The sequence below is a fragment of the Actinoallomurus sp. NPDC050550 genome, from assembly GCF_040655075.1.
GTDB lineage: Bacteria > Actinomycetota > Actinomycetes > Streptosporangiales > Streptosporangiaceae > Actinoallomurus.
In genome coordinates, this window is record NZ_JBFAJC010000015.1 from 1 (window position 1) to 217,624 (window position 217,624).

At 71.0% G+C, this 217,624-nt stretch carries 198 protein-coding genes, 1 tRNA gene and 6 pseudogenes; 115 read left to right on the forward strand and 90 right to left on the reverse strand.

The annotated features are described in order from the left end of the window. Together AB0I04_RS21560 and AB0I04_RS21565 are read left to right on the forward strand one after the other, a co-directional pair. Positions 1–313 (forward strand): hypothetical protein (locus AB0I04_RS21560; protein ID WP_360886980.1); only part of this gene is annotated, 313 nt, incomplete at its 5' end. Positions 314–564: 251 nt separating this feature from the next. Then, entirely contained in the window at positions 565–1,284 is a 720-nt protein-coding gene (locus AB0I04_RS21565; protein WP_360886982.1) for a rhomboid-like protein, read from the forward strand. A gap of 222 nt (positions 1,285–1,506) precedes the next feature. Here the strand turns inward: AB0I04_RS21565 and AB0I04_RS21570 are convergent, their stop codons facing one another. Next, on the reverse strand, positions 1,507–2,772 hold the full coding sequence (locus AB0I04_RS21570; protein WP_360886984.1) for an MFS transporter: 1,266 nt from the start codon (positions 2,770–2,772) through the stop codon (positions 1,507–1,509). 63 nt (positions 2,773–2,835) lie between these two features. Between AB0I04_RS21570 and AB0I04_RS21575 the strand changes: the two genes are divergently transcribed. From AB0I04_RS21575 to AB0I04_RS21595, 5 genes and pseudogenes are all read left to right on the forward strand, one after another. Next, the gene (locus AB0I04_RS21575; protein WP_360886986.1) at positions 2,836–3,885 is read left to right on the forward strand and encodes a helix-turn-helix domain-containing protein; all 1,050 of its coding nucleotides are present in this window, start codon (positions 2,836–2,838) and stop codon (positions 3,883–3,885) included. Positions 3,886–4,010: 125 nt separating this feature from the next. After that, positions 4,011–4,955: an SDR family NAD(P)-dependent oxidoreductase gene (locus AB0I04_RS21580; RefSeq protein WP_360886988.1), complete on the forward strand. Its 945-nt coding sequence runs from the start codon at positions 4,011–4,013 to the stop codon at positions 4,953–4,955. Continuing rightward, a complete protein-coding gene (locus AB0I04_RS21585; protein ID WP_360886990.1) occupies positions 4,952–5,557 on the forward strand; it encodes a TetR/AcrR family transcriptional regulator in 606 nt (201 codons plus the stop codon). Before AB0I04_RS21580 ends, AB0I04_RS21585 begins: the two co-directional genes overlap by 4 nt. A gap of 42 nt (positions 5,558–5,599) precedes the next feature. Then, a pseudogene (locus tag AB0I04_RS21590) lies at positions 5,600–5,788 on the forward strand (ISKra4 family transposase); the annotation flags it as partial. 75 nt (positions 5,789–5,863) lie between these two features. Continuing rightward, positions 5,864–6,748, forward strand: coding sequence for an aminoglycoside phosphotransferase family protein (locus tag AB0I04_RS21595; protein ID WP_360886992.1), 885 nt, complete (start codon positions 5,864–5,866; stop codon positions 6,746–6,748). A 6-nt stretch (positions 6,749–6,754) separates the two neighbouring features. On the opposite strand, the gene AB0I04_RS21600 is transcribed toward AB0I04_RS21595, so the two are convergent. From AB0I04_RS21600 to AB0I04_RS21630, 7 genes are all read right to left on the reverse strand, one after another. Beyond that, positions 6,755–8,056, reverse strand: coding sequence for an MFS transporter (locus AB0I04_RS21600; RefSeq protein ID WP_360886994.1), 1,302 nt, complete (start codon positions 8,054–8,056; stop codon positions 6,755–6,757). After that, positions 8,053–8,712, reverse strand: coding sequence for a helix-turn-helix domain-containing protein (locus AB0I04_RS21605; RefSeq protein ID WP_360886996.1), 660 nt, complete (start codon positions 8,710–8,712; stop codon positions 8,053–8,055). The genes AB0I04_RS21600 and AB0I04_RS21605 overlap by 4 nt, the downstream gene beginning before the upstream one ends. Before the next feature lie 368 nt (positions 8,713–9,080). Next, on the reverse strand, positions 9,081–10,256 hold the full coding sequence (locus tag AB0I04_RS21610) for a 4-hydroxybenzoate 3-monooxygenase (protein WP_360886998.1): 1,176 nt from the start codon (positions 10,254–10,256) through the stop codon (positions 9,081–9,083). Positions 10,257–10,396: 140 nt separating this feature from the next. Then, on the reverse strand, positions 10,397–11,113 hold the full coding sequence (locus tag AB0I04_RS21615) for a helix-turn-helix transcriptional regulator (RefSeq protein ID WP_360886999.1): 717 nt from the start codon (positions 11,111–11,113) through the stop codon (positions 10,397–10,399). 202 nt (positions 11,114–11,315) lie between these two features. Next, entirely contained in the window at positions 11,316–12,503 is a 1,188-nt protein-coding gene (locus AB0I04_RS21620; protein WP_360887000.1) for a hypothetical protein, read from the reverse strand. A gap of 91 nt (positions 12,504–12,594) precedes the next feature. Next, a complete protein-coding gene (locus AB0I04_RS21625; protein ID WP_360887001.1) occupies positions 12,595–13,092 on the reverse strand; it encodes a cysteine dioxygenase family protein in 498 nt (165 codons plus the stop codon). Positions 13,093–13,097: 5 nt separating this feature from the next. Continuing rightward, entirely contained in the window at positions 13,098–13,985 is an 888-nt protein-coding gene (locus tag AB0I04_RS21630) for an amidohydrolase (RefSeq protein ID WP_360887003.1), read from the reverse strand. A gap of 196 nt (positions 13,986–14,181) precedes the next feature. On the opposite strand from AB0I04_RS21630, the gene egtA reads away from it, so the two are divergent. The 5 genes from egtA to AB0I04_RS21655 are packed head-to-tail and all read left to right on the forward strand — an operon-like array spanning position 14,182 to position 19,616. Then, positions 14,182–15,585: an ergothioneine biosynthesis glutamate--cysteine ligase EgtA gene (egtA, locus tag AB0I04_RS21635; RefSeq protein ID WP_360887005.1), complete on the forward strand. Its 1,404-nt coding sequence runs from the start codon at positions 14,182–14,184 to the stop codon at positions 15,583–15,585. Next, positions 15,576–16,865 carry an ergothioneine biosynthesis protein EgtB gene (gene egtB / locus AB0I04_RS21640; protein WP_360887007.1) on the forward strand — a complete coding sequence of 430 codons (1,290 nt, stop codon included), beginning with the start codon at positions 15,576–15,578 and terminating at the stop codon, positions 16,863–16,865. The genes egtA and egtB overlap by 10 nt, the downstream gene beginning before the upstream one ends. After that, complete coding sequence (egtC, locus tag AB0I04_RS21645) at positions 16,865–17,599, forward strand: ergothioneine biosynthesis protein EgtC (RefSeq protein ID WP_360887009.1); 735 nt, start codon at positions 16,865–16,867, stop codon at positions 17,597–17,599. The genes egtB and egtC overlap by 1 nt, the downstream gene beginning before the upstream one ends. Before the next feature lie 40 nt (positions 17,600–17,639). Then, entirely contained in the window at positions 17,640–18,596 is a 957-nt protein-coding gene (gene egtD, locus AB0I04_RS21650; protein ID WP_360887434.1) for an L-histidine N(alpha)-methyltransferase, read from the forward strand. Between the two features lie 9 nt (positions 18,597–18,605). Next, on the forward strand, positions 18,606–19,616 hold the full coding sequence (locus AB0I04_RS21655) for a LacI family DNA-binding transcriptional regulator (protein ID WP_360887011.1): 1,011 nt from the start codon (positions 18,606–18,608) through the stop codon (positions 19,614–19,616). On the opposite strand, the gene AB0I04_RS21660 is transcribed toward AB0I04_RS21655, so the two are convergent. Further along, positions 19,610–21,049 (reverse strand): aromatic amino acid ammonia-lyase, encoded by a 1,440-nt coding sequence (locus AB0I04_RS21660; RefSeq protein ID WP_360887013.1) that lies wholly within the window; start codon positions 21,047–21,049, stop codon positions 19,610–19,612. The two genes, AB0I04_RS21655 and AB0I04_RS21660, sit on opposite strands and share 7 nt — an antisense overlap. Positions 21,050–21,531: 482 nt before the next feature. Between AB0I04_RS21660 and AB0I04_RS21665 the strand changes: the two genes are divergently transcribed. From AB0I04_RS21665 to AB0I04_RS21685, 5 genes are all read left to right on the forward strand, one after another. Beyond that, a complete protein-coding gene (locus AB0I04_RS21665; RefSeq protein WP_360887015.1) occupies positions 21,532–22,329 on the forward strand; it encodes an ATP-binding cassette domain-containing protein in 798 nt (265 codons plus the stop codon). After that, entirely contained in the window at positions 22,326–23,015 is a 690-nt protein-coding gene (locus AB0I04_RS21670) for an ABC transporter permease (protein WP_360887017.1), read from the forward strand. The genes AB0I04_RS21665 and AB0I04_RS21670 overlap by 4 nt, the downstream gene beginning before the upstream one ends. Then, complete coding sequence (locus AB0I04_RS21675) at positions 23,012–23,689, forward strand: ABC transporter permease (RefSeq protein ID WP_360887019.1); 678 nt, start codon at positions 23,012–23,014, stop codon at positions 23,687–23,689. Before AB0I04_RS21670 ends, AB0I04_RS21675 begins: the two co-directional genes overlap by 4 nt. 28 nt (positions 23,690–23,717) lie before the next feature. Then, a complete protein-coding gene (locus AB0I04_RS21680; RefSeq protein WP_360887021.1) occupies positions 23,718–24,656 on the forward strand; it encodes an ABC transporter substrate-binding protein in 939 nt (312 codons plus the stop codon). A 74-nt stretch (positions 24,657–24,730) separates the two neighbouring features. After that, entirely contained in the window at positions 24,731–25,558 is an 828-nt protein-coding gene (locus tag AB0I04_RS21685; RefSeq protein WP_360887023.1) for an AraC family transcriptional regulator, read from the forward strand. A gap of 42 nt (positions 25,559–25,600) precedes the next feature. On the opposite strand, the gene AB0I04_RS21690 is transcribed toward AB0I04_RS21685, so the two are convergent. Further along, a complete protein-coding gene (locus AB0I04_RS21690; RefSeq protein WP_360887437.1) occupies positions 25,601–27,058 on the reverse strand; it encodes a serine/threonine protein kinase in 1,458 nt (485 codons plus the stop codon). Positions 27,059–27,184: 126 nt separating this feature from the next. Then, a complete protein-coding gene (locus AB0I04_RS21695; RefSeq protein ID WP_360887025.1) occupies positions 27,185–27,814 on the reverse strand; it encodes a helix-turn-helix domain-containing protein in 630 nt (209 codons plus the stop codon). A gap of 155 nt (positions 27,815–27,969) precedes the next feature. Between AB0I04_RS21695 and AB0I04_RS21700 the strand changes: the two genes are divergently transcribed. Together AB0I04_RS21700 and AB0I04_RS21705 are read left to right on the forward strand one after the other, a co-directional pair. After that, positions 27,970–28,563, forward strand: a complete 594-nt coding sequence (locus tag AB0I04_RS21700; RefSeq protein ID WP_360887027.1) for a hypothetical protein — start codon at positions 27,970–27,972, stop codon at positions 28,561–28,563. Between the two features lie 264 nt (positions 28,564–28,827). Beyond that, complete coding sequence (locus tag AB0I04_RS21705; RefSeq protein ID WP_360887029.1) at positions 28,828–29,847, forward strand: DMT family transporter; 1,020 nt, start codon at positions 28,828–28,830, stop codon at positions 29,845–29,847. A 30-nt stretch (positions 29,848–29,877) separates the two neighbouring features. Here the strand turns inward: AB0I04_RS21705 and AB0I04_RS21710 are convergent, their stop codons facing one another. Both AB0I04_RS21710 and AB0I04_RS21715 read right to left on the reverse strand, forming a co-directional pair. Continuing rightward, the gene (locus tag AB0I04_RS21710) at positions 29,878–30,783 is read right to left on the reverse strand and encodes a serine hydrolase (protein WP_360887031.1); all 906 of its coding nucleotides are present in this window, start codon (positions 30,781–30,783) and stop codon (positions 29,878–29,880) included. Further along, complete coding sequence (locus AB0I04_RS21715; RefSeq protein ID WP_360887033.1) at positions 30,780–31,706, reverse strand: LysR family transcriptional regulator; 927 nt, start codon at positions 31,704–31,706, stop codon at positions 30,780–30,782. Before AB0I04_RS21715 ends, AB0I04_RS21710 begins: the two co-directional genes overlap by 4 nt. A gap of 82 nt (positions 31,707–31,788) precedes the next feature. Here AB0I04_RS21715 and bla point away from each other — a divergent pair, with 82 nt between their 5' ends. Continuing rightward, entirely contained in the window at positions 31,789–32,727 is a 939-nt protein-coding gene (bla, locus tag AB0I04_RS21720; RefSeq protein ID WP_360887035.1) for a class A beta-lactamase, read from the forward strand. A gap of 166 nt (positions 32,728–32,893) precedes the next feature. Here bla and AB0I04_RS21725 read toward each other — a convergent pair whose 3' ends face one another. Both AB0I04_RS21725 and AB0I04_RS21730 read right to left on the reverse strand, forming a co-directional pair. Further along, positions 32,894–33,052, reverse strand: coding sequence for a hypothetical protein (locus AB0I04_RS21725; RefSeq protein WP_360887037.1), 159 nt, complete (start codon positions 33,050–33,052; stop codon positions 32,894–32,896). After that, a complete protein-coding gene (locus AB0I04_RS21730) occupies positions 33,049–33,591 on the reverse strand; it encodes a hypothetical protein (protein WP_360887454.1) in 543 nt (180 codons plus the stop codon). The genes AB0I04_RS21725 and AB0I04_RS21730 overlap by 4 nt, the downstream gene beginning before the upstream one ends. Positions 33,592–33,855: 264 nt before the next feature. Between AB0I04_RS21730 and AB0I04_RS21735 the strand changes: the two are divergent. After that, positions 33,856–34,167, forward strand: a pseudogene (locus AB0I04_RS21735) (WHG domain-containing protein); the annotation flags it as partial. Positions 34,168–34,379: 212 nt separating this feature from the next. Then, on the forward strand, positions 34,380–36,245 hold the full coding sequence (locus AB0I04_RS21740) for a glycine betaine ABC transporter substrate-binding protein (protein ID WP_360887039.1): 1,866 nt from the start codon (positions 34,380–34,382) through the stop codon (positions 36,243–36,245). A 128-nt stretch (positions 36,246–36,373) separates the two neighbouring features. On the opposite strand, the gene AB0I04_RS21745 is transcribed toward AB0I04_RS21740, so the two are convergent. From AB0I04_RS21745 to AB0I04_RS21755, 3 genes are all read right to left on the reverse strand, one after another. Continuing rightward, on the reverse strand, positions 36,374–36,505 hold the full coding sequence (locus AB0I04_RS21745; RefSeq protein ID WP_360887041.1) for a hypothetical protein: 132 nt from the start codon (positions 36,503–36,505) through the stop codon (positions 36,374–36,376). Positions 36,506–36,550: 45 nt separating this feature from the next. Then, positions 36,551–38,083 (reverse strand): RtcB family protein, encoded by a 1,533-nt coding sequence (locus AB0I04_RS21750; RefSeq protein WP_360887043.1) that lies wholly within the window; start codon positions 38,081–38,083, stop codon positions 36,551–36,553. Between the two features lie 262 nt (positions 38,084–38,345). Next, complete coding sequence (locus tag AB0I04_RS21755; RefSeq protein ID WP_360887045.1) at positions 38,346–39,113, reverse strand: IclR family transcriptional regulator; 768 nt, start codon at positions 39,111–39,113, stop codon at positions 38,346–38,348. Positions 39,114–39,191: 78 nt separating this feature from the next. Between AB0I04_RS21755 and hutH the strand changes: the two genes are divergently transcribed. The 4 genes from hutH (at position 39,192) to AB0I04_RS21775 (ending at position 45,073) form a co-directional block, all read left to right on the forward strand. After that, on the forward strand, positions 39,192–40,745 hold the full coding sequence (gene hutH / locus AB0I04_RS21760; RefSeq protein WP_360887047.1) for a histidine ammonia-lyase: 1,554 nt from the start codon (positions 39,192–39,194) through the stop codon (positions 40,743–40,745). Positions 40,746–40,763: 18 nt separating this feature from the next. Next, entirely contained in the window at positions 40,764–42,416 is a 1,653-nt protein-coding gene (gene hutU, locus AB0I04_RS21765) for a urocanate hydratase (protein WP_360887048.1), read from the forward strand. 93 nt (positions 42,417–42,509) lie between these two features. Beyond that, positions 42,510–43,703: an allantoate amidohydrolase gene (locus AB0I04_RS21770; RefSeq protein WP_360887050.1), complete on the forward strand. Its 1,194-nt coding sequence runs from the start codon at positions 42,510–42,512 to the stop codon at positions 43,701–43,703. Positions 43,704–43,747: 44 nt separating this feature from the next. After that, entirely contained in the window at positions 43,748–45,073 is a 1,326-nt protein-coding gene (locus AB0I04_RS21775) for a formimidoylglutamate deiminase (protein WP_360887052.1), read from the forward strand. Between the two features lie 202 nt (positions 45,074–45,275). On the opposite strand, the gene AB0I04_RS21780 is transcribed toward AB0I04_RS21775, so the two are convergent. Both AB0I04_RS21780 and AB0I04_RS21785 read right to left on the reverse strand, forming a co-directional pair. Beyond that, on the reverse strand, positions 45,276–45,716 hold the full coding sequence (locus AB0I04_RS21780) for a nuclear transport factor 2 family protein (protein ID WP_360887054.1): 441 nt from the start codon (positions 45,714–45,716) through the stop codon (positions 45,276–45,278). 108 nt (positions 45,717–45,824) lie between these two features. After that, positions 45,825–46,724 carry a LysR family transcriptional regulator gene (locus AB0I04_RS21785; RefSeq protein ID WP_360887055.1) on the reverse strand — a complete coding sequence of 300 codons (900 nt, stop codon included), beginning with the start codon at positions 46,722–46,724 and terminating at the stop codon, positions 45,825–45,827. Positions 46,725–46,837: 113 nt separating this feature from the next. On the opposite strand from AB0I04_RS21785, the gene AB0I04_RS21790 reads away from it, so the two are divergent. Both AB0I04_RS21790 and AB0I04_RS21795 read left to right on the forward strand, forming a co-directional pair. Further along, complete coding sequence (locus tag AB0I04_RS21790) at positions 46,838–47,218, forward strand: hypothetical protein (RefSeq protein ID WP_360887057.1); 381 nt, start codon at positions 46,838–46,840, stop codon at positions 47,216–47,218. After that, the gene (locus tag AB0I04_RS21795) at positions 47,211–48,824 is read left to right on the forward strand and encodes a multicopper oxidase family protein (RefSeq protein ID WP_360887059.1); all 1,614 of its coding nucleotides are present in this window, start codon (positions 47,211–47,213) and stop codon (positions 48,822–48,824) included. The genes AB0I04_RS21790 and AB0I04_RS21795 overlap by 8 nt, the downstream gene beginning before the upstream one ends. Positions 48,825–48,899: 75 nt before the next feature. Here the strand turns inward: AB0I04_RS21795 and AB0I04_RS21800 are convergent, their stop codons facing one another. Further along, positions 48,900–49,766 (reverse strand): NAD(P)H-binding protein, encoded by an 867-nt coding sequence (locus AB0I04_RS21800; protein ID WP_360887061.1) that lies wholly within the window; start codon positions 49,764–49,766, stop codon positions 48,900–48,902. Between the two features lie 95 nt (positions 49,767–49,861). Between AB0I04_RS21800 and AB0I04_RS21805 the strand changes: the two genes are divergently transcribed. Both AB0I04_RS21805 and AB0I04_RS21810 read left to right on the forward strand, forming a co-directional pair. Beyond that, on the forward strand, positions 49,862–50,449 hold the full coding sequence (locus AB0I04_RS21805) for a TetR/AcrR family transcriptional regulator (RefSeq protein WP_360887063.1): 588 nt from the start codon (positions 49,862–49,864) through the stop codon (positions 50,447–50,449). Between the two features lie 510 nt (positions 50,450–50,959). After that, complete coding sequence (locus AB0I04_RS21810; RefSeq protein WP_360887065.1) at positions 50,960–54,067, forward strand: BTAD domain-containing putative transcriptional regulator; 3,108 nt, start codon at positions 50,960–50,962, stop codon at positions 54,065–54,067. Here the strand turns inward: AB0I04_RS21810 and AB0I04_RS21815 are convergent. From AB0I04_RS21815 to AB0I04_RS21825, 3 genes are all read right to left on the reverse strand, one after another. Further along, positions 54,046–55,485: an FAD-dependent oxidoreductase gene (locus tag AB0I04_RS21815; protein ID WP_360887067.1), complete on the reverse strand. Its 1,440-nt coding sequence runs from the start codon at positions 55,483–55,485 to the stop codon at positions 54,046–54,048. The two genes, AB0I04_RS21810 and AB0I04_RS21815, sit on opposite strands and share 22 nt — an antisense overlap. Positions 55,486–55,664: 179 nt before the next feature. Then, positions 55,665–56,009 carry a hypothetical protein gene (locus tag AB0I04_RS21820; protein WP_360887069.1) on the reverse strand — a complete coding sequence of 115 codons (345 nt, stop codon included), beginning with the start codon at positions 56,007–56,009 and terminating at the stop codon, positions 55,665–55,667. Between the two features lie 229 nt (positions 56,010–56,238). After that, positions 56,239–56,403 carry a hypothetical protein gene (locus AB0I04_RS21825; protein ID WP_360887071.1) on the reverse strand — a complete coding sequence of 55 codons (165 nt, stop codon included), beginning with the start codon at positions 56,401–56,403 and terminating at the stop codon, positions 56,239–56,241. A gap of 102 nt (positions 56,404–56,505) precedes the next feature. On the opposite strand from AB0I04_RS21825, the gene AB0I04_RS21830 reads away from it, so the two are divergent. The 3 genes from AB0I04_RS21830 (at position 56,506) to AB0I04_RS21840 (ending at position 60,984) form a co-directional block, all read left to right on the forward strand. Beyond that, the gene (locus AB0I04_RS21830; RefSeq protein WP_360887073.1) at positions 56,506–57,093 is read left to right on the forward strand and encodes a TetR/AcrR family transcriptional regulator; all 588 of its coding nucleotides are present in this window, start codon (positions 56,506–56,508) and stop codon (positions 57,091–57,093) included. 217 nt (positions 57,094–57,310) lie between these two features. Then, entirely contained in the window at positions 57,311–58,453 is a 1,143-nt protein-coding gene (hutI, locus tag AB0I04_RS21835; protein WP_360887075.1) for an imidazolonepropionase, read from the forward strand. A 521-nt stretch (positions 58,454–58,974) separates the two neighbouring features. Then, positions 58,975–60,984 carry a zinc ribbon domain-containing protein gene (locus AB0I04_RS21840; RefSeq protein ID WP_360887077.1) on the forward strand — a complete coding sequence of 670 codons (2,010 nt, stop codon included), beginning with the start codon at positions 58,975–58,977 and terminating at the stop codon, positions 60,982–60,984. Positions 60,985–61,060: 76 nt separating this feature from the next. Here the strand turns inward: AB0I04_RS21840 and AB0I04_RS21845 are convergent, their stop codons facing one another. From AB0I04_RS21845 to AB0I04_RS21860, 4 genes and pseudogenes are all read right to left on the reverse strand, one after another. Then, on the reverse strand, positions 61,061–61,753 hold the full coding sequence (locus AB0I04_RS21845) for a hypothetical protein (RefSeq protein WP_360887457.1): 693 nt from the start codon (positions 61,751–61,753) through the stop codon (positions 61,061–61,063). A gap of 103 nt (positions 61,754–61,856) precedes the next feature. Continuing rightward, positions 61,857–63,209: pseudogene (gene lanKC, locus AB0I04_RS21850) on the reverse strand (class III lanthionine synthetase LanKC); the annotation flags it as partial. A gap of 953 nt (positions 63,210–64,162) precedes the next feature. Beyond that, positions 64,163–65,050: a helix-turn-helix transcriptional regulator gene (locus tag AB0I04_RS21855; RefSeq protein WP_360887079.1), complete on the reverse strand. Its 888-nt coding sequence runs from the start codon at positions 65,048–65,050 to the stop codon at positions 64,163–64,165. A 268-nt stretch (positions 65,051–65,318) separates the two neighbouring features. Beyond that, positions 65,319–65,513: a hypothetical protein gene (locus tag AB0I04_RS21860; RefSeq protein WP_360887080.1), complete on the reverse strand. Its 195-nt coding sequence runs from the start codon at positions 65,511–65,513 to the stop codon at positions 65,319–65,321. A 1,394-nt stretch (positions 65,514–66,907) separates the two neighbouring features. Between AB0I04_RS21860 and AB0I04_RS21865 the strand changes: the two genes are divergently transcribed. Beyond that, positions 66,908–67,111: a hypothetical protein gene (locus AB0I04_RS21865; RefSeq protein WP_360887082.1), complete on the forward strand. Its 204-nt coding sequence runs from the start codon at positions 66,908–66,910 to the stop codon at positions 67,109–67,111. Here AB0I04_RS21865 and AB0I04_RS21870 read toward each other — a convergent pair. From AB0I04_RS21870 to AB0I04_RS21880, 3 genes are all read right to left on the reverse strand, one after another. Beyond that, a complete protein-coding gene (locus tag AB0I04_RS21870) occupies positions 67,092–67,583 on the reverse strand; it encodes a flavin reductase family protein (RefSeq protein WP_360887084.1) in 492 nt (163 codons plus the stop codon). The two genes, AB0I04_RS21865 and AB0I04_RS21870, sit on opposite strands and share 20 nt — an antisense overlap. A 25-nt stretch (positions 67,584–67,608) precedes the next feature. After that, on the reverse strand, positions 67,609–69,324 hold the full coding sequence (sppA, locus tag AB0I04_RS21875; protein WP_360887085.1) for a signal peptide peptidase SppA: 1,716 nt from the start codon (positions 69,322–69,324) through the stop codon (positions 67,609–67,611). A 300-nt stretch (positions 69,325–69,624) separates the two neighbouring features. After that, entirely contained in the window at positions 69,625–71,610 is a 1,986-nt protein-coding gene (locus AB0I04_RS21880; protein WP_360887087.1) for a glycosyl hydrolase family 18 protein, read from the reverse strand. A gap of 192 nt (positions 71,611–71,802) precedes the next feature. Here AB0I04_RS21880 and AB0I04_RS21885 point away from each other — a divergent pair, with 192 nt between their 5' ends. After that, on the forward strand, positions 71,803–72,618 hold the full coding sequence (locus tag AB0I04_RS21885) for an NUDIX domain-containing protein (protein ID WP_360887089.1): 816 nt from the start codon (positions 71,803–71,805) through the stop codon (positions 72,616–72,618). 15 nt (positions 72,619–72,633) lie between these two features. On the opposite strand, the gene AB0I04_RS21890 is transcribed toward AB0I04_RS21885, so the two are convergent. Then, positions 72,634–73,356, reverse strand: coding sequence for an SDR family oxidoreductase (locus AB0I04_RS21890; RefSeq protein ID WP_360887091.1), 723 nt, complete (start codon positions 73,354–73,356; stop codon positions 72,634–72,636). Positions 73,357–73,435: 79 nt separating this feature from the next. On the opposite strand from AB0I04_RS21890, the gene AB0I04_RS21895 reads away from it, so the two are divergent. From AB0I04_RS21895 to AB0I04_RS21905, 3 genes are all read left to right on the forward strand, one after another. Then, positions 73,436–73,855, forward strand: coding sequence for a hypothetical protein (locus AB0I04_RS21895; RefSeq protein ID WP_360887093.1), 420 nt, complete (start codon positions 73,436–73,438; stop codon positions 73,853–73,855). A 79-nt stretch (positions 73,856–73,934) separates the two neighbouring features. After that, positions 73,935–74,582: a TetR/AcrR family transcriptional regulator gene (locus AB0I04_RS21900; protein ID WP_360887095.1), complete on the forward strand. Its 648-nt coding sequence runs from the start codon at positions 73,935–73,937 to the stop codon at positions 74,580–74,582. Between the two features lie 5 nt (positions 74,583–74,587). Further along, positions 74,588–75,082, forward strand: a complete 495-nt coding sequence (locus AB0I04_RS21905) for a hypothetical protein (protein WP_360887097.1) — start codon at positions 74,588–74,590, stop codon at positions 75,080–75,082. 179 nt (positions 75,083–75,261) lie between these two features. On the opposite strand, the gene AB0I04_RS21910 is transcribed toward AB0I04_RS21905, so the two are convergent. The 3 genes from AB0I04_RS21910 to glgB all read right to left on the reverse strand — a co-directional run bounded on the left by AB0I04_RS21910 (position 75,262) and on the right by glgB (position 80,257). Further along, positions 75,262–77,190 (reverse strand): Xaa-Pro dipeptidyl-peptidase, encoded by a 1,929-nt coding sequence (locus tag AB0I04_RS21910; RefSeq protein WP_360887099.1) that lies wholly within the window; start codon positions 77,188–77,190, stop codon positions 75,262–75,264. Between the two features lie 106 nt (positions 77,191–77,296). Next, positions 77,297–77,962, reverse strand: a complete 666-nt coding sequence (locus tag AB0I04_RS21915; RefSeq protein ID WP_360887101.1) for a TMEM175 family protein — start codon at positions 77,960–77,962, stop codon at positions 77,297–77,299. Between the two features lie 96 nt (positions 77,963–78,058). After that, entirely contained in the window at positions 78,059–80,257 is a 2,199-nt protein-coding gene (glgB, locus tag AB0I04_RS21920; RefSeq protein ID WP_360887103.1) for a 1,4-alpha-glucan branching protein GlgB, read from the reverse strand. 236 nt (positions 80,258–80,493) lie between these two features. On the opposite strand from glgB, the gene AB0I04_RS21925 reads away from it, so the two are divergent. Then, positions 80,494–81,372, forward strand: coding sequence for a hypothetical protein (locus tag AB0I04_RS21925; protein WP_360887105.1), 879 nt, complete (start codon positions 80,494–80,496; stop codon positions 81,370–81,372). 44 nt (positions 81,373–81,416) lie between these two features. Here AB0I04_RS21925 and AB0I04_RS21930 read toward each other — a convergent pair whose 3' ends face one another. After that, on the reverse strand, positions 81,417–82,208 hold the full coding sequence (locus AB0I04_RS21930) for an AfsR/SARP family transcriptional regulator (protein WP_360887107.1): 792 nt from the start codon (positions 82,206–82,208) through the stop codon (positions 81,417–81,419). A gap of 102 nt (positions 82,209–82,310) precedes the next feature. Further along, entirely contained in the window at positions 82,311–83,069 is a 759-nt protein-coding gene (locus tag AB0I04_RS21935; RefSeq protein WP_360887109.1) for a GntR family transcriptional regulator, read from the reverse strand. Positions 83,070–83,182: 113 nt separating this feature from the next. On the opposite strand from AB0I04_RS21935, the gene AB0I04_RS21940 reads away from it, so the two are divergent. Continuing rightward, entirely contained in the window at positions 83,183–83,401 is a 219-nt protein-coding gene (locus AB0I04_RS21940) for a hypothetical protein (RefSeq protein ID WP_360887111.1), read from the forward strand. Between the two features lie 110 nt (positions 83,402–83,511). Here AB0I04_RS21940 and AB0I04_RS21945 read toward each other — a convergent pair whose 3' ends face one another. From AB0I04_RS21945 to AB0I04_RS21955, 3 genes are read right to left on the reverse strand one after another with little or no spacing between them, the layout of a single operon-like run. Beyond that, complete coding sequence (locus AB0I04_RS21945; RefSeq protein WP_360887112.1) at positions 83,512–84,897, reverse strand: phosphotransferase; 1,386 nt, start codon at positions 84,895–84,897, stop codon at positions 83,512–83,514. A gap of 35 nt (positions 84,898–84,932) precedes the next feature. Then, the gene (gene treS, locus AB0I04_RS21950) at positions 84,933–86,645 is read right to left on the reverse strand and encodes a maltose alpha-D-glucosyltransferase (protein ID WP_360887440.1); all 1,713 of its coding nucleotides are present in this window, start codon (positions 86,643–86,645) and stop codon (positions 84,933–84,935) included. Between the two features lie 23 nt (positions 86,646–86,668). After that, on the reverse strand, positions 86,669–88,675 hold the full coding sequence (locus AB0I04_RS21955; protein ID WP_360887114.1) for an alpha-1,4-glucan--maltose-1-phosphate maltosyltransferase: 2,007 nt from the start codon (positions 88,673–88,675) through the stop codon (positions 86,669–86,671). Between the two features lie 470 nt (positions 88,676–89,145). Between AB0I04_RS21955 and glgP the strand changes: the two genes are divergently transcribed. Both glgP and AB0I04_RS21965 read left to right on the forward strand, forming a co-directional pair. Beyond that, positions 89,146–91,743: an alpha-glucan family phosphorylase gene (gene glgP, locus AB0I04_RS21960; protein WP_360887116.1), complete on the forward strand. Its 2,598-nt coding sequence runs from the start codon at positions 89,146–89,148 to the stop codon at positions 91,741–91,743. 146 nt (positions 91,744–91,889) lie between these two features. Then, positions 91,890–92,471, forward strand: a complete 582-nt coding sequence (locus tag AB0I04_RS21965) for an HdeD family acid-resistance protein (RefSeq protein ID WP_360887118.1) — start codon at positions 91,890–91,892, stop codon at positions 92,469–92,471. A 7-nt stretch (positions 92,472–92,478) separates the two neighbouring features. Here the strand turns inward: AB0I04_RS21965 and AB0I04_RS21970 are convergent, their stop codons facing one another. Together AB0I04_RS21970 and AB0I04_RS21975 are read right to left on the reverse strand one after the other, a co-directional pair. Further along, positions 92,479–93,852, reverse strand: a complete 1,374-nt coding sequence (locus tag AB0I04_RS21970; RefSeq protein WP_360887120.1) for an FAD-binding oxidoreductase — start codon at positions 93,850–93,852, stop codon at positions 92,479–92,481. Between the two features lie 89 nt (positions 93,853–93,941). Further along, positions 93,942–94,895, reverse strand: coding sequence for a MarR family transcriptional regulator (locus tag AB0I04_RS21975; protein WP_360887122.1), 954 nt, complete (start codon positions 94,893–94,895; stop codon positions 93,942–93,944). A 193-nt stretch (positions 94,896–95,088) separates the two neighbouring features. Between AB0I04_RS21975 and AB0I04_RS21980 the strand changes: the two genes are divergently transcribed. Both AB0I04_RS21980 and AB0I04_RS21985 read left to right on the forward strand, forming a co-directional pair. Next, positions 95,089–96,150 carry a serine hydrolase domain-containing protein gene (locus tag AB0I04_RS21980; protein WP_360887124.1) on the forward strand — a complete coding sequence of 354 codons (1,062 nt, stop codon included), beginning with the start codon at positions 95,089–95,091 and terminating at the stop codon, positions 96,148–96,150. Positions 96,151–96,524: 374 nt separating this feature from the next. Continuing rightward, positions 96,525–96,953 (forward strand): hypothetical protein, encoded by a 429-nt coding sequence (locus AB0I04_RS21985; protein ID WP_360887126.1) that lies wholly within the window; start codon positions 96,525–96,527, stop codon positions 96,951–96,953. 117 nt (positions 96,954–97,070) lie between these two features. On the opposite strand, the gene AB0I04_RS21990 is transcribed toward AB0I04_RS21985, so the two are convergent. Next, a complete protein-coding gene (locus tag AB0I04_RS21990; protein WP_360887128.1) occupies positions 97,071–97,874 on the reverse strand; it encodes an SWIM zinc finger family protein in 804 nt (267 codons plus the stop codon). Further along, entirely contained in the window at positions 97,874–100,870 is a 2,997-nt protein-coding gene (locus tag AB0I04_RS21995) for a DEAD/DEAH box helicase (protein WP_360887130.1), read from the reverse strand. Before AB0I04_RS21995 ends, AB0I04_RS21990 begins: the two co-directional genes overlap by 1 nt. 193 nt (positions 100,871–101,063) lie before the next feature. Here AB0I04_RS21995 and AB0I04_RS22000 point away from each other — a divergent pair, with 193 nt between their 5' ends. The 7 genes from AB0I04_RS22000 (at position 101,064) to AB0I04_RS22030 (ending at position 106,313) form a co-directional block, all read left to right on the forward strand. Next, on the forward strand, positions 101,064–101,693 hold the full coding sequence (locus AB0I04_RS22000; RefSeq protein ID WP_360887132.1) for an HNH endonuclease family protein: 630 nt from the start codon (positions 101,064–101,066) through the stop codon (positions 101,691–101,693). Positions 101,694–101,779: 86 nt separating this feature from the next. Further along, positions 101,780–102,559 (forward strand): enoyl-CoA hydratase-related protein, encoded by a 780-nt coding sequence (locus AB0I04_RS22005; protein WP_360887133.1) that lies wholly within the window; start codon positions 101,780–101,782, stop codon positions 102,557–102,559. Between the two features lie 42 nt (positions 102,560–102,601). Then, the gene (locus AB0I04_RS22010) at positions 102,602–103,459 is read left to right on the forward strand and encodes a heavy metal-binding domain-containing protein (protein ID WP_360887135.1); all 858 of its coding nucleotides are present in this window, start codon (positions 102,602–102,604) and stop codon (positions 103,457–103,459) included. 5 nt (positions 103,460–103,464) lie between these two features. Continuing rightward, positions 103,465–104,280, forward strand: coding sequence for a heavy metal-binding domain-containing protein (locus tag AB0I04_RS22015; RefSeq protein WP_360887137.1), 816 nt, complete (start codon positions 103,465–103,467; stop codon positions 104,278–104,280). Between the two features lie 13 nt (positions 104,281–104,293). Continuing rightward, entirely contained in the window at positions 104,294–104,683 is a 390-nt protein-coding gene (locus tag AB0I04_RS22020) for a hypothetical protein (protein WP_360887139.1), read from the forward strand. 110 nt (positions 104,684–104,793) lie between these two features. Next, positions 104,794–105,636, forward strand: a complete 843-nt coding sequence (locus AB0I04_RS22025; RefSeq protein ID WP_345439165.1) for a M55 family metallopeptidase — start codon at positions 104,794–104,796, stop codon at positions 105,634–105,636. A gap of 149 nt (positions 105,637–105,785) precedes the next feature. Continuing rightward, entirely contained in the window at positions 105,786–106,313 is a 528-nt protein-coding gene (locus tag AB0I04_RS22030) for a YbaK/EbsC family protein (protein ID WP_360887141.1), read from the forward strand. 10 nt (positions 106,314–106,323) lie between these two features. Here AB0I04_RS22030 and AB0I04_RS22035 read toward each other — a convergent pair whose 3' ends face one another. Then, complete coding sequence (locus AB0I04_RS22035; protein WP_360887142.1) at positions 106,324–107,793, reverse strand: hypothetical protein; 1,470 nt, start codon at positions 107,791–107,793, stop codon at positions 106,324–106,326. Positions 107,794–107,961: 168 nt separating this feature from the next. Here AB0I04_RS22035 and AB0I04_RS22040 point away from each other — a divergent pair, with 168 nt between their 5' ends. From AB0I04_RS22040 to AB0I04_RS22070, 7 genes are all read left to right on the forward strand, one after another. Next, positions 107,962–108,792, forward strand: coding sequence for a serine/threonine-protein kinase (locus AB0I04_RS22040; protein ID WP_360887143.1), 831 nt, complete (start codon positions 107,962–107,964; stop codon positions 108,790–108,792). Between the two features lie 55 nt (positions 108,793–108,847). Then, entirely contained in the window at positions 108,848–110,488 is a 1,641-nt protein-coding gene (locus AB0I04_RS22045) for a serine/threonine-protein kinase (RefSeq protein ID WP_360887144.1), read from the forward strand. 30 nt (positions 110,489–110,518) lie between these two features. Beyond that, the gene (locus AB0I04_RS22050) at positions 110,519–112,123 is read left to right on the forward strand and encodes a serine/threonine-protein kinase (protein WP_360887146.1); all 1,605 of its coding nucleotides are present in this window, start codon (positions 110,519–110,521) and stop codon (positions 112,121–112,123) included. Positions 112,124–112,351: 228 nt separating this feature from the next. Beyond that, positions 112,352–113,014, forward strand: coding sequence for a hypothetical protein (locus tag AB0I04_RS22055; RefSeq protein WP_360887149.1), 663 nt, complete (start codon positions 112,352–112,354; stop codon positions 113,012–113,014). Positions 113,015–113,075: 61 nt separating this feature from the next. After that, positions 113,076–114,764: a protein kinase gene (locus tag AB0I04_RS22060; protein WP_360887152.1), complete on the forward strand. Its 1,689-nt coding sequence runs from the start codon at positions 113,076–113,078 to the stop codon at positions 114,762–114,764. A gap of 200 nt (positions 114,765–114,964) precedes the next feature. Continuing rightward, on the forward strand, positions 114,965–115,744 hold the full coding sequence (locus AB0I04_RS22065) for an electron transfer flavoprotein subunit beta/FixA family protein (protein ID WP_360887155.1): 780 nt from the start codon (positions 114,965–114,967) through the stop codon (positions 115,742–115,744). Between the two features lie 11 nt (positions 115,745–115,755). Next, on the forward strand, positions 115,756–116,706 hold the full coding sequence (locus AB0I04_RS22070; RefSeq protein WP_360887158.1) for an electron transfer flavoprotein subunit alpha/FixB family protein: 951 nt from the start codon (positions 115,756–115,758) through the stop codon (positions 116,704–116,706). Positions 116,707–116,759: 53 nt separating this feature from the next. Here AB0I04_RS22070 and AB0I04_RS22075 read toward each other — a convergent pair whose 3' ends face one another. From AB0I04_RS22075 to AB0I04_RS22095, 5 genes are read right to left on the reverse strand one after another with little or no spacing between them, the layout of a single operon-like run. Next, positions 116,760–117,617, reverse strand: coding sequence for a biotin-dependent carboxyltransferase family protein (locus tag AB0I04_RS22075; RefSeq protein WP_360887161.1), 858 nt, complete (start codon positions 117,615–117,617; stop codon positions 116,760–116,762). Next, positions 117,614–118,228, reverse strand: a complete 615-nt coding sequence (locus AB0I04_RS22080) for an allophanate hydrolase subunit 1 (RefSeq protein WP_360887443.1) — start codon at positions 118,226–118,228, stop codon at positions 117,614–117,616. The genes AB0I04_RS22075 and AB0I04_RS22080 overlap by 4 nt, the downstream gene beginning before the upstream one ends. Before the next feature lie 11 nt (positions 118,229–118,239). Further along, entirely contained in the window at positions 118,240–119,001 is a 762-nt protein-coding gene (locus AB0I04_RS22085) for a 5-oxoprolinase subunit PxpA (protein WP_360887164.1), read from the reverse strand. A gap of 2 nt (positions 119,002–119,003) precedes the next feature. Further along, positions 119,004–119,849, reverse strand: a complete 846-nt coding sequence (locus tag AB0I04_RS22090; protein ID WP_360887167.1) for a putative hydro-lyase — start codon at positions 119,847–119,849, stop codon at positions 119,004–119,006. Then, the gene (locus tag AB0I04_RS22095) at positions 119,846–121,129 is read right to left on the reverse strand and encodes an MFS transporter (RefSeq protein ID WP_360887170.1); all 1,284 of its coding nucleotides are present in this window, start codon (positions 121,127–121,129) and stop codon (positions 119,846–119,848) included. Before AB0I04_RS22095 ends, AB0I04_RS22090 begins: the two co-directional genes overlap by 4 nt. Positions 121,130–121,310: 181 nt before the next feature. Between AB0I04_RS22095 and AB0I04_RS22100 the strand changes: the two genes are divergently transcribed. Beyond that, complete coding sequence (locus AB0I04_RS22100; protein ID WP_360887173.1) at positions 121,311–122,015, forward strand: GntR family transcriptional regulator; 705 nt, start codon at positions 121,311–121,313, stop codon at positions 122,013–122,015. Positions 122,016–122,271: 256 nt separating this feature from the next. On the opposite strand, the gene AB0I04_RS22105 is transcribed toward AB0I04_RS22100, so the two are convergent. Both AB0I04_RS22105 and AB0I04_RS22110 read right to left on the reverse strand, forming a co-directional pair. Then, positions 122,272–123,195: a hypothetical protein gene (locus AB0I04_RS22105; protein ID WP_360887176.1), complete on the reverse strand. Its 924-nt coding sequence runs from the start codon at positions 123,193–123,195 to the stop codon at positions 122,272–122,274. After that, positions 123,192–123,749, reverse strand: coding sequence for a sigma-70 family RNA polymerase sigma factor (locus tag AB0I04_RS22110; RefSeq protein ID WP_360887179.1), 558 nt, complete (start codon positions 123,747–123,749; stop codon positions 123,192–123,194). Before AB0I04_RS22110 ends, AB0I04_RS22105 begins: the two co-directional genes overlap by 4 nt. A gap of 253 nt (positions 123,750–124,002) precedes the next feature. On the opposite strand from AB0I04_RS22110, the gene AB0I04_RS22115 reads away from it, so the two are divergent. Further along, positions 124,003–125,649, forward strand: a complete 1,647-nt coding sequence (locus tag AB0I04_RS22115; RefSeq protein ID WP_360887182.1) for a hypothetical protein — start codon at positions 124,003–124,005, stop codon at positions 125,647–125,649. A 158-nt stretch (positions 125,650–125,807) separates the two neighbouring features. Continuing rightward, positions 125,808–127,691, forward strand: coding sequence for a peptidoglycan recognition family protein (locus AB0I04_RS22120; RefSeq protein ID WP_360887185.1), 1,884 nt, complete (start codon positions 125,808–125,810; stop codon positions 127,689–127,691). 82 nt (positions 127,692–127,773) lie between these two features. Here AB0I04_RS22120 and AB0I04_RS22125 read toward each other — a convergent pair whose 3' ends face one another. The 6 genes from AB0I04_RS22125 to AB0I04_RS22150 all read right to left on the reverse strand — a co-directional run bounded on the left by AB0I04_RS22125 (position 127,774) and on the right by AB0I04_RS22150 (position 133,773). Continuing rightward, positions 127,774–129,318, reverse strand: coding sequence for a family 10 glycosylhydrolase (locus AB0I04_RS22125; RefSeq protein WP_360887188.1), 1,545 nt, complete (start codon positions 129,316–129,318; stop codon positions 127,774–127,776). 391 nt (positions 129,319–129,709) lie between these two features. Beyond that, the gene (locus tag AB0I04_RS22130; protein ID WP_360887191.1) at positions 129,710–130,783 is read right to left on the reverse strand and encodes a zinc ribbon domain-containing protein; all 1,074 of its coding nucleotides are present in this window, start codon (positions 130,781–130,783) and stop codon (positions 129,710–129,712) included. Positions 130,784–130,816: 33 nt separating this feature from the next. Beyond that, complete coding sequence (locus AB0I04_RS22135; protein WP_360887193.1) at positions 130,817–131,071, reverse strand: hypothetical protein; 255 nt, start codon at positions 131,069–131,071, stop codon at positions 130,817–130,819. A gap of 276 nt (positions 131,072–131,347) precedes the next feature. Further along, positions 131,348–132,544, reverse strand: a complete 1,197-nt coding sequence (locus AB0I04_RS22140; RefSeq protein ID WP_360887197.1) for an MFS transporter — start codon at positions 132,542–132,544, stop codon at positions 131,348–131,350. Between the two features lie 87 nt (positions 132,545–132,631). Next, positions 132,632–133,153, reverse strand: coding sequence for a TetR/AcrR family transcriptional regulator (locus AB0I04_RS22145; protein WP_360887200.1), 522 nt, complete (start codon positions 133,151–133,153; stop codon positions 132,632–132,634). Positions 133,154–133,185: 32 nt separating this feature from the next. Next, positions 133,186–133,773, reverse strand: a complete 588-nt coding sequence (locus AB0I04_RS22150; RefSeq protein WP_360887202.1) for a TetR/AcrR family transcriptional regulator — start codon at positions 133,771–133,773, stop codon at positions 133,186–133,188. Between the two features lie 70 nt (positions 133,774–133,843). On the opposite strand from AB0I04_RS22150, the gene AB0I04_RS22155 reads away from it, so the two are divergent. Continuing rightward, on the forward strand, positions 133,844–134,536 hold the full coding sequence (locus AB0I04_RS22155; protein WP_360887204.1) for an SDR family oxidoreductase: 693 nt from the start codon (positions 133,844–133,846) through the stop codon (positions 134,534–134,536). Positions 134,537–134,603: 67 nt separating this feature from the next. Further along, entirely contained in the window at positions 134,604–135,758 is a 1,155-nt protein-coding gene (locus AB0I04_RS22160; protein WP_360887207.1) for a cysteine desulfurase family protein, read from the forward strand. A gap of 101 nt (positions 135,759–135,859) precedes the next feature. Here AB0I04_RS22160 and AB0I04_RS22165 read toward each other — a convergent pair whose 3' ends face one another. Beyond that, complete coding sequence (locus tag AB0I04_RS22165) at positions 135,860–136,861, reverse strand: DUF695 domain-containing protein (protein ID WP_360887210.1); 1,002 nt, start codon at positions 136,859–136,861, stop codon at positions 135,860–135,862. Positions 136,862–137,096: 235 nt separating this feature from the next. Then, positions 137,097–137,711, reverse strand: coding sequence for a hypothetical protein (locus AB0I04_RS22170; RefSeq protein ID WP_360887213.1), 615 nt, complete (start codon positions 137,709–137,711; stop codon positions 137,097–137,099). Between the two features lie 139 nt (positions 137,712–137,850). Between AB0I04_RS22170 and mnmA the strand changes: the two genes are divergently transcribed. Then, positions 137,851–138,948 carry a tRNA 2-thiouridine(34) synthase MnmA gene (gene mnmA, locus AB0I04_RS22175; protein WP_360887216.1) on the forward strand — a complete coding sequence of 366 codons (1,098 nt, stop codon included), beginning with the start codon at positions 137,851–137,853 and terminating at the stop codon, positions 138,946–138,948. An 11-nt stretch (positions 138,949–138,959) separates the two neighbouring features. Here mnmA and AB0I04_RS22180 read toward each other — a convergent pair whose 3' ends face one another. Both AB0I04_RS22180 and AB0I04_RS22185 read right to left on the reverse strand, forming a co-directional pair. Further along, entirely contained in the window at positions 138,960–139,265 is a 306-nt protein-coding gene (locus tag AB0I04_RS22180; protein ID WP_360887219.1) for a transcriptional regulator, read from the reverse strand. After that, a complete protein-coding gene (locus AB0I04_RS22185) occupies positions 139,265–139,705 on the reverse strand; it encodes a hypothetical protein (protein ID WP_360887222.1) in 441 nt (146 codons plus the stop codon). Before AB0I04_RS22185 ends, AB0I04_RS22180 begins: the two co-directional genes overlap by 1 nt. Before the next feature lie 116 nt (positions 139,706–139,821). Here AB0I04_RS22185 and AB0I04_RS22190 point away from each other — a divergent pair, with 116 nt between their 5' ends. Continuing rightward, entirely contained in the window at positions 139,822–140,637 is an 816-nt protein-coding gene (locus tag AB0I04_RS22190) for an LLM class F420-dependent oxidoreductase (protein WP_360887225.1), read from the forward strand. 19 nt (positions 140,638–140,656) lie between these two features. Here AB0I04_RS22190 and AB0I04_RS22195 read toward each other — a convergent pair whose 3' ends face one another. Further along, positions 140,657–141,823, reverse strand: a complete 1,167-nt coding sequence (locus AB0I04_RS22195) for a serine hydrolase domain-containing protein (protein ID WP_360887228.1) — start codon at positions 141,821–141,823, stop codon at positions 140,657–140,659. A 54-nt stretch (positions 141,824–141,877) separates the two neighbouring features. Between AB0I04_RS22195 and AB0I04_RS22200 the strand changes: the two genes are divergently transcribed. Continuing rightward, positions 141,878–142,123: a hypothetical protein gene (locus AB0I04_RS22200; protein WP_360887232.1), complete on the forward strand. Its 246-nt coding sequence runs from the start codon at positions 141,878–141,880 to the stop codon at positions 142,121–142,123. A 34-nt stretch (positions 142,124–142,157) separates the two neighbouring features. Here AB0I04_RS22200 and AB0I04_RS22205 read toward each other — a convergent pair whose 3' ends face one another. Then, positions 142,158–143,105 (reverse strand): zinc-binding alcohol dehydrogenase family protein, encoded by a 948-nt coding sequence (locus tag AB0I04_RS22205; RefSeq protein WP_360887235.1) that lies wholly within the window; start codon positions 143,103–143,105, stop codon positions 142,158–142,160. 109 nt (positions 143,106–143,214) lie between these two features. On the opposite strand from AB0I04_RS22205, the gene AB0I04_RS22210 reads away from it, so the two are divergent. Then, positions 143,215–143,679, forward strand: coding sequence for a MarR family transcriptional regulator (locus AB0I04_RS22210; protein WP_360887238.1), 465 nt, complete (start codon positions 143,215–143,217; stop codon positions 143,677–143,679). A gap of 22 nt (positions 143,680–143,701) precedes the next feature. On the opposite strand, the gene AB0I04_RS22215 is transcribed toward AB0I04_RS22210, so the two are convergent. Beyond that, positions 143,702–144,862 carry a pyridoxal phosphate-dependent aminotransferase gene (locus AB0I04_RS22215; protein ID WP_360887241.1) on the reverse strand — a complete coding sequence of 387 codons (1,161 nt, stop codon included), beginning with the start codon at positions 144,860–144,862 and terminating at the stop codon, positions 143,702–143,704. A gap of 51 nt (positions 144,863–144,913) precedes the next feature. On the opposite strand from AB0I04_RS22215, the gene AB0I04_RS22220 reads away from it, so the two are divergent. Further along, positions 144,914–145,459 carry a helix-turn-helix domain-containing protein gene (locus AB0I04_RS22220; protein WP_360887244.1) on the forward strand — a complete coding sequence of 182 codons (546 nt, stop codon included), beginning with the start codon at positions 144,914–144,916 and terminating at the stop codon, positions 145,457–145,459. A gap of 112 nt (positions 145,460–145,571) precedes the next feature. Next, on the forward strand, positions 145,572–146,168 hold the full coding sequence (locus AB0I04_RS22225) for a hypothetical protein (RefSeq protein WP_360887247.1): 597 nt from the start codon (positions 145,572–145,574) through the stop codon (positions 146,166–146,168). Here the strand turns inward: AB0I04_RS22225 and AB0I04_RS22230 are convergent. Further along, positions 146,147–146,533 (reverse strand): RidA family protein, encoded by a 387-nt coding sequence (locus AB0I04_RS22230; RefSeq protein ID WP_360887250.1) that lies wholly within the window; start codon positions 146,531–146,533, stop codon positions 146,147–146,149. The two genes, AB0I04_RS22225 and AB0I04_RS22230, sit on opposite strands and share 22 nt — an antisense overlap. Positions 146,534–146,606: 73 nt before the next feature. On the opposite strand from AB0I04_RS22230, the gene AB0I04_RS22235 reads away from it, so the two are divergent. Continuing rightward, positions 146,607–147,515, forward strand: a complete 909-nt coding sequence (locus AB0I04_RS22235; RefSeq protein WP_360887253.1) for a LysR family transcriptional regulator — start codon at positions 146,607–146,609, stop codon at positions 147,513–147,515. A gap of 7 nt (positions 147,516–147,522) precedes the next feature. Here the strand turns inward: AB0I04_RS22235 and AB0I04_RS22240 are convergent, their stop codons facing one another. After that, positions 147,523–148,185 (reverse strand): hypothetical protein, encoded by a 663-nt coding sequence (locus AB0I04_RS22240; RefSeq protein WP_360887256.1) that lies wholly within the window; start codon positions 148,183–148,185, stop codon positions 147,523–147,525. Here AB0I04_RS22240 and AB0I04_RS22245 point away from each other — a divergent pair. Together AB0I04_RS22245 and AB0I04_RS22250 are read left to right on the forward strand one after the other, a co-directional pair. Continuing rightward, the gene (locus tag AB0I04_RS22245; protein ID WP_360887260.1) at positions 148,163–149,701 is read left to right on the forward strand and encodes an FAD-dependent oxidoreductase; all 1,539 of its coding nucleotides are present in this window, start codon (positions 148,163–148,165) and stop codon (positions 149,699–149,701) included. The genes AB0I04_RS22240 and AB0I04_RS22245 overlap by 23 nt on opposite strands. Then, the gene (locus AB0I04_RS22250) at positions 149,698–150,081 is read left to right on the forward strand and encodes a hypothetical protein (protein WP_360887263.1); all 384 of its coding nucleotides are present in this window, start codon (positions 149,698–149,700) and stop codon (positions 150,079–150,081) included. The genes AB0I04_RS22245 and AB0I04_RS22250 overlap by 4 nt, the downstream gene beginning before the upstream one ends. Here AB0I04_RS22250 and AB0I04_RS22255 read toward each other — a convergent pair. Genes AB0I04_RS22255 through AB0I04_RS22265 form a run of 3 tightly spaced genes read right to left on the reverse strand, consistent with a single transcriptional unit; the run spans position 150,076 to position 151,756 of the window. Next, a complete protein-coding gene (locus AB0I04_RS22255) occupies positions 150,076–150,540 on the reverse strand; it encodes a nuclear transport factor 2 family protein (protein ID WP_360887266.1) in 465 nt (154 codons plus the stop codon). The two genes, AB0I04_RS22250 and AB0I04_RS22255, sit on opposite strands and share 6 nt — an antisense overlap. Then, positions 150,540–150,971: a nuclear transport factor 2 family protein gene (locus AB0I04_RS22260; RefSeq protein WP_360887269.1), complete on the reverse strand. Its 432-nt coding sequence runs from the start codon at positions 150,969–150,971 to the stop codon at positions 150,540–150,542. Before AB0I04_RS22260 ends, AB0I04_RS22255 begins: the two co-directional genes overlap by 1 nt. A gap of 44 nt (positions 150,972–151,015) precedes the next feature. After that, a complete protein-coding gene (locus AB0I04_RS22265) occupies positions 151,016–151,756 on the reverse strand; it encodes an HD domain-containing protein (protein WP_360887271.1) in 741 nt (246 codons plus the stop codon). Between the two features lie 98 nt (positions 151,757–151,854). Here AB0I04_RS22265 and AB0I04_RS22270 point away from each other — a divergent pair, with 98 nt between their 5' ends. Continuing rightward, positions 151,855–152,463 (forward strand): TetR/AcrR family transcriptional regulator, encoded by a 609-nt coding sequence (locus AB0I04_RS22270; RefSeq protein WP_360887273.1) that lies wholly within the window; start codon positions 151,855–151,857, stop codon positions 152,461–152,463. Between the two features lie 11 nt (positions 152,464–152,474). Here AB0I04_RS22270 and AB0I04_RS22275 read toward each other — a convergent pair whose 3' ends face one another. Further along, on the reverse strand, positions 152,475–152,894 hold the full coding sequence (locus tag AB0I04_RS22275) for an ATP-binding protein (protein WP_360887276.1): 420 nt from the start codon (positions 152,892–152,894) through the stop codon (positions 152,475–152,477). 116 nt (positions 152,895–153,010) lie between these two features. On the opposite strand from AB0I04_RS22275, the gene AB0I04_RS22280 reads away from it, so the two are divergent. The 3 genes from AB0I04_RS22280 to AB0I04_RS22290 are packed head-to-tail and all read left to right on the forward strand — an operon-like array spanning position 153,011 to position 154,133. Further along, positions 153,011–153,838, forward strand: a complete 828-nt coding sequence (locus AB0I04_RS22280; RefSeq protein WP_360887279.1) for a helix-turn-helix transcriptional regulator — start codon at positions 153,011–153,013, stop codon at positions 153,836–153,838. Continuing rightward, positions 153,835–153,972: a DUF397 domain-containing protein gene (locus AB0I04_RS22285; protein ID WP_360887282.1), complete on the forward strand. Its 138-nt coding sequence runs from the start codon at positions 153,835–153,837 to the stop codon at positions 153,970–153,972. The genes AB0I04_RS22280 and AB0I04_RS22285 overlap by 4 nt, the downstream gene beginning before the upstream one ends. Beyond that, a complete protein-coding gene (locus AB0I04_RS22290) occupies positions 153,969–154,133 on the forward strand; it encodes a DUF397 domain-containing protein (protein ID WP_360887285.1) in 165 nt (54 codons plus the stop codon). Before AB0I04_RS22285 ends, AB0I04_RS22290 begins: the two co-directional genes overlap by 4 nt. Here AB0I04_RS22290 and AB0I04_RS22295 read toward each other — a convergent pair. Beyond that, positions 154,076–154,645, reverse strand: a complete 570-nt coding sequence (locus AB0I04_RS22295) for a TetR family transcriptional regulator (RefSeq protein WP_360887288.1) — start codon at positions 154,643–154,645, stop codon at positions 154,076–154,078. The genes AB0I04_RS22290 and AB0I04_RS22295 overlap by 58 nt on opposite strands. Positions 154,646–154,735: 90 nt before the next feature. On the opposite strand from AB0I04_RS22295, the gene AB0I04_RS22300 reads away from it, so the two are divergent. After that, positions 154,736–155,137 carry a nuclear transport factor 2 family protein gene (locus AB0I04_RS22300; protein ID WP_360887291.1) on the forward strand — a complete coding sequence of 134 codons (402 nt, stop codon included), beginning with the start codon at positions 154,736–154,738 and terminating at the stop codon, positions 155,135–155,137. A gap of 4 nt (positions 155,138–155,141) precedes the next feature. Here the strand turns inward: AB0I04_RS22300 and AB0I04_RS22305 are convergent, their stop codons facing one another. Together AB0I04_RS22305 and AB0I04_RS22310 are read right to left on the reverse strand one after the other, a co-directional pair. Further along, positions 155,142–155,612: an acyl-CoA thioesterase gene (locus AB0I04_RS22305; RefSeq protein WP_360887294.1), complete on the reverse strand. Its 471-nt coding sequence runs from the start codon at positions 155,610–155,612 to the stop codon at positions 155,142–155,144. Continuing rightward, the gene (locus AB0I04_RS22310) at positions 155,590–155,934 is read right to left on the reverse strand and encodes a hypothetical protein (protein ID WP_360887297.1); all 345 of its coding nucleotides are present in this window, start codon (positions 155,932–155,934) and stop codon (positions 155,590–155,592) included. Before AB0I04_RS22310 ends, AB0I04_RS22305 begins: the two co-directional genes overlap by 23 nt. Before the next feature lie 76 nt (positions 155,935–156,010). On the opposite strand from AB0I04_RS22310, the pseudogene AB0I04_RS22315 reads away from it, so the two are divergent. The 3 genes and pseudogenes from AB0I04_RS22315 to AB0I04_RS22325 all read left to right on the forward strand — a co-directional run. Beyond that, a pseudogene (locus AB0I04_RS22315) lies at positions 156,011–156,211 on the forward strand (hypothetical protein); the annotation flags it as partial. Between the two features lie 59 nt (positions 156,212–156,270). Beyond that, complete coding sequence (locus AB0I04_RS22320; RefSeq protein ID WP_360887300.1) at positions 156,271–157,275, forward strand: methionine synthase; 1,005 nt, start codon at positions 156,271–156,273, stop codon at positions 157,273–157,275. A 73-nt stretch (positions 157,276–157,348) separates the two neighbouring features. Next, on the forward strand, positions 157,349–158,098 hold the full coding sequence (locus AB0I04_RS22325; protein WP_360887303.1) for a hypothetical protein: 750 nt from the start codon (positions 157,349–157,351) through the stop codon (positions 158,096–158,098). Positions 158,099–158,106: 8 nt separating this feature from the next. Here the strand turns inward: AB0I04_RS22325 and AB0I04_RS22330 are convergent, their stop codons facing one another. Next, positions 158,107–158,508, reverse strand: coding sequence for a PPOX class F420-dependent oxidoreductase (locus tag AB0I04_RS22330; protein WP_360887446.1), 402 nt, complete (start codon positions 158,506–158,508; stop codon positions 158,107–158,109). Between the two features lie 56 nt (positions 158,509–158,564). Beyond that, positions 158,565–159,083, reverse strand: coding sequence for a GNAT family N-acetyltransferase (locus AB0I04_RS22335; RefSeq protein ID WP_360887306.1), 519 nt, complete (start codon positions 159,081–159,083; stop codon positions 158,565–158,567). 187 nt (positions 159,084–159,270) lie between these two features. Here AB0I04_RS22335 and AB0I04_RS22340 point away from each other — a divergent pair, with 187 nt between their 5' ends. The 6 genes from AB0I04_RS22340 to gatB all read left to right on the forward strand — a co-directional run bounded on the left by AB0I04_RS22340 (position 159,271) and on the right by gatB (position 172,453). Continuing rightward, positions 159,271–162,597 (forward strand): NACHT domain-containing protein, encoded by a 3,327-nt coding sequence (locus tag AB0I04_RS22340; protein ID WP_360887309.1) that lies wholly within the window; start codon positions 159,271–159,273, stop codon positions 162,595–162,597. 1,755 nt (positions 162,598–164,352) lie between these two features. After that, complete coding sequence (gene ligA, locus AB0I04_RS22345; RefSeq protein ID WP_360887312.1) at positions 164,353–166,581, forward strand: NAD-dependent DNA ligase LigA; 2,229 nt, start codon at positions 164,353–164,355, stop codon at positions 166,579–166,581. Between the two features lie 226 nt (positions 166,582–166,807). Then, a complete protein-coding gene (locus tag AB0I04_RS22350) occupies positions 166,808–168,904 on the forward strand; it encodes an EAL domain-containing protein (protein ID WP_360887315.1) in 2,097 nt (698 codons plus the stop codon). Between the two features lie 176 nt (positions 168,905–169,080). After that, on the forward strand, positions 169,081–169,434 hold the full coding sequence (gene gatC / locus AB0I04_RS22355) for an Asp-tRNA(Asn)/Glu-tRNA(Gln) amidotransferase subunit GatC (protein WP_360887317.1): 354 nt from the start codon (positions 169,081–169,083) through the stop codon (positions 169,432–169,434). A gap of 2 nt (positions 169,435–169,436) precedes the next feature. After that, positions 169,437–170,927 carry an Asp-tRNA(Asn)/Glu-tRNA(Gln) amidotransferase subunit GatA gene (gene gatA, locus AB0I04_RS22360; protein WP_360887320.1) on the forward strand — a complete coding sequence of 497 codons (1,491 nt, stop codon included), beginning with the start codon at positions 169,437–169,439 and terminating at the stop codon, positions 170,925–170,927. 26 nt (positions 170,928–170,953) lie between these two features. After that, positions 170,954–172,453 (forward strand): Asp-tRNA(Asn)/Glu-tRNA(Gln) amidotransferase subunit GatB, encoded by a 1,500-nt coding sequence (gene gatB, locus AB0I04_RS22365; RefSeq protein ID WP_360887323.1) that lies wholly within the window; start codon positions 170,954–170,956, stop codon positions 172,451–172,453. 147 nt (positions 172,454–172,600) lie between these two features. Here the strand turns inward: gatB and AB0I04_RS22370 are convergent, their stop codons facing one another. From AB0I04_RS22370 to AB0I04_RS22380, 3 genes and pseudogenes are all read right to left on the reverse strand, one after another. Further along, positions 172,601–172,864 carry a hypothetical protein gene (locus AB0I04_RS22370; protein ID WP_360887326.1) on the reverse strand — a complete coding sequence of 88 codons (264 nt, stop codon included), beginning with the start codon at positions 172,862–172,864 and terminating at the stop codon, positions 172,601–172,603. Further along, positions 172,861–173,202: a fibronectin type III-like domain-contianing protein gene (locus AB0I04_RS22375; protein ID WP_360887329.1), complete on the reverse strand. Its 342-nt coding sequence runs from the start codon at positions 173,200–173,202 to the stop codon at positions 172,861–172,863. Before AB0I04_RS22375 ends, AB0I04_RS22370 begins: the two co-directional genes overlap by 4 nt. Positions 173,203–173,218: 16 nt before the next feature. Next, positions 173,219–173,494 (reverse strand): annotated as a pseudogene (locus tag AB0I04_RS22380) (glycoside hydrolase family 3 C-terminal domain-containing protein); the annotation flags it as partial. Positions 173,495–173,623: 129 nt separating this feature from the next. Here AB0I04_RS22380 and AB0I04_RS22385 point away from each other — a divergent pair. From AB0I04_RS22385 to AB0I04_RS22395, 3 genes are all read left to right on the forward strand, one after another. Beyond that, positions 173,624–174,532, forward strand: coding sequence for a 2-hydroxyacid dehydrogenase (locus tag AB0I04_RS22385; protein WP_360887332.1), 909 nt, complete (start codon positions 173,624–173,626; stop codon positions 174,530–174,532). Positions 174,533–174,975: 443 nt separating this feature from the next. After that, complete coding sequence (locus AB0I04_RS22390) at positions 174,976–177,690, forward strand: EAL domain-containing protein (protein WP_360887335.1); 2,715 nt, start codon at positions 174,976–174,978, stop codon at positions 177,688–177,690. 315 nt (positions 177,691–178,005) lie between these two features. Next, entirely contained in the window at positions 178,006–179,913 is a 1,908-nt protein-coding gene (locus AB0I04_RS22395) for a peptidoglycan recognition family protein (protein ID WP_360887338.1), read from the forward strand. Positions 179,914–180,015: 102 nt separating this feature from the next. On the opposite strand, the gene AB0I04_RS22400 is transcribed toward AB0I04_RS22395, so the two are convergent. After that, positions 180,016–180,921: a LysR substrate-binding domain-containing protein gene (locus AB0I04_RS22400; protein ID WP_360887341.1), complete on the reverse strand. Its 906-nt coding sequence runs from the start codon at positions 180,919–180,921 to the stop codon at positions 180,016–180,018. A gap of 108 nt (positions 180,922–181,029) precedes the next feature. Here AB0I04_RS22400 and AB0I04_RS22405 point away from each other — a divergent pair, with 108 nt between their 5' ends. From AB0I04_RS22405 to AB0I04_RS22450, 10 genes and pseudogenes are all read left to right on the forward strand, one after another. Continuing rightward, on the forward strand, positions 181,030–181,872 hold the full coding sequence (locus tag AB0I04_RS22405; RefSeq protein ID WP_360887344.1) for an LLM class F420-dependent oxidoreductase: 843 nt from the start codon (positions 181,030–181,032) through the stop codon (positions 181,870–181,872). 14 nt (positions 181,873–181,886) lie between these two features. Next, positions 181,887–182,822 carry a zinc-binding dehydrogenase gene (locus AB0I04_RS22410; RefSeq protein WP_360887347.1) on the forward strand — a complete coding sequence of 312 codons (936 nt, stop codon included), beginning with the start codon at positions 181,887–181,889 and terminating at the stop codon, positions 182,820–182,822. A 74-nt stretch (positions 182,823–182,896) separates the two neighbouring features. Continuing rightward, entirely contained in the window at positions 182,897–183,346 is a 450-nt protein-coding gene (locus AB0I04_RS22415; protein WP_360887350.1) for a MarR family transcriptional regulator, read from the forward strand. Beyond that, positions 183,343–184,773, forward strand: coding sequence for an MFS transporter (locus AB0I04_RS22420; protein WP_360887353.1), 1,431 nt, complete (start codon positions 183,343–183,345; stop codon positions 184,771–184,773). Before AB0I04_RS22415 ends, AB0I04_RS22420 begins: the two co-directional genes overlap by 4 nt. A 22-nt stretch (positions 184,774–184,795) precedes the next feature. Then, complete coding sequence (locus tag AB0I04_RS22425) at positions 184,796–185,347, forward strand: isochorismatase family cysteine hydrolase (protein ID WP_360887356.1); 552 nt, start codon at positions 184,796–184,798, stop codon at positions 185,345–185,347. 305 nt (positions 185,348–185,652) lie between these two features. Then, positions 185,653–187,428: pseudogene (locus AB0I04_RS22430) on the forward strand (acetolactate synthase large subunit); the annotation flags it as partial. 1 nt (position 187,429) lies between these two features. After that, entirely contained in the window at positions 187,430–187,954 is a 525-nt protein-coding gene (gene ilvN / locus AB0I04_RS22435; RefSeq protein WP_360887359.1) for an acetolactate synthase small subunit, read from the forward strand. A 30-nt stretch (positions 187,955–187,984) separates the two neighbouring features. Then, positions 187,985–188,968, forward strand: coding sequence for a ketol-acid reductoisomerase (gene ilvC, locus AB0I04_RS22440; protein ID WP_360887449.1), 984 nt, complete (start codon positions 187,985–187,987; stop codon positions 188,966–188,968). Positions 188,969–189,251: 283 nt separating this feature from the next. After that, positions 189,252–189,956 (forward strand): hypothetical protein, encoded by a 705-nt coding sequence (locus AB0I04_RS22445; protein ID WP_360887362.1) that lies wholly within the window; start codon positions 189,252–189,254, stop codon positions 189,954–189,956. 2 nt (positions 189,957–189,958) lie between these two features. Next, on the forward strand, positions 189,959–190,591 hold the full coding sequence (locus AB0I04_RS22450) for a thymidylate synthase (protein ID WP_360887365.1): 633 nt from the start codon (positions 189,959–189,961) through the stop codon (positions 190,589–190,591). A 70-nt stretch (positions 190,592–190,661) separates the two neighbouring features. Here the strand turns inward: AB0I04_RS22450 and AB0I04_RS22455 are convergent, their stop codons facing one another. After that, entirely contained in the window at positions 190,662–191,846 is a 1,185-nt protein-coding gene (locus AB0I04_RS22455) for a lipase family protein (RefSeq protein ID WP_360887368.1), read from the reverse strand. Positions 191,847–192,033: 187 nt separating this feature from the next. Here AB0I04_RS22455 and AB0I04_RS22460 point away from each other — a divergent pair, with 187 nt between their 5' ends. From AB0I04_RS22460 to AB0I04_RS22475, 4 genes are all read left to right on the forward strand, one after another. Then, on the forward strand, positions 192,034–192,948 hold the full coding sequence (locus AB0I04_RS22460; protein ID WP_360887371.1) for an ABC transporter ATP-binding protein: 915 nt from the start codon (positions 192,034–192,036) through the stop codon (positions 192,946–192,948). After that, entirely contained in the window at positions 192,929–193,879 is a 951-nt protein-coding gene (locus tag AB0I04_RS22465) for an ABC transporter permease subunit (RefSeq protein ID WP_360887373.1), read from the forward strand. Before AB0I04_RS22460 ends, AB0I04_RS22465 begins: the two co-directional genes overlap by 20 nt. Before the next feature lie 47 nt (positions 193,880–193,926). After that, positions 193,927–195,057: a histidine kinase gene (locus AB0I04_RS22470; RefSeq protein ID WP_360887376.1), complete on the forward strand. Its 1,131-nt coding sequence runs from the start codon at positions 193,927–193,929 to the stop codon at positions 195,055–195,057. 128 nt (positions 195,058–195,185) lie between these two features. Next, the gene (locus tag AB0I04_RS22475) at positions 195,186–195,869 is read left to right on the forward strand and encodes a response regulator transcription factor (protein WP_360887379.1); all 684 of its coding nucleotides are present in this window, start codon (positions 195,186–195,188) and stop codon (positions 195,867–195,869) included. A gap of 8 nt (positions 195,870–195,877) precedes the next feature. On the opposite strand, the gene AB0I04_RS22480 is transcribed toward AB0I04_RS22475, so the two are convergent. Beyond that, on the reverse strand, positions 195,878–196,552 hold the full coding sequence (locus tag AB0I04_RS22480) for an SseB family protein (RefSeq protein ID WP_360887382.1): 675 nt from the start codon (positions 196,550–196,552) through the stop codon (positions 195,878–195,880). A gap of 177 nt (positions 196,553–196,729) precedes the next feature. Here AB0I04_RS22480 and serA point away from each other — a divergent pair, with 177 nt between their 5' ends. After that, a complete protein-coding gene (gene serA, locus AB0I04_RS22485; protein ID WP_360887385.1) occupies positions 196,730–198,334 on the forward strand; it encodes a phosphoglycerate dehydrogenase in 1,605 nt (534 codons plus the stop codon). A gap of 590 nt (positions 198,335–198,924) precedes the next feature. On the opposite strand, the gene AB0I04_RS22490 is transcribed toward serA, so the two are convergent. Together AB0I04_RS22490 and AB0I04_RS22495 are read right to left on the reverse strand one after the other, a co-directional pair. Further along, positions 198,925–199,821, reverse strand: a complete 897-nt coding sequence (locus AB0I04_RS22490; protein ID WP_360887387.1) for an ROK family protein — start codon at positions 199,819–199,821, stop codon at positions 198,925–198,927. Next, positions 199,818–201,215 (reverse strand): APC family permease, encoded by a 1,398-nt coding sequence (locus AB0I04_RS22495; protein ID WP_360887390.1) that lies wholly within the window; start codon positions 201,213–201,215, stop codon positions 199,818–199,820. The genes AB0I04_RS22490 and AB0I04_RS22495 overlap by 4 nt, the downstream gene beginning before the upstream one ends. Before the next feature lie 137 nt (positions 201,216–201,352). Here AB0I04_RS22495 and AB0I04_RS22500 point away from each other — a divergent pair, with 137 nt between their 5' ends. The 3 genes from AB0I04_RS22500 to AB0I04_RS22510 all read left to right on the forward strand — a co-directional run bounded on the left by AB0I04_RS22500 (position 201,353) and on the right by AB0I04_RS22510 (position 205,208). Beyond that, positions 201,353–202,651, forward strand: coding sequence for an ROK family transcriptional regulator (locus AB0I04_RS22500; protein ID WP_360887393.1), 1,299 nt, complete (start codon positions 201,353–201,355; stop codon positions 202,649–202,651). Positions 202,652–202,918: 267 nt separating this feature from the next. After that, entirely contained in the window at positions 202,919–203,965 is a 1,047-nt protein-coding gene (locus AB0I04_RS22505; RefSeq protein ID WP_360887396.1) for a 3-isopropylmalate dehydrogenase, read from the forward strand. A 145-nt stretch (positions 203,966–204,110) separates the two neighbouring features. After that, positions 204,111–205,208: a branched-chain amino acid aminotransferase gene (locus tag AB0I04_RS22510; protein ID WP_360887399.1), complete on the forward strand. Its 1,098-nt coding sequence runs from the start codon at positions 204,111–204,113 to the stop codon at positions 205,206–205,208. 53 nt (positions 205,209–205,261) lie between these two features. Here the strand turns inward: AB0I04_RS22510 and AB0I04_RS22515 are convergent, their stop codons facing one another. The 3 genes from AB0I04_RS22515 to AB0I04_RS22525 all read right to left on the reverse strand — a co-directional run bounded on the left by AB0I04_RS22515 (position 205,262) and on the right by AB0I04_RS22525 (position 206,513). Then, on the reverse strand, positions 205,262–205,618 hold the full coding sequence (locus AB0I04_RS22515; RefSeq protein ID WP_360887402.1) for a hypothetical protein: 357 nt from the start codon (positions 205,616–205,618) through the stop codon (positions 205,262–205,264). Between the two features lie 265 nt (positions 205,619–205,883). Further along, entirely contained in the window at positions 205,884–206,093 is a 210-nt protein-coding gene (locus AB0I04_RS22520; protein WP_360887405.1) for a cold shock domain-containing protein, read from the reverse strand. A gap of 246 nt (positions 206,094–206,339) precedes the next feature. Then, entirely contained in the window at positions 206,340–206,513 is a 174-nt protein-coding gene (locus AB0I04_RS22525) for a hypothetical protein (RefSeq protein ID WP_360887408.1), read from the reverse strand. 360 nt (positions 206,514–206,873) lie between these two features. Here AB0I04_RS22525 and cimA point away from each other — a divergent pair, with 360 nt between their 5' ends. Then, complete coding sequence (gene cimA / locus AB0I04_RS22530) at positions 206,874–208,445, forward strand: citramalate synthase (protein ID WP_360887410.1); 1,572 nt, start codon at positions 206,874–206,876, stop codon at positions 208,443–208,445. A 241-nt stretch (positions 208,446–208,686) separates the two neighbouring features. On the opposite strand, the gene AB0I04_RS22535 is transcribed toward cimA, so the two are convergent. Continuing rightward, positions 208,687–209,037: an antibiotic biosynthesis monooxygenase gene (locus AB0I04_RS22535; protein ID WP_360887413.1), complete on the reverse strand. Its 351-nt coding sequence runs from the start codon at positions 209,035–209,037 to the stop codon at positions 208,687–208,689. 534 nt (positions 209,038–209,571) lie between these two features. On the opposite strand from AB0I04_RS22535, the gene AB0I04_RS22540 reads away from it, so the two are divergent. The 5 genes from AB0I04_RS22540 (at position 209,572) to gltX (ending at position 213,661) form a co-directional block, all read left to right on the forward strand. Beyond that, a complete protein-coding gene (locus tag AB0I04_RS22540) occupies positions 209,572–209,775 on the forward strand; it encodes a hypothetical protein (protein WP_360887416.1) in 204 nt (67 codons plus the stop codon). Positions 209,776–209,783: 8 nt separating this feature from the next. Then, on the forward strand, positions 209,784–209,984 hold the full coding sequence (locus AB0I04_RS22545) for a hypothetical protein (protein ID WP_360887418.1): 201 nt from the start codon (positions 209,784–209,786) through the stop codon (positions 209,982–209,984). Positions 209,985–210,598: 614 nt separating this feature from the next. Next, entirely contained in the window at positions 210,599–211,339 is a 741-nt protein-coding gene (locus tag AB0I04_RS22550; RefSeq protein ID WP_360887420.1) for a cellulose binding domain-containing protein, read from the forward strand. Positions 211,340–211,470: 131 nt separating this feature from the next. Then, on the forward strand, positions 211,471–212,235 hold the full coding sequence (locus tag AB0I04_RS22555) for a fumarylacetoacetate hydrolase family protein (RefSeq protein WP_360887423.1): 765 nt from the start codon (positions 211,471–211,473) through the stop codon (positions 212,233–212,235). Between the two features lie 31 nt (positions 212,236–212,266). After that, positions 212,267–213,661: a glutamate--tRNA ligase gene (gene gltX, locus AB0I04_RS22560; RefSeq protein ID WP_360887451.1), complete on the forward strand. Its 1,395-nt coding sequence runs from the start codon at positions 212,267–212,269 to the stop codon at positions 213,659–213,661. A 127-nt stretch (positions 213,662–213,788) separates the two neighbouring features. Here the strand turns inward: gltX and AB0I04_RS22565 are convergent, their stop codons facing one another. Beyond that, positions 213,789–214,931, reverse strand: a complete 1,143-nt coding sequence (locus tag AB0I04_RS22565; RefSeq protein WP_360887426.1) for an MFS transporter — start codon at positions 214,929–214,931, stop codon at positions 213,789–213,791. 161 nt (positions 214,932–215,092) lie between these two features. Here AB0I04_RS22565 and AB0I04_RS22570 point away from each other — a divergent pair. After that, positions 215,093–215,164: transfer RNA gene (locus tag AB0I04_RS22570), tRNA-Gln, on the forward strand. A 364-nt stretch (positions 215,165–215,528) separates the two neighbouring features. Here the strand turns inward: AB0I04_RS22570 and AB0I04_RS22575 are convergent. After that, entirely contained in the window at positions 215,529–216,197 is a 669-nt protein-coding gene (locus AB0I04_RS22575; RefSeq protein ID WP_360887429.1) for a hypothetical protein, read from the reverse strand. A 774-nt stretch (positions 216,198–216,971) separates the two neighbouring features. On the opposite strand from AB0I04_RS22575, the gene AB0I04_RS22580 reads away from it, so the two are divergent. Then, entirely contained in the window at positions 216,972–217,448 is a 477-nt protein-coding gene (locus AB0I04_RS22580; protein ID WP_360887432.1) for an isochorismatase family protein, read from the forward strand. The last annotated feature ends 176 nt before the right edge of the window (positions 217,449–217,624 follow it).

Sequence of the window (217,624 nt, forward strand, 5' to 3'; positions counted from 1 at the left end):
CCTCGAGGTGCACACCGGCGACGGGCTCATCGACGTGGCCGTGGCCCGCGGCGCCGACACCGCGCTGATCCGCGGCGCGGTACGCGGCAGGGGCTGGTCCGTCGCCTGGGGCGAACTGCCGCCTGGCGGCGAGGTGCTCGTGGAGTTCCACGCCGGAAGGTCCGCGCTGAAGGCCACCGCCGTGACCATCGCCGGGGCGTTCTGGGTGGCGGAGGTGCCCGGGAGGTTCCGCACCGTCGAGGTCACGACCGCGGTCGGCCGGATCTCCCACCGCATCCGGCGGTTCCGGCAGGCCCCGCTGCCCCGCACGTAGGGCACCGGGAGGCTCGCGGTCGCGTTGGCCGGCGGGACCGGCACTCTCGAGTGTCCCGCAGATTGAGCACCGTGCGGACTCGTCGGCTGGCGAGACCGTAAAACCCGGCTATCCCGCAGGTAAGGTGCCGGGAGGCCCGCGGGCCCGTGGGCAGGTGAGATCGGCAGGCTCGGCTGTCCGCGCGGTAAGACGCGCCTGACGATCATCTGGTTGTCATCAATCTCTCAGAAACAACCCCTAGTCTGTGCCGCGTGCACTCGATCCTCAGGCGTTACCCCCTGCCCACGCTCTTCATCGCGGTGTTCTGCGCCGTCTCGGGCGTCTACGCGTACGGTCTGGGGCCGGGACAGCAGCGCCTGGTGGTCGCCAACACGGCCACCAACCTGGCGAACCTGAGGAACGACCCCCTCGGCACGATGATCGCCTCGGCCTTCGTGGCCGAGGCCGCGCCGTGGATGTGGGTGGCCTTCGCCATCGTCGGCCTGTTCCCGGTGGCGCACCGGTTCGGCAACGTACGGACGCTCGTCCTCGTCGGCGCCGCCCAGGTGGTCGGCACGCTCATCAGCGAGGGACTGCTCGCCTGGCGGATCTCGACGGGCGCCATGCCCACGTCGGCGCGGTACCTCGACGACGTCGGCCCCTCCTACGTGATCGCCTCCGCCCTCGTCGCGACGATCCTGTACGGCGCCGAACCCCTCATGCGCACCGCCCGGCACGGCCACTGGCTGTTCGATCGCGTCCCGAGCCGCTGGTGGCGCATCGGCGCCGCCGTCGGCCTGGCGTTCCTGGCACCGCATCTGTTCAACCGCCTGGACCGGCTGGACGTCGCGGCCGTCGGCCACGTCGTCGCCATGCTCGTCGGCGCCGGCGTCGGACTGTTCTTCGTCCACCGCGAGCGCGCCCACGCCGGCTCGGGCGGAGCAGGACCGCGTACGGACGTCGCCCCCGCCCCCGCCTTCAGCGAGGCCTGACCCCCGGGCTACCTCCCCAGCGGGCGATCAGTGGACGCACTGCTGCGGCGCAGGGAGGTGTTCACGAAGAACTCCTCCAAGTGGTCGGATGTGAGGGCGAAGCTGCTGGCCGACCAGGCGTGGGAGCAGGTACGAGGCTGTTTCGGTCCCCGCGGAGAACATTTCGGCGAAGCTGTCATGGTCGTTCGCCTGGTCCCGATATGCAGACTGCATCGTCGCGGCCTAGCCCGGGCTTGATGTGGACGCTCGCACGTCGTGCGCTCGTGCTTCTTGCCTGACGCCAAAGAGAGCGTCCCTCGACATCGATCCCGTCCGGGTGAGCGAGACGATCAGTCCAGCGGCTGTTATGGAGAGTGTTGCGGCGGCGTAGATGATTGCTGCGGGCACCAAACCGATGGCGTCACTGAGGAAGCCGGCCACGATGGTAGGGATGCCATACGCGAGATAAGCGACGACGTAGACGGCGGAGAACAGCTTCGCGCGCTCCTGCGCTCGCGTCAGCGGAACAAGGAGCCCGAGCGTACTGGAAAAGACGGCGCCGAAGCCGAGGCCGGTGATGATCGCGCCGCAGATGATGAGCGATGCGAGGCCCGCCGCGAACGAGCACGCCTCCAGCGACACACCCGCGAGGACCGCTGCATATCCGGCGAGCATGAACCGCCGGGGCGGCATCAGCGGGCCGAGTACGAGCGCGGAGACGGCCGCAGCCAGGGGCTGGGCTGCGACCACCAGGCCGAGGGCGGCTCCGCTGGTGATGTGCAGGGCTTGATGGACGATCGACGCCCCGAGGCCGAGGACCAGCCCGGCCGACATCCAGATCCCGATCATCCCTGGGGCAGTGCGAGCGAACGCGGTCCGGGCCGCGGATGGAACGCCGATGCGTGACACGAGGGCATCGCCGATCCCTTGACGCTTGCCGACCGTCTCAGGCGAGGCCGCTGTGACGACGATGGCGATGACGATGATCGCGAGTGCGGCTCCGAACACGACCGCGGCGGGTGCTGCCGCGAACTGGATGGCGACGCCGGTCAGGACGACACCGATGCCGAGACCGGCGACGGATGCGATGCTCACGACCAGTGCCGCGACCTTCTTCTGCGCCGCTGGTGCGACCTCGGCGATGTAGGCGCTGAACGCGCTCGTGGCCGCTCCCGTCGCGAAGCCCTGCAGCGCCCTCGCGACGATGATGACGCCGATATCCGGGGCGAACAGGAACACCGCCATCGCGACCGCCTGGAGTGTGAGGGCCGCGATGAGTACCGGACGGCGACCGATTCGATCCGACAGGGAACCGATGACGAGGAGCGCGAGGAGGAGCGCGAAGGCGTAGATCGCGAACGCGACCGTCAGCTCGCTGTCGGGAAAATGCCAGTGCTGCTGGTAGACGACCAGCAGGGCGCTCGGTGCTCCCGCGGCGGCCATCACTGCCATGAACGCGATAGCCGATGTGACGAAGGCGACGACCGGCGGAACCGTTGGACGCGGCATGGAACCCCTATCCACTCGACGTAGGACCGAACCCGACTGGACGGCCCACTCAGTGTCGAGCGGTTGGAACGACACCCTCCAGTGGCAAGAATGCCAATATGTGCGAGGATTGCGCCACAGGGGATTGATCACCGCGAGCTGAGGAGATGGACGACGATGAGTTCGCACCGGGTGGTGGTGCTTGTGCTGGATGGGGCGCTCCCGCTCGACGTCGGCATCCCGACCCAGGTGTTCCATCCGCGTGACGGATTCCCGTACGAGCTGACAGTGTGCGGCGTCGCTGCGGGAACGGTGCCGTCCAGTGAGGGTTTCGGGTACGCGGTGCCCCAGGGTCTCGACGCGCTGATCGGGGCGGACACCATCATCGTCCCCGGCTACGCGCCGGTCGGCCGACCGATCCCGGCCGCAGTGCACGAAGCGCTTCGGAGGGCGCATGCAAGAGGAGCCCGCATCGCATCGATCTGCTACGGCGCGTTCGCCCTGGCCGACGCCGGTCTGCTGGAAGGGCGGCGCGCGACAACGCATTGGGACGCGGCGGAGATGTTGGCGCTGCGCCATCCGGACATCCTGGTGGAGCCCAATGTTCTGTTCGTCGATGAGGGTTCGGTCCTCACCTCAGCCGGTGTCGCGGCGGGCATCGACCTGTGCCTTCACATCGTCCGGCGCGACCTCGGCGTGAGCGTGGCGAACGACATCGCCCGCCGTCTGGTGACGGCGCCCTATCGGAGCGGCGGCCAGGCTCAGTACCTTCCCCGAAGCAGCCCGGCACCGCATGGCGATACGCTCGCGGCGACCCGAGAATGGGCGCTGACGCGCCTCCACGAACCGCTCGCAGTCACCGATCTCGCGACGCACGCGCGGATGTCGCTGCGCACCTTCATGCGCCGCTTCGCCGAGGAGACCGGCGACACGCCGCTGCAGTGGGTCCTGCGCGCTCGGGTCGACGCTGCCCGAGCGCTCCTGGAAACCACGAAGCTCCCGGTCGACCAGATCGCCGAGCGCGTCGGGCTGGGAACCGGATCCAACCTCCGCCTGCATTTTCGGAGAATCCTCGACGTGTCGCCGACCGAGTATCGGGCCGCGTTCTCCGACCGGACGATTCTGACTCCTTGAGCGGGAACTCCTAGATCCACGGCTACCGCACTTCCTTCTGGCAGTCGGGGCAGGGGCGCAGCTCGCGCGGGATGGCATGTTACGGTACTGAGTACCATTTGGAACTCGATACCGAGGGGTCTGTCATGGATAGCCGGACTATCGTGTTGACCGGAGTGACCCGCGGTTTCGGCCGCGAGTCCGTCGAGTTGCTGATCCGGGAACGGCCGCAGGACCACTACGTCGTGCTGGCTCGCCGGGGCGGCGAACGCCTCGCTGCGGAACTCGCCGAGGCCACCGGCGCTTCCGGGGTCACAGGCGTGGACTGTGACCTCGCTTCGCTCGCCGAGATCAGGCGGGCGGTGGAGGAGATTCTGCGTGGGCTCGACACCGGGTACCTCCCGCCGCTCGGTGGCTATCTCGGCAACGCCGGCCTGACGGTCACGACGACCGAGAAACGCACCACGGACGGGTACGAGATGACCTTCGGGGTCAATGTGCTGTCCCACTACCTGCTCGTCAGGGAGCTGCTGCCCCGGTTTACCGGTCCGGGCTGGATCGTGCTTACCTCGAGCGACTGCCACTTCGGGCAGTTCCGCTACACGCTCGGCGCCACGCCGCCGCCGCGCTGGGAGACGCCGGAACGACTGGCCACGCCTCGTGCCGGTGGAGCGCGGGAGGCCGGGCGGGCGTACGCGACCAGCAAACTCGGCGTCATCTACCTGACCCACGCGCTGGCCCGCCGCCTGCCCGAGAGCGTCGGCGTCTACTCCTACAACCCAGCGCTCGTCGCGGGCACCGATTTCTTCCGCCACGCCCCGGGGCCCGTGCGGGGCGTGCTCAACGGATTCTTCCAGCTTCAGCGATTCCTCGGCCGGGGCATGACGCCGCAGCAGGCGGGCGCCCGGCTCGCTGAGACGATCCTGACCGGGCTGACCGCCCGGACCGGGTCCTACCTCGATCGGGGCCGCAACGTCCCGTCGTCGCCAGAGTCGCACGACGAAGCCCGCGAGGAGGAGCTGTGGCGCGAGGCCGCCCGCCTCGTCGACGCCGACCGCCGGGCGGGCCGGGCGGATATCTTGGCCGAATGAGCACGAACAAGGTTCCGGTGGAGTCATTGCGGGACCGCAAACGCCGCCAGACCCGGGAACGGATCATCGAGACGGCCTTCGCGCTCTTCATGGAGCGGGGGTTCGATGTCGTCACCGTGGACGAGATCGCTCAGCGGGCCGAGATCGGCCGCACCACCTTCTTCCGCTACTTCGGCGACAAGCAGGAAGTCGTCTTCTCTACCGAGGACGACTTCCTGCGCGCGCTCACGGCGGCCATGCGCGATGCGCCCGCCGAGCCGCTCCAGGATCTCGCGCAGGCACTGGCCACATCTCGGCGGCTGCTGCTCGCGATCTGCGCCGAGGCCGCCCGCAACCCCGGCCACTACGCGGTTTACCACCGTCTGGTCAAGCAGCACCCCGAGCTCGAAGATCGGCACACCCGCAAGACCCGGCACTACGCCGACCTCCTCGAGAAACACCTGATCGACCATGGCACCCCGCCGGCCACCGCCGTCCTCGCCGCCCAGTTGACCCTCGCCTGCTACCAGGCGGCGTGGCGCCTCGGCAGCCACGACGCGATGGCGGTGCTCCGCGAGGCGAATGACGCCTTCGACCTCCTGCTGGGCGCCACCGTCGCATGACCGGCGGACCGGCCTTCGCTCAGCCGGGACATGCGCCGCACCTGCCGCCACCTGATCGCCGACCGCCTCGACATCACCGGTGCGCGCTGGGGCCTGCCCGGAGTCGAAGCCGTCCTCCGACTACGCGCCCTCGTCTCCAACGGCGACCTCGACGTCTACTGGCGCTTCCACGCCACCTGCGAGCACCAACGCCTCTACCCCGACCAGCAGAACTACCACCTCACCGCTTGATCGCGACCTTCACTCGAAACGAACCGCACCCAAAACCGATTGACCGGTGGGGCGTCGCGGCGATCTCATCGGCGGATGGTCAAGATGCATGCCGACGAGGTGGAGACCGACCCGGAGCTCATCCGGCGGCTGATCCGCGGGCAGTTCCCGCAGTGGGCGGACCTGCCGGTCGAGCGGCTCGCCTCCGGGGGGACCGTCAATGCCGTCTACCGGATCGGCGCCGACCTGACCGCCCGGCTCCCGCTCACCCCGGGAGGCGTGGAGTCACTGGAGTGGGAGCAGCGGTGGCTCCCGAGGCTCGCGCCCGTACTGCCGGTCACCATTCCGACCGTCGTCGGACGGGGGGAACCCGCCGAGGGATATCCGTTGCCCTGGTCCGTGCACCGGTGGATCGAAGGGGAGAACCCGGTCGAGGGCAGGGTCGCCGAACCCGAACTCCTGGCAAGTGATCTGGCGGCCTTCATCACGGCCATGCGGAAGGTCGAGCTCGGCGACGCGCCCGTCGCCTACCGCGGGGTCCCGCTGGCGACCGTCGATGCGGGGACGCGTGCGGCGATCGAGGAACTGAGCCGCACCGACGAGCCCTTCGACGCCAAGGCGGCGATCGCGGTCTGGGAGGAGTCGCTCGCCGCACCGCGCTGGACCGGCGCGCCGTGCTGGGTGCACTCCGACCTCATGCCGGGGAACCTGCTCGTCGCCGATGGACGGCTGGCCGCGGTCCTGGATTTCTCCACCGCCGGCCTCGGCGACCCGGCCTGCGATCTGATCGTCGCGTGGAACCTCCTGCCCCGATCGGCGAGGAAGGTGTTCCGGGACGCCGTCGACGCCGACGACGCGACCTGGGCGCGCGGCCGCGGCTGGGCCCTGTCGATGGCCGTCGGCCAGCTGCCGTACTACCGGCACACCAACCCGATCATGTCCGCCAACGCCCGCCACGTCATCCGCGAGGTCCTCGCCTGACCGAGCTCACTGAATGCTCGACTCCAGGGCACTGCCGGTCCGTCCGCGCCGGCGGTCCATCTCGCGCCACTCGGGCCGTAGTCCGGCCAGGTTGGTCGTGAGGAAGTACACGGCACCGCCGGCCAGCAGCACGGGCGCCAGCCCCCACGACGCCACCGCCGCCCCGCCGATCAGCCCGCCCAGCGGGATGCCGCCCCAGGCCAGCGAGTCGCCCAGTGCCCTGACCCGGCCAAGCAGGCGGCGCGGCACCCGCTCGAAGGAGATCGCCCCGATGATCGGGTTGAGGAAGCCGGCCGCGAAACCGGAGACGGCGAACACCGGGACGATCCACCACATCGGTGCGTTCGAGGCGAGGATGAGGAACGGCGGCGCGCCGGCGATCGCGAACGCGACGAAGAAGACCGGGCGGCGCCGCATGCGGTGGGCGATCGCCGCGGCGCACAGGCTCCCGGCGAGCGCCGTCACCGCGTGCGCGCTGTTGTTCAGGCCGATCGCGGCCGCTCCGTTACCGGAGTCCTTGGCCCACACGGGCAGGAACACCGTGATGAACGCCGCGTCCAGCAGGTTGGTGATCCCGACCATGATGACGATGGAGAGCAGGAGCGGCTCGCCGCGGAGGAAGGCGAGGCCCTCGCCGAAACTCCGCCAGTACCCCGGCTCCGCCTGAGCCGACCCCGCCTTCACCGTCGCGCCGCCCATGCCGCGTGGCAGCACGAGAGCGGTGATCACTGATCCGAGCGCGAAGCAGCAGGCGTTGAGGACGAGGCCGGTCAGCGGGCCCAGCAGTGCGACCAGCGCGCCTCCGGCCGCCGGACCGATGGTGGCGGCCAGCCGCTCGGTCGCTCCGGACAGGCCCGTGGCCCGCTCCGTCGCAACGTGGCTGCGCTCGGCCGCGTCCGGGATCATGACCTCCTTCGCCAGATCGCCTGGGCCGCGTGCCGCGCCGATCAGCGCTACCAGGGCCAGCAGCACCGGAAAGGTCAGCAGGCCCGAAGAGTGGAGCAGAGGAATGGCGCCGGCGGCGCTCGCGCTCACCAGGTCGGTGGTCCACGAGACGACCCTCGGGCCGGCCCGGTCCACCAGCGGTCCGGTTAACGTCTTGACCAGCACATAGGGCGTCATCTCACAGAACGCCACCAGCCCGGTCCGCGTGGCGCTGCCGGTCGTGACGAGCACGAACCACGGCAGCGCGATGGCCGAGACCCGGGTGCCGGTCAACGACACGGCGATCGCCGTGAGCAGCCCGCCCAACGGCCGCAGGGTCCGCTTCCCGGATACGCCGGCGACGTCCGGGACCTCCCCCGTCACGATTTCTCCATCGCCGGCTTCTCGGCGTCCGAGGTGCCGTGGGCTGTGGCGGTCGCGTCGAGCTCGGGCAGGGTATTAATGATCAGCGAGACCTGTTCGGCACCCGCCGGCGCTCCGGTCACCGTCTCGGGCGTCTCCCGTCGATACCGCTCGATGACCGCCTGCAGCTCCCTGCGCAGGGCGATGGCCTCGTCAGGGGTCAGCCGCAGCAGCCAGTCGCTCATACCGAAGGCATCCCGCCATGGCCGGGGCATCGTCTGTACGTCGTTGAGGGCCCGCTGAACCCGCAGCGTATTGGCGGCGGCGACGGATTGCAGGAAGGCGAACGCGGCTTCGGGTTCGCGCTCTGCCAGCTCCGGGTCATTGAACGACGTCGACTCGTGTACGGAGCGCCACCAGCGCTCTCTCGCGTTCCCGCGCTCGCGATCCTCCTCGACGAAACCCGCGGCACCGAGCTGGCGGAGGTGGTAGCTCGCCGTGCCGGAGTTGACACCCAACCGCTCGGCGAGCCGGGTGGCCGTCGAAGGCCCGTGCTTCCGTAGCAAGAGGAGCAACTCCACTCGCACGGGGTGCGCGATGGCGCGCAGTCCTCTCGCGTCCAGGACGGCGATGTTCTCTTCGCCCGGAGGGCGTCGCTGATCCCCGAAGTCCGTCATGATCTTCACCGTAAACCGCGAAGAAACCTTTGCAAAGAGTTCTTCGCGAAGAGTTCTTTGCGGTTCTGTCTACTCGGCAGGGCCGTGGCCGATCGTGTCCGAGGCCGCGCCGTGGATATGGGTAGGCCCTGGACCCGGAACGGAGCGGGGGTAGGCCACCATGACCTCGAAAGCCTCACCGGGGCGGATTACGGGACTGTCTTCCGTCCAGGGCGACCGCCCTCGTTCTGCCCTGTCCCGCCACACGGCAACTTTCCCGTCTGGGGAGCACCCCGCAGAACAAGGGACCTCGCCCGGCGGGGACATTCAGGCGTTTTGCCGGGTCTCGCTCCGGCCGCAGCCCGCCCCGCCCCGGGCAACCCACGGCACTAGTTCAGCCCGGCGATGAACTCGCTGAACAGACGGTTCGCCGAGTCGGACTCGAACAGGCGCTCCAGGTCCGCCCGGGCGAGCCGGTGCCGGAACTCACCTTCGTACGAGGCGTCCCCGGCGTTGTGCACCAATTCGGTCCACCACGCGGCGAACGCCTGGTAGTTCCACACATGACGAAGACACGTCGATGAGTAATCGTCGAGCAGGGTCGAATCGTGATTCTTGGTCTGGTAATGGATTACGGCGTTCGCGAACACCTCGGCGTCGTGCAGGGCCAGGTTCATTCCTTTCGCACTCATCGGAGGAACGATGTGGGCGGCGTCCCCGAGCAGGTATAGCCGGCCGTAGCTCATCGGGCTGTACACCACACTCCGAAGCGGCACCAGTTGCGTGCTGGTGATCCGGCCTCTGGTGGCCATGGGTTCACCGAAGCGGGTCTCGAGCTCGTCCCAGATGTGCTCGTCCGTCCACTGGGACATGGAGCTATCGAGCGGGCACTGCAAATAGAAGCGACTCGCGTGCGGACCACGAGCGAACTGTCCCGCGAATCCACGAGGGTGCAGCGCCATCATGGATTGATGATTGGCGGGAACCTCCGCCAAGACGGTCAGCCACGCGTACCCGTACTCGTGAGAATAACGCGTGAGACTCTCGCTGGGGATGGCCGCCCTGCTGACGCCACGGTCACCGTCGCAGCCGGCAACGAACTCGCAGCCGATCGCCCTCGTCGAGCCGGCGCCGTCTCGATAGCATACGCGTGGGCGGTCGTCGCCGGCGATGTTCTCCGACGAGACGTCGGCATCGAAGCGAAGGTCTCCGCCGTCGCTGATGAAGACGTCGATAAGATTTCGGACGAGGACCTGCTGGGGGCAGAAACGTCCGTCGCTGTGATCGTCCGATCCGAGCTCGAGTGGCCGCGTTTCGCCGTCGATCCGGAAGTTCATCACCGGCGTGACCGGGACACCTCCGATCACCCGGTCTTCGAGTCCCCACTCACGGAACATGCGTGCCGCCCGAGCGTCGATCACCCCGGCTCGCTGTCGCTGCTCGACGTACTCACGGCTGCGCTTCTCCAAAATGACACAATCGATCCCGCTGCATAGCAGGAAATTGCCGAGCGTTAGTCCGGCGACTCCCGCTCCCACGATTACCACGGTGGTGTTCTCGTCCACTTCGGACATCGAATCTGTCGGCATGCCCCCAATTTTCACGCGACACCAGAGTGGCGTACCACCAGCATTCAGACAAGCCATACCGGAAACCCGCCAGGACGCGTTGCTCCGACCGTTAGGCACTGAGCGGACGCCGCCGGTCAACGGTCTCCGCGACGAAGCTCCAGCTGATACCGCCCTGGCGTTTGGCCGACGATCGCCGTGAACGCCTCTATGAAGCTGGTCGGGTTGGCCCAACCCAACCGGGTGGCCGTATCGGTGACCGCATGCCCCTCGACCAACATGATGAGCGCGTGCTGGACACGCAGGAGGCTTCGCCACTGATGGAAGCTCATGCCCAGCTCGGTCTGGAACAGACGGCTCAAGGTCCGTTCGCTCGCCCCGACCGCCCGCCCGAACTCCGCCAACGTCAAGGGTGTCGCGGGATCGGCATGCAGAAGGTCGGTGACCGCACGAAGACGATCATCGGTCGGCTCCGGAAGATGCAGGGTCTCCCCGGGAACGTTGACGAGCTCGTCGACGACCACCCGTCGAAGCCGGTCCCGCGCGTCCGGTCGAAGCTCGCGACCGCCGGTGAGGACCAGCAGCGCTTCCCGCAGCAGCGGTGATACGGCGAGGACCGTCGGCTGGTCCGGCAACGAGGCGCACAGCGCCAGGGGGATCTCCACCACCCGGACCTCCGTCCGCCCGTACGCGCGGTGGTAGTGCTCGAAACCCGGCGGCGTCCACGCGGCACGGTTGGCCGGGGCGAGCCACGTGCCTCGCTCTGTCGTGGTGGTAAGGACGCCCGCTGAGGGATACAGCAACTGCCCGTCGGTGTGACGGTGCGGCGGAACGCCGTCTCCGTGCGCGAGCATCCCCCGCTTCACGTCGGCCGACCTGGCTGGTACTCGGCGTCCGGGCTGCCGCCGGGGGACCGCTCGTCCGCACCGGCTTCGGGTTCGCGTTCTGCCAGCTCCGGATCGTTGAACGTCGTGGACAGGTGTACTGAGCGCCACCAGCGCTCTCTCGCGTTCCCGCGCTCGTGCCGTACGGGGTGCGTGATGGCGCGCAGTCCGCTCAGCGCTTCGGGTCGGTCTTCTTCGGGGCCGGGGTGGTGCTCGGCGCGGTCACGCCCGGGAGCGGAAGGGCGGGCATCGAGGTCGTCGGGCTCGGTGTCGCCGGGGTGGACGTCGGCGGCTTCGGGGTCGGCGTCGCGGGGCGGGATGGGCTCGCGGGCGGGCGGCTCGCCGTCACCGACCCGGAGGGACGGGCGGGCGTGGCCGTGCCGGACGGCGAAGCGGACCCGGCCGTGGACGGGGCCGGTGTCGTACCGACGGGCGAGGATCCGCCGTTCAGCGGGGCGCTGCCCCCTGCCGAGGCCGTGGGACTGCTCGTGGACGTGGCCCGGTGCACGATCCGGGTGTGGTCGTCGACGGTGGAGGCTCCCCGGTCGGTGCCGGCCGGCCAGAGCACGATCGCCCCGATGACCGTCGCGGCGCACGCGGCGAGGGTGAGCGCCTCGGTGAGCACCGCGTGCCGGGCACGGGGCTTGCGGTGGTGCCGGGCCGGCGGCCCGGCGGGCCCGATCTTCGGCTGGGGACCGGTGTCCGCCTCGGCCGGGCCGAACAGGGTGTCCAGCGGGACGGGCAGGCCGTCGGCGTCGAACAGCAGCGCGCCGCCGGTCGCCCGCTCGGTGGCGGCGCAGGCGGCCAGCACCCGCTCGCGCAGCGACGCCGGCGGGTCGTCCGGCCGGATCACCAGCGCGTGGAGGCGGCCCTTCGCCAGCGCCGTCAGCAGCTCGTCGTCCGCCGCGGTGCCGGCCTCCAGGACGGCGATGACCGCCTGCTCGAGCCGGCGTCGGGCCATCCGGACCAGCTGCTCGGCGGTGTCGCGCGCCAGGCCGAGGATCCGCGCGAGATCCTCGGTCTCCAGGACGGCGGTCAGCGCGAGCGCCTCCCGGTGCTCAGGGCGCAGCCGGGCCAGCGCGCGCTCCAGCGGCGCCGCTTCCGGGGCCGCCTTGGGCGGCGCGTCGCGGCGTGCCCACTCCGCGCGCGCCAGTGCGTACAGCCATACGGGGAGCGACTCGTCGTCGGACGGCGGACCGGCCGGGTGACGGGCGGCGGCGACGAAGGCGTCCCGTACGGCGTCGACGGCCTCGTCGCCGACCATGCGGCGGCAGCAGGCGTACAGCAGCGCGCCGTGCTCGTCGTAGAGCAGGCCGAAGGCCTCCGGGTCACCGGCGCGCAACGCCTCCGTCAGGGACACCCGCTAACTCCGTTCTGGCAGCAGTTGGCTCGTTCCAGGTCAAGAGCAAGCTACCAGCGCGGCAAAAACCGACGCCAGGGGGACTTCCCCCCTACGCAACCTCGTCGAGGGGGCGGAGTTCGTCCGCGTAGCTGACCGAGACGCGGCGCATGACGCCGCCGTCGTCGATGGAGTACTGCCCGAGGCGCCAGAGCGGGGGCGAGTAGGCGTGGATGGACACGCTGCGGTCCGCCGACCCGACCAGGCGGTGGATGTGCTCGGGGCCGAAGGAGAAGGACGCGCCCTCCGCCACCTCCACCTCGACGTGCGCGCCGGCGATCCGGGGGTTGCACTCCTTGAGGGCGCCGTCGACGACCGCGACCGCGCCGGAGGAGATGTCGTGATCGTGCCAGCCCGTGTCGTTCTCCGGTGTCCAGCACAGCAGCCACACGTCGACGTACTCGTCCCGGTGCAGCGACACGTAATGGCGCTTGCCGTCGGGGAAGTCCACGAGTGCGCGCCAGGTCTCAGGGTTGGCGGCCAGGTCGTCGACGAGGCGGCGCAGCTCATGCCGGTCGAGGCTTCGTGTGGGCAGGGACTCGAAGGCCACGGGGGTCAGTCCTCTCCATTGAGTAGCCGATGCGGATTCGCGGTACGGATGGCGTGCTCGGCGGCGTCGCCGAGGCCGAAGTGGGCGGGGGACCGCGCGTACGGGAGGTCGGAGCCGCACACGATCGTGTCGATGCCGATCGCGCGGACCGTGGCGTCCACGGCGCGCGGCCCGTACGACGACGTCTCCACGAAGGCGTCCGGGTCGACCTGGCCGCGTCCGCCGCCGCGCGCGGCCAGGCGTTCGCCGTGCAGGGGAGCGAGCCCGGCGAGAAGCGCGAAGCACACGCGCAGGCCGGGATGGCGCGGCCGGCCGAACGCGCGGAAGGCGAACCAGGCGGCGTGCATCTGCTGGACGTACGGCACCAGCGCGGGCCACCACCCCGGCCCGTCCGTCACCGGCGCCGGCCCGGGGTGGATGAAGAGCGGCCGGCCGCGCTCCTCCAGCAGCGTCAGGAGCGGCCCGCACCGGTCGTAACCCGCCGCGTCGAGCAGTGCCGTCGCGGGCAGCTGCAGGCCGGTGAACCCCTGGTCGAGGAGCCGGGCGAGGGCGGTGGCGTCGATCTCGGCCAGGCCCGCGGAGGCCCACGCGCGGAACGGCTCGGGCAGCAGCAGCGCGTCCGCGTGGTGGGCGTCGAGCAGCGGGGCGCCCGCCTCGGGAGGCAGGAACTCGATGCCGAGCGGGGCGGACAGGGACGTCAGTGCGAGATCGACGCCGTCCTCCGCGAGGGTGGCGGTGCGGCGCGCGACGTCGTGATCGGCGGGGTCGACCTCGTACGGGGCCTCGCCGGGGAGGTGGAGCGTCCAGTGGTCGAGCCGGGGAGGGGCGGTACGCCTCCGGAGCGCGTCGACGAACGCCGGCCCCCAAAGGTGCTGGTGGACGTCGATCCGCACGCGGTCCTCCTGAGAGTCAAAGCTACTGAACCGTTTCACTGAACCGTATCAGTGTACCGGTTCAGTGGACCGTTTCACCCGCTCAGCGGTCACCATCCCGACACCTGGGGCTTTACGTAAGGAAAAACACATTTCGGATTATTGATGCGGTTCAGTAGGGAAAGCTCTCCGTTCGTCGCCGGAACGGAGGTGCGCGATGAGCCGCCTGACCATCGATGAGATCTACGAACACGTCAAGGGAGTGTGCTTCAAGACCGGGCCACCCGGGCTCGTCGGCGTGGAGACCGAGTGGTTCGTGATCGACCGGAACGCCCCGGCGCGGTGCGTTCCGCTGTCGCGTGTCCGGGCGGCGATGGAGGCGGCCGGGGCTCCGCCGGCCGGAAGCCGCATCACGTACGAACCCGGCGGGCAGCTCGAGCTCAGCTCGCCCCCGCGGCGCGGCGCCGCCGCCGCGTACGCCGCGATCGCGCGGGACATCGCCCACGTCGGCGCCCACCTGGCCGAGGAGGGCCTGGCCCTGGAGGGGCGTGGCACCGACGCCCGGCCCACGGAGTTCCAGGCGACCGGGGGCCGCTACCGGTGCATGCGGGAGTACTTCGGGGAGTTCGGCCTGCGCATGATGTGCGGCACCGCCTCGCTCCAGGTCTGCCTCGACATCGGCGCCGACGACAAGGACGCCGCCCGGCGATGGCGGCTCGCGCACGCGCTCGGACCCGTGCTGGTCGCGGCGTTCGCCAACTCGCCCGGCCCGTCCGGGCGGTCGAGCCGGCAGATCGTGTGGGAGACGCTCGACCAGGGGCGCACCGCGCCCGTCGGCGGCGACGACCCCGTCGAGGCGTGGACCCGCTACGCCCTCGACGCGCAGCTCATGCTGATCCGCGACGGCTGGGTGGCGGCGCCGGGGATGACCTTCCGCGAGTGGGCGGCCACGGGCAAGCCCGACGTCGGTGACCTGGCCTATCACCTGTCGACGCTGTTCCCGCCGGTCCGGCCGCAGGGCTGGCTCGAGCTGCGGATGATCGACGCGCTGCCGGAGCCGTACTGGCCGGTGCCCCTCGCCGTCGCGACCGCGCTGCTGGACGACCCGCTAGCGGCCGACGTCGCCGAGGAGGCCACCGAGCCCGCCCGGGACCGCTGGCGGCAGGCCGCGCGGGACGCCCTCACCGACCCGGTCCTGGCCCGCGCCGCGCGGCGCTGCTTCGAGGCCGCCCTGGACGCCCTGCCCCGGCTCGGCGCCGACACGCTCGTTCCGCCGGTCGAGGCGTACGCCCGCCGCTTCGTCGAACGCGGCCGCTGCCCGGCCGACGAGGAGGCCGAGCGACGGGCCGGCGCCGAGCGACGGGTCGACGTCGAGCGGCGGGCCGACGCTGAGGGACCCGCCGACCGGATCGGCGGCGAGCGAGCCGCTGACCGGATCGGTGGTGAGCGACCCGCCGACCGGCCGGATGACGAGCGAGCCGCTGACCGGGTCAACGGCGAGCGGACCGTTGACCGGGCCGTCGGGCGTCCGCCCGCGAGGCCCGACGCGTACCCGGCCGTGCCGGGCGTCCCCGCCGGACCGCCCGCCACGACCGCCGAGGAGGAACCCACGTGGACCTGAAGGAACGGATCGCGACCGAGCTGATCGCCGCGCGCGAGCGCAGCGTCGGGCTCACGCTCGACGCGCTCGACGAGCCGGACCTGGTGACGCAGGTCTCGCCGCTGATGTCCCCGCTGGTCTGGGACCTGGCGCACATCGGCAACTACGAGGAACTGTGGCTGCTGCGCGCGGCGGCGGGCCAGGAGGCGATGCGCCCGGAGATCGACGACCTGTACGACGCGTTCGAGCACCCGCGCGCCGAACGGCCGAAGCTGCCGCTGCTCACGCCGGCCGAGAGCCGCGCCTACATCGACACGGTGCGGAACAAGGTCCTCGACTCGCTGGAGAAGGCGCCGCTGAGCGGCGGCCGGCTCACCGAGGGCGGCTTCGTCTACGGCATGGTCATCCAGCACGAGCACCAGCACGACGAGACGATGCTCGCCACGCACCAGCTCCGCAAGGACGGCCCCGCCCTGCTGGACCCGTCCCCGGCGGAGCCTCCGGCGGGCGACGTCGCCCTGGCCGGGAGGGAGGTGCTGGTCGAGGCGGGCCCGTTCGTCATGGGGACGTCCGACGACCCGTGGGCGTACGACAACGAGCGCGGCGCGCACACGGTCGACCTGCCCGCCTTCTTCATCGACGTCACGCCCGTGTCCAACGCCGCGTACCTCGCGTTCATGGAGAACGGCGGGTACGACGACCCGCGCTGGTGGCACCCCGACGGCTGGGACTGGCGCATGCGGTCCGAGAAGCGCGCGCCGGCGTTCTGGCGGCGGGAGGGCGGCCAGTGGGTGCGCCGCAGGTTCGGCCGGACCGAGCCGGTGCCGCCGGAAGAGCCGGTGCAGCACGTGTGCTGGTACGAGGCCGACGCGTACGCCCGCTGGGCGGGTAAGCGGCTGCCCACCGAGGCCGAGTGGGAGAAGGCGGCGAGCTGGGACCCGGCCGCCGACCGCAAGCGCCGCCTCCCCTGGGGGGACGAGGGTGAGCACGCGAACCTCGGGCAGCGGATGATGCGGCCGGCCCCGGTCGGCTCGTACCCCGAGGGCGCGTCGGCGTACGGCGTGCGGCAGCTGCTCGGGGACGTGTGGGAGTGGACGTCGAGCGACTTCCGCGGCTACCCCGGGTTCCGCGTCTTCCCGTACAAGGAGTACTCCGAGGTGTTCTTCGGCACCGACTACAAGGTGCTGCGCGGCGGCTCCTGGGCCACGCACCCGATGGCCTGCCGGACGACGTTCCGCAACTGGGACTATCCGATCCGCCGGCAGATCTTCGCCGGGTTCCGCTGCGCGAGGGACGTCTGATGTGCCGTCACCTCGCCTATCTCGGCCCACCGCGTACCCTGCACGAGCTGCTGTACGCCCCGGAGTTCTCCCTGGAGCGGCAGTCGTACGCGCCGCGCATGAACGGCACCTGCATCCTGAACGCCGACGGGTTCGGCGCCGGCTGGTACGACCCGGCCCGTGACCGGCCCGTGCGGTACCGCCGGTCCCAGCCGATGTGGACGGACGTGTCGTTCGCCGACGTCGCCGAGGTCGTCCGGAGCGGCTGCGCGGTCGCCGCGGTCCGCTCGGCGACGGTCGGCTTCCCGGTGGACGAGTCGTGCGCCCAGCCGTTCACCGACTCCGAGCGGCTGTTCAGCCACAACGGGCGGATCGAGGGGTTCGCCGGGGTCGAGGCGAAGCTGCGGGAGCTCGCCGGCGACCTGGCGCCGATCCCGGACGCCCGCGCCCCGGTGGACTCGGCCCTGATCTTCGCGCTGGCCGCCGGGCGGTGGCGCGCCGGCGGAACCCTCGCGGAGGGGCTCGCGCACGCCGTGGAGGTCACCGCCGCGCTGGCCCCGGGCCGCTACAACCTCCTCGCCGCCGACGGGCGCACGCTGGCCGCCACCGCCTGGGGCGACACGCTGTTCGTCCGGCGAGGCGAGGGGGCGGTGATCGCCTCCGAGCCGTACGACGACGCGCCCGGATGGGAGGAGGTGCCCGACCGCTCCCTGGTGACGGTCGATCACCTGGGGGTGCACGTGAGCCCGCTGTGAACCACACGGACGACGACGGACACGAGAACAATCGGGAGGCATCGTGGATCGCTTTCTCACCCCCGACGACCTGGGGAAGGCGCTGCGCCGGGACGTCGCCGACGGCCTGGGCGCCAGACCGAAGACCCTGCCCGCCAAGTGGTTCTACGACGAGCGCGGCAGCGAGCTGTTCGAGGAGATCACCCGGCTGGAGGAGTACTACCCGACCCGCCGCGAACGCGCGATCCTCGCCGCGCGGGCGCCCGAGATCGCCGAGGCGACCGGGGCGCGCACGCTCATGGAGCTGGGGGCCGGGTCGGGGGAGAAGACCCGGATGCTGCTCGACGCCCTGTCCGGCACCCTGCAGACGTACGTGCCCGTCGACGTCAGTGGCGACTTCCTCGCCCGCGCGGCCGGACAGATCGCCGCGGACCACCCCGGGCTGGCGGTGCATCCGGTCGTGGCCGACTACGAGCGGCACCTCGCCCTGCTGCCCGACGGGGAGCGTCGCCTGATCGTGTTCCTCGGCGGGACGATCGGCAACATGACCCCGGCCGAGCGGGTGTCGTTCCTCAGCGCGCTGCGCGCGACGATGGGCGACGAGGACGCGCTGCTGGTCGGCGCGGACCTGGTCAAGGACGAGAAGCGGCTGGTCCGCGCGTACGACGACGCCCGGGGGATCACCGCCGAGTTCAACCGGAACGTCCTCAACGTGATCAACCGGGAGCTCGGCGCGGACTTCGTCCCGCAGCGCTTCGCGCACGTCGCCCTGTGGAACCCGGGTGACGAGTGGATCGAGATGCGGCTGCGCTCACTGGAACGGCAGGTCGTCCAGGTGCCGGCGATCGACCTGGAGGTGGAGTTCGCGGAGGGAGAGGAGGTGCGTACGGAGATATCCGCGAAATTCCGCCGGGAACGCCTGGATGCCGAGGCCGGAGCGGCAGGAATGGCGATCGACCGATTCTGGACGGACGCGGACGGCGATTTCGCCCTCACTCTTGTCAGACCCGCTCTATAGGGTTGGAGCGTGGCGCAGCAGCAGCGCAAGCGAGCGACCATCCGCGAGGTGGCGAAGGCGACGGGGCTTTCGCCGGCCGCGGTCTCCTACGCGTTGCGCGGGATTCAGACGTCGGAGGAGACGCAGCAGCGGGTCCGGGAGGCCGCCCGTGAGCTGGGCTACGAGGCGCATCCCATCGCCCGGGCCCTGGCCAGCGGGCGCACCGGCATGGTGGGCCTGCTCTGCGGCTCCCTCGAGGACCTGTGGCAGCAGGCCCTGGCCGTCGGCATCGGCCGCGCGCTGTTCGCCCGCGACCGCTACGCCATCATCCTCGACGCGGCGGGCGACCCCGAGCGGGAGGTGACGCTCGCCCGGCAGCTGCGCGACCAGCGCGTCGACGGCCTGATCGTGCAGCCGGTCGACCCGGCCGCCGAGGTCTGGGCCGAGCTGGGGGAGAGCCTGCCGGTCGTGTCCGTCGGCGACTCGCTGCGCGGCGGGCACGCGTACGGCGAGGTGGTGTTCGACAACCGCGCCGGCGTCACGCTCGCCCTGGAGCACCTGCATCAGCTCGGGCACCGGCGCGTCGCCGTGCTCACGCCCACGCGCGCCAGCACCCCCGACCGCCCCGCCGACGTGCACGTCCACGCCGAGGCCGAGCGCATCGGGATCCAGGTCGACGTCGTCACCTCGCCGCAGGACCTGCCGGGCGCGACGGAGACGGCCCTGACGATGCTCGCCGGGCCGGACCGGCCGAGCGCGCTGTTCTGCTTCTCCGACTCGATCGCCTACGGCGTCTACGCCGCGACCCGTGCGCTCGGCCTCGCGGTGCCCGGCGACGTGTCGGTCGCCGGGTTCGACAACCATCCGATGTCGGCGTTGCTCACCCCGCCCCTCACCAGCGTCGACTGGGACATCGACGACATCGTCCACTCGGCCGTCCGGGTGATCGTCGGCGGCATCGACGGCAAGCCGCGCCGTCGCCGCATCGTCTGCGAGCCGAGCCTCCTCCCACGCGAATCGACCGGGAAATGCCCTCAGTAGGAGCCGTACGGCGCGATCCGGGCCAGCAGGTCGGCGGCGGTGGCGATGTCGGTGTCGAGCGGCCGGTCCTCGACCGCCGGGTCGAGCGCGTCGGCCGCCTGGGCGTACACCTCGCCGATCCGGCCCGGCGGGACGCGGTCCTGCATGCGCAGCGCGCGCACGGCGGCGACGAGCTCGCAGGCGAGCGCGGTGCGGAACGCCGTGATGACGTCCGTGGTGGCCCGCGCCGACTGGGTGGAGAAGCCCGCGTGCTCCTCGACGCCCCGCGACAGCACGGCGCTGCCGAGCGCCGCCGGGGCGGCGAGCCGCCGGATGTCGGCGATGGCCGAGTGCGCGACGTACTCCAGGATCATGATTCCCGAGCCGGGCTCGCCGGGCGCGGCCTGGAAGGCATCCAGCCCGGTGAAGGCGGGCTCCACCAGCGTTCCGAGGCGGGCCGCCGACAGCGCCGCCGTCTGGAAGATCGCGGCCCGTACGGCGTCGAGCGCCAGGCCCACGTACGCCGTGTGGAAGTTGCCGTTGTGCCAGACCGTGCGGTTCGCCACGTCGACGAGGGGGTTCTCGGCCGCGGCGTTGATCTCCCGCGTGATGATGCCCTCGGCGTGCTCGGTGACGTCCACGGCGGGGCCGTGCACCTGGGGGAACGCCCGGTAGCCGTACGGATCCTGGATGCGGGCCGGGGCGACCTCGTGGACCAGCCCGCGCATCGCCTCGGCGACCCGGCGCTGGCCGGGGTGCGGGCACGCCTCGTGCACGGGCACGGCGAAGGCCTCGAGGGAGCCGCGCACGGCCAGCAGCGACAGCCCGGCCACCGGTATCGCCGCCCGCAGCAGCTCGGTGACGTCCCGGCAGGCGAGCGCGGACTCGCCGAGCGTCGCGGCGTTCGAGCTGATGAAGGCCAGGGCGTCGGACGGGCGCAGCGGGAAGCGCGGCCCGGCCGCCCCGCCCTGCCAGGGGCGTTCGCCGATGAGGCACAGGGCGGTCGCGGCGAGCGCGGTCAGGTCGCCGGTCCCGATCGCGCCGTACACCGGGATCGGCGGGATCGCCCAGCGGTTGATCGCGTCCGCCAGTGCGCCGAGCACGCCCGGATCGACGCCGGAGCCGCCCGCGGCGATCTGGTTGAGGCGCACGACGAGCATGGCCCGGACGGTCTCGGCGGGCAGCAGCGGCCCGGCCCCGCCGGCGTGGCTGCGCAGCAGGCGCAGGCCGTGCGCGTCGTCATCCTCGATCGCGACGTTCCGATTGGCGCCCACGCCGGTGGTGCGGCCGTAGACCGGCTGCCGGTTCGCCACGTCGCGGGCGACATCCCAGGCCTGCCGGGCCCGCTCGACAGCTTGTGGCGAAACCGTGACCAACGCGCTGCTTCTGGCGACAAGCCCCACGATGTCGCAGGTCAGACCGCTTCCGTTGAGGTCCACGGCCGTCTGGTTCATCGTTGAAACCTTACGACAAGGGAATAAGCCACTATTTTGACCTTTAATCTCGGATAGATGAGAGGCTGCGCCACCCGTGATCGAAACGGACCGTGTCCTTCGGCGGCACCTCGACGCCACCGGGCGCGGGACAGGGTCTCTGTCCCGGCCGCGTTGGCACGCGCCCGGAGCGCGGTGTTCCGGATGATAGGCGGTGGTTTTTCGGTCACCGCGGCGAAGACGGGTCCCCGGTGCCCGGGCCCATCGTCCGCCGGGCCTCCAGTGAGCGGATTCGGCCTCCCCAACATGCCGGTTACGCTGCTAAAACGCACTTGTCGCGCCTTTCAGCGAGCCTCTGTCAAGAGTCTCGCATCTCAGACAAAAGCGAGATCGGCCGGGTGTTGTGACAGCCGTCGGTCGAGTCCAATAAGGAACCCATACGGCCAGGTCACGCGTCGACGTCGGGGCGGGTCGCGCACGTTGCAGGCAAGGGAGAGCCAGCCTTGATCAAATTCGACGGCGTCTCGAAACGGTACGCCGACGGCACGGTGGCCGTCGACGACCTCACGCTCGAAATACCCACCGGCCAGATCACGGTCTTCGTGGGCCCGTCCGGCTGCGGCAAGACCACGACGCTGCGGATGATCAACCGTCTGATCGAGCCGACCGGCGGCACCATCACGATCGACGGCGAGGACGTCCGCACCCAGGACCCGGCCCGCCTGCGCCGCGGCATCGGCTACGTCATCCAGCACGCCGGCCTGTTCCCGCACCGGACGATCGTCGACAACATCGCGACCGTGCCCTACCTGCTCGGCTGGGACAAGAAGAAGGCCCGGGCGACGGCCATGGAGCTGATGGAGCGCGTCGGCCTCGACACGAAGATGGCCAAGCGCTACCCCTTCCAGCTGTCCGGCGGCCAGCAGCAGCGCGTCGGCGTCGCCCGAGCGCTCGCCGCCGACCCCCCGGTCATGCTGATGGACGAGCCGTTCAGCGCCGTCGACCCGATCGTGCGCAACAGCCTGCAGGACGAGTTCATCCGGCTGCAGTCCGAGCTGCGCAAGACCATCGCGTTCGTCACCCACGACATCGACGAGGCGGTCAAGCTCGGGCACACCGTCGCGGTGTTCAAGGTCGGCGGCGTCCTCGCCCAGCACTCCACGCCCGACGAGCTGCTGGGCCACCCGGCCGACGCCTTCGTCAAGGAGTTCCTCGGCGGGGAGAAGGGGCTCAAGCGGCTGCGTTTCAACCGCGAGCTCGACCTGCGCGACGAGCCGGGCGTCGGGGCGGCGGAGCGATGATCCTCAGCGCCGCGGCGGACGGCGAGCCTTTCATCCGCTGGGACTGGATCGGCAACCACGCCGGCCAGCTCACCGACCTGACCGTGCACCATCTCAAGCTCGCTCTGCTGCCGATCCTGTTCGGGCTCGTGATCGCGATCCCGCTCGGCGTCATGTGCGTGCGGTGGCGCTGGCTCTACCCGCCGACGCTGGGCATCGCCAACATCCTGTACGGCGCGCCGTCGCTCGCGTTCTTCATGCTGCTCATCCCGTACTTCGGGATCGGTTCCGGTGGCAAGGCCGACTTCACGATCATCGTGCCGATGACGTTGTTCTCCCTGTCGGTCCTCGTGCCGAACGTCGTCGACGGGCTCCGTTCGGTCCCCGACCCGGTCCGCCAGGCGGCCACCGCCATGGGCTTCGGCACGCTGCGGCGGCTCGTCCAGGTCGAGCTGCCGATCGCGGTCCCGGTCGTCATCGCGGGCGCGCGGGTCGCCACCGTCGCCTCGATCAGCCTCGTCAGCGTCGGCGTGCTCATCGGCAACGGCGGCCTCGGGCAGCTGTTCATCGACGGGTACTCCCGTGACTTCACCACGCCTCTCGTCGTCTCCTGCGTGCTGATCATCGGCCTCGCCCTGGTCAGCGACGGCGTGCTCGTCGCCGCGCAGCGCCTGCTCACGCCCTGGGCCCGGAGGAGGACCCGATGAACCTCGCCGACCAGATCAGGGCCGCCTGGACCTGGCTCACCGCCTCCGCGAACTGGAGCGGTGGCGACGGGATCCCGCACCGGCTGCTCGAACACCTCGGGTACAGCGCACTGGCCCTGCTCATCGCCGCCCTCATCGCGCTCCCGCTCGGCGCGCTCGTCGGCCACACCGGACGCGGCGGGTTCGTCGTCGTCACCGTCGCCAACTTCGCGCGGGCCGTCCCCACCCTCGGGCTGGTCCTGCTCGTCGTGACGGTGACCTCGATCGGCCTGACCCCGGTGATCGTCCCGTTGATCGCGCTGGCGACACCGCCGATCCTCGTCAACACGTACGAGGGCGTCCGCGGCGTTGACCCCGACATCAAGGACGCCGCCCGGGGGATGGGCATGACCGGCACGGGGATCCTGCTCAAGGCCGAGGTGCCGGTGGCGCTGCCGCTCATCCTCCTCGGCCTGCGCACCGCCGCCATCCAGGTCGTCGCGACCGCCACCATCGCCGCGTACGCCGGCATCGGAGGCCTCGGCCGCTACATCGTCGACGGCCTCTCCCGGAAGGACTACCCGTCGGTCGTCGGCGGTTCCGTGCTCGTGGTCCTCCTGGCCGTCGCCGTCCAGGTCGCCTTCGCCGGCATCCGGCGGGCTGTCGTGTCCCGCGGCCTGCGCAACCAAGCCTGAGCTCATGATTCACAGGGAAGGAACCATCATGATCCGCATTGTCCGTGGGGCCGCCGTCGGCGTGGCCGTCGCACTGGCCCTCACCGCCTGCGGAGGCAGCGGTGACAAGAGCGGCGGCAACCCGCTCGATCAGAAGAGCGCCGGTGGCGGCGGCTCGGGAGGCGTCGTCGTCGGATCGGCCAACTTCCCCGAGAGCCAGCTGCTCGGCGAGGTCTACGCCCAGGCCCTCGAGGCCAAGGGCGTCAAGGTCACCAAGAAGTTCAACATCGGCAGCCGCGAGATCTACTACGACCAGGTCAAGTCCGGCGCCATCACCGTGATGCCGGAGTACAACGGCGCGCTGCTGACCACATCGGTCGACAAGACCAGCAAGGCCGTGACGACCGACGAGGTGAACGCCGGGCTGAAGGCGAAGCTGCCCGCTTCGCTGGAGATCCTCGACGCCTCCAAGGCCGAGGACAAGGACTCGGTGACGGTCAACTCCCAGACCGCCGCCAAGTACCACCTCAAGTCGATCGCCGACCTCAAGCCGGTCGCCGGGCAGCTCACGATCGCCGGCCCGTCGGAGTTCAAGACCCGCGAGCAGGGACTGGTCGGGCTGGAGAGCAAGTACGGGCTGAAGTTCAAGAAGTTCCAGCCGTTCGACGCCAACGCGCAGACGACGCTGGTCAAGCTGCTGAAGAACGACAGCATCCAGGCCGCCGACCTGTTCACCACCGACCCGACGATCGCGGCCAACAAGTTCGTCGTGCTGGAGGACCCCCAGAACGTCTTCAGCGCGCAGAACGTCGTGCCGCTGGTCTACAAGGCCAACCTGAACGACACCGGCCGCACCGCCCTCAACGCGGTGTCGGCCAAGCTCACCACCGCCGACCTGCTCGCCATGATGACCAAGGTCGTCGGCGACAAGCAGGACCCGAGCGCCGTCGCCAAGGACTGGCTCAAGCAGGCCGGCCTCGGCGGCTGACCCGTCGCCGATCACGTACCGTGGCCCCTCGGCGATCGCCGAGGGGCCACGGTAGGTCCGGAAGGGAGTGTGCGGTGAGCGCACGAGAACTGGCGCAGTGGACCAGGGCGCGGCTCGGCCCGTGCGGGCCGCCGCTCGACCTGCTCACCGCCCGCTTCGACAGGCACGTCTACGCCCCGCACGCGCACGACGAATTCACCGTCGGCGTCTGCGTCGGCGGCGCGGAGTCCATCGACTACCGCGGCGGCCGCATCCGCACGGGCGCGGGCTCCGTCATCGTCCTCGAGCCAGGAGAGATGCACACCGGCGGTCCCGCCACGCCCATCACCGGCTACGCCTACCTCGCGCTGTACGCCGACCCCGCCCTGCTCACCGACGGCACCCGCGGCGGCCTCCCGCACTTTCGCGAACCGCTCCTCGACGACCCCGAACTCGCCGAAGCCCTGCGCGCCGCGCACGTCGACATCGTTCGCTGCCCCGACCCTTTCGAGGTGGAGTGCCGCCTCCCCTGGCTGCTGACCGCCCTCGCCCGCCGGCACTCCACCGCCCGCCCGGCGAGCGACACGGTCCCGGGCGCCGCCCGGATCGCCCGCACCGTCCGCGACCGCCTCGCCGACGACCTCACCGCCCCGCCCTCGCTCGCCGGCCTCGCCGCCGAGCTGGGCCTGTCCCGCTACCAGCTCCTACGCGCCTTCCGCACGGCGACGGGGGTGCCCCCGTACGCGTGGCTCGCGCAGTACCGGGTGACCAGGGCCCGCGCGCTCCTGGAGTCCGGACTGCGACCCGCCGAGGTGGCCGCACTCGTCGGCTTCGCCGATCAGGCGCACCTCACCCGGTGGTTCCGGCGGGTACTGGGGGTCACCCCGGCGGCGTACCGCACCAGCGTGGCTAAAGCGGCATAGCGCAGCAGCGTGTGGCGGGCCTGTCAACAGGAGCCATGCGCATCACCGATGCCAGCGCTGGCCGGTGTAGTTCCCGCAGGGGTTGGTCACCAGGGCGACGTAGTTGGCGGGAGGCCCGTCCGTGTCCAGGCACAGACCGCTGGTGAGGTTGGTGAACTGGCCGGTGCCGGGGTTGTAGCGCCACTGCTGGCCGCTGTAGTTCCCGCACGGGTTCAGTACGGCGTTGACTCCTCTGGCGGGGGCTCCGGCCGTGTCGAGGCACAGGCCGCTGGGCGGGTTGACGAGGTGATAGGTGCTCTGGTCGTAGCTCCAGCGCTGGCCGCTGTAGTTCCCACAGTCACGGACTTGCACGTGGACACCGGAGCCCTGCGGGCCGTCGGTGTCGATGCACAGTCCGCTGGCGGTGTTGGTGATCGGGCCCCGGTCCGGAGTGGGTGATTGCGTGCTGGGCTGCGGGTCGGGTGCGGACGAGGTGGCCGGCTCGGGGCTCGTGGGTGATGCCGAGGGTGTGGCGCTGATGGCGGGCGAGGTCGCCGTCGTGGCCAGGCCGCTGTTTCCCACTCCGGTATTTCCGTTGGATGCGGCCAGGGCCAGCGCGACGGCGCTGCCCGCGACGAGCACGACCGCGCCCAGACCCGCGTACGGGGCGAGTCGCCGGGCACCGTGAGAGTCGAACCGTGTTGTCAGCCGGCGGGTGCGAAATTGCCCTTCCTGAGGTGGAGGAGACGGCGAGCCGGTGAGCTCGGAGAGCACCTGGGGAACGGACGGTCGGGCGGCGGGATCCTTGGCGAGGGCACGGGCGACGAGTCGGCGAAGGTGCGCCTCAAGGCCGTCCAGATCAGGCTCGGCGTGCTGGACCCGGTCGTTGGTCTCGGCGCCGCCGGCACCGGCGAAGGGAGGACGGCCCGTGCCCGCGTAGGCGACGACAGCGCCCCAGCAGAACACGTCGGCGGCCGGGAGCGGCCGGCCACCGGCCAACAGCTCAGGTGCGATGTAGCCGGGGGTGCCGATGACCGTCCCTGAACGCGTCAACTGCCCGGTGGCGTCCAGAGCGCGGGCGATTCCGAAATCGATGACCCGCGGACCGAACGGTGACAGCAGCACGTTGGAGGGTTTGAGGTCCCGATGGATCAACCTGGCCTCGTGGATGGCGGTCAGGGCCGTCGCGATACCGACCGCGAGCGCGTCGAGATCGGCTCCGCGCAGCGGGCCGTGGGCGGACACCGCCTCCTGCACGGTCGGGCCGTCGATGAAGTCGGTGGCCACCCACAGCGGGTCCTGGTCAAGACCGGCGTCCAGGACCGGCGCCGTGCAGAACCGCCGCACCCGCCGCGCCGCCTCCACCTCCTGCCGGAACCGCTCGCGGAACTCAGGCTCGCGCGCCAGTTCGGCGTTGATGACCTTCACCGCGACACGCCGTCCGTCGCTGTCTTCGGCAAGCCACACTGTCCCCATTCCGCCGCGGCCCAGCCGGCGAACAACGCGGTACCGCCCGATCATCTCGACCACGCCAGAAGCATGACAGACAAACACTCGTGTCTGACAGCTCAGCCGTTCCCTTTGGAGACGACAACGATCGTTTGTGGTCGCTGTGTGCTGCTTCGTGGCCCGATGCTGTGCGAGTGCTCAGTGAAGGACGGTGAGCAGGCCCTCGACGCCGCGTTGGAATGCGGCGCCGACGCTCTCGACGCCGTCGAGGTGGGCGCCGGTCATGGCTCCGTCGCGCATCATGACGAAGTGTCTTGCGGCGTGCTCTGGTTTGCCGCGCCGCGGTGAGGCCCCGAAGACCTGCGCGAACAGCTCCGTGAGCGTGGTCACGTACCAGGCTCGGTGATCGAGGACCACCTGGCGCACCGGGTCGCTGGGGTCGGGGTACTCGTTTGCGGCATTGAGGAAGGCGCACCCGCGGAATTCTGGTTTGGCCAGGTCGTCGGCGACGGCGGTGCCGATCGTGCGCAGCGCGTCGGCCGGTGACGGCGCGGCTTCGATGGCGGCCTGCGTGTCGGCGCGGATGTGGGCGTCGACGCCGCGCAGGTAGGCGAGCACGAGGTCTTCCTTCGAGGGGAAGTGTCGGTAGAACGTCGCTCGCGTGGCCGGGGCCTCGGCGAGGATCCGCTCGACCCCGACCGCACGGATCCCCTCGCGGTAGAACAGCGCGCTGGCCGTGGACAGCAGCCGTTCCCGGGCCTCGGACCGCCCCTGCCTCCCCGAGCTGCTCTTCTGGCCGTCGGGCGCGGAGCGGATCGGTGTCGCCATGAACCGACCGTAGCAGAAAGAACGATCGGTCTTGCAATCACCGGCAACGTCTGCCAAGCTCTTGCGCTGCAAGAGAGAACGGTCTTTCTACCTGGAGGCGCCATGCCGAGCCGAGGCGCGACCAGCACGATCCACCCGAATGAAGGGAATCCGTCATGACCACCGCCACCGCCCCGGCTGCGACGGGTGTCGCACCGACACTTCGGCGCCTCTACTTCGTGCGTTTCGGGTTCGCCCTCGTCTGGGCGATCCTGCTGTTCCCGACCGCGTCCAGCATCAACCCGCTGACCGCGGTGCTGCTCGTGCTGTACCCGGTGTTCGACGTGGCCGCCGCCGTCGTCGATGCCCGCTCCGCGCGGGTCGACGTGGCCGGCGGATCCGCGAACGCGTCCGCCCCAGGTCTCTACGTCAACATCGCGATCAGCACCCTCGCCGCCGTCGGACTCGCCGTCGCCCTGACCTCCGGAATCCCGGCCGTCCTGCGAGTCTGGGGGCCGTGGGCCGTCGTGGCCGGCATAGTGCAGCTCGTGGTGGCCATCCGGCGGCGCCGACTGGGGGGACAGTGGGCGATGATCGCCAGCGGGGCCATCTCCGTGCTGGCCGGCGTGTCGTTCTTCCTCATGGCGTCGAGCGCGGGAGCTTCTTTGGCCAATGTGGGCGGCTACGCCCTGCTCGGCGGCGTCTTCTTCCTCGTCTCCGCGCTGCGCCTCGGACGGAAAGTCCGCCAGAGCACCAGTGGGAGAAACTGACATGACCGACCACACCACGGGGTGCGCGGCCGGCCCCGCAACCGCTGGGCCCGCCGCACACGTCCGCGCGTTCGCCGTCATCCTCAGCCGCTGACAACAGCCACTCACAGTCACCGCTTCACGGACTTTGCGCCAGATCCGCTACACGCGGACGAAACCACACCGGCGTGGCAAGGGTTGCGTAGGCGCAGCAGCGTGGGCAAGGGCGGCACGGCCGCAACAGCGTTCAAGACGGCGCCCGCCGGCCCGGCCGATACTCGCCGCATGACTGCACGCGGTTGGCTCCTCTTCTCCCTGATGGGAGTGGTCTGGGGCGTCCCCTATCTGATGATCAAGGTGGCGGTGGACGCGGTGTCCCCGTTCACGGTGGTGTTCACGCGCTGCGCGCTCGGTGCCGTACTGCTGCTGCCTTTCGCGCTGCGGCAGGGCGGCCTCGGCCGCGCCGTACGGGCGCACTGGCGTCCCCTGCTGGCCTTCGCGTGCATCGAGATCATCGTCCCCTGGTTCACCCTCAGCGACGCCGAGCGGCACCTGTCCAGCTCCACGGCGGGCCTGCTGATCGCGGGCGTGCCGATCGTCGGAGTCGCCGTGGCCCGCTTCTTCGGCGACACGGACCGGCTCGGGCCCCGGCGGGCGGCCGGCCTGACGGTGGGCCTCGTGGGGGTCGCGGTTCTCACCGCACCACATCTGACCGGCGGCGACGCCCGCTCTCTCGGCGAGGTGCTGCTGACCGTGCTGGGGTACGCCACGGCCCCGCTGATCGCCGTCCGGCACCTGAAGAACGTCACCTCGCTCCAGCTCACGGCCGCCTGCCTGACCCTGGCCGCCCTGGTCTACGCACCTGCGGCCGCCGTCACCGCTCCGTCCGCCATGCCGTCCGCCGAGGTCCTGGCCGCCCTCGCCGGTCTCGGCGTCGTGTGCACCGCGGTCGCCTTCGTGGCCTTTCTGGAGCTGATCAAGGAGGCGGGTCCGGCCCGTGCCACCGTGATCACGTACGTCAACCCGGCGATCGCGGTGGGGGCCGGGGCGGTCTTCCTGCACGAACCGCTGACGCCCGGCATCGTCACCGCCTTCGCCCTGATCCTGGCCGGCTCGGTCCTGGCGACGGCAGGTCCCGCCGCCGCCGGTGAGCCGGGCGACGGGACCAGTGCCGTCCGCCGGACCGATGCGCCGCACACGCCCGATGCGCCGCGTCCAGGTGATGCCTCGCGTACAGATGATGCGTCGCCTGACGCGCCGCCCCCGCCCGAGGCCTTGGTCGGCATGGCGGACGGGCCCGGCTGACGGCCGCGTTGCGCCTCCCGGGGCGCGTCGTCACATCGCGCGCAGGCGGTCACGGAGGGCTCGTGCGACCTGGCCCATCAGTGCCTCGGCCCCTGGCTGGTGCATCGCCGGCACCCGTGACTCGGTGAGCGCGGCCACCCCGAAGACGCGGCCGTCGGCGTGCTCGACCACGCCCACCTCATGGCGGAGGTTGAGGAGCGTCCCGGTCTTGGACGACCAGCGGGAGGCGTCGGAGCTCAAGTCGGGCGCCAGCCGATGCCGCAGCATGTTGTCGCCCATGAGGCCCCGGACCCGCTCGGCGACGTCCGCGCCGATCTTCGAGGGGGTCCACAGCGCCTGCAGCAGGTCCAGGAAGGCCCGGGCGGAGCCGGAGTTCGCGAGCGTCACGTCGAGCTGCGGGATCCGGTGGCCTCGCCCGGTGGTCCCCGCCTCGATGGCGAGGGCATGGGCGAGGTGGACGTCCTCCCGGGGCAGGAGCTCGGCCAGGGTCTCGGCGAGGTCGCGCATGGTGTGCCGGACCGTGATGCCCCGTACGCCGAGCTCGTGCAGGATCGCCGCGACCTCGGCGGGCGGGGTGAGGGTGAACAGCGCGTCCGTCGCGGCGTTGTCGCTCACCGTCATGCTGAGGTGCAGCAGGTCGTCGACGGCGATCTCGGCCGGATGACGGAACCTGCTCAGCCCGGCCGGTCCGGGAGATGTGACGCCGCCCGGCCCCACCAGGAGCCGTGTGGCGCCGTCGAGCTCTCCCCGCCGGATGCGCTCGAGGGTGGCGAGGGCCAGCGGGATCTTCACGAGCGAGGCGACCGGGAACTCCAGGTCCGGCTCGATGCCGATCTCGTCGCCCGAGTGCAGGTCCCGGACCAGGAACGAGCCGCCGAGTCCCGCGTCGTCCAGCGTCCCCCGCAGCTCACGGATCAGGCCCTCGACGCTCGTCACCGCTCACCTCCAGCCGTCGTCTCACCCGCCGGGCCTGCGTCCCGGCCGGGCCGGTGAGCGCCCAGGCACCGGGCGATCTCCTCCCGGAGCCGGGTCCGTACGCGCTCCGCGTCGTCGCCGATCGCCGCGGCGACCTCGAAGCCGCGCGCGACCTGGAGATCGCCCACCGAGCGCCAGTGCAGGCCGAGGTCCTCCGCCTGCTTGGGCGAGCATAGGAGGAGATCGCCCGCGCCCACGACCTCCGCCGTGGCGGCCACGAGCGAGGGCGCGACGGCGACCTGGGCGGGCTGCAGACCGACCGCGTCGCGCATCCGGAACACGCGGTCCCGGATGTGGGGGACGTCGTCCTCGGGCTGGATCCAGATCCGGCGTCGCCGCGCCGACAGCGGTGCCCGGCCCGCGCGGAGACTCTCGAGGTGGACCGTCCGGGTGGGCGGGTCGGCCGTGCCGGCCAGCCCGAGCCGTACGGTCCAGGTCCCGTCGTCCGGCGGAACCGCCGTCAGGGCGGCGCGGACGTCCCGGGACCGGACGAGCTCGGCCCGTTCGGCCGGGGGCGCCGGATGGAAGTCCAGGTAGACGCCCTTGCGGCGGGCCTCCGTGTCCAGCACCGCCAGGTCGAGGACGCCGCAGACGTCGGGGACGGCGAGGCGAAGCGGGCTCAGCTTGGCGCGCTCGGCCTCGTGCTCCATGGCCTCGGCCAGGCGGACGAGGCGTTTGGCCGACGGGAGCATGTCGCGGCCGAACCGCGTGAGCGTCACCCGGCGGGACGACCGGTCCAGCAGGCGCTCGCCGAGGTGCTTCTCCAGGGCGGCGATCCGACGGCTCGCCACCGACTGCGGGATGCGCGTCGCCGCCGCGCCCTCCGTGAAGCTGCCGTGCTCGCTCACGTTGACGAACGCTCGCCAGGCTCCGAGGACGTCCACGACCAGAGTCTATGCCGGAACAGCATCGATCAGCCGACTTTCGTCTTTGACGGCATACGAGCGCCGCCGTGAGACTCCGGCCATGACCAACGCACGACAGGAAGACCGGTCCATCCGCCGCCGCGCCGGGGTGGCGGCGCTCGCCATCCTCGCGCTGGCGCCCCTGACGGCGTGCGGCACGGCCGGCCACGCGACCACGGCGTCCGCGAAGGTGAGCGCCACGGCGACACCCGCCGCCGAGCGGACCGACCAGGTCTTCCAGTCTCTGGAGAAGCAGCACGACGCGCGCCTCGGCGTCTGGGCGCTCGACACCGGGACGGGACGGGTCGTGAGCTGGCGCGCCGGCGAACGGTTCGCCTATGCCTCCACGCACAAGGTCCTGAGCTCCGGCTCCGTCCTGCGCCAGGACTCGATGAAGCGGCTCAACACGGTCGTCAAGTACACCTCGCAGGACCTCGTCAACTATTCCCCGATCACCGAGAAGAACGTCGACAAGGGGATGACGGTCCGCGCGCTGTGCGACGCCGCGCTCCGCTACAGCGACAACACGGCGGCCAACCTCCTCTTCCGGGAGCTGGGAGGGCCGAGCGCCCTCCAGGCCGCGCTGCGGCGGATCGGGGACGTCACCACCCACGTCGACCGCAACGAACCGACCCTCAACACCGCCATCCCGGGCGACGTGCGTGACACGACCACGCCACAGCAGATGGGCCTCGACCTGCGGAAGTACGCCCTCAGCCCGCTGCTGCCGGGGCCCAAGCGCGCCATGCTCATCGACTGGATGCGGCGGAACACCACCGGCGACGCGCTGATCCGCGCAGGTGTCCCGTCCGGATGGACCATCGGCGACAAGACCGGATCCGGCGACTACGGAACGCGGAACGACATCGCGGTCGCCTGGCCGCCGCACCGGGCCCCGATCGTCATCACGATCTTCACCACCCGGTCGACCAAGGACGCCAAGACCGACGACGCGCTCGTCGCGGCCGCCGCCAAGGTCGTGGCCGGCCGGCTGAGCTGACCTCGCGTACGGCCGCTCGCGGGCGGTCGATGAACCCCGTCTCGTACGGTCGCCCTCCGATCAGGACGGCCGTCCGCGGCGGACCGGCGCCGTACGGACGTCCCGAAAACGCCCCGAAGACGTCCCGAAGACGTCATGGGACGTCCGTACGGCATCACGACATCGGTCAGAAGAAGCCGACGACCCGGCGGACGCGGCCGTCGGTGAACTCGGAGTAGGTCGAGTCCTCCGTCAGGGTCGCCTTGATGAGGGCGTCCCGGCAGGCGTCGTCCCGCTCGTTCCAGATCTCCAGGTACTGCTTGATGAGGTCGACGGTCTCGCTCATGAGCCGATTCCTTCCAGTGTTTCGACGGTGGTGGTGTCCTGCGGCGCGGGCGCCGAGGGACGTTTGAGGATGAGGGCGATCAGCCCTCCAGCGGCCGTCACGGCGGCCGCCGTCCAACCGGCGGCGTGCAGGCCGCCGAGGACGCGGGCCGGGGTCGGGCGCGCGCCGGGTCCCGCGTTGGCCACGGCGACGAAGACGGCCAGCCCCATCGCGCCGCCGATCTCCTTGGCGGTGGTGGCCAGCCCGGACGCGACGCCCTGCTCGGCCGGGGCCACGCCGGACCCGGCGGCGACGAACACCGCGACGAAGGCGACGCCGCCGAAGAAGTCCCACAGCACGCTGCCGGGCAGCAGAGCCCAGAAGGTGCCGTTCGCCGAGATGCCGCCGACGAGAGCGGTGATCCCCGCGCCGGCGCCGAGCATGCCGAGGCAGAGCGTGGCGCGGAAACCCCACCGGCCGAGCATCATCGGCGCGGCCTTCAGCGTGTTCTTGGGAGGCTCCCGTTGTTCACCTGCCGAGGCTGCGGCGTCGTTGCGCACGCGGACCACAATGCTTCCCGCGTCCTGGCCCGAAGAGGCCAGAACGCGTGGGATGCGGGGCGGACGTCACACGTCCCGGCCACCAGCCCACCCAGGCTGACGGCCAAGACGCAGCAGACCACCTCACAGCCAGTGAGGCTCTAGCCGCAAGCTCGGACCCTCAAGACCGAGAAGTTGACCGCCGCGCCCATGCCCAGGCCCGCTCCTAGATCGCGTACGGACCGGTTGCGTCAGGCGTGATCAGCGGACGGAGCGGCGCGTGAGGCCGATCACCGGGCCTGCGGCGGCCTGACCGGCCTGGTCGCCGCCGCCTGGCCGCGGGCGAAGGCCCTGCACGACGGCGACTACGACTGGTCCGACTTCGACCCTGGTCTGGTCGCGCAGGTCCGGCGGGACTTCCCCGGCTTGCCCCCGGCCGCCGTGGCCCTGGCGCTGCGCGTCTGGGGCCGCATGCACGGGCTGGTGGCCCTGGAGATCTACGGGCACATCGGCCCGCTGGCCAACGACCCGGCGGCCCTGTACCGCGCGGAGATGTGCGACCTCGTACGCTCGCTGGGCCTGGAGCCGCCCGCCTGACGGCAATTTCGGATTTGCCGCACAAAAAGGCGCGCCCTTTGAGGGGTATTTGCCGAGCCTCACGCCCGTCGATCTTTGGCATGAGCCTGCTCGTCGAGAGGCCGGCGGGAATTCGCGCATTTTCCCGGCCGTGACGGGGAGCTCTGATCCGTTTCAGTGCGTGACAATGGTCCCGAATCCGGCTTGCGCGTATTCCGGGGAAGGGAAGTGTGATGCGCGACATCGACCCGCTGCGCCCCGAGGATCCCGAGCGGATCGGCGACCACCGGCTCACCGGGCGGCTGGGCGAGGGCGGTCAGGGCGTCGTCTATCTCGCGGAGGACGGTGACGGTGGCCGGACCGCCGTCAAGGTCCTGCATGCCCGGCTGCTGCGCGGCACCGGGGCGCAGGCCGGATTACGCGACCAGATGGCCCTGATGCGGCGGGTGGCGGATTTCTGCACCGCGAAGGTCCTCGATTTCGGCATGTACGGCGACCGCCCCTATATCGTCAGCGAGTACATCGACGGCCCGTCGTTGCAGACACTTGTCGAGACCGACGGCCCGCTGCGCGGCGGCGCGCTCGAGAGGCTGATGGTCGGCACGGCATCGGCGCTGGCGGCCACCCACCAGGCCGGCGTCCTGCACCGGGACTTCACGCCGAACAACGTCCTCATCGGCGCCGACGGGCCGCGAGTGATCGATTTCGGCATCGCGCGGGCGCTGGACACCGACGCGACGACCACCAGCGGGCTCGTCGGCACCCCCGCGTACACCGCGCCCGAGCGGCTGCACGGGGAGCGACCGGGCGCGGCGGCCGACGTCTTCGGCTGGGCGGCGACGATGACGTTCGCCGCCACCGGGCGGCCGCCGTTCGGCACCGAATCCGTCGCCACGGTCCTCAACCGGATCCTGAACGACGAGCCCGGCCTCGACGACGTTCCCCGGCCGTTCCGTGACGTGATCGGCCGGTGCCTGGCCAAGGACCCGGAGCGGCGGCCGGACGCCCGCGATGTCCTGCTGCGGCTGCTCGGCTATGCGGAGGGCGAGGCGGCCACGGCGGACGCCCCGGAGAAGCCCCTGCGCGCGGATCGGCTGACCGTCGACCGGCCGGATCGGTTCACGCGGGGGTTGACGACGCCCGTGCCACGGCCACGGCGGTGGTGGCACGGGCGGGGCCGGGCGCTGATCGCGGCCGGTGTCGCCGTCGCCGCCATCGGCGGCTCGGCCATGGCGTTCGCCCTGAGCCCTGGCGGCCGGCCCCACCGGCCCGTGACGCCTCCGTCCGTCCCGTCCACGGTCACGGTGGGCTCGGCCAACTTCCCCGAGAGCCACCTGCTCGGCGAGATCTACGCGCAGGCGCTCGAGGCGAAGGGCATCAAGGTCATCCGGAGATTCGACCTCGGCGACCGGGAGACCTACTTCAAGCAGGTCGCGTCGGGACAGATCCAGGTGATGCCCGAGTACAACGGCGCGCTCGCCGAGTCGCTCGACTACACCGGCGAGGCGGTCGGTACGGACGAGGTCAACGCGGTGCTGAGACGCGTGCTGCCGGCCCAGCTCGAGATGCTCGCCTCCGCGCCGGCGGAGGACAAGGACTCGGTCACGGTGTCCAAGGAGACCGCCGACCGGTACCACCTGCGCACCATCGCCGATCTCGCGCCCGTCGCGGGCCGGCTCGTGATGGGCGGGCCGCCGGAGTTCCAGACGCGGCACCAGGGCCTGGTCGGGCTGCGCGGAACGTACGGACTGGGGTTCCGCAGCTACCAGCCGTTCGAGACCGGGGACCGCGACACCATGATCCAGCAGCTCAAGAACGGTGTGATCCAGGCGGCGAACCTCTTCACGACCGAGCCCGCGATCGCCGAGAACCACTTCGTCGTCCTGGCCGATCCGAAGCACCTCTTCAGCGCGCAGAACGTCACACCGCTGATCTACCGGTCCGCGCTGAACACCATCGGGCGGGCGGCACTGGCCGCCGTCTCGGCCAAACTGACCACCGAAGACCTGCTGACCATGAACACCAAGATCTCGATCAACGAGGTCGATCCCGCGGCCGTGGCCAAGGACTGGCTGCAACGGACCGGCCTCCTCGAGTGAGGCCGGGCCTGGAGCCGGGTGCCGTGACGGGGTGCCACCGGCACCGGAACCGCCCACGCCGACTCTCCGGCGGACGCCGTCACCGGCAGCACCGGGACCACACGCCCCAGCGCGGCCGACGGCGCCGACTACTGGACGCCCGAACGCATGGCCGCCGCCACTCCCGCCGCCGAGCCCACCGACACCTCCACCACTCCGTCCAGCACGCCGTCGTCGGGAATCTCGCAGAGCGGTTCCGGCAGCCTGCCCGCAGGCGCCACGGCCGCCCCGGGACCGCCACATCACGGTCAGTCCCAGTAGGCCGATCAGCCTTTGACGGTGAGCAGCGGGCGGAGCTCGACGACCGGGTCGGCGACGCCCGCCCGGCCCAGACTGGAGACGACCGGGCCGATGTCCTTGTAGACCCAGGGCGCCTCCTGCTTGAGGTCGCGGCGCCACGCGGCCATCACGTCCGACCGGCGGGTCACGGCCGGGTCGTGGTGGTCGAGCGGCGTGACGACCCGGAAGTCCCGCAGGAAGGCGTCCAGGTCGGCGTCGCTTCCGCGGGAGGCGGCGCCGCGGGGGACGCGGCGGCCCGCGCCGTGGCAGGCGCTGGCCAGCGTACGGGGGTTCCCGTGCCCGCGCAGGACGAAGCTGGCCGCGCCCATCGAGCCCGGGACGATGACCGGCTCGCCCCACATCGCGTACGGCCCGCCGGCCGCCTCGGCGTACCCGCCGGCCGGCGTCGCGCCCTTCCGGTGGACGACGTGGCCGTCGTCGCCCTGCCAGAGCAGGTTGTGCGGAGCGTCGTACACCGCCTCGCCCGAGAGCTCCCCGCACTCGGCGGCCAGCCCGGTGCGCAGCATGAGCGCGAGGAAGAACCGGTTGCCGACCGCGAAGTTCGCCGCGTTGCCGAACGCGTCGAGGTACCGCCGCCGCGCCCCCTCGGATCGCTCGTCCAGCAGCAGGGGCAGGATTCCGTTGTCCGGCAGCGGCACGCCGCGCGGCCACATCGCCTTCGCCTGCTCCAGACCGGTGGCGTTGGCCTGGTGCCCCAGGGACAGCGAGCCGCTGTGCACCATCAGCACCACCTGGCCGGGCGTGAAGCCCCAGGCGTACGCGGCCTGCCGGTCGCGCACGGCGGCGACGTACTGCAGCTCCGCGAAGTGGTTCCCGCCGCCGACACTGCCGATGATGCTGTCGTAACTGGTGCCGCCCGCGCTGTCGATCCAGTCGCGGAACGCCTCCGCGGTCGTCGTCGGGTACCGCGCGGCGTGGATCCGTCCGGGATCCGCGTCACCGGGTCGCAGAGCGGACCACACCCCGTCGGCCGCCGGACGTCCCGCGTCCAGCAGCCCGGGCAGGCCGTCGCGCAACAGCGCCTCGCGTTGCACGCCGGACAGCGCGATCCGCCGGCCGCCCTCGAAGAACAGGTGCCGGAGCCGCCGCTCCAGCGCGTCGAGGCGCGGGCGCACCTCGTCGACGGTCAGCGACGTCGTCTCCAGCCGCATGCCGCAGTTGATGTCGTTGCCGACCGCCTGGGGGATCAGCGCGCCGCGGGTCCGCAGCACGGTGCCGATCGGGATGCCCGCGCCCTTGTGCAGGTCGGGCGTGAGCGCGACGCGGTCGATGGCGGCGCCCGGGTGCCCGGTCGCCGCCGCGAGCCCCTCGAGCGTGCCGGCGGTCTCCAGCACGGTGAGGATCTCGTCGATCGCGCTGGACTCGATCGGCACGTCCGGTCCGGCGCAGATGTCGACGGGAATGTCCCATCGGTTGGGCAGGGTGAGCCAGTCATCGTCGACGCGGACGAGCCGGGGGTCGGGAGAGGAGGCGAGGGTCCGCCGCTTGGAGGTGGTCATGAGAACTTCCTGATGGCTGCTGGTATGAGGGTGTGCGTGGATGGCGCCGCCATCCGTCGATCGATGGCGCACGGGATGCCGCCAGAACGGGTCCGGCGACGTGCTCCCCGGGTTCAGCAGCCGCAGGGAGGATCAAGCCTAACGATCGCGATCAACGCGGTCGACCGGATATCCGCCGGACAGACGGCGGGTCGGCTCGGCCGACCCCTCGCGGACGCGGGCGGCGACGCTTCCGTTTCGCGGCATGCCCGAATGTCGCGGATCACTCGGGGGCGTGGCCGGACAGGCGACGGGTGAGCTCGGCGGACGCCTCTCGTACGCGGGCCGCGATGTCCGGCCACTCGTCCTCGTCCCGGGTCTCGCGGCGGAACGTCACGGTGATCGCGGCGGCGGGCCGGCCGACATGGTCGAAGCTGCACGCCGCGATGCTGGCGAACCCCTCGGTCACGTGGCCGTCCTCGACCGCCCAGCCGCGCCGGGCGTCCTCGGCGAGCAGCCGCCGCAGCTCGCGCAGGGACTTCGGCCCGGTGCCGGTGCGGTCGACGAAGGCCCCGGGGAACAGCGCGCGGACCTGCGCGGCCGGCAGGTGGGCCAGCATCGACCGGCCGCTGGCGGTGAGGTACGCCGGCAGCCGTACACCGACGTCCGTCACCAGGGTCGCGTGGTGGCGCGGCTGCTCCTTCAGCAGGTACAGCGTCTCGGCGCCGTGCAGGACGCCGAGCTGGCCGATCTCGCCGAGCCGGTCGACGAGGCGGACGAGCAGGGGGCGGGCCAGCCGTTCGAGAGGCCCCTGCCGCAGGTACGCCGAGCCGATCTCGAACGCCGTCACGCCCAGGCCCCACAGCCGGTCCTCGGGCAGGTAGGTGACGAAGCCGTCCTCGGCCATGGCGGTGAGCAGGTGGTACGTGCTGGACCGAGGCAGCGAGAGCTCCCGGGCGATCGCGGACGCGGCGAGGGGCCGGGCGGACGACGCGAGCAGCCGGAGCACGGCGAGCGCGCGCCGCGCCGCGGGGACCTGTTCGACGGCCATCCCACAGAGTCTCGCATCTCAGACATCAGCACCGCCCCCCGGGCCCCGGCCACCGGGCGGGTCGAGTGCAATAGAGGCATGGATACGACCAATCGTGCGTCTGTCGACGTCGGGGTGGGGCCGCTCGCCTTCGACCAGGTCGTGGCCGTCGCCCGGCACGGCGTGCGGGTCGCGCTGACCGATGAGGCCCTCAAGGCGATCGCCGTCGCCCGGGCGCACGTCGACGAACTCGCCGCGCGGCCGACGCCCGCGTACGGCATCTCGACCGGCTTCGGCGCGCTGGCCACCCGGCACATCCACGAGGACCTGCGGGCCAAGCTGCAGCTGAACATCGTCCGCTCGCACGCCGCCGGTTCCGGACCGGAGGTGGAGGCCGAGGTCGTCCGGGCGATGATGCTGCTGCGGCTGAGCACGCTCGCCACCGGGCGTACGGGCGTGCGGCCGGTGACCGCCGAGACCCTCGCCGCGCTGCTCAACGCGGGGATCACGCCGATCGTGCACGAGTACGGCAGCCTCGGGTGCTCCGGCGACCTGGCGCCGCTCTCGCACGTGGCCCTCGCGCTGATCGGCGAGGGCGAGGTGCGCGACGCCGACGGGCGGCTGCGCCCCGCTGCCGAGGCGCTCGCCGAGGCGGGCATCGAACCGCTGAGCCTCGTCGCCAAGGAGGGCCTGGCCCTGCTCAACGGCACCGACGGCATGCTCGGCATGCTCGTGCTGGCCATCGAGGACCTGCGCCGGCTGCTCACGGCCGCCGACGTCGCCGCCGCGATGAGCGTCGAGGCGCAGCTCGGCACCGACCGGGTCTTCGCCGCCGACCTTCAGGAGCTGCGGCCGCACCCCGGTCAGGGCGTCAGCGCCGCCAACCTGCGGGCCCTGCTCGCCGACTCGGCGATCATGGAGTCGCACCGGGGCCCCGACTGCACGCGCGTGCAGGACGCGTACTCGCTGCGCTGCTCGCCGCAGGTGCACGGCGCCGCCCGCGACACCCTCGAGCACGCCGCCCTCGTCGCCGGGCGCGAGCTGGCCTCCGCGATCGACAACCCGGTCGTGCTGCCGGACGGCCGGGTCGAGTCCAACGGCAACTTCCACGGCGCGCCCGTCGCGTACGTCCTGGACTTCCTCGCGATCCCGGTCGCGGACGTCGCGTCGATCTCCGAGCGCCGCAGCGACCGGATGCTCGACGTCGCCCGGTCGCACGGGCTGCCGGCGTTCCTCGCGGACGACCCGGGCGTGGACTCCGGCCACATGATCGCGCAGTACACCCAGGCGGGCATCGTCTCAGAGCTGAAGCGGCTCGCGGTCCCCGCCAGCGTCGACTCGATCCCCAGCTCCGCCATGCAGGAGGACCACGTCTCGATGGGCTGGAGCGGCGCGCGCAAGCTGCGACGGGCCGTCGACGGCCTGACCCGCGTCGTCGCGATCGAGATCCTGACCGCCGCCCGCGCCCTCGACCTGCGCGCGCCGCTGCGCCCCGGGCCGGCCACCGGCGCGGTGGTCACCGCCCTGCGCTCCCGGGTGCCCGCGCCCGGACCGGACCGCTACCTGGCTCCGGAGATCACCGTCGCGGTCGACCTCGTCCGCGACGGTTCCCTCGTCGCCGCCGCCGAATCCGTCACCGGCCCGCTGGCCTGAGTTAAGGAGACAGAGAGAATGGGTCCTCGCCCCGTCCGCGCGCCGCGCGGCACGACGCTGAGCGCCAAGGGCTGGCAGCAGGAGGCCGCCCTGCGCATGCTCATGAACAACCTCGACCCGGAGGTGGCCGAGCACCCCGACGAGTTGATCGTGTACGGCGGGTCCGGCCGGGCGGCGCGCTCGTGGGACGCGTTCGACGCGATGGTCCGCTCGCTGCGCTCGCTCGAGGCGGACGAGACGCTGCTCGTCCAGTCCGGCAAGCCGGTCGGCGTCATGCGCACCCATGAGTGGGCGCCGCGCGTGCTCATCGCCAACTCCAACCTCGTCCCGCAGTGGGCGACGTGGGAGGAGTTCCGCCGCCTGGAGGCGCTCGGCCTCACGATGTACGGCCAGATGACCGCCGGGTCGTGGATCTACATCGGCACGCAGGGCATCCTGCAGGGCACGTACGAGACGTTCGCGGCCGTGGCGGCCAAGCGGTTCGGCGGCTCCCTCGCCGGCACCATCACGCTCACGGCCGGGCTCGGCGGCATGGGCGGCGCGCAGCCGCTCGCCGTCACCATGAACGATGGCGTCGCGATCTGCATCGAGTGCGACCCGTCCCGCATCGACCGCCGCGTCGAGCACCGCTACTGCGACGTGCGCGTCGACGACCTCGACGAGGCCCTGCGCCTCGCCGTGGAGGCCCGCGACGCCCGCCGCCCGCTGTCCATCGGCCTGCTCGGCAACGCCGCCGACATCGTGCCGAAGCTGCTGGAGATGGGCGCGCCGATCGACGTCGTCACGGACCAGACCTCGGCGCACGACCCGCTGTCGTACCTGCCGCGGGGCGTCGCGTTCGAGGACATGGCGGACGAGCGCGCCAAGGACCCGGAGGGCTTCACCACCCGGGCCCGCGAGTCGATGGCCGCGCACGTCGAGGCGATGGTCGGGTTCCAGGACGCCGGCGCGGAGGTCTTCGACTACGGCAACTCGATCCGCGGCGAGGCGCAGCTCGCCGGGTACACCCGCGCGTTCGACTTCCCGGGCTTCGTCCCCGCCTACATCCGGCCGCTGTTCTGCGAGGGCAAGGGCCCGTTCCGGTGGGCGGCGCTGTCCGGCGACCCGAAGGACATCGCCCGTACGGACAAGGCGATCCTCGACCTGTTCCCCGAGAACGAACAGCTCGCCCGCTGGATCAAGATGGCGGGGGAGAGGGTCCACTTCCAGGGCCTGCCCGCGCGGATCTGCTGGCTCGGCTACGGCGAGCGCGACCGGGCCGGCCTGGAGTTCAACAAGCTCGTCGAGACCGGCGAGATCAGCGCCCCGATCGTCATCGGCCGCGACCACCTCGACTCCGGCAGCGTCGCCTCGCCGTACCGCGAGACCGAGGGCATGGCCGACGGCTCCGACGCGATCGCCGACTGGCCGCTGCTGAACGCCCTGGTCAACGCCTCGTCCGGTGCGTCCTGGGTGTCGATCCACCACGGCGGCGGCGTCGGCATCGGCCGGTCCATCCACGCCGGGCAGGTGTCGGTGGCCGACGGCACGCCGCTCGCCGCGCAGAAGCTCGAGCGGGTGCTGACCAACGACCCGGGAATGGGCGTCATCCGGCACGTCGACGCCGGCTACGACCGCGCCGCCGAGGTCGCGGCCGAGCGGGGTGTCCGCGTCCCGATGAACGAGCAGTAGGACCAGGCCGCAGGCGGTAGGCGCAGGCGCTCCTCCGCTCCGCTCGCCTCATGGATAGTGGGGTGAGCGGAGCGGTGTCCGTGAGGAGAGGGAATGGGCTTCGAGAAAATGTGGCGGGAGCTGCTCCCGATCGGGCGCGTCTCCGGCGGCGGCTACCGGCGGTTCTCCTGGACGGCCGCCGACCGGGAGTGCCGCGCCTGGTTCGCCGAGGAGGCGGACCGGCGGGGGCTGACCCTCGAGGAGGATCGCAACGGCAACCTCTTCGCCTGGTGGGACGTCCCCGGAGATCGCCGGGACGCCGTGCTGACCGGCAGCCACCTGGACTCCGTGCCGGACGGCGGCGCGTTCGACGGGCCGCTCGGCGTCGTGTCGGCCCTGGCCGCCGTCGACCTGCTGCGCGAGCGCGGCGTGACACCGGCACGGCCGCTGGGGATCGCCGTCTTCGCCGAGGAGGAGGGCGCCCGGTTCGGCGTCGCCTGCCTCGGGTCCCGTCTGCTGACGGGCGCCATCGACCCGGTACGGGCCCGCGCCCTGCGCGACGGCGACGGCGTGACCTGGGCCGACGCCATGGCCGCCGCCGGGCACGACCCTGCGGCGATCGGCCCGGACGCCGACCTCCTCGCGGGCATCGGCTGCTTCGTCGAGCTCCACGTCGAACAGGGCCGGGCCCTCGAGACGCCCGTCGGGGTGGCGAGCGCGATCTGGCCGCACGGCCGCTGGCGGTTCGACTTCACCGGTCAGGGCAACCACGCCGGCACCACGCTGCTGCGGGACCGCCGGGACCCCATGCTGCCGTTCGCGCACACCGTGCTGGCCGCCCGTGACGCCGCCGCCCGGCACGAGGCGGTCGCGACCATGGGCAAGGTCCGCGTGACCCCGAACGGCGTCAACGCCATCCCCTCGGCCGTCCAGGCCTGGCTCGACACCCGTGCGCCGGACGACGCCGCCGTACGCGCGACCGTCGGCGACATCCGCGCCGCCGCCGAGAAGGCCGCCCGCGAGCACGGCGTCGAGGTGGCCCTCGCGGAGGAGTCCTACACGCAGGTCGTGGACTTCCACGCGGAGCTGCGCGACCGGCTCGCCAAGGCCCTCGGCGGAGTGCCCGTCCTGCCGACCGGCGCCGGGCACGACGCGGGCATCCTGTCGGCGCATGTCCCCACCGCGATGCTGTTCGTCCGTAACCCGACGGGTGTCTCGCACGCGCCTGAGGAGCACGCCGACCCCGCCGACTGCGTCACCGGGGTCGATGCGCTCGCCGCCGTCCTGGAGGACCTGGTCACCCCATGAAACCGCACGCCGAGACCGGCGACCGCCCCAGAGGACCTGGTCGGATGAGACTGCATGCCGAACACGCCTGGCTCGGCGACCGCGTCGCGGCCGACGTTCTCCTGGAGGTCGCGGGGGAGCGGCTGGTCCGGGTCACCCCGGGCGTGCCCGCCCCGCCGGACGCCGAACGCCTGCCCGGACTGACCCTGCCCGGCATGGCCAACGTGCACTCCCACGCCTTCCACCGCGCGCTGCGCGGGCGGGTCCAGGCAGGCAGGGGCGACTTCTGGACCTGGCGCACCCACATGTACGAGGTCGCGGCCCGGCTCGACCCGGACTCCTACCTGGCGCTGGCGCGGGCGGTGTACGCCGAGATGGCGCTCGCCGGGATCAGCTGCGTCGGTGAGTTCCACTACGTCCACCACGCCCCGGGCGGCACGCCGTACGCCGACCCGAACGCCTTCGGCGCGGCGCTGCTGCAGGCCGCCCGCGAGGCCGGCATCCGGATCACGCTGCTCGACGCCTGCTACCTGACCGGCGGGATCGGCAAGGATCTGGAAGGGCCGCAGCTGCGGTTCGGTGACGGCACCGCCGACGCGTGGGCCGAACGCGTCGAGGACCTGCGCGCCGGTGATCACGCGCGGATCGGCGCCGCCATCCACTCCGTACGCGCCGTGCCCGGCGACCAGATCCGGACCGTCGCCCAGTGGGCCCGCGGGCGCCGCGCCCCGCTCCACGTCCACCTGTCCGAGCAGCCCGCCGAGAACGAGGCGTGCCTGGAGACGTACGGCGTGACGCCCACGCAGCTGCTCGCCGACCGGCGGGCACTCGGCGGCCGGACCGTCGCCGTCCACGCCACCCACCTCACCGCCGACGACATCGGCCTGCTCGGCGCGAGCCAGAGCGGCGTGTGCATGTGCCCGACCACCGAACGCGACCTCGCCGATGGCATCGGGCCGGCCCGTGAGCTGGTCGCGGCAGGGTCGCCGCTGTCGCTCGGCTCCGACCAGCACGCGATGATCGACCTGTTCGAGGAGGCCCGCGCGGTCGAACTCGACGAACGGCTCCGCACCCGCAGGCGCGGCAACTGGACGGCCGGCGAGCTGCTGGCCGCCGCGACCTGCAACGGCCACTCGGCCCTGGGCTGGTCCGAGGCGGGCCGCATCGAGCCCGGCTCGTACGCCGACCTGGTGACCGTGGACCTGAACTCGGTCCGGTTGGCCGGCGCCGCCCCCGGCCACCTCGCCGAGTCGGTCGTCTTCGCCGCCTCCCCGGCCGACGTCCGCCACGTCGTGATCTCCGGGAAACAGATCGTTCGCGACGGCCGCCACCTCCTCATCGACGACGTCGCCGGCGCCCTGAGCGACGCGATCACCGCCCTGACCGACTGACCTCGCTCGACCGGATCGGCGGCGAGCCCAAGCCTGAGCGCGGCCTCGAAGACCGGCTCGATCCTGCGCGGCCGGTGACGCCCCGGTCAGCGCGGACCGGGGCGTCACCGGCGGCCTCAGCGCCGCGCCGCCGGCCTGCGAAACCATGCCGGCGGCGGGGTGGGCGGGACCGCCGGGCGACGTCCCGGACTTCCGCGACTCGTCAGGGCTCGAGGTCGGTCACTCCTTTGCCGCTTGCGATATCGAACGGCACAGAAGCCTGGTCGTGCACGATCAGCCAATCGCCGTCGATCTTCCGGAAGCAGAAAGTGGCCCGGACCCACATACCGCTCGTCGCCGTCCCGTTCTGCAGCGTGCCGCTGAGCCGGCCGAAGCAGTGCCCGAATGCCATGTCATCGCCCACGGTGAGCGCCAGATCGCGAACCTCATAAGTCACGTCCTGGAAGAACGTGAACGCGCTCGTCCAGTTCTTCAATTTCGCCGCTACTCCTACATGCTGCAGCGGCGGCTCGACGTCGAAGGAAACGACGTCCGTCGCGTAAATCCGCTTCAGGCCCTCGAGATCCTTGGCCCGGATTCCTTCGACTATCTTGCCGATCTGCTGCCTGATCTCGGCTTCGTCTACCTCGTGTTGCGTGGGCATCGCTACCCCATCCCTTCCATTCGGCGTGGAATCTTGGCTTCTTCGCCAGTACGACGACACAGCGCCTTGGAATGTGAGGCCCCGTGCCCGCTGGTACGCCATGTGCCGTCATCCGCCGTTCTCTTGTGCTTCGGCGGTGAGCCAGTTCCAGCCGGTGATCGTGGTGCGCATCAGGCGGGCGGCGGTCGACAGGTGGCTGTCGGCGCCCCAGAACAGCGTGAGCGTGCGACGGCAGTCGGGGCTGTCGACGGCGGTCCAGGCGAGCGGGGCACGGATGGCCGCACGCCGGGCGAAGGCGGGAACGAGACTGACGCCGAGTCCCGCGCTGATCAGGCCCGCGATGGCGCTGAGCTCGTCGACTTCGCAGACGATCTTCGGCGTGAGGTCTCGTGCGGTGAAGAGCCGATCGAACAGGCGCCGTTGCCAGTGCCCCTCGCGGGCGATGATGAACGGCTGGTCGGCGAGCTCGTCGATGCTCACCGCCGTACGGCCCGCCAGCGGGTGGTCGAGTCGCGTGCCCACCCCCACCGCCTCATCGAGCAGCCGCACCTGCTCCAGGCCCTCGGCGTGGATCGGCTGGGAGGCGACACACAGATCGACGTCCTGGGCTCGCAGGCGGCGGGCCATGTCCTCGGCCGGCGACCACTGGAGTTCGACCTCGACGGAGGGGTGAGCGCGCTTGTAAGCCGCCAGCGGCCCGGTGAGGGTGAGGAAGGTCTCCGACGCCAGCCTCACGGTGCGCACACCCTCGCTTGCGGCCTCGGCGACGGCTCGCCTGCCCGCCTCGAGCTCGCCCAGGGAGCGTTCGACGTAACCGCGGAAGAGCCTTCCGGTCTCGTTCAGCCGGAGGCGGCCGCCCCGGTCGAAGAGCGGCGTGCCGAGCTCGCCCTCCAGCCGGGCGATGGTGCGGCTCAGTGACGGCTGGGCGATGCGGAGCTCGTCGGCCGCGCGGCTGAGGTGCTCCAGCCGCGCCACCACGAGGAACTGCCTGAGCGAGTTCAGATCCATGGGCCCTCATGCCTTTATGTGCATAACAAGATAGCAATATTGATCTTAGACAAGATAACTCAGAAGGCATAGCGTCCGGAGGCGAATCAAGAACGGAGTGGGGAGGACGCCTCATGGTCACCGGATGGGTGATGCGGGCCCTCGTCAGCGCGCACGTGGTCGCGATCTTCGGCCAGCCCGTGTTCGCCGGCGTATATCTGAGCGGTGACTTCGACGGCCTGCGCTGGCACGCGGTCGGCGCGAACGTCGTCACCTCCATCGGCTATCTGCAACTGATCGCGGCGATCGTGGTCTGGGTCCGGTCGCGTCAGGCCTGGCCGTTCCTCGCCACGCTGGCCCTGGTGGCGGCCGAGACGGTGCAGTACTTCGCCGGGATGGACGGGGCGCTGTGGCTGCACCTTCCGCTGGGCGTGCTGACCATCGCCGGGCTCGTCGTGCTGTTCATCGCCGTCTGGCGGCGGCCGGTCTCGCTTGAGGAGGCCGACGTTGCGTGAGCCGATGGTGAACAGGCGCCAGGTGCTGGGCATCGGCGGGGCGCTCGGGCTGATGGCGGCCACCGGACTGTCGACCGCGGCCGCGCTGTCCCGCCGGCCGTCGGCCACCGGCGCCGAGTTGCGCAGCGCGGTGCCGCTGCCGCCCGCGTTCCAGGTGCCGTTGCCGCTTCCGTCCGTGCTGAAGCCGGTCGGCACCTCGGGCGGCGTCGATCGGTACGAGATCACTCAGCGCGAGGCGGCCCTGGAGATCCTGCCCGGCGTCAGGACGCCGATGTGGACGTACAACGGCACCTTCCCGGGTCCGACGATCGAGGCGCGCCGCGGCCGGCCGATCACCGTGACGCACCGCAACGAACTGCCCGTGCCGACCGTCGTGCACCTGCACGGTGGACGGAACACGCCGCGCTCGGACGGATACCCGACCGACCTCGTCCTGCCCGATGGCTGGCCGGACCCCACCCACACGATGCACGGGATGAGCGACATGCCCGGGATGCGCGGCATGCACGGGATGGACGATCCGCGGGCGGTGGTGAGCCGGCTGACGCGGGACTACGCGTTCCCGATGGACCAGCGGCCGACACTGCTCTGGTACCACGACCACCGGATGGACTTCACCGCCCCCGCGATCTGGCGGGGACTCGCCGGGCTGCAGATCGTGCGCGACGACGCCGAGGACTCGCTCGGCCTGCCCGCCGGGCGACGCGAGCTGCCGCTCATGATCGCGGACCGTGCGTTCGCCGCCGACGGCAGCCTCGACTACCCCGCCCTCGACCCCACCCTGCGGGAGCGGCCGGGCGTCCGCGAGGCCTACCTCGCCGGAGTGCTCGGCGACGTGATCCTCGTCAACGGCGCCCCGTGGCCCGTGCACGAGGTCGACGCGGCCCGGTACCGGCTGCGCATCCTGAACGCCTCCAACGCCCGGCACTACGAGCTCGAAGCGGTCACCGACGACGGGCGCCGGCTCGATCTCGTCCAGGTCGGCGCCGACCAGGGACTGCTCGCGGCGCCGGTCACCCACCGGTCCCTGCCGATCGCGCCGGCCGAACGCTACGACGTGGTCATCGACTTCTCCGGCGTCCCTGTCGGCAGCCGTGTCAGGATCGTCAACCGGCTCGGCTCCGGCCGTACCCGCGACGTGATGGCCTTCCGGGTCGCGCGCAAGGCCGCCGACGACAGCCGCATCCCGCGCGCCCTCTCGAACGAGCTGCCGGCCTGGCGCCGGTCGGACGCCGCGCGGGTACGCGACTTCTCCTTCCGCGCCGGGCGGATGCACGGCGGTCACGGATGGCTGATCGGCGGGAAGCCGTTCGACCCCGCCCGCTCCGATGTCACCACCCGTCTCGGCGACGTCGAAGTGTGGCGGCTGGTCGCCGACGCCCACCACCCCGTCCACCTGCACCTGGTCGGCTTCCGGGTGCTCTCACGCGGCGGGAGGCGGCCGCTGCCGCACGACGTGGGCCTCAAGGACACCGTCTCGCTGCGGCCTGGCGAATCGGCGGAGATCATCACCCGCTTCGACGGCTACCGTGGCCGCTACCTCTTCCATTGCCACAACGCCGAACACGAGGACATGGGGATGATGGCCAACCTCGAGATCATCTGACCCGCTTGGCCTCCCGAGCCGGCGTACACCGTTGCCGACGAGGAGACTTCCGGCTCGTGACGTCCCGGAGGCGCGTCAGGGGAGCGGCGTCTGCCGGACCGCGTCGAGGGAGGAGATCGCCGGCCTGCGCAGCAGGTCCGCCAGGTCGGGACTGGGCGTGCCGGCCCATCCGGAGCGGAAGGCGCCGTAGTAGGCGATCAGCATGTCGATCACCGCCGGCGGCCATCCGGCCGCCGTCCACTGGGCGCGGCACTCCTCGTCCGAGGTCGGGCGGTAGCGGATCTCCCGGCCGGCCAGCGTGCCCGCGAGGGACGCCAGGTCATGCCAGCTGATCGCGTCCGGGCCGGTCAGCTCATAGGTCCGGCCGTCGTGGCCCGCCTCGATGAGGACGTTGGCGGTCGCCTCGCCGAGGTCCGTGTCGGCCGCCGGCGTGGCGCGGGCATCGCCGGCCGGGGCGGTGAGGGTGCCGGTGTCCATCGACGACCGGACGTCGCGTGCGAGAGACGCGGACATGCCGTACGTCGTGCGCAGGATGGTCCACCCGGTGCCGGACGTCGCGACGAGTTTCTCCGCTGCGGCGAAGTCACGGACGAAGTCGAGCGGACAGCGGTCCAGGTCCTGCCAGCTCGTGAACACGATGCGGTCGGCGCCCGCCGTCACCGCGGCGTCGATGGTGGCCGCGTGCTGCCGGGCCCGGGTCTCGGACGCGGTGCCGTAGTTGGTGGCGTTGATCAGGACCGTGGTGGCTCCGGCGAAGGCGTCTCGGAGCGTGTCGGGCCGGTCGAAGTCGCCGTGGCGTACGCGGACGCCCTGGTCGGAGAGCCGGGTCGCCAGAGCGGGGTCGCGAACGCTGACGGCCAGCTCACCGGCCGGCATCCGGGTCAGAAGATGGTCGATGACGAGGCGGCCGAGGGGCCCGTTCGCTCCGGTTACAACGATCACGAGATCTCCCATGGGGATCGACTAAAGTGGGGCGTGCGCCCCGCTTAGGAATATACGGGGCGCTCGCCCCGTTTACAACGCATCCTGAGGGAGCCATGCCGGACGACACGTCAGCCGACGCACGAAAGCGCAGGTCGCCGCGTGCGGACGCGCTCCGGAACAGACAGCGGGTCCTGTCCGCCGCCCGCGAGGCCTTCGCCGTCGAGGGGCCGTCGGTCAGCCTCGACGACATCGCCCGCCGTGCGGGAGTGGGCGCCGGTACGGTGCACCGTCATTTTCCGACCAAGGACGAACTGCTCAAGGCGGTCATCGTCGACCGGCTGGAGGAGCTGACGACGGCCGCACGAGGGTTCGCCGACGCCGCCGATCCGGGGCGGGCGTTCTTCGCCTTCCTGCGGCAACTGGCCGCCGAATCGCGGCACAACCTCGCCGTCTCGACGGCGCTGACCGACCCGTCGGACATCGGTGACGTCCTCGAGGTCGGCCAAGGCCTGCAGGAGGCCGTGACGGTCCTCCTCTCCCGCGCGCAGGCGGCCGGGGCCGTACGGCCGGACATCGACGCGGACGGGCTCCACGCGATCATCGCGGGGGTGCTCACCATGGAGCAGCGTCTTCCGTCCGGTTCTGAGGGGCTGGGCCTGACGGTGGTCGTCGACGGCCTGCGGGCGGCGAATGGCCGCTGATCGCGCGCGGGGGCGGCGAGTCGACGAAGCTCGGTGGCTGCCCGTATTTCCCCTGCCGGCCGGAGTCCGGCACGGGTCCGGGCTCGTCTGACGCTCGACAAGCGGGGCGTGCGCCCCGTATCTTCCTAAGCGGGGCATGCGCCCCGGCCGGGACGCAGATCCAGGAGTTCACCGGCATCGACCAGGTCACCATCCACGAGACCGCCGACCCCGAGGTCGTCGTCACCGAATATCGGCTGCACGGCCGTGTGCTCACCACTGACGCCCGGTTCGCCACCGGCATCGTGATGATCGCCAGAGTCCGGGACGGCCTGATCACCCGGATCCGTACCTACGCCCACGAGAAGGCCGAACCGGCCGCCGCCTGACCGTACGGCGCGCTCTTTCAGCCGCACCGCACGCGTTCGCGGCAACCTTTCGGGCGTGGCGGGCGACTCGCCGTCCGACGTGACCTACCGCTGACGGACGCCGAGGACGCGGCGGACACCGGGGACCTATGCTCGTCCCGCCATGCGTATCCGGATACTGGGGCCGCTGCAGGTGCGGGGCGGGGACGGTCGGCCGGTCGAGGTCGGCGGTGCGCGGCTGCGCCTGCTGCTGATCCGGCTCGCGCTCGATCCCGGCCGTCTGGTCACGGCCGAGCGGCTCATCGACGACCTGTGGGACGGCGAGCCGCCCGCCGATCCGGCCGGCGCCCTGCAGAGTCTCGTCGCCCGGCTGCGCCGCGCGCTCGGCGAGGACCGGGGGCTGATCGCCTCCCACCCTGCCGGTTACCGCCTGGACCTGCCGCCGGACGCGGTCGACGCCGAGGCGTTCGAGCGGGCGGCGGCCGAGGCGCACGCAGCGCTGTCGGCGGGCGAGCCGGCCCGCGCGGTCGCGGTCCTGGACGAGGCGCTCGCCCTGTGGCGGGGAACGCCCCTGGCGGACGCGGCCGGTGCGCCCTTCGCCGTCGCGCCGGCGGTGCGGCTGGAAGAGCTGCGGCTGTCCATGGTCGAGGACCGGATCGACGCCGCGCTCGCCGCGGGGGCGCCGGTGCCGGTCGCGGAGGTCGAGGAATCGGCCGCCGCCCATCCCACCCGGGAACGCCTGCAGGCCCGGCTCATGCGGGTCCTGTGCGCGGCCGGTCGCCGGGCCGACGCCCTGGAGGCGTACGAGCGGGCGCGGCACGCGCTCGCGGACGGGCTGGGCGTCGATCCCGGACCGGAGTTGCGGGCCGCCCATCTGGCGGCATTGCGGGAGCAGGCCGCGGCCCGGCCCGGCGCGCTGCCCGCTCGGTCGACGCGGTTCATCGGCCGCGATCGCGAACTCGCCGAGGTCCGCGCCGCGCTGGAGGACGCCAGGCTCGTCACTCTCACGGGGTTCGGCGGCACCGGCAAGACGCGGCTGGCGGTCGAGGTCGCGGACGGGTGGCCGGAGCCGGTCCGGCTGGTCGAGCTCGGAGCGGTCACCGCGCCCGGTGGAGTGGCGCCGGCCGTGCTGGCCGCGGTGGACGACGGCGAGACCGGCGCCTTCGCGCCCGCGGATCCCCTGGGCCGGCTGGTGGCGGCGCTCGCGGGTCGCCGCCTCCTGCTCCTCCTCGACAACTGTGAGCACATCGTCGACCCCGCGGCGGAGCTGGCCGAACGCCTGCTGGCCACCGCACCGGAGGTCCGGATCCTCGCCACCAGCCGGGAGCCCCTGGCGATCGCGGGGGAGTCGCTGTTCCCGGTGGCACCGCTCGGCCTGCCGGAACCCGGCGCCGACCCCCGCGAAGCCCCGGCGGTGAGTCTCTTCGCGGATCGGGCGGCGGCGGTCCGGCCCGGCTTCGCCGTGACGGACGACGTCGTCCGGGTCTGCCGCGAACTGGACGGCATCCCGCTCGCCATCGAGCTCGCCGCCGCCCGGCTGCGGTCGCTGACCGCCGACCAGCTCGCCGAGCGGATCGGCGATCGCTTCCGCCTCCTCGACCACGGCCGGCGGTCGGCGGTGTCCCGGCACCGAACGCTCCGGGCGGTCGTCGACTGGAGCTGGGACCTGCTCGACGAGGCCGAACAGGCGCTGCTGCGCCGGATGTCGGTGTTCGTGGGCGGCGCGGACGCCGAGGCCGTACGCCGGGTGTGCGCGCCCGGCGGCGACGTGGTCGAGGCACTGGCCGGGCTGGTGGACAAGTCCCTGGTCATCGGGGTCGCCGACGGCTCGGGAGCGCGGTACCGGCTGCTGGAGACGGTCCGGGAGTACGCCGCCGGCCGGCTGGAGGACGCAGGGGAGACGGCGGCGGTGACGCGCGCGCACGGCGCGTACTTCCTGGAACTGGCGGAGACGGCGGAGCCGCTGCTGCGCGGCCGCGACCAGCTCACCTGGCTGGCACGGCTCGACGCCGATCAGGGCAACCTGGACGCCGCGCTCGGCCGGGCGGTGGCGTCCGGGCGGGCGGAGATCTCGCTGCGGATGGCCGTCGCACGGGTCTGGCCGTGGATCGTGCGGGGCGGGTGGCGTCAGGTCGGCGAGTGGGCGTCCAGGGTCCTCGACGCGGTTGGACCCGAACCACCGCCGGGCTGCGAGACGGCCCACGCCATCTGCGTGCTGATCGCCTCGTCGGACGGCACGCCGTTCGGCGTCCGGCGGGTCACCCCCGAGCTGGACCAGGCCCTGCGGGTCATCGGGCGAAGCGACCATCCGGCGGCGTTCGCGGCCTGGGCGCTCGCGGGCGTCGGAGAGGCGCGGAACCCGGGCGCCCTGGTCGAGCGCTTCGGCGGGCACGCCGACCCGTGGCTGCGGGCGATGACCCGGCTCGTCGAGGGGATCGTGGCGTTCGAGTGGACCGCGGGCGGCGCGGCACGGGCCGAGGCGCACGTGCGGACGGCGCTGGACCTGTTCGACGAGGTGGGCGACCGGTGGGGACAGGCGTTCTGCCTGTACGAGCTGGCCCTGATCCTGGCGAACCGCGGATCCTGGACGGACGCCGCGTCGGCGCTGGAACGGGCGCGGGCGCGCGCCGCCGAGATCGGCGCGGTCGAGGAGATCCCCGCGCCCATGATGCTGCTCGTCCAGCTGGGGCAGGCGCGGGCCCGGGCCGGCGATCACACCGGTGCCCAGGCCGATCTGGAGCGGGCACTCGCGGCCGCCGACCGCGGCGGGGACGCGCTCGGGCGGGCGCGGGTCCGCGGCGCGCTGGGCGAACTCGCGCTGCTCGGCGGCGACCTCGACGCGGCCGTCCGGTGGCTACGGGACGCCCTCGCGATCGCCCCGGAGCGGGCCCCCACCCAGTTCGTCGCCCTGCTGCGCGGCGTCCTGGCCCGCGCCGAGACGGCCCGGGGCGACTCCGGCGCCGCCCGCACCCTGCACGCCGAGGCGCTCGGTCTGATGGCGGGGACCGGGGACGACGTGGCGCGCGCGACCGCCGTGGAGCACGCCGCCGCGTGGTGCCTCGACCAGGGGGACGCCGAGCGCGCCGCCACCGCCCTGAGCGCGGCCCGTACGCTCCGGGGCATCGACGAGACGGACGACCCCTGGGTCCGGGAGCTCGTGGGCCGGTGCGAGGCCGCGCTGGGAGAGGAGCGCCTCCGCGCCGCGTGGGAGCGCGGCCGTGTCCTCTCCCGGCCCGAGGACCTGCTGCTTCAGACGATGGACCGCAGGTAGGCGTCCGGGTCCGCGTCGTAGGACCCGATGTACCCGTCGGGCCGGATCACCACGATCCCGCCGGCCCCGTACGCCGCGCGGACGTGCCCTTCGGTGTCGACGAGGTCGCCTTCCTCGCCCACCGTGTAGGCGCGGACCGCCGGCCCGTACGCCGCGTCGATCCGGGCGACGGTCTCCGCGTGGTCGGCGCCGAAGCCCAGCACCGTGACGTGCGGGCCCCGGAACACGTCGAACAGCCGGACCGGTCGTCCGTCGGCGCTGCGGCACGGCGCGTCCGGGGCGCGTTCGCCGGCCTTTCCGCCGCCGACGGACAGGGGGCTGTCGGGGTACCCGATGCCGAGCTGCCGCGTCTCCTCACCGCGCCGGAACGCGTCCGCCTGGCCCTGCGCCGCCTTGCGGTACAGCTTCGTGCTGATGCCGAGCACCCCGGCGGCGACCGGCAGACGCTCCTCCTCGTACGTGTCCAGCAATGTGCCGCCGCCCCGGGCGAGCTTCCATCCGAGGTTGTAGGCGTCCTGGACACCGGTGTTGAGTCCCTGCCCGCCCGCCGGCGAGTGCACGTGGGCGGCGTCGCCGGCGAGGAACGCCCGGCCGGCGCGGAAGCGCTCCGCCATCCGGATGTTGACCCGGTAGACAGACGTCCAGCCGATGTCCGTGAGCCGTACGTCGGCGACCGCGCTGACGATCTTCTGGAACGTCTCCAGGGACAGGTCCGGTGTCTCCTCCTCGCCGATCGGAGCGGTCAGCTGGAAGACGTCGGTGCCGGGCAGCGGGCACAGCCCGACGGTCAGCTTCTGGGTGGCCGTGTCCCCCCAGGTGTGCCAGTGGTCCCGGTCCAGGTCGCCGGTGCGGACGTCGGCGATCAGCATCCGCTCCGCCTCGTGCGTCTCCCCGTCGAACCGGACACCCAGCCGTTTGCGGACGAGGCTGCGCCCGCCGTCCGCGCCGACGAGGTACGCGGCGCGTACCCGGCGGCCGCGGTCGACCTCGACGGTGACACCCTCGTCGTCCTGCTCGAAGCCGGTGACCTCGGCGCGTTCCACTCGTCCGCCGAGTTCGGCGAGCCGGTCCCGGAGGATCTCCTCGGTGCGCCACTGCGGCACCATCCACACGTTGGGATAGGGCACGTCCGGGGTCGGTTCGGCCGGTTCGTGCATGCGGCCCTGCCAGACCACTGACCCGTTCCGATAGGCGTTGATCGGCGGGTAGGGCGCGCCGGACGCCAGCACGGCGTCGACCACGCCGAGGTCGTCGAACACCTCGAGCGTGCGGGGCTGCAGCCCCTTTCCGCGCGATCCGCTCCGCGGCTCCCGCTCGACGATCCGGAAGTCGACGCCACGACGGGCGAGGTCACAGGCAAGGGTCAGGCCGGTCGGGCCGGCTCCGGCGATGAGGACGTGGGTCTCTGTCTCGTTCATGCCGCCGACGATGGACCCGGCCGCTGTCATCCCACCGGCATCCCGCTGTCAGCCCGCCGACGGCGGGTCGTTCGGGCGGCCCTGACGGCCGTCGCCGGAGAGCGCGGAGGGCCCGGCGGTCCATGGCCGAACGGCCGGAGGGGCGCGGTGCACGGTCGCGCCGCGCCCCTCCGGAACGGTCAGTAGCGGCCGCCGTCCTTGATGGAGACGATCGAAGCGGTCTGGAACCTCTTGTGGCCCTTGCCGTTTGCCTTGACCTTCGCCAGGTAGTTCTTGGTGGTCCAGCCCAGGCTGTACTTGATCTTCAGCTCGTGGCGCGTCTTGCAACGGTTGTGCCAGTACACCGTCACTGACGTGTTGCCGTCGCCCCAGGACCACGCGAAGCAGCCGGCGACCCCTTTGTGGGTCTTCGCGGAGGCCGGAACGGCACCGACACCGACGCCGAGACTCGCCGTCGCGACGGTGGCGGCGGCGATGACGGCCACGCGAGTGCGCAGGCCGCCCTTACGAGAAGGTGAGGACACGAAACTCTCCTGTTCTGCGATTCGTCACATTGCTGAAGGGTCTCCGTGCCGTGGCGGTCCGGCGCCGTGGCTGAAGTACAAGATCGAGATCTCGGTTCGGGAGCCTACAGGTGAAGATCGCGTATCGAGACGTTTTCTCAACTTCTGTGCGATCAGCGGGAGACACCGCCTGTGACGCCCGTGTCGCCGGTGCCCGCGCGCCGGACGTCGCGGTCGTCGCCGTGAACCGTCAGTAGCGGCCGCCGTCCTTGATGGAGACGATCGAAGCGGTCTGGAACCTCTTGTGGCCCTTGCCGTTTGCCTTGACCTTCGCCAGGTAGTTCTTGGTGGTCCAGCCCAGGCTGTACTTGATCTTCAGCTCGTGGCGCGTCTTGCAACGGTTGTGCCAGTACACCGTCACCGAGGTGTTGCCGCGTTGCCCGGAGTGACGCGTGCCGGTGCGGCCGCATCCCGTACGGAGGCGTATAGGGGCTGGTCGCTGCGGTAGTCTGCGGCCGTGGCGAAGGATCAGGGCAAAGGCGCCGGCCGGCGGCTGACGGCGCGGGACTGGGTGGATGAGGCGCTGATCGCCCTGGGTGAGGGCGGTCTGGCCTCCGTGGCCGTCGAACCCCTCGCGAAGCGGCTCAAGACCACCAAGGGCAGCTTCTACTGGCACTTCGCCAACAGGGAGGCGTTGATCGACGCCGTGTTGCAGCGCTGGGAGGAGCTCAACACCGAAGGCGTCATCACGGCGGTGAACGACGAACCGGATCCGGAACGGCGGCTGCGGAACCTGTTCAAGGCGGTCCCCGCGGCGACCGACGGGGATCCGATCGAGGTCGTCCTGGTGGGCAGTGTCCGGCACCCCCAGGTCGCCGCCGCACTGCGGCGGGTCACCGAGCGCCGTATCGACTACGTGACCCAGATCCTCGCCGAGCTCGGTTTCCCGGCCGACGAGGCGCGCCGCCGCGCCGTGCTGATCTACACCAGCCACCTGGGCCAGACCCACCTGATGCACGCCGCGCCGGACGTGCTCCCGGCCGGCAGAGACGACCGCAAGCGCTATCTGGAGACGGTGCTCGAGGTCCTGCTGCACCGCGACTGATCCCTGCCCGGTGCCGGCACGGGGCGCGTCTCGGATGTCAGACGGCTCCGCTCGGCCGGCCGCGTCGGAGGTGTCGCCCGGATGCCATGCTGGCCGCATGAGCGAGCGGAGCGCGCGCCGATGAAGGCGTGACCCGTCCTCACGCGGCCACCCGGCCGTGACGAGGGCGGGCGAGGCCCGCTGGCCACTGCGATCAGCCGTCGACGGGGAGGCCTCTGTGAGCATTCTGATCACGAACATCGGGGAGCTGGCCGGGGCCGACGAAGAGCGGTGGCTGATCCCGGACGCCGCGCTGGTCGTTGACGGCGATCGGATCGCGTGGGCCGGGCCCGCCGCCGAGGCGCCGGCCGCCGACGAGGAGTACGACGCGGGCGGCCGGGCGGTGCTTCCCGGATTCGTCGACTCGCACGCGCACCTGGTGTTCGCGGGAGAACGCGCGGAGGAGTTCGCCGCGCGGATGAGCGGCCGGCCGTACGCCGCCGGGGGCATCCGCACGACCGTCGCGAAGACCCGCGCCGCCTCCGACCAGGAACTCGGCGCCAACGTACGGCGGCTGGTCGCGGAGATGGCCCGGCAGGGCACCACCACGGTGGAGTGCAAGTCCGGTTACGGGCTGACCGTCGCCGACGAGGAGCGCGCGGTACGGATCGCCGCCGGGCTGGTCGACGAGGTCACCTACCTGGGCGCACACGTCGTCCCGGCCGGAGCCGACCCGGACGAGTACGTCCGGCTGGTCGCGGGGGAGATGCTGCGGGCCTGTGCGCCGTACGCGCGGTGGATCGACGTGTTCTGCGAACGCGGGGCGTTCGACGCCGACCAGACCCGGGAGATCCTGGCCGCGGGCCGGGCCGCCGGGCTGATCCCGCGCCTGCACGCCAACCAGCTCGGCCACGGTCCGGGCGTCCAGATCGCGGTGGAGTACGGCGCCGCGTCCGCCGACCACTGCACGTTCCTGTCCGACGCGGACGTGGCCGCGCTCGCGGACTCGGAGACGGTGGCGACCCTGCTGCCCGGCGTGGAGTTCTCCACCCGGCAGCCCTATCCGGACGCCCGCCGTCTCATCGACGCGGGGGTGAGCGTGGCGCTCGCGACCGACTGCAATCCGGGCTCCTGCTACACCTCCAGCATGGCGTTCTGCATCGCCGTGGCGGTCCGGGAGATGCGGATGACGCCGGAGGAGGCGGTACGGGCGGCCACCGAGGGCGGCGCGCGGGCGCTGCGCCGGACCGACGTGGGGCATCTGCGGCCGGGCGCGCGGGCCGACGTTCTGCTGCTCGACGCCCCGTCGCACATCCACCTGGCATACCGGCCCGGTGTTCCGCAGGTGGCAAAGGTGTGGCGGTCTGGACTGCCGGTATGACGAAACAGAAACGACTTGTGCCGATTATGGTCGCGGCCTGCACCCGCCAGGTCGCGTGCTCGTGCGTGGCGAGTTCGGGGAGGGGAGTCTCCGCCCCCGTGCGCAGCAAAGAGGTGACGGCGAGCAGGCTCGCCCAGACGCTGCCGTCGCGGACCGTCCGAATCACGAGCCTGCTCGCCGTCATCGGTCTCCCTGCCTTCATGGCCCGAGCCATGGTTCCTGGAACCATAAGTGGATCATCAGCGGCAGATCGTGACACTGCGCGAGCTGTGGCACAGCAGGCTCAGGCTCACAGGTTTCCTTAGGGATCCGTGATGTTTCGTAGCGGTCGCTAGAAGGCGTCGAGTTGCTGTGGCTGCTCACGGTCGCGAAAGCGGGGTGCGCCCGATGACGCTTCGCCGGTGGGCGGTCGACGCCCTGACGGGCTGGCCTCGCTCGGATTTTCGAATCACTGAGCGGATTACGGGTACGGGCCGCTACTGTGCGTACATGCTTGGTCGCTCGTCATCCAGTCGTGTCGCATGAGCCGTAAGCTTGCGCTGGCTGAGGGTCAGGTGGCCCGGACGGCGACCGCCCGGGTGCTGCTGCGTGGCGGGGTGGACGAGCGGACCGGTGAGGCGCTGACGGCGCGGGTGGTGGCTGAGCGGGTGGGCTGGTGCGCGGACCTGGTCGCTGGGATGGTCGCCGGTCTGCTTGCAGGGCACTGGAATGCCGAGGATATGGCGGGGCTGGCGGCCGGGGTGGATGATGCGGGCCGTGTCTTGCCGTCGAATGCGTGGATGGCGTTGCGCCGCCTGGGCTGGGCCGTGACCGTGCCTGAGGGGGTGCGGGTCAATGACCGGATCGTGCGGATGGCTCAAGAGCAGACCGGGCGGATCCTGCGTGGTGTGCAGCACCGCGCTCAGATGGTCGGCGGGATCCTGGCGGCCTGGCCCGTCGACCCGGCCAAGCGTACGCCGACCGAGTGGGACGCCGTCCGTGAGGCGATCCCCGACGGCCGCGCCCTGTCCAGCAGTGTGATCAAAGCACGCACACGGCAGATCACCGCGTTCGCCGCCAGGCATGGGCGGCTTCCGGTTGATGTGTTCGACCTGGAGCAGGCGCCGCGCGTGGCGCGGATGCTGGTGCTGGCCGCGGTGGACCGCCAGCAGGCCACCCTGGAACGCGGCGACGACGCCCCAGCGAGGGTCCTGCTGCGGCTGCAGTTGCCCACCCGTCTGGATCCGCGCTCGTACGCCGACTGGTCTTGGGTGGCGTGCCCGCTCACGCTGCCGTCCACCGTCCCGCCTGATGCGGTGCTGCACCTGCCCACGCTGCGCCCGCAGGGCTGGAAAGTGCACGCGGATCTGTCGTTCTCCCATCCCGTCCCCAAGTCCGAACGGAAGGGTCACACGACGGCGCTGGGGGTGGACTGGGGCTTGACCACCCTGCTCAGCGCGGGGCCGTGTCGTTTGCGTCCCGATGGCACCATTACCGCGTTGGGGGCCGGGGCGATGTTCCGGGCTGGTGGGGTGATGGCCCGCCAGCATCGGCTGCGCCGCCACGGCGAACACCTGCACGCTAAAACCGATACCTACGAACGTCTCATCGGCGACCTGGAGGGGCACCACCTGGCCGCGAAGTACGCCGTCCTGAAGGACGAACGTCGGCATGTGGCCGATCGCCGGGCGGGGCTGAATGACGCGTTGGCCTGGTCGGCGGCGCGGTGGGCGGTGGATCAGGCGATCGCTGCGGGTGCGAGTGTGATTTATGTGGAGGATCTGCGGTCGATGGAGGCCAAGGGCATGGGCCGCACCCTCAACACCCGCCTGTCCCAAGCGGTGCGGGGGCAGATTGTCGGCAACATGCGGCACCTGGCCGCCGAGACCGGTATCGCCGTGGTCACCGTCCCGCCGAAGAACACCTCCAGGCACTGCCCGCAGTGTCTGGTCCCGTTGCGGCACTGCAAGGCCCCCGACTGGCCTGCCACACCCGGGTGGAAGTGGGCGATCTGCCCCGACCCGCAGTGTGGCTGGCAGGGCGATCGCGACCAGGGCGCATGGCGGCGTATCGCCGCCCGCGGCCTCACCCACCAGCACACCACCACCGTTGACCGCGGCACCGGCCAGATGACCATCGGCCGCATCGTCGACAACCTCGAAGCGGTCGCGGTCATCACCGCGACCGCCGCTCCCTCAGCCAGTGGGGGTGACCGGTCCAAGACCGGGCCGACCCCGCGCCGAACCTCACGCCCCGTGCCCAGGCGACGCGGGGCACCCTCCACCCCCGGCCCTCAAAGGCCGGCGGGTCAGCGTCCGGAGGGACACGCTCACACGGACCCCAGACTGCCTCGCGCGGCCTGCCGGTACCAGGGCGTGCGCACACCTGTGCATACGATCAGCTCAACCACCCCCACCACCCGCCGGGACCGGACACGGCACCGGCCGCGAGGGGCGGCACTGGGCGCAGGCTTCCACCTGCACGCCCACGCCACCCCACCACGATGGGCAGATCCCCCAGTCACAACACTCGATGTGACCACGGATCCCTAAGCTGATCAGAGACGCTGCTGTTGGCCTCGCCGGGGTGGACTCCATGCCCTGCATGTCGAGGAGCGTCATCGTCAGTTCACCTCCCTGTCGTGTTCGTGTCTCCGACACCCGCGAGGGTCCTCGCGGGTTGCTCTGGTGCCGCCAGGAACGGCAGGTGGACCGGCCGGTCGTGCATCGCCGCGCCGAGCGCGAGCAGGACGCCGGCGGTCCCGGTGCCCAGGTCCATCGAGAGCCGGAGCAGGTTCTCGCCGGGGAAGGCCAGGCCGCCCTCGTACGAGACGGCGTGCCAGGCCAGGTCGCGGACGTGCGCGGCCGCCTGCGGATCGCCCTGCCGGGCGAGGTGCAGCAGCATCCCGGCGCGTCCGCTGAACAGCCCGGACTGGGCGTAGTAGACCGACCGCGCGGCGCGCCGGATCCCTTCGCGGGCCTCGGCGAACCGGTCGTCCGTACGGTGCGCGAGGTAGTCGTCGATGACCTTCGCCGCGGCGTCCAGGTGACCGAGGTGGGCCAGCGTGAACGCCGCCCCGTACAGGCCGAGCCCGGTGCCGGACGGCGGGTTCGTGGCGTGCTCGATCAGCCAGTCCTCGTGGTCGACCGCGCAGCCGGTGACATCGAGGGCGTACAGGATGCCCGCCGCGCCGTACGCCAGGCCGAGCGCGCCGCTGCCGAACTGCTGGATGTCGCCGGGGAAGAGCCGGTCGTCGCGGTCCGGCGTGGCGCTGGCCATGATCGCCGTGCTCAGCGCCGAACGCGCCTGCTCCCAGCCCACCGGATCGGCCGTGATCCGGGGACGGGGGACCGACGAGCCGTGTGCCCGTCGTCGCGTCGCGGGAGATCTCCGCGACGGCCGGCTCGAGGAACCCGTCGGGTACCGGGAACCGTTCGGCGATCACCTCGGCCAGGTGCGCGGCCTTCGTCCGGTCGAGCTGGAACAACGTCGTCAGCGGGGCGAACAGCGCGAGTCTCAGGCAGGCGAGACAGTACCGGTCGACGGCCGTGCCCCGGCGGTCGGGCGGGGCCAGGAAGCCGGGGTTGGCGAGGATCTGGCGTCCTTCGTCGGCCGCCGCCGCGGCCGTCTCGAAGTCGATCAGCGCGATCGTGTCGTCCGGCCGCACCACGATGTTGAACATGTGCAGGTCGTTGAAGACGATCCCGCGGGCGTGGACGGCCTCGACGACGCGTTCGGTGCCCTCGTAGACCTTCAGGGCCCACGCGGTGTACTCGGCGAGCCGGGCGGGGTCGGGCTCGGGGTCGAGCAGCGGATGCCGCTCGGCGAAGAAGGTGTTGAGCGTGCGGCCCTCGACGAACTCCTGCACCAGGAAGTGGTGGCCGCCCAGGGTGAAATAGTCGCGGACCGCGGGCACCCCGTCGATCCCGGCCAGCCGCTCCAGCATGTCGCGCTCGCGCTCGAGCCGCGTGACGGCGTCGGCGTCGTCGGCCGCCAGACCGGCGTGCGGCCGGCCCTCCTTGAGGACCACGCGCTCGCCGGTCCGGGTGTCCTCGGCGGCGTAGACCCCGCCGCCGTTGGAGAAGTGCAGCGCCTCGGTGACCTTGTACGGCAGCCCGGCCATCGTGACCCCGTTGCGTGCGTCGAGGTAGGGCCGCAGGCAGCCGGGGACGGTCACCCACTCCGGAACCTTGAACACCGGGTCGCGGCGGTCCGGCACGAGCCGGCCGTCGCCGTCCTCGATGGCCGAGACGAGCCGGCCGCTCTCGTCCATGCAGTGGCGTTCGGCGAAGCCGCCGTAGCGGACGTAGAGGGGCCCGTCGCCGATCCGCAGATCGGTGAGGATGTACGGCCCGGGCTCGCCGGTCAGGAGTGCGCCGAGCTCTCGTAGAATCCCCTGGAGTTCGGCCTCGTCGCGCGGATAGATGGTGACGAGTTTCCCGCTTCCACCGCGCGGCGCGTATTTCGCGTTGCGCATCAGCAGGACGTCGACACTGCGCAGGTGCTTGAAGGAAATGCCGCGCGGAACGCAATAGTCGCGCACCCGGGTCAGCACGCCCTCGGCGTTGTCGTGACACGCCGACACGTGGATCTTCCAGCCCTGCCGGGGGATCTGCTGGGCCGGCGGGACGTAGACGAGCCACTCGCTGCGGCGAATCCGCTGCCAACCCTCGGGAAGGGACTCATCGGCGATGGAGAAAGCCGGGCGCTCCTGTCCGTCCAGGACGTCATAGAAGAGCCTGTCTTTCTGGCAATACAGCTCGTACTGCTTTTCCACCGATGCGTCCTCTGCTCGGAAGTGGACCGGTCGGGAGAGGCCCCGGGTGTTACGAGAACCGAGAATGTCAGGACGCCGATGGATCGCCTAGGGACAAGTATCACGAATGACCCGTGATGATGTCCTATGGCATCTTGTGACTGTGAAAGCTGACAAGTCGCCTCACGCGGCATCTGTGCAGATAGACGCTATTCCGAGAATGGCTACTCGACAGTAGAGACCGGCAACGGATGGCGCCTCGGGCGCCGGCCGGTCAGCCGGCCGCTTCTCGTCCGCCGGTCGACCCCGTCGCGTCAGGCGGCGTCTCGTCGTCAGGCCGGCTCAGTGTGCGGTGCAGGTGATATGGCCGGGCCGATTCGGTGTGCACAGGGCGGTGGGCGCGCACGGCGATGGGGCCGTGTCGGCCGACACGGTGCGCGGACCGCTGTTCGCCGTCGAGGGCGGTAGGGTGAGGCGCATGTCGGGGGTCTCGGCCGTGGCCACCGCGCGGTCGGCGGGTGCCGGGAGGACGGTGCCTTCCGGGCGGGCGACCGGCAGGTGTCCGCCTTGAGGAAAACTGCGCGCGATCTTGGTGCAAGCGGCACTCCGCCATGGTTAGATCGGTGTCACCCTTGGGCATTCACTACGCAGTGCCCGAGGTCGATAACGCTCGGTGTTGATATTGTCGGTCGCGTGGGGGTCCCTGCGGCCGGCCATTCGATGAGGAGAAGGCAGATGGCTGCCGATCCAAGCTCGCTCGCCCTGGCCACCCCGTGGCGGAAGAGCACGCGCAGTTCGTCAGGCGGTTGTGTGGAGGCTGCTCTGGCCGAGGTCGTTCGACGGCGACCGGAGACGGCCGTGGACGACGCGCATCGGGTCGATCTGCCAGTGCCGTCCGGCGCCTGAGGCGACCGGCCTTACGCGTGTTTCCTGCCGCGTCGCCTGCCCGATCGTCCTCAGGTGTACGGCCGTGGTCACGCGTCCAGCGGTGTCTCGTCCCTCATCTGCGCTGCGACCGCCTCGATGAAGGCCATTGACTCCTCTTCCGGGAGTGCCAGTTGACGAAGGTGGTCGAACGCCTCGAGGTAGGCGGCGATCTGCTCGCTGTCGGCCACGGTGAGGTCACCGCCGCGTGCATTCTCGAGGTACAGGACGCCTGCGGGTCCGCTGTCGAATCCGAGAAGCGTGAAGTCGCCGAGCAGGCCGAAATGTGACCCTTTATCGAATGGGATCAATTCGATCGTCACATCCGGCATGCGCGCGATCTCGAGAATGCGGGCGAGTTGACGCGGCATGATCTTGGGATCGCGTTGCCCGCCGACCCGTCGCCGGATCACCGCCTCGTCCAGGACGTAGTGCTGCTGCGGCCGGTCCTCGCGGTTGAACACCTTGTCCTGCCGCAGGAGACGGACCTCGATGACCGCTTCTACCGCGACGGCGGACGGCAGGTACTCGATCGTCAACGCGCGTGCGTATTCCTCGGTCTGAAGAAGTCCGGGCACAAGAAGCGGCGAGAACCAGCGAATGCTCGACGCCCCGAGCTCGTAGCCGAGGTACGTGGCATAAGCGCTGTCCAGGTCGGCCTTGTAAGGATCCCACCAGCCGCGGGTCCGCGCGCCGCGCGCGAGCTTGGACAGATCCCGGATACGGGATTCGTCGGTGACCCCGCAGTATCTCAGTAGCGCCTGAAGGTCGGTCGTCGATATGCCGACGTTTCCGCCTTCGATCCTGATGAGTTTGGACGGCGACCAGTCAAGCGCGCGGGCGACCTCCTCCTGCGTCTTGCCGGCGTCGCGGCGTATCCGCTGAAGCTCGGCCGTGAGGCGCGAGCGCTGAACGACAGGGCCGGGATCCGATGCCATATCTCCCCCCTCACCGGTGAAGATCGAGAATCAGTGGGGCGTCCGTCATCTCGCCTTCTGCCGCCTTCCAACGGGCTTAGACTAAATCAGCGAGATGGCAGGATGCCATACCCTTTTGCAGCAAGGTGGCAAGCGTCCACCCGGACAGTCACTCGGGTAACGCTCGTGGCGCGTTCCAATACTGCTTGCCGGTCGATTGACGTGCATGTCGACCAGGGGTAATGATGTTCGCCTCGGTCGTTTCGCGGTCCAGGGTGACGAGTGACGGTCAGAAGAATTTCAGTCGTTCGAAATCCGTGGATTCGGCTTCCCGAATATAGACCGCGCCGCCGTCGTGCATGATCTTTTCCAGGAACGCGTAGACCTGGAGCGCCCGGTTGATCACGTCCGTCTTCGTGTCCTGAGTCAGCTGGACGACATCGTCCAGCGCCGTGGCGGAGCGAGCGGTGAGGTTCACGGTCACCCGCTCCAGAGGGCTCTGCGAACGGCCGGCCGCGGGCGCTCGGCCCGGTCCCGACTCCGCCTCTCGCGGTGCGGATCTCGGTGTCTTCGGCATGGCGTCCATCCACCTCTCATCCGCCCCGCCCCGCGCGGCCGACAGGTGACCGGTGGCGGGATAGCGTGCCGTACGGTCACATTGTGCGGGTCGCCTGCTCGCCCTGCCAATAAAAGCAGGGTCGCAGGAAGGTGACATGCCGATAGCCGTATGGCGCCACGCGTATGCCATGTGACCGGCGTATGGCGCATGGCCGGACGGTGCCGTGAAAGGCCAGGTGGTCGCCGTTTCCGGCGCGGAGTCGTTCCGCTGTCGCGTCCCGTCGCCCGGTCCGCTCGCCGCCACCTCGCCGGAGGACAGTGCGCACGTCGGCGTCACGCATCGCGGCGGTGGGCAGGGCGACTCCGGGCACAGAGCGAGCGGGCACCGTGAAAGGGGGCATGGCGGGAGTCCGCACCGCGGAAGGCCGCACAACGGGAGCGGGCGCGACGAAAGTGCGCACCGTGAGAGTGCGCACACGGCGAGCGTGCACCGAGAAAGCGCGCACGACGGAAGCCCGCAGCGAGCGAGTGCGCGTCACGATAGCGCGCACAGCGCGGGGAAGCGTGACGCGGGGGCGCATAAGGGAATGTCCGCGATAGGGGCCTGGCGATGCACGTCCTGGCCGATAAACAGCAGGCAATTGGCTTTATCGCCAAATAGATAATTGTGTCAATTTGGTTAGGTGGACTGCCGAATAATCGAGCGTTTCGCCGGTAATCTCTATATCGAGGCAAGCAGCATAACTGCTCCACCTCATAGGAGACGAGCGGTGCAAACGAAATGGAATGACGAGACCACCATCGGCCGGGAAGCGACGGAGAACCCGACCGGCCGCGCGGACGTGGCCATCGAGCGGCAGACGCACGAGATGACCGCCACGATGGGGGACCTGCGGCTGCGGACCGCTTCGGACGAACCCGTTCACTCACCGAGCGGAATGGCCACGGCAGGCCTGAAGACGGCGATCGCCGGACTGATCGCCAGCGCACCCTTCATCACCGGCGGTTACCTGCTCCACGCGCCGGCCTGGCTCGCCCTCGTACTGGCCATGCTGGCCTTCCTGCCGCTCGTCACCTGCATCGGCGTCGTGGTCATCGCGCAGGAGTTCCGGCGCGGCACCGCCCCGTGCACCGTACGGCCGTCTCGGACTCCCGGTCGGCCCGCCTCACCTCGCCGGTCGGCTCGGACCCTCGGCCGGCCCGGCTCGCCTCGCCGGCCGTCTCAGGCTTCCGGCCGGCCCGCCTCACCTCGCCGGACGTCGTCGCCGACGCCCGGCCGCCCGTCCGCGCAACCACCCTCTCCCCGGATGGAGACCCTTCATGTACATCGTTCTCGCGGTGATCGTCGCCCTCTTCATCGGCGCGCGTTCCGAGCGCGCCCGTCAGGCCCACCGGAACTGGGGCATGTACAAGGCCCGCCTCGCCGAGATGCGCGGCCTGCGGATGCGGGAGACCGCCCGGGCGATCTTCGGGATCGTCGCCCTGCTGGCGGTGATCGTTCTCGTCAGCGGTATCGGCGGTTGACGCGGATCAGCGGCGGCCGCTCGGCGTCGATGTAGTCGACGGCGAGGACCTCGGCGATGAACAGCACATGGTCACCCGCGGTGACATGCTGCCGGGCCTCGCACTCCAGCGCGGCCGCTCCACTCTCGATCACCAGCGCCCCGGACCGCGACCCCCGATGGTGGGGCTCCCCGGCGATCAGCAACCGGGCGCTCGGCCGGCCCGCCGCGGCGAACCGGCCGGCGAGCGCCCGCTGGTCCGCGGCCAGCACGGTCACGGCCCAGCGTTCGCACCGCTGCAGCACCTCACTGAGGTACGACGTGCCGTCGACTCCGACCAGCACCATCGGCGGATCGAGCGAGACGGAGGAGAACGCGGTCAGCGTCGTGCCGATGTCGTCGCGTCCGTCGCGCACGGTGACGACCACCACGCCGGTCGCGAACGTCGCGAGCGCGTCGACGAGATCGGCGGCCGGAACCCCGCCCCCGGTCACGGCGCGGCCGGGCGGCCGGCGTGCGTCAACGGATCTCCCAGGTGCCCGGGAGCAGGAGCGGGCCGCCGGACGGCAGGCCGAGGCGCGCCGCGATCCCGGTGATCGGCCCCCAGGCGTCCACCCGGGCGCTCGCCGCCGTACGGTCGTCGCTGGACTCGGCCGGGCGCAGGCGATCGAGCGGCGTGACGCGGGGGTAGGTCCGCACCGGCGCGTCGACGGGCAGCCCGGCCTTCTTCCGCGCCAGGTCGACCGCGTACGCGAGGCCGCCGAGCTCGTCGACCAGCCCCCGCTCGTGGGCGTCCGCCCCGGTCCACACCCGGCCCCGGGCCAGCTCGTGCACGCGGTCGCGGGACATTCCCCGGCCGTCGGCGACCTTGCCGGTGAAGTCGTCGTACACCCGGTCGAGGAAGGTGTTGACCCGTGCCCACTCCTCCTCGGTGAAGTCACGCGTCGGCGCGTACATCCGGGCGTGCGCCCCGTGTTCGACGGTGCCCAGCCCGATGCCGAGCCGCTCGAGCAGGTCACCGACGACGGGCTTGCCGAAGACGACCCCGATCGACCCGGTGAGCGTGCCCGGCTGCGCGACGATCGTGCTGGCGGGGGCGGCGACGAAGTACCCGCCGGACGCCGCGACGTTGCCCATCGACACGATCACCGGCTTGCCGGCCTTGCGGGCGAGGACGACCTCGCGCCAGATCGTGTCCGAGGCGACGTACGAGCCGCCGGGGCTGTCGATCCGGAACACGATCGCCTTGACCTTGTCGTCCCGGACCGCCGCACGGAACGCCGCCGCGATGGTGTCCGAACCGATCGACGCGCTCTGCCCGGGCAGGAGGCTGCGGCCGCTGCGGCCCAACCGGATCGGCCCGTGCCCCTGGATCAGCGCGACGACGTCCTGCTGCGGACGCGGGATCCGCTTGGCGACGCTTTGGGCGCGGTTGTAGCGCGCGACGTAGCGCAGCCGGACCTCCCCGTCGGCGCCGGATCCCCGCGCCGCCTTCCGGACCTCGGCGTACACCTCGTCGCGGTAGGCCAGCCGGTCCACCAGGCCGGCCTCGAGGGCCTCCGAACCCAGGAGCGGCGCCTGGTCGATCAGGTCGCGGACGCGCTCCTCGGGTAGCCCGCGCCCGGCGGCCACGCCCGCGATCACCTGCTCGCCGACGGAGGAAACGATGCGGTCGGACATCTCCCGGTGCTCGGGCGTGTACGAACGCTCCATGAAGGTGTTCGCGGCCGTCTTGTACTCGTGCCGCTTGGCGAACCGCGGAGTGATCCCGGCCTTCTCGAGGGCCTCGTTGAAGAAGGGCTCTTCCAGCGCGACGCCGGTCAGCGCCAGGTCGCCGGACGGCTGCAGGTAGATCCGCTCGAACGCGGTCGCGAGATAGTACGGGACGGTGCCGCGGCCGGTCTCCCCGAACGACTCCGCCCAGGCCACGGTCAGCTTCCCCGCCTGGCGGAACGCCTGGACGGCCGCCCGGAGCTCCTGGGCGACGGCGAGGCCGAGCCGGTTGCCGCCGATCCGTACGATGAGCGCCCGCACCCGCGGGTCCGAACGGCCCTTCCGCAGCCCGTCGAGGACGTCGCGCAGATGGGCCCGGCGCATCGACACGACCGCGCTCACCGGGTCGGCGGGCGGGCCTTCGACGATCCCGTCGGTGAGATCGAGTTCGAGGATCAACGGCGCGGTGCGGCGTTCGCGCGCGTCCTTCAACAGGTCGACCACTGCTCCGGCATCCACCATGAGGCAACCCTATGCCGCCCGCCCACCGCCGCGTCGCACCGAGGCGACGATCCGGCGGGCGGGCGGCCGAGGCCCGGTGGCCCGGGACGGGGTCCGGCCGGGACGGGCGGGAGCTTGTCAGGGTGTGGGGGTCGGCGGGGTGGGTGGACCCGCCGGGCCGTGGTGGCGGTCCGACGAGGTAGGCCCGTTGGACCACGGGGGACGGCGGGGTGGGTCGGTTCGTGGGGATCGGCGGGGTGGGTCGGTTCGTGGGGGTCGGCGGGGTGGGCCGGTGCCTCGGGGGCACCGGCCCACGATGGGTCAGCCGAGTCCCGAGGACAGCGCGGTCATCAGGGTGCCGGTGTCCCCGGACATCTCCCAGATCATCGCGCCGAGCAGGTTCTTGCTCTTGATGTAGTCGGTCTTCTTCCCGATGGACCAGGGGTCGTCGAACGTCCACCACTGGCCGTTCGCGCCGGTGTAGCAGTACGTCGCGACGGCCTGCTCGTTGTGGTACACCGTGCAGCCCGGGACGTTCGCGGCGATGTTCTTGTAACCCCGGGTGCCGGCCTCCTCCGGGAAGTCGCCGGGTGCCGCGCCGTTCGCGGACTGCCACTCGCCGTTCTTGCCGCCGTCGGCCACCTGCTGCCAGCCCCGGCCGTAGAACGGGATCCCGATCGTCAGTTTGCGGGTGCTCACCCCCGCGTCGGTGTAGACCTTCACCGCCGAGTCGACGCTGAAGTGGGTGGAGTACGGGTCGTTGTTGTCGACGTACAGGTTCGCCTGGTCGCCGGTGCGGTTCGGCTCCCAGGAGTTGTCGCTGCCCGCGCCGTGGAAGTCGTACCCCTGCACGTTGGCGAAGTCCAGGGAGTTGAAGATCTTGGACAGGTCCCAGCCGTTGTTGACCTTGACCGGGTCGGCCGGGGTGAAGGCGGTCAGCAGGTGGCCACCACCCAGGGCGTCCAGCTGGCTGCGGAACTCCGCGAGCAGCGCGGTGAGGTTCGCCTTGTCGCTCGGGTCGTAGTGGTTACCCGGGTGCCCGTTCGGGTCGCCCGGCCACTCCCAGTCGACGTCGATGCCGTCGAACACGCCCGCGCCGGTCCCGGCGCCGCCGGTCCCGTCGGACGACACCGGCAGGTTGCCCTTGATGAACATGTCGATGCAGGAGCTGACGAGCTTCTTGCGCCCGGCGTCCGTCTTGGCGGCGTCGGAGAAGAACTTCGAGTACGTCCAGCCGCCGATCGACACGAGCACCTTCAGGTTCGGGTACTTCGCCTTGAGCTTCTTAATCTGGTTGAAGTTGCCCTTCAGCTTCTGGTCCCACGTGTCGCCGACGCCGTCGACGCTGTTGGCCGCCGACACCGAGTCACCGTAGTCGGCGTACGCGTCACCAGCGCCGGTGCCCTGGTCGGGGTCCTCCGGGTTGGTCGACGTGCTCTTCGTGGTCTCCAGGCAGGTCAGGTTGGTCGGGTCGAGGTTCTCAAACGCGTAGTTGAGCACGGTGAGCTTCCCGGCCGCGCCCGTCGTGTCGAGGTTCTTGATCCAGTAGTTGCGGCCGTAGATGCCCCACTGGGGGTAGTAGCCGACCTTCTGGTACGAGCCGCCGCCACCGCCGCCGGACTGCGTCGTGCCGGTGACCGGCGCGCTCTTGGCAGACTCGTTCCCCGCCGCGTCCCGTGCCGTGACGGTGTAGGTGTGGCTGCTGCTCGCGGCCAGCCCGCCGATCGTCGCGCTGGTCGTGGTCGACGTGGCGACCACCGTGGATCCCTCGTACACGCGGTAGTCCGTGACGCCGACGTCGTCGGTGGACGCGGTCCAGGCCAGGCTGAGGGAGCTTGACGTCGTGCCGCTGACGCGGAGGCCGGTGGGCGTCGTCGGCGGTGACGTGTCGCCCCCACCGCCACCGCCGCCGGTGCAGGACTGCCCGTTGAGCTTGCAGTTCAGCGGGGTCGCCGACTCGGGCGCGCCGACCCAGCCGAAGCTCGCCGAGGCGCCGGGCGCGAGGGTGCCGTTGTAGTCGCGGTTGGTGAAGGTGTAGTGCGTGCCGCTCTGGGTCATCAGCGCGTCCCAGTACGACCCGACGGATCCGCCGGCGGGCACGTCGAACTCGACCTTCCAGCCGTTCAGGGTCGTGGATCCGCCGTTGGTGATCGTGTACTTGCCCTGGTAGCCGGTGCCCCAGCCGGAGTCCTTGGTGAAGGTGGCGGTGGGAGCGGTGGCCGCGCGGGCGTTCGGGGTGAAGTGGGGCAGGGCGAGGAGGGCCGTCGCCGCGAACGCGACGACGAGCCGGAGGATGGTCCGTCTCAAGTTCGGCTCCTCTGAGACTGGCGGGGGAGGAGCACGGCGCCGTACTGGCCGAAAAGAAAACCTTCTTTCCAGTTGGTGGGAAGCTAACTCCGCTGGCGAGCCGCGTCAATGCCCGAAAAACCGGTGGTCAGCCCGGCTGTGCGGGTGGTTTCCGGCGGAGGCCGCCCCGACCTGCCCGTTACGCTCACTGGTATGGGCGACGGGGACGGCTGGGTGAATTGCGACGCGGGTCATCGCCACTGGGGACGGCACGGTGCCGCCGGTCTGCTCCTCTATCACCAGGGTCCCGAGCCGCACGTCCTCCTCCAGAAACGCGCCCTCCTGTCGATCGGCGGCGGCACCTGGGGGATTCTCGGGGGCGCCCGCCACAGCCACGAGGACGCGATCACAGGGGCGCTGCGCGAGGCGGGGGAGGAGAGCACACTCGACCCGTCCGTCGTCCGGGTCCACGGCCTCGTCGGCGAACACCACGGCGGCTGGTCGTACGAAACGGTGATCGCCTCGGTCGCCGAGCGGCCCCGCGTCCGCCGCGCGTCCTTCGAGACCGCCGCCGTCGCCTGGGTCCACGCCGACGAGGTGCCCCGCAAGAAGCTGTTCCCCGCGTTCGCCGACGGCTGGTCCCGGCTCCGCGAGGCACTCGTCCGCCCGGTGCTCGTCGTGGACGCCGCCGCCCTCGACGGGACGGACGGCGACGGCGCCGCCGCCGTCGAGTGGCTCCGCGACCGGCTCGCCGCGCTCGGCCCCGTTCCGGACCTCCCGGGCACCGTCGCCGACCTGTCCTATCCGGAGATCGTCCTGGCCATAGGCGACGCGGACGTTCCCGGAGTGGACGGCGTACGGGTCGTGGCGGTGCCGGCCGGGGCCGAGGCGTTCACCGAGCTGGCCGCACCGGGCGCTCCGGACGAGCATCGCGTCGTCGTCACGGGCGATCCGGAGCGGAGGCGCCGCACGCTGGCGGCGGGCGCGGCGCTCGCCGACCCGAGCTGGCTCCGCGGCCTCCTCTCCTGAGCGCCGTACGTCGTCCTACCAGGGCAGCGGGCCGTTCTCGTCGAAGTAGCCACCCGTGGGCCCGTCTTCGCCGGTCAGAGCCAGGTCGACGGCGACCTTGGCGCCCTGCGCCGGCGTACGGGCGCCCCGGTATTCGTTGAGGTCGGTGGCGCAGTGACCGGGCTCGCACGCGTTGATCTTGATCGCGGTCTCTCGCAGCTCCTTGGCGTACTGCGCGGTGACCGCGTTCAGCGCCGACTTGGACGACCCGTAGGCCAGCAAGGACGGCAACGTCGAGTCGGGAGCCGCGTGCATGCTGATCGACGCCAGGCGGCTGGAGACGTTGACGATCCGGCCCGCCGGCGAACGCCTCAGCAGCGGCAGCATCGCGTTCGTCACGGCCACCACCCCGAACACGTTGGTCTCATAGACCGCCCGCATCGCGGCCACGTCCGTCTCGCTCGGCGGACCGCCCACCGGACGGTCGGTGATCCCGGCGTTGTTCACCAGGATGTCGAGCCGTCCGAATCGATCGCCGATCCATCGCGCCGCCTCGGCGATCGACGATTCGTCCGTGACGTCGAGCCGGACATGGTGGAACTCGCCGCCTTCGGCGCTCAGGGCGGCGACCGCCTGTTCGCCTCGGTTCCGATCGCGCGAGGACACCAGCACCGCACAGCCGTACTGGGCCAACCCGCGAGCGATCTCCAGTCCGATGCCCTTGTTCGCCCCGGTGACCAGGGCCGATTTCGTTGCCATACGAAGATCCAACGATTTAGAGCGCGCTCGAAGTCAACCCTGTCGCTTCAATCAGGACGGGACGGGGCATGGTGGCCTCATGACGGATCGCGATGAAGATCCAGCTCCGGCGAAGCCCATTCTCATCGTCGACGGGGCGAACGTCGTGGGTTCCCGGGCCGACGGCTGGTGGCGGGACCGGGCCGGTGCCAACGAACGGCTGCGCGACCGGCTCGCCGCCCTCGGTGGGGTGGAGGGGCTGCCGGAAGCGGGCCCGGGCATCGCTCATCCGGAGATCATCCTGGTCACCGAAGGCGCCGCTCGGGGCGTGCCGAGTGTTCCCGGGGTACGAGTGGTGGCGGCGCCGGGCAGCGGCGACGACACCATCGCCCTGCTCGCCGTGCCCGAGGCGGACGAGAGCCGGACCGTCGTGACCGCCGATCGCGAGTTGCGCCGCCGCGCCGAGTCGGCCGGCGCTTCCGTCGTCGGGCCCCGCTGGCTCCTGGACCGCCTCGGCTGAGACCGCCTCTTCTTAATCGGTGTACGGACAAGATCGCGAATGTTATTGTCACGCTTGACAATAACGGGGGCGAGTACGGATGGCGGGAGAGCGGCGCAGGCGTCGTACGCCCGCCGAGGCGCGCGAGGAGATCTTGACGGCCGCGGCGGCGCTCATCGCCGAGCGCGGGCCGGACGGGGTCGGGCTGCGGCAGGTGGCCGAGGCGGTCGGGGTCACGCACGGCCTGGTGACGCACTACTTCGGCACCTACGGTGCACTGGTCCGGGAGGTCCTCCGGCGGGAGAACGCGCTGCTGCGCGAGCGAGTCCGCGACCGCATCCGCGCAGAGGCGGGCCTGCCGACCGCCAAGGGGATGATGGGCGTGCTGTTCGACACGCTCGCGGACGAGCGGTACGTACGCCTGTGGGCGTGGGCGGAGCTGCACGCCGACCTCGGAATGGCGGATCTGGGCCTGCGCGAGCTGGTCGACGCGATGGACCAGGGCATTCGCGCGGTACTGCCCTGGGAAGAGGTCCCCGGCCGGGATCGGATCGAGGCGGTCGTGCTGCTGGGCCTGTCCTCCGCGTACGGCTACGCACTCGGGCACCGCTCCTGGCTCTCCGGGCTCGGCCACGACCCGGCCGACCCGGACCGTGACGCCGCCTTCCGCTCCGACCTGACGACCGTGCTGGCCGGCTACATGACCGAGGCGTCCGGGCTGGTGCCCCGCGACAAGGAGGAACGGTAACAGTCATGACGGTCAACGTGGCCCTGCCGGTGGGCATCGCCGTACTCGTCATCGCCCTGCAGTTCATGACGCGACCGGTGCGGTGGCAGAACTGGATCTGGGTGGTCCTCTGCGTCGCCCGCGGCTTCGTCCCGCCGGGTCCCGCCCGCGCGACCGCCGCCGGCATCAGCCTGCTAGTCGTCTCACTGATCGCCTCTGCGATCTTCGGCGTGCTTCGTGGCCGGACGATGCCGATGTGGCGGGGCGAGGACGGAGCGGTCTACCGCCGGGGCGGCGGCGTCACGCTCCTGCTGTGGCTGGCCACGATCGCCACCCGGCTCGCGATCGGCGCGCTGGGGCAGTCGGTGTTCGCCGAGCCGTTCGCCTTCGACGCCCTGTGGCTGGGCCTGGGCGTCACCCTCGCCGCCCAGCAACTAGCCATGACCCACCGCGCGAATCGCCTCGCACGCCCCGCCCCCCGGGCCGACCGTGCTGGTCTTGGCCATGCTCGCCGCTGGTGAAGTGGCGGTCCCAGATCGGGAGCGCATCCGTATCGCCGAATGCACAGATTGGGGACAACTCGTGGAGTGGGGGATTCGGGCCGCTACGGCCGACTCCATCGAGGACGTCCTCGGCTGAGGATCGCCAGTACGTGAGCGGGCCCCGGGACGACGGTCCCGGGGCCCGCTTCATTCGTTGATCAGTGGAAGTCGTGGGGCTGCTTGGGCAGGACCACGTGGGTGGGGCCGCGCCACTTCTGTTCGGCGGAGAAGGCGGACTCGGACGGTGTGCCGCCGACGATCACCGGGAGGGTGACCTTGCTGCCGGCCAGGTCGACCGTTACCGCGGCGCCGGTGGCGTCGTCGTCCTGGGTGTCGGCGTCGGTGCCGATGAGGACGAGGGCGAGCCGGTGCCCGGCCTTGAAGCGGTAGTCCTGCGGCAGGGTGTCCCAGCGGACCGAGTAGGTCGTGCCGGGCGTCAGCGGTGAAGCATGGCTGAGGGAGAGCCGGTTCTGCGCGTCGAGGTAGCCGCGGGTCACCACGTTGACGTCGGACGTCACCGTGTCCGTGACCACCTTCTTGTAGCAGGCGTCGTCGGCGGCCGTGCTCTCACCGTGGCAGTCCTCGGTGGTCAGCGTCTTCACTCCCGAGCCGGCGCCGAGGTAGTTGACCCGCGTGTCGGTGCCGTAGTCGACGAGCAGCGCGCCCAGGTTGGCCGTCGGCTTGTTCAGCCTGACCTTCAGGCTGACCTGCGGCGTGCCGGACAGCCGGACGTCCTGCTTCAGCGGTGGGGTGGTGTAGGCCAGCCGGTACGGCTTCGCCGTGGTGGGGTCGGACACGTCGTCGCCTTCGGCCTGCTTCGTGTCGCTGTACGTGCCGGTGCCGGCGCCGGCCTTGAGACCGAGCGTGCCGTCGGCCTGCGGGCGCAGGCTCAGAGCCCGGGTGTGCGGCGCGGGCCAGTCGGACTGAGTGGCCCACTGGTCGGGGGCCACCTCCACGTCGGCGCGGGGCTGCTGCATGACGCCGTTGGGGAGCTTCCACAGCCAGTGGTCGAACCACTGGTGGAGGGTGTCGACCCAGGCGTCGCGGCGGAAGTCGAACGGGTCGACGTGGCCGTACTGCGACAGCCACACCTTCCGCGGCACTCCGCGCTTGGCCAGCGCCGCCCACCAGGTGGAGAACTGGCTCGGCTTGACGTTGAGGTCGTTCAGCCCGTGGATCGCGAAGACGCTGGCGTGCACCTTGCTCGCGTCGGCGATCGGCCCGACCCGGTAGTTCCGCTCATTCCAGAACGGGTTGTAGTTCCCGGTGGCGTCGTCCTGACCCTGGGCGAGCTTCTGGCGGACGGCGGCGCACTTGGCGGGCGGGTCGGTGTCGACGAACTCCGCGAGCCCGTCCTCCTCGCCCTTGAACCAGATGGTCCCGTTCACGCGGCTGTAGTCGTACCAGGAGCTGATCGCCGAGATCGGCACGATCGTGTCCAGGCCCTTGACGCCGGTGGCGGCGACGGCGTTGGCGAGCGTCCCGTCGTACGACTTGCCGATCATGCCGGCGTGGCCGGTGGACCAGGTGGCCTTCACCTCCTTGCCCTGGGCGTCGAAGGCCTTGGCCCGGCCGCCCAGCCAGTCGATGACGGCCTTGCCGCCGAGGACGTCGGAGGCGCCGCCGGAGGTGGGGCAGCCATCGGACTTCGTCGTGCCGTCCATGTCGACGTTCAGGACGGCGTAGCCGCGCGGTACGAAGTAGTTGTCGTAGTACAGCGGGAACTTCACCGGGTTGCCGTTGGCGTCGTACGCCTTGCGCTCGGACTCGTTGCCCCGGCCCGCGTTGTCGTAGTACGGGCTCTCGTCGATGATGGCGGGCACCTGGAGCCCGGCGTTCGTCTCCTTCGGCCGGATGATGTCGACCCGGATCAGGTCCTTCTTGCCGTCACCGTCGGCGTCGACGCTCGACTGGACCCGGACGAACTCCCGGATGGCGTTCTGGTACGAGAAGACGGGCTGGGTGACCCCGCCCGACACCTTGATCGTCGGCTTCTTCGCCGCATGGGCGGCGGGCATCCCGGCCGCCGTGAGGGCGGCCGCGACTGCGATGGGGGCGAGGACTCCTCGCCGTGCTGAGATCCGCACGCGCTACCTCCTGAGGTTGCGCGCGAAAATCTCTCGCAGTGCGCGGCGTCGTCACAAGGTCATTGCCACATGTGGCCCTATTCATCACGGCGGCTTGGCGCCGCGGTCAGAACCGGTTGAGCGGCCGGATGTTCGGCGCGATCGCCGAGTTGAGCTGAAGCAGGACGACCAGCGCGATGCTCACATAGGTGTTGACCACGCACAGCGCGAACGCGGCGGCGTACAGCACCTGCGGGATCACGATCCGGCGTTCGAACGCCCGCTGGAACCCGGGCGTCCGTTCGGTGTCGAGCAGCCCGGCCCTCCGCGCGTATTTGACGCCGGCCAGCAGCAACAGGCCCAGTGCCAGGAGGTTCACCCAGTACACGGCGACGGCGATCCGGAAGGTCATGAACTGCGCCAGCAGGGCGGTGGTGAAGGGCAGCAGGGAGACGCCGAGCAGGAAGGTGAGGTGCAGCCAGGTGAAGTTCCGGTCGCTGCCCTGAAGGTGGTTGAACAGCGTCTGGGAGCCGACGTAGAACATCCCGAGCGTCAGGAAGCTCATCAGGTAGGTGAGCAGGTTGGGCGCGACCTCCCCGAGGAGATGCCACAGCTCGCTCTCCGAGGACAGCGCGCCGCCGCTCCAGAGCGGCCGCTGCCGGTGGATCAGCTTCTCCGCGGGCACGTGCAGGTCCAGTACGAGCAGCGTGAGCACGATCGCGAACACACCGTCGTTCAGCGCCGACAGGCGTTCCAGGCTCCCGCCCGCGACGCGCTGGTACAGCGAGGTCACCGCTCACCGGCCGACAGCGGTGAGGCCCCCCGAAAGGGACGAATGATCATCGAACACCGTCCCATCATGGCGGTGTCGCCGTCCCCCTCACAACGGTCACTCCGGGACGAGCCAGACGGCGCCGAGCGGGGGCACCCGCAGGCGGGTCGAGGCCGGCAGGCCGTGGCTCGGCTCCTCGACCGCCTCCACCTCACCGAGGTTGCCGACGCCGCTGCCGCCGTACTCGTACGCGTCGGTGTTGACCAGCTCCCGCCAGCGGCCCGGGCGGGGCAGGCCGAGCCGGTAGTCCTCGTGCGGGATGCCGGAGAAGTTGACGACGCACGCGAGCGGCGAGCCGTCGGGGGCGTACCGGACGAAGGAGATGACGTTGCCCGCGACGTCGTCCGCCGCGATCCAGCGGAACCCCTCCGGGTCGGCGTCCATCGTCCACAGCTGCGGCGACCCGGTGTAGGCGCGGTTCAGGTCGCGGACCAGCGCCTGGACTCCCCGGTGGTAGTTGTTCTCGGCCTCGTCGAGCAGCCACCAGTCGAGGGATCGGGACTCGGCCCATTCGGCGCCCTGCCCGAACTCCTGGCCCATGAACAGCAGCTGCTTGCCCGGGTGCGCCCACATGAAGGCCAGCAGCGCACGGAGGTTCGCGAACCGCTGCCACTCGTCACCGGGCATCTTGCCGAGCAGGGAGCCCTTGCCGTGGACCACCTCGTCGTGCGAGAGCGGCAGCACGTAGTTCTCCGAGTAGGCGTACACCATCGAGAACGTGATCTCGTGGTGGTGGTAGCCGCGGTAGAGCGGGTCGCGCTCGAGGTACGCGAGCGTGTCGTGCATCCAGCCCATGTTCCACTTGAACCCGAAGCCGAGCCCGCCGAGGTGGGTGGGGCGTGAGACGCCGGGCCAGGCGGTGGACTCCTCGGCGATCGTCATGATGCCGGGGGAGCGCTTGTAGACGGTGGCGTTCATCTCCTTGAGGAAGTCGATGGCCTCGAGGTTCTCCCGTCCGCCGTAGATGTTCGGCGTCCACTCGCCCTCGGCGCGGGAGTAGTCGAGGTAGAGCATCGAGGCGACGGCGTCCACGCGCAGCCCGTCGACGTGGAACTCCTCCAGCCAGTAGTTCGCGTTGGCGACGAGGAAGTTGCGGACCTCCGTACGGCCGAAGTCGAAGATGAGCGTGCCCCAGTCCTTCTGCTCGCCCCGGCGTGGGTCGGCGTGCTCGTACAGCGGCGTGCCGTCGAAGCGGGCCAGGGCCCACTCGTCCTTGGGGAAGTGTCCCGGGACCCAGTCGATGATGACGCCGACGCCGGCCTGGTGCAGCCGGTCGACGAGGTGGCGGAAGTCGTCGGGGCTCCCGAAGCGGGACGTGGGCGCGTAGTACGAGGTGACCTGGTAGCCCCACGACCCGCCGAACGGGTGCTCGGCCACCGGCAGGAACTCCACGTGCGTGAAGCCCATGTGGGTGACGTAGTCGACCAGCTGGTCGGCGAGCTCGCGGTAGCCCAGCTCGGTGCGCCAGGAGCCGAGGTGCACCTCGTACGTGCTCACCGGCGCGTGCAGCGCGTCGTACGACTTGCGGCGCGTCATCCACTCGTCGTCCTCCCACTCGTAGGAGGACGTGAAGACGGTGGACGCGGTGGCGGGCGGCCGCTCGGCGTACCGCGCCATCGGGTCGGCCTTGCGCCGCCAGACCCGGTCGGCGCCGAGGATCTCGAACTTGTAGTTCGTGCCGTCGCCGACCTCCGGGATGAACAGCTCCCAGATCCCCGTCGAGCCGAGTGAGCGCATCGGGTAGGCCCGCCCGTCCCAGTGGTTGAAATCGCCGATGACCCGGACCCCGCGGGCGCTCGGGGCCCACACCGCGAACGACGTGCCGGAGACCGCGCCGAAGACCGAGGTGTACGCGCGGGTGTGCGCGCCCAGGACCTTCCACAGCTCCTCGTGCCGGCCCTCGCCGATCAGGTGCAGGTCGAGCTCGCCCAGGGTCGGCAGGTGGCGGTACGGGTCGTCCTGCAGGATCTCGGGCCCGTCGTACGTGACCGCGAGCCGGTAGTCGGGCACGGCCTGGGGCTCCCCGCCGGCCAGCGCGGCGTCGGCGGGCAGCGTGACCGCGAAGACGCCCTCGTGTACGTGACGCATCGGGCGGCGGGCACCGCCCGGGAGGATCACCTCCACCGTGGAGGCCAGCGGGCGCAACGCGCGAACGGTGATGCCGTCGGGCCCGGGATGGGCGCCGAGCACGCTGTGGGGGTCGTGGTGATCTCCGCCGATCAACCGGTCGATCTCATCGTGCGTGACCCGCGCCATGACGCTCCTCGGATGTTCTCGTATGCCACCCCTAAGCCTGCCCGACCGCCGGTGACTAATCCTCCAGCGGGGTTCGATCTCCACGTGCTTCCGGAGGCGGGGCGGGCTGGCCCTGTATGCGGACTGTACGGCCAATGTATGAGCCCCGGCCATGATCGCCGCGCGAGTGCGGAGACAGCCGGCGTCCCGGACGCGGCTGCCGATGGCCGGAGGTAGTGGCGTTGACACGACGAATCATGCGAAGCCTGACGGCGGCCGTGGCCGTCGGAGCGGTGCTGGCGGGGACCCAGGGGATCGCGAGCGCGGCGACGCCGCCGCGGAACAACAGCAAGAACGAGGCCGTGTACTTCATCCACGGCAGCGATCTCATGCACGGCGACGTCAACGGCGGCGGCGACGACTGCAAGGGGACCTGGAACACCGCGATGTCCGCGCTGCGCAAGCGGGGCTGGACGGGGGACTTCGTCACGTGGGGCTACTACAAGGGGGACACCCACTGCACCCGTAAGCAGAACGGGAACCTCAACACGCGGATCCAGGAACTGGGCCGCCTGCTCGCGTGGGACATCTACGACAACTACACCAAGAAGGGCAAGTCGGTGGACGTCGTCGCCCACTCCATGGGTGGCCTCATCATCCGCGCGGCCATCACCGGGGTGAACAGGTACGGCGCCACGTCGAGCAAGTGGCCGAAACGCCTCTTCGTCGAGGACGTCGCCACGCTCAGCACGCCGTTCACCGGGACCAGCTGGGCCACGACGTGCACGGTCGCGTACGGCTGGAAGCAGTGCAGCGACATGCGTCCCGGCAGCGGCTTCCTCAAGTGGTCCGGGCAGAACCCGCAGTCCGCCCAGGGCACCGACTGGACACTGATCGGCGCCAGCGACGACGACATGATCACGAGCGGCGCGGCCACCGGGATGACCGCCAAGCACAAGGTCATCTACGCCGCGCACCAGGGCTTGGAGCACAGCAAGCTTCCGCACGCGGGCACCGGCACCGGCTGGACGATGAGGTACTCCCACGACAACGGGAAGACCTGGAAGAACACCACGAAGGGGGGCGGCCCGATCCGCCTCGTCGGCGACGCCCTGTACTACTCGTCGGCCACCTGACCGGAGGCCGATCAGGTGCCGACACCTCCGTTCGAGGCGGGCGATCAGCCCGCCTCGAGGAGGTCCTCGGCGTGGTGCGCCGGCGGATCCTCCCGGCCGTCGAAGTCGCCGCGGAGCATCCGGTCGTAGAGCCGGCGCAGCTCGATCCCCGGCTCGACGCCCAGCTCGTCGATCAGCCGCAGGCGCAGCACGTGGTAGACGGTGAAGGCGTCGGCCTGGCGGCCCGACCGGTACAGCGCCAGCATCAGCTGCGCGTGGAGGCGCTCGTGCAACGGCTGCTCGACCGTCAGGCGCCGCAACTCGCCGATCATCTCCGCGTGCCGGCCGAGGAGGAGCCAGGCGTCGCCGAGCTGGACCGCGGCCCTGAGGCGCTGCTCGGTGAGCCGGAGTGCCTCCGCGGTCAGCGAGGCCCACGCCGAAACGTCCTCGCAGACCTCGCCCCGCCACAGGGTCAGGGCTCGGCCGAGCACGTCCGCCGCGTGTTCCGCGTCGCCGGACCGCAGTGCCGTGTCGCCCTCGCGGGCGAGGGTGGTGAACTCCAGCGCGTCCACCTCGGACGGCTCGACGGACAGCAGATAGCCGCCCGCCCTGGTCTCCAGCCGGGACGCGGCCGGTCCGAGGAAGGTCCGCAGCTCACGGACGTACGTGCGGATGTTGGCGACTCCGGACGCCGGCGGCCCGGAGGGCCACAGCGCGGCGGCCAGCGAGTCCAGCCGTACGAGACTGCCCGGCCGCAGGAGCAGAGCCGTCAGGAGCGTACGGTGCTTCGGCGCCCGGAGGTAGGTCGTCCGGCCGTCGACTCGCAGCTCCACCGGTCCCAGCATGTTGAAACGCATGAAGCCTCCCCGCTTCCGAAATGACTGTCGCGGTTCGGCTCCAATATCACTAGAGGCCGCGGTCCCGACATGCCTTTCCCGCTTGGGTCTCCGGTCCCAAGATCACAGATCGATCGCGTAGTCGAGGACGACGCGGTCCGCCGGGAGGACGATGTCTCGGCAGACCTCGAGGACCCGGTCGCCGGAGAACATCCGCCGCGTGATGGTGAGGACCGGGACACCGGTGCCCATGCGCAGCGTGTCGGCCTCCTCCCGGGTCGGCATCCGGGACCGCACCGCCTCCTCGACGCGCGTGGCCGGGTGACCGAGGAACGCCAGCTGCGCCGGCGTGCCCCCGGGCCACGGCTCCCGGTCCGGGTCGGCCACGGGCGTGCCCTCGACCAGGCTCCACGGCAGGTAGTTCGTGGAGATCTGCTGCGGCTCGCCGCGCGCCCAGAAGACGAAGTACCGGCGCAGCAACAGGGTGCCCGGCTCCACCGCGAACAGCGCGGACAGCTCCTCGTCGGCGCGGTGCCGCGAGTAGGACCGGTCCAGGCGGTAGTCGCGCCACGTGATCTGGTGGTCGACCGTGAAGGACGTGGCGGGCACCGCGGCCGGGGCCGTCTCGGCGCGGTAGCGCTCCATGGCCAGCCGCCGGACGGGCGGCCGGCCACGCACCACGGTGCCGCCTCCCCGGCGCGTCTCGATCAGCCCCTCGGTCCGCAGGAGGGCGAAGGCCTGGCGGATCACGATCTCCGAGACGCCGTGGACGTCGCACAGCCGGCTGATCGTGGGCAGCCGCCGTCCGGGCGGGTAGGTGCCGTCGCGAATGAGTTCGCGGAGTTCGCCGGCGATCCGGACGTAAGCGGGGAGGATAGCCACCTTGCCTCCTCATAGCCATACAGGAACGTTCCGCTTACGGGTGTCTTGACACCTCGACGTATACGACCCACTTTCGTATACAGAAGGCCGTGTTTCCAGCGCGAAGGGGCAAGATGGCGGATTTCGCCGTTGTCAAGGCCACATTAGAGGCCGATTTTCCCGGCTGGGTCGTCTGGCGCAGCGACGCGGGCCACTGGTACGCGACCCGGGCGGGTAATCTCACCGACCAGCAGATACAAGCCGGTTACGCCATGACCGTGGCCGCCGAGGCGCCGGAGACCCTCCGGCTCCTTCTCGCCGAACAGGTACATCCCGGCGAGGGTGCGGGATGACAGGTCGCCCTTAGGGTTTCCGCCCGACCGGAACCCTACGGGCCGACCTGCGGATCAGAAATGAGGGTGCGGAGCCGAAAACACCTTACGGGTGCCTTTTCTCCGCCATTTCAGTACGACAGATAATCCGCCTCGGAGCGGGTGCTGAGGGCGGCGATGGAGCCGAGGGGGATCTGCAGCCAGGATGGCCGGTTGCGCGCCTCGTACATGACCTCGTAGACGGCCTTGTCGAATTCGAAGGCGCGCAGGACCACCTCGTTCGCGGCCGGGTCGGTGCCGCCCGCCTCGGCGTACCCGCGGCAGAAGGCGGCCCGGTTGCGGTCGGCCCACTCCTGGGCGCGGAACTCCAGCTGGTCGGGGTCGCCGCCCAGGGACGTGCCGTTGACCAGCAGGTGCCGGGCCGCGTAGTCGAACGAGCGCAGCATCCCGGCGACGTCGCGCAGCGGGTGGGCGGGGGCCCGGCGCTCCTCCAGGGGCTTGGCGGGCTCGCCTTCGAAGTCGAGCAGCATCCAGCCGGAGTCGGTCCGCATCACCTGACCCAGGTGGTAGTCGCCGTGGACGCGCTGGACGGTCAGGGGCCGCTCCAGCTCGGCGAGGGCGTCGAAGGCGTCGGCGAGCCGGCCGGCGTACGGGGCGAGCTGGGGCACGACGGAGCACGTCTCGACGAGCCGGGCGCGCATCCGGTCGGCCACCGCGCTCACGTCGGCGGGCCGCATCTCGCTGGTGCCGAACGCGGTGGCCAGGTCGCGGTGGACCTCGGCGGTCGCGGCGCCGAGCCGCTCGGACTCACTGGCGAAGTCGCCGCCGACCTCGTCGGCGCGCAGGTCGGCCTCGGCGTACAGGTCGCGGACGCTGGTGCCGGCGAGCTGCCAGCCGTCGGTCCCGCTGCGCAGGAACTCCGACAGCATCGCGAGCGTCGACAGGGTGCCGTCGAGGTCGCTGGAGAACCAGCCGTACAGCTCGGGGACGTGTTTGCTGCCGGCCCGGGCGAGGCCGAGGCTGAGTTCGAGGTCCGGGTTGATGCCGGGGGTGAGCCGGCGGAACAGCTTGCAGATGTAGGCGTCGCCGTAGATCAGTGAGGTGTTGCTCTGCTCGGCGGGGCTGGCGAGGCTGTCCAGCTCGGTGTCGATGCCGCTGATCGAGCGGAAGTCGAGCGGGCCGACGTCGACGTTGCCGGCCATGTTCTCCAGCCAGACCCGGGTCAGCTCGGGGTCGTGCACGGCGTCGTAGAGATGGGTCTCGTTGTCGAGCTGCCCGATCGCCGCGTACTCGAGTCGGCCGGGCAGCTCGCTGCGTACTCCCAGGGGCACCTGGTACCGGTCGGTGCCCCCGGCCTGGCGTACGGCGATGATGACGTGATGTAGCGACGGATCGCCCTCGACCAGTTCCGTGTCGGAAAGGACGGAGATCGCGTCGATCTCCCGGTCCTTGCCCGCGAACCAGCGCTGGCGCGGGAGCCAGTCCACCAACAGGTCGTCGAGTCGTTCCAGCCGCACTGACTATGTCACCTCGCCTGTGCCTCCTGCGTCCTTCATGGCTGTTCGCCATCACCCCCGGGCTTGGGGGACAGGAGGAACCAGTAGAAACCATGCCCAGGAAGCGTCAGAAGATACGGGAGCTCCCCAATTGGCGGGAATTGCACCCCTCCCATGCACTCCACGGGGTTGACCCCCTCGAACCGCCGCAGGTCGAGCTCGACCGGCTGCGGGAAGCGCGAGAGGTTGTTGACGCAGAGTACGCGGTCCTCACCGAACTCCCGCACGAACGCCAGCACGCTCGGGTTGGAGGCGGTGAGCTCGGTGTAGTCGCCGACGCCGAACACCAGGTGCCGCTTGCGGATCTCGATCATCTTGCGCGTCCAGTGCAGCAGCGACCCGGTGTTGTTCTGCTGCGACTCGACGTTGATGGCCTGGTGGCCGTAGATCGGATCCATGATGGCGGGGAGGTAGAGCCGGGCCGGGTCGGCCTTGGAGAAGCCGGCGTTGCGGTCCGGGGTCCACTGCATGGGCGTACGCACGCCGTCGCGGTCGCCCAGCCAGATGTTGTCGCCCATGCCGATCTCGTCACCGTAGTAGATCACGGGCGAGCCGGGTAGCGACAGCAACAGCGCGGTGAACAACTCCAGCTGGTTGCGGTCGTTGTCCAGGAGTGGCGCCAGACGCCGGCGGATGCCGATGTTGGCCTTCATCCGCGGGTCCTTGGCGTACTCGGAGTACATGTAGTCGCGCTCTTCGTCCGTCACCATCTCGAGCGTCAGCTCGTCGTGGTTGCGGAGGAAGATGCCCCACTGGGCGTTCTCCGGGATCTTCGGCGTCTGCGCCATGATCTCGGAGATCGGGTAGCGCTGCTCCCGGCGGACCGCCATGTAGATGCGCGGCATGACCGGGAAGTGGAACGCCATGTGGCACTCGTCGCCGCCCGTCGCCGGGTCGCCGAAGTACTCCACGACGTCGGCGGGCCACTGGTTCGCCTCGGCCAGCAGCACCCGGTCGGGGTAGAGCCGGTCGACCTCCTTGCGGACCCGCTTGAGGTAGTCGTGGGTCTCCTTGAGGTTCTCGCAGTTGGTGCCCTCCCGCTCGTACAGGTAGGGCACGGCGTCGAGGCGGAACCCGTCGATGCCGAGGTCCAGCCAGAACCGCAGGACCTCCAGCATCGCGTCCTGAACCGCGGGGTTGTCGAAGTTCAGGTCGGGCTGGTGGTTGAAGAAGCGGTGCCAGTAGTACTGGCCGCGCACCGGGTCGTACGTCCAGTTCGACGTCTCGGTGTCGACGAAGATGATCCGGGCGTCCTTGTACTGGTCGTCCGCGTCGGACCAGACGTAGAAGTCGCCGAACGGCCCGTCCGGGTCCTCCTGGGACGCCTTGAACCACGGGTGCTGGTCGCTGGTGTGGTTCATGACCAGGTCGGCGATGACGCGGATGCCGCGCTTGTGGGCCTCGTCGACGAGCTCCACGAAGTCGCCGAGGTCGCCGAACTCGGGGAGGATCTTCATGAAGTCGCTGATATCGTACCCGCCGTCGCGCAGCGGCGACTGGTAGATCGGCAGCAGCCAGATGCAGTCGATGCCGAGCCACTGCAGATAGTCGAGCTTCTCCGTCAGTCCCCGGATATCGCCGGTGCCGTCGCCATTCGAGTCGTAGAAGCCCCGGATGAGCACCTCGTAGAACACCGCGTGCTTGTACCAGCGAGGCTCGTTCGGTGCCTCACGCGTGAACGTGTCGGGAACCGGCTCGACGGGGCCGATTCCGGTTAGGGGATCGAACTGGGTCAACTCTCGCCTCTCGAGACCGTGAAGATGTGGGCAGGCCTGTTTTGGGGGTCCAGGCGCACGTAGTTCGCCTGCCGCCAGTCGTACGACTCGCCCGACAGCTCGTCGTGGACGACGAACTCGTCCGACCAGTCGAGACCGAGCGCGGGCAGGTCGAGGTGGACCGTCGCCTCGCGAACCTGATGTGGATTGAGGTTCACGACGACCAGCACGACGTCTCCGGGGCGGTCGGGGTCGTCCGACACGCGTTTGGAATAACAGATCAGCTCGGGCTGGTCGACATGATGGAAATGTAGGTTACGCAGCCTACGCAACGCCGGGTGCGTTCTTCGCAAAGAGTTGAGGTTCCGGATATATGGAGCCAGGCTGCGGCCCTCGCGCTCGGCGGCCTCCCAGTCCCGCGGGCGGTACTGGTACTTCTCCGAGTCGCGGTACTCCTCACTGCCCGGCCGCACCGGAGTGCCCTCGTACAGCTCGTAGCCCGAGTAGACACCCCAGGTGGGGGACAGCGTCGAGGCGAGCACGGCGCGGATCGCGAACGCCGGCGGCCCGCCGTGCTGGAGGTACTCGTTGAGGATGTCAGGCGTGTTGACGAAGAAGTTGGGCCGCATGTAGGCGGCCGCCGCGCCCGACAGCTCGCGGAGGTACTCCTCCAGCTCGTCCTTGCTGTTGCGCCACGTGAAATACGTGTACGACTGGTGGAAGCCGATCTTGCCGAGGGTGTGCATCATCGCCGGGCGGGTGAACGCCTCGGCCAGGAACAGCACGTCGGGGTCGGTCTCGGCGATGCTCTTCAGCAGCCGCTCCCAGAACGCCACCGGCTTCGTGTGCGGATTGTCCACCCGGAAGATCCGCACGCCGTGCGCCATCCAGTGCCGGACGACCCGCTCGACCTCCGCGTAGATGCCCTCGGGGTCGTTGTCGAAGTTGATCGGATAGATGTCCTGGTACTTCTTCGGCGGGTTCTCCGCGTAGGCGATCGAGCCGTCGGCGCGCGTGGTGAACCACTCCGGGTGTTTGCTCACCCAGGGATGGTCCGGCGAGCACTGAAGGGCCAGGTCGAGGGCGACCTCCATGCCGAGCTCACGGGCTCGGGCGACGAAGGCGTCGAACTCATCGATCGTTCCAAGATCGGGGTGGATCGCGTCGTGGCCGCCCTCCTCCGAGCCGATCGCCCACGGCGAGCCGGGGTCGTGCGGCTCGGCGTGCAGGGTGTTGTTCGGCCCCTTGCGGAACTGCCGGCCGATCGGGTGGATCGGCGGGAGGTAGACGACGTCGAAGCCCATCTCGGCGACGGCCGGGAGCCGCTTCATCGCCGTTCGGAACGTTCCGGACTGCGGTGCCCGGCGGCCCATCGGGTCGTACGTCGCGCCCTCCGAGCGGGGGAAGAACTCGTACCACGAGCCGAACAGCGCCCGCTCGCGCTGCACGAGCAGCGGGTGCCACTCCGAGGTGGTCACGTGGTCCCGCAGCGGGTGCTCGTCGAGGACCTCGTGCACCTCCGGGGCGTCCGCCGCCTCGAACCGCAGCATCGGCGGGATCGTCTTCTCCCGCAGCGTACGGGCGAGCGCGGTCAGCACCGCCTGCTTCTTCGAGACGCCGGCGCTCTTCTTCGGCAGCCCCGCGGCGGCGCGCTCGAACAGCCGGGCCCCCTCCTCGAGCATCAGCTCGACGTCCTGACCGCGCGGGATCTTGATGCCCGCGTCGTGGTGCCAGTGCCCGATCGGATCGCCCCACGCCTCCACGCGGAAGTGCCACAGCCCGGTGGTGGTCGCCGCCACCTGCGCGGCGTGCCGGTCGGTGCCGGGGGTGACCTCGGACATGCGGACGAGGGGCCCGGCTCGGCCCTCCGGATCCCGCAGGACGACGCCGGCGCCGAGCTGCTCGTGGCCCTCGCGGAACACGGTGGCGCTGATGGCGAAATCCTCGTCGGGAACGGCCTTGGCGGGCCAGCGTTCGCAGTCGATCACTGGCTGCACGTCGAGGATGGGAATGCGTCCGATCATCGCAGGCGAGCGTACAGACGCGGGTACGCGATCAGCCTGGTCTTCGGAAAGAATTGATCTTTCTTGAGGGTCGCTGTCGCCGGATCGGGTGGGGGTGCTCGGCGAGGGTTGGCGCATAACGTCTCCGTTGCCGGTATCCGCGGTATGAAACGGGGTGTTTTGTCGCGTTCTGTCGACGGCGGTGCCACCGCGTCCGATGCCCTCGCACGCGACGGCGTTCCGTCCGCGCTCGGATTCTTTCATCGCCTCGGGTGAGGCGCCGGGTGCGACGCGTCCCGGTAGGGATCTCGTCTCCCGGAGGTGTGGGAGGCGCCCTCGCCGCGCTTCCCCGGCAATCCTCGCATGTCAGGGCTAAATTCGCATTTCCGGCCTGGTGGCCGGGCTTCCGGAGCCAAACGGAGATCAAGATGTGGGCCACTGGGCGGGTTAGGGTCGCGAGCACCGGGCCGGACCGATTAGTGTCGCCGCACGTGAAGGCGATCCGCAGATTCACCGTACGCTCCGTCCTGCCCGAGCCGCTTCAGCCGCTCGAGGAGCTCGTTCTCAACCTGCGCTGGTCCTGGCACCCCGAGACGCTCGACCTGTTCGAGTCGGTGGATCCGGACCTGTGGGAGGCGACCCGGCACGATCCGGTGCGCCTTCTCGGGGAGGTTTCGCCGGAGCGGCTCGCCGCTCTCGCCGCCGACCGGCGCTTCCTGCGTGCACTCGGCGACGCCGTCGACGATCTCCGGGAGTACGTCACCGCCCCCCGCTGGTACCAGAGACTGTCCGACGCTCCCTCGGCGATCGCGTACTTCTCCCCGGAGTACGGCATCGCCGCGGCGCTGCCCCAGTACTCCGGTGGCCTGGGCATCCTCGCCGGCGATCACCTCAAGACCGCCAGCGACCTCGGCGTGCCGATCGTCGGGGTAGGACTCCTGTACCGCCACGGCTACTTCTCCCAGTCCCTCTCGCCGGACGGCTGGCAACTCGAGCGCTACCCCCCGATCGACCCGGCCGGGCTCCCGCTGAGACTCCTGCGCGAGGCCGACGGCACGCCCGCGCGGATCACCGTCGGTCTCCCCGAGGGCCGGTCCCTGCGGGCGCAGATCTGGGTGGCCCAGGTCGGCCGCGTGCCGCTGCTCCTCCTCGACTCCGACGTCGAGGAGAACGACCCGGCCGCCCGCGACGTCACCGACCGCCTGTACGGCGGCGGCACCGACCACCGCCTGCTCCAGGAGATGCTGCTCGGCATCGGCGGCGTCCGCGCGATCCGCGCCTACTCCCACATCACCGGCCACGTCGCCCCCGCGGTGTTCCACACCAACGAGGGCCACGCCGGCTTCCTCGGCCTCGAGCGGATCCGCGAGTACATCGACGAGCAGGGCCTGTCCTTCGACGAGGCGCTCGAGGCGACCCGGGCGGGCACGGTCTTCACGACCCACACTCCGGTCCCGGCCGGCATCGACCGCTTCCCCCGGGAGCTGGTCCAGCGCTACTTCGGCGGTACCAACGAGGACAACGGGCTGCCCGTCGAGCGCATCCTCGGCCTCGGCGCCGAGACGTACGAGGGCGGCGACGCCTCGGTCTTCAACATGGCCGTCATGGGCATGCGCCTGTCCCAGCGCGTCAACGGCGTCTCTGAGCTGCACGGCAGGGTCAGCCGGGAGATGTTCGGCGGCCTGTGGCCCGGGTTCGACACCGACGACGTGCCGATCGGCTCGATCACCAACGGCGTCCACGGGGCGACCTGGGTGGCCCCCGAGTTCATCGACCTCGCCCGGCGCGAGCTGCCCGACGTGGTCGAGTTCGGCCGCGGCTGGGAGGGCGTGGAACGGGTCTCCGCGTCCGAGATCTGGCGCATCCGGCGCACGCTGCGCGCCCGGCTCGTCGAGGACGCCCGGCGGCGCCTCCGCGACTCCTGGCGGCAGCGCGGCGCGAGCGAGGCCGAGCTGACCTGGATCGACGACGCGCTCGACCCGGACGTCCTGACGATCGGTTTCGCCCGCCGCGTCCCGTCGTACAAGCGGCTCACGCTGATGCTGCGCGACCCGGAGCGGCTCAAGTCGATCCTGCTCGACCCCGAACGGCCGGTGCAGATCATCATCGCTGGCAAGGCGCACCCCGCCGACGAGGGCGGCAAGCGGCTGATTCAGGAGATCGTGCGGTTCAGCGACGACCCCGAGGTCCGGCACCGCATCGTGTTCCTGCCGGACTACGACATGGCGCTCGGCCAGTCGCTCGTCCAGGGTTGCGACGTCTGGATGAACAACCCGCTGCGCCCGCTCGAGGCCTGCGGCACCTCCGGCATGAAGGTCGCGCTGAACGGCGGGCTGAACCTCTCGATCCGCGACGGCTGGTGGGACGAGTGGTTCGACGGCAACAACGGCTGGGCCATCCCGTCCGCCGACCGCGCCGCCGACCCGGACCGCCGCGACGACATCGAGGCGCAGGCCCTCTACGAGCTGATCGAGGACCACGTCTCCGTGCTGTTCTACGACCGCCCGGGTGACGGCCTTCCGCGCCGCTGGCTGGAGATGGTCAAGCACACGCTGGCCTCGCTCGGCCCGAAGGTCCTCGCGGGGCGCATGGTCCGCGACTACGTCGTCGAGCTGTACGCCCCGGCCGCCGCCTCGGCCCACCGGCTGTCCGCCGACGGCAATGCCGCCGCGAAGGCCCTCGCGGCCTGGAAGCACCGGGTCGCCAAGGCCTGGCCGTCCGTCGCGGTCGAGCACATCGAGTCCACCGGTGCGGGCGAGAGCACGCACCTCGGCACCCGCCTGACCGTGCGCGCCACCGTCCACCTCGGCGACCTGACGCCGGACGACGCCGCGGTCGAGGTGGCGTTCGGCCGGGTCGACGACACCGACGCGCTGGTCGAGCCGTCCTACCTGGAGCTCACCCAGGCCGAGGCCCTCGGCGACGGCCGGTGGCGCTTCGCCGGCGAGGTCCCCCTCGACCGGACCGGGGCGTTCGGGTACAGCGTGCGGGTGGTGCCCAGGCACGACCTGCTGGCCTCCCGCGCGGAGACCGGCCTGATCGCGCTGCCCCCGGCTCCCATCGGGATGACCAACGGCGACCTGCGCTGATCACCTCATCCGCCCGGTCCCGCTCGTGCGGGGCCGGGCGGGAAAATTGGGGTGATTTGCCACATAAGGGGTTCTGCTTGGTCTTCCACCGCAAATGAGCGGCAAAGACCTCCTGTGAAACGTTCCGTTCCGCAGGGAGGCCTCTCATGTGGGTCGACTACATGGCGCGGCACTGGTGGATGCTCACGGTGCGCGGCGTCCTCGCCGTCATCTTCGGCGTGCTGGCCGTGATCTGGCCGGGCATCACGCTCCTCGTCCTGGCCATCGTGTTCGGCGTCTTCGCCCTGGCGGACGGGATCTCCGCCATCATCTCCGCCTTCAGCGCTCCGGGCGGAGGCCGGTCGCTGCTCATCTTCGAGGGCGCGGTCGGCATCATCGTCGGCCTGCTCGCGCTGTTCTGGCCGCACGCCACCGCCCTGGCCATCGTCCTCCTCGTCGCGATCTGGGCGATCGTCACGGGGATCAGCGAGATCGTCACCGCGCTGCAGATGCGCAAGGAGATCCACGGCGAGTGGATGTACGTCCTGTTCGGCGCGCTCTCGGTGCTCTTCGGGCTCATCGTGCTGTTCTCGCCCGTCTCCGGCGTCTTCGCGGTGGCCTGGCTCATCGGCTTCTCCGCGATCGGCTTCGGGGCCGCGGCGATCGCGGCGAGCCTCCGGCTCAGAAAACTTCGCGGCGGCGGCCGTCCCGGCGTCGCCCCGGGTGGTGCCATGCCGGCGCACCCCTGACCGCGCGTCAGCCGGCGGGCTCGATGTTCTGGTTCAGCCGGAACAGGTTGCCCGGGTCGTACGTCTTCTTGATCGAGGCCAGCCGCGCGTAGGCGTCCCGGTAGTCGTCCCGAACGTGCGCGCGGTCGTCCTCGGACATGAAGTTGACGTACCCGCCGGACGCCGAATGGGGGCGCAGCGCCTGGAAGTAGTCCCGTACCCAGGCGATGCTCGCCTCGTTCGCCGACGGGTCGGGCCACATCCCGGCGATCACCGTCGCGAACGTCATGTCGCGGCCCGTGAACGCGGTGGCGCCGGCGGGCACCCGGTGACAGGCGCCGTTGATCGGATAGATGTGCACCGTGGAGTTCACGGCGGGCAACCCCGGGCCGTGCTGGAGATGGGCCGCGATGGCGCCGTCGGTCAGCTCCGTCGCGAACGCCGTCTTCCAGTAGTGCTGCAGACCCGGGGGCACGAGCGCGTCGAGCGCGCTGTTGATCATCGGGTACGGCATCGGCGCGACGAATTCGGCGACCGTCGGCGCGGCCGTGCGGATCGGCCGTAGGGCCCGCTCGCCCTCCTCGATCGGACCGGACCAGCACGCGACCATCGCGCAGTGCGGGCTGCCCTGCTCGGACTCGGGGATGAACGGCAGCGGCGGCGTGATCTGGAAGGCCGGGTAGCAACCCAGCTCCTCCGGCGCCTCCTGAATGTGGTCGCGGTAGAACTCCAGCACGTCGCGGGCGCGGTCGAGCGGGTAGAAGATGATCCCCGCGAAGATGTTCTCGACCGGGTGCAGGCGGTACTCGAAGGACGTCACCACGCCGAAGTTCCCGCCTCCGCCGCGCAGCGCCCAGAACAGGTCCTCGTTCTCCTTCTCCGAGGCCACGAGGAAGCGGCCGTCGGCGGTGACGACGTCCGCCGAGATCAGATTGTCGATCGTCAGTCCGCAGCGGCGGCTTAGATAGCCGATGCCGCCGCCGAGCGTCAGCCCGCCGATGCCCGTCGTCGAAATGATCCCACCGGTCGTCGCCAGCCCGAACGCGTACGTCGCGTGGTTGAAATCCGCCCAGGTGCACCCGCCCTCGGCCCGGGCCGTACGCGTGCGGGGATCGACGCGGACCCCGCGCATCGATGACAGGTCGAGCACCACGCCGCCGTCGTTCGTGCCGTACCCCGGCACGCTGTGCGAACCGCCGCGTACCGACAGGACGAGGTCGTTCTCCCGGGCGAACTCCACGGTGGCCATGGCGTCGCCCGCGTCGGCGCACCGCACGACCACGAGCGGCCGACGGTCGATCATCGCGTTGTACACCCGGCGCGCCTCGTCGTACCCGGCGTCCTCCGCCGTGATCACCCGGCCCCGTACGCGCTCCCGCAGTCGTTCGATCGGCTGTTCCATGAGTTGTTCCCCCAGGTCAGCCCTACCCGCGCAGGGGGTCGGGTGCACCCGGGGCGTCACCGCAGGGCTTTGCCGCCGCTACTGGCTCGCTAATCCGGCGTGCAGCGCCGGTGTCCGTCGAGCGCTTGACGCTGTGCCGGGGTGAGGCGGTGGCGTCGGGCGGTGACGGAGTAAGCGCCGGACTCGAGGGTCTGCAACGCGATCGGGTCGCTGATGTCCGGATATCCCGCTGCATTGCGCAGGGATTCGGTGACGCGGTCCGGATGCCATCCCAATGCGGTGGCCAGCTGGCCCGCGGTCAGCGGCTCGCCCGCATGTACGAGTGCGGCGAGTACGGCCAGCATGTCGTTGACGGCGGCCTGGCCAGGGCCGCCGGCCATGTTCGCGCTGAGCCGTCCGAAGAACCGGGCCATCTCGTTCAGCCGGGCTCCCGCCAGCGTGCCGGCGCCGAAGATCCGAACTCCCCGCCGAGCGGTATCGGCCCACATGGTGTTCTTGCGGGCGCTCGCCGTCCATGCCCGGAGCCAGACGTCGTCTCCGATGAGGTATCGCTCGCGGCGTCGCCTGGGGTCGCGTTCGCGCCGGACCATGTCCAGGCCTTCGAGGTAGCCGATCGCCTTCGATATCGACGCCGGGCTGACCTGAAGCTTCCGAACCAGGTCGGCGGAGGTCAGGGAACCGGAGTCGGTCGTGATGAGGTGCGCGAGCACCCGCCCCGCCATTGGGGGAAGCCCGATCTGCACCATCAGCGCCGCGAAGTCCTCCGCGAAAGCGAGAACCGCCGCAGCGTCACGCCCGTAGGCGTCGGTCGCGGCCGGGGCCCGCGGCGGCGCGCCCGGCCGGCGTCGGCGGGCTCGCCGCTCGGTCGCCTGCTGGGCGTGGTTCGCCCGGTAGCCGCCGGGCCCACCGTTGCGAGCCACCTCCCGGCTGATCGTCGAGGTCGGTCTGCCCAGCCGCCTGGCGATCTCGGCGTACCCGAGCCCTTCCGTCAGCCACGCCGCGATACGCCGACGGTCCTCATCGTCCAGCCTGCTTCCCGGCATCCGTGCAGTATGCATTCGTGGTCAGCTCATTGCAACGTCTATGTGTTTCAAGCGTTGCAATAATGCGCAGGCCATTGCAATTTTGCTGGCTAGAATTACCTGGTGAGTGGCTGAACTAGTGTGGAAGTGGCGTTGACCATATGTGAAAGTGCGGCGTAGCTTTCCTGCTCTCTGAATCTCATGGGGAGACGACATGAATCAGCCCCTCAAGCGGCTACTCGACCGGGCGGTCAGCGAAGGCGGTGTTCCCGGCATCGTCGCCGAGGTGCGCGACGGCCGTGGGCGGTGGTTCGGCTCGGCCGGAGTGGCCGATACCGACACCGGACGCGAACGCACGCCGCAGGACCGGTTCCGCATCGGGAGCACGACCAAGACATTCGTGGCCACGGTGGTCCTGCGACTCGCGGCCGAGCGCAGGCTGAGCCTGGACGACACCGTGGACGAATGGCTGCCCGGAAGGGTCCACGGCCACGGTCACGAGGGCGGGAAGATCAGCATCCGGCGGCTGCTCGACCACACCAGCGGGATCTTCAGCTATACCGAGGACCCGGAAATGGTGAACCGCTACGAGAACCACACCCCGGATCTCCTCGTGGACGTCGCCATGGCCCATCCGCCCGCCTTTGAGCCGGGCGCGGACTGGGCTTACAGCAACACCAACTACATCCTCGCCGGGATGATCGTCGAACGGGCGACCGGCCAGGCGCTGGCCGACCAGATCGCCCAGCGGATCACCCGGCCGCTCGGCCTGGACGGGACGTACCTGCCGAGCGGCGCCGACCCGACGATCCAGGGACCGCATCCACGGCACTACACGAAACTGATGAACCCCGCCCCCGACGCCGAGATCCACGATGGTACGGAACTGGACTCGTCCATGTTCTGGGCGGCCGGCGGCATGATCTCCACGACCGGGGACCTCCACCGGTTCTTTCACGCGCTCCTGGGCGGCCGGCTCCTCCCGCCCGCCCAGCAGGAGGAGATGTTCACCGTCGTCCCGACCAAGAACTGGATCCCCGACACGGCTTACGGCCTCGGCATCTCTTCGGTGACGCTGCCGTGCGGCGCCACGGTGTGGGGCATGGGCGGCGCCATCTTCGGCTCATGGTCGTACGCCTACGGCACCCGCGACGGCGAGCACATGGTCGTCGTCAACGTCAACGGTGACTGGGCCAACGGCCCCTGGGACGATCCGATCGGCATCTTCACCGACGCATTCCAGACGGAGTTCTGTACGGGCGTCCCCGGCCGGTGAGCGGATCCCGCCATCCGAAGTGTCTGACGGCGGGATCTCGTGATCGTCGTGTGAGGGGACTTACTCCTGGCCGCCGTCGCCGTCGATCCGGGAGAGCTCGACACATGTTTCCTCTCCTCCATCGCGTCGACCACCAGCTTGGCCTGTGGCCAGATACGCCCAGATGTCAGGGCGGCCGGGCGCGGTGCAGGTAGGACCAGGGCCCTATTCCGGCGGGCTCACATTAGTGCCACGGTCTCTCGCGGTGCCCTGGTGCGAGCTGCAAGCGTTTGTAGCGGGCGTTTCCTCGCACGAACTTCCATCGGGGGTCGATCATGGCGATCCGCCAGGACGAGGGCGTCTTGTCCGTGCAGTCAAAGGAAAGAGAGCATCCCTTGCGTACGCAACTCCGTCGCCTCACCATGCTCGGAGCCGCCGCGGCCATCGGCGTCACCGCCTTCGGAGCCGTGCCGGCCGAAGCCGCGGCGAAGCCCGCGCTGACGCTGCACTGCAAGAGCTCGAAGGGCGACGAAGGCTGGGTGTACATCTACACCACCAGCAACCCGCTCCACAACAAGATCACCGGGTTCAAGTACAAGATCAAGCTGGGGAAGGGCGGACGTAAGTCCAAGAACGACGTCACCGTCGGCGACGGCGGCGTTGCGCCCACAAAGACCACCAGGACCGGCGACAGGGCGATCGGCGACAACAAGCCGCACGGCTTCGGTCGGGGCTACTCGCGTGGGAACGGCGGCATCGGCGTGATCTTCATCTTCAACCACGCGGGCAAGGACCCGCGGTGCCACCAGCAGAAGAGCTTCTGAGCAAAGGCTGTCGACGGTGCGAGACCGCATTCGCGGTCTCGCACCGCGGCCGTGGTCCCTGGCGATCGTTGGGCTTCCTTTGTCACCGCTCGCCGAGGATCACGGCTGCTTCGGCCGTCATTCCGGCTGGTCGAGGTCGGGTAGGGCCTCGTACACGGGCTTGAGCACGTCGGACAGGTCCTTGCGGCGGATCTTGACCTTGGGCGGGTCGAGGAGGCGTAGCAGCAGGCCGGGCGGGATCGGGGGAGCGGGCGCGCGGTCGTGGACGGCGACGGGTGCCCAGAAGTCGTCCATGCGCTCGGCCAGCGGCGTCTCCTCGATCTCGAGGGGGTCGACCTCGGCCGGCTCCAGGCGGCGCAGGCCGGCGAGCAGGTCGTCCTTCGTGCGGCCGTGCCAGGCGAGGATCAGGAACGGGTCGTCGTCGAACGCCTCCGCGAGGAGGTAGAGCACCGCGGCGGTGTGCTTGCAGGGGTCGCCCCAGTCGGGGCAGCTGCACATCAGGTGCATGTCCGCCGACGACCTCGGGAACAGCGAGACGCCGAAGATGGCGAAGACGTCCTCGATCTCCGGCGGCATGTCCCCGGCCAGCAGGCGGGCGCGGAACACCGCCTGGGAGGCGAGAGCGGCCTCGATCGACTCCCAGACGTCGTCCCTGATCGGGTCGATGCCGATCGTTACCTCGTACGGCTCGGGGTCGGAGCCCTGGACGAGGGCGGTCACCTCGTACGCCCCGATCCGCAGCTCCATCACCTGGCCCTTGCGGGCGTACGTGCGGCCTCGCGTCAGGCGGCCGCGGTCGGCGAAGGACTCCAGGATGTCGATGAAGCGGCGTGACCACCACTGCTCGCCGATGGAGCCGCGGCCACCGGACTTCGCCTTGAGGCCGCCCTCGACCGGGCGGGCCTTCCCGTAGATCGGCATCAGTCGCTCACCGCCTCGGGGTCGAGTCGCATGATCTCGCGCAGGTCGGCGACGGACAGCTCGGTGAGCCAGCCCTCTCCGGTGCCGACGATGCGCTCGGCCAGGGCCTTCTTCCGCTCGATCATCTCGTCGACGCGCTCTTCGATGGTGCCGACGCAGATGAACTTGCGGACCTGAACGTTCTTGGTCTGGCCGATGCGGAACGCGCGGTCGGTCGCCTGGTCCTCGACCGCCGGGTTCCACCAGCGGTCGACGTGGACGACGTGGTTGGCGGCGGTGAGCGTGAGGCCCGTGCCGGCCGCCTTCAGCGACAGCAGGAAGATCGCCGGGTCGGGGTCCTCCTGGAACCGGCGGATCAGCTCGTCGCGCTGCTTCTTCGAGACGCCGCCGTGCAGCCAGAGCACCGGGCGGTCGAGTTTGGTCTCCAGGTGCGGCCGCAGCATGGCGCCGAACTCGGCGTACTGGGTGAAGACCAGTGCCTTCTCGCCCTGCTCGACGACCTCGGCGCAGATCTCCTCCAGGAGCTCCAGCTTGCCGGAGCGGCCGGGCAGCCGGGAGCCGTCCTTGAGCAGATGTGCGGGGTGGTTGCAGACCTGCTTGAGCTTGGCCATGGTCGCCAGGACGAGGCCGCGCCGCTCCATGCCCTCGCTGTTCGCGATCTGCTCGAGCATGTCGTCGACGGTGGCCTGGTACAGCGACGCCTGCTCCGGCGTGAGGTTGCACCAGACCTTGATCTCCTGCTTCTCGGGCAGGTCCGTGATGATCGACTTGTCGGTCTTGAGGCGGCGCAGGATGAACGGTCCGGTGGCCCGGTGCAGCGCGGCGGCCGCCTCCTCGTCGCCGTTCGCCTCGATGGGCACGGCGAACCGCTCGCGGAACGCCTGACGCGGGCCGAGCATGCCGGGGTTGCTGAACTCCATGATCGACCACAGCTCGGTCAGGTGGTTCTCCACCGGCGTGCCGGTCAGCGCGATCCGGCTCCGGGCCGGGATGCTCCGCACCGCCCGCGCCTGCCGGGTGCCGCTGTTCTTCAGCGCCTGGGCCTCGTCGCAGATCACACGGTCCCAGGAGATCGTGGCGAGCGCCTCGTGGTCGCGAGCGGCGGTGCCGTACGTCGTCAGCACCAGATCCGCCTCGGCCGCCGCCTTCGCGAGGTCCTCGCCGCGGTGCCGTCCGCCGCCGTGGTGGACGTAGACCCGCAGCTTCGGCGTGAACCGCGCCGCTTCCCGCTGCCAGTTGCCGACCAGCGACATCGGCCCGATCAGCAGCGCGGGCCCGCCGTTCGCCCCGCCCGCGAGCAGCGCGAGCGTCTGAAGGGTCTTACCGAGTCCCATGTCGTCGGCGAGGATCGCGCCGAGGCCCAGGCCGTCGAGGAAGGACAGCCAGGCCAGGCCGCGCTCCTGGTACGGGCGGAGGGTGCCCTCGAAGTCGTCGGGGGTGCTCATCGGCTCGAGGCGGCGGTCGGCCTCGCCGGACAGCAGGTCGCCGAGCGGTCCGTCGGCGTCGAGCTGTAGCAGCGGCAGCGCGTCGTCGCCCGCGTGGATCGCGGCGCGGACGGCCTGAGACGCGGTCATCTCGCCGGTGCGCCGCTGCTTGAGGAAGTCGAGGGCGGACGCGAGCTGCCGCTCGTCGAGCTCCACCCATTTGCCGCGCAGCCGCACCAGCGGCGCCTTGAGCCGGGCGAGCTCGGCCAGCTCCTCCTCGGTGACGTCCTCGCCCTCGATGGCCAGGTCCCACCGGAAGTCGACCAGGCTGTCGAGGCCGAAGCCGGACGAGGTGGCGGCGCCGGCCTCGGTCGCCGTCTTGGTGCGGGTGGTGAGCTTCATGCCGAGCCGGGCCCGGCCGGCCCACTGCGGCAGCTGGACGCCGAATCCGGCGGCGGACAGCAGCGGAGCGGCCTCCCGCAGGAACCGGAACGCGCCCTCGGCGTCCGTCGTCACGCTGGTCGGCGTCGCGACCCGCAGGGCCTGCGCGACGTCGGGGTAGAGCCGCAGCGCCCGGCCCAGGCCGGTGAGGAGGGTCTCCTCGGCGTTCGGCACGGAGGTGACCTCGCCTGTCCAGAGGGCGGCGGCCGGGACGTACAGGCTCGGGTCGTCGGTGCCCTGGACGGCGAACTCGACGGTCCACGGCCCCTGCGCGGCGGTCTCCCCGTCGGGGGCCGGGGGCTCGACCAGCCGGAAGCAGACGCGCAGCGGGCCGGTCGAGCGGCGGGCCGCGGCGGCCCAGGCGTCCAGCTCGGCGGCGAGCGCGTCCGGGTCGTCGCCCGGCTCGCGGGGCACCGTGGGGTCGGGTCCGGTGAGCGCCGCCGCCCAGCGCTCTGTCAGGGGCAGCCGGTCGGGGACGCGGCCGGTGCGCTCGGGCAGGAGCGGGTGCGGAACGACGCCGCGTACGGCCGCGTCGACCAGGCCGGAGAGCGCGTCCAGCAGGACGTCCGACGCGGAGCGGTGCTCGTCGGTGGCCCGGCAGGCCGGCGGCATCGCGGCGGCGAGCTCACGGAACCGCGCGGCGTCGTCCCCGGTGACGACCGGTCGCCAGCGGGCCGCCAGGTCGCCGTCCTCCCGTACGAGCGCGGGCAGGACGCGGCCCCGGGAGGCGAGGTGCACCGCCTCCTCGGCGACGTGCGCGAAGAACCTCAGGTCGGCGCCGCGTACGACGTCCTCGGCGTCGCCGGCCAGGTGCAGCAGTGTCATCGCGGCGAACGGGTCGAGGACGAGCGCCGGAACCCGCCAGGGATGCGGCGCCGGTCGCCGGGACGTCGGCTCGCGCGCCAGCTCGGGGGAGGGGAACGGCCCGGTGGCGGCGCCGGGGAGCAGCAGGGTCGGCTCGATCCTCGGCGCGCCCCGCGTCGCGGCGGCGTACGAGGTCCCGGCGAAGTCGGAGGTCGCGAAGGGGTGCGGCTTGGGGGATGTGCGCACCCGGGTGGTGGTCGGGAGCGTGGAGTCCTCCGCCCACAGGCACAGCGCACCGCCGTGCCAGGCGGCGTGCGCCACGAGCATGATCGACCCCCGGATTGCGCTGCGGACCAGGCGAAGTTACCAAACGGCCCCGACAGCACTCGCCCTTCCCGCCGGTACGGAGCGTCATCGCCACAGCAGGTTTCTGTCATCAAATTTCTCTTTTTCTGCTGACTTATCGCTCTTGATCCGCGATTGTTGATCTTCACCGAAGTCGATCTTGGTGAGGAGACACGTGGCACGACGAACGACATTCGCAGCGGCCCTGATCCTGGCGGTGCCCCTCACGGTGGGAACCGCGGTCGAGGCGTCGGCGGCCCCGCCCACGCCGCCGACGGCGGCCAAGGCCCGTACGGAGCTCACGAAGCTCAAGGTCGCCACCCCGGGGACGCTGACCGGCTACAGCCGGGCGAAGTTCCCGCACTGGATCGACCAGGGCCACCAGTGCAACACCCGGGAAGTGGTGCTGAAGCGGGACGGCAAGAACGTCCACACCAACGCCAAGTGCGCGGCCACGTCCGGCACCTGGTACTCCCCGTACGACGGCGCCACCTGGCACAAGGCCTCCGACGTGGACATCGACCACATGGTGCCGCTCGCCGAGGCGTGGCGGTCCGGGGCCAAGGCGTGGACGACGGCGCGGCGCCAGGCGTTCGCGAACGACCTGACCCACGCCCAGCTCTGGGCCGTGACCGACAACGTCAACCAGGAGAAGGGCGACAAGGACCCTGCGCTGTGGAAGCCGCCGCTCAAGCGTGAGTGGTGCGTCTACGCCCGCGCCTGGACGGACGTGAAGTACCAGTACCGCCTCACCGTCGACACCAAGGAGAAGGCCGCCCTCGCGGCCATGCTCAAGGGCTGCTGAGGCCAGGGGCCGCCCACCACGGTGGGCGGCCCACGGTCCGCGTTAGGCTCCGGCACAGCGCAGCAGTCGACGAGCGGGAGGGTTCCGTGGGCGAGTTCGTACGCGTGGAGGCCGAGGGGGCCGTCGCCACGATCCGGCTGGACCGGCCGAAGATGAACGCCCTGAACGCCCAGGTGGTGTCCGAGCTCGCCGAGGCGGCGCGGGCGGTCGACACCGACCCGGCGGTTCGCGCCGTCATCCTGTACGGCGGCGAGCGGGTGTTCGCGGCCGGGGCGGACATCAAGGAGATGGCCGACCTGCCGTACGCCCAGGCCACCGAGCACGCCTGGGCGCTGCAGGACGCCCTGAACGCCGTCGCGGGGATCGGTAAGCCCGTCGTCGCCGCGATCACCGGTTACGCCCTGGGCGGGGGCCTCGAGCTCGCGCTGTGCGCCGACTTCCGCGTGGCGGGCGAGTCGGCCAAGGTCGGCCAGCCGGAGATCCAGCTCGGCGTCATCCCCGGCGCCGGCGGCACCCAGCGGCTGCCCCGGCTGATCGGCCCGGCCCGCGCCAAGGACCTGATCTTCACCGGCCGCCACGTCACCGCCGGGGAGGCCCTGGCCATCGGCCTGGTGGACCGGGTCGTCTCGGACGCCCAGGTGTACGTCGCAGCGACCAAGCTGGTCGCGCGGTACGCCGAGGGCCCGGCGGTCGCCCTGCGCGCCGCCAAGCAGGCGATCGACGCCGGCCTGGAGACCGACCTGGCCACCGGCCTGGAGATCGAGCGGCTGCACTTCGCCGGCCTGTTCGCCACCGAGGACCAGAAGAACGGCATGCGCAGCTTCGTCGAGGAGGGCCCCGGCAAGGCGAAGTTCTCCGGCCGCTGACGGCAGGGAACCTGACGGCCCCCGCGGGACGTCACACGACACGTGAGCGAGTCGAACGATCCACTGCCGCCCGCGGCACAGGCGCGTCTCGGGCAGGCCCGGCAGGCCGGCACGTGGACCTCCGGGCTGACCGTCGACGAGTTCGCCGGCCTGCGGTCCGTCGGGTTCGAGCCGGTCGGCCAGGTGATGGGCAGCACCGTCCACAACCTCGGCTGGTGGTCCCGCCGCCCGATCAACTGCGGGTATCAGCGCGGCGTTCTCGGATTCGGTTTCGCGGCCACGTTGACCTCGGGATTCCGCGACTACGTCGAGACCCTCTACAACGCACGGCGTACCGCCATGAACCGGATGGCCGCCGAGTGCGCGGCGCTGGGCGGTGACGGCGTCGTGGCCGTCCGGCTCACCATCGCGCCGTTCCAGGGATCGGCGCACCACCTGGAGTTCCAGGCGTTCGGCACCGCCGTGCGCGCGAAGGGGACCGTCCGGCCGGGCCGGACCTTCCTGTCCCATGTCACGGGGCAGGAGTTCGTGAAGCTCATCGAGACCGGCTGGGTCCCGGTCGATCTGGCCCTGGGGGTCGGCGTGGGCATCCGCCACGACGACTGGCGGGTCAACTGGTCGACCGGGAGGTTCGCCCCCGCGCAGGAGGTGGGCGGCTGGACGGAGCTCGTGTCGGTCACCCGGCGCAAGGCCCGCAGCCGCCTGTCCGCCGACGCCAGGCGTACCGGCGCCGACGGCCTCGTGGTCTCCGACATCGACCTGCGCATCGAAGAGCGCGACTGCAAGCTCGGCGACCACGAGCACGACCACGTCGTCGAGGCCACCGTCATCGGCACCGCGATCGCCGAGTTCCGTACGTCGCACCGCCCCACCCCACCACTGACGATCATGAGGTTCTGAGAGAGATGACCGATCCCGTCGCCCAGGGTGTGCCCGCCGACGCGATGGCCCGGCTCGCCGAGCTGCGCCCCGGCGCGCCCGGCGCGCTGTTCACCAGCGACCTGTCCGTGAACGAGTTCCTGCTCGTCCGCGAGGCCGGATTCCGGCCGCTCGGCCTGGTCCTGGGCAGTTCGATCTACCACGTCGGCATCCAGGTCGGCCGGTGGAGCAAAAATATGGAGCTCGACCAGCTGTCCGGCGCGATGTACCACGCGCGGGAGCTGGCGATGACCCGCATGGAGGCCGAGGCCGACCAGCTCGGCGCCGACGGCATCGTGGGCGTGCGGCTGCAGGTGGAGTTCCGTGACTTCGGCAGCGACATCGCCGAGTTCATCGCGATCGGCACCGCCGTGAAGGCCGACGACACCTCCCAGAACTGGCGCAACAACAAGAACCAGCCGTTCACCTCCGACCTGAACGGCCAGGACTTCTGGACCCTCATCCAGGCGGGCTACGCCCCGCTGGGCATGGTGATGGGCACGTGCGTGTACCACGTCGCGCACCGGCGGCTCACCTCGGTGCTCGGCAGCCTCGGGCAGAACGTCGAGATCCCGGAGTTCACCCAGGCGCTGTACGACGCGCGGGAGCTGGCCATGACCCGTATGCAGGCCGAGGCGCAGGCCCTGCACGCCGAGGGCATCGTCGGGGTGGACCTCGACCAGTTCCACCACCAGTGGGGCGGGCACACGATGGAGTTCTTCGCCATCGGCACCGCCGTACGGCCGCTGCGCGAGGATCACGTCATCGCCAAACCCCAGATGGTGCTCGGGCTGGACCGCTGATTCACTGATGGCCATGGATTTCGACATGGTCGCCGCCGCGCTGCGCCGCGACACCGCCGACGTCGCGACGTACGCCCGCGTGCTCACCGGAACGCTCGCCGACGCGCTGCCGCCCGGCTGCGTGACCGTGGAGCACGAGCGCGGGTTCGCCGACCGCCTGCGGGGCCGCGACGGCCGTGCCCGCCGGGTCGTCGTCCGGCTGGGGGAGCGCACGCTGTTCCTGACCGCCGGAGACGGGCGGCCGGTCGCCGAGATCCATCACGAGGTGCGCGGCGTGGTCCTGTCCCGCGACCAGGTGACGCTCGACGTCTGGGTGCGCACCCTCACCGAGGAGCTCATGGCCCAGGCCCGGGCCGACGCCCGCGCCGCCGAGGCACTGCGCCGCCTGGTCGCGGGCGGTTGACGGTCGCCGGGCGGGCGGTCCTGCCGAAGGGGCGGGCGCCCGGGCCGCAGGGGCGGGCGGTCCTGCCTCCGATGTACGGTCGAGACGCCATCTCGTGAAGGGAGTCGTCAGTGCGGGTGTTCGTCTCGGTCGACATGGAGGGCGTGTCCGGTCTCACCGATCCGGATGAGATGCGGGCCGGCGGGCGCGGGTACGAACGCGGCTGCGAGCTGATGACCGCCGACGCGAACGCCGCGGTGGCCGGGGCGTTCGACGCGGGCGCCGACGACGTGATCGTGACCGACTCGCACGGCAGCACGAAGAACCTCCGGGCCGACCTCATCGACGAGCGGTGCTCGCTGATCCGCGGCCCGTACCGCCCGCTGCGCATGGGGCAGGGCCTCGACACCGCCCACGACGCGGCGATGTTCGTCGGCTACCACGCCCGCGCCGGCGTGCCGCACGGCGTGCTCAACCACACCTGGATGGGCTATGAGATCCAGAACCTCTACCTCAACGGGGAGGTGTGCGGCGAGATCCGGCTGATCGCCGGGCTGGCCGGATCGATGGGCGTGCCGGTCGCGCTCGTGGCGGGCGACGAGGCGGCCTGCGCCGAGGCCCGCGAGGTGCTCGGCGACGTCGAGACGGTCGCGGTGAAGAAGGGCATCGACCGCTACTCCGCGCAGCTTCTGCCGCCCGTCCGCGCCCAGGCCCTGATCCGCGAGGCGGCCGTCCGGGCCCTGGGCGACCTGGGCCGGCGCCGGCCGTACGTCGTGCCGTCCCCGTACACGCTGGGCATCGACTGGGCGTCCACGGCGATGGCGGAGTCGTGCGCGATGATCCCGGGGATCAAGCGGGCCGGCCCCCGCTCGGTGGAGTTCACGACCGACGACTACGCCGAGATCGTCGGTGTCCTCGGCATCATGGCCACGATCGGCGGCAGCGTCGGCTGCACCGGGCAGCACTACGGCTGAGCTCCCACCGAACGGGCCGCACGACGGCTGAGCTCCCACCGAACGGGCCGCACGACGGCTGAGCTCCCACCGAACGGGCCGGCGTCACGGCCGAGCGCGTTGCCGCATCGGGCGGCACCCACGGATCACGGTCGGTAGGGTGGCGTCCCATGTGGGGACTGTCGCTCGAGCCCGCCCTTGACCGTACCGACCTGCTCGCGCCGCCCGTCGTCGAGGCGATCCGCGGGTGGAAGGGTGAGGACGCCTTCCAGGTCACGGAGATCGACCCGGAGCTGGCCGACACCGCCGCGTTCTGCGAGCGGTACGGCGCGCCGCTGGAGACCTCGGCCAACTGCGTGATCGTCGCGGCCAAGCGGGGCGGTGACGTACGGCTCGCCGCCTGCGTCGTGCTCGCCACCACCCGCGCCGACGTCAACGGCGTCGTCCGGCGCCGCTTGGACGCGCGGAAGGCGTCCTTCGCGCCGCAGGAGCAGGCCGTCGCCGAGGCCGGCATGGAGTACGGCGGCATCACGCCGTTCGGCCTGCCCGCCGACTGGCCGGTGCTCGTCGACCGGGCCGTCGTCGACACCCCGTACGTCGTCGTCGGCAGCGGTGTGCGGCGCTCCAAGCTGGTCGTCCCCGGGGCGGCGCTCGCGGGGATCGAGCAGAGCGAGGTCATCGAGGGTCTCGCCCGCTGAGGACGCGGGCTCAGCGCTGCGGCGAGAACCAGGGCGGAACGTAGACCACCCAGCCGTGGCCGAGTCCCGACAGGGGATGGGCGACCCAGGAGGCGGCGTACCGGGGCGGCGGCGTGCCGTGAGACAGGATGCCGGTGGGTGCCCGGCGGGCGCGATCGAGGAAGTCGGCCACGGTCGTCGACTTCAGGATCCCGCTCGTCGCCGCGGTCCCGCAGCCGAGGTAGAGGGCGACCGGCACCGAGCGCGGCCCGGCGAGAAGGCAGGGGCGACGCAACCCCAGATGCCTCAGCGTCGCGGCGCCGCGGACGTACGTGAGGCGCTGGGCCGCGTTGTCGCGCGTCTCCCATGACAGGAGCAGCACCTGCGAACCGACCTGCGCGAGGACGACCACCGATGCCAATACGGCCAGCGGCAGTCGCAGTCGCGGAACGGCGGCCGGCAGCCTGACCAGGCACTCCGCGACGGGCAACGCCAGCAGCGCGTAGACGGGCAGCAGGAACCGCGGTGCCGCATACCCCAGGAGCAGCAGGTACGGCACGGACGCGGAGATGCCGCAGGCGACGGCGACGGCGGCCGGCCCGGCGGCGCGGGCACGGGCCGCCAGGATCAGCCCGCCGACGACGAGCAGGGGAACCGCCGGCCACCACAGGGTCAGCGTGGGGTGCTCGGCGCCGCCCCCGCAGGGGCGGCAGAGCAGTGGCCCGTTGACGGCGTACAGCTCGTACAGCACACCTCGTGGATGCCAGGCGATGCCGCCCTCGATGGCGCTGGACGTCCTCAGCCGTTCCAAGGGCCCGCCGTATCGCAGGTACGCCTCGACGATCCACTGTGCGGCGCCGAGCGCGAGCCCCGCCACGAGGGCGACGAGCAGAGCGGGGCGTCGCCACCGGCGGACCGCCATCGCCACGATCGGCAACGGCAGCGCGATCCACGCCGCGTCTCCCGGCCGCATGAGTGTCACGACGGCCGCCGCGGCGATCACTCCGAGGAGGGCGGCCCGCCCGCCGGCGACGGCGTAGCGGACGAACCATCCGACCAGTGCGACTCCGCCGACGGCGACCCAGAAGTTCGGGATGACCTCCGACGCGTAGTAGCCGGTGACCCAGAGCCCGGTGAAGAGCAGTGCCGCCAGTGGGACGACCGCTTTGCGGGATGTCAGCGCCAGCCAGGGCCAGTAGGCGAGCACGACCGCGGTGGCGCCGATGACCGCGAGGTACGCGCGCAGCACCGTGAGCGACGCGGTCATCCAGACGACCGGCGCGATCAGGTACGTGATGCCGCGTGCCCGCGGCGCGTCGAAGAAGGCCGCCGGGACCCGCGGGCTGACCTGGGTGATGTACAGCGCCTCGTCCCAGCCGACGTCGCCGTGGCGTACGACCACGGCGAACTCGACCGCCGCGAGAAGCACGGCCACGGCGATCAGCCATGCGGCCGGACGCCGTATCAGGTCGCGCGGCTTCGGCATCGCCCATGCGGTCACCGCACTACCACCCCGATCATTCCCGCCCCTTCCGCCGAGCGACGGCCGAATCTGTCCTAATCTGCACACATTTGTGGGTATCGGTGATCCGAGGGTGGCCGACGGGTGAACGGCGGCCCTCCGACGATGGTCGCATCGCACTCGCGGCCAACCTGGAACCTTCGCACCGTGATCCGCGTCAAAACCGGCATGAACGTGTCGGGGCTTGCGCCGCTGGGCTCGTACGAGCTGCTGGAGCAGGTGGGTGAGGGGGCCACGTCCGTGGTGTACCGCGCCATGGACCGTTTCGGGCGGACGGTCGCGGTGAAGGAGCCGCGCCGTGAGGTCGCGCACGATCCGGCCGTGCGCCGCCGCCTGAGGCGTGAGGCCCGCACGATGGCCCGGGTGCGCAGCCCGTACGTCGCCGAGGCGCTAGACGCCTGCCTGGACGGCGAACGCCCCTACCTGGTCACGGAGTACGTCGCGGGCGTGCCCCTGCGGGATCTCGTGACGATGTACGGGCCGCTGTGGGAGGAGGCGCTGTGGGGCTTCGCCGGCCGGTTCGCGCAGGGCGTGGCGGCGGTGCACGGGGCCGGTGTGCTGCACCGGGACCTCAAGCCCGGCAACGTCATGGTCGTGGGCGGGATCCCGAAGATCATCGACTTCGGGATCGCGCAGGAGACGGGGGCCGAGCAGGTCACGCAGCCGGGCGTGCTGACCGGGACGCCGGGCTACGTCGCGCCCGAGCTGATCGACGGCGGTCGCTGCAGCGAGGCGTCCGACGTGTTCTCCTGGGCCGCGACGGTCGCGTTCGCGGCGACGGGCCGCCCGCCGTTCGGCGCGGGGTCGCTGCACGGCATCTGCTTCCGGGTATTGCGGGGCGCCGCCGACCTGGACGGCGTTCCGGAGCGCCTGCTGCTGCTGCTGCGCCACGCCCTGGTCCGCGACCCCGCCGCGCGGCCTGCCGCGTCGTGGCTGGTGGACCGCCTCACCGAGCGGAGACCGGTCTCCGCGGCCTGACCGGTTCCGCGGGAATTCCATGAGGAAACACATGCCCAGGTATCGTGACGGATCTATGGAGGGGGTAGAGACGTCCGGGGAGAGCATCGGCCGATATCGCCTACTCGAGAAGATCGGGGAAGGCGGGATGGGGGTCGTGCACCTGGCCGCCGACCCCATGGGCCGCAAGGTCGCCGTGAAGGTCCTGCGGCCCGGGGTGGCGACGGACCAGACGGCGTTGCGCCGGCTGGCCCGTGAGGTCGACTCCATGCGCCGGGTGCACAGCCCGCACGTCGCGGAGATCGTCGACGCGGACGTCACCGCCGAGCCGCCCTATGTCGTCACGCAGTACGTCCCCGGCCGCACGCTGGATGAGTTCGTGCGCGACAACGGGCCGCTGCGCGGGGACCGGCTGCAGCGGCTGGCGAGGGGGCTGGCCTCCGCGCTGGCCGCCATCCACGATGCCGGCATCGTCCACCGGGACCTCAAGCCGGGCAACGTCATGTTCCAGGAGAACGGCGAGCCGGTCGTCATCGACTTCGGCATCGCGCAGGGGGTCGACGCCACCCGGCTGACCGCGACCGGGCTCGTCATCGGCACGCCCGGCTTCCTCGCCCCGGAGATCATCGAGGGGGACGACGCCGGCGCGCCCGCGGACGTGCACGCCTGGGCGGGCACGCTCGCCTTCGCCGCGACCGGGCGGGCGCCGTTCGGCGGCGGCACGTTCGAGTCGATCTTCTACAAGATCATGGAGGGCCGGCCGGACCTGGAAGGCGTGCCCGAGCCGCTGCTGCCGCTCGTCCGCGCGGCCATGGCGCGCAACCCCGCCGAGCGGCCGACCGCGCACGCCCTCGTGCAGCTCGCCCAGCGGATCGACGTCAACAGCACCCTGGTCGACCCGCCGTCGACCCAGACCAAGCGGCTCACCGCCGTCTCGGCACCGCCACCGCCGCGCCCGGCCAACCCGCGCGACTTCAGGGGGCAGCTGCCACCGGCGCCGCCACCTCCTCCGCCGCAGCAGCCGTACGCCTCGTCCCCGTACGGGCCGCCCGGGCAGCAGCCGCCGCCGGCGCGGTACGAACAGCGTCCCCCGAAACCGCCGCGGCCCGACGAGCCGAAGCCGTACGGCGTCTACCGCTTCCTGAGCCTGCTGCTCCTCGTCGGAGCGGTGGGGCTGGCCGTGGTGACGCCCGCCATCGCGTTGATCGTCGTGCTGCTCGCCCTGCTGGTCCTGCGGACCGCCGACCGCGGCGCTCAGGATCTCACGTCCAAGCGGACCCGGCGCGGGCCGCGATCGGGCGACATCGCCGCGGTGATCGTCAAGTCGCCGTTCTCGGCGGTCCGGGCGGCGCTGGGCATGCTGCTGGTCAGCCCACTGGCGATCATTGCCGGCGTCATCGTGCTGCTGATCGGGCTCGGCGCGAAGGCCGGGCTGACGATCCCCCGGGCGGTGGCGCTCGCCACGGCCGCGTTCGTGATCGTCCAGTGCCTCGGGCCGGGCAGCGAGCCCGCGCGGCGTCAGCTCGCCCGTGTCTGGGGGGCCGTCCTCCCGAGGAGAACGCAGGCCCTGGTCGCCCTGGCCGTCATCGGATTCGTCGTCTTCCTGCTCGTGTCGTTCGCGCTCGGCCAGACACCGGACCTGCGGCCGTTCGACTTCCCGGCGCTTACGAGCAGCCTGCGCAGCCTGCGATCCGGCCTCCGCGACCTGCTCGGCTGACCCGGGACGCCCCGACAAGGAAAGAACCGAATGCCAGTGGAGGACGCCGAGGTGCAGAAGGTGGGCCCGTACCGCCTGACGGCGACCCTCGGTGAAGGCGGCATGGGCGTGGTCCACCGGGCCGTCGACGACGCCGGCCGCGAGGTGGCCCTGAAGGTCCTGCGGGCGGAGTACGCCGAGGACGCCACCTTCCGGCGGCGGCTCGCCCGCGAGGTCGACACGATGCGGCGGGTGCGCAGCCCGTACGTCGCCGAGGTCCTCGACGCGGACGTCGCCGCCGAACGCCCCTACATCGTCACCCGGTTCATCGACGGCCACCCGCTCGACGGCGTCATCCGGGCGGCCGGGCCGCTGTCCGGCGGCCCGCTGGCGCGCGTGGCGGCCGGCCTCGCCGAGGCGCTGACCGCCGTCCACGGCGCCGGCGTCGTCCACCGGGACCTCAAGCCGAACAACGTCATGATGGTCGAGGGCGCGCCGGTCGTCATCGACTTCGGCATCGCGCACGCGATGGACGCCACCCGGCTCACCCAGACCGGCATGGTCGTCGGCACACCCGGCTACCTCGGCCCGGAGATCATCGACGGCAAGCCCCCCGGCCCCGCCGTCGACGTGTACGGGTGGGGGGCGACCGTCGCGTTCGCCGCCACCGGGCGGGCGCCGTTCGGCGGCGGGTCCATCGAGGCGGTGCTGGTTCGCATCCTGTCCGGCAACCCCGACCTGAACGGCGTGCCCCCGTCCCTCGAGCCCCTGCTGCGTGAGGCGCTCGCCCGCGATCCGGAGGACCGGCCCTCGGCGGTGGAGCTCGTCGAATGGGTCCGCGCCCTCGACCTCGGCGCGCCACCGACGATCGCCCCCACCGCCCTCGGCCCGGCCGTCGCGCCGCCCGATGCCGCCGGGGCTTCCGCGGGCGCCGGCTCCGTTGCGGCGGCCCACGGTCCCGCCGGAGCCTCGCGGAGCCGGCCCGGGACGTCTCAGGGGGGTGTTCCCCCGGTCCCGGCGAGCCCGCCCCCCGGGACGGCGCCCCCTTCCGCGACGCCGCGCGTGGCGCTGGGCTGGTACAAGCTGCTCGCCTACCTGGCGATCGTCACGGCCGTGGCGGTCTGTGCCGTCGCCCCCGTCGTCGCCCTGCCGGTGGTGGTGGCGGCCGTCTGGTACCTGCGGGCGGGGGACTCGGCCGTCCGCTCCCGGCGGGTGCCGGTACGCGGGGCCGAAGACCTGGTCCTCGTTCCCTTCCGTGTGCCCGGATCCCTGGGGCGGTCGACCGGGACGCTGATCCCCGCCCTGCTCTGCTCCGCCCTGGCGGCGGCCGTGACCGGGCTCGCGCTGCTCGTCTGGACCGCCACCCACGACGAGCAGTGGCCCGACGCCGTCACCCGGTGGAGCGCGGCGGCGTTCGCCTGGGTGATCCTCGCGGGGCCCGGCGTCATGGCTCCGCGGCGCCAGCTGGTCCGCCTGCTCTCGGCGGTGGCCCAGAGCCCGCGCCACGCCACCGCGGTCGGTTTCTTCCTCGCCGGCGTCGCCTCCCTCGCGGCGGCGGCCGGGTGGGCACTGAGGCCACGCTGGTGGCCGATCGGCGACCGGGCCGGCGTCCTGGTCCAGCTCACCGAACGGATCTCCACGCTGCTGCACCGGTGACGCGCGGACCGCGGGCTCGCGGGGTTTCGCCGAGACCGCCCGCCAGATGCCGCCGGCAGGTGCTCGGCGAAAGTGCGCGGCGCCGGTCGCATCACGCCGGAGGCACCCGCGCGGCGCGGTAGTGTGGCGTTGCCTTTGACACGTCCGCCCGATGCGGGGACCACAGCGACATTCCGAGGAGGGAACGGCGTTCCTCCGGCCCGGCGGCCGGGGCCACGCCGCGCGCCGATGACGTGGGATGACACCTCCGGGGCCGTCTCCGAGCGGCCGCTCGCGGCCGACGAGACCGTCGACGCCGTCGTCGAAGGCTGGTCACGCCTCTTCGCGTACCTCGTCGTCGCGATCGTCTTCGGACTCAGCGTCATCATGCCGTTCTTCGGGCTGCTGCTGGCGCTCGCGTGCGCGTCCTACCTACGTGCCGGGCAGGTGCACGCGCGGCGGCACCACCGCGGACTGTTGCGGCTCGTGGTCGGCCCGCTGACCGCACCCCTCGACCTCGTCCGCGGCTTCGCCGGGACGCTCCTCACCGTGCCGTACGCCGCGGTGTTCGCGGTCGCCGTGCCGATGGCCATCATGGCCACGTCGGCGATCGGCGTTCAGGTCGCTCCACTGGTGGGGGCGGCCTGGGGCGCCGGAGCCGCGGCGTACGTCCTGCTCGCGGCGCCGGGCGTGCGGGTGCCACGCCGTCACCTGGTCCAGGTGTTCACCGCGCTGGCGAACGGGCCACGCCGGATCGCCGTGGTCGGAGCGGTGCTGTGCGTCCTGACGCTCGCCGTCCTCGCCGCCGCGATCGTGCTGAAACCGACCTTCGCCCCCATGTACGAGCTGGAGAACTCCATCGCCCAGGAGCTGTCCCGCTTCCAGGACTCGATCCAGCAGCGCGTGTCGTGACGGCGGGTCCGCCGGGCCGACATTTACGATCATGCGGTACCCGTCCACCGCGGAACCCCCCATGACGTCCCTGCGCGAGAGTCTCGGCCCGTACCGGCTCCTGGAGGAGATCGGTGTCGGTGGCATGGGCGAGGTGCACCTCGCGCTGACCCCGGACCGCCGCACGGTCGCGGTGAAGATCCTCCACCCGGCGGTCGCCCGCGACGCGCTGGCCCGCCGGCGGCTCGAACGCGAGGTCTCGACGATGCGGCGGGTGCGCAGCGCGTACGTCGCCGAGGTCGTGGACGCCGACTTCGCCGGGCGCCGGCCGTACATCGTCACCGAGTACGTCCAGGGCCGTTCCCTCGACCTCCGCGTGCGCGCCGAGGGGCCGTTGCGCGGCGGGGCGCTGCTGATGGTGGCGCGGGGGCTGGCCCGCGCCCTGCACGTGATCCACGCGGCGGGGGTCGTCCACCGGGACCTGAAGCCGGCCAACGTGATCCTCGTCGACCGCGATCCGGTCGTCATCGACTTCGGCCTGGCGCACGTGCTGGACGCGACGCGGCTGACGCGCACGGGGACGGCGATGGGCACGCCCGGATACCTCGCGCCGGAGATCCTCGACGGGGAGCGGGCGGGGCCGGCCGCCGACGTCTTCTCGTGGGCGGGGACGGTCGCGTTCGCGGCCACCGGCCGGTCGCCGTACGGTCCGGGGCCCGCGCAGGCGATCTTCTCTCGCGTGCTCCGGGGCCGGCACGACCTGCGCGGCGTCCCGGGCGAGTTGCGGGCGACGCTGGAGGCGGCGCTTTCGCTAGATCCGGAGTCGCGCCCCGGGACCGGCGATCTCCTCGAGGTGCTCGCCGCCCTCAGGGGCCGCCCGAGGCCCGTTGCCGCGCCCCGGCGGCCTTCGGCGGAGCGCGGCCCGGCGCCACGCGCCCGGACACCGGGCGAAAGCCCATCGGACGACCGGCCGCAGGGCGCAAGGACACCGGGCGGAAGGGGCGCCGGGGCACCAGGCGCCGGGACACAGGCCGGCGGGCCGGCGGCCGGCGGTCTGCCGGACGAGCGGTCGCCGGGGGACCGCGCGCCGGGGGACCGCGTGCTGGGCGGCAGCCTGCCGGACGAGCGGTCGCCGGATGAGCGGTCGCCGGGTGAGCGCGCGCAGCAGGGCAGGGCGGGCGACGGCCGTGGCCTGCGGGGAACCGACCGCCCGGCCCGCGAGGGCGTCCCCGCCCCGGCGGCGGACGGCGGCCTGGTGGAGGAGCCCGCCGAGCCGCCTCGCCGGCTGCCGGGGCGGCTGTTGCGCGGAATCCTCGCGCTGGCCGTTCCCGCGGCCTGCTACGCACTGCCGGTCCTGGCCGTGGCGGCGATCCTGTCGGGCTCCGCCGCCGGGTACACCTGGGACGCGATCGCCCGTGCCCGCCGCCGGACGGCGGCGAAGGTGGGCCGGCTGGCACGGCTGCGGGCCGGTCTCGGCGCACTGGTCGCGGTCCCGGCGCAGACGGTGATCCGGCTGATCGCCCTGCTCGTGGCGCTGGTCGTCGGCTACGCCGCGGTGCTGGCGGTCACCTGGTGGTCCGTCGTGCCGCGCGAACGGGCCCTCGCGCTTCCGCTCGGCGTGCTGGCGGTCGTGGCGAGTGTCCTGCGCGCCCGTTACGCGAGTGAGCGCCGTGCGACGCGTCTGGTCGTGGCCGTTCTCGGGGCCGGGGCGCTGGCGCTGGTGGCCGTCGGGATCCCGTTTCCGGCATGGTGGCCGCTCACGGCGCCGTGAGCCGGGGGTGCGGAGTTTGCGCGCTCGCTACTCGTGGGTAACATCGGGGGCGATGCATGAGACGCCCCCGAGGCCGAATCACCTTCGGGTGTTTGGCAGGCTAAGGGCGTCGTACGCATCAGCCCGCGTCGCCCGCAGGGACGGCGCCCGTCGTGCCGGAGGAGCGCGTAGATGAAGTGTGCAGGGAGGGCGGACACCATATGAACATCGTCGTCTGCGTGAAGCAGGTCCCCGACACGGCGACCGAACGCAAGCTGCGGTCCGACGACAAGACCCTCGACCGTGAGGCGGCGGACGTCGTCATCAACGAGCTCGACGAGTACGCCGTCGAGGAGGCCTTGACGATCAAAGAGGCCCACGGCGGCGAGGTGACCGTCCTCACCATGGGGCCGGAGAGGGCGTCGGAGTCGATCCGCAAGGCCCTGGCCATGGGCGCCGACAAGGCGGTCCACGTGTCGGACGAGGCGCTGCACGGCTCGGACGCGCTGTCGACCTCGTACGCGCTCGCCCAGACGCTGAAGAAGATCGGCTTCGACCTCGTCATCCTCGGCTCGGAGTCGACCGACGCCCGTACGGGCGTGCTGGCCGCGATGCTGTCCGAGCGGCTCGGTGTCCCGCAGGTGACGCTCGCCAACAAGGTGGAGATCGACGGGTCCGCCCTCAAGGCGCAGCGGCTGACCGACTACGGCTTCGACCGCGTCGAGGCGAGCCTGCCCGCCGTGGTGAGCGTCGTCGAGAAGATCAACGAGCCGCGTTACCCCTCCTTCAAGGGGATCATGGCGGCGAAGAAGAAGCCGGTCGAGAAGCTCGCCGTCGCGGACGCCGAGATCGACGCCGCCAAGGTCGGGCTCGCCGGAGCCTCGACCGAGGTCGTCGACTTCGCCGACGCGCCACCGCGCGAGAAGGGCCAGATCGTCAAGGACGAGGGCGACGGCGGCGTGAAGGTCGCCGAGTTCCTCGCGTCCAAGAAGTTCATCTGAGAGGCGGGGAAATGGCGGAGATTCTCGTCCTCGTCGACCATGTCGACGGAGAGGTCAAGAAGGTCACCTTCGAGCTGCTGACGCTCGCGCGCCGGCACGGCGACGCCGCGGCGGTATGGATCGGCCCGGGTTACGAAGGCGCCAAGGACAAGCTCGCCGAGTACGGCGCGGCCAAGGTCTACGTCGCCGCCGACGAGGAGCTGACCTCCTACGTCGTCGCGCCCAAGGCCGAGCTGCTGGCGCAGCTGGTGGCGGACAGGTCGCCGGCCGCGGTGCTCGTGGCCGCGACGGGCGAGGGCAAGGAGGTCGCGGGTCGCCTCGCGGTCAAGATCGACTCGGGCGTGCTCACCGACGTCGTCGACGTCGCGGACGGGTTCGTCGGCGAGCACTCGATCTTCGGCGGCGCGATCGTCTCGCACGCCAAGGTGTCGAAGGGCACGCCGATCATCGCGGTACGCCCGAACTCCACCGCTCCCGAGGCCGCGCCGTCGACCCCGGCGGAGGAGCAGGTGTCGGTGACGCTGTCCGACGCGGCCAAGGCCGCCAAGGTCGTCGAGAAGGTCGTCCAGGAGAAGGGCGAGCGGCCCGAGCTGACCGAGGCCGCGATCGTGGTCTCCGGTGGCCGCGGCGTCGGCGGCGCCGACAACTTCAAACTCATCGAGGAGCTGGCCGACTCGCTCGGCGCGGCCGTCGGCGCCTCGCGCGCCGCGACCGACGCCGGCTGGTACCCGCACACTTTCCAGGTGGGCCAGACCGGTAAGACGGTGTCGCCGCAGCTGTACATCGCGGTCGGCATCTCCGGCGCCATCCAGCACCGGGCCGGCATGCAGACCTCGAAGACGATCATCGCCATCAACAAGGACCCCGAGGCGCCGATCTTCGAGCTGGTCGACTACGGCGTGGTCGGCGACCTGTTCCAGGTCGCCCCGCAGCTCACCGAAGAGATCACCAAGCGCAAGTAGGTCTGCTTGGCGGACGCCCCGGCGGTACGGCCGGGGCGTCTCTCGTTTCGGGCTCAGCCCGGCCGGGTGAGCCGGAAACGGATGCGCCCGCCCGGCCGGGCCTGCGCGGCGAGGTGCAGGTCGGCCTCGGCGACCACCCCGATGACCGGGTAGCCGCCGGTGAGGGGATGGTCGGCGAGGAACAGGACGGGCTGCCCGGCGGGCGGCACCTGCAACGCGCCCGGCACCATCGCCTCCGGGTCCAGTTCGCGGACCGCGCGTCGCCGTAGGACGGGCCCACGAAGCCGGATGCCGACACGGTTGCTGTCCACCGACACCTCGTACGGTGCGGAGCACAGCGCGGTGAGGGCCTCGGGAGCGAACCAGTCGTCGCGGGGACCGGGCACCACGGACAGCACCGGCTCTTCCGGGCGGCGCGGTTGCGGCGCGAGGTCCACGGTGATCCGGCCCTCGGCCTGCCCGCCGATCGGCAGGACCCGGCCCGGCGCCAGCGGTGGCGGCCCGAGACCCGACAGCACGTCCGTGGCCCGCGAGCCGAGCACCGGCGGGACGTCGACGCCTCCGCGGACGGCCAGGTAGGTCCGCAGGCCGTCGGCCGGCGCGCCGACCCGGACCTCGTCGCCGGCCCGCACGTGGACCGGTGCGAACATGCCGGCCGCCCGCCCGGCCACGCGCACCGGGCACGACGCGCCGGCGAACGCGATCACCGTCGCCCGGCGGAACCGGGCCACCAGCCCGCCGAAGGTCAACTCGACCCCGGCGGCACCCTCCCGGTTGCCGACCAGGCGGTTCGCCAGCCGCAGGCTCCGCCGGTCGGCCGCCCCGGACTCGCCGACGCCGATCTCGGCCAGGCCCGGACGCCCCAGGTCCTGGACCGTGGCGAACGGGCCGGGGGAGACGATCTCGATCACGTGGGAACCTCCACGAACCGGACGCGGGTGCCGGACCGCAGCAGCATCGGCGGATCCCGTTCCAGATCCCACACCGGCAGGTCGGTGTGGCCGATGATGCGCCAGCCGCCGGGGGACGGACGCGGATAGATACCGGTGAACCGGTCGGCGACCGCGACCGCGCCGGTCGGCACCGCCGTACGGGGGGTGTCGTGGCGCGGCGCGCGCAGGGTCGGCGGTAGCCCGGCGATATAGGCGAAACCGGGGGAGAAACCGCAGAACGCCACGGTGTGCTCCGCCGCCGTGTGCCGGTCGATGACGTCCCGCTCGGTCAGGCCGGTCAGGTCGGCGAGCTCCGCCAGGTCCGGCCCGTCGTAGCGGACCGGCACCGTCACCGTGTCCACGACATGCGGGCCGGACACGGCGACCGCCCGGCCGCCGATCTCCGCGCTCAACCGGCTGATGTCGGTGACGGCGGGGTCGTAGCGGAGCAGCACGGTGGAGGCCGCCGGCACCGTCTCCGTCACCCCCTCCGGCGGGTCCCGCCGCAGAGAGTCGCACAGGCCCGGAACCCGGGCCGGGTCGGAGGGCTCGACCAGTACGGCCCGCTCGCCGCAGCGGAGCACCCGCATGCCGGGCCCGCTCATGTGAACGGGAGCACGTCGACACCCGCGGCGTGCAGGCCCTCACGGACCCGGCTCGCCAGCGCGCCGGCGCCCGGCGTGTCCCCGTGCACACAGATCGAGCGCGGCGCCACCGTCACCGTCGTGCCGTCCACCCCCGCCACCGTGCCCTCGACGGCCATCCGGACCGACCGGGCGACGACCTCGTCGGCATCGTCGACGACCGCCCCGGGCAGACGACGCGACACCAGACGCCCGTCCGAGCGGTAGGCGCGGTCGGCGAATCCTTCGGTGCTCAGGGCCAGCCCCGCCGCCGCGGCGAGGTCGAGCCACCGCGAGCCGCGGGGACCCAGCACCGTGAGGGCGGGGTCGAAGCGGCGCACCGCCTCGACGACCGCGGCGGCCTGGGAGCCGTCGGAGACGATGGTGTTGTACAGCGCCCCGTGCGGCTTGACGTAGCGGACCCGGTCGCCGGCGGCGCGGGCGAACGCGTCGAGGGCGCCGATCTGGTAGACCACGTCGTCGACGAGGTCGTCCGCCTCGACGTCGATCCGCCGCCGGCCGAAGCCGACGAGGTCGCGGTAGCCGACGTGGGCGCCGATCCGAACACCACGGGCGACCGCGCGCTCACAGGCGCGCCGCATCGTGGGCGGGTCGCCGGCGTGGAACCCGCAGGCGATGTTGGCGCTGGTGACGACGTCGAGCAGGGCGTCGTCGTCGCTCTTCCAGACGCCGAACCCCTCACCGAGGTCGGCGTTGAGGTCGATCACGCGATCCGGCATCCTCACCCCTCGGCCCACAGGGTCTGCTGAGAGACATCGGTGATGAACATGTGCCCCGGCTTGTGAGTGATGGCGAACGGCAGTCTGGACCGCATGAGGGCGGCCTGCGGCGTCACACCGCAGGCCCAGAAGACCGGCACCTCGCCGGCCCGGATGTCGACGGCATCGCCGAAGTCGGGCTGGGACAGGTCGGTGATGCCCAGCCCCTCCGGGTGGCCGACGTGGATCGGCGCGCCGTGGGCGGCCGGCACCGCCGCGCTCACGCGGACGGCCGTCCCGACCAGCCCGGCCGGGATCGGGCGCATCGACACGACCAGCGGCCCGCGGATGCGTCCGGCGGGCCGGCAGGCCCGGTTCGTCACGTACATCGGCACGTTCCGGCCCTGCTCCACGTGGCGCACCGGGACTCCCGCCCCGGCCAGTGCCGCCTCGAACGTGAAGCTGCAGCCGATGAGGAAGGCGACGAGGTCGTCACGCCACAGGTGCGTCACGTCCTCGGCCTGTTCGGCGGGCCGGCCGTTCCGCCACACCTGGTATCGGGGCAGGTCGGTGCGCAGGTCGGCGCCGGGCGCGAGGACCGTCTCCGGTCGCCCGGGCTCGGTGACGTCCAGCAGCGGGCAGGCCTTCGGGTTGCGCTGCGCGAACAGCAGGAGGTCGTGGGCGTGCTCCTCGGGGACCGCCACGAGGTTGGCCTGGAGGTGACCGGGGGCCCAGCCGGCGGTCGGGGCCACGAACCCGGTGCGGAACCGTGCCCGCGCGGCCGCCGGGTCGGATTCACGGTCGAGTGCGGTGAAGGCGGGCGCCGCGGTGTCGTCCCTCCGCGCGCGGCTTCGGGCGAGGCGGTTCACGACAGCTCCTGCGCACGCGTCTCCGGCAGGCCGAACAGCGCCGCGAAGGCCAGCACGTAGGCCAGCGCGCCGAACGCCATCGCACCGCCGACGCCGTACCGGGTGGCGATGAATCCGATCACCGTGGGGAAGAACGCGCCCACGCCGCGACCCACGTTGTAGGTGAAACCCTGGCCGGTGCCGCGTAGCCGGCCGGGGTACAGCTCCGACAGGAAGGACCCGAATCCGCTGAAGATCGCCGATGAGCAGAAGCCGAGGGGGAACCCGAGGACCAGGATGTAGTCGTTCGCCGAGGCGGGCAGCTGCGTGTACCCCACGATGAGCAGGCCGCTGAGCACGGCGAACAGGCGGATGGTGAGCTTACGGCCGAGCCGGTCCGTGAGGTGACCGCCGGTGAGGTATCCGGCGAACGCCCCGGTGATGAGGAAGGTCAGGTAGGCGCCGGTGCCGACCACCGACAGGTGACGGTCGGTCTTGAGATACGTGGGCACCCAGGTGGCCAGCGTGTAGTAGCCGCCCTGGACACCGGTGCTCATGAGGACCGCGAACACGGTCTTCTTCCGCAGGTCCCGGCCGAAGATCGCGGAGAGGGAGCCGCGGCCTTCCGTGTGCCGCTGTGCGGTGTAGGCCGGGGCGTCGGTGACGCTGCGGCGCACGTAGATCGCCAGCACCGCGGGCAGGGCGCCGGTGATGAAGAGCAGCCGCCAGGCGAGTTTCTCGTCCACCAGGTCGAACACCGCCGTGTAGATCAGGACGGCCGCGCCCCAGCCGACCGCCCAGGCGCCCTGCACCATCGCGACCGCCCGGCCTCGATGGCGCGCCGCCGCGTACTCGGCGACGAGGATCGCTCCGGCCGCCCACTCGCCGCCGAAGCCCAGCCCTTGCAGGGCCCGGAAGACCAGCAGGGTCGGATAGTTCGGTGCCAGCCCGCACAGCGCGGTGCAGACGGCGTAGGCGATCACGGTGACCATGAGGGTCCGCGCGCGGCCGATACGGTCGGCGAGGACGCCGGCCGCGATGCCGCCGAGGGCCGAGAAGACGAGGGTGGCGGTGGCGAGCATGCCGGTCTGCGGCTTGGACAGGCCGAAGCTCGCGGCGATCGCGGTCAGGCCGAGGGGCAGCACCCAGAAGTCGTAGGAGTCCAGGGCGTAGCCGAGGTAGGCACCCTTGAAGGCGCGGCGTCCAGGGGCGCCGAGTGTGCGGTACCAGGCGAACGCCCCGGTGCTCCGGTCTGGCTCTCGCTGGGTGGTCACCGCTTGTGATGCGGACGATGTCGCCATGACATACCTCACCGTCATGTCGCGGACACCGGACCTTTGCCGGACGCGGCGTCCTGTTCGTCTCCGTCCCGGCCCCCGCGAGGACGGACGGTTTCGTTCAACATAGATATTGTTGAACAATCCAACAAGACTCTTGTGGTAAGATCTTTGTGTCCGGGTGACGATGGAGAGGGCGGTCCGGATGCCCCCTGAAAGCGTTGACGCGGTCACGGAGAGCCTGATCCGTGACCGGTCGCTACTCAGCCGGACCAGCACCACCGAGCGTGTGGCGGCCATCCTGCGCGACCGCATCACCGAGGGTCTGTTCCGGCCCGGTGACCGGCTGGTCGAAGAGACGATCGGGACCGCCCTGGGCGTGTCACGTAACACTCTGCGCGAGGCGTTCCGGTTGCTGTCCCATGAGCGACTGCTCGACCACCGGCTCAACCGCGGCGTCTTCGTTCGCGAGCTGAGCGTCGACGACGTCGTCGATCTGTTCCGCGTCCGCCGGCTGGTCGAGTGCACCGCGATACGCCACGCCGACACCGCGCCCGCCGCCGCGCTCCGTCACCTGCGCGAGGCGGTCGAGAGCGGTGAGCACGCCGCGACCGACCACGCCTGGCTCGCCGTCGGCACCGCGAACATGCGCTTCCACCAGGCCGTCGTCGAACTGGCCGGCAGTGCCCGGCTCGAGGAGATGATGCGTCAGGTCCTCGCGGAGCTGCGCCTCGTCTTCCACGTCATGAACGATCCGCGCACCTTCCACGAGCCCTATCTGGCGCGAAACCGCGACATCCTGAAGCTCGTCGAGGCCGGTGACCGCGACGGGTCCGAGGCGATGCTGAGCGGCTACCTCACCGAGGCCGAGCGCCAGCTCGTCGGCGCCTACTCTCTGCTCACCCGCTGATCGCCCAGGGGGCGTCGCCGCGGCCGCAGCTCACCGAAGAGATCACCAAGCGCGAGTAGCCCGCGCGCACGGCAACGCCCCGGCGGAGGCCCGCCGGTGCGTTCCCGTGTTCGGGAAGCGTCACCTTGCCGTCGGCGTCGGAGACGGGGCGCCTGGACAGGGTCGCTCAGGCGTGCCTGTGTCCGTGGGTGTCACCTTGCCGTCGGAGACGGGACGCCTGGACAGGATCGCTCAGGCGTTCCCGCGTCGGTGGGCGTCACTTCGCCGTCGGCGTCGCCAACGGGGCGCCCGGAACCGGCGTGCGAGCGTCGTGGACCTGCCGCGTCGGGCCGACGAACAGCAGGACCTGGTTCTGTGCCCACGGGACGGCGTCGTGCACGAACCAGCCCGGCTGCACCTTCTCCGGCGGCACGCCGTTTCGGTACGGCGCGTTGTCGCCGTCGGCGCCCACGTACCGGTACTCCGGCACGGTGACGTGCCGCTTCTTCAGCATCGACACGACCTCGGCGACCGTACGCCCGCGGTAGGTCATCCCGTGCATGACCTCACCGGGCGCGTCGACCGGTGCGGTGGAGTTGTAGTGCTCACCGGGCCTGGCAGCACGCCCGAAGACGACCTGGGCGTGCTCCTTGTACCCGAGCGGGATCTTCACGCCCACCGGGCAGGCGCCGCCGCCCCCGGTGCGGCACCGTCCGGGCGCGGTGATCGTCTCGAGCGGGCCCTCCGACATCACCACCGTCCCGACGATCGTCGGAGACGCCGGGACCAGCGTCAGGTCGATGTTCATGCCGTGCGCGGCGAACTCCTTCCGGTACCGCGCCGGATCGGCCAGCGGGTCCTTGACCTTGACCACCAGGTACTTCCCCTGGGTCGAGAAGCTCAGCGCCGCCAGCTGGACCTTCACGGGCCCGCCGCTCGAGCGCTGTGACGGCGTGGGCGTCGTGTGCGTGCCGCCGGAGCCCGTGGAGGTGACGGCGACCGCGATCGCGACGGTGGCCGCGGCGGCGGCCAGCGGCACGCCGATGGTCAGCAGCCGGCCGCGCCGGGCCCGGTGTCGCGCCGGAACGGCGGTGGCGGTGATCTGTTCGGCCAGTTCGGTCCTGGCCTGCGGGCTTACCATGCGGGCGGCCTCCTCGTCGGTGATCGGCGCGAGCCGCCTGATCAGCTTGTCGTGGTTCATGCGTGCTCTTCCTCCGCGATCCGCGCTCGTCGCAGATGCGACTCCCCGTTGGCGTCCCTGCTCTTCAGCTCGCGCGCGAACCGCTTGCGCGCCCGGTGCAGCCGGATGCGCACGGCGTTGCGGGAGCAGCCGAGCACGGTCGCGATCTGACCGGCGTCCAGGCCTTCCCAGCCGACCAGGGACAGCAGTTCGCGGTCGTCGTCGGACAGGCTGCGGAACGCTTCCGCGACCGCCCCGGACTCGATGTGGTGATCGGCGGCCCGGTCGGCGTTGCCGAGTTCGGTACGCAGCCGGTCGCCGAGGGCCGTGCGCCGCCGCTCGCCGCGCCGGTGGTTGGCCAGGACCCGGCGCGCCACGCCGAACAACCATGGGCGGGCCCGGTCGCCGGCCGGGATCTCGTCGAGCCGCCGCCAGGCGACCAGGAAGGTCTCGGCGAGGACGTCGGCGGCGTCGTGACCGTCCTCGGTGCGGCGCATGACGTACCCGAGGACCGGGTCATGGCAGGCGGCGTAGATCTCCTCGAATCTTCGCCTTCTCTCGTCGAGAGGTCCCAAGGACCCTCTCCTCTCGGTCGGTGCCGGCCCGCGGATGCGCGCGGTCACCTCGGACGTGTCCGGCCGATCCGTAGCATTTCGCGGATCTTCGAGCAGCCATGGTGAGGTCGCCCGGGCCGGCGGCCACGTCCTCCTGAGCCGGGAACGACCGCCCGGCCGTCCCACCAGGCCGTGAAATGCCCGACGAGGTGCCGGACACCCATCGGGCGGAGGCCGTCGCCGTGACGGTCCCGGTCCCCTCGAAGGAGATCTCTTGGCACTCGTCAGAGCCGTCGTGGCGTTCGGAGCCATGGCCGCCCTCACCGCCGGTACGGTTCAGGCTGCCCATGCCGCACCGCGACCGGTCACGTCCACGCCGGCCGGCAAGGCGCAAGACCTCAAGAGCAAGATCGTCACCGGCGGGCCGATGCGCAAGCCGATCCCGCTCGGCAGCCGCCGGTTCGCGGGGCCGACACCGACCGTGAAAGTCGACGTCCTCGACCGCGCCGGAGCCGCGCCGACGGCGGACAACGTGTCCTCGGTGGAGTTCATGGCGTTCGGCGGAGGCGACTGGTTCGAAGCCACGCCCGTCGACGGGCATCTCGAGGGCGCCATCCCCGCGGGTGACTACGCGGTCTACGCGCGCGTCAAGACGCCGGAGAAGACCGGCGTCACGTCGGCCACCCTCGTCTTCCGGTCGAAAGTCTCCATCACCGAAGACACCTCCCTCACGCTCGACGCCCGGCAGGGCCGGCCGGTCACGGCGGCCGTGGACCGCGCCGACGCGGGGGTGAAGGACCTCACCGTCCAACTGACCCAGGACCTCGGATCCGGACCGGAGACGGTCGCGCTGGACGGGGGCCCGGACTTCTACATCACGCCGGCCGGGACCGACGGTGAGCTCACCTACCGTGTCCAGGCGACGCTGACCAGGAAGGGCGCCGAGACCGGCAGCCCGTACGTGTACGACATCGCCGTCGCGTCGCCCGGCATTCCCGCCGACCCGGTCCTCCGGGCCCGGACGAGCGCGCTGGCGGCCGTGCGGACCACCTACGCGGCGGAAGGCGGTCCGGCCTGCGGCGGAACGCACGCCGGGGTGGACTGGGGCGCCGCGATCAGCATCCTTCCCTACACGGGACTCGGCTCGCTGCCGACCACCCGCACCGAGTACTTCACGCCGGGACTCGACTGGTCGGTCGACGATATGGTCACCGGCGCCGACTGCGGGTTCGCGTTCGGCGACACCGACGTCCGGACCCGCAAGGTGAACTTCCCGCGTGCCGGGTCGTACACGCGGGCATGGAACGCGGCGCCGCTCGGCCCGTCCGCCGGCTTGATCTACTGGAGCGCCAACGGCCCAGGCGGGGAGCCGGCCCTGATCACGCCGATGCTGTCCTCCGCCGACGCGAAGAGCGAACTCGGGCCGTACGCGCACATGACGGGCACCTCGACCCTGCGCGATGCCGCCGGGAAGGTCGTCGCCACGAGCGACGTCCCCGGCACGAGCAACGGCTGGACCGCGCCCGGGCCGGGCAAGTACACGCTCACGATCGACGCCGAGCGCGCCGCCCCCTGGTCCGCTCTGGCCACCAGGCAGCACGACGTGTGGGACCTGACCGTGGACGACGGCCCGAAGGTGACACTGCCGGCGCTCCGCTACCGCACGGCGCTGGACGCGGACAGCCGTGGCAAGGCCGGCGCGGACCAGGCCGTCACCGTCGTGCCCGACGGCACCGACGGCACCCCGACGCTGCGGGTCTCCTACGACGACGGTGCGACCTGGGCCGACGTCGCGCTGCACAAGGACGGCACGGCGTGGACCGGGACCGTTCACAACCCGTCGTCCGGCTACGTGTCGCTGCGCACCGCCGTCGCGGGAGTGGTCGACCAGACGGTGATCCGCGCCTACGGCGTCCGCTGACGGAACGACCGGCCGCCGGGGATCGCGGCCGTACGGCGTGATCCCCGGCGGCCCGCTGTCCGCAAGCGAAATAGCAGCCAATTCCGACGTTTCGGTTGACGCGATCTGACCGCTCCGGCAGTCTTCCGGGGTCTATTCGATCTTGGGGGATCACCGAGATGTCCAACCGACGTCGCGCGATCGGCGCGGGGGCCGCCCTGGTGGCGGCCGTCGCCGCCGGCGCCGTCTATGCCCAGCAGTCCTCGTCCTTGTCAGCGGCGGGTCTGCAGTCTTCGTCCTCGCCGACACGGCAGACGGCGTACGCCGTCGCGGCGAAGCGCTACAAGGTGCCGGAGAGCGTCCTGCTCGGCGTGTCGTACCTGGAGTCGCGCTGGGACACCAACGGCGGCCTGCCGAGCGTGAGCGGCGGGTACGGCCCGATGCACCTGACCCAGGTCGCCGCCGCCTCGGGCGGCGGGATCGAGCAGGGCGGCGGTGACGACTTCGGCGCCGCCGCCGCGCCGAAGACCGCCGCGGTCGCGGAACCGCAGACCCTGCCGGAGGCGGCCCGGCTGACCGGCGTCGACGTGGGGAAGCTGCGTATCAACCCGGTCGCCAACATCGCGGGCGGCGCGGCGCTGCTGGCGAAGTACCAGCGGGACGCGCACAAACCGCTCGGCGCCGACCCGGCCCAGTGGTACGCCGCCGTCACCCGCTACGGCGGGACCGCCTGGTTCGCCGACGAGGTCTTCTCGGTGATCCGCTCCGGCGAGACCCGGACCACCGACGACGGCCAGCGGGTCACGCTCGCCGCCGACCCCAAGGCCGCCCCGGTCGCCGCGAAGGGAGTGGCCGCCGCGGCGGCCACCGACTGCCCGGCGAGCCTGAAGTGCGAGTGGATCCCCGCGCCGTACAAGCAGCTGGACCCCAAGGACCCGTCCAAGTACGGCAACCACGAAAAGGCGAACCGGCCCGCCCAGCAGAAGATCGACTTCATCGTCATCCACGACACGGAGTCGTCGTACGCGTCGGCGGTGAAGTCGGTGCAGGACCCGACCTACCTGGGGTGGCACTTCACGATCCGCTCGAAGGACGGGCACATCGCCCAGCACGTGCGGGTCAAGGACGTCGGCAAGCACGCCGGGAACTGGTACATCAACTCGAAGTCGATCGGCGTCGAGCACGAGGGCTACGTCGCCAAGGGCGCGTGGTACACCGAGGCGATGTACCGCGCCTCGGCGAAGCTGGTCGGCCACCTGGCCGCGACCTACGGCGTCCCGCTCGACCGGGGGCACATCCTCGGCCATGACAACGTGCCCGGCCGGGCCATGAGCGCCGTCTCCCAGATGCACCAGGACCCGGGCCCGTACTGGGACTGGGCGCACTACTTCAGCCTGCTCGGCAAGCCGCTGAAGGGCTCGACCACAGTTAAGTCCCGGGTGATGATCCTGCCGAACTACGCCAAGAACAAGGTGGCGTACACGGGCTGCGACTCCGCCCACCCGTCCGCCAAGTGCCCGTCGCACGGCGGCGCGTCCATCATGCTGCGCACCAAGCCCGGCAAGACCGCCCCGCTGGTCAAGGACGTCGGGCTGCACCCCGGCAGCGGCAAGGCGACGATGAGCGTCTACGACCACTCCGCGCGGGCCTCGACCGGCCAGACCTACGCGGTCGCCGGGAAGAGCGGCTCGTGGGTCGCGATCTGGTACCTGGGGCAGAAGGCCTGGTTCTACAACCCCAGGTCCAACCGCACCGCCGTAGCGGCGCCGGGCAAGATCGTCACCCTCAAGAAGTCGGCGAAGATCTGGGGCATGGCCTACCCGGCCAAGCTGAGCGTCACCCCGCCGGCGGACAGGGTCGCCGAGCCGCTGAAGTACACGGTCGCCGCGGGACAGAAGTACGCCCTCCTCGGCAGCGAGACCGGTGAGTACTACCACTCGGTCACGTACGACAGCACCAAGCACGTGCTGTACAAGGACTCGACGAAGTACTACGAGATCCAGTTCGGTCACCGTGCCTACTTCGTGAAGACCTCCGACGTGACGGTCTCCACCGTCGGCTGACCCGTATCCGGCACACCGCCGTGACCTCCGGAGCGGGAGGTCACGGCGGTGTCGTGTCACTGGAGCCGGTGGGCGTCCCGTCTCACTGGAGCCCGGTGGGCGTCCCCCCGCTCTCGTTCCACAGGCGGTCCAGTGCGGTGACGACGTAGACGTACGCCCGGCCCGGCTCGGCGGTGCCGTCGGTGAAGGACGTGCCGCCGGTCACGGCGACCCGGTGGGCCTCGTCGAGGTCGCACCCGGCGGCCGGGCCGTCGAACCGGTAGACCGCGTACCGCGCCGCCCCTCGGACCGGCCGCCAGGTGACCGTGGAGCCCTCGACGACGGGCTGCGGCCGGTGCGGGGCGCGCCCGCCGAGCCGCGGCATGAGCGGCACCAGCGCCGGGCGGGCGTAGTGGTCGGCGACCATGCGGCTCACCGCGCCGATCCGGTCGGCGTCCATGTCCTTGGCGCTGAAGTGGATGTCCCCGGCCACCTGCGGATACGCCTGATCGAACGTGAGGTGCCGGGACAGCTCGGCCGGGTCCTGCCAGGGTGCGGCCTGCCCGGCGGCGCCCTGCCGGTAGTCGGCCTGGCCGATGTACAGCTGCACGCCCGTGCCGGCGACCTGCCGGGCCCACCACGGGACGAGCTTGGCGTAGTCGGCGATCGCGAACCCGATGTACCAGTAGACCTGCGGGGCGATGTAGTCGATCCACCGCTTCTTCACCCAGCCGCGCGTGTCGGCCGAGATCGCGGTGTACGACTCGGTGCCGTTCGTGTCCGAGCCCTCGGGGTCGGAGGTCTTGTTCCGCCAGATGCCGAACGGGCTGATCCCGAACTTCACCCACGGTTTGAGGGCGTGGATCCGGCGGTCCATCTCCCGTACGAGCAGGTCGATGTTGTGCCGCCGCCACGACGCCTTGTCGGCGAACCCGGAGCCGTACCGGGCGAACGTCGCGTCGTCGGGGAAGTCCGCGCCGCCGCTCGGATAGGGGTAGAAGTAGTCGTCGAAGTGGACACCGTCGATGTCGTAGCGGCGCACCGCGTCGAGCATCGCGCGTTCGACGAAGCGGCGGACGGCGGGGATGCCCGGGTCGTAGTAGAGCTTGCCGCCGTACGGGTGCACCCAGCCGGGATGGCGGCGGGCAGGGTGGTCCGGCGTCAGCAGGCTCGGGTCGGCCTTCATCGACACCCGGTACGGGTTGAACCACGCGTGGAACTCCAGGCCCCGCGCGTGCGCTTCGCGGACCAGGAACGCCAGCGGGTCGTATCCCGGGTTCTTGCCCTGCGTGCCGGTCAGCCACTGGGACCAGGGCTCGTACGGGGACGGCCAGAACGCGTCGGCCGTCGGCCGTACCTGGACGAACACCGCGTTCAGGTGCCGGGCGACGGCGTTGTCGAGCAGGCGGACGTACTCCGCCTGCTGGCGGGCGATCGGCAGGCCGGGCGAGGACGGCCAGTCGATGTTGGTGACGGAGGCGATCCAGACGCCGCGCAACTGGCGCTGGGCCGTCGCGGGCGCCGAGCAGGATCGGATACGTCCGGTGGGCCGGGTACGGGCGCCGGCGGGGGCGGCGAGAGGCCCGGCGGCGAGTGCGCCGCCGAGCAGCGCGGCGGTGGCGAGGGACAGGACGTGGCGAAGGACCATGCAGCTCTCCTCAGGCTCTTGAAGAGAACTTACGATCACTAATTGATCGATGTAAATGATTCACTTCGCGTGTCGCCGTGGTGGGTCCGGCCGAGAGGTGCGCAAAAGGGCGAATCGCCTGTTCAGCGGATGTTCGGCGGTCGTTACGGGTGATCGAGCTGTGCCTTTGTGTGGGCCGACCATAGCGTGCCCGTCGTCCCAGCCCGAGCTGAACTCCGCCATGTTCGCCTCCGGCTACATGGTTGAGTCGTTCTTCAAGTTGCCCACGGCCTGGAACAGGACCGCAACGGCTGGGCGGCCCCGCTGAGCCGGCGGGGCATGAGCGGTGAGGCCAAGAAGACCGGCGGTGACCCGGAAGAGCCGGTCGCGACGCTCAGCGTCTCTGATCAGCTTAGGGATCCGTAGTCACATTGGGTGTTGTGACTGGGGGATCTGCCCATCGTGGTGGGGTGGCGTGGGCGTGCAGGTGGAATCCTGCGCCCAGCGCTGCCCCTCGCGGCCGGTGCCGTGGGTGGTTCCGGCGGGTGGTGGGGGTGTTTGAGCTGATCGTACGCACGCCCTGGTGCCGCCAGGCCGCGCGGGGCGGCTTGCGGTCCGTGTGAACGTGTCCCTCCGTACGCTGACCCGCCGGCCTTTGGGGGCTGGGGGTGGAGGGTGCCCCGCGTCGCCTGGGCGCGGGGCGTGGGGTTCGGCGCGGGGTTGGTCCGGTCTTGGACCGGTCACCCCCGCTGGCCTGGTGTTGCTCGGGCGCGGTCGGGGCGACGACCGCGCGGACTTCGAGCGTGTCGACGATGCGGCTGATGGTCATCTGACCGGTGGCGCGGTTGACGGTGGTGTTGTGCTGGTGGGTCAGGCCACGGGCGGCGATGCGCCGCCACGCGCCATGATCACGGTCGCCCTGCCAGCCGCAGTCCCGGTCGGGGCAGATCGCCCATTTCAATCCGGGTGTGGTGGGCCGGTCGGGTGCTTTGCAGTGCCGCAGCGGCACCAGGCACTGCGGGCAGCGCCTGGAGGTGTTGCGGGCCGGGACGGTGACGACGGCGATGCCGACCTCGGTGGCCAGGTGCCGCATGTTACCGACGATCTTCCCGCGCACGGTCTGGGACAGTCGGGTGTTGAGGGTGCGGCCCATGCCCTTGGCCTCCATCGACCGCAGATCCTCCACATAGATCACACTCGCGTCCGCGGCGATCGCCTGATCCACGACCCACCGCGCCGCTGCCCAGGCCAGCGCGTCGTTCAGACCCGACCGTCGATCGGCCACATGCTCGCTCTCGGCCGTCAGTACGGCGTGCTCGGCGGCCAGATGATGATCCTCTTGGCTGCCGATGAGGCGGGCGTAGGAGTCGGTTTTGGCGTGCAGGTGTTCCCCATGGCGGCGCAGCCGGTGCTGGCGGGCCATCACCCCACCGGCCCTGAACATCGCCCCGGCCCCGAACGCGGTGATGGTGCCGTCGGGACGCAACCGGCAGGCCCCCGCGCTGAGCAGGGTGTTCAGTCAGGCCCTAGTCCACGCCCAGCGCCGTCGTGTGACCCTTGCGTTCGGCTTTGGGGACGGGGTGGGAGAACGCCAGATCGGCGTGCACCCGGCGGTCATCCCGGCGACTAGGTCCACGGCCCAGCCCACCCGCTCAGCCACCGTCCGGGCGGTCAGGGCCTCCCCGGTCTTCTCATCCACCCCACCACGCAGCAGCACCCGGGCGGTCGCCGTCCGGGCCACCTGATCGGCGGCCAACGGGAGCTTGTGGCTCATGCGACACGACCGGATGATGCGTGACCAGGCATATGCGCACAGTAGCGACCAGCGTGTGCATTCCGCGCGGTGATTCGAAAATTCGAGCGAGGTCAGCCCGTCAGGGCGTCGACTGCCCACCGGCGAAGATCGACCAGATCCTGCACGGTTGGTCGGCGACGTGCGCGTCGTCGACCGTGCCTGCCGGTCGGCCGATTCATGCTGGCCGGCACGGGCCGGTAGCGCAGGTCGGGGTGGTGGCACACGGGAGCCTCAACCCCGACCCGTTTCCGTGGATCAGGCCGCGAGCCGTACGGGCTCGGGCTCCACGTCGCGCTCGGCCGCCACCGCGAAGAGACGGCGGGTCGGCACGAAGCGGGCGCTGGCCGCGATGAGCAGGGCGAGGACGATCGCGAGGCTCAGCCCGACCCGCAGCGACGCCGCGTCGGCGAGGAACCCGATCACCACTGGCCCGAGCACCAGCCCGCCGTAGCCCATCGCGCCGACCTGCCCGACCGCCGCGGCGGACCGGCCGGGCACCACCGAGCCGGCCACCGAGATCATCGTCGGGATCACGGTGCAGACCGCCAGCCCGACCAGCCCGAAGCCGACGAGCGCGACCGGCGTCGCCGGGGCCAGGACCACGACCGTGATGGCGGCCGCCGTGCCCAGACCCGCGTACGTCAGCATCCGCCGGGTGCCCAGCCGGGCGCGGACCCGGTCGCCGACGAGCCGGCCGGCGAGCATGGCGGCCTCGAACAGCGGGTAGGCGAGGGCGGCGATCGACTGCGTCGCGCCGAGCTCGCGGTTGAGGTACAGCCCGCTCCAGTCCGCGATCGTGCCCTCCATCATGAAGGCGACGAACGCCAGCACGCCGATGAGGTACACGACGAGCGGCAGCCGCGCACGGCCCTTGCCGCCGGCGGCGGCCGTGGTGTCGGGGATGTAGGTGCGGCCGAGGACGATCGTCAGGGGGAAGGCGAGGATCGCGCCGCCGACGAGCGTCTCGGCGAACGACAGCCCGGCCGAGGCGCTCAGGGAACCGATCAGCCCGCCGGAGATGCCGCCCGCGCACCACCCGGCGTGCATGCCGTTCATGATGGGCCGTTCGTAGGACCGTTCCACGGCGCTGGCCTGCGCGTTCATGCCGATGTCGGTGAGTCCGAAGGCCATCCCGAACAGCGCGACCGCGACGAACAGCAGTGCCTTGGTGGGCGCCAGCCCGACCAGGGCCAGGCTGACCGCCGTCAGCGGCGCGGCGACCTTCAGGACCGCAGCGCCGCCCAGTCGTGCCATGACGCCTCGCAGGCCCTGCATCGCGATGATGGCGCCGATCCCCCAGACCAGGATGGCCACGCCGACATCGCCCTCCCTCATCCCGAACTTGTCCGCGAGGGCCGGCGTCCGTGACACCCAGACTCCGCAGAGCATGCCGGCCAGGGCGAACGTCAGCACGGTGCCCAGGCGGGCCCGGACGAGGACGCGAGACGTCATGATTTCACCTCATTCTGTGTGCCGTGTTGCGCACGGAAGGACCGGCACCCGATCGGGCGCCGGCTCGGTCGTTGGTGGTGGTGGCCGCTACAGGAGGGCGAGCAGCCGTTGGCGCAGCGTCTCCAGCTGCGCCTCGTCATAAAGGTCGGGGTCGTGCATCACGACCTCCCAGAGCCCCTCGGCCGCCAGCCGCGCGACCTGGGCGGCGACCGGATCCGGGTCGTCGGCGGGGTCGACGTCGTGCCAGCGGTGCATCGCCTCGCGAAGCTGCGTGAGCAGCGCCGGATCGGCGGCCGCCGCGCTGACCGTCGCCCATCGTCGCAGCAGCCGCGAGTGGTCGCGGTCCATGACGACGGCGAGGTTCGCCTCGACGAAGGCACGGGTGTACGACCCGGGGCCGCTCGTCTCGTACGAGGCGATCAGCGCGTCGAACTCCTCGATCAGCCGCTCCACCAGGCCCCTGATCAGGGCCTCTTTGTTGGGGAAGTGGTAGAGCAGCCCGCCCTTGCTGACCTGGGCGCGCTCGGCGACCGCGGACAGCGTGAGCGCCTGGGTGCCCTGCTCACAGAGCAGAGCCTCGGCGGCATCAAGGAGGGCATCTCGTTTCATGACATCTCTACTATACCGTCTGGACGGTACAGTTATTCCCCAATACGGACAGACCGCGCGATAAGCGCCGTGATGTCCCGGGCGGCGGCGTCGTTCAGCGGGGCGTGCTGAAACAACATGCGGTACCAGAGCAGGCCGTACACCACGTCCAGCAGCAGCCCGAGATCCTCGTCGGCGGAGATCTCGCCGCGGGCCACGGCGCGCTCCAGTATCGTGCGCAGCGCCGCGCGCCGGCCGGCGAGGAAGCGGTCACGGAACGCCTCGGCGAACACCGGGTCGAGCAGCGACTCGGCCAGCAGGCCCATCAGGATCGGCCGCGACGGCTCCTGCAGCTCGAACGTGCGGCGGAGGAAGGCGTCCAGGTCGGCTTCGAGGCCGCCTTCGTCGGGGATCGGGATGCCCTCCGACGCGACGTTCAGCAGGGCGTCGAGCGCCACCTCCGCCTTGGACCGCCACCACCGGTAGATCGTCTGTTTGCCGACGCCGGCCCGCGCGGCGATCCCCGCCATCGTCAGCTCGCCGTAGCCGCGATCGAGGAGTTCGTCGTGCGTCGCCTTGAGGATCGCCAGCCGGGCCGTTTCGCTGCGGGGACGTCCGGGCCGCCGAGTGTCGTCGCTCATGGCCTCACTTTACAAGACTCGGCGTCTCGAATATATTACGAGACGAAGCGTCTAAATATTTGGAGACATCATGCGCGTTGTCGTGATGGGCGGTACGTCGGGCATCGGGCTGGCGATCGCCGAGACCTGCGCCGCGAACGGTGACGAGGTGCTCGTGACCGGACGCGACCCGGAGAAGCTGGAGGCGGTCGCCGGCAAGGTCGCCGTGGCCGAGGCCGTGGACGGCCGGTCCGAAGAGGACGTGCGCGCGTTCTTCGCCCGGCACGGCCGATTCGACCACCTGGTCCTCACGCTGAGCAGTGCCAGCGGTGGCGGCACGTTGCGCGACCTCAAGCTGGACGACCTGCGCGCCGGCTTCGACGGCAAGTTCTTCCCCCACCTGCTGGCCGCGCAGGCGGCCCTCGACACGATCGCCGAGAACGGGTCGATCACCTTCATCACCGCCGCCAGCGCTCAGGGCTCGATGCCCGGCACGGCGGGTCTGGCGGCCGTCAATGGCGCGCTGGAGTGCGCCGTGCCGCCCCTGGCCGCAGAGCTGGCGCCGATCCGGGTCAACGCGGTCTCGCCGGGCGTGATCGACACGCCGTGGTGGGCATTCCTCCCGGAGGAGCAGCGGCGCGAGCAGTTCGCCGCCTTCGCCGAGCAGACCCCCGTCGGCCGGGTCGGCCGCCCACAGGACATCGCCGACGCGGTCCGCTACCTCATAGGCGCCGGCTTCGTCACCGGCACCGTGCTCAAGTGTGAGGGCGGCCTCACCCTCTGAGCCGCCATGGCCGGTCCGTGCCGCCGCCGTGGTCCGCCGGCGGCGGCGCGGATAGGCTGGGGCCGCCATGGTGTACCTGGATCACGCGGCGACCACGCCCATGCTGCCCGAGGCGATCGAGGCGATGACCGCGGAGCTCTCGCGCATCGGCAACCCGTCGTCACTGCACGCCTCCGGCCGCGCCGCCCGCCGCGTCGTCGAGGAGTCGCGGGAGATCATTGCCGAGGCGATGGGGACCCGGCCCAGCGAGGTGATCTTCACCAGCGGCGGCACCGAGGCCGACAACCTCGCCCTCAAGGGCGTCTTCTGGACCCGCCGGAGCGCCGACCCGGCCCGGACCCGCGTCCTCGTCAGCGCCATCGAGCACCACGCGGTGCTCGACTCCGCCCAGTGGCTCGCCGACCACGAGGGCGCGACCGTCGAGCACCTGCCCGTCGACCCGGACGGCCGCGTCCAGCCCGACACCCTCCGGACCGCGATCGACCGCGACCCCGGCACGGTCGCGGTCATCAGCGTCATGTGGGCCAACAACGAGATCGGCACCATCCAGCCGGTCGCCGAGCTCGCCGCGATCGCCCGCGAGCACGGCATCCCGTTCCACACCGACGCCGTCCAGGCGGTCGCGCAGCTCCCCGTCACGTTCGCCGCGGACGCCATGACCATCACCGGGCACAAGATCGGCGGACCGGTCGGCGCCGGCGCCCTGCTGCTCGCCAAGGGCCTCGACCCCGTCCCCGTCCTGCACGGCGGCGGCCAGGAGCGCGACGTACGATCCGGCACCCTCGACACCGCCGCGATCGTCGGCTTCGCCGCCGCGATGCGCGTCGCCGTGGCCCGCCGCACCGCCGAGGCCGAGCGACTCGCACGGCTCCGCGACGACCTCATCGACCGCGTCCGTACGGCCGTGCCCGACGTCGTGCTCAACGGCGACCCGAAGGACCGGCTCCCCGGCAACGCGCACCTGTCCTTCCCCGGCTGCGAGGGCGACGCGCTGCTGATGCTGCTCGACGCCCGGGGCGTCGAGTGCTCGACCGGCTCGGCGTGCTCCGCCGGCGTCGCCGAACCCAGCCACGTCCTCCTCGCGATGGGCGCCGACCTCGCGCGGGCCCGCGGCTCCCTGCGGTTCTCCCTCGGCCACACGACCACCCAGGCCGACATCGACGCCGTCGCGGAGGCCATCGCCCCCGTCGTCGAACGCGCCCGCCGCGCCGGCACCGCCTGACCGACCGGACGACGCGGTCAGGGTCCGCGTCGGCGGCTCAGCACCGCCTGGTCCGCGTCGGCGCCGTCCGATCTGGTCCGTCGTCAGCCGCACTCAAGGGGTCAGGGCTGGTACGGCTCCAGGACCTCCCACGCCGGGTCCGGCTGCGAGGAGACCTTCGCCCGGCCCTCCGCCCAGGCCGCCGCGAGCTGGTCCAGCTCCGCGACCACGCCGGAGTCCGGATCGACGTACAGGTGGAACACCCGCCGCCCGTCGCCGCTCTCGTGCGCGGCCAGGACGGCCCGCTCGCCCATCGCCTCGATCGACTTCTCGAACTCCCGCAGCGCCGACGACGACGGCTCGACCGGAAGCCGATCGGGGTTGGCGTGCGCGTACGGCAGCGCCACCGCGACGTACAGATCGCACAGCGGATGGTCCTGCCGGTGCAGCGGGAATCGCACGGCCACCCGGGCGGCGTGACCCAGCGGCGTGCGGCCCTCGCCGGTCAGCCATGCCGGCTCGGAGAACGGCGCCGCGACCTGCTGGACGACCGCGGACAGCATCGACGGCGGCAGCGCGTCCATCGGCTCCCCGGTGACGACCGTGACGTTGCCGATCCACCGCGCCACGTCGTCCTCGCCCAGCGCCCAGTCCAGCACGCGGTACGTGAGAGCGAGCTGCGTCTCCTCGGGCACGAACAGGAAGTCCGGGTGGTACGCCGTGACGTCGACGCGCGCCCGGCGCGCGTCCGCCCGCAGCCCCGTCTTCACGTAGCTGAGGTCGAACTCGTGGTCCTCGAGCTGAAGCTTGCCGTCCAGCATGTCCGGATCGGCGGCCCGCGCCGCGCGGTACTCCCAGCCGTCGTCGGGCGCGGCCCGATACCAGCGCTCGGCGATGCCGCGCAGCTCGCCCACCCCGCCGCCGCTAACCGTCAGGCTCGGCCCCGGACCGATCTCCCACTCGAGGTCGGGGTGCATCGCCTCGACGTGCTCGCTGATCTGCTCGGCGACGTCCTCGGGCACGCCGCCGTCCAGCCGTTCCCGAACCTCCGGCCACCACTCCCAGAACCGGGCGATGGCGGCGTTGGGCGACGGATTACCTGGAGAGCGTCGGAAGATTCCCATGGTGCGGCCAATCGTACGGCCGACGGTCACCGTTCCAGACTACGCACGCGCGTTTCCCCACCGAGATCTTAGGAGTGGGAGCAGGCCGACCGTCGCTCACCGTGACTGATTCGGTACGGAGCGACTTGACAGGAGCGTCTCTATGCGCGAACCTATGACCACTAGCCGACCTCATCGGGGTTCGGAAGTGAAGCCGGGAACCCCCGCACAGCCGGGAGCCCGGCTTCGCGCGTTTCTAGGACCGGCAAGCCACCTCGATCAAATTGGTGTGGGGTGCGTACCACCTCGACCAGTTGTCCTTCCCTTCGACGAGGTCGCGCCGCCAGGCTGCCGCTGCGGCATCGGCCATCCATAGACCGGGAGCCGTCGACGCCGGTGCCTGGTCGATCGGGAGGGCGAGGTCCAGAAAACCGCCGTCGCGCAGCCGGCCGATGGTACGGGCGTCGGCGGCTCGTAGCTTCGCGTCTTCGCGTTGTTCCAGCAAGATGCCGCCTGCCCCCTCCTTCGCCGCCAGGTGGGGGAGAAATTCCCAGAGAATTTTGGCGCGGATGCGCTCTCGTGCCTTGGGATCGGCGTACCCCGATGTCCAGCCGACTGCGAAGCGTGTCCCGCGCAGACTTGCCAGCAGGGTGGCGAGTTCATGCTTGCGATGCCGGTCTTTTATGCGCGACAGATGCAGCCGCCGGTGTCCCTTGGAGTGCACGTCTTCTTCTCGCACGAGGGCGCGGAGCAGTGCTTCGCACTGTGCAAGGTGGGCGGTCTCGATGATCGCCGCCGCGACTAGGTAGAGGCCGGGACGGGCGGGCGTCGGTTCGGCGTCGGCCTCGTCCAGGTATGCAAAGGATCCCACGCGGCGCACCGTAGACGATGTGAACACGCTTCGTGTGTGGATCGCTACAGATCGCAGCCGCTATTCCTGCTTCATCCGGGTATGTCGCTCGGGACGGTTGGGCGGGGAGGGGGTGGGAGCGCGTACCCTCGTTGAGGTCATGACTCTTCGCGTACTCGCCGCCATGTCGGGCGGTGTCGACTCCGCCGTGGCCGCCGCTCGCGCCGCCGAGGCGGGGCACGACGTGACCGGCGTGCACCTGGCGCTCTCGTCCAACCCGCAGTCGTACCGCACCGGCGCGCGGGGGTGTTGCACGCTTGAGGACGCCCGCGACGCGCGGCGGGCCGCCGACGTGATCGGCATTCCGTTCTACGTGTGGGACATGGCCGAGCGGTTCGACCGGGACGTCGTTCAGGACTTCGTCGCCGAGTACGCCGCGGGCCGTACGCCCAATCCGTGCCTACGCTGCAACGAGAAGATCAAGTTCCAGGCGCTGCTGGACAAGGCGCTCGCCCTGGGCTTCGACGCGGTGTGCACCGGCCACCACGCACGGCTGGTCGACGGGGTGTTGCGCCGGAGCGTCGACCTCGGCAAGGACCAGTCGTACGTCCTGGCGGTGTGCACGCGCGAGCAGCTGGCGCACGCGATGTTCCCGCTCGGTGACATCACCAAGGCGGAGGTGCGCCGGGAGGCCGAGCGCCGCGGGCTGGCGGTCGCCGACAAGCCGGACAGCCACGACATCTGCTTCATCGCCGACGGCGACACCCAGCGCTTCCTGGCCGACCGGCTCGGCGCGGAGAAGGGCCGGATCGTCGACACGTCGGGTGAGGTCCTCGGCGAGCACGAAGGCGCGTTCGCGTACACGATCGGCCAGCGCAAGGGCCTGCGGCTCGGCCGCCCGGCGCCCGACGGCCGGCCGCGTTACGTCCTCGACATCTCGCCGGTGGACAACACGGTGACGGTCGGACCCCGTGAGGCCCTGGACGTCCACGAGATCCACGGCGAGCGCCCGGTCTGGCTGGGCGAGCCGCTGACCGTGCCATACGACTGCCAGGTGCAGTTGCGGGCGCACGGCGAGGTGTACGACTGCACGGCGGTCCTGGACGGCGACGCGCTGCGGATCACGCTGCGCGCGCCCGCGCGCGGCGTGGCCAAGGGCCAGGCGGCGGTCCTGTACGACGGCGACCGCGTGCTCGGCTCGGCGACCATCGCGGCGACGTTCGCGCGCCCCGCCCTGCAGGGCGGAATGCGCGCCTGACTCCGCGCGGGTCACGCCTTCTGCTGGTGCCGAGCCGACGCCACGATCTGTTCCAGCGCCGCCGCGTGGCCTTCGAACGCGCTCCGTCCCTGGTCGGTGAGGCGAACGAGGGTGCGGCGCCCCTTGCCGGACCGCTCCTTGCGGACGGTGACGTATCCGGCCGCCTCCAGCGCGGCGACATGCTTGGACAGGGCGGAGTCGCTGGTCCCGATCGTTTCGCGGATGAAGCGGAACTCCACCCAGTCGGCGGGCGCGAGGAGCGCGACGATCGACAGTCGGGCCGGGACGTGGATGAACTCGTCGAACCGCGGTTCCATCACCCCTCCCGTCGCATCGTCGACCGTAGCCGACCGTACAGCCACGGGTTGACCAGCAGGAAGGTCACCGTCATGCCGGCGGCTCCGATCGTGTGCGGCAGCGGCAGGTCGACGGCGCCGGCCAGGCTGCGCAGGCCGACGTAGATCCCCAGCATGATCACGGCGGCCAGTGGCATCAAGACGGCGGCGCGGCCGGTGTACCGGGAGCGCTGGAGCCGGGCATTGCGACGCTTGATCGAGATACTGCTCATCACGGCGAGCAGGCAGCCGCCCATTCCGATGTAGGGGGTCGGGTCATCGGTGTAGTCCGCGACCGAGCACATGCCGAAGAGCACGATGGGCGCGGTGATGGCGTACCAGCGGGGGAGCCTCCCGATGGCGGCGTCGACGGTCTGTTCGTCGCGCTTCCGGATCTCGCGCAGCGCTTCTTCTGGAGTCAATGGATGCCCCTCTCCGCTAGTTCTTTCCTCAAAGGAAAGTACCCTCTACTTTCCTTTGAGGAAAGTAGAGGTGCTGGGGGAGCGGCCGGACCGACCGCCCGCGTAGGGTCGGGAGAATGAGATTCGGTGTATCGACCTTCGTGACCGATGAGGGCATCGGACCGGCCGAACTCGGGCGGGCGCTGGAAGAACGCGGGTTCGCGTCGCTGTACGTCGCCGAGCACACGCACATCCCGGTGAGCCGCGAGACGCCGTACCCGGGCGGCGGTGACCTGCCGCGCGTCTACTACCGGACCCTCGACCCGATCGTCGTGCTCACGGTGGCGGCCGTCGTGACCGAGCGGCTCACCCTGGGCACCGGCATCGCGCTCATCCCGCAGCGCGACCCCATCGTCTTCGCCAAGGAGATCGCCTCGCTCGACCTGATCTCCGGCGGGCGGGCGGCGGTCGGCATCGGCGGCGGCTGGAACCGCGAGGAGATGCTCGACCACGGCACCGACCCGAAGACCCGGATGGACCTCATGCGTGAGCGCGTCCTCGCCATGAGGGAGATCTGGACGAAGGACGAGGCGGAGTTCCACGGCGAGCACGTCGACTTCGACCCGATGTTCTCCTGGCCGAAGCCGGTACGGACCCCGCCGATCCTGGTCGGCGGCTGGGGGCCGAAGACGTTCGACCGCGTCCTGGAGTACGGCGACGGCTGGCTGCCGATCGCCGGGGAGGTCGACCGGCTCGCCGAGGGGGTCAGGGAGCTGCGCGAGCGTGCCGGCCGCCACGTCCCGGTCACCGTCTACGCCACTCCCGCCAAGCGCGAGGTCGTCGACAAGCTGATCGCCGCGGGAGTGGACGAGATCCTGCTGTTCCTGCCGACCAAGCCCGCTGACGAGACCCTCCGCCGCCTCGACACGATGGCCGACCTCATCGCCGACTAGCCGAACGCGGCCGCCGGGCTCAACGGTCTTCGGTCGACCTCCACAGGGCGCTGAGCAGTGCCCGGCGGCGGGAGTCGACGGGTTCGGCGTCCCGGAGTCGGTTCATGCAGTACGAGAAGCCGATGCGCTTCCGTGGCCAGGCGGCGTGCACGGACCCGCCGGCGCCGTCGTGGCCGAACGCGTCGGGTGCCGGGCCGAGGGCCCGCAACGGAGTCGGGAGCTGGAAGCCGACCCCGTAGGCCATCGGGTCCCCGCTGAACGGATCGGTGCCTTCGGCGAGCGGCGACCGTCCCTGCTCCACGGCGGCGGGACCGAGGAGGGTGACCCCGTCGAGTACGCCACCGCCCGCCAGGCAGCCGTACAGCCGCGCCATGGAACGAGCGGTGCCGATGGCTCCCGCACCCGGGATCTCGGCTTCGTGGAAGGCCCGCGAGTTCCACGGAATGCGGTCCGCGGGGAAGATCGGCGGATTGCGCCAGATCCGGTGGAACAGCTCGTCATCGGCCAGCTGACGAGGATCGGCGGCCGGGCCGGCGCCCCAGTCGGGGGCGTACTCGAGGGTGCTGACGCGGTGTTCGTACGCGGCGGGCAGGCCGATCCAGATGTCCAGCCCGAGCGGCGCGGCGACCTCCTCGGCGAAGAAACGTCCCACCGTCCGGCCGTCGACCCGGCGGATCAGCTCGCCGGCGAGCCAGCCGTAGGTCAGGGCGTGGTAGACGAGACCGGCTCGAGGATCGGGATCGGGCGCCTGGGAGGCGAGCAGGCCGGCGAGTTTTTGGGGGTCGGTGAGGTCGGCTTCGGCCAGCGGCGACCGGATCCCGGGCATCCGCGCCTGGTGCGAGACGACGTCACGGACGCGTATGTGGTCCTTACCCTCGGCGGCGAACTCCGGCCAGTGATCGGCGACCAGGTCATCGAGTCCGAGAAGGCCCCGGTCGATGAGCATCAGCAGGCAGACGGCGACCAGGCCCTTGGTCCCGGAGAAGATCAGCTGCAGTGTGTCCTGCCGCCAGGGCCGCCCGGCGGCACGGTCGGCGAGGCCGCCCCACAGGTCGACGACCGGCCGCCCGTCACGGACGGCGGCGAAGGCCGCACCCGCCTCTCCGCGGTCGGCGAAATTGCGCTCGAACTCCTCGGCCACCCGCTCGAAGCCGGGCGCCACGAATCCCTCGATGTTCAACGCCATGACGGTAAGCCTGCGATCTCGTGGTCGACGGCCACGAGGGGCCGGGTGGCCATCATGCGCAAGAATCAGGCCACGATCCGGCCGCGTCGCGTGGTCGTGGAATCGAGCGGTGATCGCCGAGCAATCGCCCACCGCGCCCTCGACGAGGATCTGAGCCTCAGGGACGCCGCACTGAGATCCGGGGTCGGCCGCGAGCTGTACGAACGCGTCGTCGTCCGCGAGAAGCTCACCCGGCCCGGCGTCGCCGACGCCGACGGACGAACGGCCTCGAGCGGCCACGCGCGGCACGACCGCACGTGAGAAGCCCCTGGCCGTTCGCCGCGGCCGGTTGTGATCAACCGATGCGGAGGATGCTCTTCCCACGGGTCTCGCCGTCGGCGAGCCGCTGGATGGCGGTTTCGAGGTCGGCCGGTTCGTATTCGGCGGTGATGTCGATGTGGACCTGGCCGTCGGCGACGAGCCGGAGTGCCTGGCGGGCGCTGTCGGCGAGGCGGTCGGGGTTGGTCTGGCTGAGCAGGTTGCTGTTGTAGGTCAGCAGGGACTTGCCCTGCATGAGCAGGTCGTTGACGGAGACCTGGACGGGTTCGAAGGTGGCGATGTTCCCGTAGGCGACCAGCCGGCCGTGGGGGGCGAGCCGTTCCAGGTTGGCGTGGCGGGTGGAGCCGCCGATGGGGTCGAGGATCACGTCGAACTGCTCGTCGCCCAGGGCGTCGGGGAACCGATCGCGCGTCAGGACCTGGTCGTAGCCGAATCCGGCGGCGTAGTCGGCTTGGTCACCGTTGCCGACCACACCGGTGATCGTGGCTGCTCCGGCGTTCTTGGCGAACTGCACGGCCAGGGTGCCCACGCCGCCCGCGGCAGCGTGGATCAGCACGCTCTCGCCGGGCCGTACCCGGGTGACGGTGTTGATGAGGTCGTACGCGGTGGGGGTGATCCACCCGAAGCCCGCGGCGACGCGCGGATCCACGCCGGTCGCGTCCAAGGTGAGGGCGGCGGAGGCGATGACCACGCCGGCGTAGGCACCGGCGCTGGTCAGCGCGGTGACCTGCCGGCCGACGCGGGCCGGGTCGACGCCGTCGCCTACCGCGATGATGTGCCCAGCGGCCTCGAAACCGGGGACGAACGGGCGTGGCACGGGGAAGTGGCCGCTTCGGACCAGCACGTCGCCGTACTGGATTCCGGCGTAGGCGACCGCGATGGCGACCTCCCCGGGGCCGGGGACCGGCTCCTCGAGGTCGGTGAGGCGGAACTGGTCGTCGGTGTCGAGAATGACGCCCTTCATGATGACAACCTCCTGAGTTGACTCAGTATGCTGATACCGATGCCGCTGAAAGTAGTGAGTATCAGCATGCTGAGTCAACTCAGCCAGCTGTGAAAGTTTGGGTGATGTGATGACCGAGGTCCCGGTCGAGGAGTATCTGTGCACCCGGATCCGGCGTGCCGAGCAGACGCTGATGGGGCACCACGAGGCGGTGCTGCGCGGCTATGGGCTCACCATGACGCAGTACACGGTGCTGCTGACGCTCTCGCGTGAGGGCGGCATGTCCGGTGCCCAACTGGCCCGTGCCTGCGGCGTCACCCAGCAGACCATGGCCACCGTGCTCACCGGTCTGCAGAACAAGGGCCTCGTCGTCCGCGAGCCGTCCCCGGTGCACGCCAAGGTCATGATCGCCGCACCGACCGAGCAAGGGCAGCGGTTGCTGGACCGGGCCTACCAGGAGGTGATCGTGCTGGAGCGTGCGCTCACCGACGCGTTCACCCCTGCCGAGCACGCGTCCTTCTGTGAGCTCCTGGACCGCGCGACCGCCATCCTGGCCCGGCAGACCCCGCAGCCCGAGTCCCGGCCCACCGCCTGAGCCGGGTCAGGCGGCGTGGCGGTCACCCGATCGCCTGGCGGAAGCGCTCGCCGAGACCGGTGAGGCGCTCGACCGGCTCGTTGGCGAACACCAGGCGCAGGTGGCGGCCTCCGCTCGGGCCCCAGCCGTCCATCGGGGTGGCAGCGACCTTCGCGCGGTCGAACAGGCGCTTGGACAGCTCCGCCGGGGTCAGGCCGAGCGGGCCGGTGTCGATGAGCAGTGACCAGCCGCCGTGCGGCGGGACGACCGGGTACGCGGCGAGCTCCCGCAGCACCGTGTCGCAGCGCCGCCGCCACTCGGCCGTGGCGGCGGCCACGTCGGCGTCCGCGTCGGGCGCGTCCAGCGCGGCGGCCACGGCGTCCTGCGCGAGGCCGACCTGGCACACCACGTTGGTCAGACCGACCAGCCGGACGTCGGCGAGGATGTCGGCCGGGCCGACGACCCAGCCGACGCGCCAGCCGATCATCCGCAGCTCCTTCGAGGCCGAACCCACGGTGATCGTCCGATCGGACAGCCCGTCGTGGGACGCCGGATGGCTCGGACGCCGGCCGTCGAACCGGATGCGTTCCATCGCCGCGTCGTAGATCAGCCATGCGTCGTGCCGCTCGCACGCGTCGGCGAGGGCCGCCCAGTGCCGGTCGTCGAGCACGAGGCCGGTCGGCATGGCCGGGCCCATCATGAGGACCGCCGCGGTACGGGGGCCGACGGCGGCGGCGAGCCGCTCGGGGTCCACGGTCCAGCCCTCCGCCGTCGCCTCCGTCGGCACGAAGCGCGGCACCCCGCCCGCGAGCCGGACCCGGTTCACCAGGCCGGCGTAGATCGGGTCGCACAGGACGACCTCCTGGCCCGGCTCCACCGTGGCGAGCAGCGTGTTGAGGACGCCGTTGAGACCTCCGGCCACGCTCACGCACTCGGTGCCGGCGTCGTACGAACGCCCGGCGATCCGGCCGACGTGCGCCGCGGCCGCCTCCCGGAGCGAACGGCGCCCCTGAAACGGCAGGTAGCTGTTGGCCGCGTCGTCGTCGACGGCCGACCGGGTCGCGGCGAGCGCGACGGCCGGCGGCCGGAGGTCGGTGTCGAGGTTCTCCAGCCGCAGGAAGCCGGGGTCGCCGACGGCGTCGGCGGCGTCGCCGACCACGTCGACTCCGATCCCGGGAATGTCGCGCAGGCGGGTCACGGTCATGGTGCCCTCGATTCGCTATGCCGGTATGGATGTACCACTATGCTGATACGCATGGATGTTGGGCAAGTCGTCGGCGGCAACCTTCGGAGGCTGCGCACCGCGGCCGGCGTCTCGCTGGCCGACCTCGCGGCGGCGGGCGGGATCAGCAAGACCACCCTCCATGGCATCGAGCTGGGGCAGGCCAACCCCACCCTGAGCACGCTGTGGGCCCTCGCCACGGCGCTGAAGGTCCCGCTCGGCGAGCTGCTGGAGGCACCCGCCTCGGCCGTGGAGGTCGTACGGTCGACGGACGACCGGCCCCGCGTCGAAGGCGACGCGGTCGCCGCCCGCCTCCTCCACCGCATCCGGATCCGCGGCACCGTCGAGGTGTACGACATCGAGGTGGCGGCCACGGCGCAGCACTCGGACGCCCACCTGTCCGGCGTCGAGGAGTGCGTCGTCGTCACCGACGGGCGCGTGACCACCGGACCGGCGGACGCCGCGACGGACCTGGACGCGGGCGACTCCATCCGCTTCGACGCGGCGCGGCCCCACGTCTATGAGGGGCACGGCCCCCGCAACCGTGCCCTCCTCCTAATGCTGCATCCCGAACCCTGACCCGTACGTGCCTCCTGTGGGCGATCCGGCTCCCTCCGGTGGGGGAGGCGCGAGGACGTGCCTGTTCGTGATCTTGGGTGGATACGCAGGCACGGCCCACGGGAGGACGGATATGGACAGGCGCGGCGATCGGGGAAGCGGAGGGCTCGGGACGGTTCGCCGGATCACGGCGCGGCTGCACGGCCGGACCGTGCCCGGGGTCCCCCGGTGGGCGGTGTGGGCCGCGTACGCGACGACCCTGACCGTGCTCCCCTCCTGCGTCTGGCGGATCGCGGCGCTCAACTTCGACGTCCCGCTGCTGGAACGTGCCGCGGAACCCGCCGCGGGCCACGGCCCCGTGGTGTTCACCGGCCTCTGGTACGTCGTGGCGCTCAGCGTCGTCAGCGAAGCGCTGGCCTACCTCGCCTTCGGGTTGGTCAGCGAGTGGGGTGAGGTGGTGCCACGCTGGATTCCCGGCATCGGCGGCCGACGGGTGCCGACCCTCGCCGCCGTCATCCCGGCGGGCCTCGGCTCCGCCGCGCTGCTCATCTTTCCGTACGCGCTGGTCATGCTGGGTCTCGGCCGGATGATCGACGGCACTCACCGCACCGGCCTCGTCGTGCACGGATGGCAGGCCGTCGTCTTCGCCGTGACGTACGCGCCACTGGCCGCCTGGGGACCCCTGCTCGGCCTGCTGACCGTGCACTACTACCGGCGGCGCCGCGCGTAGACCTCGATTTCGATCTTCATGCGCGGGTCGGCGAGGCCGCACATCATCATCGTGGCGGCCGGCCGGACCTCGCCGAAGCAGCGGCGCAGCACCGGCCAGCAGGGCTCGAAGTCCGCGCGGTCCGGCAGCAGGTACCGCACGCGCACCACGTCGCCGAAGTCGCACTTCGCCTCGGCCAGCGCGGCCTCGATGTTGCGCAGGCACTGCTCGGCCTGCTCGACGACGTCGTCGGAGATCGTCATGGTCGCGTAGTCGAACCCCGTCGTACCGGACACGTGAAGCCAGTCGCCGTCGACCACGGCCCGGGCATAACCGATCCGCTCCTCGAAGGTGGAACCGCTCAGGATCGCGCGTCGCTCTGTCATGCGCCGAACCGTAGGCTGAGCAGCAGTGATATGTCTAATACGCAATATCTCATCAAGTGATATCTCTTAACGTATGGAGCGTCCCGAGCTTCCCCTCCAGCAGCTGTACGCGTTCGCCGTGCTCGCCGAAGAACTCCATTTCGGGCACGCGGCCGAACGGCTGGGCATCGCGCAGCCCCCGCTCAGCCAGCAGATCCGCCGCCTGGAGGACAAGATCGGCCATCCGCTGTTCGATCGCGGGCCGGGCCGCGTCACGCTCACTCCGGCGGGGCAGGCTCTCCTGCCCTCGGCCCGGCAGGCGATCGCGGAACTGGCGGATGGCCTGGCGGCGGCCCGCGCCACCGGCAGCGGCGAGGTGGGGCGGATCCGGCTCGGCTTCGCCGCCTCGCTGGCGTTGACCGTCCTACCGCAGCTGCTGCGCACCCATCGGGAGCGCTTCCCCGGCGTCCGGATGGACATCCGTGAGATGACCACGGCACCGCAGATCGACGCTCTGCGAGAGGGCACGATCGACGTCGGCCTCCTGCGGGAGCCGCCGGACGACGAACCGGCACTGCGCTTCCGGACCGTCCTGACCGAGCGGTTCGTGGCGGTCCTGCCGGCCGCGCATCCTCTGGCCGCCCGGCGTTCCGTTCGCCTCCCCGACCTGGTGGAATCGCCGTTCGTGCTGCTGCCGCGTGCGACCGGCCCCGGGCTGCACGACCAGATCATCGGCCTGTGCCGGGCGGCGGGCTTCACACCCCGGGTGGTGCAGCGCGCGGTGGAGTGGCAGACCGTCTGCGCCCTGGCCGGCGCGGGCCTCGGCGTCTCTGTGGCCCCCGCGAGCATTCGCCGGATCCGCCTGGGCGGCGTCGCCTACCGCCGGCTCGAGCCGGCCACGGCCCGTACGAGGGTCGCCGTCGCATGGCGTGCGGACGACGGCGACCCTCTCGTCGAACGATTGCTGGAGACCGTCGGCGAAGCCGCGGCGGCCCGGCCATAGTGTGGGTTCAGGGACCGATGAGGTGGCGAACCCCGTCTTCGGCGATCGCGTGGATCGAGGACGCCACGTTGGTGATGTCGGGCAATTCCCACTGGACGCAGATCTCGGCGAGAGCGTTGCGTGCGCCGTGGCGTCGTCGCATCTCCTCGTACGGGTAGCGCTCGACCGTCATGAATGTGTCCGGTCCGCGGCGTGGAGCGTTCGGGTAGAGCGCACTGCCGGAGTTGAACGCACACAGCGTGACCGACGCGCTGTACCGCTCCATCAGCGAGCGGGTGTCGATCGTGACGAGTTCGCGGGCCTGGTCGCGGTGTCCGCGTGCGCGGAGATGGTTTTCGAGTCGCTGCTCGGTGGCCCAGAAGAACACGCGGGAGTTCAGGATGCGGCACCAGTCGGTGACGCCACAGCCGTCCAGGCAGCGATCGAGGATGTGCGGGCGCAGCGGCTTGTTGTCGCGGATGACGGCCGTCCCGTGATCGGGGTGGTCGATCGTCACCGATGACGGTCGGGGGCGCGTCTCGATCTGCTCTCGGGTCCGGGCGTCGATCTCGAACAGGTCGAGCAGCGCGCTCGTGCTCAACAGCCCGTGCCGCTGGATGAACGGCCACGCGCCGGCCTCGGTGACGTGATACGCGACGGGAAAGCGCGTGACGAACTCCTCGAGATCCACCTCAGCGCCCTCCCCGCCCGTACGGCCACGTCACACGGTTCATGCGCTCATACTCGACGTCGTCGGAAGACATTTTGTAATTATTGCAAGATCCTGTAGTGAGGGCTACCGTGCGAGTTGTTGTAATCATTGCAAGAACTTGGCGGAGGGCAGGATGAGGACCGAGGTAGTGGTCGTCGGGGCCGGGCTGTCGGGTCTGACGTGCGCGTTGCGTCTGCGGCAGGCCGGCACGGACGTCGTCGTCCTGGAGGCGCGCGATCGGGTGGGCGGCCGAATCCTGAACGCGGAGATCGTGCCCGGCAAGGTCGTGGAGATGGGCGGCCAGTGGGCGGGACCGGAGCACCACGAGATTCGCCGGCTCGCCGCCGAGTTCGGCGTCGATACGTTTCCCACGCACATCGACGGGCGTCATCTGTTCGCTCGGCACGGGCGGGTCACCCGCTACTCCGGCGAGATCCCGCACCGCGTACTGCTCGGCCTGCTCGACTTCCGGGTGGCGCAGGCCCGCCTCGAACGGCTGTCCCGACGTATCGAGCTCGAGGCCCCCGCCACGGCCGCGTGGGCGCGCCGGGCCGACACGATGACGGTGCAGAGCTGGATGGACCGGCACATGCACACCCGGCCGGGCCGCGACTTGATGCGGTTGTCGATCAAGGCGGTGCTGGCGGCCGAACCCGCCGAGCTCTCGTTGCTGCACTGGCTGTTCTACATCGCGACCGGCGGCGGGCTCAGTTCACTGATCCGCACCGACGGCGGCTACCAGCAGGACCGCTTCGTCGGCGGCTCGCATGAGATAGCCGCACGCGTCGCCGCCTCGCTGGGCGAGCGCGTCCGCCTCGGCACGCCGGTGCGTGCGATCACGCAGGACGAAGGCGGCGTGCGGGTGCGGACGGACACCGATTCGATCGATGCGGCGGCGGTGGTCGTCGCGGTGCCCCCGGCCTTGACCACGGCCATCGAGTTCCGCCCGGCCCTGCCCGCGGCGCACATCCAGTTGGCCCAGCGCATGGCCGGTGGCACCGTCATCAAGTTCACCGCCGTCTACCCCGCGCCGTTCTGGCGGGAGCACCGACTGTCCGGCCACGCGACGACGACCGACGCGCCGATCAGCATGACCTTCGACAACTCACCGCCGGATGGCAGTCCTGGCGCCCTCGTCGCCTTCTCCCTCGCCGAGGACGCACGCGTTCTCGCATCTCTTACGCCCGAGCAGCGCCGCTGCGCCGTCCTGGATCGGCTGGCCGCGCTGTTCGGGCCGGAGGCCGCGGAGCCCACGCAGTTCCACGAGATGACGTGGGTGAGCGAGCAATGGACACGCGGCTGCTACGCCGGCTACTTCGGACCCGGTGGGTGGACCGCGGTCGGGCACGCGCTGCGTGCCCCCGTCGGCCGCCTGTTCTGGGCCGGCGCCGAGACGGCCATCATCGCGAACGGATCGATGGACGGCGCGGTATCGGCCGGCGAACGCGCCGCTCGGGAGGTCCTGGCGCGTGCGGGTGCGGCGGTGACCACATGACGGAGCGCGGTTGGCGTACGGCCCTGCTCGTCTTCGGCGTGTCCTTCGTCGCCCAGGCGGCCTGGGCCACCATCGACGCGAGCTCGTTCGCGGGCACGATCGCGGACTTCGGGCCGCGCAACGACCATCTCGTCCACGACTACGCCGCATGCTCGGCGACGTTCGGGGCCGGGATGCTGGTCGCCGTCGAACGTCGGCGCTGGCGTACGCCGACCCTCACCCTCGCCGCGTTGTGGAACGGGTTCCACACCGTGTCGCACGTCGTGGACATCTGCGCGGCTCGTCCGGCGGTGCTCGGCCCGCTCGAGGCCGGCGCGTTGGTGATCGTCAGCGCGGCACTGGCCATTCTGGCGCGGCTGAGCAGTTCGAAGACCTCATGACCGACCGACAAATCTACGGCGACCGGCCAGCGGCTCAAGGCCGGATCGCCACCAGGGCAGCCACATGGACGGCTGTCGCAGTACCAGTTGTGCGAAGGAAAGCGGGTCGAAGAAAGCGTCGCGCCGGCGAACTTTTCCGGAATCCGTGATCCATATCTTGTCGACGGCAGGGACCTGCGCCGGTACGCGTCCGACGGTGGCGCTCAGCCGGTGCTCGATGAACAGGATGTCCGCGTCGCCGGTCCAGCTCAGCACGTCACTGCGGAGATCGGGCAGGAGCGCGAGGAGTCGTCCGGCCTCCTCCTGCCATTGATGTCGTCCTTTGATGGGTGGCAGCAGCGGTTGGTTGAGCTCGATGTCCTCGGCGAGAAGGTCATCCCAGGCATGGGGCTCGGGACTGTCCCAGCTTGCGGCGAAACCCGCGACGACCTTCTCGTGGACGCTGTGCCAGTCGGCCATTACAGCGCCCCGAGTTGTTGCATCGCGGCGGCGATGTCGAGGTAGGTCTCCTTGCGGTGTACCAGCCTTCCGGCCATGCTGATCACGTCGACTCCGCTGAACCGGATCGGTTTCCCGGTCGGCTGGACGACGAGCCCGTCGAGCGGAAGCGGTACGGCCAGCGTCGCGGTGATCGAGCACTGGTGCACGAAGAAGCCGTCTCCGACACTGAGCCTGTCCGTGGCGAAATGAATGTCCGGCCAGAATGCCAGCAGCCCCGCGAAGACCTCACGGACTTCAGTGTGCCCGGCGACCTCGGATGAGCCGAGTAGATGCAGGCGGAACACGGTATCCGGAGTATGCATCGCCATGATTTCGTCCAAGGCATGGGAATTCCACGCCTGGCCGTAGTCGTCGACGATTTGCGAAAGGTCGTTATCGATGACGGTCATGAACTCCTCCTAGGGAAACCGAGCAGTCCGTATCGGCTCCACGCTCAACGGATACGGTCCAGTGGGTTGAGCGATACCGGCAGGCGCATGCCCGAACGCCAGAGCACTCCCGCGCGTGAACGAGGGCGTTCGGTGGCTTCACGCCGCATCAACTCCACGAAGGCAGAGGCAAAGCCGCTTCGCGGGTGCCGGTCGAGGACCGCCCGGATCGCATCGGGTGAGAGCCGACGCGCTCGGGTGCCGACGACGTCGAGGTGCGCGGCGTCGTGCAGTAGCCGGGCTTCCGGGCCTGACCCCGCAGGCATCCGGATGTTCATGTGCAAGGTGATCGCCTCGGCCGCGGCTTCGGCGAAGGACTCCGGCGCACCGTGGGAGACCAGCGCGGCCAGTGCCACCTCGCCGCCGTGCACCGCGAAGCATTGGGCTTGACCGGGCCGGTAGGGGTCCATGAGCGCCAGATCGTGGAGCAGGCAGGAGACGTAGAGCAGTTCCTCGTCGTAGCCGACACCATCGAGCCCGGCCAGTAGATCGGCCCACAACCAGCAGCGCAGACAGTGGCCGAGCAGAGGTGCGGAGTACGTGGCCTCCGCCAACGCCAGGACCCTGCGAGCGAGCGCGCTGTCCGGTGGTTCACGCTCCACGACGACGGTGGCGGCCTTCGTCCGACTGCCGAGTAGCTCGGCGAGCTGCCCGAGAAGGGCGTCTCGAGCGAGTCGGATCATGTCGGGAAACCCGAGCGCACCCCTGGTGGCGATCGCCCACTCGCGTGTCCCCACTGGTGCCATCGCTCAACCTCCCGGCACTTCCTGCAATCGTTGCAAGAGATCCGGCGATACAGTAACAGCCGAAACAGGTAGTTGCAATCATTGCAAGAAGGGGTGGTATGGACCCGCGGAGACAGCGGACCGCCGAAGCCCTGCTGCGCGCCGCTGAGGAGATCTTCAGCACGCGCGGCGTGGAAGAGGTGACCGTCGAGGAGATCGCCCAACAGGCCGGGGTGGCCGTCGGCTCGATCTACAACCATTTCGGATCGAAGTCGGGTCTGCACGCGGCGGTCATCGAGCAGGCGCTCGATGTCGATCGCGACTACATGGACCGCGCCTACAAGAGAGAGCGCACACCTGCCGAGCAGCTGTACGCCGCCGCAGACGAATACCTAGAGTTCTATCTGGCCCATCCGGAGTACTTCCGGATGCTGGCCTTCCCCGGCGAGCCGGGACAGTACGCGGCCGGGCGCGAGGTCGCCGAACGCCTGGCCCGCTCGGTCGACGGGCAGAACCGGCGGATGGTCGAGGCCCTTCGCCGTGGGATGGACGCAGGCGTGATACGAGCCATCGATCCGGCGGAGGCGGCCACCGTGCTGTGGGCGGCCTGGAACGGAGTGATCAGCCTCGGCTGGCGGCCCGACAGCCTGCGACGTACCAACCCCGAACTTCGCAAGCTGCTGCATACCGCCACCGACATCGTCGCCAACGGGCTCCTGGCCCGCTGACGGCCTCGTCGTCATCGGGCGGCAGTCGTCGCGAAGCGAGCCCATACGACCTTGCCGCCGTCGGCGGCAGGGTGGTGTCCCCAGGCGGCGGACAGTGCGGCGACGATGAACAGGCCGCGCCCGGTCTCGGCGACGAAGTCGGGTTGCCGAAGTTGCGGCCGGCCGGGTGCGTCGTCCCAGACCTGGAGTTCCAGGGCGTCCGCGTTCCACCGCCACTCGATGAGGGCGTGGATCGCGCCCGCCCCGGCACGTAGCGAGTTCGTCACCAGCTCCGTGACGACCGTCTGCAGATCGTCGGTGAGGGCGGCCAGGTCCCAGCAGGCCAGCACCTTGGCCGACCATTCCCGTGCCTCGCCCGCAGCGGTCGGTCCCGTGGGCAACTGCCGGAAAGCGAAGATCCGTTCCTCTTCGGGGGATACCCGGTCGGTCATGGCGTCGCCCGTCTTCCTCAGAGATCGCGCGCGTTGCGTGGTCGTTCTGTAACAATGACCTCACTCTGAGTAATGCGGAAGATTCAAGCAGACTTCTGAACCCCCCGGAGGCAGCGATGACCGCCGCCGAGAACCTCGACCCCGACGAGTCCCTGTGGAACGCCATCGCCTTTCACCTGCGCTACGAGCGCCAGAAGCGCGGTATGTCGCAGACCGAGGTAGGGGCCGTCATCGGCGTCAACAAACATGGGGTTTCGAACGCCGAAGCCGGCCGCAACAAGCTCACCCGCATCCAGGCCGACCGCCTCGACAAGGCCTGGGACACCGGCGGCCTCTTCGTACGACTCCGCCGCTTCGCCCGCCTCAGCCACAACCCCGACTGGCCAGCATTGGTCGACCGATATCAACGCGAAGCGGACCAGCTCAAGCTCTCTCACAACAACTATGTCCCGATCCCATTTCAGACGGAGGACTATGCACGAGGACTGCTTTCCGCAGGTCATGCCGCCGGGCTGGTCGCCGACGTCGAGTCCGCCGTCGCACGACGCATGGCCCACCAGGCGGCGATCCTTGACCGTCGCCCTCGACCGCCGCTGATCTGGGCGCTTGTCGACGAGGCCGCTCTACGGCCGATGGGCGACGCGGCCGTCATGAAGGCGCAGTTCGAGCACCTCATGGAGTGCAGCAGGCTGCCTCATGTATCGCTCCGGGTCATTCCGCTTTCAGCGGCTCCACACCTTGGCATCGACGGCTGGTTCTGGTTCTTCGAACTGCCCGGGCGGCGCCTGGCCGCATTCGTGGGCACGACCTTGGACGTCGGGCGGGTCATTGACGAACAGGCGGAGGCGGCAAGCGTCTGTGTCCGATTCGACCGGATCGCCGCGCAGGCGTTGAATGAACAGCAGACCCGTGACCTTCTGGCGAGAATGGCTGGGCACTCATGACGGTATGGCGTAAGAGCAGTTACACGACCGGCGGTGGCGGGACCACCGACTGCGTCGAGGTGGCGCAGATCTTCGGCGTAGGCAATGTGTCAGAGCCGAGTGAGCTCGTGGCGAGGACGGCCCAGAACTCATGACGTCATGGCGTAAGAGCAGCTACAGCGGAGGCGTGGGTGGGACCACCGAGTGCGTCGAGGTTGCGAAGACTTCCGGCGTCGGCGGTACGCCAGACGCGGTCGGTCAGTCGTCGGCTTTGGTGAGTGAGCGGATCGAGGGGCGCAGGATCTCGACGATCTGATCCGGGTCGGCGTCGGCGAGGGGGTCGAGCTTGATCAGATGCCGGCCGAGAACGACGCCGATGAGTACGGCGCTGATCAGCCCCGCGCGCAGGTCGGCCTGGTCGTCCGGGATGGCTTCGCTGATCTGATCCCGTTGGATGCGGGACGCCTCCCGAGCTTCGTGTGCCGCCTCGGGATGGGTGAGCATCGACCGGAGCACGGCCAGCGACTCGACGGGTTCGTCGGCCAGCGAACCTCGGAGCACGTCGAGTAGTTGTTCGGCGATCTGTTCCGGCGTGCCGCCGGGCAGGGACGGGGGCCCGCCCTCGGTCGCCCGTGCGAAGAGCTCTTCCTTGCTGCGGAAGTAGTGCATGACCAGGCCGGGGTCCACGTCGGCGGCCGTCGCCACCGCGCGGATGGTGGTCCGGTCGTAGCCGGATTCGGCGAACAACCGGCGGGCCTGGCCCAGGATTCGGGCTTCGGTGTTGCGCCGCTGCTCGGCCCGGGACGGCCGTGCCGAGGGATCACTCACGCGGCTCATTGTACGAGTGTTGACCGATCCGTCATCTCGTTCTACAGTCGTTGAATCAGTCATTGAACGAACGTTGAACGGGAGGCCGGAATGGAAGGTCCGCTGGAGGTTCTCGAACGGCGGCGGCGTCTGCTGGTCGCGGGGGACATGGACGCGTTCGCCGATCTCTTCGCGGCGGACGGCGTGATCGAGATGCCGTTCGCTCTCGAGGGAGTTCCCGCTCGGCTCGAAGGCCGGGAGGCGATCCGGGAGTTCTCGGCGCACGCCGGCCGGATGCCGCTCGAGATCACCGACCTGCGCACGGTGCAGATCCACCGCACCTCGGACCCGGAGGTGGTGATCCTCGAACTCGTGTCCGTCGTGCGAGCGACGACGACGGGGGAGACGTTCGAGGTGCCGTGCATCCAGGTGTTCCGGATCCGCGACGGCCGGATCGTGCTGTTCCGCGACTACGTCGGAGTCGGCTCCGTCCCGGACCTCACGGCCGCCTGACCTCTCAGGCGGGCCGGGCCGAGTCGGAGGGGGTGGGGCGGAGGCCGAGGAGTTCGGGCCTGGTCGCGCGGGCCCGCCACTCGTCGGCGGGATCGGCGATCAGCCGGCGGGCTCGGAGGTCGAGCAGCCCGCTCACGTGATCGACCTCGGCGGCCACGGTGCCGTCCAGGTGCCTCATGAGGTGCCGGACGCGGTAGGTCTTGCCGTCGCCCCACTCCCAATCACAGGACACGTCGACCTGGTCTCCGGCGCGGAGTTCATGGCGATACCGGATGACCGTCTCCAGGTTGACGGGTCCGAACCCGTCGGCCAGGAGCTCGTCGACGGAGACCCCGGCGGCCCGTACGCACTGGAAACGGGCATGGTCGCCGTACTGCACGTAGAAGCCTCCGTTGAGGTGCAGTTGCGGGTCCACCTCGGAGATGCGGACCTCCAGCCGGAGGCTGAACGGCTCAATGCCGGCCGTCGGTGTCATCGGAGGGCTCCTGTTCTACCGGCCACTGCAGTGAACGTTCGGTCAGGTAGCGGCGGCCGTCCTCGCGGACCTCGAGCCAGTCGCCCCGGACCCAGCCGCCCGCCGCCTGAGGAGAGAAGCCGTGCTTGCGGAAGAGCGCACTCGCCTCGGCTCTCGTCAGGCCCCGCGTCCCCCATTCGGCGATGAGGGAGCGGTGACGACTCTCCGGAGGGGCCTCCGCCGGGTCGGCCGAGATCGCATCGGCCAGTGCCGCGAGACCGGCACTGATCTGGCGTAGTGCCGCGGCCACCTGATCGGTTCGCCACGACGATGACGGCTCCATGCGAATAGCCTAGCAATCGGTACCGATCGCTGACCTATGAGGCAGCCCCTTCCGGCGTCGAGCGGGATACGTCCTTGACCTTCGAGCACCGCAGCCCGAGCCCGTACGCCGCTGGTTCGACGCCTCTTCCCGAACACGGCTCATCGGGCCTTCCTACGACCCGGCCGATGACGCGGCGTACCACATGTCGGGTCGGTCGCTACGGGCCTGGTTCGACGTCATCATCCATACCGAGGACGTCACTCTCACTCGATTCCTCCAGCCGCTGCCCGCCTGACATTCGCGGCGACCGCCGTCGTGGGGGCACGACTCCTGGAAGGCCATAGGCTTTTTGCCGTGCCTGATCTTCCGTGGACCATCGGAACCGCCACCGGTGTCGGTTCCCATCCCGGGGACGATCCCGCCGAGGCGCTGCGCGTCGTCCTCGGCGAGCTCCCCGACCTGCCCTATCTCCCGGAGCTGCCGGACCGGGGGCCCGGCGCGGACATGGTCGGACGCACCGCCGGACTGCTCGCCGAGCTCGCCGTCGCGCTGCAGCCCTCCGGGTGGAGGTTCGCCGACCGGCCGGGCCGGGACGTGTCCCGAGCCCGGAGCATGCTCGCCCGGGACCTCGACACGCTCGAGGAGCAGGCGGGGGAGTTCGAGGGACCGTTCAAGATCCAGGTCACCGGTCCCTGGACGATGGCCGCATCGATCGAGCTCAAGCACGGCGACCGCGCGCTCCGCGACGCGGGGGCCGTACGCGACCTGATCGCGTCACTGGCCGAGGGCGTCGCCGCGCACGTCCGAGACGTACGCCGACGGCTGCCGCGCGCGACGATCCTGCTGCAGCTCGACGAGCCCGGCCTGCCGGGCGTCCTGGCCGGGACCGTGCCGACCGCGAGCGGCTTCTCCCGCCTCCCCGCCGTCGAGGCCCCGCTGGCCGAGGACGGTCTGCGGCGGGTGATCGAGGCCACGGACGCCTTCCTGCTCGTGCACTGCTGCGCTCCGCGCGCCCCGTACGGTCTGCTGCGGGCGGCCGGAGCGAAGGCGATCTCGGTCGACGCCGCACTGCTGCGCGGTGCGGACGAGGACGCCATCGGCGAGGCCGTCGAGGCGGGTGTTGGGTTCCTGCTCGGCATCGTCCCCGGCACCGACACCCGCCTGCCGGCGCCGAAGCAGTCGCTGACCCGCGTCCAGGAGCTGTGGCGGCGTCTCGGTTTCTCCCCGAAGGTCCTCGCCGAGGGCGTGGTCGTCACGCCGTCCTGCGGCCTGGCCGGCGCCGGCCCACGCTACGTACGCACCGCGCTGAAGCACTGCCGCGAGGCGGCGCAGGTCCTGGCCGAGACCGCCGAGGACTGATCAGAACCCGCCGGCTCGTCCGAGCCGGCGAGGGCTCGGCCGGATCACATCACAATAGAAAGAGGCGGCTGCGATGGCGCGGGCGCGAGCGGAACGGCATGCCCAGGGCGGGTCTGCCGCCAGGCGGAAGAAGAGCGGCTCCGCCGCCGGGCGGCAGAAGAGCCGGCCCGCCACCGGCCGGAAGAAGAGCGGCGCCACCGGGCGGAAGAGCAGGCCCGCCGGCGGGCGGAGGAGGCGCAGCCCCCGCACCAGGAGCAGGCGCGGCGCGGCGGGATCTCCGCTCGGCGTCCTGCTCACCGCGGTCGGAGTCCTCGCCGCGATCGGCGTCCTCGGTCTCGCGGGGTGGCTGCTGACCTTTCCACTCGACGACGCCCGCTATTCGTCCGGGCTGTCCGGGACGCCGGGGACCTTCACCGCCGCGCGGTGTCACACAGCCGGGAGCGGCGCGTCCGGCTGTACCGGGACGTTCGTGCCGGCGAAGGGCGGATCCGCCGACCGGAACGCTCATATCCGCGACTCTCGGATCCTTGTCGGCAGGCCCGCCTCACTGCGCCGCAGGCCCGATGGCGGCTATGTCCAGCCCGGTCCGGCGAAGGCGGGGAAGGACCTCGCGACCGCCTTCGGGATCGTCGGCCTCGCCGCGTTCCTCCTCGTGTTGCTCTGTGCGGCGCCGAAGCGGGTCTCGGCCGGCGGCTGGAAACGGCTGCGAAAGAATCCCCCGCCCTGGGGGACGCTGCTGATCATCCTCGTCCCGCTGTTCGGAGCCTCCCTGGTCCTGGCCGGACTGTGCCTCCTCGTGGGCTTCCTGCTCTCACACGTCTGAAGCACCGGTCACTCGGCGACGGTGCCCACCACCCGGTGTGGGGTGATGCGGATGACGACGCGGATGACCTCTGGCGGGAGCTCGATGTACTCCTCGCCGGCGCCGGACCCTTCGTAGTTCTCGGCGAGTTCGACCGCCAGGCGCCTGCCGGCGTCCTCGGTGATCGTGGCGGTGCCGCGTACCTCGACGTATCGCTGAAAGTCGTTCTGGTCGATGACGGTCAGGCTGGCGCGGGGGTCGCGGCGCAGATTGGTCTCCTTACGCCGACCGGCGGCCGTGGAGATGAGCAGGTCATCGCCGTCCCGGCCGACCCAGACCACCGAGGTCTGCGGGCTGCCGTCGGGGTTGATGGTCCCCAGGATCGCCGGATTCGGGTCGTCGATGAGCTCGCGCACCGTCTCGTTCAGCATCGTCACGGAGCCAACCGTACGGCCGTCCGCGCCCGGCGCGGCACCGAGAACCGTTGTCAACGCCCGAGACGCCGACGCCATCGGATCTCGCCTTCCTGCTGTCCGCCGGTGGGGGTGAGCCCGGCGGCGGTGGCGACGGCGGCGGACGCCCGGTGTTCGGGATGGATGTGGGCGACGACGCCGTCCACGGGTTGTTCTCCGAGCCAGGCGACGAGCCCTTGGGCCGCTTCGGTGGCGATGCCCCGTCCCTGCCAGGGGGTCCCCACCACCCAGGCGATCTCGGCGACGAGCCCGTCGCCGGTGGGGCCGATCGTCGCCTGGACCGTTCCCGTCAGGCACGCTTCTTCGCGGAGGTAGATCACCCAGTTGAGCCAGTGGACGGCGGGATCGGGAGCGCCTGCGACCATGAGCCGGTAGCGCGAGCGCAGCGCCTCCGCGGTGTCCGGGGCGCCACCGATGAACGTGTGCAGGGCCGGATCGGACAGCACGGTGACCATCTCATCGGCGTGTTCGACGAGCAGCGGCAGAAGGTCCAGCCGCCGGGTCGCGATGGCCTCGGCGCGGATGGCGTTCACGCCGCCGCGCCCGTCCGCACTGCGGAGGTCCCCGGGCCGCTGTCCAGGATGAGCGTGCGCGCCCTCTCGTTCAACATGGTCACGAAGTCAACCGTAGAGATGTCCAGGCGCAACCGGATCAGTAACGGCTGCGTCCAAGAAGTCGATTCTGTGATGGCTCGTCCAGGAGTCGGTGCTGGGGGCATTCGTGACGGGACTCGAACCGGCGGCCGCTGCCGCCGCCAAGGCGGTGGCACAGCGGGCGGGGCGCGAGTGGCTGGCATCGCGGGCGGCGAAATCCGACCGCGACAAGGACCTGACCGAGTTGATCAGGGTGTCGCTGCCGGACCGGTTCGTCCGGCGCAAGCTGGAACGCCAACTCGCGGACATCGCCGACTCCGTCGAGAAGCGTCTCTCGGCGCTCGTCGAGCAGGAGTACGGAGGCCTCGAGGAGAACGATCGCGCGGCCGTGCTGCTCGACGTCGAAGCGGCCATCGAGCGGGTGGACCTCTCCGACGACGTCATCTTCAGCGAGGACGCCGACCCCGTGAAGCTGGCCCGGCGCATACGTGGGCTGGTGCCGGCACCGGTCGGATACGGCGATGCCGCCTCCCGGCTGTACGACGTGGTGCTCGACGAATGCTGTGACTGTCTGGTGCGGATCCTGCTGGGCCTGCCGGAGTTCGCGCCGCGCGCGCTCGCGGAGACGCTGTCCCGGATGTCCGGCCTGGGGGACCAGATCTCCCTGGTCCTGGAGCGACTTCCGGCCCGTACGCTCGACGCCCCCGCGGGCACCGAGAACGACGCCGAGTTCGAGCGACGGTATCTGGAACACGTCGCCCGGAGTATGGACGCGATCGAGCTGTTCGGCCTGCGGGTGGACAATTACCGTCCGCGCGCCACGCTCAGCGTGGCCTACATCAGCCTCGCCGTGACGGCCGAGGACCGCAGCCGTGACGATCTCGAGCCGTTGAAGGTCGCGGCGCTGACCGGCGACCACGACCGCGAGCCGTCGACCATGCGGGTCGAAAAGATGCTCGCGCGCTCGTCCCGTACGCTCCTGCGCGGCCAGGCGGGCTCGGGAAAGAGCACCCTGCTGGGCTGGATCACGGTGACGGCGGCGCGCGGCGCCTTCACCGGTGACCTGTGCGACTGGAACGGGCGCGTGCCCTTCCTCATCAAACTCCGCAGCTGTGCCGAGAGCGGCCTTCCGCAACCGGAGGACTTCGTCACGGGCCCCCTCCAGGGTCTGATGCCGCCGGGATGGGTGCACCGGGTGCTCGACGCGGGACGCGGGATCATCCTGATCGACGGCGTCGACGAGGTTCCTCTCGGCAAGCGTGAGCAGGTCCGGCGCTGGCTGCGCGGGCTGCTCGACGTCTATCCGACGGCGCGGACGATCGTCACGTCCCGGCCGGCGGCGGCCGACACGCGCTGGCTCTCCGCCGAAGGCTTCCGGCCGATGATGCTGGAGCCGATGACCCCGGATGACCTGCGAGAGCTCGTACGACAATGGCACGCGGCGGTACGCCACGCGGGCAGCCTGCCCTGTGCCCCCGAGGAACTGCCCGGGTACGAGGGGACTCTGCTGGCCCGGTTGGAGAGCGGCCCGCACCTGCGGGCACTGGCCACGACCCCGTTGCTCGCCGCCATGCTGTGCGCGCTCAACCTCGACCGGGTCACTCATCTGCCACGCGACCGCATGGGCCTCTACCGGGCGGTCTTGGACATGTTGCTCGAACGCCGCGATGTCGAGCGAGGGGTCCGGAGCCATCCCGACGTCGAACTCGAACGCGACCAGAAGGAGCGGCTGCTCCAGGAGCTCGCCTGGCGGCTCACCGTCCTCGGCCGCGCCGAGATGCCGAAGGCGACGGCGCTCAGGCGCATCGGGGCCAGGGCGGCGGCGATGCCCCGGGTCAACGCCACCGCGGAGGCGATCCTCGACTTCCTGCTGCACCGCAGCGGCGTCATCCGCGAGCCGGTGCCGGGCCGGATCGACTTCGTGCACCGTACGGTCCAGGAGTACCTGGCCGCCAGGCAGGCCGCCGACGACGCCGACGTCGAGATCCTGGTGGACAAGGCCCACCTGGACCAGTGGCGGGACACCGTGGTGATGGCCGCCGGGCACGCGAACGCGCCTTCACGCGGAGAACTGCTGACCGGACTTCTCGATCGCGCCGACAGGGAGCCGAAGAACGCCCACCGCCTGCGGATGGTGGTGGCGGCCTGCCTGGAGACGGTGCCGGATCTGCCCGGGGAATGTCGCGACCGGGTGGAGGATTGCGTCTCCACGCTCATCCCCCCGAGAGACAGCGCTGACGCGCGTCGGCTGGCCACGGTGGGTGAGGAGATCCTCCAGAGGCTTCCCACGACGCTGAAGGGCATTTCGGAGCACCGGGCCGCGGCCTCGGCCGAAGCCGCCTGGTTGATCAACGGTCCGCGGGCGATGGACGTGTTGGCCCGCTATGCCACCGACCCGAGGGCCGAGATCCAGGATGAGCTGATCGCAGCCTGGGATTACTTCGAACCGCATGCGTATGCCGAGCGGGTGCTCGCCGAGGCACCGCTCCTCGACGGCTCGCTCCACATCCTGAACCCGGCCCTGCTTCCCGCGGTCCCCGCGCTGCGTCGCCTGACGGACCTCAGTGTCAATTTGCGGAGCGGCGTCGGGCTGGAGTGCCTGAGCGGTGTACCGGCGCTCAAACGGCTGGAGGCGAGCGGCGTCCGGCCGGATGGTGTGTCGGTCGTCGCGGACCATCCGGGCCTGGAAAGGGTCTTGCTCAACATCGATGGCGTTCTCTCCGACCTCGCGCCCTTCCTAGCGCTCCCGGCCCTGGCAGAGCTGATCGTCTATCCCGATCGGTTCGCTTCCGAGCTAAGGCTGCTGCAGCGGATTCCAAGGCTGCGATCACTTGGATTGGGCGGGCTGGACGACGTCGCGGATCTGTCTCCCCTGGCGCGATGCGGCGAACTGCGCGAGCTCCGATTGTTCCGATGCCGGAGGATCACGGGGATCGACGACCTTCGTCCGCTGAGCGCGCTTCACCATCTCACTCTCAGCGGCGCACGTCTCGATGAGGGCGCCGTCACACGGTTGGTGGACGCCTTCCCGGCACTCACGGGTCTCTCCCTCGACGGAGGCGAGTGGTGCGCCGGTCTCGGCGTGCTCGGGAGTCTGCCGCTCACCATGTTGTGCATCACACACGCCGACCATGTGACCTCGCTCGATGCGATCGCGTGCTTCCCCACCATGCGCGAACTGGCGCTGACCGAGGCCTCGGTGACCGACCTGGCGCCGCTCGCCGAGCTTCCGGCGCTTGACCGCCTCACACTGAGCCGCTTGCGGGTACCGGCCGATCTGGAACCGCTACGGGACCATCCCGGGCTCCGTCAGCTGCTCCTCGACGACGCCGCAGAGGACCTGGATCTGTCTCCGCTCGGTGGGATCCGTCACCTGACCGTCTGCCTCCGCGCCGGCCAGTCGGTACGCGGCCTCGACCGGTTGCACCGCACGGCCCATGTCGTGTGGTGGTGACGGACGGCGATCGGTCGACGATGGCGGCAAGCGCGGTGCGGAGGTGGTCATGGCGTGGTCTCATCGCGAACGATGGTCTCGCTCCGCTGTCGCCGTCGTACGGGCTCATCGTGGCGGCGATCGCCGCAGCGGTGCTGGGGATCGCCGCTTACCTCCTGGCGCCGGCGGCGACGGTCGTCATGTCGGCGGGGCTCCTGCTGGGGCGGCCGGTCGGCGCCGCGAAGGCGCTGGCGGCGGCGGTACGACGCCCGGTGACGCTGTCGGCGCTCGGCGGGGTCGCGGCGATCCTGACGAAGCAGCTCTGGTTCGGGGCCGGAACGTTCGTGTTCCTGCTGGTGTCCGGGCTGTGGCAGGCGCTCGCACTGCCCATCTCCACGCTGGAGGGACGGGGCGCGCGGTGGTCGATCGGCCGGGCCCGGTCCGTGTCGTATGGGCGAAGGACACGGACCGTCCTCGCGGTTCTGCTCGGCGTGGTGCTGGGGCCGATCCTCGTCGTCGCCGGCCTGCGCTGGGCGTTGTCTCCGCTGGACGGCTTCGCCCACGTGGTGATCGGTGACATCGTTCTCGGTCTCGTCGGTCTGCTCGTCGTGCCGTTCCAGGCCGGAACGCTCGCCGCCGCGGCGCTGAACCAGGAGTACCCCGTGGCGGAGGTTTCTCCGTACCCCGGCGCTCCTCAGGAGAGGCCCGGCATCCCGCTGGATCTCGCCCGGATCCGCGAACGGCTGTCCTCTGCCGCCTCCGGTCGTCTTCGCCCGCGTCGGGCGGCCCTCCTCCTGCCGCTCCTGGCGCTGCCCGGCCTGCTGTACGGCGGGTACGTATGGCTCAACCCTCTCGATCTGTCCGTCGACCACGTGCTGCAGCCGAAGTTCAACCGCGCGCCGGTGACCCTGCATCTGCTGCGCGGTGAGCGGCCGATGGAGATCACCGGAGACGGCCTGACCACGCGGGTGTGCGGGGATCGTCTCTGCCGCCGTGACCGCCTGTACGACTACCAGGACAACCTGACCGGTCGGGTGGGAGATACCGGTTCCGTGCCTCTGCCGGACGGCACGGTGGCCACCGCCGCATGGCGTACCGGGTCGGGCGGGACGGTGTTGCGGCTGTTCCCGTGCGACCCGGACGGATGTGGTGGAAAGGGGCCGGTCGACACGGCGGCGATCGTCGAGCGGAGCGGTGACGACGGCGCGAGCGCGGCGATGGCCGTCACCGGCGACGGCCTCGTGATCGCCGCGCTGCGCCGCGACAGCGCCGGCACGTCGGAGGTACGCCTCATCCACTGTGCCGACCTCCGCTGCCAGAAACCCCGGGCGGTCACCGTGGACAGCCTTGGCTGGTGGACTTCCGGTCTTCACAGCAGTCCGCTCGCCGTCGCCGTTCGGCGGGACGGCCGACCGGTGGTGGCCGTGGCGAATGGGGAATCCAGCACCGTCACCGTGATCAGCTGTGACGGGCCGGAGTGCCGTCATCCCCGGCTGACCCGGCCGGTGCCCCCACCGGCGCATTCGCCGGGTGCGAGCGACCGGCTTTCTCGATCTGGCGGTGGGCGGGGACCGGCGTCCCCGTGTGCTCTGGGGCGATCAGCCCTCCGGCTGGGGCAGCGGGCCCTTGCATCTCACGACCTGTGGACATCCCCGGTGCGGTGGATAGTCCTCCGGCGACCCTTATCGACGATCCGGGGTGACGGGTCACGCTTCGCCGAACCCGTCCGAGACAGGGCGAGCCCGAGCCGTCGTGACCGGGCGAGCCGCAGGTCAGATGTGTCGGTGGTGCGCGAGAGACTATGGGCAGTGGCACTCGTACGGCAGGGAGAGACTCGTGGCGACAGGCGTACCCGACGCGGTCCAGCAGCGTCATTCGGAGTTGGCTCAGGAGCTCGACGAGGCCAACTACCGCTACTACGTCCTCGACTCCCCGACGATCAGCGACGCGGACTACGACCGGCTGATGCGGGAGATCCGGGCGCTGGAGGAGGAGCACCCGGAGCTGGTCACGCCGGACTCGCCGACGCAGAAGGTCGGCGCGCCGATCACGACCGACTTCGCGACGGTCGAGCACATCGAGCGGATGCAGAGCCTCGACAACGCGTTCAGCACCGATGACCTGTCGGCGTGGCTGACGCGCGCGGAGAAGGAGGTCGGCTCGGTCGCCAACTTCCTGTGCGAGCTGAAGATCGACGGGCTGGCGGTCAACCTGACGTACGAGAACGGCCGGCTCGTACGGGGCGCGACGCGGGGTGACGGGCGTACGGGCGAGGACGTCACCAACAACATCCGCACGATCGACGCCGTGCCGCTCCAGCTGCAGGGCGACGACGTGCCGGAGCTGCTCGAGGTGCGCGGCGAGGTCTACCTGCCGGTCGAGGCGTTCGGGAAGCTCAACGAGCGGTTGGCCGAGACGGGTGAGCGGGAGCCGTTCGCCAATCCGCGGAACGCCGCCGCGGGCTCGCTACGGCAGAAGGACCCGCGGGTGACCGCGCACCGTCCGCTCAGCATGATCGTGCATGGCTTCGGCACCTGGCGGGGTGGGCGGCGCCCGGAGAGCCAGTCCGACGCGTACGAGACCATGCGGTCGTTCGGGCTGCCGGTCAGCGACCGTTACCGGGTCGTCGGGAGCCTGGCGGAGGTCCACGCCTACATCGAGCACTACGGCGAGCACCGGCACGAGCCGGCGTACGAGATCGACGGCGTGGTGGTCAAGGTCGATCAGTTCGCGTTGCAGCGGAGGCTCGGTTCGACCAGCCGGTGGCCGCGGTGGGCGATCGCCTACAAATACGCGCCGGAGGAGGTCAACACCAAGCTGCTCGACATCAGGGTCGGGGTCGGCCGCACCGGTCGCGTCACGCCGTACGGCGTGATGGAGCCGATCAAGGTCGCCGGCTCCACGGTCGCGTACGCGACGCTGCACAACGCGGACGAGGTCAAGCGCAAGGGCGTGCAGATCGGCGACACGGTCGTGCTGCGCAAGGCCGGTGATGTCATCCCGGAGATCGTCATGCCGGTCGCCGATCTGCGCGACGGCTCCGAGCGCGAGTTCGTGATGCCGGCGACCTGCCCGGAGTGCGGCACCGAGCTGCGGGCGCAGAAGGAGGGCGACGTCGACATCCGCTGCCCCAACGCGAAGAAGTGCCCGGCGCAGCTGCGGGAGCGGATCTACTTCGTGGCCAGCCGCAACGCCCTGGACATCGAGGCGCTCGGGTACGTCGCGGCGACCGCGCTGACCCAGCCGCTGGAGCCGGAGGATCCGCCGGTCAAGAACGAGGGCGACCTGTTCCACCTGACCGTCGAGCAGCTGCTGCCCATCAAGTCGGTGGTCCGCGAGCAGCGCACCGGCCTGCCGAAGATCGACCCCAAGACGGGAGAGGAGAAGGTCGTCACCTTCTTCGCGAACAAGGCCGGGGAGCCGAAGAAGACCGTCGAGAAGCTCTTCGAGGAGCTGGAGAAGGCCAAGAAGCAGCCGCTGTGGCGGGTGCTGGTGGCCCTGTCGATCCGGCACGTCGGGCCGACGGCCGCGCAGGCGCTCGCGCGGGAGTTCCGCTCGCTCGACCGCATCGCGGCCGCGTCGGAGGAGGAGCTGACGGCGGTCGAGGACGTCGGCCCGACGATCGCCGCGTCGGTCAAGGAGTGGTTCACGGTCGACTGGCACCGGGAGATCATCGAGAAGTGGCGCGCGGCCGGCGTGCGGATGGAGGACGAGGGCGCGGAGGAGGGGCCTCGGCCGCTCGAGGGCGTCACCGTCGTCATCACCGGATCCCTGGAGGGCTTCAGCCGGGACTCGGCGACCGAGGCCGTGCAGAATCTCGGCGGCAAGGTGTCCAGCTCGGTGTCGAAGAAGACCGGGTTCGTGGTCCACGGCGAGAGCCCGGGGTCGAAGTACGACAAGGCCGTCAAGCTCGGTGTTCCGCTTCTGGACGAGGCGGGATTCCGGGTGCTGCTGGAGAAGGGGCCGGATGCGGCCACCGAGGCCGCGGTCGTCGGAAAGGACTGATCTCCCAAGATAGTGGTCATGCTGACCTGCAAGGCGATACTGTACGGTATCGATTGATTACCGAGGGGTGGCTTCACGGTCGAGTGCAGGCGTAACGCAACGTGCGCAATCGGTTCCGCGAAGTTGCTCGGACGTCGTAGTCTCCCCTCAGTACGACATGTGTCCGTCCAAACACCATCGCCTCCCCCCAAAACGCAAGGTTTGGGTGTAACCCCCCGAGGACGTGATGAAGGACCCGAACAACACGCGGGACACGGTCCCCCGGCGTGGTTCCCCCCTGTGGGCCTACGTCGTCTGTGTCACGGTGGTCGGCGTCGCGGCCCTTGCCACCTCGGTCGCCTTCCTCAGCGTCGGCGACCTCAGGACGCTGGTCGGCGCCCCCCTCTTCTGGATCCTGGCCTTGCTGATCGTGAGCGGCGAGCTCAAGCCGATCATCACGCCGGGCTCCACCGAGACGACCGGCGCGACGGTCTCCACCGCCTTCACCTTCGCCACACTGATCTACGCCGGCCTGCCCACGGCACTGCTGTTGCAGGCCATCGCGACGGTGGCGACCGGGATGCTGCGCCGGCGCGCCCTGCACCGCACCGCCTTCAACGTCGGGCAGTACACCCTGAGCTTCGTCGCGTCGGGCCTGGTGCTGCTGACGTTCGGCATCACGGCGTCGCCCACGCGGCCCTGGACGCCCCACGCCTCCGACCTGCCGATCATGCTGCTCGCGGGGGTGGCGTACTTCCTCGTCAACCTCGTACTGGTCAACGCCGCGATCGCGCTGCACGAGCGCACCTCCGTTCTGAAGGCCATGCGCTGGAACATCGGCCTGCAGCTCCTCGTGCACAGCGCGCTGCTGGGGCTCGCGCCGCTGGTGGTCCTGGCGATGAGCTGGTCGGCGGCGTTCGTGCCGCTGTTCGTCCTGCCGTTCATCGCGGTGTACATCAACGCCTCGGTCTCGGTGAGCCGCGAGCACCAGGCCCTGCACGACGGCCTCACCGGCCTGCCGAACCGCAAGCTCCTGATCATGCGTACGGAGGAAGCGCTTGCTCAGGCCCGCCGCCACGCCGAGCGCGCCCTCACGGCGCGCGGCCGCGACGGCGAGCCGCCGCTCCGCGTCGGGCTCTTCCTACTGGACCTGGACCGGTTCAAGGAGGTCAACGACACCCTCGGCCACCCCACGGGCGACCGCCTGCTGCAGCTCGTCGCGCACCGGCTCACCCACAGCGTGCGGCCCGGCGACCTGGTCGCACGGCTCGGCGGCGACGAGTTCGCGGTCCTGCTGCCGACCGTGCGCGACGCGCGCAACGCCCGCGAGGTCGCGGCCCGGCTCCGCGCGGCACTGAACGAACCGGTGCGCCTCGACGGGATGTCGTTCGACCTGGAGGCCAGCGTCGGCATCGCCCTCCACCCCGACCACGCGCCCGACTTCGAGCTGCTGCTGCAGCGCGCCGACGTCGCGATGTACGTGGCGAAGGAAAATCGCACCGGAGTAGAGATCTATTCACCCGACCGCGACCGGAACTCCCCGGAGCGCCTCGGCCGGCAGGGCCAGCTGCGGCGCGCCATCGACCGCTGCGAACTGGAGCTGTTCTTCCAGCCGAAGATCTTCCTCGGGAACGGCCATCCGGTCGGCCTGGAGGCGCTGCTGCGCTGGCGACACCCGCAGAAAGGCCTGCTCACGCCGGAGAAGTTCCTGCCGATCGCCGAGCAGACCTACCTCATGCGCGGCATCACCGACTTCGTCGTCGACGCGGCGCTCACCCAGGTCGCGCGGTGGTGGAAGGCCGGGTTCCGCGTCCAGGTCGCCATCAACGCCTCCGGCCGCGACCTGCTCGACTCGGCGCTCACCGAGATGATCGCGTCGGGGCTGCTCCGGCACGAGGTGCCGCCGCAGGCCCTCCAGCTGGAGATCACCGAGCGGATCCTGATGAACGAGCCCGCCTACGCCGCCGACACCGTCGAGGCGCTGGCCGCCCTGGGCATCCCGCTCAGCCTCGACGACTTCGGCACCGGCTACTCCTCTCTCGTACGGCTCAAGAGCCTGCCGGTCGAGGAGATCAAGATCGACGCCTCCTTCGTGAGCCGGCTCCGCGAGGCGGGCGACGACGCGGTGATCGTCCGCTCGATCATCGATCTCGCCCGCACGCTCGGCCTGCGCTCGGTCGCCGAGGGAGTCGAGAACGCCGAGACGGAGCACCTCCTGCGCAACCTCGGCTGCGACGCCGCCCAGGGGTACCACTTCCAGCCGCCGATGACCGCCGGCGAGGCGACCGCCTGGCTTCGCGAGCACGTCTCGGAGCTCCAGGCCCCCGAGGGCGCCGCCCTCTGACGGACGCACAGGGGCGTCAACGGAGCCGCCCTCTGCGCCCATGGTGTGGTCCCGTGATCACCGGTGTTCCGGCCCTGTGATCAGGGCTGTGTAAACCACCCGTTAACCGGTCGTGGCCGGTTCTGCCCGCCCTCTAGGATGGCTGGGAACCCATCGATCGCAGAAACGGTTTCGACATGCTTAACGAGCACGCCGCCCATGGCTCCGCCGCCGCGGGCCAGGCCCGCGGCGGCGGAGCCATCACCCGCGAGGAGGTCGCCCACCTCGCCCGGCTGTCCCGGCTGGCGCTGCGCGAGGACGAGCTCGACCACCTCGCCACCCAGCTCGATGACATCATCTCCGCGGTCGCGCGGATCCAGGAGGTCGCGGCGGAGGACATCCCGCCGACCTCGCACGCGCTCCCGCTGACCAACGTCTTCCGCGCCGACGAGGAGCGGCCCTGCCTCACGCCCGACCAGGCGCTGTCCGGCGCGCCCGCCGCGGACGAGCAGCGGTTCAAGGTCCCGCGGATTCTCGACGAGGAGGCGTGAGCATGAGCATCATCAAGAAGACCGCGGCCGAGCTGGGCGAGCTGATCGCCTCCGGCGAGGCGTCGGCGGTCGAGGTCACCCAGGCGCACCTGGACCGCATCGCCGCCGTCGACGACTCCGTCAAGGCGTTCGTGCACGTCGACCCCGAGGTCGCCCTGGCGCAGGCCCGCGCGGTCGACGACCGCAAGGCGGCAGGGGAGACGCTCGGCCCGCTGGCCGGCGTCCCGATCGCGCACAAGGACGTCTTCACCACGTCCGACATGCCGACGACCTGCTCCTCCAAGATCCTGGAGGGCTGGCGCCCGCCCTACGACGCGACCATCACGCAACGGCTGCGCGAGGCCGGGCTGGTCATCCTCGGCAAGACCAACATGGACGAGTTCGCGATGGGCTCCTCGACGGAGAACAGCGCGTTCGGCCCGACGCACAACCCCTGGGACCTGAACAAGATCCCCGGCGGTTCCTCCGGTGGTTCCTCGGCGGCGGTCGCCGCGTACGAGGCGCCCCTCTCCACCGGCACCGACACCGGCGGCTCGATCCGCCAGCCCGCCGCGGTCACCGGCCTCGTCGGCATGAAGCCGACCTACGGCGGGTCGTCGCGGTACGGCGTGATCGCGTTCGCGTCCTCGCTCGACACGCCGGGCCCGCTGGCCCGTACGGTCCTGGACGCCGCGCTGCTGCACGAGGCGTTCTCCGGGCACGACCCGATGGACTCCACGTCGATCGACCAGCCGGTGCCGCCCGTCGTCGAGGCGGCGCGCCGCGCCGACGTCGCCGGGCTGCGGGTCGGCGTGGTCAAGGAGTTCAGCGGCGAGGGCTACCAGCCGGGCGTGCTGGCCCGCTTCCACGAGGCCGTCGAACTGCTGGAGTCGCTCGGCGCCAAGGTCGTCGAGGTCTCCTGCCCGCACTTCACGTACGCGCTGCCGGCCTACTACCTGATCGCGCCGTCGGAGTGCTCGTCCAACCTCGCCCGGTTCGACGGCATGCGTTACGGCCTGCGCGTCGGCGACGACGGCACCCGCTCGGCCGAGGAGGTCATGGCGCTCACCCGCGCCGAGGGCTTCGGACCCGAGGTCAAGCGCCGGATCATGCTCGGCACCTACGCCCTGTCCAGCGGCTACTACGACGCCTACTACGGCAAGGCGCAGCAGGTCCGCACGCTGATCACGCGCGACTTCGACGCCGCGTTCGAGCAGGTCGACGTGCTGGTCTCGCCGACGACGCCGACGACGGCGTTCCCGATCGGCGAGCGCGCCGACGACCCGATGGCGATGTACCTCGCCGACCTGTGCACGATCCCGTCCAACCTCGCCGGCAACGCCGCCATCTCGGTGCCGTGCGGCCTGGCGGACGAGGACTCCCTGCCGGTCGGCCTGCAGATCATGGCACCGGTCCTCGCCGACGACCGCGTCTACCGCGTCGGCGCCGCCGTAGAGCGGGCCCTGCAGGACCGCTGGGGCGGCCCGCTGCTGGCCAAGGCCCCCTCACTCTGACCGGGCCCGAAGGGACTGAACTACCGATGAGCATGGAAACGCTCGTGCCGTTCGATGAGGCGCTGGCCAGGTACGAGCCGGTGCTGGGCATCGAGACCCACATCGAGCTGGGCACGACGACGAAGATGTTCTGTGGGTGCTCGACCGTGTTCGGCGCGGAGCCCAACACCCAGGTCTGCCCGGTCTGTCTGGGCATGCCGGGTTCGCTGCCGGCGACGAACCGCAGCGCGATCGAGGGCATCATCAAGATCGGCCTCGCGCTGAACTGCACGATCGTCGAGTGGTGCCGCTTCGCCCGGAAGAACTACTTCTATCCGGACATGCCGAAGAACTTCCAGATCTCGCAGTACGACGAGCCGCTGTGCATCAACGGCTACCTCGACGTCGAGGTCGACGGCGAGACGTACCGCGTCGAGATCGAGCGGGTCCACATGGAGGAGGACACCGGCAAGTCGCTGCACGTCGGCGGCGCCACCGGCCGGATCCACGGGGCCGACTTCTCGCTGGTCGACTACAACCGGGCCGGCATCCCGCTCGTCGAGATCGTCACCAAGCCGATCCCCGCGACGGGCGACAAGGCGCCGCTGGTCGCGCGGGCGTACGCCACCGAGCTGCGCGAGCTCGTACGCGCGGTCGGCGTCTCGGACGTGCGCATGGAGCAGGGCTCGATGCGCTGCGACGTCAACGTCTCGCTCATGCCCAAGGGCGCGTCCGAGTGGGGCACCCGCACCGAGACCAAGAACGTCAACTCCCTCCGCTCGGTCGAGCGCTCCGTCCGGTACGAGATCGAGCGGCAGGCGGGCGTCCTCGACGCGGGCGGCCGGGTGACCCAGGAGACCCGTCACTTCCAGGAGGCCGCCGGTACGACGACGAGCGGGCGCAGCAAGGAAGAGGCGCAGGACTACCGCTACTTCCCCGAGCCTGACCTGGTGCCGATGGCCCCGTCGCGCGAGTGGGTGGAGCAGCTGCGCGCCGGGCTTCCGGAGCTCCCCGCCGCACGCCGCCGCCGGGTGCAGGACGAGTGGGGCGTCGCCGACAAGGAACTGCAGGACATCGTCAACGCCGGTGCGCTGGACCTGATCGAGGAGACGGTCCGGCAGGGCGCCGACCCGGCCGCCGCCCGCAAGTGGTGGATGAACGAGCTGTCCCGGCGGGCCACCGAGCAGAGCGTCGAGCTGTCCGACCTGCCGGTCACCCCGGCCGACGTCGTACGGGTCAGCGCGCTGGTCGCCGAGGGCACCATCAACGACAAGCTGGCCCGGCAGGTGTTCGACGGCGTTCTCGCCGGCGAGGGCACGCCGGACGAGGTCGTCGAGAAGCGCGGCCTGAAGGTCGTCAGCGACGAGGGACAGCTGGGCTCGGTCATCGACGAGGTCATCGCCGCCAACCCGGACGTCGCGGAGAAGATCCGCGGCGGCAAGGTCGCGGCGGCGGGCGCGCTCGTCGGCGCGGTCATGAAGGCCACCCGCGGTCAGGCCGACGCCGGCCGCGCCCGCGAGCTGATCATCGAGAAGCTCACGAGCTGACGGCCGAACGGGCCAGGGCCGGTCTCAGAGTCCCCGTCCGCGGCGAGGCGCCGCCTGGGCGCCGCGCAGTAGGACAGCGGGGCTTTGAGACCGGCCCAGGACGAAGCGCCGACGGTCCCGGGCCGTACAGCCGGGGACCGCCTTGCATCAGGGAACCCGGACGACGAAGGTCGTCGAAGCGGCCCCGCCGCCCGCGTGGACGGTCGCGGTCACGGTCGCCACACCGGATCCGGCGGTGCGGACGCGGCCGCCCTCGATACGGACGACCTGCGGCCGGTCGCTGCGGTAGCTCACCCAGGTCCCCGCGGGCAGCGGCACGCTCTGGCCCTTGGTCACGTAGCCGTAGACGCTCTCATCCTTCATCGACACCGTGAGCCGCGGGTCGATCGTGGCGCCCTTGTCGAACGTCACCCGCTGGACGACGCCCTGGGCCGCGTCCCCGTCCTGGACCGGCTTGGCGGTGACGACCGACGGCGACGGCCGGAGCGTGCCGTCGATCTTGACACTGGCCCGCGCGGCGACGTCGGCGTCCCCGCTGGACGTGCCGAGCCGCAGCTCGTACGTGCCCCGTCGACCACGTAGCGGTTCGACGCCTCGTCGAAGAACGCGAGCTTGGACACCGGAACCGTCAGGCCGACCCGCGTGGTCCGGTGGGGACCGACGGTGACCTTCTGGAACGCCTCCAGACGCTTGAGCGGACGCTCCTTGGCCGCCGGTTCGAACGGCGTGCTCACGTACAGCTGTGGCACGGTCGTGCCCCTGGCGTCACCGTGGTTGGTGACGTCCGCGGGCGCCGTTCGCGTCGGCCGACCGCTCGACCCGCAGGTGGGAGTAGGAGAACCGCGTGTAGCTCAGGCCGTACCCGAACGGGTAGGTCACATCGCCGGTGAAGTACATGTACGTCCGGCCCTTGCTCGTCGACGTCGGCCGGATCGCGTAGTCACCGATCGCCGGAAGCTGGTTCATGTCGCCGTACCAGCTGAACGGCAGCCGCCCGCTCGGGTCGGTGCCGCCGAGGAGGACGGAGGCCAGCGCGGAGCCCTGACGCTGACCGCGTTTTCAGCGACGTCACCCGGCTTTCACGGCCTCAACCGGTCACGACCGGCCCGCCCCACGGGTGGTCCCAGGGCGGGTCGTACGATCTGTCCCCATGGGCAGGGGAGGCGCACGGTGAAGGTCTGGGTCCCGGACAAGGAGATCGCTGAGGCGGTCGCGGATGTCGCGGGGGCGGATGTCCACGTCTATCCGGGCGGGGACGATCTCCCTTGCGACCCCGGTGAGGTGGAGTTCTACGTTCCGCCGTTCACTTCGACCCCGCAGAGCCGCGCCGTCCTCGCCCGGATGGCGAGCCTGAAGATCATTCAGCTGCAGGTGGCGGGCGTCGACACCTTCCTACCGCACGTCCCACCCGGCGTGGTGCTGTGCAACGGCCGGGGCATCCATGACGCGAGCACCGCCGAGTGGGTGGTCGGCGGCATCATCGTGGCCCAGCGGGATTTCGCGCGGTTCGTCGACGCGCAGCGCGACGGCCGCTGGGACTGGCACATGACCGACGCGCTGGCCGACCGCTCCGTGCTGATCGTCGGGTACGGCTCGGTCGGCGCGGCGATCGAGCGCCGCCTGCTGCCGTTCGAGACCGAGGTCGTACGGGTGGCGAGGACGGCGCGCGACGGCGTCCATCCGGTCGGAGCCCTCCCGGACCTGCTGCCCCTGGCCGACGTCGTGGTCCTGATCGTGCCGTCGACCCCGGAGACGACCGGCATGGTCGACGCCGGCTTCCTCGCGCGGATGAAGGACGGCGCCCTGCTCGTCAACGCCGCCCGCGGTTCGGTGGTCGACACCGACGCGCTGGTCGCGGAGCTGTCCCGGCGGCGGCTGCGCGCGGTGCTGGACGTGACCGACCCCGAGCCGCTGCCCGCCGGTCACCCGCTCTGGTCCGCGCCTGGTGTCTTCATCACCCCGCACGTCGGCGGGTCGACGCCGGCGTCGCTGCGGCGCGCCATCGCGCTGGTGCGCGCACAGCTCGAGCGCGCCGTCCGGAACGAGCCCCTGCGGAACGTCATCACCGGCGCCTACTGAAACAGGTAAAGGATTTCCCTCGGGTTCTTGGGCCACGGTGGGAGGCGGGTCGACCCCGGCTTTGCCGGGTGGGCAGGTCGCGCCGACAAAGCGCTGGCAAGCGTTCGATGTCCGATTACGCAACGTGGCGAGTTGTCGCCGGGTGGACGCCCAGCCTCAATCGCTCCGTGACCTACGGACCGTACATTGACCAATAAGGCTGACCAGAGTGAGCGCCGCACGCGGGTGCTGCCGGCGACCCCGGCACGACGCGCCCGGCGCGAGCTTCCCGGTGGCGACCTGATTCCGGCCGCCACTCGTACCGGATGACACGGCATTCGACAGGCAGGTATACGCCGCACCTGAGACGGCCACGGGCCGTCGGCCCGGAATGTCATGCATTCGGCACCCGGCGCGCGTCGTGCTCCGGGACAATTTGATCAAGATCAGAGAGCGAGAAAGTGATGACCGGCGAGCGGACGAAGCGGCGACGCTGGGGGATACCGGCGACCGTGCGGCCGTTCGGCCCGGTCGCCGTGCTCGCCATCATTCACGCGATCGCCTTCCTGACCGGCCGGGGCACCGACGGCGGCGGCGCCTGGCTCAGCGCCTGGGCGGCGGCGATCGCCGCGAGCTCGCTGCTGGTCGCGGTGCGGCGGGCGCCGCAGAGCCCCGCCGGGAAGGTCGACCGCGACACCTGGCGCTGGTTCGGACTGGCGGCGATGGCCTGGTCGGCCGGTGCGGCGATCAACGCGATTTCCCGGCTCGTCCTCAGCCGGTCGGCGGTGGCGGTCTCACCGGCCGACCTGTTCTTCCTGATCGCCCTGGGCGCCGTGACGGCCGGGTTCGTCGCGCCGATCGGCCCGCCGCGCAGCGCCCGCCCCTGGCTGCGCTACCTCGCCGACACCTACGTCTGCGCCTGCGCCCTGTTCATCGTCGGCTGGGTCGCGATCTTCGATCGGCTGTACCGCATGTCGGGAGAGGGCTGGGTGCAGTTCGTCATCGAGCTGCGCTACCCGCTGCTCGACGCCCTGCTGGTCTGCGGGCTCCTGCCGATGGCGGTCGGGGCCCTGCGCGGGCGCCGCCGGTCCGCGATGGTCGCCTACTGCGCGCTCGTCGTCCTCACGGCGGCGGACGTCATGTACTTCATGGACCGGCTGAACGGCGGCGACGCGTACGGCTCCGCGGCCGACCTCGCACGCCTGGCCGGGCTGCTGCTCCTCGGCGTCGCCCCATGGACGCTGCGCGGCCGCGCGAGCGACGCGACCCGGCGCCGCTTCGTGGGGCCCGGCCTCGCGCCGGCCGCCACGGCCGCCGCCGCGGCGATCTTCGTGGCGGGGCACACGCTCACCGGCGCACAGGGCCTGCGGCCGATCGTCCCGATCATCGCCGGGTCGGCCGTCCTCGTCGTTCTCGCCCGGCTCGGCGAGCTGGTCCACGACAACGACCGGCTGCGACGCGCCGTGAAGGTCAGCGAGAAGCACTTCCGGGCGCTCACCGAGAGCATCAACGACGTCGTGGTGATCTGCGGGCTCGACGGCGTCATCGAGTACGTCAGCGAGGGCGCGCAGCCCTCGTACCACTACACGGCCGAGGGCCTGCTCGGCCGCTCGGTGCGCGACGTCGTCCACCCGGAGGACCTGCCGAGGGTGCTGGTCGCGGCCCGCCGGCTGCTCCGCAAGCCCGGGAATGACGTCGTCCGCATCGCCTGCCGGGTCCGCGCCGCCGACGGCACCTGGCTGCCGACGGAGTCCACGATCTGCCGGTACAGCTCGTCCGGCGGCGGGTCCGCGGACCGGCTCCTCGTGACCGTACGGGACTTCAGCGAGCAGGCCGCGCTCCAGCGTCAGGTCACCCACCTGACCTTCCACGACGGGCTGACCGGCCTGCCGAACCGCGCCTACTTCGAAGAACGCGCCCGCGAGGTCGTCGAGTGCGCCCAGAGCACCGTCGCGGTGATCTTCGTGGACCTCGACGGCTTCACCGCCGTGAACGACTCCATCGGCCACGCGGGCGGCGACCAGGTGCTGGCCCAGGCCGCCCGCCGCCTGCGCGCGGGTGTCCTGGCCGACGACACCGTCGCACGCTGGGGGAGCGACGAGTTCGCCGTGCTGGTGCAGAGCGCCACCGAGGTGCAGACGGTCGTCGATCTCGGCGAGCGCCTCGTCCGCGTGCTCGCGGGCGAGCCGTACCGCGTCGGCGACCGCAGCATCGTGCTCACCGCCAGCGTCGGCATCGCCTTCACCGAGACGGGCGTCAGCGGTGCCGAGCTCATCCGCAACGCCGACGTCGCGCTGTCCCGGGCCAAGGACCTCGGCGGTGGCCGGGTCGAGGTGTTCGCCGCCAAGATGCACGCCGACGTCGTACGCCGGCTCGAGCTCGGCGGCGAACTGCAGCGCGCGCTCACGGAGCAGCAGTTCAGCGTGGAGTTCCAGCCGGTCGTCGAACTCGCCACCTCCCGCGTCACCGGCGTCGAGGCACTCGTACGGTGGTGGCGGGACGGCGTCTTCGTGCCGCCGGAGGAGTTCATCGGCACCGCGGAGGAGTCGGGCCTGATGATCCCGCTCGGCAACTGGGTGCTGCGCGAGGCCTGCTGCGAAGTGGCGCGCTGGCGCGCCTCCGACTGGGACATCGGGTTGTCGATCAACCTGCGGCCCCGGGAGATCGCCGCGCCCCGGTTCGTCGAGTCGGTGGCGACGGCGCTGGAGAACAGCGGCCTGCCGCCGGAGGTGCTCACCCTGGAGGTCGAGGAGGAAGTCCTCGTCGACGGCGGCGACGAGCTGATCTCCCGCCTGTCCGCGCTGCGCGACCTCGGCGTCCGGCTGGCCATCGACGACTTCGGCACCGGCTACGCCTCCCTGGCCTACCTGCGGCAGCTGCCGGTCGACGTCATAAAGATCGACCCCTCGTTCGTCGCCGGACTCGGCCGTGACGAGACGCTGACCCTCCTGACCCGCACGATCGTCCGGGTCGGCCGCGACCTCGGGCTGACCGTCGTCGCCGAGGGCATCGAGCGCCCCGAGCAGCTCGAGCTCCTCAAGGAGATGGGCTGCCCCCGCGGGCAGGGCTTCCTCGTCGCCCGCCCGATGGCGCCGCGCGGGATCGAGGCGCTCGTCCGCACCAACCCGCGCGGCGAGGCGTCCATCCCGCTCCACGGCTCGGCCCTGTCCGCCGGCTGACCGGCCCCCCGTACGGACCGGGCGGTGAGGTGTCCGTCCCGCTCTACGGCTCGCCGCTCTCCGGGGGCCGACCCCGCGCGGTGCGGTGTCCGCTCCGCTCCACGGCTCGGCTCTGTCCGCGCGCCGACCGGCCCGCGCGGTGCGGCGTCCATCCCGCTCCATGACTCGGCCCTGTCCGCCGGCCGACCGGCCCGCCCGGTGCGGGTCGAGGTAGGAATTCTTCACTTTGATCACGGTTCTCGTAGGTTCTTGTCTGCGCTCGACCCCTCTGAGATCGTTACGGCGATTCCCCCCCCCGTAGCGCGGAGGCTGCCGATGAGCCTGCGAGGTCGTACCCTCGTCGCGGCGACCCTGGTGCTGGCCGGTATCGGAACCGGTCAGGCCCACGCCCAGCAACACGCCGGTCCTGTCCCTCTCACCCGCCAGCAGGCCTACGCCCAGGCGGCGAAGGCCTACCACGTCCCCGAGAACCTCCTGCTCGCCGTCTCGTACCTGGAGTCCCGCTGGGACGCCAACAAGGGGCTGCCGAGCACCGGCGGCGGCTTCGGGCCCATGCACCTCGTCGACGGCACGCTGGTTCCCGCCGGCGAGCACTTCGCCGACGGCGACGAGGATCCCCGTGGCGATACCTCACGCCGGGCTCTGCACCCCAAGGCACCGGCGAACGCCGCACGGACCGCCGCGCCGAGCACGCAGACGCTGCAGGAGGCGGCCCGGATCACCGGGGACGCACCGGGCACGCTGCGCACCGACCCGGCGGCCAACATCCGGGGCGGTGCCGCACTGCTGGCCCGCTACCAGCAGGACCTGCGTAAGCCGCTCAGCGCCGACCCGGCCACCTGGTACGCCGCGACGGTCCGCTACGGCGGCACCGATTGGTTCGCCGGCCAGGTGTACGACCTGATCCGCACCGGCGCGTCCCGGACCACCGACGACGGTCAGCGGGTCACCCTCTCCGCCGACCCGGCCGTACGGACGGCCGCGCGGGCCGCGAACGACCCCGAGACCGAGTGCCCGCGGGACCTCGGCTGCGAGTGGCTCCCCGCGCCGTACCAGCTGCTCGACCCGAAGGACCAGACGAACTACGGCAACCACGACCTGGGCGACCGGCCGACGAGCCAGAAGATCGACTTCATCGTCATCCACGACACCGAGGGCTACTACCCGAACGACGTGAAGATGGTCCAGGACCCGACGTACCTGGGCTGGAACTACACCGTCCGCTCCGCCGACGGGCACGTCGCCCAGCACCTGAAGGCCAAGGACGTCGGCTGGCAGGCGGGCAACTGGTACATCAACTCCAAGTCCATCGGCATCGAGCACGAGGGCTTCCTCGCCCAGGGCGGCACCTGGTACACCGAGGCGATGTACCGCAGCTCGTCCGAGCTGGTGCGCTACGTCGCGCACAGGTTCCACGTCCCGCTCGACCGGGCGCACATCCTCGGCCACGACAACGTCCCGGGGACCATCCCGTCCACCGTCTCGGGCATGCACGAGGACCCGGGCCCGTACTGGGACTGGGCGCACTACTTCGACCTGCTGCACCGGCCGCTGCACGCCAGTGCGGGCCGCCACTCCGGCGAGGTCATGATCCTTCCCGACTACGACAAGAACGTGGTGCCGTACACCGGCTGCGACGCCAAGAACCCATCGGCGGCGTGCCCGCCGCACGGCGGTGGCTCGATCATGCTGCGCACCGAGCCCCGTGACGACGCGCCGCTGGTCAAGGACATCGGCAAGCACCCGACGACCGGCGGCACCGCGACGATGAGCGTGTACGACCACAGCGCCCGTGCCGCCACCGGCCAGACGTACGCCGTGGCCGACCGGCAGGGCGACTGGACGGCGATCTGGTACCTCGGCCAGAAGGCCTGGTTCCACAACCCCAGGACGCAGCCCACGGCCGTCGGAGCCCGCGGCCTGGTGGCCGTCGCCAAGCCCGGCGCGACGTCGGTCCCGGTGTACGGCCGCGCCTACCCGGAGGCGGAGGCCTACCCGGCCGGGGTGCCGGTGCAGACCCTCGTGCCGATGCAGTACACCTTCGCCGCGGGCCAGGCGTATGCCGTCGCCGGCTCCGAGCAGGGGGAGTACTACTACAGCAAGCTGTTCGACCGAACCGGCGCAACGGTGGTGAAGGGCAAGCTGAAGTACTACGAGATCCAGTTCGGCCACCGCATCTACTTCGTCAAGGCCGACGACGTGGACCTCAAACCGGCCTGGTGATCGAGAGCACTCTGCCGTCGCCGTTGATGTCGCGAACCCGGCGATCCGGGCGGTATGACGTCCACGGCGACGGCAGAGTGACAACGACGGCGGCAAGGCGGTTCAGCCGGTCGGCGGCCCGGTGGTGGCCGTGCAGAGGCAGCAGGCTTCGGTGAAGACGCTTACGGCCTCGCGGTCGTCGCCGGTACGCCAGACGACCGCGAGCTCGCTGGGGGACAGCCCGCCGACCGGCCGGTAGACGAGGTCGTCCCGCCGGTAGATCTCGGCGTTGCCCGCGGCGAGGAGCACGACGCCGAGGCCCGAGGCGACCGCTTCGAAGGTCTCGTCGGCGGTCTCCGCGACCGCGGCGATCCGGGCGGGCGCCTCGCGGTGATCCTCCCCGAGCCAGAAGTCGCGGAGGGCCCCGGCCTCCGGAGGCAGGGCGATGAACGGTTCGCCGGCGAGTTCGGCGAACGGCACGACCTCCAGCGCGGCCAGGCGATGACCGGTGGGCAGCGCGACCCACCGGTCCTCTCGCGTGATCACCTTCCAGGAGAAGCCGCCGCCGGGGACCGGCAGCCACGCGACCGCGACGTCGACGTCGCCGCTCGCCAGCCCGGCCGTCGGATCGGCCCAGGAGACCTGGCGGAACCGCAGGCGCAGGCCCGGCAGCAGCCGCCCCATCGCAGCCGTCACGGCCGGGATCAGCCCGCGCCCGATGCTCGTCTGGAAGCCGACCGTCAGGACGGCGTCCTCCGCGGAGGCGGCGACGGCCACCGCGTACCGGGCCTGTTCCCACTCCTCGATGAGCCGCCGGGCGTGGGGGAGCAGGGCGCTGCCGGCGGGCGTCAGCGCGACCGTCCGCCGGTCCCGGACGAAGAGCGGAGTCCGGAGTTCCAGTTCGAGCCGGCGGATCTGCTTGCTCAACGCGGGCTGGGAGATGAACAGCCGGTCGGTCGCGGCCCGGGTGAAGCTGAGCTCCTCCGCGACGGCCACGAAATACCGCAGGTCCCGCAGGTGGACGTCCATAGCCAAAGGTTATGACAACAGGTCTTGGACGGACCCGGGCCCGCTGCCCGACGCTTCCGTACGGAGGCGTGGCGCCGATGTCACGCCGTCGACGGGAGGAGACAGCACGTGGAGCTCGGGGTCACAGGACTGAACGCCAAGGCGACGCTCGGCCCGGCGGAGACCGTACGGCTGGCGAGGCGTGCCGAGGAACTCGGGTATCGCTCGTGGTGGGCGGGGGAGCACGTCGTGCTGCCGAGCCCCCGGACGCCGGACTCGCCGATGGAGCCGACGGACCCGATCCTCGACCCGCTGGTGCACCTGTCCTATGTCGCCGCCGTCACCGAGCGCCTGGAACTCGGCACGGGCATCGTGATCCTGCCGCAGCGCAACCCGCTCGTGCTCGCCAAGCAGGCCGCCAGCCTGGACGTACTCAGCGGCGGCCGGCTGCACCTCGGCGTCGGGGCCGGTTATCTCGAACCGGAGATGACCGCGGTCGGCGTGCCGTTCGCCGAGCGCGGCGCCCGGACCGACGAATACCTGGACGCGATGCGGGCGCTGTGGACCCAGGAGGCGCCGTCCTACCAGGGACGCTACGTCGCCTTCGACCGCGTCGACGCTCATCCGCGGCCGGTGCGAGCCGGTGGGCCGCGGATCGTGATCGGCGGTCACAGCCCGGCGGCCTTCCGGCGGGCGGTCTCCCGTGGAGACGCCTGGTTCGGCAACGGTGACGGGCCCGACGACCTGGTCCGCCACCTGGCGGGGCTGGAGAAGGCGGCGGCCGAGGCGGAGCGCCCGGCCCGGTTGGGACGCCTGGAGATCGACTTCCTGCAACTTTCCCCGGTGGACGCCTCGGACGCCCATCGCTACGCGGAACTCGGCGTCGACCGGCTCATCGTCTACCCGCTGCCGCTGGAGGACCCCGCCGACGTCGAGAGGTTCCTCGAGCGGCACGCCGGCCTGCCCCGCTGACCCTGAGGAGTGACATGCGCGCACTGATCCACGACCCCGGCGTACCGGCAGGGCTGCGCCTCGGCGTCGTTCCCGAACCCGTCCCGCGCGATGACCAGGCCCTGATCCAGGTCCACGCCGCCTCGCTCAACTTCGTGGACGTCGCGTTCATGGCCGAGCGGGCGCGTCCGGGCGCCGTACTCGGGATGGACGCCGCCGGAACGGTCGTCAGGGCCGCGGCCGACGGATCCGGCCCACCGCCCGGCACACGCGTCGTCGGCTTCGGATGGGCGGCGGGTGCCTGGGCCGAGTACCGCGCCGCCGACATCGCCGAGCTGGCGGTCGTTCCCGATTCCGTCGATCTCGGGGCGGCGAGCGCACTTCCGGCGGCGGGCGTCACCGCCCTGCGGGCGCTGCGGAGGCTCGGTCCGGTCATCGGCCGACGCGTGCTCGTCACGGGGGCTTCCGGCGGCGTCGGACGCTTCGCCGTGCAGCTCGCCGCCCGCGCGGGCGCGTACGTCGTCGCCGCCGTGGGGAGCCCGGCCCGGGCCGAAGGGCTCCGTGAGCTCGGGGCCGACGAGGTCGTCGTCGGCGGCCTGGGGGACGTCACCGCGCCCGTCTTCGGCGTGCTCGACAACGTGGGCGGTCCGCTGCTGGCCGAGGCGTTCGGGCTGCTGGAGGACGGAGGCTGCGCGCAGAGCATCGGCATGGCCTCGCGCGCGCCGACGACCATCGACTTCGAGAAAGCACGGCTGGCCGGAGGGCGGGGGCGCATCGAGCCCTTCGTCGTCGGGCGGGCGGGGCACGGCCCGGCGTTCGGCCCGGACCTCTCCTACCTGGTCGAACTCCTCGCACGGAAGGCACTGGACCCGCAGATCGGCTGGCGCGGCCCCTGGGAGCGCGCCGCGGAGGCCGCCGAGGCACTCCTCTCCCGCCGGGTACGCGGCAAGGCCGTACTCGATATCGGATAGTGGCCCGGACCGGTCAGATCAAACTGTTCAGTTCAAACTGGACAGTTTGGACTGAAGAATCTAGTGTGGCGGCCATGGAGGAAGCCAAGGAGATCGTTTCCGCGTCGGCCGTCCGTGCGGCGCACGAGGTCCGGGTGGTGGTCGGCCGCCTGCGCCGGCGCTTCCGGGAGACATACGACACCGAGGGGCTCACCCCCTCGCAGACGTCCGTGCTCAGCAGGCTGGACAAGGAGGGGCCGGCGTCCGCGAGTGCTCTCGCCGCCGCCGAGCGGGTCCGGCCTCAGTCGATGGCCGCCACCCTCGCGGTAGTGGAGGAGCGGGGCCTGATCCAGCGCCGGCCCGACCCCGGCGACGGCCGCCGGCAGCTGGTCTCGGTGAGCGAGGCGGGCCGCGCGTTCCTGGAGGACAAGCGGCGGGCCGGCGAGGAATGGCTGGCCCGGGCCCTCCAGGAGCACTACACCGAAGAGGAGCGCCGGACCGTCCTCGAAGCGCTGGCCCTGCTGGACCGGCTCACGCGCTCATGACCGTGAAGGCCATCCTCTCGCGACGTACTGGGAGCGCCCCGCGAGACGCCTTCGACCGCAGGCTGCTCGCCCCGATGATCCTGGGCGCGATCCTGAACCCGATCAACTCGACGCTCGTCTCGGTGTCCCTGGTGCCGATCGGCGCCGCGTTCGGGGTGCCGCCGTCCCGGACGGCCTGGCTGGTCTCCGGGCTGTACCTCGCTACCTCGATCGGGCAGCCCGTGGTCGGGCGGCTGATCGACCTGTACGGGCCGCGCCGCCTCTTCCTCGCCGGAACCCTCCTCGTCGGGATCGCCGGTCTGGTCGGGCTCCTCGCCCCGAACCTGGGCGTGCTGGTCGTCGCGCGGGTGCTGCTCGGATTCGGCACGTGCGCCGGCTACCCGGCCGCGATGTACCTCATCCGCAGTGAGAACGAGCGCACCGGCAGGGACAGTCCGGCCGGGGTGCTCACCGCGATCGCGATCAGCACGCAGACCGTCGCCGTCATCGGCCCCACCCTGGGCGGGCTGCTGATCGCGGTGGGCGGCTGGCGCGCCACCCTCGCGGTCAACATCCCGCTGGCGGCCGCCGGCCTGATCGTGGGCCGGCTCCGGCTGCCGAGGACACCGCTTCCCGAACGCGCCGCGTCCGACCGGCCGACAACCCGGCTGGACCTGCCGGGCATGGCCCTGTTCGCCGCGATGCTCGTCGCGCTGCTGCTGTTCCTGATGAGCCCGGCGGCCGCTCACTGGTACCTCCCGGTGCTCGCCGTCGCGGCCGGAGCCGGCTTCGCGCTCCGCGAGTCGCGCGCGGCGGAGCCGTTCATCGACCTGGGCGTGTTCGGCGGCAACCTGCCCCTGCTCCTCACCTACGCCCGCGCGCTCCTCACCTACGTCGTGTCGTACTCCTTCCTGTACGGCTACACGCAGTGGCTGGAGGACGGGCGGGGGCTGTCCGCCTCCCAGGCCGGGTTGGCGCAGTTGCCGCTGTTCCTGACCGGGATCCTCGTCGCCGCCGCGACCGGCCGCCGCGCGGAGATCCGCGGCAAGCTCATCGTCGGCGCCGTCGGCCAGATCGCCGCCTGCGCCATGCTCCTGCTGCTCCACCCGGGCAGCGCGGTGTGGCTGCTGGTCGCCGTCGCCCTCGTCTGCGGCATCCCCCAGGGCTTGAACGGCCTCGCACTCCAGAACGCCGTGTACTACCAGGCCGACCCGGCGCGGATCGGTTCGTCCGCCGGCCTGCTGCGCACCTTCTCCTACCTCGGCGCGATGATCTCCTCTGCGGCCGGCGGCGCCTTCTTCACCCACCGGGCCGACACGGGCGGCCTGCACCGTCTCGCCTGGTTCCTGCTCGCCGTCGCAGGTGTGTTCCTGGCGATCACCGTCGCCGACCGCTCACTGCGCCGCGTCCGCACGCCGGACCGGGACGACGCCCCGGCCGCGAACTAGCACCAGAGAAATGGAGCCGACAATGAAGAACACCGCCCTGCTCGTGATGGACGTCCAGGAGGGCATCGTCCCCCGCGTACCGGACGCGGACTACCTGCCGCGGCTGGCCCGAGCGGTCGGCGGCGCCCGTGACGCCGGTGTTCCCGTCATCCACGTCGTCATCGGCTTCCGCCCCGGCCATCCGGAGATCAGCGACCGCAACAAGGCCTTCTCGGCCCTGCCGCCGGACGTGTTCACCACCGGCGGCCCGGGTACGGCCGTCCACCCCGACGTCGAGCCCCGCGCCGGCGAGGTCGTCGTCACGAAGAAACGGGTCAGCGCGTTCGCGGGCAGCGACCTGGAACTGGTGCTGCGGTCCGGCGGGATCGACCATCTCGTGCTGACCGGCATCGCGACCAGCGGCGTCGTCCTGTCCACCCTGCGCCAGGCCGCCGACCTGGACTACCGCCTCACCGTCCTGGCCGACGGCTGCGCCGACGCGGACCCGGAGGTCCACCGGGTCCTCACCGAGAAGGTGTTCCCCCGGCAGGCGGACGTCCTCACGATCGACGAGTGGGTGAGGTCCCTCGCCTGACGTTCGTCACGTCGACCGCACCCGCCGCAGCGGGTGCGGTCGACGGTGCGCGTATCGGTCCATTCGTCTCGGATGGTGAGACATGCCGTCCAAGGATTTGACGCGAGCCGCGAAACCCAGCATGGTTGACACCATGAACCGCAACCTGATTCTCGTACTTGGTCGGCGCGCAAGCTGACCGAGTAGATCGCTTGCGCGCTCCCCTCGACCGCCGTCCGGCGCGAGGGGTTTTTTGTTGGCCATAACCCCGGCCCCGCGCACCGCGTACCAGGCGGCACCGCCCGCCCCGGCACGCCAAGGGGCAGAGCCCAGCGCTCAAGAGCACAAGGATGAAGCAGATGACCGAACGGATGACCGGATCCCAGGCGCTCATCAGAGCCCTGGAGGAGGTCGGCGTCGACACCGTGTTCGGGATCCCGGGCGGGGCCATCCTCCCGGCCTACGACCCCCTCTTCGACTCGCAGAAGATCCGCCACATCCTTGTCCGGCACGAGCAGGGCGCGGGTCACGCCGCCCAGGGGTACGCGCAGGCGACGGGCAAGGTGGGCGTGTGCATGGCGACCAGCGGTCCCGGCGCGACCAACCTCGTCACGCCGATCGCGGACGCCTACATGGACTCGGTGCCGATCGTCGCGATCACCGGTCAGGTCGCGAGCGGTGCGATCGGCACGGACGCCTTTCAGGAGGCGGACATCTCCGGCATCACGATGCCGATCACCAAGCACAACTTCCTCATCACCGACCCCGCCGACATCGGCCGTACGATCGCCGAGGCGTTCCACATCGCCTCGACCGGCCGCCCGGGTCCGGTCCTCGTCGACATCTCCAAGGACGCGCTGCAGAACCCGGTCGACTTCGTCTGGCCGCAGCCGATGCAGCTGCCCGGCTACCGTCCGGTGACACGCCCGCACGCCAAGCAGGTGCGTGAGGCCGCCCGCCTTCTCACCGGGGCCAAGCGGCCGGTGCTGTACGTCGGCGGGGGCGTGCTCAAGGCGCGGGCCGCCGCCGAGCTGCGCACGCTCGCCGAGCTGACCGGCGCGCCCGTGGTGACCACGCTGATGGCCAAGGGCGCGCTGCCGGACAGCCACCCGCTGCACATGGGCATGCCCGGCATGCACGGCAGCGTCGGCGCCGTAGGCGCGCTGCAGCGCTCCGACCTGCTGGTCGCGCTGGGCGCGCGGTTCGACGACCGGGTCACGGGCCGCCTCGACAGCTTCGCCGCCGGCGCCAAGATCGTGCACGCCGACATCGACCCGGCCGAGATCTCCAAGAACCGCCACGCCGACGTGCCGATCGTCGGCGACTGCCGCGACGTCCTCACCGACCTGATCAACGCGGTGCGCGCCGAGCACGCCGCCGGGCGCAAGGGCGACTACGAGGCCTGGTGGCGCCAGCTGAACTCCTGGCGCGAGACCTACCCGCTGGGCTACGACCAGCCGGAGGACGGGAGCCTCTCCCCGCAGTACGCGATCGAGCGCATCGGTAAGATCGTCGGCCCGGACGCGCTGTACGTCGCCGGGGTGGGCCAGCACCAGATGTGGACCGCCCAGTTCATCGGCTACGAGAACCCGGGGTCGTTCATCAACTCCGGCGGCCTCGGCACGATGGGCTTCGCCGTGCCCGCCGCGATGGGCGCGAAGCAGGGGCGGCCCGACACGGCCGTCTGGGCCATCGACGGCGACGGCTGCTTCCAGATGACCAACCAGGAGCTGGCGACCTGCGCCATCGAGGGCATCCCGATCAAGGTGGCCGTCATCAACAACGGCAACCTCGGCATGGTCCGGCAGTGGCAGACCCTGTTCTACGAAGGGCGCTACTCCAACACCGACCTGCAGTCCCGCCGCATCCCCGACTTCGTCAAGCTGGCGGAGGCGTACGGTTGCGTGGGGCTGCGCTGCGACAACGCGGCCGACGTGGACGCCACGATCGCCAAGGCCATGGAGATCAACGACGTCCCGGTCGTCATCGACTTCGTCGTGCACCAGGACGCGATGGTCTGGCCGATGGTGGCGGCCGGCACCGGCAACGACGAGATCAAGATCGCCCGGGACATGGCGCCCGACTGGGAGAACACGGACTGACATGAGCAGGCACACGCTTTCCGTCCTGGTGGAGAACAAACCGGGCATCCTCGCCCGGGTCGCCTCGCTGTTCTCCCGGCGCGGATTCAACATCGACTCCCTCGCCGTCGGGACGACGGAGCATCCGGACATCTCCCGGATGACGATCGTCGTCAACGTCGAGGAGCTCCCGCTGGAGCAGGTCACCAAGCAGCTGAACAAGCTGGTCAACGTCATCAAGATCGTCGAACTGGACCCGTCGGCGTCGGTGCAGCGCGAGCTGGTGCTGATCAAGGTCCGGGCCGACGCGGAGACCCGCTCCCAGGTCCTGGAGACCGTCCAGCTCTTCCGCGCGAAGGTCGTCGACGTGGCCACGGACGCGGTCACGATCGAGGCCACCGGAAGCAGGGACAAGCTGGAGGCCCTGATCAGGGTCCTGGAGCCGTTCGGTATCAAGGAACTGGTGCAGTCGGGCATGGTGGCCATCGGCCGTGGCGCCCGCTCCATCACCGACCGCTCGTTGCGCGCCATCGAGCGCAGCGCGTGAATTTCAGAGAGGCAAAAGTAAGTGGCTGAGATCTACTACGACAACGACGCCGACCTGAGCGTCATCCAGGGCCGTCACGTGGCGGTGCTCGGATACGGCAGCCAGGGGCACGCACACGCGCTCTCGCTTCGCGACTCCGGTGTCGACGTGCGCGTCGGCCTGCCGAAGGACTCCAAGAGCCGCGAGAAGGCCGAGAACGACGGCCTGCGCGTCGTCACCCCGGAGGAGGCCTGTGAGGAGGCCGACCTCACGATGGTGCTGATCCCGGACCACCTGCAGCGGGAGGTCTACAAGACGGCGGTCGCCCCGTCCCTGGTCGAGGGCGACGCGCTGTTCTTCGGTCACGGCCTCAACATCCGCTACGGCCTCATCGAGCCGCCGGAGGGCGTCGACGTGTGCATGGTCGCCCCCAAGGGCCCGGGCCACCTCGTCCGCCGCCAGTACACCGAGGGCCGCGGCGTGCCGGTGCTCGTCGCCGTCGAGCGCGACGCCACCGGCAACGCCTGGCCGCTCACCCTCTCGTACGCCAAGGCGATCGGCGGCACGCGCCCGGGCGCGCTGAAGACCACCTTCACGGAGGAGACCGAGACCGACCTGTTCGGCGAGCAGGCCGTGCTCTGCGGCGGCGTCTCCGAGCTCATCAAGGCGGGCTTCCAGACCCTCGTCGAGGCCGGCTACCAGCCCGAGGCCGCCTACTTCGAGTGCCTGCACGAGATGAAGCTCATCGTCGACCTCATGTACGAGGGCGGCCTGTCGAAGATGCGCTGGTCGGTCTCTGACACCGCGGAGTTCGGCGACTACACCCGCGGCCCGCGCATCATCACCGACCAGACCCGCGAGGAGATGCGCAAGATCCTCAAGGAGGTCCAGGACGGCACCTTCACCAAGGAGCTCGTCGAGGAGTTCGACGCCGGCCGGCCGAACTTCCTCAAGCGCCGCGAGGAGGAGCAGAACTCCCCGATCGAGCAGACCGGCGCCAAGCTCCGCCCGATGATGTCCTGGCTCCAGGACTGACCCAGCGGTTCGACGGCTCGCCCCGGCACGTGCGTTCGCACGCGGCCGGGGCGTCGCCTTTTCCGGGGCGTGAAATTCGGCAACCGCGCGGGCCTTGTCCACGGTGCTTAACACTCCGTAAAACAATGCTTCGAATCCATCTTTGGGCCGCGCCTCAATCAGATTTCGGCACCGACCGGCTGCGGGAGGGAGGATACTGTACGCGGCGAAATGGGCGGTTTCGACTCCATTGGTAAGTGATGGCGTGGAGTCGTGCCGTGAGGCGCGAGAGCGGGAAGGGCTCATGCGTAAGACAGGCTTAGGGACGCCACGGACGGACCTGCGGGCACACCGCGACCCGGCCGACATCGACCCCACACAATTCGTACAACTCCTTGCGACCGACTTCAGCGGGATCTACCAGGTCTACCTGGCCGCCTCGGAAGAACGTCTGAAGATGCTCAGGCTGGCCATGAGCCTCCTGGCCGCGCCGTTCGGCGCGGTGGTCGCCCTGGCGAGCGCCAAGGTGCTCGACCCGGCGGCGCTGACCTCCTGGCATCGCATCCCCCCGTACGTCTTCGCCCTGACGGGGATCTTCGGGGCGATGGGCGTCCTGCCGTACCTCCGCCTCATCGAGGCGACCTCCCGGCACCTGCGGACGGCCCGGGCGATGAACAACTTCCGGCTGCTGTACGTCGAGGAACTGCGCGACCACTTCCGCGAGGTGGGCTGGGCGCCCAACCTCCCGATCGACCCGGCCTATCCGGAGTCCTTCGCCCCGACGTCCGGCCCCGGCGTCACCGCGATCGGGCTCGCGATCGTCGACGCGGCCTACATCTCGATCGGGCTGCTCGGCCTCTCGGGCGCCCGGCCGACGCCGATCGTGGTGACGGTCTGGATCGCGGTCACCGCCACGCTCCTCTTCCTCGTCTACCACGTCCGCATGGGCGCGGCCCGGCGCCACAGGGAGCCGGCCAACCCGTTCGGCTTCCCCTCGGTGGAGTCGTGAGGATGGAACGCTGGCTCACGTGCGGGGAGGCGTGGATCGGCCTCATGCGGCACGTGTGGACGACGGGTGAGGCGGGCCTCGACGACCGCGGGCCGGTCATCGAGGCACCGCCGCGGCTGTTCGAGATCGTGGCCCTCGGCTGGGACGACCCGATCATCCGGGCGCACGGCGACGCGGAGGCCGTCGCCCGGTACACGGCGAAGTTCACGCGGACCGACGTCGTACCGCCGTTCAAGTACAGCTACGGCGCGCGGCTGCGCGACCTGCGCGGCGTCGACCAGCTCGGCTGGGTGACCGAACTGCTGCTGACGCGTCCGTGGACCAAGAGCGGCTGGATCTCACTGACGGTCCCGGGCGAGCGCCAGGACGCCGTGCCCTGCCTGGCGGCCCTGGCGTTCCGGATCCGGGACCGCCGGCTCTCGATGACGGCGACGTTCCGGTCCCAGAACGCCTTCACGAGCTATCTCAACTATCTCCCGTTGCGCGCGGTGCAACTGGAGGTGGCCGGCGCGGTGGGCCTTCCGGCGGGGACGATGCGCGTCTTCGTCGACGTGCCGCACGTGTACATCGCCGACACCGGCGCGGTCACCAGCGTCCTGGCCCGGACCACGACGCTGACGCGCAGCGCGGCCTGACCCCAGGAGGCGTCCGGTGGATCCTGCTCGCGACGAACAAGATCCACCGGACCTCTCCAAGCACCGTCGTTCAGCGGCAGTCGTTTGGCGGGGGAGCGCCGTGGAAGCGTGCCGTGATCCAGGCGTTCAGGTCCGGCGCGGCCGACGGCACGACGTTGTGGTAGGCGCGTGGGTAGACCCGGTAGGCGACGACGTCTCCGCGACCGCACATCCGGTGCACGGCGGCCTTCGTGAGCTTCGCCGGAATGATCGGGTCGCGTCCGCCCTGCAGGATGAGGAGCGGAACGCCCCGGGGGAGCGCGTCGACGCTGTCGCGGACCAGACCGGTGGACCACGGGGGCGTCGTGCGCGGGTCCTTCGTGAACACGGCCCGCGCGGGCAGCCCCGCGTACGCCTCGATCACGTCGTCGTCACAGCCCGTCTCGAGGACCTTCAGGCCCGCCCGGCCGACCGGCGTCATGATCGAGTCCAGCCGCGCGGCCGGGTCGGCCGCGCTGTGACCGGCGGCCACCTCGACGAGCCGTCCGGTGCCGTAGTCGAGGTCGGTGACGTGGCGCGCCAGCGCCGTCAGGTCGATCGGGGGTGCCGCCGCCGCGACGCCGAGCAGACGCAGGTCGGGCGCGTACGACGCCGCGAACTCGCCGGTGAACAGCACGGCGTGCCCGCCCTGTGAGTGGCCGAACGCCACGAAGGACCGGCCGAGGCCGTCCCCGGGCAGGCGGGCGGCGGCACGGACGGCGTCCAGCACGGATCGCGCCTCGCTCGGCCCGACGAGGTATGGGTGGGGGCCTGGGGTGCCCAGGCCCTCGTAGTCGGTCGAGACGATGGCGTACCCGGCGGCCAGGAGCGCCGAGCCGTCCTCGATCCCCCCGAGCGGGTACGGGTCGGTCGACGGGGCACAGGAGTCGCCCAGTCCCGTCGTCCCGTGCGCCCAGGCGACGACCGGCCATCCTCCGGCCGGCGGTCGGCCGGCGGGCACGAACACCGAGCCGGAGACCGCGATGTCCTGGCCCTCCATGCCGCGCGAGTGGTACAGGATCCGCCGGCCACGGGCCCCGGTCGGCGCGGCGACCGGTTCGCTGCGGATCAGGGTGCCGGGCGCTCGCCTCGGCAGGGGGACCGGCGGACGGTAGAACGCCCACGTGGGGCGTGGATGCGGACTGGCCTCGCCCGCGTCGGGGTCGGTGCCGGCGGTCCCCGAGCACGCGGTGAGCAGGACCGCCGCGGCGGCGATGGCAGGAATCGCGCGTCTCATGGCCAATGACGCTAGGAAGCGCGGGCCGCGCCGTCTTCCTGCGCGCGGCCGATCCCGGCCTCGCCCGTTCGACGACGGCGCCGGGGGCCGGAGCGTGCGGCCGCGCCCCCGGTGTCGTCGAATGGACGAGGCGCGGTTGGACCCTCGGGAGGAGGACGCCAGGGACGCGGCTCTCTACGGTCGGCCCATGTGCGTGATCCGATGTGCGGGGCTGACCAAGCGGTACGGCGCCACGGTGGCGGTCGACCGGCTCGATCTCACGGTCGACGCCGGTCAGGTCTTCGGCTTCCTCGGCCCGAACGGCTCGGGCAAGACGACGACGATGCGCATGCTGCTCGGGCTCGTCACACCGACGGCGGGCCGCGCCTGGGTGAACGAGCGGCGGCTCCCCGACCCGGACGGACTAGCCCGGGTCGGCGCGATGATCGAGGAGCCGGCGTTCTATCCGTGGCTGACCGGCCGCCGCAACCTGGAGGTGGTGGCCCTGCACGGGCCGCCTCCGCCCCGCCCCGGCGCGGTCGGCGCGGCCCTGGAGCGGGTCGGCCTGTCCGCCGTCGCCGACCGGAAGGTCAAGGCGTACTCCCAGGGCATGCGGCAGCGGCTGGGGCTCGCCGCAGCGCTGCTGGCCGATCCGGTCCTGCTCGTGCTGGACGAGCCGACCAACGGAATGGACCCGGCGGGCATCCGGGAGTTCCGGGCGCTGCTGCGGTCCCTCGCGGACGACGGGATGACGGTGTTTCTGTCGAGCCACCTGCTCGCGGAGGTCGAACAGGTCTGCGACCGCGTCGCGGTGATGAACCACGGGCGCCTGGTCGAGCAGGGGCCGGTCGCCGGGTTGTCCACCGTACGGCGGCGGCTGCGGGTCGTGCTCGACGAGACCGACCTGGACCGCGCCCGGGAGGCTTTGGCGGGTCGGACGCTGCGGACCGACGGGCCCGAGACGCTGCTGGTCGAGGGCGCCGACGGCCGCGAGGTCAACCAGGCGCTCGGGAACGCCGGCGTGTGGGCCCGCCAGATCCTCGTCGAACGCCCCGGCCTGGAAGAGGCCTTCCTGACCCTGACCGTCGCCGAGGATGGTACCGATGCGACCGCTCCGCGCTGAACTGCGCAAGCTGAACCGGCCCCTGCTGTACGGCGTGGCGTTCGCGGCCATGCTGTTCTGCGTGCTGCTGGCCGTCGCCGGCGCGTCCAATGCCGCGAGAGACGCCCGCGACACGGGCTCCGCGCCGCCATCGTGCGCGGAGATGGGGATGCCGGAAGGACAGGCGTGCGCGGTCGCGAAGACGAGCGCGCGGGCCCGGGCCGCCCTCCGGGACGCGCGCCGGATCGAGGACGCGCGACGGACCGCCGTGCAACTCGATCCGGCGGCCGTTGGCGCGGAGGCGGCCGGGCTCATGGCGTCGTTGCCCGGAGTGCTGGCCGTGGCCCTGCTGGCCGGCGGTCACATCGGGGGCGAGTGGTCGGGCCGGACGCTGAAGACCGTGCTGGCCCGGTGCGGGCACCGCGGACGGGTGCTCGCCGCCAAGCTCGTGAGCCTGTGGCTGGCCGCCGCCGGCGTCGTCGCCGCCTGCTGGGCGGCGCTCGCGGTGGCGGGCCCCATCCTCGTCCGGGCCTACCACCTGCCTTATCCGAACGCCTCGGTGGCCGCCGAGCTGCGCCACTCGGCCGCCCAGTGCGGCCGCGCGCTGCCGGTCCTGGCGGTGTTCGCCGTCGTCGGGCTGCTCGCCGCCGTCCTCACGCGTGGCTCGGTCGGGACGATGGCTGCCACCGCCGGGATCTTCATCACGATTCTGGCCCTTGCCGGACTGTCCGGTACCGGTCGCTGGACGCCCGCGACCTGGGTGCAGGCATGGATGGGCTTCGCCGCCGGTCTCGGCTCGGTCACCCCCCTGCCGGACAATTTCTGGTCGCGGTTCATCCCCGACACCGGTGGATCGCCCGGTCCGCTCGCCGGCCTCGCCGGTCTGGCCGCGACCTTCGTGGCCGGTGCGCTCGCCGCCGCTCTGGTGTTCCGCCGCTCCGATGTGAACTGATGAGATCGTCCCGTGGGGCGCCGGCGCGTCCCACGCGGGAGGGAGCCATGCCCGGTCCGGTCGTGACGCCACGGCGGGTCGACGTCCTCGTCGCGGCGGCGTTGTTCGTCTGGGGCGCGCCGGACGTGCCCTGGTGGTGGAAGCCGGCCACGCACGTCCCCGCGACCCCGGTCGTCCTCGGGTACCTCGCCCTGGAGCTGGCAGCCTCCGTTCCCCTGCTGTGGCGGCGGCGGTTCCCGGTCCCGGTGCTCCTGATCACGGGCGGCGCGCTCGCGGTCCGCGCCGCACTGCGGCAGAACGTCATCGCGGCGTTCGCGGCGGTGCTGGTGGCGGCGTACGGCGTCGGCGCGTACGACACAGGAGCGCGAAGGTACGCGCGGTGGCTCGGCCGGATCTGCCTCGTGACCGGGGCCGTCATCGGGGTGGCGCTCAACCTGCACCGCATGGCCGGGCTGCCGTTCGCGCTCCTCGGCGCGGCGTTCCTGGTCGGCGACGCGGCCACCGCGCGGCGAGCCGAGGCCGCCGCCGCCGTCGAGGCGGCACATCTGGCCGAGCGCACCAGGATCGCCCGCGAACTGCACGATGTGCTCGCGCACCAGCTCTCGGCGATCACCGTGCAGGCCGGGGCCGCCCGGTTGAACGGATCGCCACCGCTGGAGGCGCTCGCCACGGTGGAGGGCCTGTCCCGTGAGGCGCTGAACGAGCTGAACCATCTGCTCGGCGCACTGCGGCGGGACGACGAGACCGGCACCGGCGGCGCGCCGCGCCGACCGGTGCCCTCCCTGGCCGAGATCGGCACGCTCCTGGCCGGTGCCCGCGAGGCCGGGGTCCCGGCCGACCTGAAGGTGACGGGGAACGTCCGCGAGCTGAGCCCCGGCCTGCAGCTCTCGGCGTACCGCATCGTCCAGGAGTCGCTGACCAACGTGGCCCGGCACGCGCCGGGCGCCCCGACCCTCGTGACGCTGCGCTACCTCGACGACCGGCTCGCTCTCGAGATCGTCAACGGCCCATCGGATCGGGCGCGGAAGGGCGGCCGGCCGGGCGCGGGAGGCCGGGGACTGCTCGGCATGCGCGAGCGGGCGGAGGCGGCCGGCGGGAACCTTCGCGCCTCGCCCACGGACGGCGGGTTCACGGTGACGGCCGCGCTTCCCTACCTTCCTCTGGAGGGTCGGCGATGACGCCGGGACGGCGGGTTCACGGTGGCGGAGACGCTTCTCTACGTTCCTCTGGAGGGTCGGCGATGACGCCGGGACGGCGGGTTCACGGTGGCGGAGACGCTTCTCTACGTTCCCCGGAAGGACCGACCATGACATCGGGACGGCGGATCACCGTGCTGGTGGCCGACGATCAGGCGATGGTCCGCGCGGGGCTGGTCGCGCTGGTCGGCGGCCAGCCCGATCTCACCGTGGTCGCGGAGGTGGCCAACGGCGCCGACGCGGTGGCGCGCACCCGTGAGACGGCACCGGACGTGGTCCTGATGGACATCAGGATGCCGGTCATGGACGGCATCGAGGCGACTCGCCGGATCGCCACCGGCCCGCCCGGGCGCGCGCCGCACGTCGTCATCCTGACCACTTACGATCTGGACGAGTACGTCTATGACGCCCTTCGCGCGGGCGCCTGCGGCTTCCTCCTGAAGCACGCGATGCCGGAGGAACTCCTGCTGGGGGTGCGTTCCGCCGCCAACGGCGGCGCGCTCATCTCACCGGCCGTGACCAGGCCGCTGATCGAGGCGTTCACCGACCGGACGCGCGTCCCGGCACGGCCGCCGGCCGCCCTCGCCCGGCTGAGCGCGCGCGAACGCGAGGTCTTCGATCTCGTGGTCGCCGGCCGGACCAACACGGAGATCGCCCGGGCGCTGTTCATCGCCGAGACGACCGTCAAGACCCACCTCGCCCACGTCCTGGACAAGCTGGGTCTGCGCGATCGCGTTCACGCGGTGGTGTACGCCTATGAGAACGGTCTCGTCCGGCCGGGAGCCCACGGCTGAGGAAGGGCTCAGCGGCGTACGACGGCGGCTTCCATCTCGGCGAGGAACTCCTCGCTCTCGTCGTCGGCGACGTGAGCGAACACCGGCACGTCACTGGCCGGCAGCTTCTCCATCGTGGCCTGGAGAAGATCGTTGGCGAGCTGCGGGTCGGCGCCCTCGGAGATGACGACGTGCAGCATGATGCCCTCGACGCCGCTCGGCATCCGGACGTCGGAGATCCACACCCGCTCGACCGCGGGGAAGTCCGGCAGGCGCTCGGCAACGCCGTCCTTGAGGTGCGGGACGAGCTCGTGCTCGCTGGCGCGGAACGCGACCTCGACGTCCTCGTCGACGCCCATGCCCTGGGTGACGAGGTAGCCCTGCACGTCGCTGAACGGGATCAGGGCGGCGTCATCGCTCTCCGGGTCGATCACCAGTGCCTGGACCTCGCCACTGCGGGCGATCTCCAGCAGGAGGGCGGCGTCGGCGTGCTGAAACTCTTCGCTCTCGGACTTCTCGCTGTAAGCCTCGGGGCTGGTGAACGCGGCGAGCGCGACGGTCTCGTCCTCGAGCTGTCCCACCAGGACGGAGCCGTCCGGGTTGGTCACGATGAGGACCCCGCCGTCCACGAGCGCGCGCAGGATCTCCTCAGGTTCACCGCGCTGGGTGAGCACGTCCGCCAGCGTCGGGTTTCCGTTTGCCATGCGCCCGACATTAGTGCGTGCGGGACACCTGATGGGCCGAACCCGGCCAAGGCAACGCCTATTCACCAGATCTCATTGGCGGATACACCGGGCATTACTAAAGTCGCGGAGGGCGAGGGTCACGCCTCGGGCGGATCGCGTCCCCGTACCGTGCAACCTGCGCAGGGGGTCGTGCCCGTGAGAAGGCCTGTGGTCCTGATCGCCGAAGAGCTCTCGCCCGCCGGTCTGGCGCTCCTGGAGCCCGATTTCGAGCTCCGCCGCGTCGACGGCGCCGATCGCGCCGCGCTCGTCACCGTGGTGGCCGACGCGGACGCCCTGATCGTCCGAAGCGCGACGACGGTCGACGCCGCCGTGCTGGCCGCCGCGCCCCGGCTGCGCGTCGTCGCCCGCGCCGGTGTCGGCCTCGACAACGTCGACGTCGAGGCGGCGACCCGGGCCGGCGTCATGGTCGTCAACGCGCCGACCTCGAACATCGTCACCGCGGCCGAGCACGCGATCGCGCTGCTGCTGGCGACCGCCCGGAACGTTCCGCAGGCGCACGCCGCCCTCCAGCGCGGCGAGTGGCGGCGCGCCGCGTACACGGGGGTGGAGCTGCAGGACAAGACCATGGGGATTCTCGGCCTCGGCCGCATCGGCGTCCTCGTCGCGCAGCGGCTCGCGGCCTTCGGCATGCGGGTCATCGCCTTCGACCCGTACGTCCAGGCGGCGCGTGCGGCGCAGCTCGGCGCGCGGCTCGTCCCGCTCGACGAGCTGCTGGGCGCCAGCGACTTCATCTCCGTGCACCTGCCGAAGACCCCCGAGACGATCGGCCTCATCGGTGACCGCGAGCTGAGGCTCGTCAAGCCGTCCGTGCGGATCGTCAACGCCGCCCGGGGCGGAATCGTCGATGAGAACGCCCTCGACCTGGCGCTCAAGGAGAGACGCGTCGCGGGAGCGGCCCTGGACGTGTTCGGCACCGAGCCGTGCACCGACAACCCGCTCTTCCAGCACGACAACGTCGTGGTCACCCCGCATCTCGGGGCGAGCACCCACGAGGCACAGGAGAAGGCGGGCACTCAGGTCGCGCGTTCGGTGCGGCTCGCGCTCGCGGGCGAGTTCGTGCCGGACGCGGTCAACGTCCAGGGCGGGGTCGTCGCCGAGGACGTCAAGCCCGCGCTGCCGCTCGCGGAGAAGCTCGGGCGGATCTTCACCGCGCTCGCCGGCGGCCTGCCCGTACGCCTCGAGGTGGAGGCGCGCGGCGAGATCACCCGGCACGACGTGAAGGTGCTGGAGCTGGCCGCGCTGAAGGGCGCGTTCACGGACGTGGTCGAGGAGGCGGTGACGTATGTCAACGCGCCCCTGCTGTCGCGCGCCCGGGGCGTCGAGGTGACGCTGACCACGAGCGAGGAGAGCCCCGACTGGCGCAACCTCCTGACGGTGCGCGGCACGATGGCCGACGGCGCGACCGTGTCCGTGTCCGGGACGCTGAGCGGGCCACGGCACGTCGAGCGGATCGTCGAGGTGAACGGCTACGTCATGGAGATCGCGCCGGCCGCGCACATGGGCTTCTTCACCTACACCGACCGGCCCGGGATGGTCGGCGTGGTGGGCCGGCTGCTCGGCGACGCGGGCGTCAACATCGCCGGGATGCAGGTGGGCCGGCACGAGAAGGGCGGGCGGGCCCTGATCGCGCTGACCGTCGACTCGGCGCTCACCCCCGATCTCGTCGACGCGATCACCGAGGAGATCGGCGCCGACCAGGGACGTCGCGTCGACCTCGACCATGAGACCCGGCCGGCCTGAAAAGGAAGATTCTTCGTCGAGGGAGGACCCGGAGAAAGACGAGGTCGTGGGCGCCGGCCCGGTAAAGCATCTTGGTATGTGAGATTCCTGGCCGAGAGGCGAGACAGAATGGGGATCGGCGGGTAGCGTCGAAAAGGTCATGCGGCGCTTCGTACTCATTCTTCGCTGCCGCGGCGGGGCCTGATCTTGGGCAGGCCGGCGACCCGCCGCGGAGTCCGCCGCTGGCCGTGAGTCCCATTTGATCCGTCCGCCCTTGACACCTTTCACGGAGACGAATCCCATGGATGCCACTCCCGCCTGGACCCCCGCCGACGAGGTCGCCGAAGAGGCCGCCCGAGCCGTTCAGACCGCGCTGGACCGCCGCGACAACGGCGGCGCCGCCGGTCGTTGATCCTTCGCCCTACGGGCGCCCGCGCTTCCGCGAGCGCCCGTAGGCGCGTGATCCCGTAGGAGACCGGCCCGCGTCCGCCGTACGAGGCCGGTCGCCGCGCGCCAGGCCGTTCGCCTCGCCGACCGCGGCGGCCGGAGCGCGTCGGTGGCAGGTGCCCGTAAGGAACCGGCCCGCGCCGGCCGTACGCGACCGGTCCGGGTCAGGAGGCCTCGACGCCGAGGGCGAGGGCACCGATCAGCGCGGCGTCGTCGACGAAGCGCGCGGCGTCGACCGGCGGCGGGAAGGGCGTCGCGCGGGCGATCGCGGCGCGCAGGGCGGGCAGGAACACCTCGGCCATCCCGCCGCCGACGACGACGCGTTCGGGGTCGAGGAAGATCGTCAGGTTGGCGACCGCCATCCCCACCGCCGCGGCGGCGTCGTCGAGCAGCGCCTTCACCGCGGGCTCGTCCCCCCGGGCGAAGAGTTCCTCGGCCGTGATCTGCTCGCCGAGCAGCGCGGATCCGCGGGCGGCCAGCCCGCTCCCGGAGGTGTACTCCTCGAGCGGCGCGCGCCCGTCCGTGTAGCCGGGTTCGCCGGGCTCGCGCAGCAGGTACCCGATCTCGCCGGCCGCGCCGTGCGTGCCGGGGACGACCTTGCCGCCGACCACGATGGCCGCGCCGGTGCCGGTGCCCAGGTTGACATAGAGGCCCACATCGGTCCCCTGGAGCCGGCCCCAGCGCAGTTCGGCGACGGCCGCCGCGTTGACGTCGTTGTCGACGTGGACCGCGGGGACGCCCAGTCCGTCCTGGAGCAGGGCGGGCAGCGGGAGGTCCTCCCAGCCGGGGACGTTGGGCGCGAGGCGCACCCGGCCCTCGCGGATCACCCCGAACGTGGACACGCCGGCCGCGACGAGGCGGCCGGGCGTGCCCGCGACGAGGTCGTGTGCCGCGTCCAGTACCCGGCGCACCACCTCCTTGGCGCCGTCGGCGGCGTGTGTCGCCAGGCGCGTGCGCTTCACCGGTTCTCCGGTGGCGCTCGCCGTCGCGAGCGCCACCTTGGTCCCCCCGAAGTCGATCCCGAGCACGAACTCGCCGACCGACGTACCGTCCATCGTCATGCGGAGGCCTGCCCGGGATGCTCGGCGAAGGCCTCGTGGATCTCCTCGTGACCGAACGGCCAGGCCTGCTCGGCGCGGGCCCAGGCAAGGTAGGCGATGACGCCGGCGGCGAGCCAGGCCACCGAGAGCAGGATCGGCTTGAGGCCGGCCGCCTGGTAGATGTAGATCCAGCCGGCGAGGGCCACGAGGCTGGGCAGCGGGTACAGCCACATCTTGTACGGGCGGGGCAGGTTCGGCTGGCGGATCCGCAGCACGGTGACGGCGGCGATCTGGGCCACCGACTGCACGAGCACGAACACCGCGGTGAGCATGCTGATCACGTCGGTGAGGGTGAACAGTGAGCCGATCGCCGTGACGACGCCCATCGCGTACAGGCCGACGGTGGGGAAGTGCAAGCGCGGGTGCATCCGCCCGAACCACGGGAGGAACACCTTGTCGCGCGCCGCGTTGTAGGGCACGCGCGAGCCGCCGAGCAGTCCGGCGAAGACCGAGGCGAACGCCGTGATGATGATCCCCACCGTGAAGACCTGGGCGACGCCCTTGCCCCAGGTGCGTTCCAGCACCAGGGAGGCCACGGAGCTGGAGTCCTTCGCCTCCTGCCAGGGCACGACGCCGAGCACGCCCATCTGGAGCAGGAAGTACAGCCCCATGATGCCGAGGATGGCGTAGATGATCGAGCGGGGGATCACCCGTCCCGGGTCGCGCACCTCCGCGCCGAGGTAGGCGCTGGTGTTGTAGCCGAGGTAGTCGTAGATCGCGATGACCAGGCCCGCGCCCAGGCCGGTGAAGAACTTCGAGCCCGAGTCGTGCGGGAAGCCGAAGGCCAGGCTGGAGTGGAAGTGGGTGAACGCCGCGACGATCACGCCGAGCACCGAGACCAGCATGACGACGAAGAAGATCGAGGTGATCTTCCCGATGTCGCCGATCCGCCGGTAGAGCGCGAGGACGACCAGGCCGACGACGCCGACCGCGACCACGTGGCCGAGGGTCGACAGGCCCTTGCCGTGGACGAGCGCGGGCCACAGGTACCCGCCGTACTGCACCAGCCCGATCACCCCGGTCGACATGATCAGCGGGATGAACAGCACCGCCGACCAGACGAACAGGAACGGCATGAGGCGGCCGGTACGGTACTGGAACGCCTCACGCAGGTAGAGGTACGTTCCGCCGGCGCCGGGCATCGCGGCGCCGAGCTCGGCCCACACGAGGCCGTCCGCGACGGCGATGATCGCCCCGATCACCCAGCCGAACATGGCCTGCGGGCCCTGCAGGGCGCTGATCATGGCGGGGATCGTGACGAACGGCCCGATGCCGCACATCTGGGTCATGTTGACGGTGGTGGCCTGGAACAGCCCGAGGCGTCGCTCGAACCCCGGGACCGTGGGAGACGTCATGGTCCCCACTCCCTTTCGTGGCGCTTTTCGGCTTTCTGCCTGGTCAGCGGCGTTTGGGGAGAATGTAAGAGAGCCTCCCTAACAAATCAAGTCCTCGATCGCATGTGACACTCTGTTGTGCAGCGTACGGCGAGAGGATGAACGTGCCCAGCGGCGGGGAGACGGCCAACACCACCAGCGTGTTGCGCATCATGAACGAGCGTGCGGTGTACGAGCGGATCCGGCTGCTCGGGCCGGTGTCACGACCGCAGCTCGCCGAGGAGACCGGGCTGTCCAAGCCCACGATCTCGCTGGCCCTGGCCGACCTGGAGCGGGCCGGGCTGGTCCGTCCGGTCGGCCACCGGACCGGCAACGCCGGACGAGCGGCGCTGCTCTATGAGATCCGGCCGGAGGCCGGGTGGGTCATCGGCATCGACGTCGGCCGCCAGTGGGTGCGCGCCGCCCTGGTCGACCTCGGCGGCGAGATCGTCGTACGGGAGGACGTCCCCGCGCGGGCCGGAGGCGCGACCGAGCTGATCGGCCAGCTCAGCGAGATCGTCGACGGTCTCGCCGCGGCGGCCGGCGGAGAGATCACCAACATCGTGCTCGGCACGCCCGGCGTGCACGACGTCGAGAACGAACGCCTCCATCTCGCGCCGAACATCCCCGGCTGGAACACCCCGGGCGTCACCGCGAAGCTCGCCGAGCGGCTGCCCGCGCCGTTCGCGATCGAGAACGACATCGCCCTGGCCGCACTCGGCGAGCAGGGCTACGGGCTCGGCGCCGGGCTGCGGCACTTCGTCTACGTGTCGATCGGCACCGGCATCGGCATGGGGATCATCATCGACGGCCGTCTGTACCGCGGCGCGCGCGGCGCGGCCGGAGAGATCGCGTTCCTGCCGATGGGGGAGGCCGACCCGCTCGCGCACGCGCCGGACTCCCGGCGGCACGGCATGCTCGAGGCGGTCGCCTCGGCGACCGGGGTGGTCGCCACGGCCCGGCGGCTCGGCATGACCGGCGAGATCACCGCAAAGCGGGTGTTCGACGAGGCTCGCGACGGCGAGCCGACGGCGGTCCAGGCGGTGGCGCGGGAGGCCGACCACGTCGCCCACGCGCTGGCCGGTGTGATCGCGCTGTTCGACCCCGAGCTGATCGCCCTCGGCGGCGGCATCGGCGGGCACGGCGCCGACGTCCTGCTCGACGAGGTGCGCGACCGGCTCGAGACCATGACGCCGCTCGGCCCGCCGCGCGTCGAGGTGTCCCCGCTCGGCGACGACGCGGTCGTCCTGGGCGCGCTGGCCACGGGCCTGGCGACCGCACGCGCCCTGGTGTTCGACCGGGCGATCGCCGGAGCCGGCAACGTCCCCGGCCCGTACGGCGCGCCGGTACCGTACGGCGGGCCGGGTACGGGCCGCGCATCAGGCACCGGCGGTGGGGCGGGATCGCGCGGCGCATGAGAACCGGCGGCGCCCGGGGGAACCGGCGGCGCTTCCGGGCTCGGCGGCGCTCCTGGCGCCTGACGGTTCCCCGCCGTACGGCGGGCCGCGGACCGGTGGTGCGGCGGGACCGCGTGGCGCGTCAGGGGCCGGCGGCGCCCGTGGGGTCGGCGGCATCCAGGGAACGGGCCGCATCCAGCGCATGGGCGGCATCCAGCGCATGGGCGGAAATCGCCCATAATTTGAGACGACTTCTCATGGGATGAGACGACCCGCTAAGGTACAGGCATGGCTTCCCGCAGCATCCACCTGGCCGTCGTTCCGGGCGACGGCATCGGCCCCGAGGTCGTCGCCGAGGGCCTCAAGGTTCTCGACGCGCTCGGCCTCAAGATCGAGCAGACGTCGTACGACCTCGGCGCGACCCGCTGGCACAAGACCGGCGAGACGCTTCCGGACTCCGTGCTGGCGGAGATCCGCGAGCACGACGCCATCCTGCTCGGAGCGGTCGGCGACCCGACCGTGCCCAGCGGCGTGCTGGAGCGCGGCCTGCTGCTCCGGCTGCGGTTCGAGCTCGACCACTTCGTCAACCTGCGCCCGGTGCGGCTCTACCCGGGCGTGGCGACGCCGCTCGCCGACACCCGGCCCGAGGACATCGACATGCTGGTCGTGCGGGAGGGCACCGAGAGCCTGTACGCCGGTGCGGGCGGAGTGCTCCGCAAGGGCACGCCGCACGAGGTCGCGACGCAGGAGAGCCTCAACACCGCGTTCGGCGTCGAGCGCGTCGTGCGCTACGCCTTCGAGCAGGCGGCCCGGCGCCCGCGCAAGAAGCTCACCCTCGTCCACAAGAACAACGTCCTGGTCTACGCGGGCGACCTGTGGTCGCGCACGGTCGACGCCGTGGCGAAGGAGTACCCGGACATCGAGGTCGACTACTCCCACGTCGACGCCGCGACGATGTTCTTCGTGACGCAGCCCGAGCGCTACGACGTGATCGTCACCGACAACCTGTTCGGCGACATCATCACCGACCTGGGCGCGGCGGTGGCCGGCGGCATCGGCCTGGCCGCCAGCGGCAACATCAACCCCACGGGTGCGGCGCCGAGCATGTTCGAGCCCGTCCACGGCAGCGCCCCCGACATCGCGGGTCAGGGCAAGGCCGACCCGACCGCGACCATCCTCTCCGTCGCCCTGCTCCTCGACCACCTCGGCCTGACCGCCGAGGCCCGCAAGGTGGAGCAGGCCGTCGCCGACGACCTCATCGAGCGCCAGGGCGCCTGGGCCGCGCGGTCCACCCGCGAGGCGGGCGACGACATCGCCGAGCGAGTATCCGGCTAGGGCGCGCCTTTCCCCAGGGAAACCCTCCGGGCGCGCCCCACGGCGCGCCCGTTTTGGGCTGCCGTGAGCAAAGGAGACTTGAAGGCGACAAAAGGCGACAATGAGTACGGAGCGGCGACGAAGCCGTACCGCGAGAGGACGTCAGATGACCATCGAGTTCGACATCCGGCTCTCCGACCACCGCACGTCGGCGGACGAGCGCGAACGACTGCTGGAGAACCCGGGCTTCGGCCAGACTTTCACGGACCACATGATCACCATCCGGTGGGACGCGGAGCACGGCTGGCATGACGCACGCCTTGAGGCGTACGCCCCGTTGATGCTCGATCCGGCGACCGCGGTCTTCCACTACGCCCAGGAGCTGTTCGAGGGGCTGAAGGCCTACCATCAGCCCGACGAGTCGATCGTCACCTTCCGCCCGTACGCGAACGCCGCGCGCTTCAACGCCTCCTGCGAGCGGATGGCGATGCCGGCGCTCCCGGAGGAGACGTTCGTCCGGTCCCTGGAGCTGCTGGTCGACGCCGACCGCGACTGGGTGCCGACCCGGGAGGGGCACAGCCTCTACCTGCGCCCATTCATCATCGCCACCCAGCGCGGCCTCGGTGTGAACAGCCCGTCCTCGTCGTACCTGTTCATCGTCATCGCCTCGCCGGCCGGCTCGTACTTCGCCGGCGGGATCAAGCCGGTCTCGGTCTGGCTGTCGGAGGAGTACACCCGGGCCGCCCCCGGCGGCACCGGCGCCGCCAAGTGCGGCGGCAACTATGCCGCCGCGTTCGTCGCCCAGGCCCAGGCCGTCCAGGAGGGCTGCGACCAGGTCGTGTGGCTCGACGCGAACGAGCACCGCTGGGTCGAGGAGATGGGCGGCATGAACCTCTTCTTCGTGTACGGTTCCGGCGCGGACGCCCGCGTCATGACGCCCGGCCTCACCGGCACGCTGCTCCCCGGCATCACGCGTGACTCCCTGCTCAAGCTCGCCCCCGACCTCGGCATCCCGGCCTCGGAGGGGCGCATCTCCACGGATCAGTGGCAGGAGGGCAACGCCTCCGGTGAGCTCACCGAGGTCTTCGCCTGCGGCACCGCCGCCGTGATCACCCCGGTCGGCCGGGTCAAGGGCGCCAAGAGCGAGTGGCTCGTCGGCTCCGGCGAGCCCGGCCCGGTCACGATGCGCCTGCGGGAGGAACTCGTCGGCATCCAGTACGGCGACCGCCCCGACCCGTACGGCTGGATCCACAAGCTCGCCTGACGCCGGACACGGCGAGGGCGCGCCTCCCATCGGGAGACGCGCCCTCGATCAGGTCAGTGGCTGATGCGGACCGTCGTCTTCAGCGCCGGCGCGCCCTCGGGGGCGGTGACGCGGTTACGCGACGAGGGGTCGATCGCGTAGTAGAACGAGAAGCCGACGTACGCCGTGCCGGGCCGCCCGCCCACCCGGACCGGGAAGGTGCAGGTGCCGGACAGGTTGTAGACCTTCTTGGCGCGGTGCGGCTTGACCGTGGAGTGCCAGAGGTAGCTCACCGGCACGACGTGCCTGTCGTGGTAGTGGCCGTTCAGCCCGGTCGCGGTGCAGGCCATCCGGCCGGTCGCGATCGCCTGCAGGGCCGGGGCGATCTTGAAGCTCCACGGCATCGGGTAGCCCTTGAGCGGATGCTTCACATTGACCTGCGCGTGGAAGGTCCCCGCCTTGTCGGTGTGCGAAGCCCTGGTGCTTCTTGGTGAAGGTGAAGTGCTTGTGGACGACCTGCGGAGCGACCGAGGCCTGGGCGGCCGTGGCCACGGCGGCCGTGACGGCGGCTGCGAGGACGGGGGCAGCGATTAATCTGCTCATCATGCGCATGGATTCCCACTTTCGTTCGTACCGCCACCGATCCGCGTCACAGCGGATCCCCGGATCGGTGCGGTAACCGGAGGCGTCGCCGGGCTAGTCCTGGCCCCAGACCGTGGAGTCGGTGACGTCGGACGCCGGGCGCACTTCGACCGCTCGGAAGGCATAGCCGTCCTGATCGGCTTCCTCCCAGGTGAAGACCACAGGCTCGCGAGCGTTCAACGCCCGGTACGCGTCCGGGTCGGGAAGGCGGATGGACGAGAAGTGCGCCCACACTTCGCCGGGTACCTCCGGCGAGGCGAGCACGCCCCATCCCGCTTCCTCGTCCCAAGAGACGACATGTCCCCGAACAGGCCGTCGCTGCCCCGTGCTCATCATGTTCCCCCTGAAGAGCGGCCAGGGGAATCCTGGCTGTTTCCGGATCATTTACTCAATGCGATGGCCATGTAAGGCCGTTTCGTATTTTCCGGTAAACCAACGACCTCATGTGAGCGACGGCGGCGGATCGCCCGCCGATGTCGCATGTGGGCGGCGGGTCGGGCGCCGATTCGATCAGACCGTCAGCGGGGCGGTGTCGAGGGTGAGTTCCCAGGGGGCCGGGAGATCAAGCGGCTCGCCGAGCTTTACGTCCACCTCGTGCCCGTACCCGTCCTTGCCGGGGTGGCGCTCGATGTCGGTGCGTTCCGCGGTCTCCACGCCGATCGGCTGCTCCAGCACGGTTGACATGGTCCCATCACCCTCTCCCGTCGCCTAGAACGTAAAGTATGCATCGAGTCACGGACGGTAGTAGATAGGAGATCTGTGCGCAGGCGAATCGGCCGATCGTCAGTTCGATTCGCGACCGCGGGGCCCGCATCTTCGGGCTGGTGAGCGGGTCGTGTCTCGGATCGTGAGATGGATGTGTCCATCGGCGCGAGCGTGTGGCAGACTCGGTGCCATCATGCGCATCAGCCTGGTGATTATCGGCTGGCGCGCCGGCACCTAGACGATCACAAACCGCCGGCGCGCAGACCTCTCACGTCCCGTGAGGGGTCATTTTGTTTTCCGGCGGCGCTGCACATTCCAGACACGAAGAGGACAGCACCCATGCGTGATGACGGCTTCCACGTCTACGACACGACGTTGCGCGACGGGGCCCAGCAGGAGGGCCTCAACCTCACCGTGGCGGACAAGCTGATCATCGCGCGCCGCCTCGACGAGCTGGGGGTCGGCTTCATCGAAGGCGGCTGGCCCGGCGCCAATCCCAAGGACACAGAATTCTTCCGGCGTGCTCAGACCGAGCTCGACCTGAAGAACGCGCAGCTCGCCGCGTTCGGCGCGACCCGCCGGGCCGGTGCGAAGGCCGCGGACGACCCTCTTGTGGCCGCGCTGCGCGAATCCGGCGCGCCCGTCGTGACCCTTGTCGCCAAGAGTCACGACCGGCACGTCGAGCTGGCCCTCCGCACGACGCTGGAGGAGAACCTCGCGATGATCCGCGACACGGTCTCCCACCTGCATGCGGAGGGCCAGAGGGTCTTCCTCGACGCCGAGCATTTCTTCGACGGCTACCGCTCGAACCCGAAATACGCCCTCGAGGTCGTACGGACGGCGGCCGAGGCGGGCGCCGACGTCATCGCGCTGTGCGACACCAACGGCGGGATGCTGCCCGACGAGCTGGCCGACGTGGTCGCCGAGGTCGTTGCCTCAGGCGCGCGCCTGGGCATCCACTGCCACGACGACAGCGGCTGCGCGGTGGCCAACACCCTCGCCGCCGTGAAGGCCGGGGCGACGCACGTGCAGGGCTGCGCCAACGGGTACGGCGAGCGCAGCGGCAACGCGAACCTCTTCACGGTCGTCGGCAACCTCCAGCTCAAGCGCGGCCACGACCTCGGCGTCGAGCTGCGGGAGATGACGCGCATCGCACACGCCGTCTCGGAGGTGACGAACGTCGCGCCGGGCTCGCAGCAGCCGTACGTCGGCATGTCGGCGTTCGCCCACAAGGCGGGCCTGCACGCCTCGGCCGTCAAGGTCGACCCGATGCTCTATCAGCACATCGACCCGGCGGTGGTCGGCAACGACATGCGCATGCTGATCTCCAGCATGGCCGGCCGGGCGTCGGTGGAGCTGAAGGGCCGGGAGCTCGGGTACGAGCTGACCGGTGACAAGGCCCGCCAGGTCGTGGAGCGGGTCAAGGAGCTGGAGTCCGCCGGGTACACCTTCGAGGCGGCGGACGCGTCGTTCGAGCTGCTGCTGCGTGAGGAGCTCGACGGCGCGGGTCCCTGCTACTTCGACGTGGAGTCCTGGCGCACGATCGTCGAGCGCCGGCCCGACGGCACGATGGTCAGCGAGGCGACGGTCAAGCTGCACGCCAAGGGGGAGCGGATCGTCGCCACCGGCGAGGGCAACGGCCCGGTCAACGCCCTGGACCGTGCCCTGCGGCTCGCCCTGGAACGGAGCTATCCCGAGCTGTCGGGTCTGGAGCTCGTCGACTACAAGGTCCGGATCCTGGAGGGCGCCCACGGCACCGACGCGCGGACCCGGGTGCTCATCGAGTCGAGCGACGCCACGGGCGAGTGGGGCACGGTCGGCGTCGAGGACAACGTCATCGCCGCCTCATGGGACGCGCTCGCGCAGTCGGTGACCTACTGCCTGCTGCGCGCGGGCTACGCCCCGTCCTGACACCCGGCCGGGCGGGTCAGAGCCCGCGCGGAATGGACTGCCGGGCTCGCGACGTCCTGGCGGCACCTCGCGGCGTTGTCGCCCCCACCCCACGGAAACGCGCCGGGACGGCTCCGCCGGGCGGCGCGTTTCCGCGGGGCCCCCGGGAGGAGTCGCCGGCCAACACCGGGCTGACTCCCTCCGCCTTGCGAGGCACTCGCCAGGACGTCGCTCCCTGATCCGGCGCCCATTCCGCGGGCTCTTACTCCTTCGGGGTGGCCCGCTCGACGATTTCGAACGACCAGAGCTCGGCGCCGCTCGCCGCCGGACCGCCGTGCCCGTGCCCGTGCCCGTGCCCGTGGCCCGCCTCGGCCGCTGCCTGAGCGTGTCCCTCCGCGAACGCCCGGCTCTCCGTCCAGCGCTGGAAGTCCTCTTCGCTTCGCCAGCGCGTGTAGACGAGGTAGCGGTCCGTGCCCTCGACCGGGCGCAGCAGTTCGAACCCCTCGAAGCCGTCGGCCTTCTCGACCAGCCCGGCGCGCCCGGCGAACCGGCGCTCAAGCTCTTCCTTCATCGGCTCCGGCACGGTCAGCACGTTGATCTTCACCACGCTCATGAGTAGATCCTCTCGCGGCGCGCTCGCCTGGCCTCACCGGGGGCGCCGTGGCGCGCCGCGTGTCGTCCCGTATGTCCTGCGGAGTGCGGATGCGAATGAAGGGGAACGTTCTAATGCACGTGCAAACGAACAATCAAAATGCGCGTGCAGATCGGTGGTATGTCGGGATTTCACCGAATATGAGGGCCGTGTCATGATCATAAAGAGCTGTTCGCTCTCGGCGATGAAACCGTTCGGAATCTAATTCTGTTCTCTAAGATGCTCCCAGGTAGGGGCGGGGTTCTGCGCTTCGTGCCCCTGTGAACGGACTTGTGAGGCGCGGGAAACTTTCGCGAGGTTGGAGAATCGGTGGCGGACGAAGGTCATTAAGCGCCACACTTCTCCACGTACGGCCAAGGTCGTCGCCGCAGAAAAGGCGACGGCCCCCTGCGGGAACAGGAGGCCGTCAGCAATCGCTACATCCCGACCCTCAAGGAGGTCAAGACACCCATGAGCCTACGTGCCTTCGGGCGAAGTGACCATAGGAACGACGGCATGGGCACAGGTGAATCCGCGGCCCCGCGCGGATCGCATCTCTCTGTCCGCACGGGCCTGATCGCGCTGTGCGCCGTCGTCATCGCCGTGCTGGCCGCCACGCTCACCTTCATCGGTGACCGCCGGCTCGCCTCGTCGGTGGTGGCGGGCGTGGTCGCCTTCGCCAGCGCCTTCATGTTCTTCGACAAGATCATCGGCGATTGAGAGGTCGCATGCCCCCCAAGCGACGTACGCCGAGCTCGCTCCGCTACGACCGCGACGCCGAGCTGCGGCTGATCGCCGAGGCCAGCCACTGGCTGGCCGACGCCAGCCGGACCAGGCGTCCTGAGGCGGTCCGGTCGATCACCGCGATGCTGGAACGGCAGCAACGGCTTGCCGCCTGCCGCGCCCTCGACCGGCCGCTCGACTCCTGACCCTCACCACATCGATGAGTGCCCGCGCGGAGTTCGACCGCGCGGGCACTCGTACGTTCCGAACCAACCGGGCCCGCCGATCGTCGGAACGGGTAGGCGAGGGAAGAAAGGGCGTCATGGCGACGGGTATGGCGGGTGAACGGGACGACAGGGACGTCCCCGCGCATCTGCGGGTGACCGACGAGATCCCGGTCGACACCCCATGGCGCCCGGAAGGCGTCCCTCCGGTGGACCGATCCCCGGAGGCAACGCCGTCCACGGACACCGACGCGTCCGCCGGGGCCGGGTCCGCCACGCCGGCGGACTCCTCGACCGAGGCCGAGGCGTACTCTCCTGCCGAGGCGGCATCAGTGACCGCGGACCGGCCGACGGTGACCGGGACATCGTCGCCGGCCGACACTCCCATCGAAGTGAGATCATCGGTGCCTGCGGAGCAGCCGGCCACGACCGGCGCATCGGCCGCCCAAAGGACCGAGACCGGGGCCTCAACAGCGGCCGATGCTCCGGGCCTGACCGGGGGATCGGCGCCAACCGGCGCGCTGACGCCGGCCGGAGCATCGACAATGGCCGGAGCATCGACAACGGCCGACGCGGCGACCGAGGCAGGAGCGCACATGGACGAGGCCGGGGCGTCGGCGGATCCACCTCCCGGGCCTTTCCCGGAGGCCGACTCGCCTTCGGCGGCCGGCGCGCCGGTGGAGGCGGGCGGGAGCCAGGCGGGTGCCAAGCGGGCCGTCCCGGCGACGGACGTGCAGGTGCACCCGATCATCCCGCCGCCGCGACCGTACGCCGCGCCGGTGACCGTGGAGGAGGGCATCCCCTTGCCGCCGGGTGGCCCGCACCGGCCGGTGGCACCCCCCGTGGCCGGGAGGAGACCGCTCGCCCGAGCGCTCTGGGTGGGCGTCATCCTCGCGGGCGCTGTTCTCATGGGTGTCGGATTCCTGCTGGTGTACGGCGGGTTCGCCGGTGGCGCCAAGCATCCCGCCCCGTGCGGGGGCAAGTCATGCGCGCCGCCGCCTGTCCGCAGTGCCGCCCCTCCTGGGGCGCAGATCGGGTACCGCACCGTCGAGCGCGACGCGGGCTACTTCGAGGGCACCGTCACGATCGCCAACCACGGGGACCAGCCGATGCGGTCCTGGACGCTGTCCTTCCGGTATCCAGGGGCCGAGATCCACAACACCTGGGACGCGGTCCTCCAGCGGCGGGGCGAGGACGCGATCCTCACCGGTACGGCGACGGCACGGCCCATCGCCCCCGGAGCGGCGCTCGAGGTCCGGTTCGGCGGCTCCGGCGCGCCGTCGATGCCGACCGACTGCCGGCTCAACGGAGCAACCTGCGCGTTCGTCGCCCGCTGAGCCGTCCGTTGGGCCGCTGAGCCGTCCGTTGGGCCGGCGCGGCGAGCCGGCTGCCGAGTTTCGCGGTGACCTGCGTTGGTCGGACGGAGACCGACGGCGAGGGCAGTGCCGGAGGTCGATAGCCTCGTAACGTGCGTATCGCGAGGTTCACCAAAGACGGCGGCCTGTCCTTCGGCGTGGTCGAGGACGACCAGACCATCGCCACCATCGCCGCCCACCCGTTCGGTGAGATCCAGCTCACCGGGGAGCGTCACCAACTGGCCGACGTGCGGTTGACGGCGCCGATCCTGCCGAGCAAGGTCGTCGCGATCGGCAAGAACTACGCCGAGCACGCCCGTGAGATGGGCGGCGAACCACCGGCCGAGCCGGTCGTCTTCATGAAGCCGTCCACGGCCGTGATCGGCCACCGCGAGACCATCGTCTACCCGAGCCTGTCCGAGCGCGTCGACTTCGAGGGCGAGCTGGCCGTCGTCATCGGCCGGCTGTGCCGCGACGTCCCGGCGTCCCGGGTCGCTGACGTCATCCTCGGCTACACCTGCGCCAACGACGTCACGGCGCGCGACCTTCAGCAGCGCGACGGGCAGTGGACGCGGGCCAAGGGCTTCGACACCTTCTGCCCGCTCGGCCCGTGGATCGAGACGGAGCTCGACCCGTCCGACCTGGCCATCACCACCACGGTGAACGGCGAGACCCGCCAGTCGTCCAGCACGAAGCAGCTCCTCCACGGCATCCCGGCGCTGATCGAGTACGTCAGCCAGGTCATGACCCTGCTGCCCGGCGACGTCATCCTCACCGGCACACCGGAGGGCGTCGGGCCGCTGCAGGTGGACGACGAGGTGGCCGTAATGATCGAGAACATCGGCACGCTCAGCAATACAGTGGTGTCCCGTGACTGACCCTTCTTCCCCGGAGCACGCCTCCGGCACCATCAGAGCCCGGTTCGCGCCGTCGCCCACCGGCATGTTCCACGTCGGGGGAGCGCGCTCGGCGCTGTTCAACTGGGTCTTCGCCAAGCAGGCGGGCGGTTCGCTGGTTCTGCGCATCGAGGACACCGACGCCTCGCGCAACCGCCCGGAGTGGACCGAGGGGATCATCCGCGCCCTCGCCTGGCTGGGCATCGACGAGAACGAGTACGAAGGGCCGTACTTCCAGTCGGCCAACGCCGACAAGCACCGCGAGGCCGTCGAGCGGCTGCGCGCCGCGGGCCGCGCGTACTTCTGCGACTGCACGCGCGACGACGTGATCGCGCGGACCGGTGATTCCCACCGCGGCTACGACGGCTTCTGCCGCGACCGCGGCCTGGAGCCGGGCCCCGGGCGCGCGCTGCGCTTCCGCACTCCGGACGAGGGCACGACGATCGTCGTCGACCTGATCCGCGGCAAGCCCGCGTTCGAGAACGCCACGATCGAGGACTTCGTCATCGCGCGGGCGGACGGCTCGGTGCTGTTCATGCTCGCCAACGTCGTCGACGACATGGTCCAGGGCATCACCCACGTCATCCGCGGCGACGAGCACCTGTCGAACACGCCGAAGCAGCAGCTGCTGTGGGAGGCCCTCGGCGCGCAGCCGCCCACGTGGGCGCACGTCCCGGTCATCGTGAACGAGAAGCGCCAGAAGCTGTCCAAGCGCCGGGACAAGGTCGCGCTGGAGGACTACCAGGCCGAGGGCTTCCTCGCCGAGGCCATGCGCAACTACCTCATGCTGCTGGGCTGGGCGCCCTCCGGCGACCGCGAGATCGTCCCGTGGAGCGTGGTCGAGGAGGAGTTCCGGCTGGACGACGTCAACAGCTCCCCGGCGTTCTTCGACGTCAAGAAGCTGCGCGCGTTCAACGGCGAGTACATCCGGGCGCTGCCGGTCGAGGACTTCACCGAGCGGTGCGCGCCCTGGCTGCGCGAGCCGCACACCCCGTGGTCGCCCGAGCAGTACGACCCGGAGGTGTTCGCGAAGCTCGCGCCGCTGGCGCAGACGCGCGTCGCGGTGCTCTCGGAGATCACGGCGATGGTCGACTTCGCGTTCCTCGACGAGCCGGTGATCGACGAGGCCTCCTGGAACAAGGCGATGAAGGAGCCCGCCGCGGACATCCTCCGGGGCGCGCTGGAGGCGTTCCAGGACGCGGAGTGGACGGCCGAAGAGCTCAAGGCACGGGCCGAGGAGATCGGCGCCCGGTACGGACTGAAACTCGGCAAGGCACAGGCCCCGATCCGCGTGGCCGTCACGGGCCGTACGGTCGGCCTGCCGCTCTTCGAGTCGCTGCAGATCATCGGCCGCGACCGTACGCTCGCCCGCGTCCGTACGGCACTCGACCGGCTGACGGCGGAGTAGCCCGGCACCGACGGGGCATGGCCGGTCTCGCACCGATGACCGTCCACGCCCGTCGGGGCGGCCGTTGCCATGAGCGCCGACACCGACCGCAACCGTCCTGGAATCGCCCGACGCGAGGACATTCCCTCTAGGCGCGTGCCGCCATGGAGCGCACCGCGAGGGCGATCAGCAGTGCCGGGACGATCAGATAGGCCGTACGCAGGCTGACCGTGTCGGAGAGCCGGGCGAGGAGGAACGGCGCGCCGCCGATCGCCAGACCGGAGGCCATGGCGGCCCGTGCCGCCGCCTTGTCCGGAGCGTGCGGCCACGCGGCCACCGTACGGCTCACGGTGGTCGGGTAGAGCAGTGCGACGCCCAGACCCGCCACGGCGAGCCCGACCCCGGACAGCGGCAGCGAGGGAGCCGCCCAGAACAGCGCGAAGCCGCCGCCCGCGACGGCGACGCAGGTCAGCATCAACGGCCGGTGCCCGTGCAGCCGGCGGCTGACCGGCACCGCGAAGGAGCGCCCCACGGCCATGCCGACCAGGAACAACGAGGCGACCGCCGGAGCCAGCCCCGCCGACGCGTGATGCCAGTCGCCGACCGCCGACGCGGCCCAGAACACCATGCAGAACTCCACGCTGACCGCGAGCAGCACCTCGATCCACGGCCCGATCAACGCCGCTCTCGAACCGATCGGCGTGTCGTCGTGCGGCTCGGCCGCATTGGGCATTGGAACGTGCCAGGAAAGGAGCGCGACGAGCGCGAGCAGCACCAGCGGCGCCGCCAGGTAACCGGCCCGCCAGCCGAGACCGCCTGCCAGCGCACCGGCCACCGCCAGCGGCGCCAGCACGGACGCCGCGCTCGCCAGCCCGTTCGCCTCGCCGACCGCGGCGGCCGGAGCGTGCGGGTGCAGCGCGCCCAGCAGCGCCGGGATCAGCTGAATGAGCAGCGCCCCGCCGATGCCGAGGAGCAGCACGCCGGCCAGCGTCAGGATCCGCACGGGCGTGGCCAGCAGCAGACCACCCGCGATCATCCCGCCGATCGATGCGCGCAGCGCCACCGCCCGCCCGATGCGGCCCACCAGAGGAGCGCCCACCAGACCGACGATGAGCAGCCCCACCGCGAAGAGCGTGGGATAGAAGGCCACCTGGCCCCGGCCGACCCCCAGATCCTTCTGCAGCGGCGCCAGCACCGCCCCAATGCCGTTGAGCAGGAACCCCATACAGCTCAGCACCGCGTACAGAACCCAAGTCGAGGTGCCACGCGTCAACCCGCCCGTTCGATCCACATCTGGGAGCGTAACCGCGCGGTACGCTCCGGAACAGAACGGGCATCCCACCCCCGCCGACCGCAGCGGGAGGCCGCGCCTCGGCGGATCTAGTTCGCGAGCACCCGCGAACGTCCGCTAAACTTTCCGAGGCGGTGGAGATCGGAAGATCCGCAGGCCAGTGGGGTATGGTGTAATCGGCAGCACGACTGATTCTGGTTCAGTTAGTCTAGGTTCGAGTCCTGGTACCCCAGCAAGTGCCTGACCTCGGCGGGAGTCTCACAGAGACCCCCGCTTTTTCATTCCTCAGGGCCGCTTGGGCGCGTATTCGGCACGATCAAGGGTCATGCCGCTGCCGACGCTAGTGTCATGCCGGGTGTAGGAGGGCCTAGAGCCCTCGCCAACGCCTCACCGGCCGGTTCGAGGCGAAGAGCGCGGAGCGAGACGGCCGAATCGGGGTCGCCAGGACGACGCCGGAATCGGCCCGTGAGGCCTGTCTGACGTACCTCAACGTGCGAGCGGCGATGGATCGCGTAGGCGCTGCCCTGCGAGGCGCCGGCCCCTACCCGCCGATGATGAGGTGCCGTGGACGACTGTGGCGGTCATACCGCCCCCTGTTCAGAGCCGAGCCTCTACCGCCGCGGCGAACTCCAGCGTCTGCCGGGCCCGGAAGCCGGTCCGGGTCATGAGGATGTCCGGCAGCGTCCGCACGATGAGCGCCGACCGCTGAGCGTCGATCGGCCGGATCTCCAGATGTCGCCCGAGCTTTTCAGTCGTCTTGGCCGTGGTCCGCCGGGTGACCGGCAGGAGTGCCGCCTGCTTCAGCAGGTCGCGGTCGGCGTTGAGCAGGGCGGCCGTCTCACGGTCGCCCTCGAAGAGGTTGCGAGCCGTGAAGTTGTTCCGATCCGACTCCGTCTCGTCGCCGAGCCGTACTGGGCCCGCCACCGGCTTCCGGAGCGGGGCCGCGAGCGCGAAGCTGGTCGCGTACACACCCCGTGCGATGTTCGTGGACATGTTGATGGCGAACAGCTGCACCTCGAGTGGCCTGGGTTCGCTGACCTTGACATAGCCGAATCGCACGTCGGCCAGCTTCAGCATGCCCCCGGTGACCACTTGCACCATGCCGGACCGATTGGCGACCACCGCGGTCCTGGGCAGCAGACTCCCCTCGGGAACTCCGCCGGTCTCAAGGTCCAGCACTTGCATGGGCGGAACACTGTCCACCCCCAGATCTTTGGCAAGCCAGCTCTCGTACTTGCGCATCTGTTTTTCGATCTTGCGGTCCATGACGGCTGATCGTAGTTAAATCCCCGGTGGCCAGGGGCTACGGGCCACCGCCGTCCGCAATTGGTCAGCGCTCCTGAAACGCGATTCGCCGTGATCGTTTCTGGAGCACGGTCTGCCAGTGCCGCGCGCAGAGATCACCGCCGAGATCAGTAAGTAGGCGAGCCACTGGTAGGGGCCAGGCGCTGGTAGCACTCCTGCCGGAACGCCGACAGCTCCCCGGGCTCACCTATAGTCGCTAAGGTTCTCGTTGATCACGTTAGCCATTGTCGGTGTCCTGGTCCTGGTCCTGGTCCGCCGGCGGCTGCGGATTTGGTTCTATGCCAGGCGGGCACGGGGGGACATCGCAGCTGGGTAGGAAGGCTACCGACGCCGCGGGCGCGGATGATGTGGACGAGAGGTGACCGATCGCGCCGGCTGCACCGGCGCCGGCCGCGAGGATGGGTGCTACGAACACAGCGGCGATCACCGGCCGCATTCCGGCCTTCTTCGTAAACATGATGACGTCCCCCTCCGGCGATCGAACATTGATCTCGGGCGCAAGTAGCCAAGACCTCTTGCGACCAGACCTCGCGCATGCATGTGCCGGACGGGCGAGCAGGCGGTCGAGATGTCACGGCAAGAGGTGGCTCTTGCCAGCCCGCCTTACTTGCAACGTAACGCGACCTCTCGGCAGGGTCAACGACCGCCAAGATCGCAGAGGAAGCGGATCAGCGGCGACCCCCCGGGCGCTCGGACAGTCGAGCATGGCGTAACCCGAAGAAAGGAATCGAGGCTATGGCTATCACCACGCTCGACCCCAACACCGCTCTGGTCGTAATCGACCTGCAGAAAGGCATTGCCCACATGCCCTCCGCCCCCTACTCCACCGCCGAGGTTGTGGCCCGCACGGTGGAACTGGCGGACGGATTTCGCGCCAAGGGCAACGTCGTTGTGCTGGTGCGGGCGTCCGGCACCGCCGACAGGGCCGACGCCACGCCGGGTCGTACCGATGAACCTCGTTGGTCTGCTGCCTTGCCGGAGGGCCGGGACGCGGTCGTCGACGAGTTGGCGGGGCATCCCGAGGACGTCGTGGTGACCAAGCGACTTAGTCCCCAGTTGGACACTCACGCCCCGTCTCCAGATATGGAGTCGGGGCGTTCTCGGGGGTGTTTTCAGGCGGCAAGGCGTCTCTCTTGGCTCTGGTCATCAGGCGGCGAAGTCACTCCATATAGCACGATTGCGGTGGGCGATCATCAGCTAAGGGAGTTATGATCCGGCTTCCGGGATGGCGTCCCGCTTGGGCCTCGATTTGAGCTCGGTCATATCGTCAAACCCTCGGCCACCTGCAAAAATATGGCGTCGCCCGAGGGTGAAATGCGTTACTTGACGCGGAGTCGAAAAGGGTTCGATAAGGGGATCGGCAGAGAAGTTCGGCGGACTCCGCGTGT

Coding starts and splice junctions, on each gene's coding strand:
- AB0I04_RS22490 (WP_360887387.1), bottom strand. CDS start 199,821: ATGACGATGGACGGTACGTCGGTCGGCGAGTTCGTGCTCGGGATCGAC.
- AB0I04_RS22045 (WP_360887144.1), top strand. CDS start 108,848: ATGGAGGGGGTAGAGACGTCCGGGGAGAGCATCGGCCGATATCGCCTA.
- AB0I04_RS22095 (WP_360887170.1), bottom strand. CDS start 121,129: ATGGCGACATCGTCCGCATCACAAGCGGTGACCACCCAGCGAGAGCCA.
- AB0I04_RS22445 (WP_360887362.1), top strand. CDS start 189,252: ATGCGTAAGACAGGCTTAGGGACGCCACGGACGGACCTGCGGGCACAC.
- AB0I04_RS21595 (WP_360886992.1), top strand. CDS start 5,864: ATGGTCAAGATGCATGCCGACGAGGTGGAGACCGACCCGGAGCTCATC.
- AB0I04_RS22330 (WP_360887446.1), bottom strand. CDS start 158,508: ATGCTGAACGAGACGGTGCGCGAGCTCATCGACGACCCGAATCCGGCG.
- AB0I04_RS22305 (WP_360887294.1), bottom strand. CDS start 155,612: ATGACACCGACGGCCGGCATTGAGCCGTTCAGCCTCCGGCTGGAGGTC.
- AB0I04_RS22575 (WP_360887429.1), bottom strand. CDS start 216,197: ATGGACCGCAAGATCGAAAAACAGATGCGCAAGTACGAGAGCTGGCTT.
- AB0I04_RS22480 (WP_360887382.1), bottom strand. CDS start 196,552: ATGGCAAACGGAAACCCGACGCTGGCGGACGTGCTCACCCAGCGCGGT.
- AB0I04_RS22180 (WP_360887219.1), bottom strand. CDS start 139,265: ATGGAACCGCGGTTCGACGAGTTCATCCACGTCCCGGCCCGACTGTCG.
- AB0I04_RS21990 (WP_360887128.1), bottom strand. CDS start 97,874: ATGCCGATCTACGGGAAGGCCCGCCCGGTCGAGGGCGGCCTCAAGGCG.
- AB0I04_RS22285 (WP_360887282.1), top strand. CDS start 153,835: ATGACGGTATGGCGTAAGAGCAGTTACACGACCGGCGGTGGCGGGACC.
- AB0I04_RS21855 (WP_360887079.1), bottom strand. CDS start 65,050: ATGGCATCGGATCCCGGCCCTGTCGTTCAGCGCTCGCGCCTCACGGCC.
- sppA (WP_360887085.1), bottom strand. CDS start 69,324: ATGGTGGATGCCGGAGCAGTGGTCGACCTGTTGAAGGACGCGCGCGAA.
- gatA (WP_360887320.1), top strand. CDS start 169,437: ATGAGCATCATCAAGAAGACCGCGGCCGAGCTGGGCGAGCTGATCGCC.
- AB0I04_RS22475 (WP_360887379.1), top strand. CDS start 195,186: ATGACATCGGGACGGCGGATCACCGTGCTGGTGGCCGACGATCAGGCG.
- AB0I04_RS22050 (WP_360887146.1), top strand. CDS start 110,519: ATGCCAGTGGAGGACGCCGAGGTGCAGAAGGTGGGCCCGTACCGCCTG.
- AB0I04_RS22270 (WP_360887273.1), top strand. CDS start 151,855: ATGGACCCGCGGAGACAGCGGACCGCCGAAGCCCTGCTGCGCGCCGCT.
- AB0I04_RS22415 (WP_360887350.1), top strand. CDS start 182,897: ATGGAGGAAGCCAAGGAGATCGTTTCCGCGTCGGCCGTCCGTGCGGCG.
- AB0I04_RS21570 (WP_360886984.1), bottom strand. CDS start 2,772: ATGCCGCGTCCAACGGTTCCGCCGGTCGTCGCCTTCGTCACATCGGCT.
- AB0I04_RS22395 (WP_360887338.1), top strand. CDS start 178,006: ATGAGCCTGCGAGGTCGTACCCTCGTCGCGGCGACCCTGGTGCTGGCC.
- glgB (WP_360887103.1), bottom strand. CDS start 80,257: ATGGCGCGGGTCACGCACGATGAGATCGACCGGTTGATCGGCGGAGAT.
- AB0I04_RS22265 (WP_360887271.1), bottom strand. CDS start 151,756: ATGGCACCAGTGGGGACACGCGAGTGGGCGATCGCCACCAGGGGTGCG.
- AB0I04_RS21700 (WP_360887027.1), top strand. CDS start 27,970: ATGACCACCGCCACCGCCCCGGCTGCGACGGGTGTCGCACCGACACTT.
- AB0I04_RS22125 (WP_360887188.1), bottom strand. CDS start 129,318: ATGGTCCTTCGCCACGTCCTGTCCCTCGCCACCGCCGCGCTGCTCGGC.
- AB0I04_RS22300 (WP_360887291.1), top strand. CDS start 154,736: ATGGAAGGTCCGCTGGAGGTTCTCGAACGGCGGCGGCGTCTGCTGGTC.
- AB0I04_RS22215 (WP_360887241.1), bottom strand. CDS start 144,862: ATGACCGTGACCCGCCTGCGCGACATTCCCGGGATCGGAGTCGACGTG.
- AB0I04_RS22325 (WP_360887303.1), top strand. CDS start 157,349: ATGGCGCGGGCGCGAGCGGAACGGCATGCCCAGGGCGGGTCTGCCGCC.
- AB0I04_RS21930 (WP_360887107.1), bottom strand. CDS start 82,208: ATGCGTTTCAACATGCTGGGACCGGTGGAGCTGCGAGTCGACGGCCGG.
- AB0I04_RS22465 (WP_360887373.1), top strand. CDS start 192,929: ATGCGACCGCTCCGCGCTGAACTGCGCAAGCTGAACCGGCCCCTGCTG.
- AB0I04_RS22165 (WP_360887210.1), bottom strand. CDS start 136,861: ATGGGAATCTTCCGACGCTCTCCAGGTAATCCGTCGCCCAACGCCGCC.
- cimA (WP_360887410.1), top strand. CDS start 206,874: ATGCGTGATGACGGCTTCCACGTCTACGACACGACGTTGCGCGACGGG.
- AB0I04_RS22525 (WP_360887408.1), bottom strand. CDS start 206,513: ATGTCAACCGTGCTGGAGCAGCCGATCGGCGTGGAGACCGCGGAACGC.
- AB0I04_RS21905 (WP_360887097.1), top strand. CDS start 74,588: ATGACGGTCAACGTGGCCCTGCCGGTGGGCATCGCCGTACTCGTCATC.
- hutH (WP_360887047.1), top strand. CDS start 39,192: ATGGATACGACCAATCGTGCGTCTGTCGACGTCGGGGTGGGGCCGCTC.
- AB0I04_RS21690 (WP_360887437.1), bottom strand. CDS start 27,058: ATGATCGGGCGGTACCGCGTTGTTCGCCGGCTGGGCCGCGGCGGAATG.
- AB0I04_RS22145 (WP_360887200.1), bottom strand. CDS start 133,153: ATGAAACGAGATGCCCTCCTTGATGCCGCCGAGGCTCTGCTCTGTGAG.
- AB0I04_RS22150 (WP_360887202.1), bottom strand. CDS start 133,773: ATGAGCGACGACACTCGGCGGCCCGGACGTCCCCGCAGCGAAACGGCC.
- AB0I04_RS21695 (WP_360887025.1), bottom strand. CDS start 27,814: ATGGCGACACCGATCCGCTCCGCGCCCGACGGCCAGAAGAGCAGCTCG.
- AB0I04_RS21580 (WP_360886988.1), top strand. CDS start 4,011: ATGGATAGCCGGACTATCGTGTTGACCGGAGTGACCCGCGGTTTCGGC.
- mnmA (WP_360887216.1), top strand. CDS start 137,851: ATGACTCTTCGCGTACTCGCCGCCATGTCGGGCGGTGTCGACTCCGCC.
- AB0I04_RS22105 (WP_360887176.1), bottom strand. CDS start 123,195: ATGAACCACGACAAGCTGATCAGGCGGCTCGCGCCGATCACCGACGAG.
- AB0I04_RS22550 (WP_360887420.1), top strand. CDS start 210,599: ATGGACGAGGCCGGGGCGTCGGCGGATCCACCTCCCGGGCCTTTCCCG.
- AB0I04_RS21775 (WP_360887052.1), top strand. CDS start 43,748: ATGAGACTGCATGCCGAACACGCCTGGCTCGGCGACCGCGTCGCGGCC.
- gatC (WP_360887317.1), top strand. CDS start 169,081: ATGCTTAACGAGCACGCCGCCCATGGCTCCGCCGCCGCGGGCCAGGCC.
- AB0I04_RS22280 (WP_360887279.1), top strand. CDS start 153,011: ATGACCGCCGCCGAGAACCTCGACCCCGACGAGTCCCTGTGGAACGCC.
- AB0I04_RS22510 (WP_360887399.1), top strand. CDS start 204,111: ATGACCATCGAGTTCGACATCCGGCTCTCCGACCACCGCACGTCGGCG.
- AB0I04_RS22420 (WP_360887353.1), top strand. CDS start 183,343: ATGACCGTGAAGGCCATCCTCTCGCGACGTACTGGGAGCGCCCCGCGA.
- egtC (WP_360887009.1), top strand. CDS start 16,865: ATGTGCCGTCACCTCGCCTATCTCGGCCCACCGCGTACCCTGCACGAG.
- AB0I04_RS21970 (WP_360887120.1), bottom strand. CDS start 93,852: ATGGAACAGCCGATCGAACGACTGCGGGAGCGCGTACGGGGCCGGGTG.
- AB0I04_RS22255 (WP_360887266.1), bottom strand. CDS start 150,540: ATGGCCGACTGGCACAGCGTCCACGAGAAGGTCGTCGCGGGTTTCGCC.
- AB0I04_RS21670 (WP_360887017.1), top strand. CDS start 22,326: ATGATCCTCAGCGCCGCGGCGGACGGCGAGCCTTTCATCCGCTGGGAC.
- AB0I04_RS22540 (WP_360887416.1), top strand. CDS start 209,572: ATGGGCACAGGTGAATCCGCGGCCCCGCGCGGATCGCATCTCTCTGTC.
- gatB (WP_360887323.1), top strand. CDS start 170,954: ATGAGCATGGAAACGCTCGTGCCGTTCGATGAGGCGCTGGCCAGGTAC.
- AB0I04_RS22135 (WP_360887193.1), bottom strand. CDS start 131,071: ATGAGCCACAAGCTCCCGTTGGCCGCCGATCAGGTGGCCCGGACGGCG.
- AB0I04_RS21780 (WP_360887054.1), bottom strand. CDS start 45,716: ATGCCCACGCAACACGAGGTAGACGAAGCCGAGATCAGGCAGCAGATC.
- AB0I04_RS22100 (WP_360887173.1), top strand. CDS start 121,311: ATGCCCCCTGAAAGCGTTGACGCGGTCACGGAGAGCCTGATCCGTGAC.
- AB0I04_RS22140 (WP_360887197.1), bottom strand. CDS start 132,544: ATGACGTCTCGCGTCCTCGTCCGGGCCCGCCTGGGCACCGTGCTGACG.
- AB0I04_RS21680 (WP_360887021.1), top strand. CDS start 23,718: ATGATCCGCATTGTCCGTGGGGCCGCCGTCGGCGTGGCCGTCGCACTG.
- AB0I04_RS21955 (WP_360887114.1), bottom strand. CDS start 88,675: ATGATCGGACGCATTCCCATCCTCGACGTGCAGCCAGTGATCGACTGC.
- AB0I04_RS22020 (WP_360887139.1), top strand. CDS start 104,294: ATGGATTTCGACATGGTCGCCGCCGCGCTGCGCCGCGACACCGCCGAC.
- AB0I04_RS21965 (WP_360887118.1), top strand. CDS start 91,890: ATGTGGGTCGACTACATGGCGCGGCACTGGTGGATGCTCACGGTGCGC.
- AB0I04_RS22425 (WP_360887356.1), top strand. CDS start 184,796: ATGAAGAACACCGCCCTGCTCGTGATGGACGTCCAGGAGGGCATCGTC.
- ligA (WP_360887312.1), top strand. CDS start 164,353: ATGTGTCGGTGGTGCGCGAGAGACTATGGGCAGTGGCACTCGTACGGC.
- ilvN (WP_360887359.1), top strand. CDS start 187,430: ATGAGCAGGCACACGCTTTCCGTCCTGGTGGAGAACAAACCGGGCATC.
- AB0I04_RS22450 (WP_360887365.1), top strand. CDS start 189,959: ATGGAACGCTGGCTCACGTGCGGGGAGGCGTGGATCGGCCTCATGCGG.
- AB0I04_RS22030 (WP_360887141.1), top strand. CDS start 105,786: ATGTGGGGACTGTCGCTCGAGCCCGCCCTTGACCGTACCGACCTGCTC.
- AB0I04_RS22205 (WP_360887235.1), bottom strand. CDS start 143,105: ATGAAGGGCGTCATTCTCGACACCGACGACCAGTTCCGCCTCACCGAC.
- AB0I04_RS21770 (WP_360887050.1), top strand. CDS start 42,510: ATGGGCTTCGAGAAAATGTGGCGGGAGCTGCTCCCGATCGGGCGCGTC.
- AB0I04_RS22275 (WP_360887276.1), bottom strand. CDS start 152,894: ATGACCGACCGGGTATCCCCCGAAGAGGAACGGATCTTCGCTTTCCGG.
- AB0I04_RS22235 (WP_360887253.1), top strand. CDS start 146,607: ATGGAGCGTCCCGAGCTTCCCCTCCAGCAGCTGTACGCGTTCGCCGTG.
- AB0I04_RS21755 (WP_360887045.1), bottom strand. CDS start 39,113: ATGGCCGTCGAACAGGTCCCCGCGGCGCGGCGCGCGCTCGCCGTGCTC.
- AB0I04_RS22160 (WP_360887207.1), top strand. CDS start 134,604: ATGGTGTACCTGGATCACGCGGCGACCACGCCCATGCTGCCCGAGGCG.
- AB0I04_RS22500 (WP_360887393.1), top strand. CDS start 201,353: ATGAACGTGCCCAGCGGCGGGGAGACGGCCAACACCACCAGCGTGTTG.
- AB0I04_RS22310 (WP_360887297.1), bottom strand. CDS start 155,934: ATGGAGCCGTCATCGTCGTGGCGAACCGATCAGGTGGCCGCGGCACTA.
- AB0I04_RS21890 (WP_360887091.1), bottom strand. CDS start 73,356: ATGGCAACGAAATCGGCCCTGGTCACCGGGGCGAACAAGGGCATCGGA.
- AB0I04_RS22155 (WP_360887204.1), top strand. CDS start 133,844: ATGCGCGTTGTCGTGATGGGCGGTACGTCGGGCATCGGGCTGGCGATC.
- AB0I04_RS21805 (WP_360887063.1), top strand. CDS start 49,862: ATGCCGGACGACACGTCAGCCGACGCACGAAAGCGCAGGTCGCCGCGT.
- AB0I04_RS21785 (WP_360887055.1), bottom strand. CDS start 46,724: ATGGATCTGAACTCGCTCAGGCAGTTCCTCGTGGTGGCGCGGCTGGAG.
- AB0I04_RS22250 (WP_360887263.1), top strand. CDS start 149,698: ATGACGGAGCGCGGTTGGCGTACGGCCCTGCTCGTCTTCGGCGTGTCC.
- AB0I04_RS21815 (WP_360887067.1), bottom strand. CDS start 55,485: ATGAACGAGACAGAGACCCACGTCCTCATCGCCGGAGCCGGCCCGACC.
- AB0I04_RS22195 (WP_360887228.1), bottom strand. CDS start 141,823: ATGGCGTTGAACATCGAGGGATTCGTGGCGCCCGGCTTCGAGCGGGTG.
- AB0I04_RS22545 (WP_360887418.1), top strand. CDS start 209,784: ATGCCCCCCAAGCGACGTACGCCGAGCTCGCTCCGCTACGACCGCGAC.
- AB0I04_RS21675 (WP_360887019.1), top strand. CDS start 23,012: ATGAACCTCGCCGACCAGATCAGGGCCGCCTGGACCTGGCTCACCGCC.
- AB0I04_RS22085 (WP_360887164.1), bottom strand. CDS start 119,001: ATGCCGGATCGCGTGATCGACCTCAACGCCGACCTCGGTGAGGGGTTC.
- AB0I04_RS22455 (WP_360887368.1), bottom strand. CDS start 191,846: ATGAGACGCGCGATTCCTGCCATCGCCGCCGCGGCGGTCCTGCTCACC.
- AB0I04_RS22210 (WP_360887238.1), top strand. CDS start 143,215: ATGACCGAGGTCCCGGTCGAGGAGTATCTGTGCACCCGGATCCGGCGT.
- AB0I04_RS21750 (WP_360887043.1), bottom strand. CDS start 38,083: ATGACCACCTCCAAGCGGCGGACCCTCGCCTCCTCTCCCGACCCCCGG.
- AB0I04_RS21885 (WP_360887089.1), top strand. CDS start 71,803: ATGGGCGACGGGGACGGCTGGGTGAATTGCGACGCGGGTCATCGCCAC.
- AB0I04_RS21925 (WP_360887105.1), top strand. CDS start 80,494: ATGCGAAGCCTGACGGCGGCCGTGGCCGTCGGAGCGGTGCTGGCGGGG.
- AB0I04_RS21740 (WP_360887039.1), top strand. CDS start 34,380: ATGCGCGACATCGACCCGCTGCGCCCCGAGGATCCCGAGCGGATCGGC.
- AB0I04_RS22410 (WP_360887347.1), top strand. CDS start 181,887: ATGCGCGCACTGATCCACGACCCCGGCGTACCGGCAGGGCTGCGCCTC.
- hutU (WP_360887048.1), top strand. CDS start 40,764: ATGGGTCCTCGCCCCGTCCGCGCGCCGCGCGGCACGACGCTGAGCGCC.
- AB0I04_RS22190 (WP_360887225.1), top strand. CDS start 139,822: ATGAGATTCGGTGTATCGACCTTCGTGACCGATGAGGGCATCGGACCG.
- AB0I04_RS21995 (WP_360887130.1), bottom strand. CDS start 100,870: ATGCTCGTGGCGCACGCCGCCTGGCACGGCGGTGCGCTGTGCCTGTGG.
- AB0I04_RS22460 (WP_360887371.1), top strand. CDS start 192,034: ATGTGCGTGATCCGATGTGCGGGGCTGACCAAGCGGTACGGCGCCACG.
- AB0I04_RS21980 (WP_360887124.1), top strand. CDS start 95,089: ATGAATCAGCCCCTCAAGCGGCTACTCGACCGGGCGGTCAGCGAAGGC.
- AB0I04_RS22470 (WP_360887376.1), top strand. CDS start 193,927: ATGCCCGGTCCGGTCGTGACGCCACGGCGGGTCGACGTCCTCGTCGCG.
- AB0I04_RS22505 (WP_360887396.1), top strand. CDS start 202,919: ATGGCTTCCCGCAGCATCCACCTGGCCGTCGTTCCGGGCGACGGCATC.
- AB0I04_RS22225 (WP_360887247.1), top strand. CDS start 145,572: ATGGACAGGCGCGGCGATCGGGGAAGCGGAGGGCTCGGGACGGTTCGC.
- AB0I04_RS21790 (WP_360887057.1), top strand. CDS start 46,838: ATGGTCACCGGATGGGTGATGCGGGCCCTCGTCAGCGCGCACGTGGTC.
- AB0I04_RS22390 (WP_360887335.1), top strand. CDS start 174,976: ATGACCGGCGAGCGGACGAAGCGGCGACGCTGGGGGATACCGGCGACC.
- AB0I04_RS22290 (WP_360887285.1), top strand. CDS start 153,969: ATGACGTCATGGCGTAAGAGCAGCTACAGCGGAGGCGTGGGTGGGACC.
- AB0I04_RS22400 (WP_360887341.1), bottom strand. CDS start 180,921: ATGGACGTCCACCTGCGGGACCTGCGGTATTTCGTGGCCGTCGCGGAG.
- AB0I04_RS21615 (WP_360886999.1), bottom strand. CDS start 11,113: ATGCTCGCGCACGGAGACGGCGTTCCGCCGCACCGTCACACCGACGGG.
- AB0I04_RS22070 (WP_360887158.1), top strand. CDS start 115,756: ATGGCGGAGATTCTCGTCCTCGTCGACCATGTCGACGGAGAGGTCAAG.
- AB0I04_RS22260 (WP_360887269.1), bottom strand. CDS start 150,971: ATGACCGTCATCGATAACGACCTTTCGCAAATCGTCGACGACTACGGC.
- AB0I04_RS22230 (WP_360887250.1), bottom strand. CDS start 146,533: ATGACAGAGCGACGCGCGATCCTGAGCGGTTCCACCTTCGAGGAGCGG.
- AB0I04_RS22580 (WP_360887432.1), top strand. CDS start 216,972: ATGGCTATCACCACGCTCGACCCCAACACCGCTCTGGTCGTAATCGAC.
- AB0I04_RS21975 (WP_360887122.1), bottom strand. CDS start 94,895: ATGCCGGGAAGCAGGCTGGACGATGAGGACCGTCGGCGTATCGCGGCG.
- egtA (WP_360887005.1), top strand. CDS start 14,182: ATGAGCCGCCTGACCATCGATGAGATCTACGAACACGTCAAGGGAGTG.
- AB0I04_RS21605 (WP_360886996.1), bottom strand. CDS start 8,712: ATGACGGACTTCGGGGATCAGCGACGCCCTCCGGGCGAAGAGAACATC.
- AB0I04_RS21660 (WP_360887013.1), bottom strand. CDS start 21,049: ATGAACCAGACGGCCGTGGACCTCAACGGAAGCGGTCTGACCTGCGAC.
- AB0I04_RS22055 (WP_360887149.1), top strand. CDS start 112,352: ATGACGTGGGATGACACCTCCGGGGCCGTCTCCGAGCGGCCGCTCGCG.
- AB0I04_RS22535 (WP_360887413.1), bottom strand. CDS start 209,037: ATGAGCGTGGTGAAGATCAACGTGCTGACCGTGCCGGAGCCGATGAAG.
- AB0I04_RS21705 (WP_360887029.1), top strand. CDS start 28,828: ATGACTGCACGCGGTTGGCTCCTCTTCTCCCTGATGGGAGTGGTCTGG.
- AB0I04_RS22015 (WP_360887137.1), top strand. CDS start 103,465: ATGACCGATCCCGTCGCCCAGGGTGTGCCCGCCGACGCGATGGCCCGG.
- AB0I04_RS22080 (WP_360887443.1), bottom strand. CDS start 118,228: ATGCGGGTGCTCCGCTGCGGCGAGCGGGCCGTACTGGTCGAGCCCTCC.
- AB0I04_RS21895 (WP_360887093.1), top strand. CDS start 73,436: ATGACGGATCGCGATGAAGATCCAGCTCCGGCGAAGCCCATTCTCATC.
- AB0I04_RS21585 (WP_360886990.1), top strand. CDS start 4,952: ATGAGCACGAACAAGGTTCCGGTGGAGTCATTGCGGGACCGCAAACGC.
- AB0I04_RS22220 (WP_360887244.1), top strand. CDS start 144,914: ATGGATGTTGGGCAAGTCGTCGGCGGCAACCTTCGGAGGCTGCGCACC.
- AB0I04_RS21810 (WP_360887065.1), top strand. CDS start 50,960: ATGCGTATCCGGATACTGGGGCCGCTGCAGGTGCGGGGCGGGGACGGT.
- AB0I04_RS22350 (WP_360887315.1), top strand. CDS start 166,808: ATGAAGGACCCGAACAACACGCGGGACACGGTCCCCCGGCGTGGTTCC.
- bla (WP_360887035.1), top strand. CDS start 31,789: ATGACCAACGCACGACAGGAAGACCGGTCCATCCGCCGCCGCGCCGGG.
- AB0I04_RS21840 (WP_360887077.1), top strand. CDS start 58,975: ATGAGCCGTAAGCTTGCGCTGGCTGAGGGTCAGGTGGCCCGGACGGCG.
- AB0I04_RS21725 (WP_360887037.1), bottom strand. CDS start 33,052: ATGAGCGAGACCGTCGACCTCATCAAGCAGTACCTGGAGATCTGGAAC.
- AB0I04_RS22200 (WP_360887232.1), top strand. CDS start 141,878: ATGCGCAAGAATCAGGCCACGATCCGGCCGCGTCGCGTGGTCGTGGAA.
- AB0I04_RS22495 (WP_360887390.1), bottom strand. CDS start 201,215: ATGACGTCTCCCACGGTCCCGGGGTTCGAGCGACGCCTCGGGCTGTTC.
- AB0I04_RS21865 (WP_360887082.1), top strand. CDS start 66,908: ATGTACATCGTTCTCGCGGTGATCGTCGCCCTCTTCATCGGCGCGCGT.
- AB0I04_RS21900 (WP_360887095.1), top strand. CDS start 73,935: ATGGCGGGAGAGCGGCGCAGGCGTCGTACGCCCGCCGAGGCGCGCGAG.
- AB0I04_RS21940 (WP_360887111.1), top strand. CDS start 83,183: ATGGCGGATTTCGCCGTTGTCAAGGCCACATTAGAGGCCGATTTTCCC.
- AB0I04_RS22065 (WP_360887155.1), top strand. CDS start 114,965: ATGAACATCGTCGTCTGCGTGAAGCAGGTCCCCGACACGGCGACCGAA.
- AB0I04_RS22060 (WP_360887152.1), top strand. CDS start 113,076: ATGACGTCCCTGCGCGAGAGTCTCGGCCCGTACCGGCTCCTGGAGGAG.
- AB0I04_RS22120 (WP_360887185.1), top strand. CDS start 125,808: ATGTCCAACCGACGTCGCGCGATCGGCGCGGGGGCCGCCCTGGTGGCG.